The 229,844-nt window shown below is 70.0% G+C and carries 201 protein-coding genes, 2 tRNA genes and 3 pseudogenes; 105 read left to right on the top strand and 101 right to left on the bottom strand.

Features of this window, described 5'->3' with window-relative positions; genetic code table 11:
- Positions 1–392: 392 nt before the first annotated feature.
- From FGD71_RS17575 to cseC, 5 genes are all read left to right on the top strand, one after another.
- Positions 393–1,304: an HhH-GPD family protein gene (locus tag FGD71_RS17575; protein ID WP_119101394.1), complete on the top strand. Its 912-nt coding sequence runs from the start codon at positions 393–395 to the stop codon at positions 1,302–1,304.
- A gap of 280 nt (positions 1,305–1,584) precedes the next feature.
- A complete protein-coding gene (locus FGD71_RS17580) occupies positions 1,585–2,136 on the top strand; it encodes a SigE family RNA polymerase sigma factor (RefSeq protein WP_119101395.1) in 552 nt (183 codons plus the stop codon).
- Between the two features lie 29 nt (positions 2,137–2,165).
- Positions 2,166–2,780 carry a hypothetical protein gene (locus FGD71_RS17585; protein WP_119101396.1) on the top strand — a complete coding sequence of 205 codons (615 nt, stop codon included), beginning with the start codon at positions 2,166–2,168 and terminating at the stop codon, positions 2,778–2,780.
- A 75-nt stretch (positions 2,781–2,855) separates the two neighbouring features.
- The gene (gene cseB, locus FGD71_RS17590) at positions 2,856–3,575 is read left to right on the top strand and encodes a two-component system response regulator CseB (protein ID WP_119101397.1); all 720 of its coding nucleotides are present in this window, start codon (positions 2,856–2,858) and stop codon (positions 3,573–3,575) included.
- A gap of 5 nt (positions 3,576–3,580) precedes the next feature.
- A complete protein-coding gene (cseC, locus tag FGD71_RS17595) occupies positions 3,581–5,002 on the top strand; it encodes a two-component system sensor histidine kinase CseC (protein WP_119101398.1) in 1,422 nt (473 codons plus the stop codon).
- A gap of 52 nt (positions 5,003–5,054) precedes the next feature.
- On the opposite strand, the gene FGD71_RS17600 is transcribed toward cseC, so the two are convergent.
- The 3 genes from FGD71_RS17600 to FGD71_RS17610 all read right to left on the bottom strand — a co-directional run bounded on the left by FGD71_RS17600 (position 5,055) and on the right by FGD71_RS17610 (position 7,800).
- Complete coding sequence (locus FGD71_RS17600) at positions 5,055–5,501, bottom strand: VOC family protein (protein WP_119101577.1); 447 nt, start codon at positions 5,499–5,501, stop codon at positions 5,055–5,057.
- A gap of 92 nt (positions 5,502–5,593) precedes the next feature.
- Positions 5,594–6,016: a helix-turn-helix transcriptional regulator gene (locus tag FGD71_RS17605; RefSeq protein WP_119101399.1), complete on the bottom strand. Its 423-nt coding sequence runs from the start codon at positions 6,014–6,016 to the stop codon at positions 5,594–5,596.
- Positions 6,017–6,189: 173 nt separating this feature from the next.
- Positions 6,190–7,800: an MDR family MFS transporter gene (locus tag FGD71_RS17610; RefSeq protein ID WP_420878315.1), complete on the bottom strand. Its 1,611-nt coding sequence runs from the start codon at positions 7,798–7,800 to the stop codon at positions 6,190–6,192.
- A gap of 163 nt (positions 7,801–7,963) precedes the next feature.
- Between FGD71_RS17610 and FGD71_RS17615 the strand changes: the two genes are divergently transcribed.
- Positions 7,964–8,542, top strand: coding sequence for a TetR/AcrR family transcriptional regulator (locus tag FGD71_RS17615; RefSeq protein WP_119101400.1), 579 nt, complete (start codon positions 7,964–7,966; stop codon positions 8,540–8,542).
- Positions 8,543–8,579: 37 nt separating this feature from the next.
- On the opposite strand, the gene FGD71_RS17620 is transcribed toward FGD71_RS17615, so the two are convergent.
- Positions 8,580–9,287 (bottom strand): M23 family metallopeptidase, encoded by a 708-nt coding sequence (locus tag FGD71_RS17620; RefSeq protein WP_119101401.1) that lies wholly within the window; start codon positions 9,285–9,287, stop codon positions 8,580–8,582.
- Positions 9,288–9,748: 461 nt separating this feature from the next.
- On the opposite strand from FGD71_RS17620, the gene FGD71_RS17625 reads away from it, so the two are divergent.
- A complete protein-coding gene (locus FGD71_RS17625) occupies positions 9,749–12,304 on the top strand; it encodes an NACHT domain-containing protein (RefSeq protein ID WP_119101402.1) in 2,556 nt (851 codons plus the stop codon).
- 50 nt (positions 12,305–12,354) lie between these two features.
- Positions 12,355–14,919, top strand: coding sequence for an NACHT domain-containing protein (locus tag FGD71_RS17630; RefSeq protein WP_119101403.1), 2,565 nt, complete (start codon positions 12,355–12,357; stop codon positions 14,917–14,919).
- A gap of 20 nt (positions 14,920–14,939) precedes the next feature.
- On the opposite strand, the gene FGD71_RS17635 is transcribed toward FGD71_RS17630, so the two are convergent.
- On the bottom strand, positions 14,940–15,497 hold the full coding sequence (locus FGD71_RS17635) for a maleylpyruvate isomerase N-terminal domain-containing protein (RefSeq protein ID WP_240436640.1): 558 nt from the start codon (positions 15,495–15,497) through the stop codon (positions 14,940–14,942).
- A 233-nt stretch (positions 15,498–15,730) separates the two neighbouring features.
- Between FGD71_RS17635 and FGD71_RS17640 the strand changes: the two genes are divergently transcribed.
- Positions 15,731–18,769 carry an NACHT domain-containing protein gene (locus tag FGD71_RS17640; RefSeq protein WP_119101404.1) on the top strand — a complete coding sequence of 1,013 codons (3,039 nt, stop codon included), beginning with the start codon at positions 15,731–15,733 and terminating at the stop codon, positions 18,767–18,769.
- A 333-nt stretch (positions 18,770–19,102) separates the two neighbouring features.
- Entirely contained in the window at positions 19,103–19,750 is a 648-nt protein-coding gene (locus FGD71_RS17645) for an HAD family acid phosphatase (RefSeq protein ID WP_162931159.1), read from the top strand.
- A 111-nt stretch (positions 19,751–19,861) separates the two neighbouring features.
- Here the strand turns inward: FGD71_RS17645 and FGD71_RS17650 are convergent, their stop codons facing one another.
- On the bottom strand, positions 19,862–22,387 hold the full coding sequence (locus FGD71_RS17650) for an ATP-dependent Clp protease ATP-binding subunit (RefSeq protein WP_119101406.1): 2,526 nt from the start codon (positions 22,385–22,387) through the stop codon (positions 19,862–19,864).
- A 496-nt stretch (positions 22,388–22,883) separates the two neighbouring features.
- Between FGD71_RS17650 and FGD71_RS17660 the strand changes: the two genes are divergently transcribed.
- Positions 22,884–23,468, top strand: a complete 585-nt coding sequence (locus FGD71_RS17660; RefSeq protein ID WP_119101408.1) for an SCO3374 family protein — start codon at positions 22,884–22,886, stop codon at positions 23,466–23,468.
- On the opposite strand, the gene FGD71_RS17665 is transcribed toward FGD71_RS17660, so the two are convergent.
- The 10 genes from FGD71_RS17665 to FGD71_RS17710 form a co-directional block, all read right to left on the bottom strand.
- Positions 23,447–23,782, bottom strand: coding sequence for a histone-like nucleoid-structuring protein Lsr2 (locus FGD71_RS17665; RefSeq protein WP_119101409.1), 336 nt, complete (start codon positions 23,780–23,782; stop codon positions 23,447–23,449). The genes FGD71_RS17660 and FGD71_RS17665 overlap by 22 nt on opposite strands.
- 237 nt (positions 23,783–24,019) lie before the next feature.
- Complete coding sequence (locus FGD71_RS17670) at positions 24,020–24,559, bottom strand: amino-acid N-acetyltransferase (RefSeq protein WP_119101410.1); 540 nt, start codon at positions 24,557–24,559, stop codon at positions 24,020–24,022.
- A 9-nt stretch (positions 24,560–24,568) separates the two neighbouring features.
- Entirely contained in the window at positions 24,569–25,027 is a 459-nt protein-coding gene (locus FGD71_RS17675) for a BlaI/MecI/CopY family transcriptional regulator (protein WP_420878319.1), read from the bottom strand.
- A 133-nt stretch (positions 25,028–25,160) separates the two neighbouring features.
- The gene (locus tag FGD71_RS17680; protein WP_119101412.1) at positions 25,161–25,346 is read right to left on the bottom strand and encodes a hypothetical protein; all 186 of its coding nucleotides are present in this window, start codon (positions 25,344–25,346) and stop codon (positions 25,161–25,163) included.
- Positions 25,347–25,398: 52 nt separating this feature from the next.
- Positions 25,399–26,016: a hypothetical protein gene (locus tag FGD71_RS17685; RefSeq protein WP_119101413.1), complete on the bottom strand. Its 618-nt coding sequence runs from the start codon at positions 26,014–26,016 to the stop codon at positions 25,399–25,401.
- A 245-nt stretch (positions 26,017–26,261) separates the two neighbouring features.
- Entirely contained in the window at positions 26,262–27,059 is a 798-nt protein-coding gene (locus FGD71_RS17690) for a type III pantothenate kinase (RefSeq protein WP_119101414.1), read from the bottom strand.
- A gap of 9 nt (positions 27,060–27,068) precedes the next feature.
- Positions 27,069–28,052 carry a carboxylating nicotinate-nucleotide diphosphorylase gene (nadC, locus tag FGD71_RS17695; protein WP_119101415.1) on the bottom strand — a complete coding sequence of 328 codons (984 nt, stop codon included), beginning with the start codon at positions 28,050–28,052 and terminating at the stop codon, positions 27,069–27,071.
- 5 nt (positions 28,053–28,057) lie between these two features.
- Positions 28,058–29,827: an L-aspartate oxidase gene (locus FGD71_RS17700; protein WP_119101416.1), complete on the bottom strand. Its 1,770-nt coding sequence runs from the start codon at positions 29,825–29,827 to the stop codon at positions 28,058–28,060.
- The gene (gene panC, locus FGD71_RS17705; RefSeq protein ID WP_119101417.1) at positions 29,824–30,816 is read right to left on the bottom strand and encodes a pantoate--beta-alanine ligase; all 993 of its coding nucleotides are present in this window, start codon (positions 30,814–30,816) and stop codon (positions 29,824–29,826) included. The genes FGD71_RS17700 and panC overlap by 4 nt, the downstream gene beginning before the upstream one ends.
- Positions 30,813–31,751 carry a Rossmann-like and DUF2520 domain-containing protein gene (locus tag FGD71_RS17710; RefSeq protein ID WP_119101418.1) on the bottom strand — a complete coding sequence of 313 codons (939 nt, stop codon included), beginning with the start codon at positions 31,749–31,751 and terminating at the stop codon, positions 30,813–30,815. The genes panC and FGD71_RS17710 overlap by 4 nt, the downstream gene beginning before the upstream one ends.
- Before the next feature lie 146 nt (positions 31,752–31,897).
- On the opposite strand from FGD71_RS17710, the gene FGD71_RS17715 reads away from it, so the two are divergent.
- Both FGD71_RS17715 and FGD71_RS17720 read left to right on the top strand, forming a co-directional pair.
- Positions 31,898–33,115: a threonine aldolase family protein gene (locus tag FGD71_RS17715; protein WP_119101419.1), complete on the top strand. Its 1,218-nt coding sequence runs from the start codon at positions 31,898–31,900 to the stop codon at positions 33,113–33,115.
- Between the two features lie 156 nt (positions 33,116–33,271).
- Positions 33,272–34,510 (top strand): RNA-guided endonuclease InsQ/TnpB family protein, encoded by a 1,239-nt coding sequence (locus FGD71_RS17720; RefSeq protein ID WP_119101420.1) that lies wholly within the window; start codon positions 33,272–33,274, stop codon positions 34,508–34,510.
- Here FGD71_RS17720 and FGD71_RS17725 read toward each other — a convergent pair.
- From FGD71_RS17725 to FGD71_RS17735, 3 genes are read right to left on the bottom strand one after another with little or no spacing between them, the layout of a single operon-like run.
- Entirely contained in the window at positions 34,507–35,154 is a 648-nt protein-coding gene (locus FGD71_RS17725; protein WP_119101421.1) for an AAA family ATPase, read from the bottom strand. The two genes, FGD71_RS17720 and FGD71_RS17725, sit on opposite strands and share 4 nt — an antisense overlap.
- A gap of 11 nt (positions 35,155–35,165) precedes the next feature.
- Positions 35,166–35,837 carry a response regulator transcription factor gene (locus FGD71_RS17730; protein ID WP_119101422.1) on the bottom strand — a complete coding sequence of 224 codons (672 nt, stop codon included), beginning with the start codon at positions 35,835–35,837 and terminating at the stop codon, positions 35,166–35,168.
- Between the two features lie 38 nt (positions 35,838–35,875).
- Entirely contained in the window at positions 35,876–37,078 is a 1,203-nt protein-coding gene (locus FGD71_RS17735) for a sensor histidine kinase (protein ID WP_119101579.1), read from the bottom strand.
- Positions 37,079–37,217: 139 nt separating this feature from the next.
- On the opposite strand from FGD71_RS17735, the gene FGD71_RS17740 reads away from it, so the two are divergent.
- A complete protein-coding gene (locus FGD71_RS17740; RefSeq protein WP_119101423.1) occupies positions 37,218–38,387 on the top strand; it encodes an SAM-dependent methyltransferase in 1,170 nt (389 codons plus the stop codon).
- Here FGD71_RS17740 and FGD71_RS17745 read toward each other — a convergent pair.
- Positions 38,352–39,503 (bottom strand): NADH-quinone oxidoreductase subunit D, encoded by a 1,152-nt coding sequence (locus FGD71_RS17745; RefSeq protein ID WP_119101424.1) that lies wholly within the window; start codon positions 39,501–39,503, stop codon positions 38,352–38,354. The genes FGD71_RS17740 and FGD71_RS17745 overlap by 36 nt on opposite strands.
- A 31-nt stretch (positions 39,504–39,534) precedes the next feature.
- Here FGD71_RS17745 and FGD71_RS17750 point away from each other — a divergent pair, with 31 nt between their 5' ends.
- Together FGD71_RS17750 and FGD71_RS17755 are read left to right on the top strand one after the other, a co-directional pair.
- Complete coding sequence (locus tag FGD71_RS17750; protein ID WP_119101425.1) at positions 39,535–40,038, top strand: PH domain-containing protein; 504 nt, start codon at positions 39,535–39,537, stop codon at positions 40,036–40,038.
- Positions 40,035–41,363, top strand: a complete 1,329-nt coding sequence (locus FGD71_RS17755; RefSeq protein WP_119101426.1) for a PH domain-containing protein — start codon at positions 40,035–40,037, stop codon at positions 41,361–41,363. Before FGD71_RS17750 ends, FGD71_RS17755 begins: the two co-directional genes overlap by 4 nt.
- Positions 41,364–41,368: 5 nt before the next feature.
- Here the strand turns inward: FGD71_RS17755 and FGD71_RS17760 are convergent, their stop codons facing one another.
- Complete coding sequence (locus FGD71_RS17760) at positions 41,369–43,024, bottom strand: hypothetical protein (protein ID WP_119101427.1); 1,656 nt, start codon at positions 43,022–43,024, stop codon at positions 41,369–41,371.
- Between the two features lie 92 nt (positions 43,025–43,116).
- Complete coding sequence (locus FGD71_RS17765) at positions 43,117–44,244, bottom strand: alpha/beta hydrolase (RefSeq protein WP_119101428.1); 1,128 nt, start codon at positions 44,242–44,244, stop codon at positions 43,117–43,119.
- Between the two features lie 241 nt (positions 44,245–44,485).
- Between FGD71_RS17765 and FGD71_RS17770 the strand changes: the two genes are divergently transcribed.
- The 6 genes from FGD71_RS17770 (at position 44,486) to FGD71_RS17795 (ending at position 49,694) form a co-directional block, all read left to right on the top strand.
- A complete protein-coding gene (locus tag FGD71_RS17770) occupies positions 44,486–46,309 on the top strand; it encodes a phosphatidylglycerol lysyltransferase domain-containing protein (protein ID WP_119101429.1) in 1,824 nt (607 codons plus the stop codon).
- A gap of 151 nt (positions 46,310–46,460) precedes the next feature.
- Positions 46,461–47,339, top strand: coding sequence for a dihydropteroate synthase (gene folP / locus FGD71_RS17775; RefSeq protein ID WP_119101430.1), 879 nt, complete (start codon positions 46,461–46,463; stop codon positions 47,337–47,339).
- Positions 47,336–47,905 carry a nuclear transport factor 2 family protein gene (locus FGD71_RS17780; protein WP_119101431.1) on the top strand — a complete coding sequence of 190 codons (570 nt, stop codon included), beginning with the start codon at positions 47,336–47,338 and terminating at the stop codon, positions 47,903–47,905. The genes folP and FGD71_RS17780 overlap by 4 nt, the downstream gene beginning before the upstream one ends.
- Positions 47,906–48,140: 235 nt before the next feature.
- Positions 48,141–48,500 carry a dihydroneopterin aldolase gene (folB, locus tag FGD71_RS17785; protein ID WP_119101432.1) on the top strand — a complete coding sequence of 120 codons (360 nt, stop codon included), beginning with the start codon at positions 48,141–48,143 and terminating at the stop codon, positions 48,498–48,500.
- The gene (gene folK / locus FGD71_RS17790) at positions 48,497–49,108 is read left to right on the top strand and encodes a 2-amino-4-hydroxy-6-hydroxymethyldihydropteridine diphosphokinase (protein WP_119101433.1); all 612 of its coding nucleotides are present in this window, start codon (positions 48,497–48,499) and stop codon (positions 49,106–49,108) included. The genes folB and folK overlap by 4 nt, the downstream gene beginning before the upstream one ends.
- A gap of 100 nt (positions 49,109–49,208) precedes the next feature.
- Entirely contained in the window at positions 49,209–49,694 is a 486-nt protein-coding gene (locus FGD71_RS17795) for a DUF3180 domain-containing protein (protein ID WP_119101434.1), read from the top strand.
- A 63-nt stretch (positions 49,695–49,757) separates the two neighbouring features.
- Here the strand turns inward: FGD71_RS17795 and folE are convergent, their stop codons facing one another.
- The 6 genes from folE to dacB all read right to left on the bottom strand — a co-directional run bounded on the left by folE (position 49,758) and on the right by dacB (position 57,400).
- Positions 49,758–50,363, bottom strand: a complete 606-nt coding sequence (folE, locus tag FGD71_RS17800) for a GTP cyclohydrolase I FolE (RefSeq protein ID WP_119101435.1) — start codon at positions 50,361–50,363, stop codon at positions 49,758–49,760.
- Positions 50,364–50,505: 142 nt separating this feature from the next.
- Positions 50,506–52,542, bottom strand: coding sequence for an ATP-dependent zinc metalloprotease FtsH (gene ftsH / locus FGD71_RS17805; protein ID WP_119101436.1), 2,037 nt, complete (start codon positions 52,540–52,542; stop codon positions 50,506–50,508).
- Positions 52,543–52,749: 207 nt separating this feature from the next.
- A complete protein-coding gene (gene hpt / locus FGD71_RS17810; RefSeq protein WP_119101437.1) occupies positions 52,750–53,310 on the bottom strand; it encodes a hypoxanthine phosphoribosyltransferase in 561 nt (186 codons plus the stop codon).
- A gap of 86 nt (positions 53,311–53,396) precedes the next feature.
- Positions 53,397–54,482: a tRNA lysidine(34) synthetase TilS gene (gene tilS / locus FGD71_RS17815; RefSeq protein ID WP_119101438.1), complete on the bottom strand. Its 1,086-nt coding sequence runs from the start codon at positions 54,480–54,482 to the stop codon at positions 53,397–53,399.
- A gap of 172 nt (positions 54,483–54,654) precedes the next feature.
- Positions 54,655–55,782 carry a zinc-dependent metalloprotease gene (locus tag FGD71_RS17820; RefSeq protein WP_119101439.1) on the bottom strand — a complete coding sequence of 376 codons (1,128 nt, stop codon included), beginning with the start codon at positions 55,780–55,782 and terminating at the stop codon, positions 54,655–54,657.
- Between the two features lie 64 nt (positions 55,783–55,846).
- Positions 55,847–57,400: a D-alanyl-D-alanine carboxypeptidase/D-alanyl-D-alanine endopeptidase gene (dacB, locus tag FGD71_RS17825; protein ID WP_119101440.1), complete on the bottom strand. Its 1,554-nt coding sequence runs from the start codon at positions 57,398–57,400 to the stop codon at positions 55,847–55,849.
- A 79-nt stretch (positions 57,401–57,479) separates the two neighbouring features.
- On the opposite strand from dacB, the gene FGD71_RS17830 reads away from it, so the two are divergent.
- Both FGD71_RS17830 and FGD71_RS17835 read left to right on the top strand, forming a co-directional pair.
- Complete coding sequence (locus tag FGD71_RS17830) at positions 57,480–57,974, top strand: inorganic diphosphatase (protein ID WP_119101441.1); 495 nt, start codon at positions 57,480–57,482, stop codon at positions 57,972–57,974.
- Positions 57,975–58,144: 170 nt separating this feature from the next.
- The gene (locus FGD71_RS17835; protein WP_119101442.1) at positions 58,145–59,782 is read left to right on the top strand and encodes a threonine/serine exporter family protein; all 1,638 of its coding nucleotides are present in this window, start codon (positions 58,145–58,147) and stop codon (positions 59,780–59,782) included.
- Positions 59,783–59,816: 34 nt separating this feature from the next.
- Here FGD71_RS17835 and FGD71_RS17840 read toward each other — a convergent pair whose 3' ends face one another.
- Positions 59,817–60,881, bottom strand: a complete 1,065-nt coding sequence (locus FGD71_RS17840) for a DedA family protein (RefSeq protein ID WP_119101443.1) — start codon at positions 60,879–60,881, stop codon at positions 59,817–59,819.
- Between the two features lie 188 nt (positions 60,882–61,069).
- Entirely contained in the window at positions 61,070–61,828 is a 759-nt protein-coding gene (locus FGD71_RS17845) for a MerR family transcriptional regulator (RefSeq protein WP_119101444.1), read from the bottom strand.
- Between the two features lie 156 nt (positions 61,829–61,984).
- Here FGD71_RS17845 and gad point away from each other — a divergent pair, with 156 nt between their 5' ends.
- Positions 61,985–63,391, top strand: coding sequence for a glutamate decarboxylase (gene gad, locus FGD71_RS17850; protein ID WP_119101445.1), 1,407 nt, complete (start codon positions 61,985–61,987; stop codon positions 63,389–63,391).
- 29 nt (positions 63,392–63,420) lie between these two features.
- Here gad and FGD71_RS17855 read toward each other — a convergent pair whose 3' ends face one another.
- The 6 genes from FGD71_RS17855 to FGD71_RS17880 form a co-directional block, all read right to left on the bottom strand.
- Positions 63,421–64,212, bottom strand: a complete 792-nt coding sequence (locus tag FGD71_RS17855) for an ABC transporter permease (protein WP_119101446.1) — start codon at positions 64,210–64,212, stop codon at positions 63,421–63,423.
- Positions 64,209–65,153, bottom strand: a complete 945-nt coding sequence (locus tag FGD71_RS17860) for an ATP-binding cassette domain-containing protein (protein WP_119101447.1) — start codon at positions 65,151–65,153, stop codon at positions 64,209–64,211. Before FGD71_RS17860 ends, FGD71_RS17855 begins: the two co-directional genes overlap by 4 nt.
- A gap of 187 nt (positions 65,154–65,340) precedes the next feature.
- Positions 65,341–65,982: a PadR family transcriptional regulator gene (locus FGD71_RS17865; protein WP_119101448.1), complete on the bottom strand. Its 642-nt coding sequence runs from the start codon at positions 65,980–65,982 to the stop codon at positions 65,341–65,343.
- Positions 65,983–66,061: 79 nt separating this feature from the next.
- Entirely contained in the window at positions 66,062–66,610 is a 549-nt protein-coding gene (locus FGD71_RS17870) for a DinB family protein (protein WP_119101449.1), read from the bottom strand.
- Between the two features lie 102 nt (positions 66,611–66,712).
- Positions 66,713–68,173: an aldehyde dehydrogenase family protein gene (locus FGD71_RS17875; protein ID WP_119101450.1), complete on the bottom strand. Its 1,461-nt coding sequence runs from the start codon at positions 68,171–68,173 to the stop codon at positions 66,713–66,715.
- Positions 68,174–68,309: 136 nt separating this feature from the next.
- Positions 68,310–69,146, bottom strand: a complete 837-nt coding sequence (locus tag FGD71_RS17880; protein WP_119101451.1) for a helix-turn-helix domain-containing protein — start codon at positions 69,144–69,146, stop codon at positions 68,310–68,312.
- 366 nt (positions 69,147–69,512) lie between these two features.
- Between FGD71_RS17880 and FGD71_RS17885 the strand changes: the two genes are divergently transcribed.
- Positions 69,513–69,989: an ATP-binding protein gene (locus FGD71_RS17885; protein WP_119101452.1), complete on the top strand. Its 477-nt coding sequence runs from the start codon at positions 69,513–69,515 to the stop codon at positions 69,987–69,989.
- 66 nt (positions 69,990–70,055) lie between these two features.
- On the opposite strand, the gene FGD71_RS17890 is transcribed toward FGD71_RS17885, so the two are convergent.
- From FGD71_RS17890 to rpmG, 8 genes are all read right to left on the bottom strand, one after another.
- Positions 70,056–70,277: a DUF397 domain-containing protein gene (locus FGD71_RS17890; protein WP_119101580.1), complete on the bottom strand. Its 222-nt coding sequence runs from the start codon at positions 70,275–70,277 to the stop codon at positions 70,056–70,058.
- A 180-nt stretch (positions 70,278–70,457) separates the two neighbouring features.
- The gene (locus FGD71_RS17900) at positions 70,458–70,916 is read right to left on the bottom strand and encodes an SRPBCC family protein (RefSeq protein ID WP_119101581.1); all 459 of its coding nucleotides are present in this window, start codon (positions 70,914–70,916) and stop codon (positions 70,458–70,460) included.
- A gap of 52 nt (positions 70,917–70,968) precedes the next feature.
- Positions 70,969–71,313, bottom strand: a complete 345-nt coding sequence (locus FGD71_RS17905; RefSeq protein WP_119101454.1) for an ArsR/SmtB family transcription factor — start codon at positions 71,311–71,313, stop codon at positions 70,969–70,971.
- Between the two features lie 7 nt (positions 71,314–71,320).
- Positions 71,321–71,695 (bottom strand): VOC family protein, encoded by a 375-nt coding sequence (locus tag FGD71_RS17910; protein WP_119101455.1) that lies wholly within the window; start codon positions 71,693–71,695, stop codon positions 71,321–71,323.
- Between the two features lie 79 nt (positions 71,696–71,774).
- On the bottom strand, positions 71,775–72,008 hold the full coding sequence (gene rpsR, locus FGD71_RS17915) for a 30S ribosomal protein S18 (protein WP_119101456.1): 234 nt from the start codon (positions 72,006–72,008) through the stop codon (positions 71,775–71,777).
- A gap of 6 nt (positions 72,009–72,014) precedes the next feature.
- Complete coding sequence (locus FGD71_RS17920; RefSeq protein WP_119101457.1) at positions 72,015–73,139, bottom strand: CobW family GTP-binding protein; 1,125 nt, start codon at positions 73,137–73,139, stop codon at positions 72,015–72,017.
- The gene (locus FGD71_RS17925; protein WP_119101458.1) at positions 73,139–73,393 is read right to left on the bottom strand and encodes a type B 50S ribosomal protein L31; all 255 of its coding nucleotides are present in this window, start codon (positions 73,391–73,393) and stop codon (positions 73,139–73,141) included. Before FGD71_RS17925 ends, FGD71_RS17920 begins: the two co-directional genes overlap by 1 nt.
- A gap of 5 nt (positions 73,394–73,398) precedes the next feature.
- Positions 73,399–73,563: a 50S ribosomal protein L33 gene (gene rpmG, locus FGD71_RS17930; protein ID WP_019753828.1), complete on the bottom strand. Its 165-nt coding sequence runs from the start codon at positions 73,561–73,563 to the stop codon at positions 73,399–73,401.
- Positions 73,564–73,624: 61 nt separating this feature from the next.
- On the opposite strand from rpmG, the gene rpmB reads away from it, so the two are divergent.
- The 3 genes from rpmB to FGD71_RS17945 all read left to right on the top strand — a co-directional run bounded on the left by rpmB (position 73,625) and on the right by FGD71_RS17945 (position 74,736).
- Positions 73,625–73,861 (top strand): 50S ribosomal protein L28, encoded by a 237-nt coding sequence (rpmB, locus tag FGD71_RS17935; RefSeq protein ID WP_119101459.1) that lies wholly within the window; start codon positions 73,625–73,627, stop codon positions 73,859–73,861.
- Positions 73,861–74,166: a 30S ribosomal protein S14 gene (gene rpsN / locus FGD71_RS17940; RefSeq protein ID WP_119101460.1), complete on the top strand. Its 306-nt coding sequence runs from the start codon at positions 73,861–73,863 to the stop codon at positions 74,164–74,166. The genes rpmB and rpsN overlap by 1 nt, the downstream gene beginning before the upstream one ends.
- A 63-nt stretch (positions 74,167–74,229) precedes the next feature.
- Positions 74,230–74,736 (top strand): hypothetical protein, encoded by a 507-nt coding sequence (locus FGD71_RS17945; protein ID WP_162931161.1) that lies wholly within the window; start codon positions 74,230–74,232, stop codon positions 74,734–74,736.
- 63 nt (positions 74,737–74,799) lie between these two features.
- Here FGD71_RS17945 and FGD71_RS17950 read toward each other — a convergent pair whose 3' ends face one another.
- Positions 74,800–75,936, bottom strand: coding sequence for a DUF2786 domain-containing protein (locus FGD71_RS17950; protein WP_119101462.1), 1,137 nt, complete (start codon positions 75,934–75,936; stop codon positions 74,800–74,802).
- Positions 75,937–76,173: 237 nt separating this feature from the next.
- Here FGD71_RS17950 and FGD71_RS17955 point away from each other — a divergent pair, with 237 nt between their 5' ends.
- The 3 genes from FGD71_RS17955 (at position 76,174) to FGD71_RS17965 (ending at position 79,377) form a co-directional block, all read left to right on the top strand.
- A complete protein-coding gene (locus FGD71_RS17955) occupies positions 76,174–76,803 on the top strand; it encodes a LysE family translocator (RefSeq protein ID WP_119101463.1) in 630 nt (209 codons plus the stop codon).
- A gap of 62 nt (positions 76,804–76,865) precedes the next feature.
- Entirely contained in the window at positions 76,866–77,591 is a 726-nt protein-coding gene (locus tag FGD71_RS17960; RefSeq protein WP_119101464.1) for a Clp protease N-terminal domain-containing protein, read from the top strand.
- A gap of 67 nt (positions 77,592–77,658) precedes the next feature.
- Complete coding sequence (locus tag FGD71_RS17965; protein ID WP_119101465.1) at positions 77,659–79,377, top strand: bifunctional 3'-5' exonuclease/DNA polymerase; 1,719 nt, start codon at positions 77,659–77,661, stop codon at positions 79,375–79,377.
- Positions 79,378–79,398: 21 nt separating this feature from the next.
- On the opposite strand, the gene FGD71_RS17970 is transcribed toward FGD71_RS17965, so the two are convergent.
- Positions 79,399–80,280 carry a glycosyltransferase family 2 protein gene (locus FGD71_RS17970; protein WP_119101582.1) on the bottom strand — a complete coding sequence of 294 codons (882 nt, stop codon included), beginning with the start codon at positions 80,278–80,280 and terminating at the stop codon, positions 79,399–79,401.
- Between the two features lie 90 nt (positions 80,281–80,370).
- Positions 80,371–80,919 (bottom strand): DUF6886 family protein, encoded by a 549-nt coding sequence (locus FGD71_RS17975; protein ID WP_119101466.1) that lies wholly within the window; start codon positions 80,917–80,919, stop codon positions 80,371–80,373.
- Between the two features lie 235 nt (positions 80,920–81,154).
- Here FGD71_RS17975 and FGD71_RS17980 point away from each other — a divergent pair, with 235 nt between their 5' ends.
- The 5 genes from FGD71_RS17980 (at position 81,155) to FGD71_RS18000 (ending at position 87,842) form a co-directional block, all read left to right on the top strand.
- Positions 81,155–83,638: an ATP-binding SpoIIE family protein phosphatase gene (locus tag FGD71_RS17980; protein WP_119101467.1), complete on the top strand. Its 2,484-nt coding sequence runs from the start codon at positions 81,155–81,157 to the stop codon at positions 83,636–83,638.
- A 26-nt stretch (positions 83,639–83,664) separates the two neighbouring features.
- Positions 83,665–84,621, top strand: coding sequence for a LacI family DNA-binding transcriptional regulator (locus FGD71_RS17985; RefSeq protein WP_420878316.1), 957 nt, complete (start codon positions 83,665–83,667; stop codon positions 84,619–84,621).
- 112 nt (positions 84,622–84,733) lie between these two features.
- A complete protein-coding gene (locus FGD71_RS17990) occupies positions 84,734–85,975 on the top strand; it encodes an ABC transporter substrate-binding protein (protein WP_119101469.1) in 1,242 nt (413 codons plus the stop codon).
- 77 nt (positions 85,976–86,052) lie between these two features.
- Entirely contained in the window at positions 86,053–87,018 is a 966-nt protein-coding gene (locus FGD71_RS17995; protein ID WP_240436641.1) for a carbohydrate ABC transporter permease, read from the top strand.
- On the top strand, positions 87,015–87,842 hold the full coding sequence (locus tag FGD71_RS18000) for a carbohydrate ABC transporter permease (RefSeq protein WP_119101470.1): 828 nt from the start codon (positions 87,015–87,017) through the stop codon (positions 87,840–87,842). The genes FGD71_RS17995 and FGD71_RS18000 overlap by 4 nt, the downstream gene beginning before the upstream one ends.
- Before the next feature lie 28 nt (positions 87,843–87,870).
- Here the strand turns inward: FGD71_RS18000 and FGD71_RS18005 are convergent, their stop codons facing one another.
- Together FGD71_RS18005 and FGD71_RS18010 are read right to left on the bottom strand one after the other, a co-directional pair.
- Complete coding sequence (locus tag FGD71_RS18005) at positions 87,871–89,316, bottom strand: Tat pathway signal sequence domain protein (RefSeq protein WP_119101471.1); 1,446 nt, start codon at positions 89,314–89,316, stop codon at positions 87,871–87,873.
- A gap of 169 nt (positions 89,317–89,485) precedes the next feature.
- Entirely contained in the window at positions 89,486–90,358 is an 873-nt protein-coding gene (locus FGD71_RS18010; RefSeq protein WP_119101472.1) for a carbonic anhydrase, read from the bottom strand.
- A 210-nt stretch (positions 90,359–90,568) separates the two neighbouring features.
- On the opposite strand from FGD71_RS18010, the gene FGD71_RS18015 reads away from it, so the two are divergent.
- Together FGD71_RS18015 and FGD71_RS18020 are read left to right on the top strand one after the other, a co-directional pair.
- Positions 90,569–92,143: a TIGR03086 family metal-binding protein gene (locus FGD71_RS18015; RefSeq protein WP_338120058.1), complete on the top strand. Its 1,575-nt coding sequence runs from the start codon at positions 90,569–90,571 to the stop codon at positions 92,141–92,143.
- Between the two features lie 113 nt (positions 92,144–92,256).
- Complete coding sequence (locus FGD71_RS18020) at positions 92,257–92,952, top strand: hypothetical protein (RefSeq protein ID WP_240436642.1); 696 nt, start codon at positions 92,257–92,259, stop codon at positions 92,950–92,952.
- A gap of 12 nt (positions 92,953–92,964) precedes the next feature.
- Here FGD71_RS18020 and FGD71_RS18025 read toward each other — a convergent pair whose 3' ends face one another.
- Complete coding sequence (locus FGD71_RS18025) at positions 92,965–93,720, bottom strand: TetR family transcriptional regulator (protein ID WP_119101474.1); 756 nt, start codon at positions 93,718–93,720, stop codon at positions 92,965–92,967.
- 145 nt (positions 93,721–93,865) lie between these two features.
- Between FGD71_RS18025 and FGD71_RS18030 the strand changes: the two genes are divergently transcribed.
- The gene (locus tag FGD71_RS18030; protein WP_119101475.1) at positions 93,866–94,699 is read left to right on the top strand and encodes an NAD(P)H-binding protein; all 834 of its coding nucleotides are present in this window, start codon (positions 93,866–93,868) and stop codon (positions 94,697–94,699) included.
- A 51-nt stretch (positions 94,700–94,750) separates the two neighbouring features.
- Here the strand turns inward: FGD71_RS18030 and FGD71_RS47430 are convergent, their stop codons facing one another.
- Both FGD71_RS47430 and FGD71_RS18035 read right to left on the bottom strand, forming a co-directional pair.
- On the bottom strand, positions 94,751–94,915 hold the full coding sequence (locus FGD71_RS47430) for a hypothetical protein (protein ID WP_162931162.1): 165 nt from the start codon (positions 94,913–94,915) through the stop codon (positions 94,751–94,753).
- Complete coding sequence (locus FGD71_RS18035; protein ID WP_119101476.1) at positions 94,903–95,475, bottom strand: TIGR03086 family metal-binding protein; 573 nt, start codon at positions 95,473–95,475, stop codon at positions 94,903–94,905. Before FGD71_RS18035 ends, FGD71_RS47430 begins: the two co-directional genes overlap by 13 nt.
- A gap of 191 nt (positions 95,476–95,666) precedes the next feature.
- Between FGD71_RS18035 and FGD71_RS18040 the strand changes: the two genes are divergently transcribed.
- The 3 genes from FGD71_RS18040 (at position 95,667) to FGD71_RS18050 (ending at position 97,411) form a co-directional block, all read left to right on the top strand.
- Positions 95,667–95,999, top strand: a complete 333-nt coding sequence (locus tag FGD71_RS18040; RefSeq protein WP_119101585.1) for an ArsR/SmtB family transcription factor — start codon at positions 95,667–95,669, stop codon at positions 95,997–95,999.
- Positions 95,996–96,436 carry an SRPBCC family protein gene (locus FGD71_RS18045; RefSeq protein ID WP_119101477.1) on the top strand — a complete coding sequence of 147 codons (441 nt, stop codon included), beginning with the start codon at positions 95,996–95,998 and terminating at the stop codon, positions 96,434–96,436. The genes FGD71_RS18040 and FGD71_RS18045 overlap by 4 nt, the downstream gene beginning before the upstream one ends.
- A gap of 405 nt (positions 96,437–96,841) precedes the next feature.
- Positions 96,842–97,411, top strand: coding sequence for a hypothetical protein (locus FGD71_RS18050; RefSeq protein WP_119101478.1), 570 nt, complete (start codon positions 96,842–96,844; stop codon positions 97,409–97,411).
- Positions 97,412–97,882: 471 nt separating this feature from the next.
- On the opposite strand, the gene FGD71_RS18055 is transcribed toward FGD71_RS18050, so the two are convergent.
- Together FGD71_RS18055 and FGD71_RS18060 are read right to left on the bottom strand one after the other, a co-directional pair.
- On the bottom strand, positions 97,883–98,404 hold the full coding sequence (locus tag FGD71_RS18055) for an NUDIX domain-containing protein (protein ID WP_119101479.1): 522 nt from the start codon (positions 98,402–98,404) through the stop codon (positions 97,883–97,885).
- A gap of 35 nt (positions 98,405–98,439) precedes the next feature.
- Positions 98,440–99,486, bottom strand: a pseudogene (locus FGD71_RS18060) (NsdA family TPR-like regulatory protein); the annotation flags it as partial.
- A 1,237-nt stretch (positions 99,487–100,723) separates the two neighbouring features.
- On the opposite strand from FGD71_RS18060, the gene FGD71_RS18065 reads away from it, so the two are divergent.
- The 21 genes from FGD71_RS18065 (at position 100,724) to FGD71_RS18170 (ending at position 130,531) form a co-directional block, all read left to right on the top strand.
- Positions 100,724–102,064, top strand: a complete 1,341-nt coding sequence (locus FGD71_RS18065; RefSeq protein ID WP_119101480.1) for a lysine N(6)-hydroxylase/L-ornithine N(5)-oxygenase family protein — start codon at positions 100,724–100,726, stop codon at positions 102,062–102,064.
- On the top strand, positions 102,064–103,188 hold the full coding sequence (locus tag FGD71_RS18070; RefSeq protein WP_119101481.1) for an NAD(P)/FAD-dependent oxidoreductase: 1,125 nt from the start codon (positions 102,064–102,066) through the stop codon (positions 103,186–103,188). The genes FGD71_RS18065 and FGD71_RS18070 overlap by 1 nt, the downstream gene beginning before the upstream one ends.
- Positions 103,185–105,527, top strand: a complete 2,343-nt coding sequence (locus FGD71_RS18075; protein WP_119101482.1) for a class I tRNA ligase family protein — start codon at positions 103,185–103,187, stop codon at positions 105,525–105,527. Before FGD71_RS18070 ends, FGD71_RS18075 begins: the two co-directional genes overlap by 4 nt.
- The gene (locus FGD71_RS18080; RefSeq protein WP_119101483.1) at positions 105,524–108,889 is read left to right on the top strand and encodes a non-ribosomal peptide synthetase; all 3,366 of its coding nucleotides are present in this window, start codon (positions 105,524–105,526) and stop codon (positions 108,887–108,889) included. Before FGD71_RS18075 ends, FGD71_RS18080 begins: the two co-directional genes overlap by 4 nt.
- Positions 108,886–110,442 (top strand): AMP-binding protein, encoded by a 1,557-nt coding sequence (locus FGD71_RS18085; RefSeq protein WP_119101484.1) that lies wholly within the window; start codon positions 108,886–108,888, stop codon positions 110,440–110,442. Before FGD71_RS18080 ends, FGD71_RS18085 begins: the two co-directional genes overlap by 4 nt.
- Positions 110,432–110,707, top strand: a complete 276-nt coding sequence (locus FGD71_RS18090) for an acyl carrier protein (protein WP_119101485.1) — start codon at positions 110,432–110,434, stop codon at positions 110,705–110,707. Before FGD71_RS18085 ends, FGD71_RS18090 begins: the two co-directional genes overlap by 11 nt.
- 1 nt (position 110,708) lies before the next feature.
- Positions 110,709–111,323 carry a GNAT family N-acetyltransferase gene (locus FGD71_RS18095; RefSeq protein WP_119101586.1) on the top strand — a complete coding sequence of 205 codons (615 nt, stop codon included), beginning with the start codon at positions 110,709–110,711 and terminating at the stop codon, positions 111,321–111,323.
- Positions 111,320–112,444 (top strand): C45 family autoproteolytic acyltransferase/hydrolase, encoded by a 1,125-nt coding sequence (locus FGD71_RS18100; protein ID WP_205571133.1) that lies wholly within the window; start codon positions 111,320–111,322, stop codon positions 112,442–112,444. The genes FGD71_RS18095 and FGD71_RS18100 overlap by 4 nt, the downstream gene beginning before the upstream one ends.
- Positions 112,441–113,241, top strand: a complete 801-nt coding sequence (locus FGD71_RS18105; protein ID WP_119101487.1) for a thioesterase II family protein — start codon at positions 112,441–112,443, stop codon at positions 113,239–113,241. Before FGD71_RS18100 ends, FGD71_RS18105 begins: the two co-directional genes overlap by 4 nt.
- A gap of 4 nt (positions 113,242–113,245) precedes the next feature.
- The gene (locus FGD71_RS48915) at positions 113,246–113,500 is read left to right on the top strand and encodes an isocitrate lyase/phosphoenolpyruvate mutase family protein (RefSeq protein WP_240436643.1); all 255 of its coding nucleotides are present in this window, start codon (positions 113,246–113,248) and stop codon (positions 113,498–113,500) included.
- A gap of 28 nt (positions 113,501–113,528) precedes the next feature.
- On the top strand, positions 113,529–114,470 hold the full coding sequence (locus FGD71_RS18115; RefSeq protein WP_119101488.1) for a beta-ketoacyl-[acyl-carrier-protein] synthase family protein: 942 nt from the start codon (positions 113,529–113,531) through the stop codon (positions 114,468–114,470).
- A gap of 44 nt (positions 114,471–114,514) precedes the next feature.
- The gene (locus FGD71_RS18120; protein WP_119101489.1) at positions 114,515–116,839 is read left to right on the top strand and encodes an iron-containing redox enzyme family protein; all 2,325 of its coding nucleotides are present in this window, start codon (positions 114,515–114,517) and stop codon (positions 116,837–116,839) included.
- A gap of 52 nt (positions 116,840–116,891) precedes the next feature.
- On the top strand, positions 116,892–117,959 hold the full coding sequence (locus tag FGD71_RS18125) for a saccharopine dehydrogenase (RefSeq protein ID WP_181359225.1): 1,068 nt from the start codon (positions 116,892–116,894) through the stop codon (positions 117,957–117,959).
- Complete coding sequence (locus FGD71_RS18130; protein WP_119101490.1) at positions 117,952–119,136, top strand: saccharopine dehydrogenase C-terminal domain-containing protein; 1,185 nt, start codon at positions 117,952–117,954, stop codon at positions 119,134–119,136. Before FGD71_RS18125 ends, FGD71_RS18130 begins: the two co-directional genes overlap by 8 nt.
- 81 nt (positions 119,137–119,217) lie before the next feature.
- Entirely contained in the window at positions 119,218–120,561 is a 1,344-nt protein-coding gene (locus FGD71_RS18135; protein ID WP_119101491.1) for an ATP-grasp domain-containing protein, read from the top strand.
- Positions 120,558–120,761, top strand: coding sequence for a hypothetical protein (locus tag FGD71_RS18140; protein ID WP_119101492.1), 204 nt, complete (start codon positions 120,558–120,560; stop codon positions 120,759–120,761). Before FGD71_RS18135 ends, FGD71_RS18140 begins: the two co-directional genes overlap by 4 nt.
- A gap of 49 nt (positions 120,762–120,810) precedes the next feature.
- Complete coding sequence (locus tag FGD71_RS18145; protein WP_119101493.1) at positions 120,811–121,851, top strand: DMT family transporter; 1,041 nt, start codon at positions 120,811–120,813, stop codon at positions 121,849–121,851.
- Positions 121,835–124,405 carry an ATP-binding protein gene (locus FGD71_RS18150; protein ID WP_119101494.1) on the top strand — a complete coding sequence of 857 codons (2,571 nt, stop codon included), beginning with the start codon at positions 121,835–121,837 and terminating at the stop codon, positions 124,403–124,405. The genes FGD71_RS18145 and FGD71_RS18150 overlap by 17 nt, the downstream gene beginning before the upstream one ends.
- Positions 124,402–125,472, top strand: a complete 1,071-nt coding sequence (locus FGD71_RS18155; protein WP_119101495.1) for a Leu/Phe/Val dehydrogenase — start codon at positions 124,402–124,404, stop codon at positions 125,470–125,472. Before FGD71_RS18150 ends, FGD71_RS18155 begins: the two co-directional genes overlap by 4 nt.
- 774 nt (positions 125,473–126,246) lie before the next feature.
- Positions 126,247–127,803 (top strand): sigma-70 family RNA polymerase sigma factor, encoded by a 1,557-nt coding sequence (locus tag FGD71_RS18165; protein ID WP_119101496.1) that lies wholly within the window; start codon positions 126,247–126,249, stop codon positions 127,801–127,803.
- Positions 127,804–128,410: 607 nt separating this feature from the next.
- On the top strand, positions 128,411–130,531 hold the full coding sequence (locus FGD71_RS18170; RefSeq protein ID WP_119101497.1) for a glycoside hydrolase: 2,121 nt from the start codon (positions 128,411–128,413) through the stop codon (positions 130,529–130,531).
- A gap of 256 nt (positions 130,532–130,787) precedes the next feature.
- Here the strand turns inward: FGD71_RS18170 and FGD71_RS18175 are convergent, their stop codons facing one another.
- The 12 genes from FGD71_RS18175 to bldG all read right to left on the bottom strand — a co-directional run bounded on the left by FGD71_RS18175 (position 130,788) and on the right by bldG (position 149,138).
- Entirely contained in the window at positions 130,788–131,606 is an 819-nt protein-coding gene (locus FGD71_RS18175; RefSeq protein ID WP_119101498.1) for an SDR family NAD(P)-dependent oxidoreductase, read from the bottom strand.
- A 397-nt stretch (positions 131,607–132,003) separates the two neighbouring features.
- A tRNA-Thr gene (locus tag FGD71_RS18180) sits at positions 132,004–132,077 on the bottom strand.
- 102 nt (positions 132,078–132,179) lie between these two features.
- A complete protein-coding gene (locus tag FGD71_RS18185) occupies positions 132,180–133,814 on the bottom strand; it encodes an alpha/beta hydrolase (RefSeq protein WP_119101499.1) in 1,635 nt (544 codons plus the stop codon).
- Between the two features lie 175 nt (positions 133,815–133,989).
- Complete coding sequence (locus FGD71_RS18190) at positions 133,990–135,195, bottom strand: DNA polymerase III subunit delta' (protein WP_119101500.1); 1,206 nt, start codon at positions 135,193–135,195, stop codon at positions 133,990–133,992.
- Between the two features lie 162 nt (positions 135,196–135,357).
- Complete coding sequence (tmk, locus tag FGD71_RS18195) at positions 135,358–138,534, bottom strand: dTMP kinase (protein ID WP_119101501.1); 3,177 nt, start codon at positions 138,532–138,534, stop codon at positions 135,358–135,360.
- Between the two features lie 260 nt (positions 138,535–138,794).
- On the bottom strand, positions 138,795–141,638 hold the full coding sequence (topA, locus tag FGD71_RS18200; protein WP_119101502.1) for a type I DNA topoisomerase: 2,844 nt from the start codon (positions 141,636–141,638) through the stop codon (positions 138,795–138,797).
- 453 nt (positions 141,639–142,091) lie between these two features.
- Entirely contained in the window at positions 142,092–142,289 is a 198-nt protein-coding gene (locus tag FGD71_RS18210; RefSeq protein WP_119101503.1) for a hypothetical protein, read from the bottom strand.
- Between the two features lie 750 nt (positions 142,290–143,039).
- A complete protein-coding gene (locus tag FGD71_RS18215) occupies positions 143,040–144,557 on the bottom strand; it encodes a DUF7059 domain-containing protein (protein WP_119101504.1) in 1,518 nt (505 codons plus the stop codon).
- A gap of 123 nt (positions 144,558–144,680) precedes the next feature.
- Positions 144,681–145,271, bottom strand: a complete 591-nt coding sequence (locus FGD71_RS18220) for a small secreted protein (RefSeq protein ID WP_119101505.1) — start codon at positions 145,269–145,271, stop codon at positions 144,681–144,683.
- 217 nt (positions 145,272–145,488) lie between these two features.
- Positions 145,489–147,894 (bottom strand): sodium-translocating pyrophosphatase, encoded by a 2,406-nt coding sequence (locus FGD71_RS18225; RefSeq protein ID WP_119101506.1) that lies wholly within the window; start codon positions 147,892–147,894, stop codon positions 145,489–145,491.
- A gap of 312 nt (positions 147,895–148,206) precedes the next feature.
- Positions 148,207–148,647 carry an ATP-binding protein gene (locus tag FGD71_RS18230; protein ID WP_119101507.1) on the bottom strand — a complete coding sequence of 147 codons (441 nt, stop codon included), beginning with the start codon at positions 148,645–148,647 and terminating at the stop codon, positions 148,207–148,209.
- Between the two features lie 149 nt (positions 148,648–148,796).
- The gene (gene bldG, locus FGD71_RS18235; RefSeq protein WP_003975386.1) at positions 148,797–149,138 is read right to left on the bottom strand and encodes an anti-sigma factor antagonist BldG; all 342 of its coding nucleotides are present in this window, start codon (positions 149,136–149,138) and stop codon (positions 148,797–148,799) included.
- Positions 149,139–149,219: 81 nt separating this feature from the next.
- On the opposite strand from bldG, the gene FGD71_RS18240 reads away from it, so the two are divergent.
- Entirely contained in the window at positions 149,220–151,730 is a 2,511-nt protein-coding gene (locus FGD71_RS18240; protein WP_162931163.1) for a DEAD/DEAH box helicase, read from the top strand.
- A gap of 156 nt (positions 151,731–151,886) precedes the next feature.
- On the opposite strand, the gene FGD71_RS18245 is transcribed toward FGD71_RS18240, so the two are convergent.
- From FGD71_RS18245 to ssd, 7 genes are all read right to left on the bottom strand, one after another.
- Complete coding sequence (locus FGD71_RS18245) at positions 151,887–152,282, bottom strand: Rv3654c family TadE-like protein (RefSeq protein WP_119101508.1); 396 nt, start codon at positions 152,280–152,282, stop codon at positions 151,887–151,889.
- Positions 152,279–152,632 (bottom strand): TadE family type IV pilus minor pilin, encoded by a 354-nt coding sequence (locus tag FGD71_RS18250; protein WP_240436657.1) that lies wholly within the window; start codon positions 152,630–152,632, stop codon positions 152,279–152,281. The genes FGD71_RS18245 and FGD71_RS18250 overlap by 4 nt, the downstream gene beginning before the upstream one ends.
- A 43-nt stretch (positions 152,633–152,675) precedes the next feature.
- A complete protein-coding gene (locus FGD71_RS50210) occupies positions 152,676–152,813 on the bottom strand; it encodes a DUF4244 domain-containing protein (RefSeq protein WP_420878318.1) in 138 nt (45 codons plus the stop codon).
- A 182-nt stretch (positions 152,814–152,995) separates the two neighbouring features.
- Positions 152,996–153,775 (bottom strand): type II secretion system F family protein, encoded by a 780-nt coding sequence (locus FGD71_RS18260; RefSeq protein WP_119101511.1) that lies wholly within the window; start codon positions 153,773–153,775, stop codon positions 152,996–152,998.
- On the bottom strand, positions 153,772–154,644 hold the full coding sequence (locus FGD71_RS18265; RefSeq protein ID WP_119101589.1) for a type II secretion system F family protein: 873 nt from the start codon (positions 154,642–154,644) through the stop codon (positions 153,772–153,774). The genes FGD71_RS18260 and FGD71_RS18265 overlap by 4 nt, the downstream gene beginning before the upstream one ends.
- Before the next feature lie 14 nt (positions 154,645–154,658).
- A complete protein-coding gene (locus FGD71_RS18270; protein WP_240436658.1) occupies positions 154,659–155,804 on the bottom strand; it encodes a TadA family conjugal transfer-associated ATPase in 1,146 nt (381 codons plus the stop codon).
- A 206-nt stretch (positions 155,805–156,010) separates the two neighbouring features.
- Complete coding sequence (gene ssd / locus FGD71_RS18275; protein ID WP_119101590.1) at positions 156,011–157,114, bottom strand: septum site-determining protein Ssd; 1,104 nt, start codon at positions 157,112–157,114, stop codon at positions 156,011–156,013.
- A 574-nt stretch (positions 157,115–157,688) separates the two neighbouring features.
- Between ssd and FGD71_RS18280 the strand changes: the two genes are divergently transcribed.
- Positions 157,689–158,513 (top strand): HAD family hydrolase, encoded by an 825-nt coding sequence (locus tag FGD71_RS18280; protein WP_119101513.1) that lies wholly within the window; start codon positions 157,689–157,691, stop codon positions 158,511–158,513.
- Between the two features lie 430 nt (positions 158,514–158,943).
- On the opposite strand, the gene FGD71_RS18285 is transcribed toward FGD71_RS18280, so the two are convergent.
- Positions 158,944–159,768, bottom strand: coding sequence for a Fic family protein (locus tag FGD71_RS18285; RefSeq protein ID WP_119101514.1), 825 nt, complete (start codon positions 159,766–159,768; stop codon positions 158,944–158,946).
- Between the two features lie 147 nt (positions 159,769–159,915).
- On the opposite strand from FGD71_RS18285, the gene FGD71_RS18290 reads away from it, so the two are divergent.
- Positions 159,916–160,896 carry an ATP-binding protein gene (locus FGD71_RS18290; protein ID WP_119101515.1) on the top strand — a complete coding sequence of 327 codons (981 nt, stop codon included), beginning with the start codon at positions 159,916–159,918 and terminating at the stop codon, positions 160,894–160,896.
- A 9-nt stretch (positions 160,897–160,905) separates the two neighbouring features.
- Here FGD71_RS18290 and FGD71_RS18295 read toward each other — a convergent pair whose 3' ends face one another.
- Positions 160,906–162,186 (bottom strand): polysaccharide deacetylase family protein, encoded by a 1,281-nt coding sequence (locus FGD71_RS18295; RefSeq protein WP_119101516.1) that lies wholly within the window; start codon positions 162,184–162,186, stop codon positions 160,906–160,908.
- A 357-nt stretch (positions 162,187–162,543) separates the two neighbouring features.
- Here FGD71_RS18295 and FGD71_RS18300 point away from each other — a divergent pair, with 357 nt between their 5' ends.
- The 6 genes from FGD71_RS18300 (at position 162,544) to FGD71_RS48925 (ending at position 170,778) form a co-directional block, all read left to right on the top strand.
- Positions 162,544–165,006 carry a bifunctional SulP family inorganic anion transporter/carbonic anhydrase gene (locus FGD71_RS18300; RefSeq protein WP_119101517.1) on the top strand — a complete coding sequence of 821 codons (2,463 nt, stop codon included), beginning with the start codon at positions 162,544–162,546 and terminating at the stop codon, positions 165,004–165,006.
- A gap of 232 nt (positions 165,007–165,238) precedes the next feature.
- Positions 165,239–167,239: an acetate--CoA ligase gene (gene acs, locus FGD71_RS18305; RefSeq protein WP_119101591.1), complete on the top strand. Its 2,001-nt coding sequence runs from the start codon at positions 165,239–165,241 to the stop codon at positions 167,237–167,239.
- Between the two features lie 216 nt (positions 167,240–167,455).
- The gene (nhaA, locus tag FGD71_RS18310) at positions 167,456–168,853 is read left to right on the top strand and encodes a Na+/H+ antiporter NhaA (protein WP_119101518.1); all 1,398 of its coding nucleotides are present in this window, start codon (positions 167,456–167,458) and stop codon (positions 168,851–168,853) included.
- A 144-nt stretch (positions 168,854–168,997) separates the two neighbouring features.
- Positions 168,998–169,486 (top strand): phage holin family protein, encoded by a 489-nt coding sequence (locus tag FGD71_RS18315; protein ID WP_119101519.1) that lies wholly within the window; start codon positions 168,998–169,000, stop codon positions 169,484–169,486.
- Positions 169,483–170,433, top strand: coding sequence for an alpha/beta fold hydrolase (locus FGD71_RS18320; protein WP_119101520.1), 951 nt, complete (start codon positions 169,483–169,485; stop codon positions 170,431–170,433). Before FGD71_RS18315 ends, FGD71_RS18320 begins: the two co-directional genes overlap by 4 nt.
- Before the next feature lie 165 nt (positions 170,434–170,598).
- Positions 170,599–170,778 carry a hypothetical protein gene (locus tag FGD71_RS48925; RefSeq protein ID WP_119101521.1) on the top strand — a complete coding sequence of 60 codons (180 nt, stop codon included), beginning with the start codon at positions 170,599–170,601 and terminating at the stop codon, positions 170,776–170,778.
- Between the two features lie 90 nt (positions 170,779–170,868).
- Here FGD71_RS48925 and FGD71_RS18330 read toward each other — a convergent pair whose 3' ends face one another.
- The 4 genes and pseudogenes from FGD71_RS18330 to FGD71_RS48935 all read right to left on the bottom strand — a co-directional run.
- Positions 170,869–172,068 (bottom strand): MarP family serine protease, encoded by a 1,200-nt coding sequence (locus FGD71_RS18330; RefSeq protein ID WP_119101522.1) that lies wholly within the window; start codon positions 172,066–172,068, stop codon positions 170,869–170,871.
- A gap of 59 nt (positions 172,069–172,127) precedes the next feature.
- Positions 172,128–172,823 (bottom strand): NUDIX hydrolase, encoded by a 696-nt coding sequence (locus FGD71_RS18335; protein WP_119101523.1) that lies wholly within the window; start codon positions 172,821–172,823, stop codon positions 172,128–172,130.
- A gap of 130 nt (positions 172,824–172,953) precedes the next feature.
- Positions 172,954–173,369, bottom strand: a 416-nt coding sequence (locus tag FGD71_RS48930; RefSeq protein WP_425329666.1) for an endonuclease III domain-containing protein, incomplete at its 5' end; no start/stop codon positions are given.
- A 1-nt stretch (position 173,370) separates the two neighbouring features.
- A pseudogene (locus tag FGD71_RS48935) lies at positions 173,371–174,005 on the bottom strand (endonuclease III domain-containing protein); the annotation flags it as partial.
- A gap of 351 nt (positions 174,006–174,356) precedes the next feature.
- On the opposite strand from FGD71_RS48935, the gene FGD71_RS18350 reads away from it, so the two are divergent.
- Complete coding sequence (locus FGD71_RS18350; RefSeq protein ID WP_006382668.1) at positions 174,357–175,031, top strand: Crp/Fnr family transcriptional regulator; 675 nt, start codon at positions 174,357–174,359, stop codon at positions 175,029–175,031.
- Between the two features lie 250 nt (positions 175,032–175,281).
- Positions 175,282–176,106, top strand: a complete 825-nt coding sequence (locus FGD71_RS18355; RefSeq protein ID WP_119101592.1) for a nucleotidyltransferase domain-containing protein — start codon at positions 175,282–175,284, stop codon at positions 176,104–176,106.
- Between the two features lie 69 nt (positions 176,107–176,175).
- Here FGD71_RS18355 and FGD71_RS18360 read toward each other — a convergent pair whose 3' ends face one another.
- The 4 genes from FGD71_RS18360 to sp36 form a co-directional block, all read right to left on the bottom strand.
- Positions 176,176–177,015 carry an MBL fold metallo-hydrolase gene (locus tag FGD71_RS18360; protein WP_119101524.1) on the bottom strand — a complete coding sequence of 280 codons (840 nt, stop codon included), beginning with the start codon at positions 177,013–177,015 and terminating at the stop codon, positions 176,176–176,178.
- On the bottom strand, positions 177,012–177,881 hold the full coding sequence (locus tag FGD71_RS18365) for an NUDIX hydrolase (RefSeq protein ID WP_119101525.1): 870 nt from the start codon (positions 177,879–177,881) through the stop codon (positions 177,012–177,014). Before FGD71_RS18365 ends, FGD71_RS18360 begins: the two co-directional genes overlap by 4 nt.
- A 213-nt stretch (positions 177,882–178,094) precedes the next feature.
- The gene (locus FGD71_RS18370) at positions 178,095–178,562 is read right to left on the bottom strand and encodes a RidA family protein (protein WP_119101526.1); all 468 of its coding nucleotides are present in this window, start codon (positions 178,560–178,562) and stop codon (positions 178,095–178,097) included.
- On the bottom strand, positions 178,559–178,720 hold the full coding sequence (gene sp36, locus FGD71_RS18375) for a Sp36 family protein (RefSeq protein WP_003975360.1): 162 nt from the start codon (positions 178,718–178,720) through the stop codon (positions 178,559–178,561). The genes FGD71_RS18370 and sp36 overlap by 4 nt, the downstream gene beginning before the upstream one ends.
- Positions 178,721–178,792: 72 nt before the next feature.
- On the opposite strand from sp36, the gene bagA reads away from it, so the two are divergent.
- Together bagA and bagB are read left to right on the top strand one after the other, a co-directional pair.
- Entirely contained in the window at positions 178,793–179,770 is a 978-nt protein-coding gene (bagA, locus tag FGD71_RS18380; RefSeq protein ID WP_119101527.1) for an ATPase BagA, read from the top strand.
- Positions 179,767–181,131: an ATPase BagB gene (bagB, locus tag FGD71_RS18385; RefSeq protein ID WP_119101528.1), complete on the top strand. Its 1,365-nt coding sequence runs from the start codon at positions 179,767–179,769 to the stop codon at positions 181,129–181,131. The genes bagA and bagB overlap by 4 nt, the downstream gene beginning before the upstream one ends.
- A gap of 274 nt (positions 181,132–181,405) precedes the next feature.
- Here bagB and wblA read toward each other — a convergent pair whose 3' ends face one another.
- Complete coding sequence (gene wblA / locus FGD71_RS18390; protein WP_059133594.1) at positions 181,406–181,744, bottom strand: transcriptional regulator WblA; 339 nt, start codon at positions 181,742–181,744, stop codon at positions 181,406–181,408.
- 408 nt (positions 181,745–182,152) lie between these two features.
- On the opposite strand from wblA, the gene FGD71_RS18400 reads away from it, so the two are divergent.
- Positions 182,153–184,408, top strand: a complete 2,256-nt coding sequence (locus FGD71_RS18400; RefSeq protein WP_119101529.1) for a transglycosylase domain-containing protein — start codon at positions 182,153–182,155, stop codon at positions 184,406–184,408.
- Positions 184,409–184,547: 139 nt separating this feature from the next.
- On the opposite strand, the gene FGD71_RS18405 is transcribed toward FGD71_RS18400, so the two are convergent.
- Entirely contained in the window at positions 184,548–185,015 is a 468-nt protein-coding gene (locus FGD71_RS18405) for a GatB/YqeY domain-containing protein (RefSeq protein ID WP_119101530.1), read from the bottom strand.
- Between the two features lie 119 nt (positions 185,016–185,134).
- Here FGD71_RS18405 and FGD71_RS18410 point away from each other — a divergent pair, with 119 nt between their 5' ends.
- The 5 genes from FGD71_RS18410 (at position 185,135) to FGD71_RS18430 (ending at position 187,949) form a co-directional block, all read left to right on the top strand.
- On the top strand, positions 185,135–186,061 hold the full coding sequence (locus tag FGD71_RS18410; protein ID WP_119101531.1) for a metallophosphoesterase: 927 nt from the start codon (positions 185,135–185,137) through the stop codon (positions 186,059–186,061).
- A 125-nt stretch (positions 186,062–186,186) separates the two neighbouring features.
- Positions 186,187–186,260: transfer RNA gene (locus FGD71_RS18415), tRNA-Pro, on the top strand.
- Positions 186,261–186,312: 52 nt separating this feature from the next.
- Positions 186,313–186,549 (top strand): NucA/NucB deoxyribonuclease domain-containing protein, encoded by a 237-nt coding sequence (locus tag FGD71_RS18420; protein WP_119101532.1) that lies wholly within the window; start codon positions 186,313–186,315, stop codon positions 186,547–186,549.
- An 18-nt stretch (positions 186,550–186,567) separates the two neighbouring features.
- Positions 186,568–187,095 carry a hypothetical protein gene (locus tag FGD71_RS18425; RefSeq protein WP_119101533.1) on the top strand — a complete coding sequence of 176 codons (528 nt, stop codon included), beginning with the start codon at positions 186,568–186,570 and terminating at the stop codon, positions 187,093–187,095.
- A gap of 77 nt (positions 187,096–187,172) precedes the next feature.
- Positions 187,173–187,949, top strand: a complete 777-nt coding sequence (locus FGD71_RS18430; protein ID WP_119101534.1) for a hypothetical protein — start codon at positions 187,173–187,175, stop codon at positions 187,947–187,949.
- A 105-nt stretch (positions 187,950–188,054) separates the two neighbouring features.
- Here FGD71_RS18430 and FGD71_RS18435 read toward each other — a convergent pair whose 3' ends face one another.
- Positions 188,055–188,309: a hypothetical protein gene (locus FGD71_RS18435; protein WP_240436645.1), complete on the bottom strand. Its 255-nt coding sequence runs from the start codon at positions 188,307–188,309 to the stop codon at positions 188,055–188,057.
- Between the two features lie 8 nt (positions 188,310–188,317).
- On the bottom strand, positions 188,318–188,494 hold the full coding sequence (locus FGD71_RS48945; protein ID WP_240436646.1) for a hypothetical protein: 177 nt from the start codon (positions 188,492–188,494) through the stop codon (positions 188,318–188,320).
- Between the two features lie 719 nt (positions 188,495–189,213).
- Here FGD71_RS48945 and FGD71_RS18445 point away from each other — a divergent pair.
- The 3 genes from FGD71_RS18445 to FGD71_RS48950 all read left to right on the top strand — a co-directional run bounded on the left by FGD71_RS18445 (position 189,214) and on the right by FGD71_RS48950 (position 192,492).
- Positions 189,214–190,047 (top strand): PIG-L family deacetylase, encoded by an 834-nt coding sequence (locus FGD71_RS18445; RefSeq protein ID WP_119101535.1) that lies wholly within the window; start codon positions 189,214–189,216, stop codon positions 190,045–190,047.
- A 184-nt stretch (positions 190,048–190,231) separates the two neighbouring features.
- The gene (locus FGD71_RS18450) at positions 190,232–191,980 is read left to right on the top strand and encodes a hypothetical protein (protein ID WP_240436647.1); all 1,749 of its coding nucleotides are present in this window, start codon (positions 190,232–190,234) and stop codon (positions 191,978–191,980) included.
- A gap of 221 nt (positions 191,981–192,201) precedes the next feature.
- Positions 192,202–192,492, top strand: a complete 291-nt coding sequence (locus tag FGD71_RS48950; protein ID WP_240436648.1) for a hypothetical protein — start codon at positions 192,202–192,204, stop codon at positions 192,490–192,492.
- Positions 192,493–192,521: 29 nt separating this feature from the next.
- On the opposite strand, the gene FGD71_RS18460 is transcribed toward FGD71_RS48950, so the two are convergent.
- Together FGD71_RS18460 and FGD71_RS18465 are read right to left on the bottom strand one after the other, a co-directional pair.
- Complete coding sequence (locus FGD71_RS18460; protein WP_119101537.1) at positions 192,522–193,067, bottom strand: GNAT family N-acetyltransferase; 546 nt, start codon at positions 193,065–193,067, stop codon at positions 192,522–192,524.
- Between the two features lie 134 nt (positions 193,068–193,201).
- Complete coding sequence (locus tag FGD71_RS18465; RefSeq protein ID WP_119101538.1) at positions 193,202–194,686, bottom strand: alpha/beta fold hydrolase; 1,485 nt, start codon at positions 194,684–194,686, stop codon at positions 193,202–193,204.
- Positions 194,687–194,843: 157 nt separating this feature from the next.
- Between FGD71_RS18465 and FGD71_RS18470 the strand changes: the two genes are divergently transcribed.
- From FGD71_RS18470 to FGD71_RS18515, 10 genes are read left to right on the top strand one after another with little or no spacing between them, the layout of a single operon-like run.
- Positions 194,844–196,100 carry an ATP-grasp domain-containing protein gene (locus FGD71_RS18470; RefSeq protein ID WP_181359226.1) on the top strand — a complete coding sequence of 419 codons (1,257 nt, stop codon included), beginning with the start codon at positions 194,844–194,846 and terminating at the stop codon, positions 196,098–196,100.
- Positions 196,097–196,972 (top strand): Rossmann-like domain-containing protein, encoded by an 876-nt coding sequence (locus tag FGD71_RS18475; RefSeq protein ID WP_119101539.1) that lies wholly within the window; start codon positions 196,097–196,099, stop codon positions 196,970–196,972. Before FGD71_RS18470 ends, FGD71_RS18475 begins: the two co-directional genes overlap by 4 nt.
- Entirely contained in the window at positions 196,969–198,057 is a 1,089-nt protein-coding gene (locus tag FGD71_RS18480; protein ID WP_119101540.1) for a PLP-dependent cysteine synthase family protein, read from the top strand. Before FGD71_RS18475 ends, FGD71_RS18480 begins: the two co-directional genes overlap by 4 nt.
- Entirely contained in the window at positions 198,054–199,115 is a 1,062-nt protein-coding gene (locus tag FGD71_RS18485; RefSeq protein WP_119101541.1) for an enolase C-terminal domain-like protein, read from the top strand. The genes FGD71_RS18480 and FGD71_RS18485 overlap by 4 nt, the downstream gene beginning before the upstream one ends.
- Positions 199,099–200,361 carry an MFS transporter gene (locus tag FGD71_RS18490; RefSeq protein WP_119101542.1) on the top strand — a complete coding sequence of 421 codons (1,263 nt, stop codon included), beginning with the start codon at positions 199,099–199,101 and terminating at the stop codon, positions 200,359–200,361. The genes FGD71_RS18485 and FGD71_RS18490 overlap by 17 nt, the downstream gene beginning before the upstream one ends.
- Before the next feature lie 11 nt (positions 200,362–200,372).
- Entirely contained in the window at positions 200,373–201,176 is an 804-nt protein-coding gene (locus FGD71_RS18495) for a class I SAM-dependent DNA methyltransferase (protein WP_119101543.1), read from the top strand.
- A gap of 23 nt (positions 201,177–201,199) precedes the next feature.
- Positions 201,200–202,774, top strand: a complete 1,575-nt coding sequence (locus FGD71_RS18500; RefSeq protein ID WP_119101544.1) for an ABC transporter substrate-binding protein — start codon at positions 201,200–201,202, stop codon at positions 202,772–202,774.
- Positions 202,771–203,724, top strand: a complete 954-nt coding sequence (locus tag FGD71_RS18505; protein ID WP_119101545.1) for an ABC transporter permease — start codon at positions 202,771–202,773, stop codon at positions 203,722–203,724. The genes FGD71_RS18500 and FGD71_RS18505 overlap by 4 nt, the downstream gene beginning before the upstream one ends.
- Before the next feature lie 14 nt (positions 203,725–203,738).
- Entirely contained in the window at positions 203,739–204,611 is an 873-nt protein-coding gene (locus FGD71_RS18510) for an ABC transporter permease (RefSeq protein WP_119101546.1), read from the top strand.
- The gene (locus FGD71_RS18515) at positions 204,608–206,218 is read left to right on the top strand and encodes an ABC transporter ATP-binding protein (protein WP_119101547.1); all 1,611 of its coding nucleotides are present in this window, start codon (positions 204,608–204,610) and stop codon (positions 206,216–206,218) included. The genes FGD71_RS18510 and FGD71_RS18515 overlap by 4 nt, the downstream gene beginning before the upstream one ends.
- 270 nt (positions 206,219–206,488) lie before the next feature.
- On the opposite strand, the gene FGD71_RS18520 is transcribed toward FGD71_RS18515, so the two are convergent.
- From FGD71_RS18520 to FGD71_RS18540, 5 genes are all read right to left on the bottom strand, one after another.
- Positions 206,489–207,667 (bottom strand): cytochrome P450 family protein, encoded by a 1,179-nt coding sequence (locus tag FGD71_RS18520; RefSeq protein ID WP_119101548.1) that lies wholly within the window; start codon positions 207,665–207,667, stop codon positions 206,489–206,491.
- Entirely contained in the window at positions 207,664–208,887 is a 1,224-nt protein-coding gene (locus FGD71_RS18525; protein ID WP_181359227.1) for an MAB_1171c family putative transporter, read from the bottom strand. Before FGD71_RS18525 ends, FGD71_RS18520 begins: the two co-directional genes overlap by 4 nt.
- On the bottom strand, positions 208,884–209,372 hold the full coding sequence (locus tag FGD71_RS18530) for a regulator component (RefSeq protein WP_240436649.1): 489 nt from the start codon (positions 209,370–209,372) through the stop codon (positions 208,884–208,886). Before FGD71_RS18530 ends, FGD71_RS18525 begins: the two co-directional genes overlap by 4 nt.
- Positions 209,373–209,579: 207 nt before the next feature.
- Positions 209,580–210,035, bottom strand: coding sequence for a helix-turn-helix domain-containing protein (locus FGD71_RS18535; RefSeq protein WP_119101550.1), 456 nt, complete (start codon positions 210,033–210,035; stop codon positions 209,580–209,582).
- 402 nt (positions 210,036–210,437) lie between these two features.
- On the bottom strand, positions 210,438–210,893 hold the full coding sequence (locus FGD71_RS18540; RefSeq protein WP_240436650.1) for an ATP-binding protein: 456 nt from the start codon (positions 210,891–210,893) through the stop codon (positions 210,438–210,440).
- Positions 210,894–211,143: 250 nt separating this feature from the next.
- On the opposite strand from FGD71_RS18540, the pseudogene FGD71_RS18545 reads away from it, so the two are divergent.
- Positions 211,144–211,738 (top strand): annotated as a pseudogene (locus tag FGD71_RS18545) (helix-turn-helix domain-containing protein); the annotation flags it as partial.
- Between the two features lie 82 nt (positions 211,739–211,820).
- Complete coding sequence (locus FGD71_RS48955) at positions 211,821–212,039, top strand: DUF397 domain-containing protein (RefSeq protein WP_240436651.1); 219 nt, start codon at positions 211,821–211,823, stop codon at positions 212,037–212,039.
- 113 nt (positions 212,040–212,152) lie between these two features.
- Here the strand turns inward: FGD71_RS48955 and FGD71_RS18555 are convergent, their stop codons facing one another.
- Both FGD71_RS18555 and FGD71_RS18560 read right to left on the bottom strand, forming a co-directional pair.
- Positions 212,153–213,379 (bottom strand): M20 family metallopeptidase, encoded by a 1,227-nt coding sequence (locus FGD71_RS18555; RefSeq protein WP_119101553.1) that lies wholly within the window; start codon positions 213,377–213,379, stop codon positions 212,153–212,155.
- A gap of 46 nt (positions 213,380–213,425) precedes the next feature.
- Positions 213,426–214,979, bottom strand: coding sequence for an AbgT family transporter (locus FGD71_RS18560; protein ID WP_119101594.1), 1,554 nt, complete (start codon positions 214,977–214,979; stop codon positions 213,426–213,428).
- Between the two features lie 115 nt (positions 214,980–215,094).
- Between FGD71_RS18560 and FGD71_RS18565 the strand changes: the two genes are divergently transcribed.
- The 4 genes from FGD71_RS18565 to FGD71_RS18575 all read left to right on the top strand — a co-directional run bounded on the left by FGD71_RS18565 (position 215,095) and on the right by FGD71_RS18575 (position 218,843).
- On the top strand, positions 215,095–216,120 hold the full coding sequence (locus FGD71_RS18565) for an Lrp/AsnC family transcriptional regulator (RefSeq protein ID WP_119101554.1): 1,026 nt from the start codon (positions 215,095–215,097) through the stop codon (positions 216,118–216,120).
- Positions 216,121–216,296: 176 nt separating this feature from the next.
- A complete protein-coding gene (locus FGD71_RS18570; RefSeq protein ID WP_119101555.1) occupies positions 216,297–217,415 on the top strand; it encodes a sugar ABC transporter substrate-binding protein in 1,119 nt (372 codons plus the stop codon).
- Between the two features lie 31 nt (positions 217,416–217,446).
- Positions 217,447–217,581 carry a hypothetical protein gene (locus tag FGD71_RS49690; protein WP_276147146.1) on the top strand — a complete coding sequence of 45 codons (135 nt, stop codon included), beginning with the start codon at positions 217,447–217,449 and terminating at the stop codon, positions 217,579–217,581.
- Complete coding sequence (locus tag FGD71_RS18575) at positions 217,572–218,843, top strand: sugar ABC transporter permease (RefSeq protein ID WP_119101556.1); 1,272 nt, start codon at positions 217,572–217,574, stop codon at positions 218,841–218,843. Before FGD71_RS49690 ends, FGD71_RS18575 begins: the two co-directional genes overlap by 10 nt.
- Before the next feature lie 612 nt (positions 218,844–219,455).
- Here FGD71_RS18575 and FGD71_RS18580 read toward each other — a convergent pair.
- From FGD71_RS18580 to FGD71_RS18590, 3 genes are all read right to left on the bottom strand, one after another.
- A complete protein-coding gene (locus FGD71_RS18580) occupies positions 219,456–219,962 on the bottom strand; it encodes a S1 RNA-binding domain-containing protein (RefSeq protein WP_119101595.1) in 507 nt (168 codons plus the stop codon).
- 72 nt (positions 219,963–220,034) lie between these two features.
- The gene (locus tag FGD71_RS18585; protein WP_119101557.1) at positions 220,035–220,961 is read right to left on the bottom strand and encodes a UTP--glucose-1-phosphate uridylyltransferase; all 927 of its coding nucleotides are present in this window, start codon (positions 220,959–220,961) and stop codon (positions 220,035–220,037) included.
- 167 nt (positions 220,962–221,128) lie between these two features.
- Positions 221,129–221,578, bottom strand: a complete 450-nt coding sequence (locus FGD71_RS18590) for a DoxX family membrane protein (RefSeq protein WP_119101558.1) — start codon at positions 221,576–221,578, stop codon at positions 221,129–221,131.
- A 173-nt stretch (positions 221,579–221,751) separates the two neighbouring features.
- Here FGD71_RS18590 and FGD71_RS18595 point away from each other — a divergent pair, with 173 nt between their 5' ends.
- Positions 221,752–222,972: an amidohydrolase family protein gene (locus FGD71_RS18595; RefSeq protein ID WP_119101559.1), complete on the top strand. Its 1,221-nt coding sequence runs from the start codon at positions 221,752–221,754 to the stop codon at positions 222,970–222,972.
- A gap of 161 nt (positions 222,973–223,133) precedes the next feature.
- Here the strand turns inward: FGD71_RS18595 and putP are convergent, their stop codons facing one another.
- On the bottom strand, positions 223,134–224,873 hold the full coding sequence (gene putP, locus FGD71_RS18600; RefSeq protein ID WP_240436652.1) for a sodium/proline symporter PutP: 1,740 nt from the start codon (positions 224,871–224,873) through the stop codon (positions 223,134–223,136).
- 388 nt (positions 224,874–225,261) lie between these two features.
- Between putP and FGD71_RS18605 the strand changes: the two genes are divergently transcribed.
- Positions 225,262–227,274, top strand: coding sequence for an NAD-binding protein (locus FGD71_RS18605; RefSeq protein ID WP_119101560.1), 2,013 nt, complete (start codon positions 225,262–225,264; stop codon positions 227,272–227,274).
- A 33-nt stretch (positions 227,275–227,307) separates the two neighbouring features.
- Here FGD71_RS18605 and FGD71_RS18610 read toward each other — a convergent pair whose 3' ends face one another.
- Complete coding sequence (locus tag FGD71_RS18610; protein WP_240436653.1) at positions 227,308–227,679, bottom strand: nuclear transport factor 2 family protein; 372 nt, start codon at positions 227,677–227,679, stop codon at positions 227,308–227,310.
- Positions 227,680–227,921: 242 nt separating this feature from the next.
- Here FGD71_RS18610 and FGD71_RS18615 point away from each other — a divergent pair, with 242 nt between their 5' ends.
- Complete coding sequence (locus FGD71_RS18615) at positions 227,922–229,793, top strand: S9 family peptidase (RefSeq protein WP_181359228.1); 1,872 nt, start codon at positions 227,922–227,924, stop codon at positions 229,791–229,793.
- Positions 229,794–229,844 lie beyond the last annotated feature (51 nt).

Consider the following 229,844-nt stretch of genomic DNA (forward strand, 5'->3'; position numbering starts at 1 on the left):
CGGGGTCGTGTGCCGGTGCGTCCGCCCGTCGCCGCGGGGGCGTACGGCCCTGTGTTGGTAAGTACGTGCGGGTTTCCTGAGACAAGCCCTACGCGACGGGTGATGACGCACCGGCACACGACCCCTCCCGCCGGTGACCAACTGCGGGAGAGTGGGGGTGCGCCTTTTCAGGGGGCGCTGGGGAAACGAGGGTGAGTGGGTCGCGCCCCTCAGGGGCGCGGGGAACTGCGCGACCAGCCACAACCCACCCGCAGCCGAAAGACGAACCCCGGGGGCCTGGGGGCGCAGCCCCCAGTTTCGGGAAAGGGTGGGGTTGGGGAAAGAAAACCCGCCCCCACACGCGCACCGCTAAACGCGCCCCGCGCCCCCCGCATGGCAGGATCGGAACCGCCATGACTGCGCCCACGAAGCCGAACCCCAGCAGCCCCTCAGCCGACGCCCTGCACGGCCCCGTAATCGACTGGTTCGAGGAGAACGCGCGCGACCTGCCATGGCGGCGGGCCGCAGCCGGGCCGTGGGGGGTGATGGTCAGTGAGTTCATGCTGCAGCAGACACCGGTGAGCCGCGTACTGCCGGTGTACGAGCAGTGGCTCGCCCGCTGGCCCCGCCCCGCGGACCTCGCCAAGGAATCCCCCGGCGAAGCCGTCCGCGCCTGGGGCCGCCTCGGCTACCCGAGGCGCGCGCTGCGCCTGCACGGCGCAGCGGTCGCCATAGCGGAGCGCCACGGCGGCGACGTACCCACGGAACACGCCCAGTTGCTCGCGCTGCCCGGCATCGGCGAGTACACCGCGGCGGCCGTGGCGTCCTTCGCGTACGGGCAGCGCCACGCCGTCCTCGACACGAACGTGCGCCGCGTGTTCGCGCGAGCGGTCACCGGCGTGCAGTACCCCCCGAACGCCACCACCGCCGCCGAACGCAAGCTCGCCCGCGCCCTGCTGCCGGAGGACGAGCACACGGCCTCGCGCTGGGCCGCCGCGTCCATGGAACTCGGCGCGCTGATCTGCACGGCGAAGAACGAGAGCTGCGTACGGTGCCCGATCGCGGCCCAGTGCGCCTGGCGCCTCGCCGGCAAACCCGAGCACGAGGGCCCGCCGCGCCGCGGCCAGACGTACGCCGGCACGGACCGCCAGGTGCGCGGACGGCTGCTCGCCGTCCTGCGCGACGCGGTCGGTCCCGTTCCGCAGGCGGCGCTCGACCGCGTCTGGAACGAGCCGGTCCAGCGCGCCCGCGCCCTGGACGGCCTGGTCGCGGACGGTCTGGTCGAACCCCTCCCGGGCCGTCTGTACCGGCTTCCGCTCAGCTGACGCACAGATTCGCGCGGCGACCCACAGGTCCCCCTCAGCCCACTGATACGTAGCCCGGCAAGCAAATCCCCCCATTCCCACCCGATCCCCCACGCCCCTTTAACCCCGCCCTACTTCCGTTACACAACCGACGGACAGCCGAGCGTTCACCGCAGGCTCGCTCGGACAGCCCCGTGACAACGCCTCCGTAACTTCATTGCCGTACCGCCGAAGTGCGGCACGGCAAGCGAAGAAGAGCCGACATCAATGAGTCGGGAACGGGGAACGGAGGCGGTTGGACATGGCGCACGGCGAGGTGCTCGAGTTCGAAGAGTATGTACGCACACGGCAGGACGCGCTGCTGCGCAGTGCCCGCCGTCTGGTCCCGGACCCGGTCGACGCGCAGGACCTGCTGCAGACCGCTCTGGTACGGACGTACGGCCGCTGGGACGGCATAGCCGACAAGCGTCTCGCCGACGCCTATCTGCGCCGCGTCATGATCAACACGCGTACGGAGTGGTGGCGGGCCCGCAAGCTGGAGGAGGTCCCCACCGAGCAGCTGCCGGAGGCGAGCGTTGACGACTCCACCGAACAGCACGCCGATCGCGCACTGTTGATGGACATCCTTAAGGTTCTGGCTCCGAAGCAGCGCAGCGTCGTGGTGCTGCGACACTGGGAGCAGATGTCCACGGAAGAGACGGCCGCCGCCCTCGGCATGTCGGCCGGTACGGTCAAGAGCACGCTGCACCGGGCGCTGGCCCGGCTCCGCGAGGAGCTGGAAAGCCGGGACTACGAAGAGCGCGGCGCTCGCGCGCTCGAACCGACAAAGGAGCGGGAGCGTTGCGCGGCCTAGGCACAAGGGCCCCACAGGGCCGTGGGGCCATGAAGGCGGTGATCACGGCGGTGGCCGTGCTCGCCGCCCTCGGCCTTTTGGTCTCCGCCTGCGGCACGGGCGGCACCGGCGCCCGCGACGAGGGCCCGGCCCACTCCGACTCGGTGGCGGTGGACGCCGCCACCCCCTCCCCCTCGGCCTCGGCCTCCAAGGCCGCGCCCCGCGTGAACGCGGTCCGCCTCGTCAAGGACGACCCGAAGGTCAGCGCGGCGGTCAAACGCGGCCTGAAGCCGTGCGTCGGCGACGAGTACCCGGTCGACGTGTCGTACGGCAACCTCACCCAGGGCTCCGCGAGCGACATCGTCATCAACGTACTGACCTGCGGTGACGCGGTCGGTGTCGGCTCGTACGTGTATCGCGAGGAAGGCGACGCGTACCGGAACGTCTTCAAGGCCGAGGAGCCTCCTGTGTACGCGGAGATCGACCGGGGCGATCTGGTGATCACGCAGCAGGTGTACGAGAACGGCGACTCCCTGGAGTATCCGTCCGGCGAGGAAGTGATCACGTACCACTGGGCCGCGAACCGCTTCACGGAGCAGGCCCGCACGCGCAACGACTACAGCAAGGTGGTCGGCGGCGAGACGCCGACCCCGGCCGAGAACTGACCTACTGACCACCCCTGGCCACCCCTGACCGGCCCTGGCGGCCCTGGCGAGAACACCTAGGACTGAGAGCACCGGATGGCAGAGCAGACCCATGTCCTGTTCGTCGAGGACGACGACGTCATCCGCGAGGCCACCCAGCTCGCGCTGGAGCGTGACGGCTTCGTGGTCACCGCCATGCCCGACGGCCTCGCGGGCCTCGAGGCGTTCCGGGCGAAGCGGCCCGACATCGCCCTGCTGGACGTGATGGTGCCGGGCCTGGACGGTGTCTCTCTGTGCCGCCGCATCCGTGACGAGTCCACGGTCCCCGTGATCATGCTGTCGGCCCGCGCCGACTCGATCGACGTCGTCCTGGGCCTGGAAGCGGGCGCCGACGACTATGTGACAAAGCCCTTCGACGGGGCTGTCCTGGTCGCCCGGATCCGCGCGGTGCTGCGACGCTTCGGGCACGCGGGCCGCCCGCTTTCCGCGGCCGAGGCGGAGAGCTCGTCAACTGTCGGGAGCGGAGGTGTGCTGTCGTTCGGCGACGGTGACCTGGAGATCGACACCGAGGGCATGGAGGTCCGCAGGGGCGGTGCGCCGGTGGCGCTGACGCCCACCGAGATGCGGCTGCTCCTGGAGTTCTCCTCCGCGCCCGGTACGGTCCTGTCGCGCGACAAGCTCCTGGAACGGGTGTGGGACTACGGCTGGGGCGGTGACACCCGGGTCGTCGATGTCCATGTGCAGCGGTTGCGTACGAAGATCGGCCAGGACCGGATCGAGACGGTCCGCGGTTTCGGCTACAAGTTGAAGGCCTGACGGACATGCGGGGGACCCCTACGAACCAGGACCGGCGCCACAGATCCGGGCGCCCGGGCCGGCGCGCCGAGCAGGCGGGGCTGCGTACCGAAGAGCCGGACGGCACGAGAAAGCTCCGTACCGGAAAGCTGCGTACGGGCATCAGGTGGAAGCTGACCGCCGCGATCGCGGCGGTCAGCGCCCTGGTGGCCGTCGCGCTGAGCCTGGTCGTCCACAACGCCGCCCGGGTCTCGATGCTCGACAACGCGCGCGACCTGGCGGACGAGCGCGCCCAGATCGCGCAGCGGAACTACGAGATCTCCGGACGCACCACCTTCCCCGGCATCAAGATCGACGACCCCGGCGCGCCGAAGGACCTTCTGGCGAAGGCCAGGGCCGGCCGACGGGCCACGTATGTGTCGGAGCGTTCAGACGGCGTGCCGGACATCTGGGCGGCCGTGCCCCTCAAGGACGGCCGGGTCCTGTCGCTGCACACACGGTTCACCGACCGCAGCGCCACCGTGATGAAGGATCTCGACCAGGCGCTGCTCATAGGCTCGATCGCGGTCGTCTTCGGCGGCTGCGCGCTCGGCGTCCTCGTCGGCGGCCAGCTCTCGCGGCGGCTGCGCAAGGCGGCCACGGCGGCCCAGCAGGTCGCCGAGGGCGAGACACATGTACGGGTGCGGGACGCCATCGGCGGTGTCGTACGCGACGAGACGGACGACCTCGCGCGGGCCGTGGACGCGATGGCGGAGGCGCTGAGCCAGCGGCTCGAGGCGGAGCGGCGGGTGACCGCCGACATCGCGCACGAGCTGCGCACCCCGGTGACCGGGCTGCTCACGGCGGCCGAGCTGCTGCCGCCGGGCCGGCCGTCGGAGCTCGTACGGGACCGGGCGCAGGCGATGCGCACGCTCGTCGAGGACGTCCTGGAGGTGGCGCGGCTGGACAGCGCGTCCGAGCGGGCCGAATTGCAGGACATCATGCTGGGCGAGTTCGTGACCCGGCGGGTGGCGGCGAAGGACGCGGGCATCCAGGTGCGGGTGGTGCACGAGTCGGAGGTCACCACCGACCCTCGCCGCCTGGAGCGGGTTCTCATCAACCTGCTGGTCAACGCCGCCAAGCATGCGAGGCCACCCATCGAGGTCACGGTGGAGGGCCGGGTCATCCGCGTGCGCGACCACGGGCCCGGCTTCCCGGAGGAACTCCTCGCCGACGGCCCGAGCCGCTTCCGCACGGGCAGCAAGGACCGCGCGGGCCACGGCCACGGCCTGGGCCTGACCATCGCTGCGGGCCAGGCCCGGGTGCTGGGCGCCCGGCTCACCTTCCGCAACGTACGCCCCGCCGGCGCGCCGGAGGGCGTGCCCGCCGAGGGCGCGGTGGCGGTGCTGTGGCTGCCGGAGCACGCACCGACGCGCTCGGGGAGCTATCCGATGCTGCCGGACGACTGACGTCTTCCCGGTCACCGGGAAGTGCGTCGCGGCCAGGATTCAGGGCACCGGCTCAGCACGCCCAGTCCTTGTCCGTGTCGAGGCCGCCCTCGCGTCGCTGGGTGAACGAGAACCAGTTTCCGGAGTCGTCGCGGAACAGCGCTTCCGTGCCGTAAGGACGCTCCTGCGGCTCCTGCAGGAACTCCACGCCGCGGTCCTTGAGCTTCTTGTAGTCGCCGTGGATGTCGTCGGTGATCAGCACGCCCGCTCCGAGCGCCCCCTTGGCCACCAGCTTCTTGATCATCTCGGTGGACTCCGGGTCCATCACGGGCCCGCCCGGGACCATCAGCGTGAGCTCGACGTCGGGCTGGTTCGGGGAGCCGACGGTGAGCCAGCGCATGCCGCCCTCGCCCATCGTCATGTCCGTACGCACCTCCAGGCCCAGCTTCTGGGTGTAGAACTCCTTGGCCCGGTCCTGGTCGAGGACCCAGACGGTCGAGATGGCGAGACCCTTGATCATGGCGTACCCCTGCTGCAGATCGGCGGCCGGTCGTGTGATGCCCTGTCGTGTGATGCCTTGCTGTTGCCGTGCCACCCTAGGCAGCGCCGCCATCAGTCCGCTTCTTCAGAATTGCGCTGTCCCTTGCCGGGTCCTGACCGGAAGCCCCCGGCCCACAGCATCGCGTAGCACCCCGGTATGAGCGCGGCCCCGCGTCCCACGTTCTTCGCCCGGTACTCGCTCGGCGTCAGCCCCGTCCACGCCTTGAATCGGGCCGAGAACGTGCCGAGGCTGCTGAAGCCGACCAGGTGGCAGATCTCCGTCACCGACAGGTTCGCGGTGCGCAGCAGGTCTTCGGCCCGCTCGATCCGCCGGTGCGTCAGATACAGGCCGGGCGTCTCGCCGTACGCCTCCTTGAAGGCGCGTATGAAGTGATAGCGCGAGTACCCGGCATGCCCGGCCACCGCGTCCAGGTCGAGCTCCGGGTCGGCCCAGCCCCGGTCCATCGCGTCCTTGGCAAGCCGCAGCTGCCGCATCCTGTCCACACAACGATGCTGGCACGCCCCACTGACAACGCCCCCACACCGGGGCCGTCCAATCCGATGCACCCCCACCCACCCGCACGAACCCAGCCCGCCACGGAGAAGACCCCCCGGCGGCGGACACCGCCTGGAGGGCCCTCCAGGTCAAGGCAGCGGACGCGTACCTCTCAGACGGCCTCAGCGACCGTCGGCTTCGCGTCCACGGGGCCACCGGCGTCCTCGGCCGACTTCGGCCCCGCCCCCCGCAGCGGCACCTCCTTCACGAACACGGCGGCGGCCAGAGCGACCACGGCCACGACCGAGCCGAGCAGGAACGCGGAATGCGTACCGGCGGAGACGGCATGCTGATAGGCCTCGCGGGCCGCGTCCGGCAGCTTGGCCAGACTCGCCGCATCCAGCTGCGCGGACTTCTCGGTGACCTTGGAGCCGAGCGCACCGGCACGCTCGGTCATCACGTCCTGCACGCGGTTGTTGAACAGGGCGCCCATGATCGCGACGCCGAAGGACGAGCCGAGCGTACGGAACAGGGTGGTGGACGAGGACGCGACGCCCATGTCCTTCATCTCGACGCTGTTCTGGGCCACCAGCATGGTGATCTGCATCAGGCAGCCCATGCCCGCGCCGACAACGGCCATGTACAGGCCCGAGGTCAGCCGAGTGGTCTCGGTGTCCATCTGCGCGAGCAGGAACAGACCGACGGTCATCAAGGCGCTGCCCACGATCGGGAAGACCTTGTACCTGCCCGACGCGGTGGTGACCCGCCCGGCGACCATCGAGGTGGCCAGCATCGCACCGAGCATCGGCAGGAGCAGCAGCCCGGAGTTGGTCGCGGACGCGCCCTGCACCGACTGCTGGTAGAGCGGTAGGAAGAGCACGGCGCCGAACATCACGAAGCCGGTGATGAAGCCGATGATCGACATCAGGCTGAAGTTGCGGCTGCGGAAGATGTGCAGCGGCATGACCGGCTCAGCGGCCCTGGTCTGCACGAAGAGGAAGCCGACGAGCGCGGCGACGCCGATCCCGATGAGCTCCATGATCATGGCCGAGCCCCAGGCGTACTCGGTGCCACCCCAGGTGGTGACGAGCACGATCGAGGTGATGCCGACCGTCAGCAGTGCGGCGCCCAGGTAGTCGATCCGCCCCCGCGACCGCTTCTTGGGCAGATGCAGTACGGCGCTGACGGCGATCAGGGCGATCACACCGAGCGGCAGGTTGATGTAGAAGGACCAGCGCCAGCCCCAGTGGTCGGTGATGGAGCCGCCGACCAGCGGTCCGGCGATCATGGCGAGCGCCATCACCCCGGCCATCATGCCCTGGTACTTGCCGCGCTCCCGCGGCGGAATCAGATCACCGATGATCGCCATGACGCCGACCATCAGACCGCCGGCGCCGAGCCCCTGAATGGCACGGAAGCCGATCAGCTGCCCCATGTCCTGGGCCATGCCGCTGAGCGCGGAGCCGATCAGGAAGATCACGATCGAGGTCATGAAGGCGCCCTTGCGCCCGTACATGTCGCCGAGCTTGCCCCAGATCGGGGTCGACGCGGCGGTCGCGAGCGTGTACGCGGTGACGACCCACGCCAGGTGCTCCAGTCCGCCCAGCTCACCCACGATCGTCGGCATGGCCGTACCGATGATCATGTTGTCGAGCATCGCGAGCAGCATCGCGATCATCAGCGCGAGCAGAACGACGCGCACGCTCCTGGGTTGCTTGGCCCCGCCGCTGTCGCTGTCCCCGCCGCCTCTGTTGTCCGCCTCGGCTGTCTCGGTGCCCGCCACTGTCCCCACTCCCCCCGGTACCGGCTACTGGGTACCGGCTCATACTTACTTGCCGCCCGGCAAGCTAGCTACACTGGGAAGGTAGACCTGCAACTAGCCGGTCGTCAAGTAAGTTTTTCCTTACCCGAGTATGGGACCGACACGAGCCCGAGGAGCAGCCACGATGGGCGGCAGCAGGCAGCAGCGCCGCGGGGACACCCGTCAGCGCATCCAGGACGTGGCCCTCGAACTCTTCGCCGAGCAGGGATACGAGAAGACGTCGCTGCGCGAGATCGCCGAGCGGCTGGAGGTCACGAAGGCGGCGCTCTACTACCACTTCAAGACCAAGGAAGAGATCCTCGCCAGCCTGCAAGAGGACCTCAGCAGGCCCATGGACGAGTTGATCGAGTGGGGCAAAGGGCAGCCGCGCACGCTGGAGACGAAGCAGGAGATCCTGAACCGCTACAGCGAGGCACTGATCGGCGCGACCCCCTTTTTCCGCTTCATGCACGAGAACCAGGCCACCGTGCGCGAGCTGCGCACCGGCGAGGACTTCAAGGACCGCATGATCCGCATGCTGGACCTGCTCAGGGAGCCGGAGGCCACGATGACCGATCAGGTCCGCTGCGTGAGCGCCCTGTTCTCGATGCACGCGGGGATGCTGGCCCTCAAGGACATCGAGGGCGACCCCGAGGACAAGCGCAAGGCCATCCTCGAAGTCGCCACCGAGCTGATCACCCAGGCCAACACACCCAAGCCGTGACCCCCGCGCACTGCCGGGGGTCGGGGTCAAGACCCCGTCAGACCGTGACGCCCTTGGAGCGCAGGAACTTGACCGGGTCGACCGCGGAGCCGTAGTTGGGCGTCGTACGGATCTCGAAGTGCAGGTGGGGACCGCTGGAGTTGCCGGTGTTGCCGGAGAGCGCGATGGTCTGACCGGTGGCGACGACCTGCCCGACGTTCACGTTGATCCGCGAGAGGTGGGCGTACTGCGAGTACGTGCCGTTGCCGTGCTTGATGACGACGGCGTTGCCGTACGCGGGCCCGTCGCCGGCGCCGTTGCCGCCCGCCTTCACGACGGTGCCGCCGTGCGTGGCGACGACCTTGGTACCGGAGGCGACGGCGAAGTCCTGGCCGGAGTGGTTGTGCGACCACATGTTGCCGGCCTGGGCGAAGCTCGCGGAGAGCTTGTACTTCGCGACCGGGTCGACCCAGGACGGCTTCACGGCCTTCTTGGCGGCCGCCTTCTTGGCCGCGGCCTGCTTCGCCGCGGCCTGCTTGGCGGCGGCCTGCTTGGCGCTCGCGGCGGCCTTCGCCTGGGCGTCGGCCTGGGCCTTCACGGAGGTGGCGGTGGTATCCGGCAGCGCGACGCTCGCCTGGCTGTCGGCGGCGGCCGCGACCCCGGCACCCATCAGGGTCGATATCCCCAGACCGGCGGCCAGAACGGCCGCCCGGGCACGGAGCGGGGACGTACCGAGGTGGCGGGACTTGGTGGTGCGCTGCGACATAGGGATACCTCCGGGGGACGGGGATGACGGGCATGAACACACCCGGCGCGCTGTCCATGCGCCGGGCGAGGCATCCCTTGGTAACCCGCGCTGCCCCAGTCGCACAAAAGGCCCATCTACGACTCAAAGTCGTACTTGACTCCAAAACTTCCAGGTTCTTGACAAGAGAGACATTCAGTACTGGATCATCCGTTTTTAGAACCTAAAGTCTGGTTTAACCCCACTTCACAGCCGTCCGCTTGCCCGTCGGCTCGACCACCTCGAAGGCGGAGCGTCCGACGCTCGCACCACACCGACCCCTCAGACCAAATAGTCCGATTTGGGCAAGTTAATACGCCCACTACTCGCCCTAGTACCGGACAAATCGCCTGTGCGTCATGTCACCGGGAGGCAAGATCCAGAGCCCTGGGAATGTGACGGGGCCCGCACAAAGGTGCTGGTGGTTCGCCTACGCTCGGCACATGGTCGACGCCGGAGTGCTAGGGGCCCGTATCGCTTCCAGTGCGGTCACGCCACTGGTGAAGAAGCTCTTCGTGAAGGATCAGCCGGGGGCCGGGCTGGTGAGCAGGCCGGTGCGGATCTCGGCGCTGGTGTCGTTCGGGCGGGAGAAGCGGAACGTCACGCCGAAGGACGTCGGGAAGGTCGCTGACGAGCTGGTCCGCAGGGCGCTGAAGGCCGCAGGCCCGGGGGAACAGCCGGTGAGGGCCGAGGAGGCGGCGGCCGTCAGGCACGCCCTCGCGCATTCGCTCGCGGCGCTCGGGACGATCACCATCGACGACTACGAGGCCGTGGCCCTCGGACCCGAGGAGTTCGCGCGCCGTCTCCGTTCCCACGCGGCCGTCGTCTCCCTCGGCCTCAGCGGCGACGGCGAACTCTTCTACGAACAGCTGCTGCGCACCGCCTCGTTGCACATCCTGAACTTCTTCACGCAGCGCTCCACGTACATCGCCCGGCAGCAGACCGCGCAGAGCCGGCAGCTGGCGCGGTTGGTGCAGGCCGTGGACGTACTGCTGGAACGCCTGCCGTCCCAGACGGCCGAGGACACGGGGTTCGAGGCACGGTACGCGGACCACATCGCCGGGCGGTACGGAACGCTGACCATCTACGGGCTGGACGCCGGGACGAGCGAGTGGTCGCTCGACACGGCGTACCTCAGCCTGGAGGCGACCCGCGAGCGCGACGGGCGGAGCGGCGGGCTCCAGGTGCCCGCCGAGCAGGTGCTGGCGCAGCACGACCAGGTACTGCTGCGCGGCGTCGCGGGATCCGGGAAGACGACGCTGGTCCAGTGGCTCGCGGTGACGGCGGCGAGTCGTGCGTACGACCATGGGCTGACGCAGCTGATCGGGCGGGTGCCGTTCGTGCTGCCGATGCGCAGGATCGTGCGCCCGGGGACGGAGTTCCCCATTCCGGGGGACTTCCTGAAAGCCGCGGGCAGCCCCGTCGCCGGGGAGCAGCCGGCCGGCTGGGTGGAGCGTGTGCTCCGGGCCCAGCGGGGTGTGCTGCTGGTCGACGGGATCGACGAGATCGCGGGCGACCGCCGGGAAGCGGCCCGGCGCTGGCTGCGGGAGCTGACCCGGACCTTCCCGGGAAACCTGTGGCTCGTCACCTCGCGTCCCTCGGCCGTTCCGGAGCGGTGGCTGGACTCGGCGGGCTTCCACGAGCTCACGCTCTCCCCGATGGCACGCGACGACGTCGCCACCTTCGTACGGCGCTGGCACCGCGCCGCCGGAGCGGACGAGGCCGAAGGGACATCCCTGCTGCAGGCCGTACGGACCACGTCCGAGCTGAACCGGCTGGCCACCAACCCCCTGATGTGCGGCATGCTCTGCGCCCTCCACCGCGACCGGCGCGGGTTCCTGCCCCAGGACAGGAAGTCCCTCTACGAGGCCGCCCTCACCATGCTCCTCGAACGGCGGGACCGCGAGCGGGAGTTGGATCATCCCGACGGGGTGCGCATCCCGTACGCGACCCAGGTGCAGCTGCTGCAGAAGCTCGCCTGGTGGCTGATCCGCAACGGCCGCTCGGAGATGGACCGTTCGGACGCGCTGCACATCATCGGGCAGGCCGTACCCGCGGTGAACCTGGACGGCACCGCCGAGGACGTCTATGCGTCGCTGCTGTTGCGGTCCGGGCTGCTGCGTGAACCGGCCGACGGGCGGGTGGACTTCCTCCACCGGACGTTCCAGGACTATCTCGGGGCACGGCTGGCCGTACAGGAGCTGGACTTCGACCTGCTGGTGAACCACTCGGAGCGTGACGAGTGGGAGGACGTCATCCTGCTGGCCATCGCGCACGCGCGGCCGAAGGAGGCGGAGCAGATGCTGCGGCGGCTGGTGGGGCAGGGCACGTCGCGCGGCAAGTTGTTGGCCGCGGCGGGGCTGCGGTACGCGGCGGAGGTGGAGCCTTCGGTGCGGGCGCAGGTGGAGGAGGGGGTGGGGTCGCTCGTTCCGCCGCAGTCGCTCGCGGAGGCCGACAGGTTGGCACTGGCCGGGGGCGATCTGTTGCTCGCGCTCCTGCCGGGCCCGGAGGACATCAACAGCAAGACGACGGCGTACCGGGTGGTCGAGGCGGCGGCCCGCCTGGGCAGCGAGAGCGCACTGCACTTCCTGACCCGCTTCCGGGACCATCCGGCCGAGGCGGTCCAGAAGACCCTGGCCGCGGCCTGGCAGCGCTTCGACCGCGAGCTCTACGCGCGCGACATCCTCGCGCACCTCACCCAGCAACATCAGGTCTTCGTACGGGACGCCGAGGACCTCCGCACGCTCCGTTCCATCGGCGGCTGGGAGGACATACGGGTCCGGGGCACCTACCGGGTCGAGGACCTCACCGAACTCATCGTGCCCGAGCGACTCGCCCATCTCTCCCTGCAAGCACCCCATCCGGTGGAAGGGCTCGCCTGGCTCGCCGCCTTCCCGAGCCTCGTGGACGTCTATGTGGAAACCGAGGTGAGCACGACCGTGGAACAGCAGATCCCGGCCTGGATCACACTCATCACCCCTCAGTCCAGGCCGAGTTGACCTACCCTTGACTCTCCACAACAGCCCCACCACCAGGGACGCAGATGCCCATGGAGCCCGTTGTCCGCATTCCCTCCCCCCTCGCCGCACCCCTCGTACAACGGCTCTTCCGCACCACGCCAAGGCAACTCCCGGCCGTCCCCGAGCTGATCGCCGCCTTCACCACCTGGCGCGGCCCCGAGGCCCCCGCCCACCCGGACGAAGTCCACCGCACAGCCGCCGAGTTCATCCAGCTCGCCGCCGAGACGCACACCACCCCCACGGCCGAACTGCCCGCCGTGGTCGACGTACTGGCCTGCACCCTCCTCGCCATCGGCGAACTCGACCTCACCGACGTGGAGGCCGTACGCCTCGGTCCGCAGGACTACGCGCGCCGCCTGCGCGGAGCCGTCCAGGGCGCGGACCGGGACCTGTCCCCCGACGCCGCCTGGTTCCACGACGCGCTGCTCGTGAACATATGCCTGCACGTCCTGCACCACTTCATCCGGCGATCCCCGCACATCCAGCGCCACCTGCCGGAGCGCTCCAGCCGCATCCGCCAGCTCGTCGACCTCAACGACACCGAGGCGGCGGCACTCCAGCCCGAACGCTCCCAGCAGGACGCGGACTTCGAGGCCGCCTACGTCGAGGAAATCGTGCGTCAGCACGGCTGGCTGACCATCGTCGGCGTCGACTTCCCGAACGCGCCGGACCGCTGGCTCCTGGAGGACACCTATCTCAGCCTGGAGGCCGAGGAGAGCAGCGGCCGCGGGGACACGGCAGAGCAGCGGACCGTGCTGCTCGCGGACCGGGCACTGGAGGGGCACGAGCGGGTCCTGCTGCGCGGCGTCGCGGGCTCCGGGAAGACCACCCTGGTCCAGTGGCTCGCCGTGGCCGCCGCCCGCGAGGGGGCGCGGGTGCCCTTCGTCCTGCCCGTACGACGTTTCGCCCGCGAGGGTTTCCCCGCGCCCGACGACTTCCTGCACGCCATCCGTCACCCGCTCGCCGACCGGGCACCGGAGGGGTGGGTCGTACGGACGCTGCTCGCGGGCCGTGCCCTGCTTCTCGTCGACGGGATCGACGAGGCCCCGGAGGAGACGCGCGGCAAACTGCGCGACCAGCTCCGCCGCCTGCTGCGCATATTCTCCGGGAACGGCTGCCTGGTCACCTCCCGCCCCTCCGCGGTGGCGGACGGCTGGCTCACGGACGAGCGTCTCTCGGACGAGGGGTTCGTGGAACTGTCGCTCGCGCCGATGTCCCGGGACCAGGTGACCCGGTTCATCCGGGACTGGCATTCGGCGGCGATGAGCGACGAGCACTGCCGGGAGCAGCGGGACCGGGACGAGCTGAAGGAGTACGAACAGCGGCTGCTGCACTCCGTACGGATCTCCCGCGAGCTGCGCCAGCTCGCCACCAACCCCCTGATGTGCGGCCTGATCTGCGCACTCAACAGGGACCGCTCCGGCTCCCTCCCTCAAGGCCGCAAGGAGCTGTACGAGGCGGCCCTGGAGATGCTGCTGCAACGCCGCGACCCCGAGCGGGACGTTCTGTACGCGGACGACGTGCGCCTGCAGCAGGAACCGCGGGAGCGGCTGCTGCAGAAGCTCGCGCACGCCATGGTGGAGGACGGCGTCTCGGAACTGCCGTGCCGCAGGGCGGTCGCCATACTGGACGGCGCTCTGCCCGCCATCCCCGCCGCGCGCGCGGCGGGCGACGGCGAGAAGATCTTCCGCCATCTGCTGCACCGCACCGGGCTGCTGCGTGAACAGGCGGGCCTTTCGGTGGACTTCATCCACCGCACGTTCCAGGACTATCTCGCCGCCAAGGAGATCGTGGCCCGGGGCCGCCTGCGCACCCTCGTCGACCACGCCCACCAGCCCGAGTGGGAGGAGGTCATCCGCATGGCCGCAGCCCAGGCCCGCCCCGACGAGTGCGGCGACTTCCTGGAACTGCTGCTGTCCGCCGCGCCCAGGCTGCGCAGGCCCCAGGTGAACCACCGGCGGCTGATGGCCGCGGCCTGCCTGGACCATGTCACCGAGCTCGACCCGTCGGTCCAGCGGCTCGTCCACGACCGTACGAAGAACCTCGTACGCCCCACGACCGAGCTCGCCGCCCGCGGCCTGGGCTGGGTGGGGCCCATCGTCCTGGAGCTCCTCCCCGACCCCGAACAGGTGCCGGACGACCAGCAGGCCCTGCTCCTCGCCATCACGGCCACCCGCGTCCAGGACGACGCCGCCATCGACTACCTGTCCCGCCTGCGCCGGCGCTCCTCCCTCGCGATACGGACGGAACTCGCCCGGCCCTGGCGGCACTTCGACACGGAGCGGTACGCGCGGGAGATCATCGCCCATCTGGATCCGGACGGCCTGTACTTCCCCGTCTCCGACACCGCCGAACTCGCGGCCCTGCGCGACCTCGGCGGCCGCCCCCGCGTCCAGCTGGCCGGCATCATGCCCAACGCCGAACTCATGGACGGCCTGGACCACACCCAGCTCACCCATCTCTGGCTCAACGCCGAACCGACGGACCCGGACATGTCGTGGCTGTCCCGCTTCCCCCACCTACGGGTGCTCCGCGTCAACCCCCGCCTGCCCCGGGTACGGAACGTGCCGGAGGGGGTGAGGATCACGGCGTAGGCCCCAGCACGGAGCGTGGATCAGAGGGCGTTGATCGCCGAAGGTGCTCGCTCCGTCCGGGCCAGGGCTCGCAGCAACGCTGCCTGACCATGCCGACGGGTGGCGAGTCGGGCCAGCAGCGTGAGCACGGGATCGAACGCGGCGGCAGGGAGTTCCGGCGCGGCGATTCCCACACTGACGGCCAGGTCGTCCATGTGAACGGCCAGCTCCATCATCCGCGTCACAAGGAAATCGTCGAGGCTCAGCGCCCAGCCTGTCTGGGGCATGAACACGACCCAGTCATCCCGAAACGCGGGGAGGGCGGCCTGCTGCTCGGCGAGCGTCGCGCGGGCCCGCGCACACAAGGCCTCGGCACCTTCGGAGGCGATCCCCTCACCCTTCGCCCGAATCCCGGCGTTGACCTCCCCGTCGAGCGGCGCATCGATCCACGCGGCACGCGCGTAGTGCTCAACAAGCGGGATCGGCGCCGCGTCCGATGCGGCTCCTGCAGAGCGGGGCTCACACTGAAGATCTGGTACGCGAGGTGACCAGCCAAACCGCCGACGGTCATCTCCGCCAACGCGCTGGACCTCTCCCACGAGGCACCGACGTCCGGCGCGCCCAGCAAGGTGACCGCCTGATCCGCAACGTCCAGATACGCGCCTTTGAGACTCATCAACCCCCCATGATCGGCCGTCCCAATTATGCGGCCCGGTAAGCGGGCGATACAGCCCCACGGCTGGAGTCACCCAGCGTCGGTCGCCAGGAGCAGGCTTCAGCCCCCGACGGGCTACGCTGACAAGCGTCCGCGCGACGACGGGGGTGGGCGAGGTTGGACCCGGCAGTACTCGGCACAAGGCTCGCTTCGAGCCTTGTCGGCCCGCTGGTGAAGAAGCTCTTCGTACAGGAAGGCGCGGGCGCGGGGCTGATCGACAAGCCCGTACGGCTGTCCGCTCTGGTGTCCTTCCGTGGCGAGAAGCGGACGCTGACGGAGAAGGACGTGGGCAAGCTCGCCGCCCGCCTCGTCCGGGAGGCCGTGGACTCACCGCGCGAGCGCCCGTTCCCGGCGGACGAGGAAACCGCGGTCACGGAGGCCCTCACGGGCAAGCTGCTCGCGGTGGGCGAGCTGCGCATGGACGACGTACAGGCGGTGCGGCTCGGCCATCAGGAGCTGGCCCGCACTCTGCACGCACACTCCCCCACGGCTGCGCACCTGTCCACGGACGCCTCGTACTTCCTCGACGCCGTCACCGAGTGGGCCTGCCTCCACATCATCAACTTCTTCACCCAGCGCTCGACCTTTGTGGCCCGCACGCTGCTGGAGCAGAGCCGCGAACAGGGCGAACTCATCGCCAGGGTCGACGAGTTGATCGCCAGGACGCCCTCGCCCAGCCGTACCGACACCACCTTCGAGCAGAGCTACCTCTCATACGTCGCCACGAAGCACAGCCGCATCACCATCTACGGCATCGACCTGCGCGACTCACCCGACCGCTGGCCACTCGAAGTCGCGTACCTCAGCCTGGAGGCGACCTCGACCGAGCCGCGTCCGGGCACCTTCGACGAGGGCCCTGAGACCACCACGGTGCAGTTACCGGCCGAGCACGCGCTCCGCGGCCACGACCGGCTCCTGCTGCGCGGTGACGCGGGCTCGGGCAAGACCACCCTGATCCAGTGGCTCGCGATCACCGCCGCTCGCAACGGCGACCGCATCCCGTTCGTCCTGCCCCTGCGCACCCTCGTGCGTGCCGCTGCCCTGCCGACGCCGGAACAATTCCTGCCCGCCGTCGGCTGCCCGCTCGATGCGCCCAAGGGATGGGCGAGTCGCGTGCTGTCGGCCAACCGGGGCCTGGTCCTGATCGACGGTCTGGACGAGATCCCCACCGCCGACCGCCACCGCACCCGCGACTGGCTCACCGATCTCATCCACGCATACCGGGGCAACCACTGGCTGCTGACCACGCGCCCCACCGCCGTACAACCCGACTGGCTGGCTGACGCGAAGTTCCACGAACTGCTGCTCACCCCGATGAGCCGCGCCGACGTCGCCACGTTCGTCCGCCGGTGGCACACAGCGGCCGAGGCTCCCCGCTTCGAGACGCCCCTTCTGGACGCCCTGCGCACCAAACCCGATCTGGCCCGCCTCGCGACCAACCCGCTGATGTGCGGGCTGATCTGCGCACTCCATCGCGAGCGCCGCGGCTTCCTGCCCTCTGGCCGGAAGGAGTTGTACGACGCCGCGCTGTCCATGCTGTTGGCGCGGCGTGATCTCGAGCGCGGCATGGGCTCCCTCAACGGGATGGAACTGGGTGAGGAGGCCCAGCTGGAGCTGCTCCAGCGCCTCGCCTACACGCTGACCCTCAGCAACCGTACGGAGATGGAGCAGACTGCCGCCGAAGGGTTGCTGGAGCGCCGGCTGCCTGTGGTGGCGGCCGCGGCGGACCAGGGTGACGCAGCAACCGTCTTCCGTCATCTGCTTCTGCGCAGTGGGCTGCTCCGCCAGCCCGCCGAGGGCGTGGTCGACTTCGTTCACCGCACCTTCCAGGACTACCTGAGCGCGCGGTACGCCGTCGAGGAAGGCCATATCGACGTCCTGGCCAGCCGCGCCGACGATCCCCAGTGGGAGGACGTCATCCGCATGGCCGTCGCGCACGCCCGGCCGCAGGAACGCGCCCACCTGCTGCGTGAGCTGCTGTCCCACGGCAGCGCACGCCTGACGCTGCTCGCCCTCGCCTGTCTGGAACACGCGACGGCACTCGACCCGACGGTCCGGGAGGAGGTCGAGGCCCGAGCGTCGGCGCTGATCCCGCCGCGCACCAAGGAGGCCGCCCAGGAGCTTGCCGAGGCGGGCCCCTTGGTCCTGGAACTGCTGCCGGGGCCGGCGGACCTGACCGACGAGGAAGCCCTCGGTGTCGCGATCACCGCCTCCGCACTCGGCACGGACAGCGCCCTTGCGGTCCTCAAGCGGCTGTGCGGCCACCCCAGCCAGGACGTCCGGCGCCAACTGGTCGCCGCCTGGGGCCGGTTCGACCCGGAGGAGTACGCGAGCGAGGTTCTGGAACACCTCGATCCGCAGGGCATTACCCTGCGGATCACCGGCCAGGCCAGTCTCCAGGCACTGGGCCGACTCACCACTCCATGGCCCGACCTGCTGCTCCGCGGCCCCTACGATGCCGAGCGGATCCTGGGAGTCACAGGCCCGGACACCACGACGCGGCTAGCCCTCCAGCGCAACCCCGCGCTGTCGGACCTGCGCCCTTTGCTGGCTCTGGAGTCACTGAGCCACCTCGCCCTCGACGACTGCCCGGGCATCTCAAGTCTCGCCCCGCTGGCCGGCTCACGCCTCGCAGAGCTGCATCTGCACCAGCTGTTCCGAGCCCCCGGACTGCCCGGCCTGAACACCTTGCACAGCCTGCGCGCGCTGGGTGTCAGCCAGCCGCTGCACAGTGAGACGCTCACCGACGCCCTGCCCGTCGACGCCCCACTGGACTGGCTGTTCCTGTCGCTGGGAGCCACCAGGACCACAGGGCTGAGGGGCCTGGCCCACTGGGGTTCGCTGCGCACGCTCGCCCTTGGCAGCGGTCTCCCTGTGCCGACCGCCGAGGACTGGGCAGAGGTCTCCGCGCTGCCCGCCCTGAATCAGCTCGTCCTGCACCGGACGCTGCTCCAGCACGCCGATTCCATGCCGGAACTCCCCGAGGTCAAGACGCTGCGCCTGACCTCCCTGTACGGCACGGAGAACCTGTCCGCCCTCGCTCGTCTCCTCCCGGGGGTCGTCTCAGTGACGCTCCAGGTCGGCGCGGACTTCCCGGCGGCCCGGCTCGCCCACTGGTTCCCCGACGCGGAGGTCACCATCGAATCAGTGCGGTAGACGGCGGGCGGGTCCACCCCCGCCCGTGCCTCCGACGCAACCCAGCCCCACGGCATACGTCCGAAGCGGAGGCACAGGGCCGTCGTCCTCACCGCGCCCCGTGGGCGATCCGGGGCGTGCGGTCTCACAGAGTGTGACTCTGCCGGACATCAACCACCCTGAAGGCTCCCGGAGTGTGGTAGCCCGGCCCTGGGACGACCTCTAGCCCAACCCCACTTGGGCGCCTTACAGTTACCCCTCGGTAACGTCCCCGCTCCCCTGTGGCCTCACAGGCCCAAGACGATGCAGCGCGACCCCATGTCCCTCAGTGTTCCGACGCGAGAGGAACCCCCCATGACAGGAAGCAGCTGGCAGCGCTTCGTCGGTGTGACGGCCGCTGCCACGGCCGTCACCGCGGCGCTGATGAGTCCTGCCGTAGCCGCGGCACCGGACGCCACTCCGGCCGTGGCCACGGCCTCCACCACAACCACCAACGCCACGGCGGCGGACGTCGACTACGACACCTGGCAGAAGGACTGCCAGGCGGTCATGGACCAAGCGTTCCCGTATCTCAAGCAGCGCATCGCCGGCGCCGGCGCGGGCGAGAAGCAGGCGATCGTCTTCGACATCGACAACACCACGCTGGAGACCGACTTCGGCTTCAGCTACCCGTCACCGGCCAACGCGCCCGTCCTCGAAGTGGCCAAGTACGCCCAGGAGCACGGCGTCGCGCTCTTCTTCGTGACCGCGCGCCCGGGCATCATCTACTCGGCGACCGACTACAACCTCAAGCACGTCGGCTACAAGGTGTCCGGGCTCTACGTCCGCAGCCTGGGCGACCTCTTCAGGGACGTCGCCGAGTACAAGACCGCCAAGCGCGCCGAAATCGAGGCCAAGGGCTACACGATCATCGCGAACATCGGCAACAGCGCCACCGACCTCTCGGGCGGGCACGCCGAGAAGACATACAAGCTGCCGGACTACGACGGCCAGCTGTCCTGATGCGGTGACGCACTGATGCGGTGACGCACTGACGCACTGACTTGCCCAAAAAACGCCGGCGGGGCCGGCGCCCTAAGGCACCGGCCCCGCCGTCACAGCGTGGCCCGGAGGCTACGCCTCCTTGCTCAGGTTGGGCCCGGCCCCGCCTGCGGCCTGCTCGATCGGCGGGACGTCCGGCAGCGCCGACTTCTCCTCGCCCCGGAAGGTGAAGACCTTGGCCTCGCCCTCGCCCTCCGTGTCGACGACCACGATGTGGCCGGGACGCAGCTCGCCGAAGAGGATCTTCTCCGACAGTGAGTCCTCGACCTCGCGCTGGATCGTGCGACGCAGCGGACGCGCGCCGAGCACGGGGTCGTAACCCTTCTTGGCCAGCAGCTCCTTCGCGGACTGGGAGAGCTCGATGCCCATGTCCCGGTCCTTGAGGCGCTCGTCGACCTTGCCGATCATCAGGTCGACGATCGCGAGGATGTCGGCCTGGGTCAGCTGCGGGAAGACGACGACGTCGTCGACGCGGTTGAGGAACTCGGGACGGAAGTGCTGCTTCAGCTCGTCCGAGACCTTGTTCTTCATCCGCTCGTAGTTGGACTTCGTGTCACCCGCGGCGGCGAAGCCGAGGTTGAAGCCCTTGGAGATGTCACGCGTGCCGAGGTTGGTCGTCATGATGATGACCGTGTTCTTGAAGTCCACGACCCGGCCCTGGGAGTCGGTCAGGCGACCGTCCTCCAGGATCTGCAGCAGCGAGTTGAAGATGTCCGGGTGAGCCTTCTCGACCTCGTCGAACAGGACGACGGAGAACGGCTTGCGGCGGACCTTCTCGGTCAGCTGACCGCCCTCTTCGTAGCCCACGTATCCGGGAGGCGAACCGAAGAGACGCGAGACCGTGTGCTTCTCGCTGAACTCCGACATGTCGAGGGAGATCAGCGCGTCCTCGTCGCCGAAGAGGAACTCGGCGAGCGCCTTGGACAGCTCGGTCTTACCGACACCGGACGGGCCGGCGAAGATGAACGAACCACCCGGCCGCTTCGGGTCCTTGAGGCCCGCACGCGTACGACGGATCGCCTTCGAGAGCGCCTTGACGGCGTCCTTCTGGCCGATGACCCGCTTGTGGAGCTCGTCCTCCATGCGCAGCAGACGCGAGGACTCCTCCTCCGTCAGCTTGAAGACCGGGATGCCGGTGGCGGTCGCGAGGACCTCGGCGATCAGCTCGCCGTCGACCTCGGCGACGACGTCCATGTCGCCGGCCTTCCACTCCTTCTCCCGCTTGGCCTTGGCGGCCAGGAGCTGCTTCTCCTTGTCGCGCAGGGACGCGGCCTTCTCGAAGTCCTGCGAGTCGATCGCGGACTCCTTGTCGCGGCGCACGCCCGCGATCTTCTCGTCGAACTCGCGGAGGTCCGGCGGCGCGGTCATCCGGCGGATGCGCATCCGGGAGCCGGCCTCGTCGATCAGGTCGATCGCCTTGTCCGGCAGGAAGCGGTCCGAGATGTACCGGTCGGCCAGCGTCGCGGCCTGGACGAGGGCCTCGTCCGTGATGGAGACGCGGTGGTGCGCCTCGTACCGGTCACGCAGACCCTTGAGGATCTCGATGGTGTGCGGCAGCGACGGCTCCGCGACCTGGATGGGCTGGAAGCGGCGCTCCAGGGCCGCGTCCTTCTCCAGGTGCTTGCGGTACTCGTCGAGCGTGGTGGCGCCGATGGTCTGCAGCTCACCGCGCGCCAGCATCGGCTTCAGGATGGAAGCCGCGTCGATGGCGCCCTCGGCGGCACCCGCACCGACCAGCGTGTGCAGCTCGTCGATGAACAGGATGATGTCGCCGCGGGTGCGGATCTCCTTGAGCACCTTCTTCAGGCGCTCCTCGAAGTCACCGCGGTAGCGGGAGCCGGCGACCAGTGCGCCCAGGTCCAGGGTGTAGAGGTGCTTGTCCTTGAGGGTCTCGGGCACCTCGCCCTTGACGATGGCCTGCGCCAGGCCCTCGACGACGGCGGTCTTGCCGACGCCGGGCTCGCCGATGAGCACGGGGTTGTTCTTCGTACGGCGGGACAGCACCTGCATGACCCGCTCGATCTCCTTCTCGCGCCCGATGACCGGGTCGAGCTTGGACTCACGAGCGGCCTGCGTGAGGTTCCGGCCGAACTGGTCCAGGACCAGGGACGTCGAGGGAGTCCCCTCGGCAGGACCACCGGCGGCGGCGGTCTCCTTGCCCTGGTAACCGGAGAGCAGCTGGATGACCTGCTGCCGCACCCGGTTGAGGTCTGCGCCCAGCTTGACCAGGACCTGGGCGGCGACGCCCTCGCCCTCCCGGATCAGGCCGAGCAGGATGTGTTCCGTGCCGATGTAGTTGTGGCCCAGCTGAAGGGCCTCGCGGAGCGACAGCTCCAGGACCTTCTTGGCACGGGGGGTGAAGGGGATGTGCCCGGACGGGGCCTGCTGCCCCTGCCCGATGATCTCCTCCACCTGCTGGCGGACCGCCTCGAGCGAAATCCCGAGGCTCTCCAGGGCCTTAGCGGCGACACCCTCACCCTCGTGGATCAGGCCCAGGAGGATGTGCTCGGTGCCGATGTAGTTGTGGTTGAGCATCCGGGCTTCTTCCTGAGCCAGGACGACAACCCGCCGCGCGCGGTCGGTGAACCTCTCGAACATCGTTAATCGCTCCTCAGAGCGGTCAGGCAGTAAGGGGACGCTCCCCTCCCTGTCCTTCCGCAGCTTAGTCCCGCAAGCGGGGACCGCTCATTCCAACTGCCGACACCGTCCATGGCCTCCTGACCGCGAACGCCGACATCTGCTCCAACCCGATGGTGGGAGACGATGTTCCCGCAGGCCAGGCAGATACCCTCACCATCTGTACGCCGATGGCGAACGTGAGATGCCCAGACGTCGCGTGTCGCCCCTCCCACTAGGGATGTCTTACCCGTACGCACTGACACTCCATGCCGCGTGCACCGGTTCCCTCCGCTATGGGCGAACATCCTTGCGCCGCCGAACGCCTCTGAGCGCCCCCATTTCCGGCACTCTGTGCGTACGAAATGGCACCCAGCGTAACTCGAACGCTCCACGGGCAGTTGCTCCTGGCATGTCCCACCCGTCTGTCGGCCACTGCCCCTCATCGGGGCGCCGCGCGCCACACTCATCTGTCGTCGTGCCCCTTCCTCTCCCTCGCCGACCACTCGACGCCGGTGCCCCGGGACAGCAGTCGCCGGTGCGGCAGTGGTACGAGAACGAACTGGGCTGGTCGACAGTGCCCGGACCACCGGTCGAGCTGCTGACGGGGCTGCGCTTCGACGTCCTGGACGTGCCCGCGGAGGCGGGTTACGCGGCGCTGCGGCATCTGGGGCCGGGCTCTCCGGTGGCCGTACGGGCGGACCGGATGCGGCTGCTGGTGGCCGCCGGAAGCGCGGACGAGCTGCCGGGGCTGCTCGACTGGCTGGAGTGGGGGTGCCTCTCGCTGGACCTCCGGGCGATCGGCGCGGGCGGGCGCATCGAGGCGCCGCTGCCTCCGCGTGGTGCCCGGAACCCCGCGGTGGACAGCTCGCAGGGGGCCGCCGTCTGGCTGCGACCCCCCGGGACCGACTGCGAGGTGGAGCCTGCGTTGCCGACCCTGTCGGCGCTCGGCGGGGGCGGTGGGGGCGCCCCCGATCTCGTACGACTCGTGAACACGATGGCAACGCAGTGCCATCGCATCCGCCTGCGGCAGGCGGCCGCTCAGGCGTTGGCCTTCTCGTAGGCCTCACGAATGGACGCCGGAACACGGCCGCGGTCATTGACCTCGTAACCGTTCTCCTTCGCCCAGGCACGGATCTGCGCGGTGTCCTGGCTGCCACCGGAAGCGGCGCGCGCCTTTCCACGACCACCCGAAGCACGGCCTCCGGTTCGACGACCGCCCTTCAGGTACGGCTCGAGAAGACCACGGAGCTTGTCCGCATTAGCGGTCGTGAGATCGATCTCGTACGTCTTGCCGTCCAACGCGAACGTCACGGTCTCGTCCGCCTCGCCGCCGTCGAGGTCGTCGACAAGAAGGACCTGAACCTTCTGTGCCACCGGATTTCCTTTCATCGATATCTTCAGGGCCGAGGGTCCGCGGCAGGTGCCGCTGTTTCACGTCCCCTGTTATATGCAGTACTGCAGTACGTCGGAAAGCAAACCGCTTTTGCTGGAAAAACACAAACCCCTGACAGAGACCGGGAGAGACCGAGGGGAGCCGGGAAGACCGGAAACGTGCGCGTTTCGGACATAGGCCCCCTGGGCAAGGGTGTCCGCCGTATTACCCGTCGGCGATCACAGATGCAGAAGCATCCGGCTGTTGCCCAAGGTGTTCGGTTTCACTCGTTCGAGACCGAGGAACTCCGCCACGCCCTCGTCATAGGAACGGAGCAGCTCCGCGTAGACATCCCTGTCAACGGGTGTCTCACCGATCTCGACGAAGCCGTGCTTCGCGAAGAAGTCGACTTCGAAGGTCAGGCAGAATACCCGGCGAACGCCGAGCCAGCGGGCAGTCTCCAGCAACTTCTCCAGCAAGTGATGGCCGACGCCCGCGCCCTTGAGCGTGGGGTTCACCGCGAGAGTGCGGACTTCCGCGAGGTCTTCCCACATCACATGGAGTGCGCCGCAGCCGACGACCTCAGCACTTGAGCCGGCATCACGTTCCGCGACCCAGAACTCCTGGATGTCCTCGTAAAGCGTCACCGTCGCTTTGTCGAGCAGGATGCCGCCGCGGACGTACGCGTCAAGGAGGCCGCGTACCGCCGGGACATCACTGGTCCTGGCCCGGCGGACGGTGAGGGCTTTAGTGGTGACTTCGGGCTGCTCTGCTGGCATGACCGGACGCTATCGCCCGGTGCGGCCCTTGGCGGCGGCGGGGTTCTCGTGGACCGCGTTCTCGCCGGCGGATTCGCCGACGGCGGTTTCGGCCGGGGCGTTCTCGCTGGTCGAGGTTTCGGGGCCTTGCACCATGCGAACGGCATCGCGCAGCGCTTCGCGCTGTTCCGGGGACATCATGCCGAAGAAGGCGACGAGAGCGGCAGCCTGGTTGTCGCTCTGCGACCAAGCCTCGTTCATGAGTGCGGCCGCGTAGGCGGCACGGGTGGAGACCGCCTCATATCGATAGGCCCGGCCTTCCGCCTCGCGGCGTACCCAGCCCTTCTGATGGAGATTGTCCAAAACGGTCATCACCGTGGTGTACGCGATGGACCGTTCCTGCTGAAGATCTTCCAGGACTTCTCGAACGGTCACCGGGCGGTTCCACTTCCACACCCGCGTCATGACCGCGTCTTCGAGTTCTCCCAATGGCCGAGGCACAACTCAAACCATAGTGGTAGCTGCCACTAATTACGTGATGAACGTGGCTTTCGTGACGGATGACAACAAAAAGGGCGCACGACTCGGAACGCGGATGAGTCGTACGCCATGGCGCGGGGTTTCAGGCGTCGCGGTCGTGCTCGCCGGAAGCCGGGCGGGCCTGCTCGGCGCGGGCGAGGGCGGCGTCGACGACCGCGTCTTCCTTGGCCTTGTTGGCGCCGCCCTGGCTCTTCACGATCGTCACGATCAGACCGATGAAGAACACAGCCATCACGACGGGGGGTACGAGCGCGGAGACGTAGTCCATGCGCTCCAGAGTAGCCAGGCGCGGCGCGGCGGGCGGATCGGGGGCGGGTGGCCTAGCCGGCCACGAGCTGCTCCGGGGGTTTGGCCGGCGGGGCGGGGGGCTTCCGCTTGGGCGGGAAGACCTCGCCCGGGGTGGGGATGGGACGGTGCGGCTGCGACGGCTTGTGCTCGGGTTGCGGCTTGGGTTTCGGCTGGGGCCGCGGGGCGGGCTTCTTCGCCGGCTTCTCCTCCGGCTCCTCGGCCGTGGCGCACGCACCTTGGGGGCCGAGGCCGCCGGGCAGCGCGGTCAGGTGGGGGCGTTCCGCGGGGGCGCGGCAACGGTTGAGGAGGGTGGCGGCCGTGGGGTTGCCGCGCAGGGCGCCCAGCGCGGCGAGGTCGTCGTGGGTGGGGCGGTACCCGGCGCTGAGTGCCTCCTCCAGAAGCGTCAGATACCCCGTGGCGGCGCCGGGCAGTGCGGCCCGGTAGCGGGCGAGGTCGGCCAGCAGGAAGGCGCGCAGCCGGGCGCCCTCGCGGGCCGCCTCGTCGACGGACTCGGCCAGGCGGAGGCAGTCCTGGACGTCCTCGGCCGAAGCGGGGCTGGGGTGGAGGGCGAGAGCGAGCGCACGGCGGAGCACACGCAGCTCCTCCGCACCGAACGCCATGGCGCCGCGAGATCCGTAAGGCGTGGGCATGGGGCGACGATACGCGCTAATCAGACAAAATCCGCAGAACGGACGCGTGTCGGCTCCGCCGGGGCGCGGGTGGGCGGGCCGGGGGCTGCGCCCCCAAGCCCCCGATCGCGGTGGTATTTCGGGTGCGGGTCAGTCTTGGCTGGGCGCGCAGTTCCCCGCGCCCCTGAAGGGGCACGCCCCACTCGCCCTCAGGCACCCAGCGCACCCTGAAGGGGCGCACCCCCCACTCACAGCACGCGCAACCGTCAGGTTCGGGAGACGTTGCGTTCGTAGACCAGGCGGAGGCCGATCAGCGTGAGCCAGGGCTCGTGTTCGTCGATGACCGAGGATTCGCCCAGCACCATCGGCGCGAGTCCGCCCGTCGCGATGACCGTGACGTCGTCGGGGTCGTCGGCGAGTTCGCGGGCCACGCGGTTCACGATGCCGTCGACCTGGCCGGCGAAACCGTAGATGATGCCCGACTGCATGGCCTCGACGGTGTTCTTGCCGATCACACTGCGCGGCCGGGCCACCTCGATCTTGCGGAGCTGAGCGCCCCTGACGCCGAGTGCCTCCACCGAGATCTCGATGCCCGGCGCGATGACACCGCCCACGTACTCGCCCCGCGCGCTGACCGCGTCGAAGGTCGTCGCCGTGCCGAAGTCGACCACGATCGCCGGACCGCCGTAGAGCTCGACGGCGGCGACCGCGTTGATGATGCGGTCCGCGCCGACCTCCTTGGGGTTGTCCATCAGGATCGGCACGCCCGTCTTGACGCCGGGCTCGACGAGGATGGCGGGAACGTCGCCGTAGTACCGGCGGGTGACCTCGCGGAGCTCGTGCAGGACGGAGGGGACCGTGGCGCAGATCGCGATGCCGTCGATGCCGTCGCCCAGCTCCTCGCCGAGCAGCGGATGCATGCCCATCAGGCCCTGGAGGAGTACGGCGAGCTCGTCGGCCGTGCGGCGCGCGTCCGTCGAGATGCGCCAGTGCTCGACGATGTCCTCGCCGTCGAAGAGGCCGAGGACGGTGTGGGTGTTGCCTACGTCGATGGTCAGCAGCATGGCTCGTACCTACTCCGCCGCTCGCAGGTCGAGGCCGATGTCCAGGATCGGCGAGGAGTGGGTGAGCGCGCCCACCGCGAGGTAGTCGACGCCGGTCTTGGCGTACGCCGTCGCGTTCTCCAGGGTGAGGCGGCCCGAGGCCTCCAGGAGCGCACGGCCGTGGACGAGGGCCACGGCCTCCTCGCACTCGCCGGGCGTGAAGTTGTCCAGCAGGATCAGGTCGGCGCCCGCGTCCACGACCTCGCGCAGCTGGTGCAGGGTGTCGACCTCGACCTCGATAGGTACGTCCGGGAACGTCTCGCGTACGGCCCGGAAGGCCTGGGCGACGCCGCCCGCGGCGACCACGTGGTTGTCCTTGACCAGGGCCGCGTCCGAGAGGGACATGCGGTGGTTGACGCCACCGCCGCAGCGCACCGCGAACTTCTCCAGGGAGCGCAGTCCGGGCGTCGTCTTGCGGGTGTCGCGCACGCGCGCCTGCGTGCCCTCCAGAGCGTCCGCCCACGCGCGTGTGGCGGTCGCGATGCCGGAGAGGCGGCACAGGAGGTTCAGGGCGCTGCGTTCGGCCGTCAGGAGGTCACGGGTGCGGCTCGTGACGCTCAGGAGCTTCTGGCCGGCTTCCACCCGGTCGCCGTCGTCGACGTGGCGCTCGACCTCGAACTCGTCCGTGCAGACGACCGAGACGACCGCTTCGGCGATCCTCAGGCCCGCCACGACGCCCGCCTCGCGGGCGGTGAAGTCGGCGGTGGCCACAGCCTCCTCGGGAATGGTCGCGACCGTCGTCACGTCCACGCCGTGGTCGAGGTCCTCCTCGATGGCCAGATGCGCGATGTCCTCGACCTCGACGGGGTCGAGCCCGGCGTCGGCGAGGAGCTGGGTGAGGGCGGGGTCGAGTCCGCACTCCAGGGCGTCGGTGTCGTACTCCCCTTCGGCACCGCAGCCGCAGCCGTCGCCGCAGCCACCGCCGTTCAGGAGGGGAAGATCGGGGTTGCTCACTACTGTCACTGCTCCTGGGTACGGGGCGCCTGCTGGTGCATGGGGGTCCCCCCGGTTCGAGCGAAGTCGAGGGCCTGGGGGTGGGTCGGGGGGAAGTCTGCTGTGTCGGTGGTGCGGAGCGCGAGGGTGCGATCGGGATTCAGCCGTACGACGATGTGGCGGGACCAGTCCGTGTCGTCGCGGTCGGCGTGGTCCTCGCGCCAGTGGCAGCCGCGGGTCTCCTCGCGCAGGCGGGCGGCGGCGACCAGCACGCGGGCCACGCACAGCAGGTTGGTGGCCTCCCAGGTGTCGACGCCCGGCTCGGCCGTCTTGCCGTGCTCGGCGAGTGTGTCGCGAGCGTCGGAGTGCAGCCGCTCGAGGCGGTCGGCCGCGGTCTCCAGGGACGCGGCGGACCGCAGGACGCCGGCGCCGTCGCTCATGACCCGCTGGATCGCGAACCGGGCCTCGGCGGGCAGCAGCGGGTGGACGGGCTGCTCCGGGTAGGCGACCGGGGAGGGCACGCGCGCGTGGAGGCTCTTCTCCTCGTGCCGGCCCGCGATGTCGGCGGCGATGCGCTCGGCATAGACCAGGCCCTCCAGGAGGGAGTTGGAGGCGAGCCGGTTGGCGCCGTGCACGCCGGTGCAGGCGACCTCGCCGCACGCGTACAGGCCGGGGACGGTCGTACGGCCGTGGGAGTCCGTGCGCACGCCTCCGGAGGCGTAGTGGGCCGCCGGGGATACCGGGACGGGCTCGGTGACCGGGTCGATGCCGTGGGAGCGGCAGGCGGCCAGGATCGTGGGGAAGCGGTGCTCCCACATGTCGGCGCCGAAGCGGCGGGCGTCCAGGTACATGTGCTCGGCGCCCTGCTCCTGCATGCGGCGCATGATGCCCTTGGCGACGATGTCGCGGGGCGCGAGCTCGGCCAGTTCGTGCTGCCCGACCATGAAGCGCACACCGTCCGCGTCGACGAGGTGGGCGCCCTCGCCGCGTACCGCCTCGGAGACCAGCGGCTGCTGGCCCTCGGCGTCCGGGCCCAGGAAGAGCACGGTCGGGTGGAACTGGACGAACTCGAGGTCGCTGACCTCCGCTCCGGCGCGAAGTGCCAGTGCCACGCCGTCGCCGGTGGACACGGACGGGTTGGTGGTCGCCGAGTAGACCTGGCCCATACCGCCGGTCGCGAGGACCACGGCGGGCGCGTGGACGGCTCCCACGCCGTCGTGCTGGCCCTCTCCCATGACATGGAGGTTGACGCCCGCGGTGCGGCCGTCGGCGTCCGTCAGCAGGTCCAGGACCAGGGCGTTCTCGACCGTGCGCAGGCCACGCGCGCGTACCGCCTCGACGAGCGCCCGGGAGATCTCGGCACCGGTCGCGTCGCCGCCCGCGTGCGCGATGCGGCGGCGGTGGTGGCCGCCTTCTCGGGTGAGTTCCAGGTCGCCCGCTTCGGACTCGTCGAAGTGGGCGCCGGTCGCGATCAGACGGCGTACGGCGTCGGGGCCCTCGGTGACGAGGATGCGTACGGCCTCCTCGTCGCACAGGCCCGCGCCCGCCACGAGCGTGTCGTCGAGGTGCTGCTCGGGGGTGTCGCCCTCGCCCAGAGCCGCCGCGATGCCGCCCTGGGCCCAGCGCGTGGAGCCGTCGTCGAGGCGGGCCTTGGTGACCACGACGGTCCGCAGGCCCGCGGCGTCGCAGCGCAGGGCCGCGGTGAGTCCGGCGACTCCGGAGCCGACGACCACCACGTCGGCGGCGATGAACCAGCCGGGGGCGGGCGCGTGCAGACGTATGCCTGTGCTGGTCACGAGGCGGCTCCGAAGGTCAGGGGAATGTTGTCGATCAGCCGGGTCGTCCCGACCCGGGCGGCGACGGCGAGGACCGCCTCGCCGGTGTAGTCGTCCGGGATCTCGGTGAAGTCGGACGGATCGACCAGCGCCAAGTAGTCCAGGGCGAGCGGGGGTTTGAGGCGGGCCGCGTCGTCGAGGACGAGCCGTGCGGCGGCGCGGACCGCGGCGGGGCCGCCCGGGGCCGCCTTGGAGACGGCATGCGCGTCGGCCGCGGCGCGGGACTCGCCGAGCGCGCTGAGCGCCTCGGCACGCGCGCGCGTGGTGCGCACTTCGCGGGCCCGCGCGCGCAGGGCCTCCTGCGCTGCGTGCCGGTCGCTGCCCGCGAACAGGGCCTGGGAGAGGGCGAGCGCGGTGTGCCGCTCGGCGGCCGACAGGTAGCGGTTCCGGCTGGACAGGGCCAGGCCGTCCTCCTCGCGCACGGTCGGTACGCCGACGATCTCGACCCCGAAGTTCAGGTCGCGCGTCATGCGCCGGATCAGGGCGAGCTGCTGGGCGTCCTTCTGGCCGTACAGCGCCACGTCGGGCCGGGTGAGGTGCAGCAGCTTGGCGACGACGGTGAGCATGCCGTCGAAGTGCCCGGGCCGAGAGGCACCCTCCAGCCGCTCCCCCATCGGGCCCGCGCTGATGCGCACCTGGGGTTGGCCGCCCGGGTAGACCTCGTCCACGGAGGGGGCGAACACGGCGTCCGCGCCCGACTGTTCGGCGATCTTGACGTCGGCGTCCAGCGTGCGCGGGTAGCGGTCGAGGTCCTCGCCCGCACCGAACTGGAGGGGGTTCACAAAGACCGTGACGACGACCTCGCCGCCGCCGCCCGCGATCCCGCGGGCGGTGCGGATCAGTGTCGCGTGGCCCTCGTGCAGGGCGCCCATGGTCATCACGACGGCACGGTGTCCGGTGCGCACGCGCGCGTGGAGCTCGTCGGCGGTGCTCAGCAGGGCGGTGGTCATCGGGCCTCTCCCTCGGTCCCGTCGGTCCCCTCGGTCCCGTCGGCGAGTACCCCCAGAAGGTCCTCGGCGAGCTCCGGCTTGAGCATTCCGTGGGCGAGCGCCCGGTCGGCGGTCGCGCGGGCCATCGCCAGATAGCCGGCGACGGCCTGCGGGGCGTGCTTGCGCAGCTCCGTGACGTGGGCGGCGACCGTGCCCGCGTCGCCGCGCGCGACGGGACCGGTGAGGGCCGCGTCGCCCGACCTGAGGGCGTTGTCCAGGGCGGCGCCCAGCAGGGGGCCCAGCATCCGGTCGGGGGCCTCCACGCCCGCCGCACGCAGCAGCTCCATCGACTGGGCGACCAGCGTCACCAGGTGGTTGGCGCCGAGGGCGAGGGCCGCGTGGTACAGCGGCCGGTTCTCCTCGGCGATCCACTCCGGCTCCCCGCCCATCTCGATGACCAGCGCCTCGGCGGCCAGCCGCAGTTCCTCGGGCGCGGTGACCCCGAACGAGCACCCGGCCAGGCGCTGTACGTCCACAGGGGTGCCGGTGAAGGTCATCGCGGGGTGCAGCGCCAGCGGCAGCGCGCCGGCCCGCAGCGCGGGATCCAGCACCCGCGCCCCGTACCGCCCGGAGGTGTGCACGAGCAGCTGCCCGGCCCGCACGGCCCCGGTCTCGGCGAGCCCCTCCACCAGCCCCGGCAGGGCGTCGTCAGGGACCGTCAGGAGTACCAGGTCGGCCCGCTCCATTACGTCCGCGGGCGTCACCAGCGGCACGTCGGGCAGCAGCTCCGCCGCCCGACGTACGGAGGCGTCGGAGACTCCGGAGACGGCCACCGGCCGGTGCCCGGCGAGTTGGAGGGACGCGGCCAGCACGGGGCCCACGCGGCCGGCACCGACGACGCCGACGGTGAGCCGCGCTGGGCGGTCCTTGGGGTCTGGTTGTGGGACTGTACTCACTCGACGGCGGCCTTCCGTTCCAGTCCGCTCGGGGTACCGGACGATTTCTCGTCATGTTAACGCGATCGGTTCCGGGGCCGTTTCGTTGTCCACAGGCTGTGGGAAATCACATGCCCGGCCGGTGCCGCGCCCGGCATGATCCCGGAATGAGCGATACGGCGGAGCAGAGTGGGGAACGGTCGGCCTCGCAGGGCGAGGAGTTGCCGGCCGAGCAGGACCGAGACCTGTCGGCGGAGCAGTTGGCCGAGCGGCGGTGGGCCGCCCGGCGAGGGGCGGAGCGAGCTCTGTGGCGGCCCTGTTTCGACTCCACCGTCGGCGAGCGGCTGGCGCTGCTGGCGGACGCGGCACCTCAGGTGTACGACCTGGACCAGCGGGTGGACATGTACGGCGACCGGATCGTCGAGACCGTGGAGGAGCGGGTCGCGGCCCTGCTCGGCAAGGAGGCCGCCGCCTTCTTCCCCTCGGGCACCATGGCCCAGCAGGTCGCCCTGCGCTGCTGGGCGGGGCGCACGGGCAACGCGACGGTGGCGATGCATCCGCTCTCTCACCCGGAGGTGCACGAGCGGCATGCGTTCAGCACGGTCAGCGGACTGCGGATCGTCCATCCGACGCGCGAGCCACGGCTGCCGTCCGCTGACGAAATACGCGACCTGGAGGAGCCCTTCGGGGCGCTGCTGATCGAACTGCCCCTCCGGGACGCCGGTTTCGTCCTGCCTTCCTGGGAGGAACTGGTCGCGGTGACGGACGCCGCGCGCGAACGCGACGCGGTGGTGCACATCGACGGTGCCCGACTGTGGGAATGCGCCACCCACTTCGGCCGCCCCCTGGACGAGATGACGGACCTCGCGGACAGCGTCTATGTGTCGTTCTACAAATCACTCGCCGGACTCGGCGGCGCCGCCCTCGCGGGGCCGAAGACGCTCGTCGACGAGGCGAAGGCCTGGCGCCACCGGTACGGCGGACAGGTCCTCCAGCAGTTCCCGACGGCCCTGTCCGCGCTGATCGGCCTGGAGAAGGAGCTGCCACGGCTGCCCGAGTACGTGGCTCACGCGCGCGTGGTCGCCGCGGCGCTGCGCGAGGGCTTCGCCGGGTCCGGGGTCCCCTGGGTGCGCGTCCATCCGGAGGAGCCGCACACGCACCAGTTCCAGGTCTGGCTGCCGTACGAGGCCGATGCCCTGACCGACGCGGGGACGCGCCAGGCCGAGGACACGAAGACCTCGCTGTTTCCGCAGGTTTGGAGCCGGGGTGGCCCCGGACTGGCGTTCACCGAGGTCACGGTGGCCGCGCCGGGGCTGGAGTGGACCGCGGAGGAGCTAAAGGCGGCGGTCGCGGACTTCGTCCACCGCCTTTCGACAAATGCGTAGCGGCGGCCACCCGGGCACTAGAGCCGCCCACTCGGAACACTGCACTGGTGAACGACGGAGCGCAGAATACGAACATACATGCCCTAGGTCATCCAATATGACTCACACGAACGGAACCGAACCGTGTGTGCGATCGAACGCCTACCGTGATCGTTTATGAAGCTGGTGGTTCAGGTGAAGCTGCTGCCGACGCCCATACAGGGAGCAGCACTAGAGGCGACCCTGCTCGCCTGCAACGAGGCAGCGACCTGGGCCAGCCAGATCGCGTTCGAGAAGGGCGTGAAGCAGAACTTCGCCCTGCGCAAGCTCACCTATCACCAAGCAAAGGCACGGTGGGGTCTGGGCGCGCAGGCAGCCCAGCACGCGATCAAGAAGACCTGTGACGCGTACGCCACACTGAGGGCGAACCTCAAGGCCGGAAACCTCGGCAGCCCTGCCTCACGCCGCTACCGCACGGCAGCCGGCAAGCCGGTCGCCTTTCGCCACGACAGCGCCCAGCCCTTCGACGACCGGATGCTCTCGTGGCAGATCACCGAGCAGACGGTGTCGATCTGGACCACCGGAGGGCGGATGAAACACCTGGCGTTCACCGCCTCGCCCGAGCACCTCGCCACGCTCGCCCTGTACCGCAAGGGCGAATCCGATCTCCTCTGCCGGGACGGCATGTGGTTCCTGAACGCCACCTGTGAGGTCCCCGAAGCCGAGCTGAACACTGATCCGGTGGACTTCCTCGGAATCGACCTGGGCATCGTCAACATCGCCACCACCAGCGACGGCGAGATCATGGCTGGGCGCGAGCTCAACCGGATCCGCGTCCGCGAGCGCGGCCTGCGGACCAAACTGCAGAAGAAGAACACCCCGTCCGCCAGGCGCCGGGCTAGGAAACGGCGACGCAAGGAGGCGCGGCGGGCGAAGGACATCAACCACAAGATCGCGAAGCATGTGGTGGCCGAGGCTGAACGCACCGGTCGCGGAATCGCCCTGGAGGATTTGACGGGCATCCGTGAGCGGGTACGGCTGAGGAAGCCCCAACGGGCCACCCACTCGAGTTGGTCGTTCGCCCAACTGGGGCAGTTCATCGCGTACAAGGCTCGCCGGGCGGGGGTGCCGGTGGTGTACGTCGATCCGGCGAACACCTCCCGTACCTGCTCCGAGTGCGGGCACATCGACAAGGCGAACCGGGTCTCACAGGCCTTTTTCGCGTGCCGGTTCTGCGGATTCGTTGATCAGGCAGACCGGAACGGCTCCCGCAACATCCGCGCCCGTGCGTGGCAGTTGTGGCGACGCGGGGTCGAGTCAACGGCCCCTGCCCTACCACCGCGCCAGCGGGGTGGGGCTGGACGCAAACGCAGCATCACCGCCAGTGATGCCCGTTGTGCAAGTCCGGCGCTTTAGCGACGGGCAGTTGACTCGAAGCGGATGTGCTTCACCCCGACCCGTATCTGTCGCAGCCGCGTCCGCAGTGCGCCTTCCCTGTTCGGCCTGAGCGTCAGCCCGGACAGCACGGCGATCCGGTCGGCGGTCTTGGGGACGGTCGTGTGGTCCGTCCACAGATGCTCGGCGAACTCGGGCTCGCGCAGCCGCTCGAGGCAGTGGTCGAGTTGTCGCACGGCCCAACTCTCCCTGCGCAACGGGGCGTCCTTGCCGGCGACGTACTTGAGGAGGTGTCCGAAGCCGCGCTCGCGCAGCCGTTCCAGTACGGTCTCGCGCTCGGCGAGGAGCGCGAAGTGGCGTACGTCGTGGCCCTTTTCGCGCAGCCGACCGACGGTCTCGTCGAAGTAGCCGAAGTCCGTGATCGTCATGGGCACGATCACCGCGCCGTCGTGCTTGGTGAGGGCGAGGTCGAGCACCTCGACGACACCCTGCCGCCAGGACGTGAGGTCCTGGAAGTCCCCGCGCAGGTCGGGCGGCATCATGCGGCGCAGTCCGAAGCCGGCGTGTTCCGGGTCGCAGATGACGCTGCCCGGCAGCCGCCGCTGGATCTCGTGTGCGGTCTGTGTCTTGCCGCCCCCGAAGGGGCCGTTGATCCACAGGAGCATGCGCCCAGACCTTAGCCCTGTCCGCCCGCCCGGACGAGCCCGGTCTCGTACGCGAGCACGACGACCTGTACCCGGTCACGCAGGCCCAGCTTGGTGAGGATGCGGCCCACGTGCGTCTTGACCGTCGCCTCCGAGAGGACGAGGCGGGCCGCGATCTCGCCGTTCGACAGGCCCTGCGCGACCAGGATCATCACCTCGCGCTCACGGTCGGTGAGTCGCTCCAGCTCCTTGTTCCGGGGCTGGTTTCCGCCGCCCGGCAGCATCGGCGCGAACCGGTCGAGGAGGCGGCGGGTCGTGGAGGGGGCGACCACCGCATCGCCGCTGTGCACGGCGCGGATGGCGGTGAGCAGCTCGCCGGGCGGCACGTCCTTGAGCATGAAGCCGGAGGCGCCCGCCTTCAGGCCGGAGAAGGCGTACTCGTCGAGGTCGAAGGTCGTCAGGATCAGCACCTTCGGGGGGTCGGGCTCCGAGCAGATGCGGCGGGTCGTCTCGACTCCGTCCAGCTTCGGCATGCGTACGTCCATGAGGACCACGTCGACCTCGGTCGAGCGCAGCTCCTGGAGGGCCTCGACGCCGTCGCCCGCCTCGGCCACGACCTCCATGTCCGGCTGGGCGGCGAGCACCATCCGGAACCCGGTGCGCAGCAGCACCTGGTCGTCGACGAGCATCACACGGATCGGCATGCGAGGGTCCTCCGGTCGGTTCGTGGAGCGTGCACGTGTCAGTGGGCGGGCTTGAGCGGGAGCAGGGCGCTGATCCGGAAGCCGCCGCCCGGGCGCGGCCCCGCGTCCAGGGTGCCGCCGACCATGCCGACGCGCTCACGCATGCCGATCAGACCGTGTCCCCGGCCGTCGGCGCCACCCTCCTCGTACAACTCGTGCGGGGCGCCCTTGCCGTCGTCCTCGACGAGCAGCCCGAGGCCGTCGTCGAAGTACACCAGGCGCACGCTCGCGCCCGCGTTCGGCCCCCCGTGCTTGCGTGTGTTGGTGAGCGCTTCCTGCACGATGCGGTAGGCGGTGAGCTCGACGCCGCTCGGCAGGGGGCGCGGAGTGCCCTCGACCTTGAAGTCGACGGGAAGCCCCGAGCTGCGGCACTGCTCGATGAGATCGTCGAGCTGGTCGACGTCGGGCTGCGGCACGTACTCGCCGCTCTCCTGGTGCTCGCCGGTGCGCAGCACACCGAGCAGGCGGCGCATCTCGGCGAGGGCCTGACGGCCCGTTCCGGAGATCGTCTCCAGGGCCTTCTTGGCCTGGTCGGGGGCGGCGTCCAGGACGTACGCGGCGCCGTCGGCCTGCACCACCATCACCGAGACGTTGTGCGCGACCACGTCGTGCAGCTCGCGGGCGATCCGGGCCCGCTCGGCGGCCACCGCGACCTTGGACTGGGCCTCGCGCTCCTTCTCCAGGCGAGCGGCGCGCTCCTCGAGCTGGGCGAAATAGGCCCGCCGGGTGCGGAGGGAGTCACCGAGGACCCAGGCGAGCACGAAGGGGACGGTCTGGAAGACCGCTATCAGGACATTGCCCAAGGGGCCGGCGGCGCTCTCCGGCCACCGCAGCTGCGAGAGTGTCCCCGCGCACAGGCCCACGATCAGTGCGAGCCGCGACGCCCAGCGGGCGCCGTCCGCGGCCACGGTGTAGATGATCACCAGCATCGCGAAGTTCGCCGGTGTCTCCGACCTGTCGAAGGCAAGCTGCACCAGGCCGACCGCGATGGTCACCAGCAGCATCGTCTCGGGCATGCGGCGGCGCAGCGCGACCACGAGGCACAGCAGCAGCGTGACCGGGATCGTGACGACCGGGAGGTCGGCGGCCCGCGCCTCCTGAGCGACGGTTCCGAACACGGCAGAAATTCCGAGCAGGACGACGGCCCAGAAGCTGTCGACCCACGTCGGGTGCCTGCGGAGAAAGTCATAGAGGCGTTGCACGTAACCCAGCGTAGGGAAGCGCATTGTGTGCAGGGGTCAACCGGAGGGCCGATCCGTGACGACCGCACGTACTCCCCAAGGTGGAGAAACGCTGAGACTCGGCGCTTAGCCTGGCGGCGTGAGACCAGAGTCGGCGGGCATGGGGCAAGGATCGGCGGGCGTGGGACAAGGGCCTGCCGGCGAGTGGCGCGGGTGGCGGCAGGCGGCCGAGGAGGCGCTGTACGGGCCTTTCGGGTTCTATCGCCGGCCCGAGGGGCCCGCCGGTCATTTCCGCACCTCAGTGCACGCGTCGTCGCTGTTCGCGGAGGCCGTGGCCCGGCTGCTGTGCCGGGTCGACCAGGCGCTCGGCCGCCCCGCCGAACTCGCCTTCGTCGACATGGGCGCGGGCCACGGTGAGCTGGTGTCCGGCGTCCTGAAGGCACTGCCCGCGGAAGTGGCCTCCCGCGCGCGCGGGTATGCCGTCGAACACGCCGGCCGGCCCGCCGCCCTCGAAGACCGGGATGACGGGGATGACCGGATCGAGTGGTGCGCGGAGCCTCCGGCGGGGGTCCGCGGAGTGCTGTTCGCCAACGAGTGGCTGGACAACGTGCCGCTGGACGTGGCCGAGACGGACGCGGACGGGGTGCCGCGGCTGGTTCTCGTACGGGAGGACGGCACCGAATCCCTCGGGGGGCCGGTCGCGGGGGCGGACGCTGAGTGGCTGGCGCGGTGGTGGCCGCTGGGGTCGGTGCGGTGCGAGGACGACGTACCTGGCGTGCCGTACGAGGACGACGTACGTCCCCATGGGCTGCGTGCCGAGATCGGTCACCCCAGGGATGCCGCCTGGGCCCGCGCCGTGGCCACCCTCGACCGGGGTCTGGCCGTCGCCGTCGACTACGCCCACCTCGCGGACGCGCGACCGCCCTTCGGGACGCTCACCGGCTTCCGCGAGGGCAGGGAGACGGCGCCCGTGCCGGACGGGTCCTGCGACCTCACCGCTCATGTGGCGCTGGACGCGTGCGCGCTGCCCGGAGCGGGGCTGCTGACGCAGCGGGAAGCCCTGCGCGCGCTCGGCGTGAGCGGCGGACGGCCACCGCTGGCCCTGGCCTCCACGGACCCGGCTGCGTACGTACGGGCCCTCGCGGGCGCGGGAGAGGCCGCCGAGCTCACCGCCGCGGGCGGGCTGGGCGACTTCGGCTGGCTCGTGCAGCCAGTTGGAATTCCGAACCCACTGCCGAGCCCGCCGCCCGGGAAAACCGGAGAAAACGGCCCTCTACGGAGAGCACGGGGAGCGCTACTTGTCGATGTCCCCGACCACGAAGAACAGTGACCCCAAAATCGCCACCATGTCCGCGACCAGCGTGCCCGGCAGCAGTTCGGTGAGCGCCTGGATGTTGTTGTACGAGGCCGAGCGCAGTTTCAGCCGGTACGGGGTCTTCTCGCCCTTGCTGACGAGGTAGTAGCCGTTGATACCGAGCGGGTTCTCGGTCCAGGCGTATGTGTGGCCCTCGGGGGCCTTCAGAACCTTGGGCAGTCGCTGGTTGACCGGCCCGGGCGGCAGCTCGGCGAGTCGGTCCAGGCAGGCGTCGGCGAGGTCCAGGGAGTTGTGCGTCTGATCCAGGAGGCACTCGAAGCGGGCCAGACAGTCGCCCTCCTGCCGCGTGACGACCTTCAGGACGTCACCCAGCTCCCCGTACGCCAGATACGGCTCGTCGCGGCGCAGATCGAAGTCCACTCCGCTGGCGCGGGCGATGGGACCGCTCACTCCGTAGGCGTGCACCGTCTCCGGAGACATCCGGCCCACGTCCCGGGTGCGCCCGCGGAAGATCTCGTTGCCGAGGACCAGGTTGTCGTACACGTCCATGCGCGAGCGGACGTCCGCGACGGCCGCACGCGCGCGCGTGGCCCATCCGGCGGGGAGGTCCTCCTTGAGACCGCCGACCCGGTTGAACATGTAGTGCATGCGCCCGCCGGAGATCTCCTCCATGACGCCCTGGAGCTCCTCGCGCTCCCGGAAGGCGTAGAAGACGGGCGTGATACCGCCCAGCTCCAGGGGGTACGACCCCAGGAACATCAGATGGTTCAGGACGCGGTTCAGCTCCGCGAGGAGTGTGCGCATCCACACCGCGCGGGAGGGGACCTCCATGCCGAGCATGCGCTCCACGGCGAGAACGACACCCAGTTCGTTCGAGAAGGCGGAGAGCCAGTCGTGGCGGTTGGCGAGCATGATGATCTGGCGGTAGTCGCGCGCCTCGAAGAGCTTCTCCGCGCCGCGGTGCATATAGCCGATGACCGGCTCCGCATGCTGGATCCGCTCGCCGTCCAGCACGAGCCGCAGCCGCAGCACGCCATGCGTGGAGGGGTGCTGGGGCCCGATGTTGAGCACCATGTCGGTGCTCTCCGCGCCGCCGCCGATTCCGACCATGGTCTCCGTCGTAGGAGTCATGGGAACAGTGTCTCGTACGTACGCTTGCGGCATGGAGACGGGGACCATGGGGACCACCGGGAACACGGAGTCCGAGCCGGCGTGGACCGGCCTGCCGCGAGGCCTGCTGCGGATGCGCCGGCTGCTGCTCGTCGTCTGGCTGGTGCCGCTGACGCTCGCTACCGGGCTGCCGCTCGGTCTGCTCGTCGGGCCCGGCTGGGCGGCCTTCGCGTTGCTGCCGCTGGCGCTGCTGCTGTGGGGCTGGCCGATGCTGGGGCGCAACTGGCGGTCCTGGCGGTACGCCGAGCGCGCGGACGACCTGCTGATCAGCCGGGGTGTGCTGTGGCGTGAGGAGACGATCGTGCCGTACGGGCGCATGCAGCTGGTCGAGGTGACCTCCGGCCCTGTCGAGCGCCACTTCGGGCTGGCGAGCGTGCAGCTGCACACGGCCGCCGCGGCGACGGACGCGCGCATCCCGGGTCTCGTCCCGGCGGAGGCGGAGCGGCTGCGGGACCGGCTCACGGAGCTGGGCGAGGCCCGATCGGCCGGGCTGTGACGACGCCCGACGTCGACGACGACGTACAAGGGGAAAAACCCGTGGCCGACCGGCGGCTGCACCCCGTGACGCCGTTGCGTCGCGCGTGGGCGCCGGTCGCCGTGATAGCCGGATGGGCGGTGCACGACCCCGATCAGACACAGCGGCAGCTGACCCGGCTGACGATGACCACGCTGCTGATCGCGGTCGCCGTGTTCATTCCGGCCGCGGCCCTGTACGGCTTTCTGACCTGGTGGTTCACCCACTTCGCGGTGACCGACACCGAACTGCGCATCCGTACCGGCCTGTTGTTCCGGCGCACCGCGCACATCCGCCTCGACCGGATACAGGCCGTCGATGTGACCCAGCCGCTGCTGGCCCGCGTCGCGGGAGTCTCCAAACTCAAACTCGACGTCATCGGGGCGGACAAGAAGGATGAACTGGCCTATCTGGGTCAGGAAGAGGCCCGTGTGCTACGGGCCGAACTGCTCGCCCGCGCCGCCGGTTTCGCACCCGAGACGGCGCACGAGGTGGGCGAGGCGCCGGTCCGGCAGCTGCTGCACGTACCGGCGCGCGTCCTCGCCGTGTCCCTGGTGCTGACAGGCGCCACGTGGGGGTCGCTGGCCGCCACGCTCGTCGTGCCGCCGCTGCTGTGGCTGGCCACACACAGCGTGTGGACCGTCCTCGCGACCGGGCTGCCGCTGCTCGGCGCGGCGGGCGCGAGCAGTGTGGGGCGGTTCGTCGGCGAGTACGACTGGACCGTCGGCGAATCCCCGGACGGGTTCCGTATCGACCACGGTTTGCTCGACCGTACGCACGAGACGGTGCCGCCCGGGCGGGTGCAGACCGTACGCATCGTCCAGCCACTGCTGTGGCGGCGGCGCGGGTGGGTCCGGGTCGAGCTGGACGTGGCGGGGTCGTCCAACTCCGTGCTCGTACCGGTCGCTCCGCGCGAAGTCGCCGAGTCCGTGATCGCGCGGGTGCTGCCCGGTGTGACAGTGCCGGCAACGCTGTCGCGGCCGCCGCGCCGGGCCGGCTGGTGCGTGCCGTTCTGGTGGCGGGGCTACGGTCTCGCCGTCACCGACACCGTCTTCGTGTCCCGCCACGGCCTGCTGCGCCGCAGCCTCTCGCTGGTCCCCCACGCCAAGGTGCAGAGCGTGCGCATGGAGCAGGGGCCGTGGGCCCGCTTCAAACGGGTCGCCGATGTGCACGTCGACACCGGCGCCAACAAGACGGTGACCGCCCGGCTGCGGGACGCCTCGGAGGCGGTGGACCTGTTGCACGGGCAGGCGGACCGGTCACGGACGGGGCGGCGGGAGGCTCTGCCGGACCGGTGGATGGCCTGAGGAGTTCAGGAAACCGCGCCCCGCAGTTCGGCCACGTCGATCTGTTCCGTCTCGTCGTGCGCCGTCAGGTCGATGACCTGGCCGACCCCGCGTGAATCCTCGTCCGCGGGCTTGAACTGGGCCTCCGACTCGGCCTTGTGGAGGGCGAGCGCCTCCTGGCCCACCACGTCGGCGAGGTCCTCGTTCTGTACGGCCTCCAGCGCGTCCGCCTGCGTCTGCGTACCGAAGAAGTCGAACCCGCCCTCCACGGAGGGCCGCCGCACGGGCGGCGAGGCCGGTGCGACCGCCACGGCCGTAGGCACCGCGAAGTGCCCGGAGGGGGGCATGGGCTTGGGGGCGGGCTTCAGCTCGGCCGCGGCGGCCGATGCGGCAGCGGTGGACGACACGGGCGCCGTTTCGGGCGCGGTGCTCAGCGCGGACGGCCGCGCGGTCTCGGCGGCATGCGTGGGGGTGGGGGTGGGTGCGTTCGTGGCGGCCGCGCGCTCATGCCCGCCGACCGCCTCGGGCTTCCCCCGAGCCTCACCTTCCTGCCCGGCCTCGCCCGTCGCGGGGGCGCTCTTACGAGAGCCGCCCTTCGGGGAACCGCCTCCTGTGGGCGCGCCCTTGCCGGCACCGTCCTTCACAGGGGCACCCTTGGGACGACCGCCCTTCGAGGGGCCGCCGTTCGGGAAATCGCCGTTGGTGGGGTTGCTCCGCACGGCTGCGTCAGCGTCCGCCGCCGAGCCGCTGTGCACGGGGCCCTCCGCCGCGGCGTCCTCCGCCACGGACGAGTCATCCGCCTTCTCGGAAGCGTTGCTCTCCGAAGCGTCGCTGCCGGGCCGGTCGCCTTCTGATCCAGAAGCGTCGCCCTCAGAGCCGTCGCTCTCAGCGCCGTCGCTCACAAGGCCGTCGCCTTCGAAAGCGTCGCTCTCAAGGCCGTCGCCCTCGGAAGCCTCGTCCTCCGAAGCGCCCTTCGCCGAAGCGTCCGACCAAGGCGCACCCTGCGCCAGGCGAGCGTCGCCCGCCTGGGCGAGCCGCTCCAGCGCCGCGTTGGCCTTCGCGTAGAGAACCGAAGCCGCGGCACGGGCGGTCGGAACCGTCGCCTCGGGCGCGGACGGGTCCGCCGCCTCCGCCGCGACATGACGAAGACCCGGCTCCGTCCCGCCGGACTGCGCGGGCACCAGATCCCCTGAAGTCCCCGCGGGCAGCGCCGCGCGAGCCGGAGCCGACGTCTCTATGGCCAGCAGCCGGCGGCCCTCCAGCGCGCTGGCCCGCTCCGTCTCCGCCGTGGCGTACCGCCGCAGCAGCGCCGCGTGTTCGTTGCGCAGGCCCTGCAGCTCCGCCCGCTTCGCGCGCAGCTTGTGTTCCAGCTTGGTGCGCAGCTCGCGCGACTCGTCGAGGTCGGTCTCGAGCTCGGCGACCCGCTCCTCGTGGCGCCACTCGTCACTCGCGCGCGCACGCGTGAGGTCCGCGACGCGCTTGCCCGCCGCCGTGTCCCAGCGACGCATGACGACCGCGCCCACGACGGCCGTGGCCGCGGCGCCCGCGGCCAGCCCTCGGAGCACCATCGGTTCCGAGAACAGCCAGGGCCCGACGGCACAGATCAAGGAGACGCCTGCGATCGCCGAGGGAGGCAGCAGCCGGTGCAGAGGTGGGGAATGGCGGTGACGTCCACGTGGCATGGCCAGAAACTTACCGCGCGTAGGCGAATCTTGGCGCCCCGCACGGTAAAAACACAGCCACCTCGGAGGCTTCACCCCGTCTCACGCCGTCGTCACCGGTCGCTGAGCCGCCCGCTCATCCACTGAAGCGTGGCCGGGATCTCGCGCCGCCAGGTGTTGAAGTTGTGGCCGCCGCTGTCGAGGATGATCGACGAGATCCGCGTCGGCTTCTTCTCCTTCACCAGGTCGATGAACCGCAGCGTCTCCTTGTAGTTGCTCTCCCCTTGCCTGCTGGTGCTGACCAGCAGCGACGTGTCCGGCGCGGGCCTGTGCTTCAAGTACCACATCAGGTCGGCGCTGTTCTGCAGCTCCTTGTCCCCCTGGAAGAGATCGCCCGTCGTGGGGTCGATCGGCGCCCTGTAGTACGGCGAGAGGCCGGCCCCGGCGGCGTACGTCTCCGGGTGGTGGATCGCGAGCTTGAGCGCGCAGTAACCCCCCGTGGAGTCGCCGACGATGCCCCAGCTCCCCGGCTTCTTGCCGACCCGGTAGTGGGCCGATACGGCGTCGGGCAGGTCCTCGGCGAAGAACGTCTCGGTCTGCGGACCACGCGGGACGTCCACGCACTCGGTGTCGCGCGGCGGCGCCACCGTCGGCCGCATCATGACCAGGATCATCGGCTGGGCCGCGGCGTTCTTGGCCAGCCGGTGGGCGGTCTGTGGATAGTGCAGGCCCTTGATGAGCGCCTCGGCCGTGCCCGGATAGCCGGTCAGCACGGTGACGGCCGGGAAGGTGCGGGTGCGGTACCGCGGCTGGAAGTACTCGGGCGGCAGGTAGACGAGCGCCGGAGTCGCGATGCGCGTCCGCCGGCCCACGATGTCGACCTTCTGGATCTGGCCGCCGACTCGCGGCCGCGCACCGCCCGTCACGTTCACCTGCTGCGTGTCGACGACCTGGAGCGGGCCGCCCGAGCCGCCGCCCGCGTCGTGGTCGACCACCACGCCCTGGCCCGACTCCTGGCCGAAGAGGTCGGCCCAGCTGGCGTAGAACCCGAAGGCCTGGTTGGCGCCGAGGCCGACCGACGCGAAGATCAGGACCTGGGTGGCCAGCAGCAGGCCGATCCGCCCTGACACGGCACGCCAGTTGCGGTGGGCGAGCCGCGGCCAGAACCACACCGTGCCGACGAACAGCAGCACCGCGCAGAGGAGTGCGAGTGCCAACACCTTGTCGCTCGTGAGACCCATGGACTGTTTCTGCCTGCGCTTTCCGTCCGAGGGCCGGGCCGCCGCCGTTCCCGTCACCTGCGTCACGGCTCTTGCCCAGCACTTTCCCTGCTCTTTGAAACGGCTTTCCGGGGGCGGAGTGAACCGGGCCCCTCAAGACACCGTCCTAGAGGGCGCAATGTCGCCGGATGCCGGAAAGGCACCGGATTCAAGGTCTCTCGCAGAACCACGGGATGCGATGTCTGTCAGGATAGATGGCGAAATGTCGACTGAGGTTCCGGAACGGACAACGGGCCGACAGACAACTGGCCGACCGCGGCGCCTACTTCGCGGCCCACGCCCCGAGGCCGTTCCCGCCCTGGTCGCCAGAGCCTGCACTCTGGTGGGGCTCCTGGACGTCGCCGCGGGCGTCTTCCCGCGCTTCCGGCACAGCCGGATGCACACGCTCGCCGAGGTACTGCCCGGCGCGCTGGGCCCGTTCGCCGCCGCCCTGTCGCTCAGCGCGGGCGTCCTGCTGCTGCTCCTGGCCCACGGGCTGCGCCGGCACAAGCGGCGGGCGTGGCGGGCGGCCGTGATCCTGCTCCCGGCCGGGGCCGTCGCGCAGTTCACCTACCGGCACTCGCTCGTCGGCGTCCTCATCTCGCTGGCGCTCCTCGCGCTGCTGCTGCGTCACCGGAGCGAGTTCGCGGCGCTGCCGGATCCGCGCAGCCGCTGGCGCGCGCTCAGCAACTTCGTCCTCATGGGGGCCGGTTCCCTCCTCCTCGGGCTGGTCATCGTCAGCGTCCACCCGCAGCGGCTGGTGGGCGACCCGAGCCTCGCGGACCGCATCACCCATGTCGTGTACGGCCTGTTCGGCTTCGAGGGCCCCGTCGACTACCAGGGCAACACGTCCTGGACGGTGGCCTTCTCGCTCGGCGCGCTGGGCCTGCTGACCGCCGTCACCACGATCTACCTGGCCTTCCGCCCGGAACACCCGGCCGCGCGCCTCACCGAGGACGACGAGCTGCGGCTGCGGGCGCTGCTGGAGAAGCACGGCGGCCGCGACTCACTCGGCCACTTCGCGCTGCGCCGCGACAAGGCGGTGGTCTTCTCGCCCAGCGGCAAGGCGGCGGTGACGTACCGCGTCGTGTCCGGGGTGATGCTCGCCAGCGGCGACCCGATCGGCGACGTCGAGGCCTGGCCCGGCGCGATCGAACGCTTCATGGACGAGGCGAAGGCCCACTCCTGGACGCCCGCCGTCATGGGCTGCTCCGAGACGGGCGGCGAGGTCTGGACGCGGGAAACCGGCCTCGGCGCCCTCGAACTGGGCGACGAGGCGGTGGTGGACGTCGCGGATTTCTCCCTGTCCGGGCGCGCGATGCGCAACGTGCGCCAGATGGTGAAGCGCATCGAGCGGGCCGGCTACGAAACCCGGGTACGGCGCGTTCGTGACCTCGGCGACGCCGAGCTGGACCGGATACGGCGCGCCACGGAGGCCTGGCGCGGCACGGACAACGAGCGCGGCTTCTCCATGGCGCTCGGCCGTGTCGGCGACCCGGCCGACGGGGACTGCCTGATCGCCACGGCCCACAAGTCCGACGCCGAACCGGGCCCGTACGGCGACTTGAAGGCCGTACTCCACTTCGTCCCGTGGGGCTCGGACGGCGCCTCCCTGGATCTGATGCGCCGCGACCGCGCGGCCGACCCGGGCATGAACGAGCTGCTGATCGTGGCAGCGCTCCAGGCGGCGCCGCGTCTGGGGGTGCGGCGGATCTCGCTCAACTTCGCGATGTTCCGCTCGGCCCTGGCGCGCTGCGAGAAGATCGGCGCCGGCCCGGTGCTGCGCGCCTGGCGCGGCCTTCTGGTCTTCCTCTCCCGCTGGTTCCAGATCGAGTCGCTCTACAAGTTCAACGCGAAGTTCCGCCCCCGCTGGGAGCCCCGCTTCGTCGTATACCGCTCCTCCCGTGACCTGCCACGCATCGGCCTGGCGGCCATGCAGGCGGAGGGCTTCGTGAACCTCGCCATGCCGCGCCTCCTGCGCCACAGGACGGCACCACCGGCACCGTGCGCACACCGGGTGACGGAAACCGGCGTACGGGCGGCATAGACCGGCCTGAGCGAGGGCCGCCCACCCCCCGGGCCCTCGCTCAGGCCACGCAGGCTGCCCCGCCGAAGGCAACCCGCACCCGCTGCACAACCGGAACGCACCCCTCGCACAGGCGCAACCCACCCCGCCGTTGGAGGCCTAGGCTGGACGCATGAGCAAGAAGAGCGGGCGAGGCCAGGTGGCAGGTCTTCCGGTGTGGGATCGGTGCGCGGTCATGGGGGTGGTGAACGTGACTCCCGACTCCTTCTCGGACGGCGGCCGCTGGTTCGACACGACGGCCGCCGTCAAGCACGGCCTCGACCTGGTCGCGGAAGGCGCGGACCTGGTCGACGTCGGCGGCGAGTCGACCCGCCCCGGCGCCACCCGTGTCGACGAGGCCGAGGAACTCAGGCGCGTCATCCCGGTCGTCCGCGGCCTCGCCTCCGAGGGCGTGGCCATCTCCGTCGACACGATGCGCGCGTCCGTGGCCGAACGGTCCCTCGCCGCGGGCGCCCTCCTCGTCAACGACGTCAGCGGCGGCCTGGCCGACCCCGAGATGATCCCCGTCGTCGCCTCCGCCGGCGCCCCCTTCGTGGTCATGCACTGGCGCGGCTTCCTGGAGGGGGGAAACATCCAGGGGGCGTACGAGGACATCGTCTCCGAAGTCGTCGACGAACTGCACGCGCGCGTGGAGGCCGTTCTGGCGGGTGGCATCGCCGCGGACCGCATCGTCGTCGACCCGGGCCTCGGCTTCTCCAAGCAGGCCGAGCACGACCTGACCCTCCTCGCTCACCTCGACCGCCTCCGGGACCTCGGCCACCCCGTGCTCGTCGCCGCGTCCCGCAAGCGGTTCCTCGGCCGCGTACTGGCGGGCCCCGAGGGCTCTCCGCCGCCCGCCCGGGAACGTGACGCCGCCACCGCCGCCGTCTCCGCACTCGCCGCCCACCAGGGCGCTTGGGCCGTCCGCGTACACGAGGTGCGCGCCACCGCCGACGCGGTCAGGGTCGCCCGGGCCGTGGAGGGCGCGCGGGCCGCAGAGGGAGCCAAGTGAGCACACCCCGCACCGACGTGGAAGAGGTCGTCCGGGCCAACACCGCCTTCTACGAGGCGATGGAACGCGGCGACTTCGAGGAGCTGTCGTCGCTGTGGCTGGCCCCCATGGACGTCGAGGGAGCCGAGCACACCGCGGACCCCGCGGATCCCGCGGATCCCGCGGACACAGCGGTCCCTTCGGACACCACGGACCTCGAGAAAGAAACCGACAAGGGCGCCGAGGTCTCCTGCGTGCACCCCGGCTGGCCCGTCCTCACCGGCCGCGGCGAGGTCCTCCGCTCGTACGCGCTGATCATGGCGAACACCGAGTACATCCAGTTCTTCCTGACCGACGTCCATGTGTCCGTCATCTCCGACACCGCCCTGGTGACCTGTACCGAGAACATCCTCAGCGGGGGCCCCGCACCGGAGGACAGCGACGAACTCGGGCCGCTCGTGGGCCAGCTCGTCGTCGCCACGAATGTGTTCCGCCGTACCTCCGACGGCTGGAAACTGTGGTCGCACCACGCCTCCCCCGTGCTGGCCGAATCCGGCGAGGAAGAGTCTGACGAGACACCCTCCTGAGTGGGTAGGGGCCACGTAGTGGTTGGGATCACGGGCCCCTGGGTAGGGGCGGCTACCAGCCCGTGTGCTGCCGTGTTCCCCCAGGAAAACACTGGATGAAGCTTCCTGGCCCCGCTTGGGCCGGGCACCCGAGGGCGAGCATTGTCAGTGTCCGCAGGTAGATTCGAGTGAGGCTGGTGTGCCGATCACACGTGGCAGTGACCCCCCGTTACCGACGATTGCAGGAGTGATTCGCGTGGATCGTGTCGCGCTGCGCGGCCTCAAGGCCCGCGGGCACCACGGTGTCTTCCCCAGGGAACGCGAAGAGGGACAGACCTTCATCGTGGATCTCACCCTGGGCCTGGACACCCGGCCGGCCGCGGCCGACGACGACCTGGCGAAGACCGTGCACTATGGCATCGTGGCGGAGGAGGTCGTGGCCGTCGTCGAGGGCGAACCCGTCGATCTCATCGAGACACTCGCCGAGCGCATCGCCCGGGCGTGTCTGAAGCACGACGGGGTCCAGCAGGTCGAGGTGTGCGTCCACAAGCCCGACGCGCCGATCAGCGTCCCCTTCGACGACGTGACCGTCACCATCACCCGGAGCCGAGTATGACTGCCTCGTTCACCGAGGGTCAGAGCGACCCGACCGTACAGCCGGTGCCCGCCTCCGTCGTGGAGCGAGTGGACGCCGCCGACACGACGCTGCACAACCCGAAGCGGGCCGTGCTCTCCCTCGGCTCGAACCTCGGCAACCGGCTGGAGACCCTCCAGGGCGCCATCGACGCCCTGGAGGACACCCCCGGCGTACGGATCAAGGGCGTCTCTCCGGTGTACGAGACAGAGCCCTGGGGCGTGGAGCCGGACAGCCAGCCGACGTACTTCAACGCGGTCGTCGTCCTGAAGACCACCCTCCCCCCGTCCTCCCTCCTGGAGCGGGCGCACGCGGTCGAGGAGGCATTCCACCGCGTACGGAGCGAGCGCTGGGCCCCCCGCACGATCGACGTGGACATCGTGGCGTACGCCGACGTGGTCTCCGACGACCCCGAACTGACGCTCCCTCACCCCCACGCCCATGAGCGGGCCTTCGTTCTCGCCCCCTGGCACGACGTGGAGCCGGACGCCCAGCTCCCGGGCCTTGGCCCCGTGGCCCAACTCCTGGCCGCCGTCCCCGGAGAAGGTGTCGCGCCCCGCGCCGACCTGGAACTGCGGCTGCCCGAGTAGTCGTTAAGGTCTACCGGACCATGATTTCGGACGGACCGGAGAAGCCGGCGATCTCCTCAGTGATCCACCCGGTGATCTCCGGCCGCGACGAAGGGGCATCGTGAAACAGCTGCGCATCAGGACGCTCGCCGGCGTCTTCGTCATCGCGGGCGTGCTGTCCTGGGCGGGCGCCCGTTTGTGGAACGCGGTGGGCACCCTGCCCCGGGTCCCCCTCGCCGCCCCCATCGTCCTGGCCCTGATCGCCGTCGTCCTCATGGCCACGGCGCTCTCCCTGCGCGCCCGCCTCAAGGCCCAGCGCGAGCGTCACCCCGGCGCCAGCGGCGTCGACCCCCTGGTCGCGGCCCGGGCATTGGTCTTCGGTCAGGCCAGCGCCCTGGTCGCCGCCCTCGTCACCGGCATGTACGGCGGCACGGGCGTCTTCCTGCTGGAGTCCTTGGACGTGCCCCCTCGCCGCGATCAGGCCATCTACGCCGGTTTCTCGGTCCTGGCCGGCATCGCCGTCATAGCGGCGGCCTTCTTCCTGGAGCGCGTCTGCAAACTCCCGGAGGACGACGACCACAACGGCGGCACAGCACCCGTGTCGTGACGACCACCGTTCCGCGGCGGCGTTCCTCGCGTTCTCCGTGCCCCTCGCGCCCCTCGCGCCGGGTCAGCGTGCCAGTATCAGGCTCATCGCCTCGGCACGGGTCGTGGAGTCCCGAAGCTGCCCGCGCACGGCCGAGGTCGTGGTCTTGGCGCCCGGCTTGCGGATGCCTCGCACGGACATGCACATGTGCTCGGCCTCGATGACAACGATCGCGCCACGCGCCTCCAGGATCCGCATCAAGGAGTCGGCGATCTGCGTGGTGAGTCGTTCCTGCACCTGCGGCCGGCGGGCGAACACCTCGACAAGCCGGGCCAGCTTGGACAGGCCGGTGATCTTTCCCGTATCCGCCGGGATGTAGCCGACATGCGCCACACCGTGGAACGGCAGCAGGTGATGCTCACACAGGGACACGATCTCAATGTCCTTGACCAGGACCATCTCATCGTGTCCCAGGTCGAACGTCGTCGTCAGAACGTCCTCGGGCTCCTGCCTCATCCCGGCCAGAAGCTCCCGGTACGCCCGCGCCACCCGACCCGGCGTTTCGCGTAGCCCCTCCCGGTCCGGGTCCTCGCCGACCGCGATCAACAGCTCTCGAACAGCGTTCTCGGCACGCTTCTCATCGAACTCACCGATCGTGCCCTCGCCGGCCAGCGTCACGGGGTCGGTCATCTGGTGCCTCGTTCCTGTGCTTTTCACGCGTACGCACCGCGCGTCTCACGTCCGGGCAATACAATGCCGCGCCCCCCAGGCTAGAACCTGGGGGGCGCGGCATTCATTCCGGGCCAGGTGAGGCGCCGAGAGGCCGACAGAGTCAGCTCTCGGGACGCTCCTCCGGAGCCTTCTCGGTCACCGGGACGGCTTCAGCGGCGGCGTTTTTCGCGGTGATCGCCGGCGTGGCACCGTTGGCCCCGTTCGTCAGCGACAGCTCCTTGGGGGAGAGCACCGGCGGGCGGGTGGACGGCGTGCGCCTGGAGGAGCCGGTCCACGCGGGGCGGGCCGGGCGCTTGACGATGGGAGCGAAGATCTCGGCGATCTGCTCCTTGCTCAGCGTCTCCTTCTCCAGCAGCTGGAGCACCAGCTGGTCGAGGACGTCGCGGTTCTCGACCAGGATCTCCCAGGCCTCGTTGTGCGCGTTCTCGATGAGCTTCTTGACCTCTTCGTCGACGAGCGCGGCGACCTCTTCCGAGTAGTCGCGCGGGTGCGACATCTCCCGGCCCAGGAAGGGCTCGGTGTTGTCGCCGCCGAACTTGATCGCGCCGAGACGCTCGGTCATGCCGTACTGCGTGACCATCGCGCGTGCGGTGGCCGTGGCCTTCTCGATGTCGTTCGCCGCGCCCGTGGTCGGGTCGTGGAAGACGAGTTCCTCGGCCGCGCGTCCGCCCAGCATGTACGCGAGCTGGTCGAGCATCTCGTTGCGCGTGGTCGAGTACTTGTCCTCGTCCGGGAGCACCATCGTGTAGCCGAGAGCACGGCCTCTGGAGAGGATCGTGATCTTGTGGACCGGATCGGAGTTCGGGGAAGCCGCCGCGACCAGGGCGTGACCGCCCTCGTGGTACGCGGTGATCTTCTTCTCCTTGTCCGACATGATCCGGGTCCGCTTCTGCGGGCCCGCGACCACACGGTCGATCGCCTCGTCCAGCATGTGGTTGTCGATCAGCTTCTTGTCGCTGCGGGCGGTCAGCAGCGCCGCCTCGTTCAGGACGTTGGAGAGATCGGCACCCGTGAAGCCCGGCGTACGCCGCGCGACAGCCGACAGGTCGACGTCCGGAGCGACCGGCTTGCCCTTCTGGTGGACCTTGAGGATCTCCAGACGGCCCTGCATGTCCGGGCGGTCGACCGCGATCTGGCGGTCGAAGCGGCCGGGGCGCAGGAGAGCCGGGTCGAGGATGTCGGGCCGGTTGGTGGCGGCGATGAGGATCACACCGCCCTTCACGTCGAAGCCGTCCATCTCGACGAGCAGCTGGTTCAGCGTCTGCTCGCGCTCGTCGTGACCGCCGCCGAGACCGGCACCGCGGTGACGGCCCACCGCGTCGATCTCGTCGACGAAGACGATCGCCGGAGCGTTCGCCTTGGCCTGCTCGAACAGGTCACGGACCCGGGAGGCACCGACGCCGACGAACATCTCGACGAAGTCGGAACCGGAGATCGAGTAGAAGGGGACGCCGGCCTCGCCCGCGACAGCACGCGCGAGCAGCGTCTTACCCGTACCGGGCGGGCCGTACAGCAGTACGCCCTTGGGGATCTTCGCCCCGACAGCCTGGAACTTCGCCGGCTCCTGGAGGAACTCCTTGATCTCGTGGAGCTCCTCTACGGCCTCGTCCGAGCCCGCGACGTCAGAGAACGTCGTCTTCGGGGTGTCCTTGGTGATGAGCTTCGCCTTGGACTTCCCGAAGTTCATGACCCGGGAGCCGCCGCCCTGCATCTGGTTCATCAGGAACAGGAAGACGACAACGATCAGGACGAAGGGAAGCAGGGAGAGCAGGATGCCGACGAACGGGTTCTGCTTGGACGGCGAGACCGTGTAGCCGTCCGGGATCTGCTTGTCCTGGTACTTGTTCTGGAGAGTCTCGGCCAGGGCCACGCCCTGGTTGTCGATGTAGCTCGCCTGGATCTTCGAGCTGCCTTCGACTTTCTCGCCGTCCTTGAGCTCGACCTTGATGATCCGCTCGTCGTCGGTGGTCAGCTTGGCCGACTCGACCTTGTTGTCATTGATCGCCTGGACGACCTGGCCGGTGTCCACCGTCTTGTAGCCACCGGACGAGCCGACGACCTGCATCAACACGACCACGGCAAGGACGGCCAGCACGATCCACATGACCGGCCCACGGAAGTATCGCTTCACGTCCATCCATACGGAGCGGTGCCGCCCCGTCCCTCCTGCCATAGTGAGTTTGATAAGACTGTTCTTTGGACGGTACCCCAGCATTGCCACCCGAAGCCGCACGGCCCGGCTGACAATCCCGTCTACGCATGCTCCAACGGCGTGGAACCCGCAAGGGTTCCCGGACCGTCCTCATGGGGTTGAGTGGGGTTCGCCACTGCCTACGAGAGTGCCTCAGCCACCGTAGACGTGAGGCGCGAGCGTACCGACGAACGGCAGATTCCGGTACTTCTCGGCGTAATCGAGACCGTAACCGACGACGAACTCGTTGGGGATGTCGAAGCCGACCCACTCCACGTCGATCGCGACCTTGGCGGCCTCCGGCTTGCGCAGCAGCGTGCACACCTTGAGGGACGCGGGCTCGCGGGAGCCGAGGTTGGAGATCAGCCAGGACAGCGTCAGACCGGAGTCGATGATGTCCTCGACGATCAGGACGTGCTTGCCCTTGATGTCGGTGTCGAGGTCCTTGAGGATCCGCACCACACCGGAGGACTGTGTGCCCGCGCCGTACGAGGACACGGCCATCCAGTCCATGGTGACGGGGGTGGCGAGCGCACGCGCGAGGTCCGCCATGACCATCACGGCGCCCTTGAGCACGCCGACGATCAACAGGTCCTTGCCCGCGTACTCCGCGTCGATCTTCGCGGCCAGCTCGGCCAGCTTCGCGTCGATCTCTTCCTTGGTGATGAGCACCGACTTGAGGTCGGTGCCCATGTCTTTCGCGTCCACCCGCATCACTTTCGGTCGTCCCGCTTCGATGACGGCCGCTCAGGCCCGCCCACGCCCCTCGTTCAGAGGGCCGTCGACTCCAGTGCCCGGATTCAGCCTTGCCGAATCACCAGTCTGCCACCCTGCCGCTGGGCGACGACTTTGCCCGGGAGGTTGATGGCTCCCTGCCCTCGCCAGCCGGTGATCAGCCGGTCGACCTCTTCGATGTGCCGGGCGAACAGCGAACCGGCGGGGGCCCCGGCCTCGATGGCGGCTCGGCGCAGAATGCGGCGGCGCACAGCGGGCGGCAGGACGTACAGCTTGGCGCACTCCAGAAGGCCGGCGGCGTCGCGCACGGAGGCCTCGACCTGTCCGGCCCACGTGTCGAGGGCGTCGGCGTCGTCGCGGGACAACTGCGCCGTACGGGCGAGGGCTTCGACCACGCCCTTGCCGAGGGCCTTCTCCAGGGCGGGCAGGCCCTCGTGGCGCAGGCGCGACCTCGTATAGGCGGGGTCGGCGTTGTGCGGGTCGTCCCAGACGGGGAGCGACTGGACCATGCAGGCCTTGCGGGCGGTCTGGCGGTCGATGTGCAGGAAGGGGCGGCGGTAACGGCCGCCGGTCCCTGAGACCGCGGCCATTCCGGACAGGGAGCGGATGCCCGATCCGCGGGCGAGGCCCAGCAGGACGGTTTCGGCTTGGTCGTCGCGGGTGTGGCCGAGGAGGATCGCGGCGGCATCGTGGCGCTCGGCGGCGGAGTCGAGGGCGGCGTACCGCGCGTCGCGGGCGGCGGCCTCGGGTCCGCCTTCGCGGCCTACGGACACGGCGATGGACTCGACCGGTGCCAGGCCGAGTTCGGTGAGGCGTCCGACGACCTCTTCGGCGCGCAGGTCGGAGCCGGGCTGCAGACCGTGGTCCACGGTGATGCCACCGGCGCGGAGGCCGAGTTTGGGGGCTTCGAAGGCGAGGGCGGAGGCGAGCGCCATGGAGTCGGCGCCGCCGGAGCACGCCACGAGCACGAGCGGCGGGGGTGGGGGCACCTGCCCGCTCGAGCGCGGTCGAGAGCTGGGGGGAAGCTTGTGCGGCGCGTCGACAGCGGCGGCTGCGCCGACTGCGGCGGGCGTCGTGTGGTCGCTGAGGATGTCGTGGAGGACGCGGCGCACCGCCAGGCGTATCGCCGCGACCGCAGGATGGGGACCCATGTCCGGTTCCCTTCATGAAGTTGTCGGGGGGTGAGCCCGAGATCGGTCACTCAGAGTGTGTAGATGGTGACAGAACCGGGCCGTTCCCCGAGCATTGCACGCCTACCCATCGCTCACGGTCCCTCGGACGGGTGATAGCGGGGGCGTGCACCTGCCGTCGGCGGGATTCATTTCACGACTCTGCCTTACGGTGCACCCGCGCGACCCAGTCCGCCGGTTTGGCGATCTCCGCCTTGGTCGGGAGCGTGTTCGGCGAGGTCCACACGCGGTTGAACCCGTCCATGCCCACCTGATCCACCACCGCCCGTACGAAACGCTCCCCGTCCCGGTACTGGCGCAGCTTCGCGTCCAGGCCGAGCAGCTTGCGCAGTGCCAGGTCCAGACGGGAGGCCCCGCGCGCACGGCGTTGCTGGAACTTCTCCCGGATCTCGGCGACGGACGGGACCACCGCCGGGCCCACGCCGTCCATCACGAAGTCCGCGTGACCCTCCAGGAGGGACATCACGGCGGTCAGCCGGCCGAGGATCTCACGCTGGGCGGGCGTCTGGACGATCTCGACGATGGACCGACCGCCGTCCTCCCCCTCCTCGCCCTCGGGGCGTCCGCCGGCGAGCGTCTGGGCGGCCTCCCGGATGCGCTCCAGGACCGTCATGGGGTCGACCTCGGTCTCCTCCAGGAAGGACTGGATTTCGCCCTCGAGGTGGTCGCGCAGCCAGGGCACCGCCGTGAACTGCGTCCGGTGCGTCTCCTCGTGCAGGCAGACCCAGAGCCTGAAGTCGTGGGGCTCGACGTCGAGTTCCCGCTCGACGTGCACGATGTTCGGGGCGACCAGGAGCAGCCGGCCGCCGCCGTTCTCGCCCGCCGGGAGCTCACGGGTCGCCGGGGCGAAGGTCTCGTACTGCCCGAGGACCCGGGAGGCCAGGAACGACAGGAGCATGCCCAGCTCGACGCCGGTGACCTTGCCGCCGACGGCACCGAGGACGGCTCCGCCGGGGGTGTTGCCGCGCCGCTCCTGCATCTTGTCCAGCAGCGGCTTGAGGATTTCCCGGAACCCGGCGACGTTCGCCCGGACCCAGCCGGGCCGGTCGACGACGAGTACGGGGGTGTCGTGGAGGTCCTCACCGCCCATCCGCGTGAAGCCGCGGACGTGCCCCTCCGATGCCTTGGCGTGCCGGCGCAGCTCCGCGACGACGGCCCGGGCATCGTCCCGGCTCACATCTGGACCGGGCCGCACGAGCCGGGTCGCGGTCGCCACCGCGAGATTCCAGTCGACCATCTCCGCACCACCGATGCTCGTCATAGGTCAACCGTACGTGAGCGCCGCCGCTGGGGGCAGGGAGTGAGCTCCCCGGGGAGGGCGCCCCTCAAGCGGCGCAGCCGCACCTCGCCAAGGCCGAAGCCGCGTTGTCCAGGGCCTTCTGGACGGCCGTCGGGTCCGTGGGCTGGTCGGACGACGTCAGGAAGGCGAAGGCCAGCAGGCGGCCGTCGCTGTCGACCACCGTGCCCGCCAGGGTGTGTACGCCCGTCAGGGTGCCGGTCTTGGCGCGTACGAGGCCGGTGCCGGGCTGGTCGGCGTAGCGGTTGCGCAGGGTGCCGGTGAAGCCCGCCACCGGAAGGCCGGTGAGGGCCGGGCGGAGTTCGGGGTGGCGGGGGTCGCCCGCCTTGGCCAGCAGGGCGGTGAGCAGGTCGGCGCTGAGCTTGTCGGCGCGGTCCAGGCCGCTGCCGTCCGCGAACTTCACGCCCTGCAGGGGCAGGTCGAGCTTCTTCAGCTGCGTACCGATCGCGGTGGCGCCGCCTTCGAAGCTCGCCTTTTCACCGGTGGCGAGCGCGGTCTGGCGGGCCAGGGCCTCGGCGATGTCGTTGTCGCTGTTGGTGAGCATCCGCTCGACCAAGCCGGCCACGGGCGGGGACTCGACGGTCGCGAGGGACTTGGCGCGTCCGGTCGCCTTGGAAGGGCCGGGTGCCCCGGTCTTGATGCCGCGGTCGTGGAGGAGGTCCGCGAACGCGCGGGCCGCGTCGGCCGACGGGTCCTGGCTGCGCTCCGCGGGCCCGCTGGAGGAGTCGTCGAGACGCCCCTCGTCGACCATCAGGGCGCTGACCTGCGCGAGGTTGGAGTTGGGGCCGATGGGGTGCGTCGTGGGACCCGCGTACAGCGTGGTGTCGTACGAGAGCGTCACCTCGTCCAGCTTGCGGTCCTTCAGCGCGCGGGCGGTGTCGTCGGCGAGCGTGCGCAGGCTCGCGTTGCCGTGCGCGTCCTCGCGGGCGGTCAGCGTGGGGTCGCCGCCGCCGACGAGGACGACCTCCTTGGTGTCGGGTTCGAGGACCGCGCGAGTGGAGATGCGGTGGTCGGGGCCCGCGGCGTCGAGCACCGCGACGGCGGTGGCGATCTTCGTGGTGGAGGCCGGCGTCAGCGCCTGGTCCGCGCCCCTGCCGTACAGCCGCTTGCCGGTGGCCACGTCGACGACCGCGGCCGTACGCGCGGAGCCCAGCGAAGCGTCGTCGAGCAGCGGGTCCAGGACGTCGGAGAGGGCCTTCCCGGTGGGCGAGGGCGCGGAGCCGGCCCGGCCGCCGAGGTTCGCGAGCACCGCCGCGGCGCTGGGCGCGGGACGGGGCGCCTTCGGGAGCGCACCGGGCGCGTTGCCGTGATCTGCGCCACCCGCGCGCTCGCGCGAGGCCGCCCAGTCGCGCTCCGCCGTACGCTGACCGGTGGAGTCCCAGGGGCCGGCCGCGGTCGCCACGGTGGCCGCCAAGGCGAGCCCGACGGCGGCGGCACCCGTCGTGAACTGCACGGTTGTCGGCCGTGCGATCCACGGCTTCACGGTTTCCACGGCCCGCACCAGCCCTGGCCGCACGGCACGCGTGACCCGCACCACATGCGGTCTCACGGTCCGCCAAGCCTTCAGCTCTGGCACGGCCATCAGCCCCTTTCGCGATCACACACCTGCGTGAGGGACACTTAACCACCAGACCTATGTGTTGATCATGGAGGAGCCACCGGTGGAGTTCGACGTCACGATCGAGATTCCGAAGGGTTCGCGCAACAAGTACGAGGTGGACCACGAGACCGGTCGGATCCGCCTGGACCGTCGACTCTTCACCTCGACCAGCTACCCGGCCGACTACGGCTTCGTCGAGAACACGCTCGGCGAGGACGGCGACCCGCTGGACGCCCTGGTCATCCTGGACGAGCCGACCTTCCCCGGCTGCCTCATCCAGTGCCGCGCGATCGGCATGTTCCGCATGACCGACGAGGCCGGCGGCGACGACAAGCTGCTGTGCGTCCCGGCGCACGACCCGCGCGTGGAGCACCTGCGGGACATCCACCACGTGTCGGAGTTCGACCGCCTGGAGATCCAGCACTTCTTCGAGGTCTACAAGGACCTCGAGCCGGGCAAGTCCGTCGAGGGCGCCAACTGGGTGGGCCGCACGGACGCCGAGGCCGAGATCGAGCGTTCCTACAAGCGCTTCAAGGAGCAGGGCGGTCACCACTGACAGCCGGTTCCCGAACGGGCTGCACGACCCCGACGGGGGGCGGGCAGCCCGTTCGTATGTCAGTGCGCATACTGAGAAGCCGATGGACACGGCAACCATCAGTTGAGCAACGAGGACGGTGAGCAACCAGGTCCGCGAGAGCGGCACCGGTTTGGGTGCAGAGGGGTGCAGTGACGGAGCCGGAGGCGGAAGACCGCAAGCCGCAGTCCGACGAGGCGAGGAGTGCTTTCGCACCACCCGCCGGCGTGGCCTCGGCGTTGGAGGACGAGTCGCAGACGACGTCGGAGTTCGCCATCCCGCAGGGGCTGGCGCCGCCCGAGCCGCCGTCCGCGGAGCAGGAGGGGTCGGCGTTCAGCACTCCCCGGACGTACCGGGGGGCTCCAGCCTTCACCCCGCCGACCGGCATCCCCGTGGTCAGGCTGACCAAGGAGGTGCCCTGGCAGGACCGGATGCGCACGATGCTGCGCATGCCCGTGGCCGAACGGCCCGTGGCCGAGCCCATCCAGCGGACCGAGGAGGACGGCGGGCCGGCCGTCCCGCGCGTGCTCGACCTGACGCTGCGTATCGGCGAGCTGCTGCTCGCGGGCGGCGAGGGCGCCGAGGACGTGGAGGCGGCGATGTTCGCCGTCTGCCGTGCGTACGGCCTCGACCGCTGCGAGCCGAACGTCACCTTCACGCTGCTGGCCATCTCGTACCAGCCGTCCCTGGTGGACGATCCGGTCACGGCGTCGCGGACGGTACGCCGCCGGGGCACCGACTACACGCGGCTCGCGGCCGTGTTCCAGCTCGTCGACGACATCAGTGACGACGAGACCGAGGTGTCCCTGGAGGAGGCCTACCGGCGGCTCGCGGAGATACGCCGCAACCGGCATCCGTATCCCGGCTGGGTGCTGACCGGCGCCGCGGGGCTGCTCGCGGGCGCGGCCTCGGTTCTCGTCGGCGGTGACGCCATCGTTTTCGTGGCCGCCGCGCTCGGTGCGATGCTCGGCGACCGGCTCGCGTGGCTGTTCGCCGGGCGCGGGCTGCCCGAGTTCTACCAGTTCACGGTGGCCGCGATGCCTCCGGCCGCGATCGGCATCACGCTCACGCTGGCCCATGTCGACGTGAACTCGTCCGCGGTGATCACCGGTGGGCTCTTCGCGCTGCTGCCGGGGCGGGCACTGGTCGCGAGCGTCCAGGACGGCCTGACCGGCTTCTACATCACCGCGGCGGCGCGCCTGCTGGAGGTCATGTACTTCTACGTGGGCATCGTCACCGGGGTTCTGCTGGCCCTGTACTTCGGCGTGAAGCTGGGCGCGGAGCTCACCCCGGACGCCGCGTTGAGCAGCTCCGAGCCCGTGTGGGGGATCGTCGCGTCGATGCTGCTGTCACTGGCCTTCGCGGTGTTGCTCCAGCAAGAACGTTCCACCGTGCTGCTGGTGACCCTCAACGGCGGCGTGGCCTGGTCGGTGTTCGGCGCCATGCACTACGCGGGCGAGCTCTCGCCGGTCGCCTCCACGGCCGTCGCGGCGGGCGTGGTGGGCCTGTTCGGCCAGCTCCTGTCCCGTTACCGGTTCGCGTCCGCCCTGCCGTACACGACGGCCGCGATCGGGCCGCTGCTGCCCGGTTCGGCGACGTACTTCGGGCTGCTGTCCATCGCAGAGAGCGACGTCAACGCCGGTCTGGTCTCCCTGTCCAAGGCCGCCGCCCTCGCGATGGCCATCGCCATCGGCGTGAACCTCGGCTCGGAGATCTCCCGCTTGTTCCTGCGGGTGCCGGGCGCCAGTACGGCGGGCCGCCGCGCGGCCAAGCGGACGCGCGGCTTCTGAGGGAGCGAAGGGGCGAGCGGGCGCTCAGCCGCGCTCAGCCCTGCGGGTAGTCCTGGCCGTAGGGATAGCCCTGACCCTGCGGGTGCTGCTGCGGCTGCCGCTGCCCCTGGGGGTACTGCCCGTCCTGGGGGTACTGCCCGTCCTGGGGGTACTGCTGACCCTGGGGGTATTGCTGACCCTGGTGGTACTGCCCGTCCTGCGGGTACTGCTGGCCCTGCGGGTACTGCTGACCCTCGGGGTACTGGGCGCCGTAGGACTGGCCCTGCTGGTGGCCATGGTTCTGATCCGAGCCGTAAGGCTGCTGCCGCGGCTGTTGCTGCTGCTGGGGGCGGGCCTGACCCTGATGGCCGTACGCCTGGTCCTGACCCTGATGGCCGTACCCATGGTCCTGGCCGCCCTGCTGCATCGGCGGTACACGTCGCAGCTGGGTCGTCGCGTCGTCCATGGCCGGCGCCGCGGGGGCCTCCGGCGGGTCCGCCTTCGAGCTGCCGCGTGCCCGCAGGAACTCGATGACGATCGGCAGGACGGACAGGAGGACGATCAGGATGAGGATCGCCTCGATGTTCTTCTTCACGAAGTCGATCTGACCCAGCCAGGAACCGAGCAGGGTGACGCCCGCGCCCCAGAGGATGCCGCCGATGATGTTGAACGTGAGGAACGAGCGGTATCGCATGCCGCTGACGCCGGCGATGATCGGCGTGAACGTCCGCACGATGGGCACGAAGCGGGCCAGGACGAGGGACTTGGGCCCGTACTTCTCGAAGAACTCGTGCGCCTTGACCACGTTCTCCTGTTTGAACAGGCGGGAGTCCGGGCGTTTGAAGAGTGCCGGCCCGACCTTCTTGCCGAACATGTAGCCCGCCTGGTCGCCGAGGATCGCGGCGATGCAGATCAGGACGATGGCCGCCCAGAGTGGGAAGTTGAGCTGGTCCGACGTGATCAGCAGGCCCGCCGTGAACAGCAGCGAGTCACCGGGCAGGAAGAAGCCGATGAGCAGGCCCGACTCGGCGAAGACGATGAGGAGCAGTCCCCAGACGCCGAACGTGTCGAGCAGGTAGTTCGGATCCAACCAGCTTGGTCCGAGGGCAAGCGTCGTCACGGTTCCGGGCTCCTGAGGGGGGATGGAAGAGCAGGCAGTTCTGCTTCGGGCGACCAAAGCTATCAACGCGGGGCGCCTTCGCCAGGTTCCGCCGATCCTTCCAAGCCCCCCTGTGCGCCGACTGCGACCAACCTGTGAGGTCCCGGCGAGGCGCCGGCCGGCCCGGGAGTGCCCCGGGCCGGCCGCCGCTACGCGTGCCGCGCGGCGTTCGCCTGGATCGCGTCCCTGAGGTGTTCGGCGAGCCCCGGCCGCGTCGAGTCGTAGAACGCCTTGAAGCGCTCGTCGGACACGTACATCTCGGCAAGGCCCTGGTGGATCTCGTACGAGCACTCGTAGAACCAGGTGCAGATGTGCTGCCGGTGCTCCTCGGCCATGTCCATCGCCTGCTCGCCCGTCGGCGGCTCGCCGGCGGCCATCAGCGCGTCGTAGCGCTCGCCCCAGGACGCCACCTCGGCCTGCATGCGCTTCCAGTCGTCCTTGGTGTAGCGGGCGGTGCGGCTCTGTGACTCGGCGTACGCCTCCGTGCCACCCCAGCGCTGCTCCGCCTCCTCGGCGTACTGCTCCGGATCCTTGTCCCCGAAGACCTCGAACTTCTCCTCGGGTGTGAGGTTGATGCCCATCTTGCGTGCCTCCATGGCGTGCTCCACGGCCTCCGCCATCTTCTGCAGCTTCTCGATCCGGGCGGTCAGCAGCTCGTGCTGGCGGCGCAGGTGCGCGCGCGGGTCCGCGTCCGGGTCGTCGAGCAGGGCGGCGACCTCGTCGAGCGGGAAGCCGAGCTCTCGGTAGAACAGGATCTGCTGCAGCCGGTCGAGGTCGGCGTCGCTGTAACGCCGGTGGCCCGCGTAGCTGCGCTCGCTGGGCACGAGCAGCCCGATCTCGTCGTAGTGGTGCAGGGTGCGCACCGTGATCCCGGCGAAACCGGCGGTCTGTCCCACGGAGTAGCTCATCGCCTCCGCTCCCTCCTTTTCGGTACGCGTCCCAGGCTGAGCCCTCACGTCACGTGAGGTGCAAGCCCGAATCCACCAGGCGCTATGCCGCTTTTACCCGGCTTTGAGGAGTTCGTGGCCCACCATGAAGGTCCGACCCGACCGACCGGAGGCACCATGCCGCTCCACACCGGCCCCGCCAAGCCCGCCGAGCGTCCCTCGACCGTCAACCCCTTCTACGGGGAGGCCGATCCGGTCAGCGGAATGACCGAGGCACCGCCTCAGCATCGGCTGCCAGAGGCACCGCTGCCGCCGGCCACGGCGTACCAACTCGTCCATGACGAGCTGATGCTGGACGGGAACTCCCGTCTCAACCTCGCCACCTTCGTCACCACCTGGATGGAACCGCAGGCCGGCGTGCTGATGGCGGAGTGCCGGGACAAGAACATGATCGACAAGGACGAGTATCCGCGGACGGCCGAGCTGGAGCGGCGCTGCGTGGCGATGCTCGCCGACCTGTGGAACGCGCCGGATCCGGCCGCCGCCGTGGGCTGTTCGACGACGGGTTCGAGCGAGGCGTGCATGCTCGCGGGCATGGCGCTCAAGCGCCGCTGGGCCCAGCGGAACGCCGACCGGTATCCCGGGGCCCGTCCGAACCTCGTCATGGGCGTCAACGTCCAGGTCTGCTGGGAGAAGTTCTGCTCCTTCTGGGAGGTCGAGATGCGCCAAGTGCCCATGGAGGGCGACCGGTTCCACCTCGACCCGCAGGCCGCCGCCGAGCTGTGCGACGAGAACACCATCGGGGTCGTCGGCATCCTGGGGTCCACCTTCGACGGGTCGTACGAGCCGATCGACGAACTGTGCGCGGCCCTGGACGAGTTGCAGGAGCGAACCGGACTTGACATCCCCGTCCACGTCGACGGCGCGTCCGGCGCGATGGTCGCGCCCTTCCTCGACGAGCACCTGCGATGGGACTTCCGGCTGCCGCGCGTGGCCTCCATCAACACCTCGGGGCACAAGTACGGGCTCGTGTACCCGGGTGTCGGGTGGGCGCTGTGGCGGTCGGCCGCCGAGCTGCCCGAGGAACTGGTCTTCCGGGTGAACTACCTGGGCGGCGACATGCCCACGTTCGCGCTCAACTTCTCGCGGCCGGGCGCCCAGGTCGTCGCGCAGTACTACACCTTCCTCCGGCTGGGCCGTGCGGGCTTCAAGGCGGTCCAGCGGACGACACGGGCCGTGGCCATGCAGCTCGCCGAGCGCGTGGCGGCGCTCGGGGACTTCCAGCTCCTCACGCGGGGCGACGAGCTGCCGGTCTTCGCGTTCACGACGGCAACCGATGTGACCGCGTACGACGTCTTCGACGTGTCCCGGAGGATGCGCGAGAACGGCTGGCTCGTGCCGGCCTACACCTTCCCGCCGCACCGCGAGGACCTCTCCGTGCTGCGCGTGGTGTGCCGCAACGGCTTCTCGTCGGACCTCGCCGAGCTGTTCGTCGAGGACCTGGAGCGGCTGCTGCCAGAACTGCGCCGCCAGTCGGGGCCATCGACGCACGACAAGGGGGCGGCGACCTGCTTCCATCACTGAGCCGGCCGCGCCCCACTTGCCCCTCGCGGCTACTTGCTCAGCGCCGCGAACCTCCGTACCGCCAGCGGGAAGAACACCCCGACCAGGGCGAGCGGCCACGCCACCGCCAGCAGCTCGGCGTGCTCGGCCGCCCAGGACGTGCTCGCCGCGCCACCCTTGTTGCCGAACAGCTCACGTATCGCGGTGGCCGTCGCCGACATGGGGTTCCACTCGACGGTCGCCCCCAGCCAGCCCGGCATGGACTCGGGTACGGCGAAGGCGTTGGACAGGAAGCTCACCGGCCAGACCAGGATCTGCACGATGGCCACCAGCTCCGGCCTGCCCGCGACCATGGCGAGGTGGATGCCCATCCACAGCATGGCGAACCGCAGCAGGAGCAGCAGGCCGAGCGCGCCCAGGAAGGCGGCGAACGAACCGTGCCAGGTCCAGCCGACCGCGAGCCCGACGCCGACCAGCACGACCAGGGAGATGGCTGACTGCAGCATGTCCGCGGCCGCACGGCCCACGAGTACGGCGCCGCTTGCCATCGGCATCGACCGGAACCGGTCGATCACTCCCTTGTTCAGGTCCTGGGTGACCGCCACCATGGTGGCGTCCAGGCCGAAGGCCATGGTCAGCGCGAACATGCCGGGTACCAGGTACTCGCGGTAGTCACCCTCGATGCCGCTGCCGCCGCCTATCAGATAGCCGAACATCAGCAGCATCATCACGGGGAACACCAGCCCCACGACAACCTGCACGGGTTGCCGTACCCAGTGGGCCAGTTCACGCCGGGTCAAGGTCCAGGAATCGGCGACGGCCCAGCTGAGCGACGTACTCACGCGGCCTCCTCGGGCTTGCCGGTCAGATGCAGGAAGACCTCGTCCAGCGTCGGCCGCCGCAGCGCGATGTCCTCCGCCTCGATGCCGGCCTCCTCCAGGGCGCGCACGGCGTCGGCGAGCGCCGCCATGCGGTCCGTGACCGGCGCGCTGAGGAGTCGGCGGTCGGCGTCCACGGAGATGTCGGCCTTCTCGAGGGGCAACAGGGCGACGGCCGCACCGAGTTGACCTCCGTCCCGCAGCACCACGTCGATCCGGTCGCCGCCCGTCTTCGCCTTGAGCTCGTCCGCCGTACCGTCCGCGATCACCTGGCCCCGGTCGACGACCGAGATGCGGTCGGCGAGCTGGTCGGCCTCCTCCAGGTACTGCGTGGTGAGCAGGACGGTCGTGCCACCGCCGACCAGCGAGCGCACCGCGCCCCACACCTCGGTACGGCCGCGCGGGTCGAGCCCGGTCGTCGGCTCGTCCAGGAAGAGCACCTCCGGGTCGGTGATGAGGGAGGCGGCGAGGTCCAGCCGGCGCCGCATGCCGCCGCTGTACTGCTTCACCGCCTTGCGGCCCGTGTCCGCGAGACCGAAGCGCTCCAGGAGCTCGTCGGCCCGCACGCGCGCGTGCCGGGTGCCCAGGTGGTAGAGCCGCCCGAACATCTCCAGGTTCTGCCGTCCACCGAGTTCCTCGTCGAGCGCGGCGTGCTGGCCGAGCAGGCCGATGCGCCGCCGCACCCGGCCCGCCTCACGCGCCACGTCGTGCCCGGCGACTTCCGCGCGCCCCTCGTCCGGCCGCAGCAGCGTGGTCAGCACGCGCACCGCGGTGGTCTTACCCGCTCCGTTCGGGCCGAGCAGACCGTGGACGGTGCCGCCCCGCACCGCCAGCTCCAGCCCGTCCAGGGCCGCCTTGTCCCCGTACCGCTTCCGTACGCCCTCGACGACGATCGCGTCGGTCATCCGACTCCTCTCCATCCAGCTCACTCCAGATCAGCTCGCTTAGTCAAACTTGACTACCGAGATGCGGTGGAGCGTATGCCCGTCGAGGGGATTAGTCAAACTTGATTAACGAGGGATCCGGTCGCACCGCTCATCGATACAGCCCAACCGACACAGCCCAACCGACGCCGCCCGTCCGGCTCCGCCTTCAGCGCGCGTCTCCCGGGTGCGGCTCCCTCGTCGCGTACGGGTTCTCCTCGTCCTCCCTGAGCACACCCACGAACGGCTCTCCCTCGCCCGCGAACGTGTACGCCCCGCCCCTGATCCGCTCGATCAGACCGCGGGTCCACTCGGCGCCGGTGTCGGCCGAGTGGACCCAGTAGTTCATGATCTCGCCGATGTGGCCGAGCTGCCCGGGGCCGTCCTCGGGCGTGTAGTACTCGGTGACGGACTTGCGCCACTGCTCGATGGTGCGCACCCGCTCCTCGAGAAGTCCGAGGACGTCCTCGCGAGGCAGGTCGACCATGAAGCCGAGCGAGGCCGTGAGCATGTCCGGCCGCTGGTCGTACGAGGCCAGCGACCCCCGCAGGAGTGCGAGGAACTCCTCGGTGCCCTTCTCCGTGACCTCGTACTCGGTGCGCGGTGGCCCACCGGCCGTGGAGGGCGCGATCTCGTGCGCGTGCAGCAGGCCCTGCTTGGCCATCTGCTTGAGTGCGTGGTAGATCGAGCCAGGCTTGGCGTTGGACCACTCGTGCGCGCCCCAGTACTCCAGGTCGTTGCGCACCTGATAACCGTGGGCCCGGCCGTGCTGGCGGACGGCACCCAGGACGAGGAGGCGGATCGCTGACATGCGCTCAGCGTAGAACTCGCCGCCCGGGAACCGGGCGCCACCTCGGCTTCGAGCGCCACCTCGGGCCCGGGGCGTCGGCTCAGCCCCAGGCGCTGCCCTGCTCCTGTGCGATCAGTTCGAAGGCCGTCTTCTTGTCCAGCGACTCCCGGATGATGTCGGCGTGGCCGGCGTGCCGGGCCATCTCGGCGATCAGGCGGAGCATCAGCCAGCGCATCGACACCGCCTCGTCGTCGGGGAACCACGGCTGGTCGGGCAGCGGGAAGGTGTCGTTCATGCTGGGCACGGCCCGGATGAAGTCCTCGGTCCGCCGGGCGACCTTGTCCCAGTAGGCGAGCATCGACTCGACGGTTTCGTCGCCGACCAGTTCGAAGCTCTCCCCCCAGTTCTCCTCGGAGCGCTGCACGTCGGGCGCCACCTGCTGAGCCCGTGACAGCCAGCCCTGCTCGGTCTCCGCGACATGCTTGAGGAGCCCGGAGAGCGAGAGTTCGCTGGCGCTCGGCCTGGTCGCGGCCTGCTCATCGGTCAGACCGAGCAGCGTCCGCCGGATGCCGCCGCGCTGCTCGTCCAGAAAGGCGAGCAGCGCCCCGCGCTCGTCGCCGTGAGCCTCCGCGTGTACGTGCATGACCATGGGGTGCCGCCTCTCATCGGGTCCTTCTGCCTGACACCGATGACGCTACGGACCCTTGCGGTCAGCTTCTGTCCGCAAGGGTCCGTCGGGCGTAGACAAAACTCAGAACGGGAAGAAGCTCCGCTCGTGCTGCACCGAGATCCACTTCTGCGTGGTGAACGCCTCGACCGTCGCCTCGCCGTTCAGGCGGCCGATGCCCGAGGCCTTCTCGCCGCCGAAGGCGACCAGCGGCTCGTCGTGCACGGTGCCGTCGTTCACGTGGAACATGCCCGAGTCGATCTGCTTCGCGAAGGAGACACCGCGCTCGACGTCACCGGTGTGCACGGCGCCGCTCAGCCCGTACGGGGTGTCGTTGACGAGGCGTACGGCCTCCTCCTCGCCGTCGAACGGGATGAGGAGCGCGACCGGGCCGAAGATCTCCTGCCGGAGGATCGACGCGTCGGCGGGCAGACTCGTCAGAACGGTCGGCTCGACGAGGTTGTCGGAGGTGGAGCCGTGCACCAGCGCGGTGGCGCCCTCGGCGATCGCCTGGTCCACAGCGCCCGTAAGGGCGTCCGCCTGCGAGGAGTTGATGACCGGGCCGATGACCGTCTGCGGGTCGCGCGGGTCGCCCACCTTCAGGGTCTTCACCTTGGCGACGAACTTCTCGGTGAACTCCGCCTCGATCGAGGCGTCCACCAGCACACGGTTGGCGGCCATGCAGACCTGGCCCTGGTGCACGAACCGGCTGAAGACGGCGGCGTCCACGGCGTAGTCGATGTCCGCGTCGTCGAGGACCACCAGGGCGCTGTTGCCGCCGAGTTCGAGGATGGCGCGCTTGAACTGCGAGGCGCAGACCGTGGCGACGTGGCGGCCCACCTGGTCCGAACCGGTGAAGGAGATGACCTTGGGGACGGGGTGCTCGATGAAGGCGTCGCCGATCTCCGCGATGTCGGTGATCACGACGTTCAGCAGGCCGCCCGGCAGCCCCGCGTCCTCAAGGATCTTGGCGACCAGCGTGCCGCCGCAGATCGGGGTGTTCTGGTGCGGCTTGAGGACCACGGCGTTGCCCAGCGCCAGGGCCGGCGCGACGGACTTCAGCGACAGCAGGAAGGGGAAGTTGAAGGGGCTGATCACGCCGACGACACCGACGGGGACGCGGTAGAGGCGGTTCTCCTTGCCGTCGACCGGCGAGGGGATGATCCGGCCCTCGGGACGCAGCGCCACATGGATCGCCTCGCGCAGGAACTCCTTGGCGAGGTGGAGTTCGAAGCCCGCCTTCAGATGCGTGCCGCCGAGTTCGGCGATGATGACCTCGGCGATCTCCTGCTCGCGGTCCTCGATGATCCTCAGGGCCTTCTCGAACACCGCGCGGCGTGCGTAGGCGTTGGTCGCGGCCCACTCCTTCTGGGCACGGGCAGCGCTCCGGTAGGCCTGATCCACCTCATCGACCGTGGCTATGGTGATCGACGCCAGCTTCTCGCCGTCGTACGGGTTGAAGTCGATGATGTCCCAGGAGCCGGTCCCCGGACGCCACTCTCCGTCGATGTACTGCTGAGCCAGGTCCGTGAAGTAGGACGACATGTGACCCTCAATCCCTTACTGCCGGGGCAGATCCTGCCAAGGGCAGCCACCCGATCCGTGTCAAGGCTGATCAGGCGTCATCGTACTTCTGTTCAAAGGGAGTTGAAGAACAACCTGGGAGACTCCGTGAAGACTTTCAGGAGAGCTGGAGCAGCCCCCGCAGCAGATCCCGGCTCTCGTCCGGCCCCGGGCTGTCGCCCTGGAGCTGCTTCATCGCCTTCTCGTACTGGGTGACGTCCTCGCGCTTGTCCAGATAGAGCGCACTGGTGAGCTGCTCCAGGTAGACCACGTCGGACAGATCCGACTCGGGGAAGCTGAGCACCGTGAAGGCACCGCTCTCGCCGGAGTGCCCGCCGAAGCTGAACGGCATGATCTGGAGTCGCACGTTCGGCCGCTCGGACACCTCGATCAGATGCTGGAGCTGTCCCCGCATCACTTCCCGGTCACCGTAGGGCCGGCGGAGCGCCGCCTCGTCGAGTACGCAATGGAAGTTGGGCGCGTTCTCGGAAACCAGGTACTTCTGGCGCTCCAGGCGCAGTGCCACGCGCCGATCGATGTCGGCCGCGCTCACACTCTTGCCCGCGCCCTTCATGCCGCGCTCGACCACCGCGTGGGCGTACGCCTCCGTCTGCAACAGGCCGTGCACGAACTGCACTTCGTACGACCGGATCACGGACGCGGCGCCCTCCAGGCCGACATAGGTGGGGAACCAGCTGGGCAGGACGTCCGAGTAACTGTGCCACCAGCCGGCGACGTTGGCCTCCCTGGCGAGGGAGAGGAGCGAGTTGCGCTCCGCCTCGTCGGTGATGCCGTAAAGCGTCAACAGATCCTCGACGTCCCGCGTTTTGAAGCTCACCCTCCCCAACTCCATACGGCTGATCTTGGATTCGGAGGCGCGGATCGAGTACCCGGCCGCTTCCCGGGTGATCCCGCGTGATTCACGCAGTCTCCTGAGTTGCGAGCCGAGCAGCATGCGTCGAACCACCGATCCCGACTCTTGCGCGCTCACGTTCGTCCGCCTCCCCAACGGTCTTCAGGGGCCGCAGTCTGCCACTAAAACACTCCAAGCTGTACTCGTTCGGTTACGGAAACGGCAAGACCGCAAAGTGACGGCATCCAAAGAGGCAAGGAGAAGACCAGCCAGAGGCAGGAAAACAGCAAGAAGGCGACGGAAAATATGAGCAAGAAGCGGTACGGGAAGGTCCAATTAGGGCACCTGCACGTGCATCTGCCCTTGCATCTGCTCTGCGCATTCGGAACCATGGTCCCCGCGCCACCGCTGCATCGCAACGACCGCGAATTCCCGGGAGTGCCTCGCATGGGGACGAATGGATCGACCATGCTCGAGCCGTTAAGGCAGGGCCTTCCGCCGCTGGACCCCTCGGCCGTGTCCAGCGCCGCGTCGTGCGCCCTGGCCGCCCGCTACGAAGCGGTGCGCGAAGCACGGCACTTCACACGCGGAACACTGGACCAGTGGGACCTCGACGACCGCTTCGACGATGTCTGCCTGGTCGTCTCCGAACTCGTCACCAACGCGCTGCGCCATGCGCTGCCCTCGGACACCCCGCGCGGCCCCGAGCAGGAACCGCCCGTGCGGCTGCACCTGATGCACTGGACCGAGAGACTCGTGTGCGCCGTGCGCGACCCGAGCCACGACAGTCCGGTCGCACGCGAATCGGACGACTTCTCGGCGGAGTCGGGGCGCGGCCTGTTCCTGGTCGACTCCTTCGCCGACAGCTGGGGGTGGCACCCGCTGGTGGGCACGCTCAGCGGCAAGGTCGTATGGGCCCTGTTCCGGCTCCCACCGGTCGGCTGACGAACCGCGGCGTTTCTTCACGCCGCGGTTCTACGCGCGTTACGGCGCGCGAGGGACCGATCGCCCTCAGTTGCCCCCCACCAGATGGTCGAACTCGCCGTCCTTGATACCCAGAAGCATGGCTTCGATCTCGGCGCGCGTGTAGACGAGCGCCGGCCCGTCGGGGAAGCGCGAGTTGCGCACCGCCACCTCACCTCCGGGCAGCCTGGCGAACTCCACGCAGGAGCCCTGCGAGTTGCTGTGCCTGCTCTTCTGCCAGGCCACCCCGAAGAGCTCCGTGGCAGCCATGCCGTTGTACACGTCGTGGTCCACAGGTCGCTCCCTGGTGGCGCAGTGGCGTTTCTGGTGCCAGTGATGCAGCGGTCAACTGACCCGGATCATAGCCCTCTTCACCTGCAGATGCATGAGCAGATGCACGTGCACGCGGGGTGGTTCTGCGGTTACAGCTTTCACGCCTGTCTCACGCGTCTACAGCTGCCCCAGCGCATGCCCCAGAGATCGCATCGCATGCGACCTCCAGCCCCCGTCCATGATCTGACGCGCCATCATCTGCGCAGGGTCGTCCGGATCGAATCCCTCGTGCTTTAGGAAGAGACGTGTTCCGCGGCCTTCGTGTTCCATCGTCCAGGTGATGGTCCAGTCCGCGCAGTTCGCGGGATCGGGGTCGGTCCAGCGGAGGCTGAGCATCCGCCCCGTCTCGTACGCGAGCACCTCGACATCGACGGTGCCGGAGAAGTTTGAGTTGGGTCGCGGCACCGAGGTCATCGTGTACCGGTGCCCCACCTCGAGCCGGAAGCCGTCCGCACCCGGCATCAGCCACTGCACCAGCAGTTCTGGTTCGGTCAGCGCACGCCAGACCTTGGCCGGCGGATGCGGCAGGAACTGATCTACGCGGATGGTGGTGAGGTCATCTGGTGCAGGACTCATGTCGCCGGCCATCCGGTGGGGGGCTCAGGTCAGTTGGCCACCTGCGCGTGGCTCATGTCACTTCATCGTCGGGCATCCGGTCCAGCAGGTCGCCGAGCCCCTTGAGACGCCGGCGCCAGAACCTCTCGTACGGATGGAGCCAGTCCTGCACCTCGGCGAGGGGCTCCGCCTCCAGCCGATAGATGCGCTGCCGTCCGGCACGCTGCTCAGAGACGAGTCCGGCCTCCCGGAGCACCTTCAGGTGTTCCGAGAGGCTCGGCCGGCGCATGTCGAAGTGTTCGGCCAACGCCTGCACGGCCTGCGGGCCCTCGTCCCGCAGCAGCCGCAGCACTTCGCGCCGGGTGGCATTGGCGAGCGCGGCGAAGACGCGGTCTTCGCGCGCACCGGTGGTCGTCATGGTCCGGTCAGAAGCCTTCCTTCTCCGTGAGCAGCATCAGACCGTTGCCGTCCGGGTCCCGGAACGCGGCCATACGTCCCCAGGGGAGGTCGTCCGGGCCCTCCACGCCGACCCCCGCGGCCGCGAGCCGCGAACAGTCGGCGTCGACATCGGTCGTGACCAACATGATCCCCCGGGTCTCCCCCGGCGTGAAACCGCCCATCCCGGCCCCGGACAACGTGAACACGGTCTGCGCGCCCTCGGGCGCCACTTGCAGCCACCGACCCTGCGGCGTGTCCAGGTCCGCGGTGACCTCGAAGCCGAGCACGTCCGTATAGAAGCGCAGGGCCCGGTCCTGGTCGGCGACGGGAACGGTGACGAAAGAGGCATGCGTGATGGTCATGCCGCTCACGATAGGTAGGCAATTCCCTACACGTCAAGCGTAGGAGTTTCCCTACGCATAGCGATGGGGCGAACCCGCGCTACCGGGCCGAGTACGGCAGCAGGGCCATCTCCCGTGCGTTCTTGATCGCACGAGCCAGTTGGCGCTGCTGCTGGGCGGACACCCGCGTCACCCGGCGGCTGCGGATCTTGCCCCGGTCCGAGATGAACTTCCTCAGCAGGTCGGTGTCCTTGTAGTCGATGTAGGTGATGCCGGCGGCGTCCAGAGGATTGGGTCGGGACTTCTGAGGCTTGCGGTCGGGCTTGCGGGGCATTGGTGGTCAGACCTCCAGGAGCGTGTCGAAGGCGGGCGGGAGCTGTTTCCAGGCGGTGCGGCCGGCGGTGTACTCGGCGTCGGTCAAGAGGCAGGACTCCAGGAGGAGTTCGAGTCCGTCCCGGTCCAGCGCCGGGGACGTGAAGACCAGGTGCTGACAGCAGTCGCCGTGCTCCGGGTGCCAGTCGAGTGCCGCCGCGGCGCGTCGTACCGGCGGCACCATCTCCCAGGCGGCGTCCGGCAACGAGGCCAGCCAGGGCCCCGCGTTCTCGACGCACAGCGCGCCCCCGGCCGCGTCCCAGTGCAGCAGCGTGTCGGGCCGGTCGGCGAGCCAGAAGCGGCCCCGGCTGCGGGCCGCGGCACAGGTCAGATCCTCCAGGGCCGCGTACAGCCGCTCCGGATGGAAGGGGCGGCGGCGATGCCATACGAGGGTGGAGACGCCGCACTCGTCGGCCTCGGCCGGCAGCAGCGCACAGGCCGGGTGCTGGGCCGCGGCCGCCGCCTCCACGTCGAATCCGCCGAGCGCGGCACCCGCCAAGTCACCGTGGCCGAGCTGAACTTGGCGGGCGGTCGGATGCAGCTGGGCCAGCAGCGCCCGGTCCTCGTCGTCGGTCGCCTCGGACTCGGCGACGGCGAGCACGGGCGCGTACTCCAGCTGACGCGCGAACGTGTCGGCGATCGTGCGCTGATCGGTGGCGGCCGCGGCCAGTCCCGCCTCCGCGAGATCGTCACCGTTGCCGAGATACGGCAGCACCAGCGCGGGATCGACCGCGGTGATCACCCCGGTGAGCCGCAGCCCGCTGCTCGCGACCACCTCGGCCATCGCCTTGGGCTCGACCGAGTCCCACAGCTCGACGACCGCGAGACGAGTGGCCCCGTCCTCCTCCAGCCGCTCCAGCTCCGGCACCAGGTCCTCGCGCAGGGCGCAGCACGCGCAGTCGTTGACGAGCGGTGCCTCCCCGGCGGAGAGGACGCCGCCACTGTCGCGGATCGTGCGGGCGACCGTGCCCCGCACGGCCGTCGCGAGGTCGTGGTGCAGCGCGACGGCCCCCGGAACGTCGGCGAGCAGCCGGTCGACGGCCGCCTTGCGGGCGTCGGAGTGCAGCCCGCCGACGATGGCGACGGACAGCATCAGCCGGCCTCCCGCTTGCCGTACCGCTGCTCGAAGCGCTCGACACGGCCCGCCGTGTCGAGCACTCGGGCCGTCCCGGTGTAGAAGGGGTGGCTGACGTTCGAGATCTCGACGTCGACGACCGGATAGGTGTTGCCGTCCTCCCATTCGACCGTCTTCTCGCTCGTCAGGGTCGAGCGGGTCAGGAAGGCGTGGTTCGCGGCCCGGTCCCGGAAGACGACGGGCCCGTACGCCGGGTGAATCCCCTCACGCATCGCGATCAGCGCTCCTCTCGGAAGTCGACGTGACGGCCCACGACCGGGTCGTACTTGCGCAGGGTCATCCGGTCGGGGTCGTTACGGCGGTTCTTGCGGGTGACGTATGTGAAGCCGGTCCCGGCCGTGGACCGGAGCTTGATGACCGGACGGAGTTCGTTGCGTGCCATGGGGCTAGTATATGAAAACGGATCCCATTTCCAATAAGAAGGAACAGAGAGGTTCGTCACCATGTCCGCGCACTGCATGCTGACCGGAGCCCAGCCCGGCTTCGGCAACACCATCTCCCACTCCCACCGGCGCTCGTCCCGGCGCTTCGACCCCAACATCCAGAGCAAGCGCTACTGGCTGCCGAGCGAGGGCAGGCACGTACGGCTGAAGCTCAGCGCCAGGGGGATCAAGACGGTCGACACGATCGGCGTCGAGGCGGCCGTGGCCCGGATTCGTGCCCGTGGGGTGAAGGTCTGATGGCGAAGAAGAGCAAGATCGCGAAGAACGAGAAGCGCCAGGAGATCGTCGCGCGGTACGCCGCCCGCCGGGCCGAGCTGAAGGAGATCATCCGCAGGCCCTCCTCCTCGGAGGCCGAAAGGCTCGCTGCCCAGCGGGAATTGCGCAGGCAGCCGCGCGACGCCAGTGCCACCCGCGTACGCAACCGGGACAGCGTGGACGGCCGTCCGCGCGGGTACCTGCGGACGTTCGGGCTCTCGCGTGTGAATCTGCGCAAGCAGGCGCACGCGGGCTTCCTTCCCGGGGTGCGCAAGTCGTCCTGGTAGCTTGCTGCGGTCGTTCCGGCGACCCGGGCGACGACTTTCGTCCACACCCTTGGGGGACTTTCAGTGACTTCGGCGACTTTCGCGCGCAGGCAGGTGCGGATCGCGGCCGCGGCAGCGGGACTGGCGGCCACGCTCGTCCTGGCGGGCTGCAGCAGCGACGACGGAGACGGTGACAACGCCTCGTCCCCTGAGACGAGCGCGGCACCGACCGAGTCGGCGGACACCGGCGGCGGCTCCGGCGGGAGCACGTCCAAGGGCGGTGGTCTGCAGGGAAGCTGGCTCACCACCAAGGGCGGCAAGGCCGTGGCGCTCGTGATCACCGGTAAGGAAGCCGGCCTGTTCTCGACGGGCGGGTCCGTGTGCAGCGGAACCGCCGGGGAGACGTCGGGCATGCAGATGATCGCGCTGAAGTGCACCGACGGAAACAAGGACCGGACCGAGGGCATGGTCAAGTCCGTCAACGCCACGACCATGAAGGTCGACTGGGAGGGCTTCGGCGAGGAGACCTACACGAAGTCGGAGGGCGGGAAGCTGCCGACGGGTCTGCCCACCGCCGAGCTGGGCACCTGAGTCCGACACCGGGTACGACACCGGATACGTCTCGGGAGCCGACGGAGCGGCTTGCCGGGAACCTCAGGGGAGCCGCTGACGCGGTTCCACCTGAGCCCGGTCCGCCGCTTCGGCGCCCTGGTTCCAGCCCGCCGCGTCGTTGACCCCACGCAGGCGGGTCGTGGTCGTCTCCGGGAACATGCGGTCCGTGCGGGCGGTGACCGCGACCTCGCGGGTGGCGAGGACCGGAAGAAGGTCGTCGGTCACCTGGGTCTCGGTGGCGGAGGCCAGACGCGTACCGATGCGCTGGGCGTACGCCGCCAGGAACGACTGACGGAAGGTCTTCGTACGGCGGCGGCCCGCGGCGCGGGCGGCCGCCTCCGCCTTCGTCATCGCGGCGGTGGCCTGCACGAGCAGTGAGGTGTGGAGGAGTTCGACCGCCTCCAGATCGGGTTCGAAACCGACGACGGTGGAGAAACCGAGGGGTTCGTTCCACACGGCCCGGCATCGGTTCGCGGTGGCGACCGCGTCGAGGAGCGTGGCCTTGGCCGCCTCGTACGGCGGGTCGACGCCGATCCGGCACGCACCGGGCGCGTCACCCGCGGACGCCCGCGCCGCGAGCAGTGCCTCGTCGATGCTGTGGCGCGCCATCAGCTCCTGCGCCTTGCCGGTGAGCGCCTCCGCCTCCTCCGGGAAGCCGGTCGCCTCCGCCTTGGCGAGCAGTGCGCGTATACGGGTCAGCATGCGGGACTCGGGCCGGCGATCCTCCGCTGTCCCGTGGAGCCGATGGTGGTGCGGATGGTCGAGTGGTTCGTCGAGCGGTTCGAGGGGCGGTAGGCGGAGCAGCAGGCGGTACAGCTCCAGCACGGCTGTCGCATGCGAGAAGCGGTCGGTGCGCACGGGGGCGGGGTCCAGCTCGTCGAGCTGCGCAGCCCAGCGGCGGCCGCGCGTCTGCTTCCGCCGGGCCTCGCCGCCGAGGATCAGGCCCGAGACCAGCCGCACGTGCGTCTCGTCCAGCTCGCGCCGCACGATCCGTACGACATCGGCGGGCTGCCAGCCACGCCGCCAGGCCGCCGCGATGAAGTCCTCACCGCGCAGGATGAGTTCGGCGTCCGCCGAGGGGTCGGCCGCGAGGAGTGAGGCGCCCGTGTCCAGGGTCGCGTCGGTGTCGGCGTAGAGGGCGGTCTCGAAGGCGCGGTCCACGCTACTGGGCGTACTCACGCGTCGATCGTGCCACGGAGCGGGGGCGGTGGTTTTCCTTCCGCAGCCCCGCCCCTTCCCGAAACTGGGGGCTGCGCCCCCAGGCCCCCAGGCCCCCGGTTCGTGGTTCGGTGCGGGTCCGTCATGGCTGGTCGTGCAGTTCCCCGCGCCCCTGAAGGGCGCCAGCAGCCGCCCGCCGCCGTCTCAGCGCGTGAAATTGGGTCGCCCCGCCGTACGCGCGCCGCAAAGCATGGCCCCATGGTCGACACCTCCCTCTACGCAGCGTTTCTGGTCGCCGCCCTCGCGCTGGTCGTGAGCCCCGGCCCCGACATGATGTTCATCGTGGCGATGGGCGGCCGCGGGGGCCCTGTCGCGGGCGTGATGGCCGCCGCCGGCGTGGCCTTCGCGATGCTGGTCCACGCCGTCGCCGCGATGCTGGGCCTCTCGGCCCTGTTCACCGCCCTGCCGACCCTGTACCACGTACTGCGCTGGGTGGGCGCGGCCTACCTCCTCTACCTCGCGGTCAAGGCGTTCCGTGACCGCTCGGCACCGGTCGAGGAAGGCGGCACCCTCGGCCCGGGGCGGCGGCGCGCCTTCTGGCAGGGCGCGGTCACCAACCTTCTCAATCCCAAGGTGATCCTCTTCAACGTCGCGTTCCTGCCGCAGTTCGTGAACCCCGGACTCGGCCACGTCATGACCCAGTTCCTGATCCTCGGCGTCACCCTGGTGGCCATGGGCTTCGCCTTCGACGCCTCGGTGGGCCTGCTCTCCGGCCGCCTCTCCGATGTGCTGCGCCGCAGCCGCCGGGTCGCCCGGGGCCTGAACATCTTCAGCGGGACGGTCTTCACCGGGCTCGCGGTGCGACTGCTCGTGGCGTCCCCCAAGTAGGGCCTCCACAGCACCGTCAACCCAGGGTTGACACCCCTCGGGTGTCAACCTACGGTTGACGCATGACTACGAACCCACGCGCCACCACCTCCATACGGCTCGACGACCTCATCGAGGCCATCAAGCAGGCCCACACCGACGCGCTGGACCAACTCCAGGACGCGGTGATCGCCGCGGATCACCTGGGCGACGTGGCCGACCACCTGATCGGCCACTTCGTGGACCAGGCCCGGCGTTCGGGCGCGTCCTGGACGGACATCGGCAAGAGCATGGGGGTCACCCGCCAGGCCGCCCAGAAACGGTTCGTGCCGAAGGCCGAATCGGACCTCGACCCGAGCCAGGGCTTCGGCCGCTACACCCCGCGGGCCAGGAACGTGGTGATGGCCGCCCACAGCGCGGCCAAGGCCGCCGGCAACGACCTGACCCACCCCGAACACCTGGTCCTCGGCCTCATCACCGAGCCCGAGGGAATCGGCGCGGCGATGATCACCGCGCAGGGCGTCTCCCTCGACGCGGTACGTGAGGCCGCGACCGCCGCGCTTCCGCCGAGGGCCGAGAGCGTTCCCGAGCTCATCCCCTACGGCGCGGGCGCCAAGAAGGTCCTGGAACTCACCTTCCGCGAGGCCCTCCGCCTCGGCCACAACTACATCGGCACGGAACACATCCTGCTCGCGCTGCTGGAGCACGAGGGCGGTACGGGCGTACTCAGCGGGCTGGGCGTGGACAAGACGGCCACGGAGGCCGGCGTCGAGCAGGCGCTCATGGCACTGAAGACCAGCCAGGAGTGATCAGCGGGGGCAGACTCCGTGGCCTGGTCCGGTCCCGTTGTCAGACCTCCCTGCCACACTCGCCACCATGACCGACCGGTGGGCTCTCGCACCGGCCGAGGACGGTGGCGCCGAGGTCGCCCGCCTCGGCGCCGACGGGCTGCCCGCGGGGCCGGTGGCGCGGGAGCCGGACCTCGCCGAGTCCGTACGCTCCCGGCCGGACGTCACCCGTTGGGTGTGGCGGGCGACGGACGAGGTCTATCCCCGCCTGCTCGCCGCGGGCGTCCGCGTGGAGCGGTGCTACGACATCGAGGTCGCCGAGACCCTCCTCCTCGGCCACGAGGGACGGCTCGGCGAGCCCCGGTCGGCGGCCGCAGCGCTGGCGAGGCTGCGCGGCGGCCCCGTCCCGCCGGACCCCCCGCAGCGCTCGGCCGAACCCGGCTCGCAGTCCTCCCTCTTCGAGCCGCGCCCCGTGCACGTACCGCTGGAACAGCTCATCGACGTGTACGCGCACCAGCTGCGAAGACACGAGGCGACAGCTCACCCCGAGCGGATGCGCCTGCTCACCGCCGCCGAGTCGGCGGGCACGCTGGTGGCCGGCGAGATGAACGCGTCCGGGCTGCCGTGGAGCGCGGCGGTGCACCGCGAAGTGCTGCACGAGCTGCTCGGTGAGCGGTACGCGGGCGGGGGCGAGCCCCGGCGGCTGGCCGAGCTGACGGACGAGGTGTCGGCCGCGTTCGGACGCCGAGTGCGGCCCGATCTGCCCGCGGACGTCGTCAAGGCCTTCGCACAGGCCGGGATCAGGATCCGCTCCACGCGCCGCTGGGAGATCGAGTCCGTCGACCACCCGGCGGTGAAGCCGCTGCTCGAGTACAAGACGCTGTACCGGATCTGGGTCGCCCACGGCTGGTCGTGGCTGCAGGACTGGGTGCGGGACGGGCGGTTCCGGCCCGAGTACGTGCCGGGCGGGACGGTCACCGGACGCTGGGTGACCAATGGCGGCGGTGCGCTGCAGATCCCCAAGGTGATCCGCCGCGCGGTGATCGCCGACCCGGGCTGGCGGCTCGTCGTGGCGGACGCCGACCAGATGGAGCCCCGCGTACTGGCCGCGATCTCACGCGACCCGGGCCTGATGGAGGTCGCCGGCCGAGAGACCGACCTCTACCAGTCCGTCTCCGACCGCGCCTTCGCCGGCAACCGCGACCAGGCGAAACTCGCAGTCCTCGGCGCGGTGTACGGGCAGACCTCCGGGGACGGTCTCAAGAACCTCGCCGCGCTGCGCCGCCGCTTCCCCAAGGCGGTCGCCTACGTCGACGACGCGGCGCGGGCGGGCGAGGAGGGACGGCTCGTGCGTACGTGGCTGGGGCGGACGTGTCCTCCGGCCGCGGGTGCCGACGACTCGTCCTCGGAGGAGGCGGGGATCCCGCAGGACGAGCCCGGTGAGGCCGACCGGACCGCCGAGGTCGTCCAGGCTGCCGACGGCCAGGAATGGGCCCCTGGGTACGCCTCCACCAACTCCCGGGCCCGTGGCCGCTTCGCCCGCAACTTCGTCGTCCAGGGCAGCGCGGCCGACTGGGCCTTGCTGCTGCTCGCCGCACTCCGGCGCACCTGTGCGGGGATGGCCGCCGAACTGGTCTTCTTCCAGCACGACGAGGTGATGGTGCACTGTCCGGCCGAGGAGGCGGACGCGGTCGTGGCGGCGATCCGGGAAGCGGCGGATCTGGCGGGGCGGCTGACGTTCGGTCAGACGCCGGTGCGGTTTCCGTTCACGACGGCCGTGGTGAAGTGTTACGCGGACGCCAAGTGAACGACCCTGCCACCCGGGCCCTCAGATGACCGGCGGCCGCCCCAGCCGCGCCAGCCGCCATACGGTCCGCCATCGCATCGGCCGCCGCTCCCCGCCCGACTCCCTGAGCCCCTCCACGAACCCGCCGAACCAGGCACGCAACCCGCCGACCGACCGCGTACGCAGAAGCGTCAGCGCGATCCAGACGCCCAGGTGGACGGGGACGAGCGGAAGGGGCAGCCGACGCCGGGTCAGCCAGACGCGGTTGCGGGCGGTGACGCGGTAGTAGATGGCGTGCCGGGCGGGCGAGGTCTTGGGGTGCTGGAGCAGCAGCTCCGGTTCGTACCGGATGGTCCAGCCGGCATCGGCGGCCCGCCAGGCCAGATCGGTCTCCTCGTGCGCGAAGAAGAACTCGGCGGGCCAGTCGCCGATCTCCGCGAGCATCTTCATGGAGAGAGCGTGCGCTCCGCCGAGGAAGCCGGTCACCGGCCCGCCGCGCATCGGGTCCTTGGCGCCGAGCCGGGGCACATGGCGCCGCTGGGTCTCGCCGTTCTCGTCGGCGATCCGGAACCCGACGATGCCGAGGCGCGGATCGGCGGCGTACAAGTCCCGTACCTTCCGCAGGACATCGGAGTCGACGAGCAACCCGTCGTCGTCGAGCTCCACGACGACATCCACGTCCCCGAACTCCCTGAGCCGCCGCAGCGCCACGTTCCGCCCGCCCGGGCATCCGAGGTTCTCGTCGACCTCGATGGTGGTGACCTCGCCGGGCAGTCCGGTGAACTCGGGCAGGGGGCATCCGTTCCCCACGATCACGATCCGCTCGGGCGCGAGGTCCTGCTTGGCCACCGAGGCCAGCAGCGCGTCGACTTCAACGGGCCGATTCCCCATGGTCACCACGGCCACCGCGATCCGCGGGCCCATCGACACGATGCCCACCCCACCTAGTTCGACAACAGGGAGCGATGCTAGTCGTTCACGATAAGGACACGTTAAGTACGTCTTCTCCGCAGGTCACTGATGGGCCTGTGGCCTCGGCGTGGCGTTGCGCAGCCGGATACCACTGAACTGCAGCGTGCTGGTGACCACCGAGTCCCAGAACTCCCAGAGGCTGTCGAGCACACGGAGTTGGATCCCCGCGTCCCGGTGGAGCCGCAGGAGATCGCCGACGGGCTGCGCGGGGCCGAGCGGTTCGACGGGCACGGTCGTCACGAAGGCGTGCGGTACCGGCCCGCCGAAGGGCCGGAAGGCAGCGGCGGAGAACCGGTAGGCGAACAGCTCGACGCCCAGGAACCGCTCCACCCAGTCGTACTCGATCGCGTGAACTCGCTCACCACCGCCCGGACCGAGGACGCGTTCACGGTCGGACGCCGACGTTCCCGGCGTGGCCCAGGCCATGGCCCGCGGACACTGGCGGGGAAACCAGTAGGCCGGGGCCTGGACCTCGTCGACGGCCCAGACGTACGCCTCCGGCTGCTGCGCGGTGGCGGCGACGTGCGGATGGAACACCGTGATCGCGGGGTCTTCCGAGAAGTGCAGTACTTCGCCAGGCTGCGGGCGCATACGCCCGGTCTATCGCAGGGCCGCCACCCGGCGCCAACACCTTTTCGACGCCTCACGGTGTGTCCTTCGGCGATGGCCCGCGCGGTGACCAGCCGCCTTGCCCCAAGGCGGATGCCGACCGCCACAGATTCACCGGCACATCCACGCGAGTCCGACTTGTCCGTTTCCTGCTCAGCGCGCACGCTGAGGACTATCGAGGACTATCAGTGACGTGACTGGCGCGAATTGAGTAAAGATGACGAACAGAAGGGCCCTATCTGATCAACACCCGGATCGCTCCGCCCACTCACCCGAGCCCGCCACAGCCACCGTCAGCCCGGAGGGCGTCGTCACGGGCTGGAGTGAGGGGGCCCGGCGCCTGCTGGGCTACCACGCTTCGGATGTCGTGGGGCGCACCGCGGCCGACCTGCTCGCCACTGTGGAGCTCTCCGACGCCATCGGGTACACCCTGACCGGTTCGCGCGAGTGGAGCGGCACGGCCGCCCTCCGGCACCAGGACGGTCACCGCCTCGACCTCACGCTGCACTGCTACCCCTCGCTGGACCGGAACGACGCGGTCCAGGAGTTCCTCGTGACCGCCGCCATGGACGCGCCCGAGGCGGAGCACGATCAGAGGATGCTGGAGTGGGCGTTCACCCAGTCCTCGGTCGCCATGTCCACCTTCAGCAAGGGCTCACGGGGGTGGCGGCTGAACCCCATCGCGTCGGAGAAGGCGGCAACAGGCGAGCAGCGCGCCGACGAGGGGTTCCTGCGGCACATCGACAGGGTGGCGCAGCACGCCATGCCGCTGCGCTACGAGCGCCGCATCCCGGTGCCGTCGACCGGTCCGGGAACCGGCCCGGTGGCCAGTGCGGAGAGCGGCCCGGGAACGGGCCCGCGGGAGGCCGGTTCTGAGGCCCGTCCAAGGGCCCGCTCCTCCCCGCAACGCGCCTGGATCACCGAGATGTGGCCGGTCCGGGACCCCGTCACCGGCGAGGTGCGCGGTGTCGCCACCGCGACGTTCGACAGCAGCGAGGAGCACTGGGCCCGGCAGCGGCTGGCCCTGCTGAACGAAGCGGGGGCCCGGATCGGCACCACCCTGAGTGTGACGCGCACCGCCCAGGAACTCGCCGATCTGGCCGTGCCCCGGCTCGCCGACTTCGTCAGCGTGGACCTGCTCGACTCCGTGCTCCGCGGTGAGGAGCCGGTTCCCGGGCCGGTCGACGCCGCCGTGGTGCTGCGGCGGGTCGCGCACCAGTCCGGCGCCGAAGGAGTGCCCGAGGCCTCCGTCGACCTCGGCGAGGCCGACACCTACCCCAGCTTCTCGCCTCCTGCCCGCTGCCTGGCCACCGGGCGACCGCTGCTCAGCGGGACGGACGATCCCGACTTCGTGCGGTGGATCGAGCAGGACGAGGCCAGGAGCGCGAGCGTACGCGGGTACGGATTTCACTCGATCATGGCGGTTCCCCTGCGGGCCCGCGGGATCACCCTCGGGGTGGCGGTCTTCGTGCGGAACCGGTCCTCGGCGCCCTTCGAGCGGGACGACCTGATCCTCGCCGAGGAACTGGCCGGCCGGGCGGCCGTCGGCGTCGACAACGCGCGCCGCTACACCCTCGAGCGCGGCAACGCGCTCACCCTCCAGCGCAGTCTGCTGCCCCGCGAACTGCCCAAGCAGGCGGCCGTAGAAGTCGCGTACCGCTATCTGCCGGCCGGCTCGAGCGCCGGTGTGGGCGGCGACTGGTTCGACGTCGTTCCGCTGTCCGGCACCCGGGTCGCCCTGGTCGTCGGAGACGTGGTCGGTCACGGCATCCATGCCTCGGCCACCATGGGACGGCTCCGCACGGCCGTACGGACGCTCGCCGACGTCGACCTGCCCCCGGACGAGCTCCTCACCCACCTCGACGACCTGGTCACCCACCTCACCTCCGACGACAACAGCCAGGCCCAGGAGGAGCTGTACACCGGTGAGGTCGGCGCCACCTGTCTGTACGCCGTCTACGACCCGGTCTCCCGCATGTGCACGCTGGCCAGCGCCGGCCACCCCCCGCCGGCCGTCCTTCTCCCCGACGGCAGGGTCACCGTGATCGGCCTCTCCCCCGGGCCCTTGCTGGGCGTCGGCGGGCTGCCCTTCGAGGCCACCGAGATCGAACTGCCCGAGGGCAGTCTGCTCGCCTTCTACACCGACGGACTGCTCGAAGCCCGCGACCATGACCTGGGGGTCGGCCTCGACCGGCTGTGCGAAGCGCTGGCCTCCCCCGTCCCCTCGCTCGACGTCACCTGCGACGCCATGCTCAAGGCGCTGCTCCCCGAAACCCCCGACGACGACGTGGCCCTCCTTCTCGCCCGCACCCGCGCCCTGCATGCCGACCAGGTCGCCGCGTGGGCCCTGCCGGCCGACCCGGCGATCGTCGCCGACGCCCGGGCCCAGGCCTCCCGCCAGCTGACGGCCTGGGGCCTGGAAGAGATCGCGTTCGTCACCGAGCTGGTGGTGAGCGAGCTGGTCACCAACGCCATCCGGTACGGGGATGTCCCGATCGGACTCCGGCTGATCCGCGACCGGTCCCTGATCTGCGAGGTCTCCGACGCCAGCAACACGGCTCCCCATCTGCGCCGCGCGCGGACGTACGACGAGGGCGGCCGCGGACTGCACATGGTCGCGCAGCTCACTCAGGGCTGGGGCACCCGCCAGACGTCCAGAGGCAAGACCATCTGGGCCGAACAGCCTCTTCCGGGCAACTGAGGATGGGCAGTGAGAGGGGCGAGCCGGTGGCAGGAGTCGACGCCCCGGTCTCCGGGGGTGGCGGGGCCCGCATGCTCGGGCTGCTCTATCCGCCGGCCGGCCGAGGCCGCCTCTACACCGAGATGCAGCTCGCCTTCATCGGCGGGGTGGCCGAGGCCGCCACGATCCACGGCTACGATCTGCTGCTCTCCCCCAGCGACACGGAGAGCGATCCCTCGTTCCGGCGGATCCTCGCCGAGCGGCTGGTGGACGGCCTGATCGTCATGGAGATCCGGCGGGACGACGACCGGGTCGACCATCTCGCCAAAGCGGGCTTTCCCTTCGTCACGATCGGCAGGAACCGCAGGGCGGACGAGACCAGTTGGGTCGATCTGGACTTCGCCGGTCTGGCGGCCGGCTGTGTGCGTCACCTCGCCGACCTGGGCCACCGCCGGATCGCCTTCGTCAACCGGTCGGAACAGCTCTTCCACAGCGGGTACGGGTTCGCGCACCTCGGGCTCGAGGGCTACACCGAGGCCATGGCGGAGCTGGGCCTCACCACCCACGCGTATCTCTGCGACGACGCCGTCGTCGCGGGTGAGAAGGTGCTGGAGCGGATCCTGCGGGACGACCCGGCGACCACCTCGTTGGTCACCATGAACGAGGCGGCGTTGGAGGGCCTGTACCGCGGGCTGACGCGGCACGGCCGTGCCGTGCCGCGTGATTTCTCGATCGTCGGCGTGGCGGCCGGGCACTGGGCGGAGCAGGTGACGCCGCAGCTCACCGCGGCCGAGATCCCGGCCAAGGAGATGAGCCGGATCGGGGTCGAGCTGATCGTGGAGCGTCTCACCGCGCCCGCCTCACCTCCCCGGCACGTCCTGCTGAAACCCCTGATCTCCCTGCGCGCCAGCACCGGTCCGTGCCGGCCGGTGCCCGGCTCGGAACCGGAACCGGAAGTCTCTGAATTCCCGGACATACCGGACTTCCCGGGTTCCGATTTCTGACCCGAGTGCTCGACCGATCCGGGCCTCCTTCGCCACCCCGGCCCTGATCCCCCCGGCCCTGATCCCCCACCTCTCAGCCCTGACCCCCTGATCACAGACTTGGGAGCGGAGTATGCCGTCCACCGTCGACCGTCGTGGCTTCTTGCGTGCCGCGGCCACAGGAACCGCCGCCCTCGGCCTGAGCGGATCCCTGGCCTCCTGCGGCTCCGACCAGGAGAGCGCCACGGTCACTCTCACTTGGTGGGACTACTTCACCTTGGAGAACTTCCAGGAAGGCATGACAGCCCTCATCCAGGACATCGAGGAAAACGTTCCCGGTGTGAAGATCAGTCGGCGGACCTTCCCCTTCGCGGACCTCGACCGGCAGATCACCCTGGGCGCGGTCTCCGGCGACCTGCCGGACATCGCCATCGTCGACAACGTGGCGATGAACACCCTGGGCGGCAGCGACCTGCTGGCCGACCTCACCGACAAGGTCGAGGAGTGGGGCCAGGCCGACCAGTACTACAAAGGCCCCTGGGACGGCTGCCAGGTGGAAGGCAAGACGCTGGGGATTCCCAACAACGCCAACTGCCTCGCCCTCTACTACAACACCGACATGCTCCGGTCCGCCGGAGTGGAGCCGCCCACCACATGGGACGAGCTGGCCGACGCGGCACAGCGGCTGACCAGTGGGAACCGGTTCGGGCTGGCCATGAGCGCGATCAAGACCGAGGAGGGCGTCTTCCAGTTCCTGCCGTTCCTGTGGCAGGCCGGCGGTGACCTGGACACCTTCGCCACCCACGGTGCGACCGCTCTGTCCTTCCTCGACGACCTGGTCGCCAAGGGCTCGCTGTCCGAACAGTGCGTCGGCTGGAACCAGCAGGACGCCAACGCCCGGTTCCTCAACCAGCGGGCCGCGATGCAGATCAACGGACCGTGGCAGATCCCCACCCTCAAGCAGGCGAACCTGGAGTGGGAGGTGGTCGCCCTCCCCCGCGACAAGACGGCCGCCACCTGCCTGGGCGGCGAGAACTGGGTCGTGATGGCGAGCAGCGATCACCAGGACAAGGCGTGGGAGGTGCTGCGGTACACCCAGCGTCCGTCGGTTCTGCTGCCGTATCTGGTGGCGTTCGGCAACCTCCCCGCCCGCAAGGATCTGGCCGACCAGGGCCCCTGGGCGTCCGACCCGGCCCTGCGGCTGTTCCTCAGCCAGCTGCCGATCGCCCGTCCACGCCAGTACGGGCCGGGCTACGCCGACGCCTCACAGGCGATCGCCGAGGCCGAACAGGCCGTACTCACCGACTCCGCCACCCCCGGGGCCGCGGCGAGGACCGCCGCGGCCGAGATCGACAAAGCGCTGGAGCGGCGGTGAGGCCACGCCGCCCGGCTCCACGCTCGTCCCGCTCACCCGCTTCCCACCCGCCTGCTTCCCGCTCGTTCTCTCCCCGCGTGCTCTCTCCCCGCCGTCTCGTTCCCCGCCGTCTCGCTCCCCGGCTGCTCGCCTCCCGCCCGCCGACGCCCCGGCCGCCCTCTGCCCGCCTGCGGCGGGCCGGGTACCTGTTCTCCCTGCCGAGCCTGGCCTTCCTCGCCCTCTTCCTGGTGTACCCGCTGCTCTACAACGTGTGGATGTCCGTGCACGACGTGGCCCTGAGAGGTCTGCTCGGCGAGGCGACGCGGTTCAACGGTCTCGCCAACTACCGTGCCATCGTGTCCGACCCGGACTTCTGGCATTCGGCCCGGCTGTCGGTGGTCTTCACGCTGGGATCACTGCTGTTCCAGTTCACCATCGGCTTCGCCCTGGCCCTGCTCTTCGCCCGGCCCTTCCCGCTGAACGGCCTGCTCCGGTCGCTGCTGCTGGTGGCCTGGCTGCTGCCGCCGATCGTCAGCGGCACCCTCTTCCGCTGGATGCTCGACGGCGAATCCGGCGCGTACAACGCCCTGCTCCGGGCGGCGGGCCTGGGCTCCCTGTCCCACGACTGGCTCATCGAGCCGGGCACGTCCCTCGCCGGAGTCGTCTTCGCCAATGTGTGGATCGGCGTGCCCTTCAACATGCTGCTGATCCTGGTGGGACTGCACACCATCGACCCGGAACTCCACGAAGCCGCCGCCATCGACGGCGCGGGCGCCTGGAAGCGCTTCCGCTGGATCACCCTGCCGCTGATGCTGCCCGTCTCGGTGATGGTGCTGCTGCTCGGCCTCGTCTACACCTTCAAGGTCTTCGACGTCATCTTCGTCATGACGGGCGGCGGTCCGGTCGACGCCACCACCGTCCTGTCCCTCTACGTCTACGAGGTCTTCTTCAGGTTCTTCCGGTTCGGCGAGGGAGCCGCCGCCGGACTGCTGCTGCTCATCGTGCCGCTGGTCGCGGGCTCCATCTACGTACTGCGGTTGCGCGGGGAGGGAGAAGCCGCATGAAACCGGCGCGCCACCCCTGGCTCCTCACCGCGATCGCCGTACTGATCACCGTCGCCTTTCTGCTGCCGATCTACTGGATGGTCAAGACCAGCCTCACCGAGCCGGACCGGATCCTGGCCGGGTCCCCGCGCTGGATCCCCGCACCGCTCACCACCGAGAACTACTCGGCGGCGTTGGAGGACGACGCACTCCTCCAGGCCCTGCGCAACAGCCTGGTGATCTCCTGCGGAGTGGTCGCCATCACCCTGCTGCTGGGCGTCCCGATCAGCTACGCGCTCGCCCGCGTCCGTATGCGCGGCTCCGGTGCCATGGTGCTCGCCCTGCTCGTCGCCCAGCTTCCGCCCAGCATCGTGCTGGCGGCCCCGCTGTTCATCCTCGAACGCCGGGCCGGTATCGACGACACGTACATCGGCCTGATCGCCGCCGACACGACCCTCACCCTGCCCTTCGCGGTGATCGTGCTGCGCCCTGTCCTGCGAGGTGTGCCGAGGGAACTGGAGGAGGCCGCCCTGGTCGACGGCTGCGGGCTGACGGGCGTACTGCTGCGCATCGTTCTGCCCCTCATGGTGCCCGGACTCGTCGCGGTGGCCGGCCTCTCCTTCCTGATCGGCTGGGGCGAGTTCGTCTTCGGACTCACCCTCGCCCAGGACCCCGACGTACAACCGGTCACCGTCCTCCTCAACGCCTTCGTCGGCCAGCACGGAACGTCCTGGGGGAGGTTGATGGCCACCGCCACACTCATCAGCATCCCGGTGGTCTGCATCTTCGCGATCTTCCAACGCTTCATCGTCGGCGGGCTCACCGCCGGAAGCATCAGAGGCTGAGGGACCGCGGGCGTTCACGCTGCCCTGTTCAGGCCCGCAACGGGTTGGCGCGCGCCGCCGCCAGCAGGTACCAGGCGGTCGCGCCCGTGTGCCGGTACGGGTAGTAGCCGAAGCCGAAACCGGTGTCGAGGGGGCTGCTCGCCGAGACGACTCCGGAACGCTCGGGGAGCGCCTTGCCGCCGACGCTCTGGCCGCCGCCGAGCAGGTCCTGGGCCCGCTCGATGGAGGCGATCAGCCGGCGGGCGCGCGCCTGGTCGCCGCGTCCGTCGCGGTCCCGCAGGGCGAGCGCGAGGTGGGCCGTTCCCTCGAACCACACGCCGTTCCGGTCGGGCTTGGGCTGGAACTCGGCGATCGGGGCGTCCTCGTTCGCCACGAGACTGGCGGAGCTGAAGGTGACCCCCTCGTACGACTGGCCCGCGGGCACCGTGCTGTTCCGCCGGCCGGCGTGGTCCAGGACGGCCAGCTCGGCCGCGGCCCAGTCCAGCGACCGGGAGTAGGAACTGGGGCGGGACGAGGACGAAGAGGGAGACGAGGAGGCCAGGGCGAGATGGGTCCAGGTCTGGGTGTCTTCCGGGATCGGCGACTTGTTGACCGTCACACCGTCGTTGGTACCGGTGTAGAAGAAGCCGCCGGACGGCTCCCACATCTTCTTGACGAAGGCCTCGGCACGCGCGCGCCGCTCCCGCCACACCCGGTCCCCGGTGAGCCGGGCGAGCCGTCCGAAGAGGCAGATCAGGTCCGTGTTGTGCTCGGTCGAGGTGAAGGGCAGTTTCTCGTTGGCTCCGTTGACGCCGAACTTGTAGCCGCCGAGGGGTTCGTCGGTGCGGCCGGTCCGCTCGATCCACGTACCGATCCGCACGGCACCGTCGAGGAAGCGTCGGGCCCCGGTCCGTCGGGCGAGCGCGCTGAGCGCGATGCCCGCCCAGGCCATGTCGCCCACGGCCGTTCCGGTGAAGCCGAACTGCGTGCCGACGTTGGCGGTGCCGTCCGCCCGCACGAAGCCGTCCGGCTGCCGTGAACCGTCGAAGAAGGTGTACGGCCCGACGTTGTACGCCTGGCGGAGCCTGCCGTCGTCGTACGCCGGGTCGTGGGCCTGGGCGTACAGCAGCGCGTCGCCGAGGGCCGCGGCTCTGGCCCGGCCGTCCGCGGTACGAGCCGCGAGGTGGGCCAGGATCGCGAGGGCGTTGTCATAGGTGAACGCGGTGCTGAACAGACCCGCCTGGTCGGTGTAGCTCTGGGTCAGGCGGATGCTGCCGTGGTCCGGATAGGCGTCCATGGCGGCGGCGAGAAAGGCGTGCCCACGACGCCGGGCTCGACGGCCGGCGGAAGTCCCGGTGGCATCCGGGGCCCCGGCCGCGTGGGCCGCCCCGGAGCCGGCCGCGGTGAGCGCCGCGGCACCGATGCCGAGGCCGGTCCCGATGAGCGTACGGCGGCTGAACGCGGGGCCTGGGCCGTGGCCTTGGCTGCCGGTCATGGGTCTCCCCTATGTTTGAGAGCGCTCTCAGCGATGCGCGCTCATTGTGCTGGCGCATGTGGGGCGGGTCAACGCCTGTGACAGCCAAATCAGTTGGGGAGAAGGAAACGAGGGGCCCCGCAACACCGGCGGTGTTGCGGGGCCGAGGAAACGCGGAGGTGGCCGTCGGTCACTCGTCCACGACGGTGAGCTCGCGATCGTTCAGCGGCTGGGTCGGCCGATCGGCCTTCGGGAACAGCTCCTTGTACGCGGCCACCTCGTCCGGGGCGACCTGCACCGGTTCCTTGAGAACGGTCCACTTGACGCCCTCGGTGCAGGGCGGGGTCGTCAGTGAGCCCTCGTACTGGTACTGGTCACGGTCACCGGGCAGGAACGCGGTGAGATCGAAGGTCTTGGTGATCTTCTCCGTGGCGCCTTCCTCGGACGGCAGCTTCTCGAAGAGATCCGCGAAGGCGGACGTACCGGCCTTCTCCTTCATCAGTACGCCCACGACTGCGAGCTTGCCGTTCTTGTCCGCGTGCACGAAGTGCATCTCCATCGCGGTGTGCTCACCCTCCTCCGTGTGCTCGCTCGGGAGGTGGAAGTGGAACTGCTTGAGGTCGTAGGAGGTGCCGTCGATGACGATCTTGCTGCCCGCGGAGACATCGGCCTGGACGGTGTGACCGTTGTTCACCAGCTCGGCGGTGACGGGTCTGTAGTCGATGGTGACGGCCTTGTCGACCGGGGCCTCGGCCGCCTTGTCGTCATCCAGATCGATCGGGGACTGTTCGCGCCCGGCCTCACAGGCCTCGAAGTCCTCGGCGAGGGTCGCCCAGTTCGCCGGACCGTCAGCCCCCTCGTAACTCCAGTGGGCACCCTCCTGCTTCTTCTCGTTCTTCTCACCCTTGGCGTCGGAGTTGCCGTCGGAGTTGGGCGAGACGGCCGCGGCCGGCGTGCTCTTCGCATCCGCGCCGCCGTCTTCGTCGGCGCAGGACGTGGCCGTGAAGACCGTCAGGGCGGTGACTCCGGCTATCGCGGCCATGCGTATGACACGGGAAGACATGCTTGTTTCCACCTCATGGAGGTCGGCTGATCGGGATTTCGGCCACCGTTTGGGTGCCGATCTCCACTGTTCGGTCCGGCCGACCAGCGCAGAGACGAGCGACGAACAAGGAAGGACCAATCGAGTTAAGGGCTCGTACAAAAAACGATCTGCGTTTCTTACCCTGCGGAAGTTGACTCTCCTACCGTGGGAGACCCGATGGTGAGTCGCGTGCGTATCGAGGACACGGCCTTGTTGAGCATCGGCGAGGCGGCGGAACGTACCGGATTGTCGGTGAAGTTGATCCGGCACTGGTCCGACGTCGGAGTGGCGCCGCCGACGCGCCGTACGTCGGCCGGCTACCGGTTGTACGACGCCCAGGCAGTGGCTCGGCTGGAGTTGGCGCGGACGTTGCGTGATCTCGGACTGGGCCTGGATGCCATTCGCGGCGTTGTCGACCGCACGCGTGGCCTGGCCGAGGCGGCAGCGGTCCACGCAGACGCGCTGGAAGCGCAGATCCGCACGCTTCGACTACAGCAGGCGGTTCTGCGGTCGGTCGTCAACCGCAGCACCACGACTGAGGAGTTCACCATCATGACCAAGGTGGCGCGGCTGTCCGCGGCCGAGCGCACGGCGATCATCCACGAGTTCGTGTTGAGCACGATCGAGGACCTGGACGTACCGACCTACCGGCAGGGACTGCTCGCCGCTACCCCGAACCTGCCCGTGGAGCCCACCGCCGAGCAGGTCGACGCCTGGATCGAGCTGGCGGAACTCGTCCGCGACCCCGCGTTGCGCACGGCGATGCGCCGCATGGCCGAGTACTCGGCCGAGCACGCACCGGGTGAGCACGACGAGCAGACTCTCCGAGCGGTGCAGGACCTCACCGACATGTGGGTGCGGCGGGTCACCGCGGCAATCGAGGACGGGATCGCCGCGGACTCACCGACCTCCGAGCCGATCGTGGCCGACATCGTCCAGGCATGGATCCCCACCCAGTCCCAAACTCGCCGCCCCTCGGACGGCGACGGCGCCGACGCCCGGCGTCGACTGCTGGAACAACTCGAAGTCGCCGCCGACACCCGAACCGAACGCTACGGGCAGCTGCTGTGCATCATCAACGGCCGGCCACCAAGGCCGAGCATGGCCGTGCCGGGCCAGTGGCTCATGACCGCGCTGCGAACCCACTCCGAGCCGGGCGCGCGGGCCGCGGGCATCGCGGCGATGGTCGACGATCAGGGGAATACGACCGATCCGGCGGGCCTGTTGAACGCCTGCACCCGGGTTCTGGCCGAGGTGGAGAAGATGGTGGCCGCCGTGAAACCGGAGCAGCTGGGCGATCCCACACCGTGCGCCAACTGGGACGTACGCACCCTGCTCAACCACCTGGTCTGGGAGAACCTGTTGTGGACGAGCCTGGCCGACGGCACCCCCCGTTCCGACTTCACCGCCGACCACCTCGGCGGCGACCCGGCAGCCGCGTTCCGCTCCGCGGCGCGGACGACACTCACGGCGTTTCGCCGACCGGGCATGACCGAGCAGCACTACGGCCCGGCCCCTGGCTGGCGGCTGGTCGAGCAGGTCATCATCGAAATGCTGGTCCACGGCTGGGACCTGGCCAAGGCGACCGGCCGGCCGACCGACTTCCTCCCGGACATCGCCGAGACCACCCTGCCCGCGGCCCAGGCGATCTACGGTGCCCTGCCCAGAACTCCCGGCGGTTCCTTCGCCCCGCCACAGCCGACACCCGCCGGTGCGAGCGCCACCGACCGCCTTGCCGCGTACCTGGGCCGCACGATCGGCTGAGCGGGGCGGTTTTCCGCGAGGGGTCGCCGTCGCCTGGCAACATCTGACCGGCGGCTACTGGGCGACCTGCACCGTCGAAGTCAGCCGTGCACCTCAACTCAGGAGGACGCCAGGTGACCGGTCAGAACTCCCTTGCGGACAGCGAAGTCTGGGATCCCTTCGGCACATTGCACCGCGCGCTGTGGATGGGCGGCGGCCAATGGGCCGGTAAGTCGACCGTGGCCCGGCTCCTTGCCGTCCAGTACGGCATTACCGTCTATCACTACGACTACCAGGACGCCCGCGGTCACAACGATCGCCGGATCGCCCGTCGCGTCGGCCTCGGCGAGCCCGCCACCGAACCCCACCCGGACAAGGTGTGGGTCCACCCGACCCCGGAAGAGATGGCCACCGAGACCCTGGCGGGCTTCCCGGTCCGGTTCGAATGGGCCCTGGACGACCTGCGCTCGCTCGTCTCGGGCCACCCGATCATCGCCGAAGGCTGGGGACTCCGCCCCGAGCTCGTCGCACGCATCATCGACTCACCGCGCCGGATGGTCGTCATGGTGCCCACACCGGAGTTCCGCCAACGTCAGGTCCGCGAGCTGCCCCGAGCCGCCTCGCTCGGCCACCGCGTCAGCGACCCGGCCCGAGCACAGGCCAACCGCCTCACCCGCGACCGCCTCGTCGCCGAGGACGCCGTCCGCACCGCCCACCGACTCGGCATCCGCGTGATCGAAGTCGACGGCTCCCGCGATGCCACGGCGATCGCAGAACTCGTCGCCGACCACTTCAGCCCGTACCTCCCGCGACTGCACGGCGAGGCTTGATCACCACAGCGTTCAGACAGTCCCAGAGGGCGGGAGTGGTGCCTCCGGTTCCGCGCTCCCCGAACCAGCCCGTTCCGCGCTCTCCGAGCCCCCCGCGCCGGCCCGTTCCCCGCTCTCCGAACCGGACGGCGCCTCGGCGCCCTGCGTCGTGTCCGCGAGGCGGCGGACGAGACGGCGCAGCTGCTCGGTGTAGCGCTCGCGGAACTCGGGCGAGTCAGGTTCAAGGCCGAAGAGCTCGCGGGCGGTCTGCGGGAGGGCCAGCGGGGCCACGACGACGGCGTACAGCATGAGCATCACCGCGGCCGGGTCGAGCTCCGGCGCCAACTCACCCTCTCTCTGGCGCCGTTGAAGGTCGGAAAGATCCTCGGGGTGCTTGCCCGCGGCGCCGCCGGTGAGGCTCTGCCAGAGGGTGAGCCGCGCGAAACGGGGGTCGTCCAAGGCCATGTGGAGATAGCGGGCGACGAGATCGTCGAGCGGAACGTCCGGCGTGGCGAACGTCGCCTCGCGGACCAGCCATTGGCGCTCCAGCTCCTGGTAGAGGCCCTCCTTGCCGCCGAAGTGGTAGGCGATGAGCTGCTTGTTGACCCCGGCGCGGTCAGCGATGTCCTGCACCCGCGCGCCCGCGTACCCCTTGGCGGCGAACTCGTCGATGGCGGCCTCGACCAGCAGCCGCCGGGTGCGCTCGGGGTCCAGGCGGCGCTCATCGGGGGCGGGGGCGCGCCGCGGGGTCCTCTTCGGGGCCTTTTCGGGGGGCTGCTGGTCGGTCACCGAAGCAGGTTACCGGGGAGCGGGGACAGACTGAAGAGGTGTCCATCTATTTGGTTGACAAGTTCATCCGTACGGTTGAAGTATGGGCCACCGAAGCCGGGCGACCCGTCAAGTCGCCCTCCGCACCGCATAGTTGGAGCCCCAGATGATCCTGGTCACCGGAGCCACTGGAAACGTCGGCCGCCCCCTGGTCGACGCCCTGCTCGCCGCGGGCGCCCCGGTCCGCGCCCTCACCCGCGACCCGGCGAGGGCCGACCTGCCCGACGGGGTGGAGACGGCCCGCACCGACGAACTGCCGCTGGACGGCGTGGACGCCGTCTTCCTCAACCCCGCCGTCTTCTGGAACGGCGTCGGCGAACTCCTCGACCGCGCGGCCAAGGAGGGGGTACGCCGCATCGTCACCCTCTCCTCCGCGTCCGCCCTCACCGACGACCCGGAGAACTTCATCGCCGCCCACCATCGCGACATGGAAGCCCAAGTGACGGGCGCCGGTGTGGAGTTCACCCACCTGCGGCCCGAGGCCTTCGCCGCCAACTGCCTTCAGTGGGCCGAGGGCATCCGCCGCCACGGCACCGTCTTACTCCCGTACCCGCAGGCGCGGACCACGCCCATCCACGAGGCGGACATCGCCGCCGTCGCCGCCCAGGCACTGCTGACCGACGAGCTCCTCGGCGCCTTCCCGTTGCTGACCGGCCCCCGGGCGCTGAGTTTCGCCGAGCAGGTACGTCTCCTCAGCGAGGCCCTGGGACGCGAGCCGGGCAGCGAACTCCGTGTGGAGCGGATCAGCCACGACAGCGCGCTGGAGGGAATGATCGCGGGCGGCGTACCGCACGCCGCGGCGGACACCCTGCTGAAGATGTTCCGCGAGGCGACGGACGGCGCGGCCACACCCGTCTCCCCCGAGGTGGAGCGCATCACGGGACGCCCGGCACGGGATTTCGCCGAGTGGGCCGAGGAGCACGTCACCGCGTTCCGCTGAGCCGGAGGCGGAGGCAGCCCGGACTCGGAGCCCCCCCCGCGTCGCTCCCGCCTACCACCCGGCGGCCGTATGCCGACACATGCCGAGGTGCAGCACGGCAGAGCCCGCCCCCTTGTCGACGAGGAAGGGGACCAGGCGCTCCGCCGCCTCGTCGATCATCACGTCGGTACCGCGCTTTCCGCGGGACGCCCTCGGCCTGGAGGTCAGGCGTCCCATGCAGGGTTCCTCCCGCTGACACCGAGCGCACGGTGGAAGACGGGCGCGTCGGCGGAGACGGGCATGGGCGGGCCGTAGCCCCCGGTGGCCCGGGCCTGCTCGGCGATCTGCTCGACCGCGCCGAGCACGACCTGCGCGGCTTCCTCGCTGAGGCCGAACGGCCGACCGGTGGCGCGGGCCAGGTCCCAGCCGTGCAGGGCGAGTTCCTCCAGGGTGATGGTGGCCGCCAAGGCCGCCGGCATCTCTCCCGGGCCGAACTCGGTGGTGCCCTCGTAGGCCGCGGGGTCGCCCCAGGCCGCCGCGGCCCGCTCGGCGGACTCGGCGACGACCGCCGACGACATGGCCGGGGCATCGCCCTCGCCGAGCTGCGGCTCCTTCCGGGCGGCCCGTGCGGACGAGGACAGGGTTCCGCCCAGGTGGTCCAGGAGTTCGGCGACGGTGAACTTCTCGCACGGGGTGCGGTCGCCGAGCTGTTCGGTGCGGATGCCGGACACCGTCGCCGCGACCGCGTCGGCGCACTCCCGGATGGCCGGGTGCAGCGTGCTGTGCTGGGTGTTCATGTTCTCTCCCTCGGATGCGCCGGCCCTCGTAGGTCTGCAGGGTGCCGGTCCAGGGGCCGTTCTCGCCCGCCAGGACGAGGCGCTTGCCCAGCTCCGCCTCGTTACCCGCAGCCGCCACGACCTCTCAATTTAGTTAAGACTAAAATGACACAGCGCGATGGCAAATTCAAGTGACGGCTAAAATGTTCTTCATGGATGCGGTACGAGCGGTCGCCGAGCCCCGACGGCGCGAGATCCTGCGTCTGGTCTGGGACGCGGAGCTGTCCGCGGGCGAGATCGCCGAGCGGTTCGACGTCACCTTCGGCGCGGTCTCCCAGCACCTCAAGGTGCTCAGGGACTCCGGCCTGGTTACGCTGCGCCAGGACGGCAAGAAACGCTTCTACCGGGCCGACCGCGAAGGCATGGGGCCGCTGGCCGACTACCTGCAGTCGATGTGGGCCGCGAAGCTCGACACACTTGCCGAGCTGGCGGAAGCGGCCGAACAAGCCGAGCGGCCCGGGAACTCCGAAGGGGCGAGCCCTTGAACGCAACAGGCACGGTCACCGTGGAACGGCGCATCGCCGCCCGGCCCGAGACGGTGTTCTCCTTCTTCACCGACCGGGACAAGTGGCTGTCCTGGATGGGCAAGGACGGCGAGTTCGGCTTCGAGCCCGGCGGCACCTACCGGACGAACGTCAACGGTGATCACGTCGCGGAGGGCCGCTTCGTCGAGATCGACCCACCCAAACGGATCGTCTTCACCTGGGGCTGGGCCGAGGACAGCATGCCCGTGCCGCCCGGCTCGACAACCGTCGAGATCACCCTCGAACCGGTCGCCGACGGCACGCTGCTGCGCCTGGTCCACAGAGGCCTACCCTCCCCGGAGGCGTGCGCGGCGCACGAGGAGGGCTGGGCACACTACGTGGACCGGCTCGCGACCGTGGCGGCGGGCGGCGACCCGGGTCCTGACAGCTGGATGTGACCTGTGCGGCCATCGAGTCACCGACTCCTGTGAGTGCCGGGCGATCAATTCGCCGGGAAGGCTGGTGCGGCGAGACCTGCACCGAAATCCTGCGCGGGTACGCGGACCGGGGCCTGCCGCGACTGGCCCGTGGCCGGACAGCAGGATGTTCGTGACGGTCACACTCGGCCGCCTCCCTTGTACGGGGAGCCATATCCGGTCTTGCTTGTGTCGGGCGCCACACCCGGTGCCGTGGCGCTCCGTTGTGCCGGCGCCCACAGGGGCGGTCACCAGGTTCTTCCCGGGACGGCCGGCTCTCCGGTTCCCGCGCGATGTTATGCGCCGCCGACGCACTGGCGGTCCAAGTCCGTTAGTAATCAGGCAAGTTCAGCCATTGACGGGTGTGGCAGCGGCATTATGTGCGGCATGGACCAAGCCGACGCGGTCATCTGGGCGACCGCCCTGGGTATCGGAGGGACCTTGGCCGCCGGGCTGACCGGACCGGTTCTCCAGGCCAGGGCGTCACGTCGGCAGGCCCGGGACCAAGAGGCCTTCCAGGTCCGGCACCGCCTGCGCGACGAGCGACGCGCAGCCTTCGCGACCGTGCTCGACCAGTGTGAGGCGTTCCGGCGGAGCATCAACGCCGTCATCGAGGCCCACCTGGATGTCGAATGGCGCAGCGAGGACGCCTACTGGGAACTGTGGCAGTCGACCGACGCCGCGCTGGACGCGCTGCGCCGAGCGGCGACGAACGTCGCCATCACCGGCCCCGCTCCCATGGGCGAACTGACCGACGCCGTCCATGCGGCGGCCGCCCGGCAGGCGGGCGTCTGGCGCATGCGGCTGGATCTGGACGACCGCCTCGTGCGGAACGCCCAGGCGGACAGTGCCTTTGCCGATGCGCGCAGACAATTCATCGCCGCGGCGGAAAAGATCCTGGTCCCGCCCACCAACCAGGGATCCCGGCACCGGGGCCTGCTGCGGCGTTCGCGGTGAGGCGGGACTGACGAGGGATTCCCTTCGCATCGGCGAGGGGTCTGAGACGCTCTGGCAAGTGTCTTTCAGGAGCAGGTCAGGCCTCGCCACGCTCTCACCGAACGTGCCTGCCGGAAGCCGGTGTTGACCGCCGCGAGGCCGCCGTCGAGATCGAACCCGAGACCTACGCATCACGAGGGCCTGCAAGATCGTGACGATTGATGCTGGGTGATGCCACCAAATCTCGTTTCCGCTGATCAGAGGCTTGCAGCCTTGATCACCACGACGCCTGGTCCACTCAAGTACTATCCCGTCCGCTCACGCGTCGCTCACGCATTCGGCGCGTCTGGCAGGAGCTCCGGAGGCCACCCCTTATCCGTCGACGCACTCGCCATAGGCGGCTGAAGGCGGTTCTTCTTCCTGCATTCGCCGTACGATGGCGCCCCTCACACGTAAATCAAGGGCTCTGAAGCACCCGCAGGTGCTGACAGCTCAGGAGCAACGCAGACTCTGTTTCCAGCCGTCAAGGGAGACTTGCGGCCCGCTGGCTGCGAGACAGCGGTGCAGGGCGCTGGCGGTGGTGTCCACGAACTCTTCCGGGATGCTGTCGGTGTCGACCCAGCGGACCTGGGCGTGCTTGCGCGGCTCACGGTTTTCGGGTTCGCCGTTCCATTCGTGGGCGACGAAGACAACCGTGAGGAAGCCGTTGGGGGCTTCGACGCCCCAGGCGCCGTGGATGATGTGGGCGACCTTCAGGGACTCCGGCTTCACGGTCAGGCCGGTCTCCTCATACAGCTCACGTACCGCAGTTTCGGTGATGGGTTCGCCAGGCTCGCTCTTGCCGACAGGGAGGTCCCACATGCCCTGGGCGAACTTGGCGTTCTGGCTTCGCTGGAGGAGGACGACGCGGTTGGTGGCCTTGTCGTGGACGATGACGGCGGCGACCAGCAGGGTCATGGATTCGAGGGCAGGCTTGAGGGCTTTGGGCTGGTCGCCGGTTGTCGGCTGAGCCACGGTTGCGTCCCTTCGTCGGCCGGTTGGTGGGCAGCTTAGGCCAGTGCTTCGCGTGCGCGGCGGGCGAGTTCGGCGGCTCCAGGCACTTTGCGGCGCTGGTAGATGGAGAGGGTGGAGCGGAGCGACGTGATCGCTTTGCGGGTGCGGTCGGAGGTCATGCCCTCCATGAGCGTCAGGGCCTGGGACCAGGCGGCGACCGCCTCGTCTGCGCGAGCCTGGGCAGCGAGGCTGTCGCCGAGATCGGCATAAGTGAGGGCGTGGACGCGCTTGTACTTCTCGGGGTCCCAGCGGATCAGGGCGTCGCGATGCTGCTGTTCGGTGCCGACGTGATCGGCGAGGTCGGTGAGCGTGCGGGCGGTGTGGCTGGCCACGGTGCCAGCCGCCGGGCCGCTCACGCGGGAGTAGCTGGGCTGGGGACCACCGTCGCGCAGCAGGGCGTCTTCGGCGGCGAGCAGGGCTCTGGCCGCTGCGGGCCTCTCCCCTGTCGCTGCGTAGGCACGAGCATGGGTGATGTGGAGCAGAGCTTCGGTCTGGCCGTCGACGTGGCTGAGGCCCCGCCGTAGGGCGCCTTCGACCAGGTCGACGCAGTGGTGGGGTTGCTTGAGACTGAGGGCCTGGTGGGCGAGAGCGCGCATCATCCAGGCGGCGTAACCGTGCGGGTCAGCTTCGCAGGCGAGCTGGTAGCCGACCTGGTAGTAGCGCTGTGCTGCGCCTTCCTGGCCGAGGTCGTGGTGCTTCCAGCCCGCCAGGTAGGCGAGTTCGGCCACCGCGCCGAAGGCTGCCCGGCGTAAGGCTTCGCTCGGGAAGCGGCCCCGGAGTTTCGGGGCGGCGGTGTCGGCGAGGTAAGCGGTGACCGTGGTCAGGCCGTGGCCGCCGCCGAGGCGTTCGTCCGCCGCACTGAAGGCTGAGGTGATCTGGCGTACGACGTCCACGTCGTCTGCTCCGACCACGGACGTCCCGGTGCGGGCGCGGAGCATGCGGGCGGTGGCCTCGTGGTCGTGTGCGAGCGGCATGGCGACACCGGCCGTGGTGAAGGCGGCGACAGCCAGGAAGCGCTGATGCCCCAGCGCGCGAGCGGCGAGCGGCAAACCGAATAACCACATGGGACCGTCTTCATGCCCCAGGCTGAGGCCCGCGTCTGAGACCACAGACAGCCGCGCGGCCCGCGCCCGCCAACGCCTCCGCTGAACGAAAAAGCCCAGTTCAGACACGGTCTGGGATGGGCTTGAAGAGAGCCGCCTTCGGGATTCGAACCCGCGACCCACACATTACGAGGCCGATGGAGGTCTTGCCGACCTGTGCCACATGGTCGCATCAGATCCTGCCTCCGCAGATCAGAGCACTGATCGCAGTCCCGCTGCTCGCATGTCGTGCTGCACCGTCCACACGCGTCCGCGATCGGGGGCGGTTCCCGGCTCCTGCTGCTAGGCGTCACCGACGACAAGAGCATCGCGGAGGCCGCCGCCCAAGGCGAGGCCCTGGACGTCCCGGTCAACAACTCGGGCATCACGGGCGGCGACAGCGCGGCTCCCGAGGCCGGGTGCCGCCTACCGGTCGCCGGAGACGGCCCTCAACGTGCTCACCGTGTCCTGCGCCCACACGCTCGCCGGGAAGGGCTCCGCGTCAACACCCCTACGCCGGAACCGACTTCGCATACCCATGCATCACGCGCCGGCCTGCGGCGTATCCATTGCTAGGAGCCTGCTGTGCCGGAGTAAAGGCCCCAAGGGGCGATGGTGGCTGAAAGAGACATGCCGGCAGGCCCTTGCCGGACGGGGAAAACGATCTTTTGGTCGCCGCCGTTTGCCTTGCAATCAAAGGCCCGGAGGCCCGCAGGACTGTTCTCCCGGCATCGTAGCCAGCGGGTCGACGCCGTCCCCGGAAAGTTGTCCAAAAACAACTTTCACATGCCAACCAGTCGGACGGGACTGTTGGCACTCGATAGATCCCGTGTTAGCTTCAGTTTGCGTTTGAGGTAAATGGGGATCATAGATATCGACGCGGGGGCAGCCTCAGGGTGGCGTATTCAATCTCTCCAGATCTGCGAACGCAGGGCAAACGAACGGTGAACGCGAACGGGAGCTCGTGAACATGAGTCGACTATCTGCATGTCCGGAATTCGCCGCATGCCGACCATCCGGATTTCGCCATGTCACACGGGCCGCTCACTGAAAAGCATCTGTCGATAAGCTCTCATTGTGACGATCTTCAAGATCTCGCTGGAGCTGTTCTGTAGCGCCGTCTTGCGACGACTCTCCGCGCGAATGCAGAATTCCGTCAGATGGTCAGTAACGTCAGTGCTGGGAGTGTGTTAGCTCTGTGGGAAAATCTGCCGCAAAAAGCAGTACACGCACCGAAGCAAGTAAATCGACGTACTACCGTTGCCTCGGCATCGGGGTCGGCCCGGCCAATCTGAGCCTGGCGTCGCTGTTACATGGTCGATCGGAGGTCCCGAACCTCTTCCTCGATGAGAAGGACCAGTTCGACTGGCACGACGGCCAGCAGATGCCCGGCGCATCGCTGCAGGTCTCGCTGCTGAAGGACCTCGTCATGCTGTCCGACCCGACCAACGGGTTCTCCTTCCTGTCGTATCTGCACGAGCAGGGGAAGATCTACCACTTCATCAACGCGCAGTACGACGCGGTACCGCGCATGGAGTTCCGGAACTACCTGGAGTGGGCCAGCCGCCGCAACAAGAACGTTGTTTTCGGCGAGAAGGTGCTCGCCGTCGAGTTCGACGGGTCTTTCGTTGTGCACACCAGCCGACGGACCCTGCAAGCGGAGAATATCGTCGTCGGTGTCGGCACCCGTCCATGGGTTCCAGAGTCGTCCCAGGGCAAGCTCGGCGAGACCCAGCTCCACGTCGCCGACTTCACCGTCGAGACGCAGAATCTGGCCGGAAAGCGAGTCGCCGTGGTCGGTGGCGGTCAGTCCGGCGCCGAGGCGTTCCTGGACCTGATCGCGCGCCCGCCCAAAGAGTTACCCAGGCGCGTGACGTGGATATCGCGCCGGGAAAACTACCTTCCCATCGACGACTCCCCGTTCACGAACGAGTACTACGTTCCGAGTTACTCGGACTACTTCTTCGGGCTGGACCGGGTGACCAGGAAATCGCTCATCGAGAAGAACGTACTGACCAGCGACGGAATTTCCGAATCGACGCTGCGGGAGATTTACCAGCGCTGTTACGAGCACCGCTTCATCCGCGGCGCCGAGGACCTCGTGACCCTTCTGCCGAACCGGGGCGTCACCGATGTAACCGGGGACGAATCGGGCGGATGGACCATCAAGATGGCCCACAACGACAAGCCTGACGCCGTCGAGTACGCCGACGTGGACGTCATCGTGTGGGCCACCGGCTTCCGCCCCGCCCCGACGGATTTCCTCGAGCCCATCGCCGACCGTTTGCAGCGCGAGGGCGACGAGTACCGTATCGACCAGGACTTTGCCGTCCACTGGGACGGCCCTCGCGATCGCATGATCTTCATGCAGAACGCTGCCCGTGGGCAGCGCGGCCTGGCGGATCCCAACTTGAGCCTCACTGCCTGGCGCAGCCGGCGTATCTTCGACCGGATCGTCGGCATGGGCTCCGACGAACAGCTGCCATCCTTCGTGGAATGGTCGGCCAAACCCCGGGTTGACGAGCTGGGCGGGTCCTGATGCCGCGCAGGGCCCACGTCGCCGATGTCGCCGTCGTCGGCGGCGGAATCGTCGGCTGCCTGATCGCCCGGCAGATCACCGCCCGCGCGCCCGGAACGTCCGTCGTGATCCTCGAACGCGAGACCGTCGGAGGCGGCGCGAGCCGTCGCTCGGCCGGACTGCACTGCCCGCGCGGGGCTACGGAGCGCGTACGGAGCATGGCCCAGTACAGCCAGGACTACTACAACAAGCTCAAGGACCTGGATCCGGCGCTGTCGATCCACCGGATCGCCCTGTCGGTCGTCGCCTCGGCGGCAAGTGAACCCCGGCTCCGTGAGATCTACCTCGACAGCGCCCGACTGACCCGGACCGACGGCCCCACCGGCGGCTCACTCGGCATCCACCACCCGGAGAAGTCCCAGGTCTGGAACTGCGAGGGCGCCCAGTACGCCGACGTGTACACCCTGGTCCAGGCCTTGACACGCGATCTGCGCCACCTGGTGAGCTTCCGCGAAGGCGTGGGGGTTGAGGCGGTCGAACCCAACGCCGATGACCGGGCCCGTAACGGCGGAGGCGTCGCGCTGCGGCTCAGCACCGGCGAGACACTGATGGCACATCAGGTCGTCCTCGCCCCCGGGCCCTGGCTTGCCGCACTCCCCTGGCGGGACCTCGTCGCCCCGCTCGGAGCCCGCGTCAAGAAGATCATCGCCCTCCACATCGACCGGCTGCCGGCCGCCGGTGACCGCGCCGTCGTCTTTCAGGACGAGGACGCCTTCCTGCTGCCTCTGAAGGACCGGGGGCACTGGTTGTTCAGCTACACCTGCCAGGAATGGGACGTCGATCCCGGAGCGACAGCGAATGGGCTGTCCCTCGACAACGTTGGCGAAGCAAGGGAGAGCCTGCGCCGGTATGTTCCGGAACTCGCCGAACGGGCCCTGTCGGGCCGGGTGTTCTGCGACGCCTACAGCAGCACCGGCGAACCGGAAGTACGGGCCCTTGACGCCGACGGGCGGGTCGTCTTCGCGGGCGCGGCGAGCGGATCAGGCTACCGCCTCGCCCCGGCGATCGCGTCGGACGCCGTCGACCTGCTGAGTCTGCCGGCGCCTCGGTCCCGTCCGGCACAGAACCAAAGGAGCCAGTCGTGAAGATCAGCAACTACAGCGCCGCCGAGTTACAGACGTCCTACGGAATCGACGTCACTTCCCTCGACACCGGTGCCGCGGCGCGCCTGGGCGTCGCCGCCGCCTGGGTGAGCGTCGAACCCGGCGCGCGATCGGACGCGCACCAGCATGACGAGACCGAGACCTGGGTGATCGTCTCGGGAAGCGGCGATCTGACCGTCGACGCCGAACGCCACCCGGTGCACGCCTCCACCGTTGTCCAGTTCGAGCCCTTCGAGACGCACTCCGTCGAGAACACCGGTGACACCGATCTGCTGCTGCTCAGCCTCTACTGGCGCGATGCCGAGAGGGCCGTGCGCGCCGCTCGCGACACCGGTCACCGCCGCTTCGGCTCACGTCCGCTGTTCGTGTTCTCCTCCGCACCGACCCCCAACGGAGACCTCCATCTGGGTCACCTGTCCGGCCCGTTCTTCGGCGCCGACGTCTTCGTCCGATACCAGCGCATGAATGGCGCAGACGCCTGGCACATCACCGGCAGCGACGACTACCAGAACTACGTCGTGGCCGCGGCCGGCCGGGAGGGACGCGAACCGGCGGAGACCGCCGCCCACTACAGCGCCGAGATCCTCGCCACCCTCCGGCTGATGGACATCGATGTCCACCAGTACACCGCGACCAGCCAGGACGACGCCTATCCCGACGCCCTCCGGGCGTTCTTCTCCCGTCTCACGGCCTCCGGTGCCGTGGCCCCCCGCGCGGGCGCGGCCCTCTTTGACGCCGTGAGCGGCGAGTACCTGTACGAGTCCGGGGTCACCGGCCGCTGCCCCACCTGCGGCGAAGACTGCGGCGGGAACGTCTGCGAGGTCTGCCTGGAGCCCAATGTCTGCACCGATCTGATCGATCCGCGTTCCACCGCGTCCGACGCTCCGCCCCGCGAGGGAACCGCCACCCGCTACACCTTGCCGCTGCACCGGCTGGCGAAGGACATTACCGCCCACCAGCGTCTCGGCCGCGTCCCCGCCCCGGTGAAGGAGCTGGCCGAACGGCTCTCCCGTCGTGAGCACCTCGACATCCCTGTCACCCACTCCGCCACCTGGGGTGTCCAGCCCGCCGAGACGGCCGTGGAGGGCCAGGTCATCTGGTCGTGGCTGGACTACGCCTTCAGCATCCTCTACGGCATCGAGGCGGTCGGCCGCGACCTCGGTCGGTCCTGGAAGGCGAACGAGCCCGAGCAGGACTGGAAGATCGTCCACTTCCTGGGCTCGGACGGCAGCTTCTTCCACCCGATGTTCGTCCCGGCGCTCTACCGGCTCGCTCACCCGGACTGGACCCCGGACATCGACTACAACATCAACGAGTTCTATCTGCTCGACGACAGCAAGTTCTCCACCAGCCGCCGCCACGTCATCTGGGGCAAGGACATCCTCAGCCCTCGTACGGTCGACGCCATACGCTTCTACCTCGCACTGACCCGTCCCGAAGGCCGCCGCACCAACTTCGAACGCGGCGCGTACGAGACGTACATACGGCAGACCCTCATCGGCACCTGGCAGGGCTGGCTGAACGGACTCGGCGACCGCATCGAGAAGCGGTACGGCAGCACCGCCCCGGACGCCGGCACCTGGACGCCCGAGCACGCGGCCTTCGTGGCCCGCCTGGAGACCCGGCTGTCAGCCGTGACGGGCAGTCTCGGGCAGGACGGATTCTCCCTCAACCATGCGGCCGAGGCCCTGAACGGCATTGTCGAGGATGTCACAGCCTTCGCCCGGCTCCAGGCCCCTGCGGCGGACGTCGAGAGCTGCAAGGACGAGGCCCGCACCGCCATCGCCCTCGAACTCGCCGCCGCACGCCTGCTCGCGACCTGTGCCGCCCCCGTCATGCCAAGGTTCGCGGCCCGTCTGGCCGCCGCCCTCGGCGGACCCCCGCCGGCCGAATGGCCCAGCACGGTCAACCTGGTGCCCGCCGGGACCGCGGTCGACCTCGCCCGGCAGGAGTTCTTCGCCGACCCGGGGGACCAGGCCCCGGATCCGGACTCCGCACCTCGACCCGGACTCGAACGCGCCGCACCCGAGGCCGCGGCGTCCAAGGGCGAGGCTTCGCCGTTGCTCCCCTGGCTGAGCAACCTGGTTCGCCAGGCCCTGCGACTGCCCGCCGACGAGCCCGTACGGGACACCTCGCCCGTCCAGCTGGGCATGGAATCGCTGCAAGCCATCGCCCTGCAGTACCAGATCACCGAGCACGTCGGCGCCGATGTGCCGATCGAGGACCTGCTGGGTGCCAAGACCGTCGCCGACCTGGCTGCCCTCATCGCGGACGGCGTGGACCCCGACGTCGTCGCGGCACACCAGGAGGTGACGGCATGAGCCACGAACAGGTGCTCCGCGAGATCGAGGCGCGCGGTCTCGCCCTCACCTCCACCGGCGCCGATCTCAAGCTCCAGGGGCCGCGCGACCGCATGGACGCCGAACTCCTCGGCCTCATCAGGGCACACAAGGCCGAACTGATCGCCCACCTCGACGTGACCGAGGGCTTCCCGCTGACCGGCCTTCAACAGAGCTATCTCGTCGGCCGCGGGGAGCACGTCGAGATCGGCAACGTGGCCAGCCACGTCTACCACGAGTTCGAGGGCGTTTGGGACCTCGACCGGCTGGAGACCGCACTGCGCACGGTCGTTGCCCGCCACGGAGCCCTCCGCACCCGCTTCACCCCCGACGGCAGGCAGGTGCAGGAGGACGCCGTCGACGTGGCGATCGGGCGCATCGACCTGCGCGGCGAACGCGAGGACGTACAGCGGGACCGCAGGCTCGCCCTGCGCGAGCAGCGGTCGCACCGCATCCTCCCCGCCGACGGAGCGCCGCTGCTGGCGGCGGACGTCACGATCCTGGCCGACGACCGCATGGTCCTGCACGTCGACCACGACGGACTGATCATGGACGCCACCAGCATGTTCCTGTTCTTCCGGGATTGGTGGTCCGCCTACGGCGGCGCCGACGCCGCGGCCGCCGCCCAGGAGCCTCGCGACACCGAAGAAGCCTCGTTCGAGGCGTACATCGCGGCATTGGAGGCCGCCCGCACTCGCGCCCCGGCCCGGCGCGCCCGCGCCCACTGGCTGGAGCGGCTGGACGACCTCGCCCCCTGCCCCGATCTGCCGTTGCGGACCAGCCCGTCGTCGATCAGCGAACCCCGGTTCACGGCGCGCTTCGCACGCATGGCCGAGCCGGCGTGGATCGCCCTCAAGTCCCGCGCCGCCGACGCCGGACTGACTCCCTCCGCGCTGCTGTTCGCGGTCTATGCCGACACGCTCGCCGCCTGGGGTGCCGGATCGCGCTTCACGATCAACACCACGGTGGCCAACCGTCCGCCGATCCACCCGCGCATCCTCGACGCCGTCGGGAACTTCTGCGAGACCATGCTCGTCGAGGTCAGCGTCGACCGCAGCACCGGTTTCGCCGACCGGGCCCGCGCGCTTCAGGCACGGCTCCGCCAGGAACTGGACAACCGGCACTTCTCCGGTATCGAGGTGATGCGCGAGCTGGCCAGGCGCGGAGGCGGCGCCGCCCAGAGCCAGATGCCGTACACGTTCAACAGCGCCCTCGGATATGTGCACGCCGACATCGACGGCTCGACGCTGGAGCTGTTCGGCCCGGAGGTGTACACCTCCAGCCAGACGCCTCAAGTCTGGCTCGACGTCTCCGCGTTCGAACAGCACGGCGGTGTGGCCGTCCAGTTCGACAGCGTCGACGAACTGTTCCCCGACGGAATGGTCGAGGACATGGTCGCCGGCTACCAGCGGCTCCTCGAAGCCCTGCTGACGGACGAGGCGTGGCAGGCGACCACGTTCGACCTGCTCCCCGATGACCAGCGCCGCCGCCGCCAGGCCGCCAATGACACGGCGACACCGCCGCCCGCGCCCGGCATGCTGACCGACGCCTTCCTCGCCCACGTCGAACGCGCCCCCGACGCGCCGGCCGTCATGACCAGCACGGGAACCCTGAGCTACGCGGAACTGTATGGGCACGCCGCGCACGCCGCCGCCTGGCTGCGCGAGCGGAACGCGGGCCCCGACGAACTGGTCGGCCTCGTCCTGAACCGGGGACCCGAGCAGCTGATCGGCATCCTCGCCACCCTCCTCGCCGGCGCCGCCTACCTGCCGATCGACGCCGCGCTGCCGACGGCGCGGCGCGACTACATGCTGGCTGACGGCCGGGTACGCCACGTCCTGACCAACACCGACGGCCAACTCGACCACCACGGCCCGCACGACGGCTACGACGTCCTCACCCTCGACGCGACGAGGCCCCTGCCGCCCGGTACGCCGCCCGATCCGCGCGTGCTCCCCGGGGCGGACGACGACCATCTTGCGTACGTCCTCTACACCTCGGGCACGACGGGCGAGCCCAAGGGCGTCATGGTCAGCCGCGCGAGCGTCGCCAACGTCGTCGCCGACTGCACCGCCCGCTTCCACGTCGGACCCACGGACCGGCTCTTCGGCATCAGCGCCTTCAACTTCGACCTGTCCGTCTACGACGTCTTCGGCGCCCTCTGCACAGGAGCCGCCGTCGTCCTGCCGGACGCGGACAAGGCGGCCGACCCGGAGCACTGGCTGCGGCGGTGCGGGGACACCGGCGTGACCGTCTGGAACTCCGTACCCGCCATCGTCTCGCTCCTCCATGACCAGGCCGTGGCAGAGGGCTCCGACGGACCCGAGGCCCTGGCCGCGCTGCGGCTGGTGATGATGAGCGGTGACCGCATCCCCCCGACGCTGCCCGCCGCCCTGCGCGGGCTCAAGCCCGACCTGGAGATCGTCTCGCTGGGCGGACCGACGGAGACCACGGTCTGGAACGTTCTGCACCAGATCCGCAAGGATGAGGACGGCTCGCGCAGCATCCCGTACGGCAGGCCCAACGCGAACAACCGGGCCTACGTCCTGGACGAGCACCGCTGTGACGTGCCCGACTGGGTGACCGGCGAGATCTGGGCCGCCGGCACCGGCCTCGCCCGGGGCTACTGGGGCGACGAGGCTCGCACGACGGAACGATTCGTCCACGACGCCGTACGGGGCGAACGGCTCTACCGGACCGGCGACCTGGGGCGCTATCTGCCCGACGGCGAGATCGACATCCTCGGCCGCAGCGACTTCCAGATCAAGGTGAACGGCTACCGCATCGAGGCCGGAGAAGTGGAGACCCGGCTGGCGGCACTGGACGGCGTGGCACGAGCCGTAGTCGCCCGGCAGGACGGGGAACACGGCAGCCGACTAGTCGCCCACCTGGTAGCGACCGGAGAGGAACGCCCGCGGACCGAGTCGATCCGCGAGGCACTGCGAGGGTTCTTGCCGTACTACATGATTCCCGCCGCCGTCTTCTGGTACGACAGCCTTCCGCTGACCAGGAACGGCAAGGTCGACCGGGCACGGCTGGCGGCCTCCGGCGACACCGCCGAGCCCTCTGCCGCCGACGTCGCCGCGCCCGACACGGAGCTGGAACGCCAGGTCGCCGGGGTGTGGGCGAAGGTGCTGAAGATCGCGGACGTGGACCTGGACGTCACCCGCGCTCTTTACGACCTCGGCGGCGACTCCCTGGCGGCCGCGCGCATTCTCACCGGTGTCCGCAAGCGGTTCGGCCGCACCATCACGCTGGACCGGCTGCCCGAGGTCGACACCGTACGGACCATGGCGAACTGGATCGGCGCGTCCCTCACAGAGGGGGAGGGGAACGCGACATGACCGAACCATCGGTGATCAACCACATCGTCGCCGGGCCCCCCGCGGCCGGACACCGGATCTCCTTCTTCCGGCTTGGCGGCATCGAGACCCTGGAACTGACCGAACTGTATGAACGCGCCGGACGGCTCGCGCTGTCCCTGCGCGAACTCGGCATCGCCCGAGGGGAACGGATCGGCATCCTCGCCGCGAACTGCCTGGAATGGATGCTGCTCGACCTCGCCGCCCTGCGGCTCGGCGCGGTGACCGTCGGATTCGACCCGGCGAAGTTCGCCACGGCCGATCCCGCCCTCCTCGACCGCTACCGGCTACAGCTGCTGTTCACCGACCGCCCGGACGACGCCAGGCCGGACAGCCCCCGCGTCAGGGCCCTCGGCGACGTCGTGCGCATGGCTGCCGAACAGGCCTCCGGACGGGTACCGCCGCCGGTCGTCTACACGCCCGATGACGTGACGTCGCTCAAGCTCACCTCCGGCAGTACGGGCGAGCCCAAGACGCTCACGGCCGGCGTCGGAAGCATCGACAGCGACCTGCTGGCCGTCCAGGAGATGTTCGCGCACGGGCCGGACGACAACCTCTTCGTCTTCCTCCCGCTGTCGGTGCTTCAACAGAGGTACTGGATGTACTCCGCCCTCCGGTTCGGCCATGACGTCACCATCAGCACCTATGAGGCCGCCTTCCCCGCGCTCCGGCAGATCCGGCCGACGGTGGTGATGGGCGTACCGGGCTTCTTCGAGACGGCCAAGAAACACATCGAGGCACAGGCGGGCGGCCCGGCGTCCGGGAGCGACGACGAGGCGCGGGCCGCCGCCCGGCGGCTGTTCGGGGACCGCATCCGCTACCTGTGGACCGGCTCGGCCCCGGCGAGCGCCGGGACGCTGAAATTCTTCGACAGCGTCGGGCTGCCGATTTTCGAGGGCTACGGGCTCAACGAGACGTGCATCGTTGCCAAGAATCACCCGGGCGCCCACCGCGTGGGCAGTGTCGGACGCGTGCTCCCGGGCAAGCAGGTCCTGCTGGACGCCGAGGGCGTGATCCACGTACGTAGTGACCACCCTGTGTGCCGGGGCTACGAGCAGGCGCCGCCGGGCGTGTCGGGATACGTCTTCGGCGCGGACGGGATCGTGCGGACCAACGACATCGGCCACTTCGACGAGGACGGCTTCCTCTACATCCGTGGCCGCGCCGACGACGTCATCGTGCAGGACAACGGCCGGAAGATCGTCGTACGGCCGATCGAGGAGCACATGAGGACAAGCCCGGCCATCGAGGAGTGCGTGGTGTTCTGCCTCAAACAGACGCACCTCGTCGCCGTGGTCTCACCGGCCGGCGACACGGTCGGACCGGAGGAGGAGAAGGCCATCACCGAGCAACTCGCCCGTACCAACGCGGCATTCGGCGCGGAGGAGCAGATCCGCGAGGTCGTGGTGGCGCGTGGCCGGTTCACCGTCGAGAACGGGTTGCTGACCTCCCAGCTCAAGCCCAGGCGCGGACGGATCCTCGACACCTACCGCTCAGCGGTCAACGACACCCAGGGAAGCGTCCATGCAGCCTGATACCGACTCCAAGATAGAGACCGTGGCCAGGAAGAACCTCGCCCGGGTGCTGGAATCCGACATCGCAGCGGACGACCTCGACCTCGACGTGGACATGGTCGGCGTCTACGGGCTGACCTCGCTCAACAAGGTCCTGTTCCTCATGTCGGCCTGCGACGACGCCGGGGTGAGCCTGGCAAGTTTCACCGAACCCGACGTCGCCGAGATGACCACACTGCGCGATGTGACCAAGGCGCTGACGCGCCACGCTGGAGAGGTGGCCTGACATGACCTGGGCACAGATCGCCAGGACGACCCTGGAGAACGACCACGTCCTGCTCCGCCCGATCGTCCCCGAGGACCGCGAAGCGCTGCGCGAGCCGGCCATGAGCCCGGAGATCTGGCGCTACTTCGTCATGCTGATCGAGACCGACGCCGAATTCGACGCCTTCTTCGACGCGGCACTCGCCGACCAGGACGCCGGTCGGCGCGTCGTCTACCACATCATCGACAAGCCGACCGGCCGTACGGCGGGCAGCATGAGCTTCTGCAACATCGCCGAGGCGGACGGCCGGCTCGAGATCGGCTGGTCCTGGCTCGGCACGAAGTTCCAGGGGCAGGGCATCAACCGCTGGGCGAAGTTCCTCATGCTGGAGCAGGCCTTTACGAAACTCGGCGCCGAGCGTGTCGAGTTCAAGACCGACGTACTCAACCTCCAAGCACGCCAGGGCCTGCGCAACATCGGCGCCACCGAGGAGGGAACGCTGCGCAGCTTCAACCCGATGCCCGGCGGCCGGCGTCGTGACGCTGTCTACTACAGCGTGCTGCGGGGCGAATGGGCAGAGGTGCGGAAACAGCTGCTCACCCGGCCCAAGGTGACCCGCCGGCCGGAGTCGGCATGACCCGGACAGGGACCGGGGCCGGCGCGGGGACCGAGTCGGATCTGCAGGTTCCGTTCGTCCGGGCCTACGGCGACCCCTACGAGTGCGGCCGCCGCCATGGCACGGAGCGAGGCGCGAGCTTACGCGGGTTCGTCGGCGACGGCCTGGCCCGGCTCGCCCGGATCATGCCGGATCCGGTCTCTATGGAGTCGCTGCGGCCGGTGCTCGCCGCCCACCGCGCCGAGATCGAGGCCCAGACGCCACGGCTGATGGAGGAGATACGCGGCCTGGCGGCGGGGGCCGGACTGAGCGAGGACGAGGCCATGCTGCTTCAACTGCGCCGCGAGATCATGGGCTACCAGCGGATACCGACGGCGGGCGACTGCACGACCTACGCCCGGACCGGCGGCGGCGCCCCGCCCGTGCTGGCGCAGACCGTCGACCTCAACGGCGATCTCGACGACCAGATCAGCGTGGTGCGCGTCGCCCCTGCCGGCTCGCCCCGGCAGTCCCTCGTCCTCAGCTTCGGCGGTCTGCTCGGCTACCTCGGCGTCAACAGCGACGGACTCGCGGTGGGGCTGAACCTCGTGCTCGGCGGCGCATGGCGCCCCGGCCTGCCGCCGTACCTCGCCATCCGCCACCTGCTGGACACCACCTCTTGCGTTGACGAGGCGGTGGACAGCCTGCGCGGCCTGAAGCTGACCAGCTCCCGCACCCTCGTCCTCTGTGACAGGGAGAAGACGGCGTGGGTGGAGTTCCTCGGAGACGACTTCCGGATCGCCGAAGCCGACATCACGACGCACACGAATCACTTCTTGCACCCCGACTTCGTCCCGCACGACGAACTCAACGTCTTCGCGCGGAACTTCTCCCAGCTGCGGCTGAACACCTGCCGCGGGGAACTGGCCGCACTGCCGCCCGACGCGGGCGTCGAGGACCACTTCGCCGTGCTGTCGAGGGCGCCCATCCGGGTCGAGGGCAACGGCGACATCCGGCGGGAGCGGACGGTCGCGGCGGTCGTGCTGCGGCCGGACCTCGGCGAACTGCACGTACGGCCGGGCGATCCCGCACATTCCCGTACCCGCTCTTTCCAGCTACGCGGGCCCGACCCGCACCACCCGACGACGGAGGTGACAGCATGACCGCTCCCGCACGCCCTTCCGGCTGGTTCGTGACCGGCGGCCCCGGTGCACGGGATGTGCCCCGCGTCTACTTCTTCGCCCACGCCGGCGGAGATCCCCGCTCGTTCCTCGCCTGGCAGTCCGAGCTGGGCGACGAGGCACAGCTCGCCGCCGTGTGCCCGCCCGGACGAGGCCACCGGGCGGCCGAACCGCGCCCCACGCTGGAAGAGTTCGCCGATGGTGCCGCGGCGGCGATCCGCGCCGAGGAGCGGGACGCCGGGGGCGCCGTCCAAGGCGACCGTCCGGTCTATCTGTTCGGACACAGCCTCGGCGGCCTGGTCGCCTTCGAGACCGCCCGCAGGCTCCGTGACCTGCCGACCCTGCGTCACCTGTTCGTGTCCGGGATCTCCGCTCCCGTACTCGCGCCCTCGCAGCGGGTGCGGGATCTCGCTGCCCTGGAGGGCAAGGAATTCGCCGAGCAGCTGGGGTTCTTCGAGGGACTCCCCCCTGAGGTCATGGCTCATGAGGAACTCCTGGACCTGCTGCTCCCCGGAGTGATCGCGGACTTCCGCATGGCTGCCGGATACCGCTACCGCTCGGCCGCTCCGCTGGAGGTGGAGGTCTCCCTCATCGCAGGCCGGGACGACGCCTACCTGCACCCCGACAAGATGCGGGGGTGGAACGACGAGTGCCGTACCCCGCCCGCCCTCCACTGGGTCGACGGCGGCCACTTCTACTTCCGCGACAAGAGCCCCAAGGCTGTCACCGACCTGCTGCTCGACGCCGTACGGGCCGACCGGCACATCGAAGTGATCTAGAGAAATGATCCGGAGGGAAAACGCGGTGCAGGCGAACGCCTGGGACGCCGGAAGCACCCGGATGTTGTGGCAGCTCGGGTTCCCGGCGCCCGCGACGACCAGCGCCGGCCTGGCCTTCGCCTCGCGGGCGTGGGCCCCGCTCTCGGTGGACGCGCTGTCCGCCCGCGGCACCGCCCGGATCAGCGTCGGCTCGGCCTTCGCGCGGGCCCTTGCCTACGGCGAGGCCAACGATCGGATGTCGGCCCGACCGTCGACCTGATCCCGGACAAGGCAGTGGAGGAATGGTCATGAGCACAACGAAAGCCTGGCTGTACGGACCTCAGTACGAACTGGGCGAGACCGAGGTGCACCATACCGAGATCACCAACCTGCTCACCCGGGCGGCGGAGTTCCGCATGCCGCCGGCACCCGAGCTGTGGGGATGGGGGAATGTACGCCGCGCCGAGCGGAGCCTGGAGGTCATGGCGGCCGACAGCGCTGCGACCACACTGCGCGCGGCGGGCGCCGACCCGTCCTCGGTCGACGCGGTCGTCCTGTGCTCCACCCGGATACCGGGACCGTCGGAGGCCCACGGCCGGTTCATGGAGACCTTCCTCGCCGAGGCCGGCCTCGGCGACATCCCGTTCTACGGCCAGAACCTGAACCGCTGCGTCAACCTTCTCGCAGCGATCGACACGGCCACCGCCTTCGTCGCCGCAGGGCGCCACCGCAGGGTCCTGGTCGTCACCACCGACAGCGCGGCGGACGAGGCGGATCGCATGGTCAGCTACGCCCTGTTCAGTGACGGAGCGGCCAGTTGCCTGATCGCGGCCGCCGACGAGATCGACGCCTTGACCGACGGCGGGTACGAGATCCTCGGCTGCGCGACCGCGCAGGACAGGCAGACACTCGACCACTCACATGAGATCAGCGCCGACCTCGCCCGTACGGTGAACGACCGCCTCCTGACGCCTCTGGGCATGAAACTCGACGACGTCGCCGGCCTGATGCACGCCAACATCTTCAAACCCGTCGTCGTGATGAAGGAACGCCAGGCGGGGTTCACACCGGAGCAGCTCCACACCGACAACATCACCCGCGTGGGGCACTGCTTCGCCGCCGACCCGCTGATCAACCTCGTCGACCGGGCCGCCCTGGGCGAGATCGAACCCGGTCGCCACTACATGCTCGCCGCCGGCGTCCCCGGGCAGCGCATCGGCGTACTGATCCGGAAGGCCCACCACGGATGACCACGCAAGCGGGCCGAGAGTCCCGAGAGGAAGGGAGCCTGGGAATGACCGTCGCACAGAACGCGAACGCATGGCGCCGCGACCGGGCCTTCGTGCCCTTTGTCCTGCCCGACACCATCGCCTCCCTGCCGCGCCGGCCGTTCGAGTTCAGCCGCGCGGGCCGGGACGAAGCGGCGGCAGCGTCCCTGGAGCCCGGCGCGCTGTTCCGGCGGCTGCTGCGTGACCAGGAGTCCGAGGCGTCCTTACTCGTCGCCCGGCGGGTCCTGGATGCTTTTCTGCCGACCGACGGGCACCACGAGGACGGTCCGTACGAAGAACACGAGGACGGTCCGTACGAAGAAACCGAAGCCGGAACCATCGCCACCCACGTTGCCGAAGTGCGCGCGGAACTGGCCGGGATGACCGGCTCGCTCAGCGGTCTCGAACCCGAGTTGCGTCAGGCCGTCGTCCGGCAGCGCGCCCCCCTGGCGCTGCTGGGAGGCTGCTGGCTGGACAACGTCTCCCAGCCCGCCACCCAGCCCTCCGTCATCGTCAACCGGCTCTTCGCCCACCACCTGACGCTGCGCGGAGACGGCAACACCGAGCGCGGCCTGGCCCACCTGCGCCGACGGGCGCTGGAGAACGAAGGCGTCTACCTGCCCTCGATCGCCGCCGTCGACTTCCTCGACAAGGCGCAGGCGCGTCCGCTCACCGCACTGCACGGCTGCTTCTATCTCGCCCTCTCCCGACTGCCCGCCAACTTCCTGCCCGAAGTCGTCGGCGTGCACTACGTTTTCCACGCACTCGGCACCGACGACCTGCTGACCGGCACCCCGTCACTGCTGTCCGCGGCGGAACTGCGGGAGACACTCGCCGCGTACCTGGCCCTCGCTGGCCCGGACGAACGGCGGCGGCTGCACACCGCCGTACGGCTGACGCTGGACCTGGAACGGGAGCACGTCACGATGCTCGCCGAGCTCGCCTCCTGGCGCGCCGGTCTCACCCTGGAGTCGAAGGTCGCCGAGATCATCTCCCGGCATGCTCCGCTGGCCGGAACCCAGCACGGCGGCGTACGCGTCGGCGACAGCCTGCTGTCGGACATCTTCCGCGTCCCTGGTCACTCCCAGGGCGAAACAGCGGCCCTCGACCTCGCCGCCTTCCTCGCCGACTTGCGCGACTCCCGGTATCTGAGGCCCTCCGGCTCCGCCGACGGCGGCTGCCGGCTGACCGACGCCATGAAGTTCGGCGGACCGATGTTCGGGATCTTCGACGAGCGGGAGGCGGCGACCTTCCGGGCCTGGGCGGCGAGTGTCCAGTCCGGCGAACGTCCCAGGATCGAGATCTCGCCCGACACCGTCGGGGAGGAGCAAGCCGAGCGGTGGAGCGCCGCCATCGCACGCAGCGCCCCGGCCGATGTCGTCGTGGCCGAAGCCGAACCCCGCGACCACCGTGAGCTGTTCCACAGGCTGGTCAACATCGAGAACTTCCCCAACAGCCTCCCGCTCGCCGCCGAACGGGCCGAGAGGTGCTTCAAGGACGCGGAGATCCTGTTCGTCCACGGAGGCGGGGGCAGGTACACCGACGCCACCTGGTTCGACTACAGCCCTCAGGCGTTGTACGAGCGGGCCGAGCGGATCTACTGGGAGAAGCTCGTCGAGCCCTACCAGCCGCTCCAGGAGATACCCGACCGCGACGAGGTGCTCTTCCGGCAGACCACGTACTACCTCACCTACCTCATCGACGGCGCCTGGCTGCACCGGCTCGCCCACCTCGGCCACGACGAACGCGAGAGCGACGGCATGCTCTTCTCGATCTACGCGGACGAGATGGGTAACGGGGACCTGCGCAAGAACCACATCACCCTGACCCACCGGGTACTGGCCAGCGCCGGGATCGAGCTGCCGCACATCCGTGACGAGGCGTTCATGGAGCAGGACGAACTCCCCGACGACCTCTACGGGTTCGCGATCCAGCAGCTGTGCATGTGCCTGTTCCCCGACCGTTTCTACAACGAGATCCTTGGTTACAACCTCGCCATCGAGATGTTCGGTTCCGGCGAGATGCGGCTCCACGAGATCCAGAAGCTGCGTCACCACGGCATCGACACCTGTTACGAACAGGCCCATCTGACGATCGACAACTTCTCCGCCGGGCACGCCAAGCAGGCCGCCGACATCATCGTCTCCCACCTCGACGCCGTCCGGCGCACGCTCGGCGACGCGGCCGTGGCGGCGGAGTGGCGCCGGGTCTGGCGCGGCTACGCGTCCTTCGCGTACTTCCTCGAACAGCCGCTGCTGGAGAAGATTGCCGTCGGCGCCGAACCGGGCGCCAAGTCCCCGTCCCCACCTGCGGATTCGACGAACGACGCGGTCGCCGAACTGGTCATCTGATCCTGACCAGGAAGCCCCTGGCCGCTCCCCAGCACCTGGAAGGCAGCACCACATGACCGGCATCAGGATCACCATGCGACACGAGGTCCGCGAGACCGAGCGGCGCGCACCGATCGTCCCCGCCGACGCCGCGCGGCTCGTCCGGCAGGGCGTCGCGCTCACCGTCGAGCGTTCACCGCAGCGCGCGTTTCCGCTCGCCCAGTACGTCGACGCCGGCTGCGCCGTGGCCGCGCCGGGCAGCTGGACCGAAGCACCCGAGGGGGAGTTCGTCGTCGGACTGAAAGAACTGCCCGACGAGCCCGCCGTACTGACTCACCGTCATATCTACTTCGGCCACGCCTACAAGGGACAGCGGGGAGCCACGGCGCTGCTGCGCCGGTTCACCGAGGGCGGCGGCTCGCTGTACGACCTGGAGTACCTGGCCGACGCCGCCGGCCGTCGGCTCGCCGCCTTCGGCTACTGGGCCGGCTACACCGGCGCGGCACTCGCGGTGCTCCACCACCGAGGCACCCTCACCGCACCGCTGCGGCCGCTGTCCAAGGAGACCCTCGACGAGGCGCTGGGCGCATGGGCCGGCACCTCGCTGCCCAAGGCGCTGGTCATCGGTGCCCTCGGGCGCTGCGGGCGAGGCGCCTGCGAGGCGCTGAAGGCGGCCGGCGTCGAGCCGACCCGCTGGGACGTCGCCGAGACCCTCTCGCTCGACAGGCCCGCGCTGCTCGACCACGACATCCTCGTCAACACGGTCCTCGTCAATGGGCCGACGCCGCCCTTCCTGACCACGGAGCTGCTGCGCTCGGCGCCCCGGCGGTTGTCGGTCGTCGCGGACGTCACCTGCGACGTGACCTCCGAACACAACGTCCTGCCCATCTACGACACCACCACCAGTTGGCAGGAACCGGCCCGACGGGTGGACGACACCGGCCCGGTCCCCGTGGACCTCATCGCCATCGACAACCTGCCCGCGCTGCTGCCCAGAGAGGCGAGCACGGCATTCTCCGCCGAGCTGACACCCCATCTGCTGACACTGGGGGAGCCCGGCGAGCCCTGGCTGCGTGCCCTGCGGGCGTTCCACTCGGCATGTGCGGCGAACGGACTGGGATCGGAGCGAATCCATGGCTGAACCGATCACCAAGGCCGGCGGAACCGTCCACTGGGTGGGCACCGGCCTGTCCACGGGCAGCGGCCTGCGGGTGCTGGCCGACACGGCTCACACGGTCGTGGTCTGGGGCCGTACGCAGGAGAGGGCCCAGAGCTGCCTCTCCCGGCTCGGCATGACCGGCCGGGCCGCCGTCCGGGGTTACGATCCGGCGCGGCTCGCCGGGGAACTCCGCGCCGGCGACGTCGTCGTGTCGATGCTCCCCGCCACCGAGCACCCCGTGCTGCTGCGGCTGTGCATCGAGCGGAACGCTCACTTCGCGTGCAGCAGTTATGCGTCCGAAGCCCTCCTCGCCGAGGCGCCGGCCGCCGAGAAGGCGGGCCTGGCGGTGCTCGCCGAGGCCGGCCTCGACCCGGGCATCGACCACCTCTTCGCGGACCTGCTGGTCGCCAGGGGACGTGAGGTGGTCGGCGATGGGCCGGCCACAGCGGAGTTCACCTCCTACTGCGGCGGAATCCCCGCTGTCCCCAACGAGTTCCGCTACCGCTTCAGCTGGGCGCCACGCGGGGTGCTGGGTGCGCTGCGCGCCCCCGCGCGCTACATCGAGGACGGGACGGAGAAGACCGTCGACCTGCCCTGGACCGTCACCCGCCCGCACGTATTGGACGGCGAGGGATTCGAGGTCTACCCGAACCGGGACAGCCTCCCCTATCTCTCCCAGTACGCCTTCCCGGCCGCCTGGCGGCCGCGCACGTTCGTCCGGGGCACCCTGCGCCTGGCCGGATGGCTGGATGCGTGGGCCGACGTCTTCGCCACCGTGCGGACCGGCGACGGCGACCGGATCGCCGCCCTCGCAGACGACCTCGCCGTCCGCCACCCGACCACCGACGCCGACCGGGACCGGGTGGTCCTCGCGGTGAGCCTCGACCTCCGGGGCGCAGACGGCACCGAATGGCGCGGTGCGTACCTGCTCGACGCCGTCGGCGACGCCGACGAGAGCGCCATGGCGCGGTGCGTGTCGCTGCCACTGGCCCACGGGGTCGCACGGATCCTCGACGGCGACGCACCCGCCGGCCTGCGTCTGGCCGCCCAGGGCGGCCAGGACGCCCGGCGGTGGCTGGACTTCCTCGGCACGCACGGCATCCGCTGGCGGTACGACGAGAGCCCCGCGACGGCTCAGGCACCGAACCGGGGCGCCTGAGCAGGCAGCGAGCCCGAACGCGCCCGAGTAGGCACCCAACCAGGCACCCGACCAGGCACTGACCCAGGAGATCACGCAGACATGACCGAAGCCGCACCCGCGTCCGGCCGTCCTGACGACAAGGCCAGGGCGTTCATCCTGACCGGCTCCTTCCCGGTGATCCGCCGCAACCCGCTGTACTTGACCGAACTCTCCCGGCGCGGCCTGAAGATCCTCGTCATCACCGCCGACTCCTACCGGGAACAGGCCGCCGAGGCGATGGCCGACACATCCAACCCCGCCTCGCAGATCACCGACATCGCCTACGTCACCGGGGACTTCACCGTCCAGGGCGCCTTCGTCGCCGGCGCCGTCGCCCGCACCACCGCCTGGCGCGACACATACACGATCGTCGGCGCGTACGCCGTCGGCGACTACCTCGCCGAGCCGACCGGTCTGCTCGCCGACGGCCTCGGGGTGCGCTCACCCGGCCTGCGGGCCAGTCGCGCCAGTCGCGCCAAGTTCCTGCAGCGGTGGTACCTCCCCGAACTCAGCCCCGCCTCACTCACCATCCCGGCCGGGGAACGCGACACCGCCGACCTGGACGCGGTGGCCTTCCCTGCTGTGGTCAAACCTGCCTCGCGGGCCTCCAGTTCCGGCGTCGGGACCGTCACCGACCTGACAGCACTGCGCCGGCAGCTCGCCACGTACCCGGACCACGAGGTCGTGCTCGTCGAACAGAAGGTCATCGGCCCGGAGTTCTCCGTCGAGAGCCTCGTCCAGGACGGCCGGGTGATCTTCGCGTCGGTGACCGGCAAGGACACCACGGACAGCCATACAGGTACCTTCGTCGAACTCGCCCACAGCGTCCCCAGCGCACGCGACGACCTGGGCGACACCCTGCTGGACGCCAACCGGCGGCTGCTGGACGGGCTGGCGTTCCAGGACGGGATCACCCACTCGGAGTGGCGGGTCGGTGAGGACGGACGCCCCTTCCTGATGGAAGTGGCGGCCCGTACTCCGGGCGACGGACTGCTGGTGCTCTACCAGCTCGCCACCGGCCGCCCCCTCGAACCGGAGATTCTCCGCATCGCGCTCGGCGAATCCGCCACCTACCCAATACCCCGCCGCTGGACGCGACAGGTCTACCTGGAGCACGATCCCGGGACGCTGGAGGACGTCATCGTCGACTGGCCGGGAGTACGACCCGAGTGGATCGGCGACAGCGGCGTTTGGCCGGAGATCAAGCCCGGTGCCGTGGACGACCCGCCGACCCTGCGTGCCGTACTGGTCCTCAAGAAACGCGGCAGCCTGCTGGAACCGCTGTCCAGCTCGGACGACCGGTCCGTCACCTTCTTCATCGACGCGCCCACACCCGACGCACTCGACGCCTTCGAACAGCGCGTCCGCGCCTGTGTCCGCATCATCACCGGCGGACGCACGTGAGCGGCGTCACTCAGGAGGTGGCGCCCGGGGCCGAGAAGGTGACCGTTGGAGCCACCTTCCAGCGGGCCTCACTCGCGGCGAAGACCTTCCTCGTCTCCGAAGGACATCTGGTCTGGCCGGTTTTCGCCGCTGGTTCCGTGGCCGCGACCATCCTGATCCTCGCCGCGGTGCCGGGCAGGACAGCGCCCGCCACGGAGTGAATCGCACGGCCCGAGAACAGAGAACAGCGGTACGAGGGAGCGGTGGTCCATGACGGTCCGGACGGCGGCGGTACGGCGAGGCGACGAATGGCGGGCGCTGCTCGCGGCCGGGATCACGGTGCTGTTGTGGGCCTCGGCGTTCGTCGTCATCCGCGACGCGGCGCCGCACTTCTCCCCGGGCGCGCTCGCCCTCGGCAGGCTACTGGTCGGCTCGGCGGTGCTGGGCGCCTTCCTGGCCGTACGCGGCGAGGGGCTTCCGCCGCGCGCCGCGTGGCCGGGCATCCTCGGCTCCGGAGTGCTGTGGTTCGGGGTGTACTTCGTCGCCCTGAACTGGGGCGAGCAGTGGGTCGACGCGGGTACCGCGTCCCTCGTGGTGAACATCGGCCCGATCCTGATCGCGCTGCTCAGCGGCTGGCTGCTGGGCGAGGGATTCCCGGCGCGGCTGATGACCGGCGTGGCACTGGCCTTCGCGGGCGCCGGCGTGGTCGGCCTCGCCGGCTCGGACGCGGGTCGGGCGCCGTTGCTCGGTGTACTGCTCTGCCTGCTCGCCGCCGTCGGCTGCGCCACCGGGGTCCTGGCCCAGAAGCCCGCTCTCGGCCACGCCTCCGCGCTTCAGGTCACCACCTTCGGCTGCGCCGTCGGCGCGGCGGCGTGCATGCCGTTCGCCGGTGTACTGGTCCACGACCTGGCGGCGGCGCCGACGCGCGCCGCGCTCGGCATGGTCTACCTGGGGGTGTTCCCGACGGCGTTGGCCTTCTACACCTGGGCCTACGCGCTGGCGCGCACGACCGCTGGAAAGATGGCCGCCACGACGTACATGGTGCCGGCCGTCGTCGTGTTGATGTCGTGGCTGTTGCTCGGCGAGGTGCCCACCCTGCCGGCCCTGGCGGGCGGAGCGCTGTGTCTGGCGGGCGTCGCGATCTCGCGCCGTACTGCGCGCACGGAGCGTACGTCCCCGCAGAAGGACGCTTCCCCGGCGAACTCGGACCTTGCCGCCGAAACCCCTGGCCCGCCCGCGGCGAACCCGCCGCGGCGCCCGCAGCAGGGCGAATTTCACGAGGAGGAGAACCCCGATGGACTCCGCCGTTGAGGCGCCAGAAGCTCTGCCAGGTCTGCCGGAGTGGGAGACGGGCTTCGTCGGGCGGGCGGCCGAACGCGCCGCCGTCCGCGCGGCGCTGGGCCCGGAGCGGCTGGTGTCCCTCACCGGCCCCGCCGGTGTGGGCAAGACCCGGCTCGCCGCCGCCGTTGCCTCCGAGGCGGTGAAGGAGTTCCCCGCAGGCCAAGGCTTCGCCGAACTCGTCCCCGTACGGCCGGACTTCCTCGCCCAGGCTGTGGCGGCCGCGCTGGGGGTGACCGAGCGGCCGGGGCAACCCCTGGAACAGGCGCTGCAGGAGCGGCTCGGCCAGGGCCGCTGCCTGCTCGTCGTCGACGGCTGCGAGCACTTCCCCGACGCGGTCGCGGGCCTGATCGGCCGGCTTCTTGACGGGTGCCCCGGGCTCGTCGTCCTGACCACCGGCCGCGAACCCCTTGGGCTCGCCGGAGAACACGTACTGAAGGTGGAGCCGCTGCCCATGGCCGAGGAGCCGGCGACCGGGGCAGTAGCGCTCTTCCTGGACCGCGCCCGGGAATCCGGGTGCGACCGGCGGCTCGCTGAGCAGGTGTGCTCCCAGTGGGGCGGCGTACCGCTGGCCATCGAACTGGCCGCCGCCCGCGCCCGGTCGCTCGGAACGGCGCTCGACGACCGCCACGCGCCCGGCGAGGCGACGGAGCGGGCCATCGAGTGGAGCTACAGCTTGCTCGACGCCGACGAGCGCCGACTGCTCCGGCGGCTCGGCGTGTTCCTGCGCGGATTCGACGCCGCGTCGGCCCACGCCGTCGGCGACGGCCTCGACACCGCCGGCACCGTGTCGCTCCTCGACCGGCTCGCCGCCCGCGCCTTGCTCGTACGCGGCCGTGGCACGAGCACCGGTCTTTGGCGGATGCCGGGCGCCGTACGGGCCGTGGCGCTGGAACGGCTCAGCGCCGAGGGCGAAGCGGCGGAATGCCGTGCCCGCCACCTGGCATGGGCGACCGCTACCGCCCAACGGCTGGAGCGGGCCGCAGCCGGAGCAGACCGGTCCGACCGGCCGGGCCAGTTCTGGCAGGCCCGGTTCGACCAGCTTGCCGACGACCTGCGCGCGGCACTGGACGGCGCCGGCGCGCACCCCGCGCCCGAGCCGCACCGACTGGCCCGAGCTCTGGCCCGCCTCTGCTACGCCCGGCAGTTCCTCGTGGAGGCCCGGGCGCACTTTGAGACGGCCGGTGCCCTTGCGCCCGGACCCTCCGAGGCGGCGGCCGACCTGCGGGCGGCGGCCGACGTGGCCATGGCCGAGCACCGCGGCGACCTGGCCTACCCGTTGCTGCGCGCATCGGCCGAGTACGCCGCCACCGCCGACGACGCGGCCGCGCAGGCCGTCGCGCTCTCCTTCGCCGCCTGCATCGGAAGCCGTTTTCCCGCCACATTCACCGACCTGCTGCCGTACGAGGAGCTGCGCCCGCTGCTGGAGGAGGCCAAACGCCTCGCGCCGCCGGAGGACCGGCTCGTCGCCGCGTACGTGGCGGCAGCCGAGGCCTGGAACGCCACCGGCCAGAAGACCGCCCCGGCCGCCGAACTGGCCCAGGCGGCGCTGGACTCCGCGCGGGCCGCCGCCGACCCGGTACTGATCGCCGGGGCCATCGACGCGGTGTGCAGCGGCTATGGCGTCACCGGCCGGTTCCGCGAAGCCCACAGCCTGAGCGACGAACGGCTGCGGCTCTTCGACCGGCTGCCCCGCCACGATCCCCGCATCGGCCTTGAGATCATCGACACCCTGCACGTGGTGCCGCTCGTCGCCGTGGCCGCCGGCGACCTGCCCCGCGCCGTGACGGCGGCCCGTCGGGCCTGGGACGATCCGCTCAGCGGCCTCTACATGAGGGCCAGCAAGAGCGTGGCACCGCTGGCGCTGTCGGGCAGGTTCGACGAGGCGCTGGACTACGCGGCCCTCATGTGGGAGGGCTGGGAGCGGGCCGGACGGCCCACCGCCCGCTGGATGGCTCCGGCCGTGCACGCCGCCGCTCTGGTCCAGGGCCTGCGCGGCAGTGGCGAGGACGACCGGCTGCACCAGGAATGGCGTGACCGTGCCCGCGGTATGGCCGCGCCCTGGGATCCGCACGGTATCGCGGCGAGTTTCGCCGCCTTCGCCGATGTTCGGGTCGCCCTGCACACAGGGGCGGTCGGCGACGCTCTTGCCGCCGCTGTGGACCTCGCGGCGACGCCGCCGTGGCCGCAGGCGCCCCATCAGTTCTACGACGCCTACTCCTGGGCCATCGCCGCCGAGACCGCCGTGGTCGCCGGACTCCCGGACGCCCGCGAACACCTCGCCGCCGCGGCGGCCGCCGGCGCCGAGAACGCCTGGGCCGCCGCCTGCCTTGCCCGCGCGGCCGGCCGGCTCCACGGCGACCAGGACGCCCTGCGGGAATCGCTCGCAGGATGGGAGAGTATTGACGCCGCCTTCGAACGCGCCTGCACCCTCGTGCTGTTGCCCGACCGGGCCGCCGAAGGCCTCGCCCAACTGGCCTCCCTGGGCTGCCGGCCCCCGTCCGAGTTTGGGAGTGTCGTTCGATGACGGCCTCAGGACCCGACGCGACTGTCTTCGGACGGCTCAGTGCCGGCGGCTTCGAGCAGGTGCTGTTCAGCCACGACGCGCGAACCGGTTTGCGGTCCGTCATCGTCGTGCACGACACGACGCTCGGGCCGGCGCTGGGTGGCGTTCGGATGCACCCTTATCGGGACGAGGACGCGGCGCTGGATGACGCGTTGCGGCTGGCGCGGGCCATGACTCTGAAGGCGTCGGCTGCCGGACTGGATCTCGGCGGTGGCTGGAGCGTCGTCATCGGGGACCCGGTCCGTGACAAGACGGAGGAACTGCTGCGAGCCCATGGCCGGTTCATTGCCACACTCGGCGGCCGTTTCATTCCGGTCAACGACGTGGGCACGACCCAGGCCGACCTCAGGGTGATCGGACGCGAGGCGTCACCGGTGTGCGACAGCGGGGACCCGTCGCCCATGACGGCGCTCGGCGTGCTCGAGGGCATCCGCGCCTGTCTGCGCGCCGACGGCTCGGACGGCAGTCTGGCCGGGGTGCGGGTGTGCGTACAGGGCGTCGGCAACGTGGGCTCCGCACTCGTCGGCCTGCTCGCCGCCGAGTCCGCCGAACTGGTGGTTGCTGATATCGATCCCGCACGGGCCGCCTGTGTCGCGGAACGCTTCGGGGCGCGCGTCGTCGACCCCTCGACCATTGCGGGCACCACATGCGATGTCCTCGCGCCCTGCGCCATGGGCGCGGTGGTGAACGACGCCACGCTGCCCGGGCTGCGCTGCCGCATCATTGCCGGCGGTGCCAACAACGTGCTCGCCGCGCCCGAACATGCCGCCGCGCTGACGGCGCGCGGAATCCTGTACGCACCCGACTTCTGCGTGAACGCCGGTGGGCTGGTCTTCCTCGAAGAACAGATCCTGGGCCACGACTACACGCAGGCCGAACAACGGGTCCAGCAGGTCGGCGCACGGGTGGCCGAAGTGATCGCCCAGGCCCGCCGAACGGGCATCACGACCACCGACGCCGCCGTGGAACTAGCTCAGGCGCGCCTGCGGACGGCTGCCGAGCGGAAAGGAGCGAGTCCGGTCCGCTGAACCCGGATCCACCGGCATGACGGACAGTTGCCCGATTTGCTGAGATCCCAAGGTCACCCGAAAAAAGAAACCCCAGGTCAGAGGCCTGACCTGGGGTTCACCATGGAGCCGCCTTCGGGATTCGAACCCGAGACCTACGCATTACGAGGGCTCGCGGGGTTGTGACGGCTGGTGCCGGGCGATGCCTCCGGATCCTGTTTCTCCTGGTCAGTGACGTGGGGCCTGTGCATCGCATGCCGCCTGGTCCGGCTTGGGCCGCTCCGTCCGCTCACGCAGCGCTCACGCGTGACGGCGACGCGCGCCGATGCCGTGAGCTGCGCGTGGAACTGTCTCTCCAGATGGTGTCACCAGGCAGCCGGTGGTGGAACTCGGTACACAACGCCCGTCCGTGACGCGGTAGGTGGGGGAGGGAAGGCGTGGCCCCGCAGCAGCACGAGGGCCAGTTCCTCCCGCCCATGAGCGAGTCAGGGCTCCCCCGTCCGACCTCGCCGGGCCAGGCCCTCGCTTCACAGCGCAGAGTCACCGACGAGGCCGCAGCACTGCTGCGCGGCCACCGCCTCAGAGGTCACAAGTACGCCATGGACGCCGTCCTGGCAGTCATCGCGCGCTCCGCGCAAGGACCAGTCACCATCGTCACCTCTGACCCCGGCACGGCAATCGGTCAACGGAATACAGGCCGGTCCAGTGACCGAACGCCGGCTCTGGCTCAAATTCGTTTTCCGACGCTAAGGTTTGGCGCCATACCCGGCGGATCGCTCCCCTGATGGGGTGGGAATGAGGCTCACGGACGCGGACCACGCGGAGCTGGTTGTCGCGGCGCAGGCCGGTGACGATCGGGCGCGCGAGGAGCTGATCGCCGCGTACCTGCCGTTGCTCTACAACATCGTCGGGCGAGCGCTGAGCGGACATGCCGACGTCGACGACGTCGTCCAGGAAACCCTGCTGCGCGTGGTGCGCGACCTGCCTGCCCTGCGCGCCCCGGAGAGCTTCCGGTCCTGGCTGGTGTCGATCACGCTCCGCCAGATCAGTACCCACTGGCGCCGACATCGCGCCTTCGCCGACCGGACCACGGTCATCGACGACGCACGCCAGATACCGGACGCCGACGCCGTACCTGAGGACATGACGATCCTGCGTCTGCATGTGTCGGACGAGCGACGTCAGGTTGTCGAAGCCGGCCGGTGGCTCGACCCGGACCATCGGGTGCTGCTGTCGCTGTGGTGGCAGGAATGCGCCGGCTCGCTGAGCCGTGACGACATCGCCGCCGCGACGGGGCTCACGGCCGCCCACGTCGGAGTGCGCCTGCAGCGCATGCGCGAGCAGCTGGAACTGAGCCGGACGATCGTCGCCGCGCTGGAGGCCGACCCGCGCTGTCCGCAGTTGGACGAGACCGTCGTCGGCTGGGACGGTCTGCGTACATCGGTGTGGCGCAAGCGGATCGCGCGGCACACCCGCGGATGCCCGGTCTGCATGGCGACGAGGACAGAACGGGTTCCGGCCGAACTACTGCTCCTCAGCCTCGCGCCGCTGGCCGTCCCGGCCGGGCTCCTCGCCGCGCTGGCCGCCAAGGGCCTGCTGTCGGGTACGGCCGCGAGTGCCGCCGGGCTGGCCACGGCACACGTCGCCGTCGGCACGGCGGCGGCGTCGGGGGGAGGCGGTCTGCACAGCTCGCTGATCGGCAAACTCTACGCGGTGACCGCTCATCCGCTGGTGGGCCTAACCACCGGAGCGGTGCTCATCGCCGGGACCGCCACCTACACGACCTGGCCCGAACCGGCGCATCGGGCGCCCGGCGTCACCGCCGCTCCCACGGCCGGCCATCCCACGCCGACCCCGTCGCGCACCGCCACGTCGGCCGGACCGTCCCCGGTGAGTCCGTCCACCGCCGCGGTCACTGTTCCGCTGGGCGTACAGTCGCTCGAGTCTGTGGACGAGCCAGGCCTGTACCTCACCTATGCCGGCGACTTCGCGACGCTCCGCCGGGTCTCCGCGTCCAGCAGCGCGCAGACACGGCGGCAAGTCACCTTCATGGTCATCCGGGGGCTGGCCGACACACGGTGCGTCACCTTCCGCGCCGCCGACGGCCGCTATCTGCGCCACAGCTACCTGCGGCTACGGCTGAGCACCAACGACGGCAGCGAACTGTTCCGTGAAGACGCCACCTTCTGCCCGCGCCCCGGGGCGGTCGCCGGGTCGGTGACCCTGCACGCGCACAACTATCCGGGATCGGTCATCCGCCACCGCGACGGTGGCATCTGGCTGGATGGCTCCGACGGCACGAGGGCCTTCGCCGGCCAGGCTTCCTTCATCACACGCAGGGCCTGGACCTGAGAACTGCCCCCTTGAGCATGTTGTACCGAGTCGCGCAGTGACAGCCGGCGACCCTGCACCACGCCGTTCCCAACCCGGCAGCGAGCCGAGTGCTGCGCCGAAGCCGGCTTCGATCCGCATGCATCGACGGCTGCCTCGCCGAGACCGGCCTGAAGGCTGATCACCGCGACCGCCGCCGATATCACTCCTCAAAACCCTCACCGACGAGCAGGGCGGCGTGCCCTTCCCTCGTGGACGACCAGCCTGCGGGGCTAGGCATAACGCTTTTTGCCGGCGAGATACATCACTGCGCAATCGTCCGGACAGCGCGACTTTTCTGTTACGAGAATGCGAGTCCGGAGGCCTCCACTTCGTGGGGCGCCCTTCCCGCCGCTCACCATGGCGTGCCGGCGTGGCAGGTTCCCCGACTTCCCCCGTTGACGTATCCCCTGAAGAAAGCCGCTCCAATGACGCGACACACCCACGAACCCCGGGCGACCGGTACGCAGGAACGGCCCCACGTCCTGCACCGCAGCCACCGCACCCAATCCGCGACGGATCAGGCCGTCCCGTCCGATGGGCGCACGATCACGGCACCCAGGGTGACCTTCGACCCCAGAAGAGAATCATGAAGGGCCTGCACCGGCTCGGCCGGCGTCGCCGAGCAGTGGGGATAGGGCTGTCGGCCGCGGCGCTGGTGGCCGGTGTCGTGACGCTCCTCCCCAGCTCCGCCGGAGCCGCCACCCTGGGTACGCAGGCGGCCCCCTCGGGCAGGTACTTCGGCACCGCTGTGGCCGCCGGAAGGCTCGGTGACTCGACGTACTCCACGATCTTGGACCGGGAATTCAACATGATCACCCCGGAGAACGAGATGAAGTGGGACGCCACGGAACCCTCCCGGGGATCGTTCAACTTCGGTCCGGCCGACCAGATCGTCAGCCACGCGACCTCCCACGGGCAGCAGCTGCGCGGGCACACTCTGGTGTGGCACTCCCAGTTGCCCACCTGGGTCAGCGGCATCACCGACGCTGCCACGCTGCGCAGCGTGATGAACAACCACATCACCACCGAGATGACCCATTTCAAGGGCAAGATCCACTCCTGGGACGTGGTCAACGAGGCGTTCGCCGACGGATCCACCCAGCTCCGCAGCTCGGTGTTCCAGAAGGTGCTGGGCGACGGGTTCATCGAGGAAGCGTTCCGCACCGCCCGGGCGGCCGACCCTGCGGCCAAGCTGTGCTACAACGACTACAACATCGAGAACTGGACCGACGCCAAGACTCAGGGCGTGTACGCGATGGTGCGCGACTTCAAGTCCCGTGGCGTACCCATCGACTGCGTCGGGCTCCAGAGCCACTTCGGCTCCGGCGGGCCGCCGGCCAACTTCGGCACCACGCTGTCGAACTTCGCGGCGCTGGGCGTGGACGTGCAGATCACCGAGCTGGACATCGCCACCGCCCCGCCGACCGCGTACGCCAACACCGTCAAGGCGTGCCTGAACGTGTCGCGGTGCACCGGCATCACCGTGTGGGGCATCCGCGACAGCGACTCGTGGCGGAGCGCGGACACCCCGCTGCTGTTCGACAGCGGCGGCAACCCGAAGCCGGCGTACGACGCCGTGATCAGCACCCTGGGCGCCGGCACCAGCTCGTCCGCCGGCCCGTCCACCAGCCCATCCGCCAGCCCGTCCACCAGCCCGTCGTCGACTGATCAACCGCGCACAAAGCCCCGACGAGTCCGCCCCACGGCCAGCGGGACCACCACGTCCCCCTCACCGTCCGCCACCGGCTCCCTGCCGTCGACGTTCCAATGGAGTTCCAGCGGGGCGTTGATCGCGCCGAAGTCGGATGCGAGCCACAACATCGCCGGGATCAAGGACCCGTCGGTGGTGCACTACAACGGCAAGTACCACGTGTTCGCCAGCGTGGCCGACTCGTCCGGGTACAGCATGGTGTACCTGAGCTTCACCGACTGGTCGCAGGCGGGTTCAGCCACCCACCACTACCTGGACCAATCGCCGATCGGCAAGGGGTATCGGGCCGCGCCGCAGGTGTTCTACTTCGCACCGCAGAACCTGTGGTATCTGGTGTACCAGACCGGCGATAACGCGTCGTACTCGACCAATGCGGATATCAGCAACCCGAACGGGTGGAGCGCCCCGAAGGGCTTCTACTCCTCAATGCCGACGATCATTTCGCAGAACATCGGCAATGGGTACTGGGTGGACATGTGGGTGATCTGCGATTCGGCGAACTGCTACCTGTTCTCCTCCGACGACAACGGACAGCTGTACCGGTCGCAGACCACGCTGTCGCAGTTCCCCAACGGAATGACCAACACCGTCATCGCCGCGCAGGACGCCAACCGCAACAACCTCTTCGAGGCCAGCAACGTCTACAAGGTCCAGGGCAAGAACCAGTACCTGCTGACCGTGGAGGCGATCGGGTCGGACGGCCGGCGCTACTTCCGGTCCTGGACGTCGGGCAGCATCGACGGCTCGTGGACCGCGCTGGCGGCCAGTGAGAGCAACCCGTTCGCAGGGGCCGGCAACGTCACCTTCCCCGCGGGCGCCTGGACCAAGGACATCAGCCACGGGGAGATGATCCGGGCCGGGTACGACCAGACCCTGACCATCAGCCCCTGCAAGATGCAGTACCTGTACCAAGGCAGAGACCCCAACTCCAGCGCCGACTACAACAGCCTGCCCTGGCGACTCGGGCTATTGACTCAATCCAACTCCACCTGCTGATACTCCGGTCCGACTTCGCGGTCTCGCGTCGGCCCGTGCAGGAACGGAACGGCCACCGCGTGATCGACGGGGGTTGTGTGGACTCCCGAAGATCGCGTGGTGGCCGCGGGCCGTAGCAAGGACCCTGCCTCGTCGGCGGTCGCGGTCACGCAGGGCTGCTGATCCGCGCTGCGGCGGCGACGGGCTGACGGATGACGGTCTGCCTCATGGACAGCGCCGGCCCGGCACGAGACCGACCCGCGATCCAGCGAAAGGATCAACCCTCGTTGTCGCGCGGGGTGATGCGGAAATCAAATGGAACATGGCCGGGATCCAGCGCAGTCACGCCCCCGTCCACGGTCAGTACAGCGCCGTTGACGAAGGACGCAGCCGGCGACAGCAGCCAGGCGATGGCCTCGGCCACCTCACGAGGCTCCCCGGGGCGGCGTGCCGGCAGCAGCCGGGTGGCCTCCTCATAGGCTCCGTCGACCCCGGCGGAGGCCAGTCCAGCGTCCTCGGCGAACCGGGCCATGCGGCGGTCGGCCATCTCCGTGCGCACCCAACTGGGGCAGACGGTGTTGGCCCGCAAGCCCTGAGGCCCGTAGTCCACAGACAGCGACCGGCACAACTGCAGCAATGCCGCCTTGGAGGTGGCGTAGGCGGCATTGCCCACCCCGTTGCGCAGGGCGGCGACCGAAGCGACCGCGACGACAGATCCCCGGGCCCGGAGCAAGTGCGGCAATGCCGCCCGCATCAGAAGGAAGGGGCCGGTGAGATTGGTACGAAGCACCGCGCCCCAGTCCTCATCGGACAGTTCCCCGACACTCCCGCTGCGTCCCACTCCCGCATTGACGACCAACCCATCGAGTCGACCGAATCGCGCGACCGCAGTTTCGACGAGGTGAAGAACAGCGTCCGGGTCGCCGCTATCAGCCGGGCAGGCCAAGGCTCCGGTCTCCTCAGCGACGCGGTGCAACGGCTCCGGTCGCCGCCCGGAGACGACAACGTCATGCCCGGCCGCCCGAAGCAGCCGCGCGGTTGCCGCACCGATCCCCGTTCCTCCCCCGGTCACGACCACCACACGCTGATCCGGCATGGACGTTCGGCCTCCTGTCACGATCGGATCGGGCGACGTGATCTTACGTGGCTGCGGACCGGCGACCAGTGTCAGCGTGGCCAACGCGACTACATCAAGCCGAAGTCGAACCCTGCACCCACGGCCCGGCCAAAGGCGCCGGCGAAATGTGCGAGGCCCTGCGCGGTGCGGCTGCGAGACCGGTGAGACAGCCCCGGCCTGGAGTTCAGCTCACGCCCCGAATCCGGTGCGCGACTGTCCGTTCGCCTCGTGTTGGCCACAAAGCCCAGCTACTCACACGCCGACTTCCACATGACCGGAGCAGTGGACTCACGGCGACCGCCCCGCAATCTGGCCAACCATCAGGAGTTCAACTCAAAAGACCAGGTCAGAGTGCATCTGACCTGGTCCCAAGCGGAGCCGCCTTCGGGATTCGAACCCGAGACCTACGCATTACGAGTGCGTTGCTCTGGCCATCTGAGCTAAGGCGGCGTGCTGTCCGCACTATGGTGCGATCGGCAACGCCGGTAAGTCTACACAGTTTCCGGGGGTGCTCCGTACGTGCCCTGGGGGCACCCCCGGACCTCCTCGTGATCAAGCTGCTGAGCAGCGTTTTCCCTTGACCGGCGGGGTGCCCTGCAGGAGGTAGCGGTTGATCGTGGAGTCGATGCAGGTGCTGCCGCGGCCGTAGGCGGTGTGGCCGTCGCCGTTGTAGGTGAGGAGGGTGGCGGAGGAGAGCTGGGCCGCGAGCGACCGGGCCCAGGGGTAGGGGGTGGCGGGGTCGCGAGTGGTGCCGACCACGACGATGGGGGCGGCGCCCTTCGCCTCGATGCGGTGGGGTTCACCGGCCGGCATCACGGGCCAGTACGCGCAGTTCAGGGAAACCCAGGCGAGGCCCTTGCCGAAGACCGGGGAGGCCTTCTCGAAGGACGGGAGGGCTTCCTCGACGGCCTCGGGAGAGGCAAAGGCCGCCGGCAGGTCCAGGCAGTTCACCGCCGCGTTCGCGAACATCAGGTTCGCGTACTGTCCGTCGGCGCCGCGCTCGTAGTAGCTGTCCGAGAGAACGAGCAGGCCCGCCCCGTCCTCGTACTTCATGGCCATGGTGAGGGCCTCGCGCAGCTGCGGCCAGGCCTCCTCGTCGTACATCGCGGCGATGACGCCGGTCGTCGCCAGTGCCTCCCCGAGCTCGCGGCCGTCGGCGTCGCCCGCGTCGATGGGCGAGGCGTCGAGCCGCCGGAAGAAGGCCTTCAGGTTCTTGCCGACCCGCTTCGGAGTCGTCCCCGGGCCGCCCAGCGGGCAGTCGGACTGGCGTACGCAGTCCCTGGCGAAAGCCTGGAAGGCTGTCTCGAATCCGGCCGTCTGGTCCTCGTTCGTCCTGCGGGCGGTCAGCGACGGGTCCATCGCACCGTCCAGGACCAGGCGCCCCACCCGGTCCGGGAACAGCCCTGCGTACGTGGCGCCCAGGAACGTGCCGTACGAGGCGCCGACGTACGTCAGCTTCTTGTCCCCCAGCACGGCCCGCAGGACGTCCATGTCGCGGGCCGCCTCGACCGTGGACACATGGCGCAGCAGCTTGGCCGAGCGCTGCCCGCAGCCCTCCGCGAACTCCTTGTAGGCGTCGACCAGTGCGCCCTTCTCCCGCGCGTTGTCGGGAGTGATGTCGGTCTGCGTATACGTGTCCATCTCGCGACCGGTGAGGCATTCGACCGGCTCGCTGCCGGCGACGCCGCGCGGGTCGAGGGCGACCATGTCGTAGCGGGCGCGGACTTCCGCCGGGTAGCCGATGGCCGCGTGCGCCTGGAGGTAGCCGACGGCCGAACCGCCCGGGCCGCCCGGGTTGACCAGCAGCGAACCGAGCCTCTTGCCCGGGCCCGTCGCCTTCTTTCGGGCGACGGCCAGACTGATGTCGCCGGAGGCAGGCTTGGCGTAGTCGAGCGGCGCCTTCAGCGTGGCGCACTGGAAGCCGGGGACGCCGCAGCCGCGCCAGTTCAGCTTCTGCCCGTAGTACGAAGCGAGTGCCGACGGGGTGGCCTTGGGCAGCGCGGCAAGTGCCGGGGCTCCTGCCGGGCCGGCGGAGCTCGCCCAACCCCCCGCGGAGCAGGCTGACATGAGCAGTCCGGCGGTCGCGAGCAGAGCGCCGCACGCGCGAAGGGAGGACCGGTGGGAACGGATGGACCGGGCCCGGATTGACCGGCCCGGAGTTGGCCTGAGCTGGCGCCTGGTGTGCATCCTGCGAGAGTAACTGTGAGCGATCGAGATATCACTGAGAGTTGCTGTCGCGACTCATATGAGTGACCTCGTCAAATCTCCTGGACGGGGCCTGCCGCACGGCAGCCTGGCACGCAGGGACCCGCCCCACCCCCACAGCAACCTGCCGCACGGCGGGCTGCCAGTACCGCCCCGTTCACCCCGCCCGCAATGCCATCGTCATCGCCTCCACCGCCAGCAGCGGCGCCACATTGCGGTCGAGGGCCTCGCGGCAGGCGGCGATCGCGTCTATGCGGCGCAGCGTGGCTTCGGGGGACGTCCCTCGCGCGAGGCGCTCCAGCGTGTCCTGCATCTCCGTGTTGGCGAGGGCGACGCTGGTGCCGAGCTGGAGGGCCAGGACATCGCGGTAGAAAGCGGTGAGGTCGATCAGGGCGAGGTCCAGGGTGTCGCGCTGCGTACGCGTTCTGCGGCGCTTCTGCTTGTCCTCCAGCTCCTTCACCACACCCGCGGTGCCGCGCGGCATGCGGCCGCCCTGGGCCGCGCCGAGCGCCGCTTTCAGCTCCTCGGTCTCCTTGGCGTCGATCTCCTCGGCCATCTGCTTGGCGTCCTCGGCGGCCGCGTCGATCAGCTCCTGGGCCGCCTTGAGGCAGCCGCCGACGTCGTCGATGCGGAGCGGGAGCCTGAGGACGGCCGCGCGGCGCTCGCGGGCGCGCGCGTCCGTGGCCAGGCGGCGAGCACGGCCGATGTGGCCCTGGGTGGCGCGGGCGGCGATGGCCGCCACGTCCGGCTCGATGCCGTCGCGGCGTACGAGGACGTCGGCGACCGCGGCCACGGGAGGCGTCCGGAGCGTGAGGAGGCGGCAGCGGGAGCGGATGGTGGGCAGTACGTCCTCGATGGAGGGCGCGCACAGGAGCCAGACCGTGCGGGGGGCGGGCTCCTCGACGGCCTTCAGCAGTACGTTGCCCGCGCCCTCCGTGAGGCGGTCGGCGTCCTCCAAGACGATGACCTGCCAGCGGCCGCCGGCCGGGGACATCTGGGCGCGGCGGACCAGGTCGCGGGTCTCCTTGACGCCGATGGAGAGCAGATCCGTGCGGACGATCTCCACGTCGGCGTGGGTGCCGATCAGACTCGTGTGGCAGCCGTCGCAGAACCCGCAGCCGGGGACTCCGCCGAGGGCGCGGTCGGGGCTGAGGCAGTGGAGGGCCGCCGCGAAGGCCCTTGCCGCGGTGGAGCGGCCCGAGCCCGGCGGGCCCGTGAACAGCCAGGCGTGCGTCATCTTCGACGCCTCGGGGAGCGGGGTGCCGGCGGCCACCGCCGTGACCAGGGTGTCGGCGTCCCGGGCGGCGGCTTCGAGCTGCGCGCTCACCTTCTCCTGCCCCACCAGGTCGTCCCATACGGGCATCCGGTTGCCGCCTTCCGTCGCGCACGTGCCCTGCCGCGTCCCATTGTGCGGGAGGGGACTGACAACGCAGGCACGGCAGCCGGCGCCGTGGATGCGGCGGCCCCGGCCAGATCGATCAGATCCCGGCAGCGTGCACGCCGCCGCCGACGCCGACGCCGTACGTCAGCGGCCCCGGCGGCGCCCCCGCCCCTCGTCCCAGCCCTCGTCCTCGCGCGGGCCCAGCAGCTCGTCCGCCAGCGACGGAAGATCGTCGAGCGGGGTCTCCTCCGCCCAGTCCGAGCGTGAACGTCGATGGGAGCCGTCCTCGGCGTCGAACTGGGGCAGCTCGCGTGTGCGGGCGTCGGAGCCGTCGGGCCTCGGCGACTCGTCCCGGAAGTACCCCGGCGGCACCCGGTCGTCCGTCGAGTCGCTCGTCCGCCCGCCCCCGCGGTCATCCCGCGCGGCACGGTCCTCTCGTACGGGAGGAAGGACGGCCGTCTCATCGGCGGCCCCCTGCGGCTCCGGAGGCTGCGGCAGCACGGCCGTTTCCTCGGCGTCCGGGCCGGTGCCCTGGGGCGCCACGGGAGGCAGCACGGTGGTCTCGTCGTTCGGTCCCGCGGGCGAGTTCGCCGGCGTGTTCTTCGGCGCGTTCGTCGGCGCGTTCGTCGGGGTCACGATGGGCGTCGGCACCGTGGTCTCGTTGTCACTCGCGGTCCCCGACGATCCGGAATCCTCCGTACCGGCAGAGGGAGAACCCGCGGCCGCCGCCGTCGCAGCCGCCGAAGCCGCTGCCGCCGCCCTCCGGGCCTCCTCGGCCCGGACCAGCGCCTCCTCGGCCTTCCGCTGCTTCTCCAGGCGCCGCTCCTCCGCCTCCGCGCGGAGCCGCGCCTCCTCGGCGGCCTGCTTGCGCAGACGCTCCTGCTCGGCCGCGCGCGCCTGCTCCTCGGCGAGCCGCCGCGCCCGCTCCTCCTCGGCGCGCCGCCGTGCCTCTTCGGCCCGCTGCCGGGCCTCCTCGGCCTGCCGCTCGGCCTCGCGCCGCTGCGCCTCCTCCAGCTCGCGCTTCTTGCGCTCCTCTTCCTCCGCGCGCAGCCGGGCGAGCTGCTCCTGGCGCTCGCGCTCCAGGCGCTCCTCCTCGGCCTTGCGGGCGGCCTCTTCCTCGGCGCGCCGCCGCGCCTCCTCCTCGGCCGCCTTACGGGCCTCCTCCTGGGCCTTCACCTCGGCCTCGGAGAGCGGCAGCAGCATGTCGAGCCGATGCCGGATGACGGTGGTGACCGACTCGGGCTCCTGCCCGGCGTCGACCACCAGGTAGCGCGTGGGGTCGGCGGCCGCGAGCGTCAGAAAACCGGACCGCACGCGCGCGTGGAACTCGGCGGGCTCCGACTCCAGCCGGTCCGGCGCCTCCGTGAACCGCTCGCGGGCGGCTTCCGGCGACACGTCGAGCAGCACCGTCAGATGCGGTACGAGCCCGTTCGTCGCCCAGCGGTTGATACGGGCGATCTCGGTCGGGGAGAGGTCACGCCCCGCTCCCTGGTACGCCACAGAGGAGTCGATGTACCGGTCCGAGATCACGACCGCGCCCCGCTCCAGCGCGGGCCGCACCACGGTGTCCACGTGCTCGGCGCGGTCCGCGGCGTACAGCAGCGCCTCGGCCCGGTGCGACAGCCCGGCCGAGGACACGTCCAGCAGGATCGACCGCAGCCGCTTCCCGACGGGGGTGGCGCCCGGCTCGCGCGTCAGCACGACCTCGTGCCCCTTGGCCCGGATCCACTCCGCGAGTGTCTCGGCCTGCGTCGACTTCCCGGCCCCGTCGCCACCCTCCAGAGCGATGAAGAAGCCGGCGGTGGCTTGCGCCTGCACGGGGTCGTCCCCGCCGCGCAGCGCGTCCCTCAGGTCGTGGCGCAGCGGCACCCCGGAACGGTCGTCGATCTTGGCCAGCACCAGTGCGGCGACCGGCAGCAGCAGCGCGCCGACGAGCATCAGGGTGAAGGCGGCGCCGCCGTGCGCGAACACGAACTTGCCGCTCTCCAGCCGGTGCCGCCCGATGGCCGACGCCACCACGGGGCCCATCACGGCGCCCAGGGCGACGTAGACCCGTACGACCGCGTGCAGGTGCTCCGTCGTCCGCGCCCGCCGGTCGTCCTCGGTCTCCTGGTCGAGCAGCGTGTGCCCGGTGTTCGCGGCGACGCCCGCGCCGACGCCGGCGAGCGCCACGATCAGGATCACCGTGGCGACGTCCGGGACGAGCCCGGCTGCGAGCAGCGCGACCCCCGTGAAGGCGATCGCCAGGGCGAGCAGCCGGCGCCGCGAGAGGGACGGCAGCAGGGAAGGTGCCGTACGGATCCCGGCGACCGTGCCACCGGTCAGCGCGAGCACGAGCAGCCCGTACGTCACCGGTCCGCCGCCCAGGTCCTTGGCGTGCAGCACGGCGACGGCCACGGCGGCAGCGACCGCCCCGCCGACGGCCGCGCAGGCGAAGACCAGCAGCGGAATCGCGCCGGTGCGCCCCTTGTCGACGCCGGTGCCGGTCTTGGGGCGGCGCAGGCCCTCGAGCGGCGACCGCGCGCGCGGGGTGCGCGCGTCGGGCAGTTCGAGGAACGTGAGTACCGACAGGGACGCGGCGAACAGGCCCGCGCAGACGTACGACGCGAGCGCCGCCTGGTGCTGGTCGAACCAGGCCAGTCCGGCACCGAGCAGGTTGTTGACGAGCCCGGCCAGGACGAGGGCGGCAGCCGCGAGAGGCACCGCCACGAATCCCGTACGCAGCGACAGGCGACGCAGTGCGTCCATGTGGTCCGGCAGCGGGCGGACCGAAGCGCCCTCCGGGGGCGGCGGGGGCAGCAGCGCGGGCGCCGCACTCTCGCGGCACACCGTCCAGAAGCGCTCGGCGACCCCCGTCACGAACGCGGTCACCAGGATCACGGCGAGCGCGTCCTCGGGCGTCCAGTCGATCCACAGGGGCGCGATGATCAGCAGCGCGACCCGCAGGCCGTCCGCGACGACCATGGTCCAGCGGCGGTCGAGCGGCCCGTCCGGCGAGGTGAGAGAGGTGAGCGGTCCGAGGAGCACGGCCCCGAAGAGCAGTGTCGCCAGAACGCGCGTCCCGAAGACCGCTGCGACGGCGAGCGCCACTCCTCGGTAGCCGCCGCCGAAGGAGGCTTCGGCGATCGCGGCCTGGAAGGCCAGGACGACCAGGACGAGCAACGCGAGGGCGTCGCCGACATCGCCCACCAACTGGGCGCTCCACAACCGCTTCAGCTGCGGCCGACGCAGCAGGGCGCGGACAGCGCGCTCCCGGGAGTCTGCGACCAGGGCTTCGTCGGGGGCCGCTGTCTGGGCCGTAGGCTGCTCGGCTCGCGTCATGCATTCAGCCTATCGGCAGGCGCTGACGCCCCGAAAAGGAGCCCGACACATGCGGACGCAAGGCCTCCGAGGGGCGCCGCACATACGGACGCGAGGCCTCCGGAGGGGCCGCCGCGCTCCGTTCGGCCCTCGCCGGACGACTTTCCTCCGGGGCGAACGCACGAACGCCGCGGCGATCGATGCACGATCGCTGCGGCGTCGATGCGCGAAGGAGCGACCACCGCGGGCGCGAAGGCCCGCCGCGGCCCGAAGGCGCGAGCTCAGCCCTCGGAAGCCGCCGACTTCTTGGCGGCTGCCTTCTTGGCGGGGGCCTTCTTCGCGGCCGTCTTCGAAGCCGCCGTCTTCTTGGCGGCCGTCTTCTTGGCAGGGGCCTTCTTGGTGGCCGTCTTCTTGGCCGCGGCCTTCTTCGTCGTCTTCTTGGCGGGCCCCTTCGCCCGCTTCTCCGCGAGCAGCTCGAAACCGCGCTCCGGAGTGATCGTCTCGACGCTGTCGCCGGACCGGAGGGTCGCGTTGGTCTCGCCGTCGGTGACGTACGGCCCGAAGCGCCCGTCCTTGACGACGACCGGCTTCCCGCTGACCGGGTCCTCGCCGAGCTCCTTCAGCGGCGGCTTTGCGGCGGCGCGGCCACGCTGCTTGGGCTGGGAGTAGATCTCCAGCGCCTCTTCCAGCGTGATCGTGAAGAGCTGCTCCTCGGACTGGAGCGAGCGCGAGTCGGTGCCCTTCTTCAGGTACGGCCCGTAGCGCCCGTTCTGCGCGGTGATCTCCACGCCCTCGGCGTCCTTGCCGACGACGCGCGGCAGCGACATCAGCTTGAGCGCGTCCTCCAGGGTCACCGTGTCCAGGGACATCGACTTGAAGAGCGACGCCGTACGCGGCTTGACGGCGTTCTTGCCGGTCTTCGGAGTGCCCTCGGGGAGCACCTCGGTGACGTACGGCCCGTAGCGCCCGTCCTTGGCGACGATCTGGTGGCCGGTGACCGGGTCGGCGCCCAGCTCGAAGTCACCGCTCGGCTTGGCGAGCAGCTCCTCCGCGTACTCCACCGACAGCTCGTCCGGAGCCAGATCGTCCGGGACGTCCGCGCGCTGGTGGATCTCGGAGTCCTTCTCACCGCGCTCGACGTAGGGGCCGTAGCGCCCGACGCGCAGCACGATGCCGTCGCCCACGGGGAACGACGACACCTCGCGTGCGTCGATCGCGCCCAGGTCGGTGACGAGCTCCTTGAGGCCGCCGAGGTGGTCCCCGTCGCCGTTGCCCGCCTCGGCCGCGGTGCCGACGCCGTTCGCCGTGGCGGAGCCGCTGTCGGGGGCGGTGTCGCCGAAGTAGAACCGCTTCAGCCACGGCACGGACTGCGCCTCGCCCCGCGCGATGCGGTCGAGGTCGTCCTCCATCTTGGCGGTGAAGCCGTAGTCGACGAGCCGACCGAAGTGCTTCTCCAGAAGGTTGACCACGGCGAAGGACAGGAAGGACGGCACCAGGGCCGTGCCCTTCTTGAACACGTAACCGCGGTCGAGGATGGTCCCGATGATCGACGCGTACGTCGACGGGCGGCCGATCTCGCGCTCTTCGAGCTCCTTGACCAGGCTGGCCTCGGTGTAGCGGGCCGGGGGCTTGGTGGCGTGGCCGTCGACCGAGATCTCGTCGGCGGACAGCGGGTCGCCCTGGCTGACCTGCGGCAGCCGGCGCTCACGGTCGTCGAGTTCGGCGTTCGGGTCGTCCGCGCCCTCGACGTACGCCTTCAGGAAGCCGTGGAAGGTGATGGTCTTGCCGGACGCGCTGAACTCGGCGTCGCGGCCGTCGGAGGCCGTGCCACCGATCTTCACCGTGACGGAGTTCCCGGTCGCGTCCTTCATCTGAGAGGCGACGGTCCGCTTCCAGATCAGCTCGTAGAGCTTGAACTGGTCGCCGGTCAGTCCGGTCTCGGCGGGCGTGCGGAAGCGGTCGCCGGAGGGGCGGATCGCCTCGTGCGCCTCCTGCGCGTTCTTGACCTTCCCGGCGTACGTCCGCGGCCGGTCCGGCAGGTAGTCGGCGCCGTACAGCTGGGTGACCTGCGCGCGGGCGGCGGCGACCGCCGTGTCCGAGAGGGTCGTGGAGTCCGTACGCATGTAGGTGATGAAGCCGTTCTCGTACAGCTTCTGCGCCACCTGCATCGTGGCCTTCGCACCGAAGCCGAGCTTGCGCGAGGCCTCCTGCTGCATCGTCGTCGTGCGGAACGGCGCGTACGGCGAGCGGCGGTACGGCTTCGACTCGACGGACCGTACGGAGAAGTTTGTGTGTTCCAGGGCGGCGGCGAGCGCCCGGGCGTTCGCCTCGTCCAGGTGCAGGGTGTTCGCGCTCTTCAGCTGCCCGAGCGAGTCGAAGTCACGCCCCTGGGCGACGCGCCTGCCGTCGACCGTCGTCAGGCGAGCGACCAGGGAGGACGGGTCGCTCCGGTCGCCTGCGCGGCCCGTACCGAAGGTGCCCGTCAGGTCCCAGTACTCGGCCGAGCGGAAGGCGATGCGCTCGCGCTCACGCTCGACGACCAGCCGGGTCGCCACGGACTGGACACGGCCCGCCGACAGACGCGGCATGACCTTCTTCCACAGGACCGGCGACACCTCGTAGCCGTAGAGGCGGTCGAGGATACGGCGCGTCTCCTGGGCGTCGACGAGCTTCTGGTTGAGCTCGCGCGGGTTGGCGACGGCGGCCTGGATCGCGGCCTTGGTGATCTCGTGGAAGACCATCCGCTTGACCGGGACCTTGGGCTTGAGCACCTCCTGGAGGTGCCACGCGATGGCCTCGCCCTCGCGGTCCTCATCGGTGGCGAGGAAGAGCTCGTCTGAGTCGCGCAGGAGGTCCTTGAGCTTCTTGACCTGCGCTCGCTTGTCGGCGTTGACGACATAGATGGGCTGGAAGTCGTGCTCGACGTCCACGCCGAGGCGTCGGACCTCGCCCGTGTACTTCTCGGGGACTTCCGCGGCGCCGTTCGGGAGGTCGCGGATGTGCCCGACGCTCGCTTCGACGACGTAGCCGGGGCCCAGGTAGCCCTTGATCGTCTTCGCCTTGGCAGGCGACTCGACGATGACGAGTCGGCGGCCGCCGTGTGCGGTCTCGCTGGTCGGGGACAACTTCGCTCTTCTCTCCGGTCGACGCGGGGGGTCTCGCCCCGGGCTTTGTTCCCGAGGGTCGGTCATGCTGACGCTGCGGAGTGTGACGGTACATCCCGCCCCCGTGTCAAACGGGAAAAGCTCGCAACGGCCACTCGAACGGTAACCCGACTCCCGCCATTCCTGCCGCCCGGAGTGTGGACCAGCCACTTCGACCCTATCCGGAGGGTTACCTATCAATTACCGAACGGCAAGATGGCGACGGCGGGTGATCCGGCCGGCCGACCTTCCCGAGACGACAACTCCCGCCTGCCGGAAGCCGACACTCCGGATCGGTGGAGTCGGGCACTTCGGAGACCGGAGGCGTGCGCTCCAGTGACCGGAGGCCGATCCTCCGGAGACTGGAGTCACACCGGGATCCGGTCTTCGGTCACACCGGAACCAGGTCTTCGGTCACGCCGGAGCCCGGTCTTCTCAGACGTGGGTGAAGCACCACACCGCGAGGAGGAGAGCGCAGGCCCCGGCAAAGCTCGCGACCATCGCCGAGGCGACCGGACTCACCCCGTCGGCAACGGGTCCGCCGTGCCTCAGCCGGGCCGCGGTCCACACCAGCAGTCCGGCTCCGAACAGGGCGAACACCGCTCCCGTAAAGATCGCCGGTCCGCTCTCCATGGTTCGTTCCCTCCGCTTTGGGGTGCCCAAGGACGGGAGGCTGACACCTCCAGGAGGCCGGAACGCGAACCCACGGTGAATTCGGGGCGTATCCGCCCCGCGGGGGACCCAAGGGGCCGGGTCTCCAGGTCCCCTGGGCCCCGGAGACCCCAGCGACCCCAGCGACCCAATCGATCCCAGTGACCCCATTGATCCCAGGGGCCCGGAAAGTGCCCCCAAGGCCCCGAGCCCCAGGACCTCAGCGGCTGGCCGCAGTGTCCACACCAGCAGCCACAGCCGATCACACCGTTGGCGCAGTCGGTCGCCGTGTCGACTGCCACGACATGGCCGTCCGGCCAGTCCTCCTTCGCCTTTTCGTCGTCGTCACCGCCGAGCCCGACGACCGCCCAGGCGGGGAACTTACGGCGCCGCCCGCCCTGAGGACCTCGGAACCGGACTGCCCCGGCGGTCCACCCGCATAAGACGCGGCGAAACCAGCGCCCGCGTAGGGCGGGGCGGATCGCTCGCGTACGGATTCCCTGACTCGTACGGGCTCCGGGAGCCGGAGCCCTGCCAGGAGTCCGCCCCCGACGGTGCCGCCCGGAGTGTGCGGCGTCTGCGCGGTGTGGGGTCTGGGGAGTGTGCGGCGCCGGTGCTGCGGTCGTGGGCGTGTACGAAGCCTGCTGCGGTAGTGAACCGCCCAACGCGAGGGCGCCGCCCTGCCCCGCTCCGGCGAGCGCCCCGGGCGTCGCGGGTCCCGCCCCTCTCGCGTCACCCCGCCGGTTCGAGAAACCCCTGCTCAATCAGCAGGCGAATCTGCGCGGGCGTCCGGTCCCGCAGCAACACAGGGTCCTCGCCGACCAGTTGCGCGATGGCATCCAGAATCCGCCCGGCGCTCAGTGTGCCGTCGCACACGCCCGCGAAGCCCGCCCCCACCGTGTCCACCTGTGTGGCCCTCCGCATCCCGCGGTGCTGGCGCAGCACGACATGCTCCGGATCCTCGGCGCCCGGCAGCCCGACCTGCTCCTGCACGATCTCGCCCGCGAGTTTGAACTGCCCGGCGAGCAGGGCCGCGTCGTCGTGGGCGCGGAGATAGTCGACGCGGTCGAAGTGCGCGCGCACGGTCTCGCCGAGCGGCTGTTCGACGGGATGCGGCCACTCCTCCGCGACGATCGACGGCTGCGCCGCCCCCGACTTGCGCAGGGTGATCCACCCGAAGCCGACGGACCTGACCTTCCGCGCCTCGAACTCGTCGAGCCACGCGTCGTACCGCGCCCGGTACTCCACCGGATCCGAGCGGTGGTCGCCCGCGTCCCGCAGCCACAACTCGGCATACTGCGTGATGTCCTGCACCTCACGCTGCACGATCCAGGCATCGCACCCACGCGGCACCCACGACCGGAGCCGGTCCTGCCAGTCCTCCCCTTCCACGTGCTGCCAGTTGGCGAGAAACTGCGCGTACCCGCCGTCGTTGAGCCGCTCTCCCGCCTGCTGGACGAGCGTGCGGCACAGATCGTCCCCGCCCATCCCGCCGTCGCGATAGGTGAGCCGGGCGCCGGGAGAGATGACGAAGGGCGGGTTCGAGACGATCAGGTCGTACGTCTCCTCGGCCACCGGCTCGAAGAGCGGGCCCTCGCGCAGATCGGCCGCCGGCGCGCCGGACAGCGCGAGCGTGAGGGCGGTGATGTGCAGTGCGCGCGGGTTGAGGTCGGTGGCGGTGACCCGCGTGGCGTGCTGTGCGGCGTGCAGCGCCTGGATCCCGGAGCCGGCGCCGATGTCGAGCGCGGACGCGACGGACGTCCGTACCGTGATGCCGGCCAGGGTGGTGGAAGCGCCGCCCACGCCGAGTACGACCCGCTCGTCCCGGCTGCCGATGCCGCCGGCTCCGCCGACCGCGCAGCCCAGGTCCGAGACGATGAACCAGTCCTCGCCGCCGGGCCCTCCGTACGGCCGGACGTCGACCGTGGCCGCGACCTCGTCCCCGCCGGTCCGGGTCAGCCATCCGCTCTCCAGGCACCCCTCCACCGGCAGTACGTCCGCCAGGCGCGCGTGCGGCACCGGCTGCTGCAGCAGGAAGAGCCGTACGAGCGTCTCCAGTGGCGTGTCCCCCCGGGTCGCCCGTAGAGCGGGGACGGTCTCGCTCCGCGCCAGCGCCGCGTACGCGGGGGCGCCCAGCAGATCGAGCAGGCCGTCGGCACTGAAGGAGGCGCTCAGGAGGGCGTCCCGCAGCCGCGCGGTGACGTCGGGACGGTCGGACGAGGGCAGCGGTGCCAGGCTGGGGTTACTCACGCCTCCATTGTGTCCGTTCCCGCCCACGGCGGAGCGTGCGCCTGTGGACACCCGTGCCGAGGGGCCCGGCACGCGCGCGTACCGGGCCCTCCTTCGGTTGACGAACGATCGGTCTCCCTGGGGTCAGCCGTTGGTGACCGACGGAGCCGGGGAGGCGGACTTGCAGCTCTCCTGCTTGGCCATCGCCTTGCGGACCTCGCCCTCCTCCAGCTTGCTGAGAGCGTCGTTGCCGCTCTGGCTCAGCTTGTCCAGCTCGGTGGCGATGTCCTTGAGCCCGTCGGCGAACTTCCCCTGGTCCTTCGTGTCGAGACCGTCGATCTGCTTCTTGAGGTCGGCATACGACGAGGAGATGGAGCTGAGTTCCGTGACGGCGTCCGTCTGCTTCTTCTCGCCGCCCTCGACGTCCGGAGCCCCTGCCGTTTTCACGGCGGAACCCATCGCCTTGTAGGCGTCGGACATGTCCTGGAAAGCCTGGGAGTCCGTCTTCTGGACGTCCTCCGGCGTGCTGTTGTCCGAGGTCTGCTTCTGGATGGAAGCGTTGGCGGCCTCGATCTTCTTCGCCTGGGGCTGCACCGCGTCACAGACCTGCTTCGCCCAGGAGTTCAGCTTGTCGCTGCTGTCGTCGCCGCCGCATCCTGACAGCGCCAGTACCAGTACCGCACCGCCGGACAGTGCGGCCGCGAGCTTCTTGTTCACCGGATTGGTCCCTTCCATGGCTCTCGGCCCCGGAACATACACGCCAAGTCGACGACATCCACACGGCGAGCATCCAATCTGTCCCTTATTGTAGCCATTTGCACCAAGCGAGATAAGGCTCACGAACACGGCGTGAACACAGACGGGCGGGCGGACGGCACGCCAACACGCGCCGCCCGCCCGCCCGTTGAGGCGGAACCTGACCAGCCCTAAGGGCGGGCCTCGGAAGAACCGCTCACGAAACCACCGCCGCGTCCGGAGACTTGGCGGCCCGCTCGGAGTTGCCTTCGTCACTCACGGCGATCCCGCGCCGCTTGGACACGTACACCGCGCCCACGATCACGGCGAGCGAGAGCACCGCGATGAGTACGCGCATGCCCACGCTCTTGTCCTCCCCGAACGAGAACTTGACGACCGCCGGCGCGATGAGCAGCGCCACCAGGTTCATCACCTTCAGGAGAGGGTTGATTGCGGGACCCGCGGTGTCCTTGAAGGGGTCGCCGACCGTGTCACCGATCACCGTCGCGGCATGGGCCTCGCTGCCCTTGCCGCCGTGGTGACCGTCCTCGACGAGCTTCTTCGCGTTGTCCCACGCGCCGCCGGAGTTGGCGAGGAAGACCGCCATCAGCGTCCCGGTGCCGATCGCGCCCGCGAGGAACGCGCCGAGCGCGCCGACCCCGAGCGTGAAGCCGATCGCGATCGGCGTCAGTACGGCGAGCAGGCCGGGCGTGGCCAGTTCGCGCAGCGCGTCCTTGGTGCAGATGTCGACGACGCGCCCGTACTCGGGCTTCTCGGTGTAGTCCATGATCCCGGGATGCTCGCGGAACTGCCGCCGCACCTCGTAGACCACGGCCCCGGCGGACCGCGACACCGCGTTGATCGCCAGCCCCGAGAAGAGGAAGACGACCGCGGCACCCGCGATGAGCCCGACCAGGTTGTTGGGCTGCGAGATGTCCATCATCAGGTTCATCGGCGCGCCCTCGCCGGAGACCTTCTCGCCCACTTCGTTCGCGGCCGTGAGGATCGCGTCACGGTACGAGCCGAAGAGCGCCGAGGCCGCGAGGACCGCCGTGGCGATGGCGATGCCCTTGGTGATGGCCTTCGTCGTGTTGCCCACGGCGTCGAGGTCGGTGAGCACCTGCGCGCCCGCGCCCTCGACGTCACCGGACATCTCGGCGATGCCCTGCGCGTTGTCGGAGACCGGACCGAAGGTGTCCATGGCGACGATGACGCCGACCGTGGTGAGCAGACCGGTACCGGCCAGCGCCACCGCGAAGAGCGCCAGCATGATCGACGTACCGCCGAGCAGGAAGGCCCCGTACACGCCGAGGCCGATCAGCAGGGCGGTGTAGACGGCCGACTCGAGGCCGACGGAGATACCGGCGAGCACGACGGTGGCCGGGCCCGTGAGCGAGGTCTTGCCGATGTCCCGTACAGGCCGGCGGGTGGTCTCGGTGAAGTAGCCGGTCAGCTGCTGGATCAGCGCGGCCAGCACGATGCCTACGGCGACCGCGACGAGCGCGAGGATCCGCGGGTCGCCGCCATGGCCGATGATCTCCTCGTCCGTGACCCCGTCCAGTCCCGCGTACGAGGACGGGAGATAGACGAAGGCCGCGATCGCGACCAGCGCGAGCGAGATCACCGCGGAGATGAAGAACCCGCGGTTGATGGCGCTCATGCCACTGCGGTCGGTTCGGCGCGGGGCCACCGCGAAGATGCCGATCATCGCCGTGATCACACCGATCGCGGGAACGATCAGCGGGAAGGCGAGCCCGAAATCGCCGAACGCCGCCTTGCCGAGGATCAGCGCGGCGACGAGCGTGACGGCGTACGACTCGAAGAGGTCTGCGGCCATGCCGGCGCAGTCGCCGACGTTGTCGCCCACGTTGTCGGCGATGGTCGCGGCATTGCGCGGATCGTCCTCCGGAATGCCCTGCTCGACCTTGCCGACCAGGTCGGCGCCGACGTCGGCGGCCTTGGTGAAGATGCCGCCGCCGACACGCATGAACATCGCGATCAGTGCGGCGCCGAGACCGAAGCCCTCCAGGACTTTCGGCGCGTCGGCCGCGTACACCAGCACCACACAGGAGGCGCCCAGCAGACCGAGCCCCACCGTGAACATGCCGACGACACCGCCCGTACGGAAAGCGATCTTCATGGCTTTGTGCGAGACCTCGGTGAGATCCTTTTCCGGCTCACCTTCCGCCGGACTCGCTTCCCGTGCCGCGGCGGCCACGCGAACGTTGCTGCGCACGGCGAGCCACATGCCGATATAACCGGTGGTCGCCGAGAATGCCGCGCCGATCAAGAAGAAGACCGATCGTCCGGCGCGCTGATTCCAGTCGTCCGCGGGCAGCAGCATGAGCAGGAAGAACACCACGACGGCGAATACCGCGAGCGTGCGCATCTGCCGCCCCAGGTAGGCATTCGCGCCCTCCTGGATCGCCACCGCGATCTTCTTCATGCTGTCGGTGCCCTCGCCGGCCGCGAGTACCTGGCGCACCAGGGTCCCGGCGACCACAAGGGCCGCAAGGGCGACGACCGCGATGAAGATCACGATCAGCCGGTTGTCGTCGGTCAGAACCGCAGCTGCGAGGGTTGTGGGTTGGTCAAACTGATGAGGGGTAGAAAGCCCCGCCATTCGTCCTCCTTGACGCTTGGGCTGAGCTCAAGATGTGGACGGATTGTAGGGATCAGGACCTGATCAAAACAGTGTGCGGTAAGCGGAATTCGCCTTCACATGCCCTTCAGCAAATGATCCACGCGTCACCAGGCAACCCGAAAGTGGTAATGCCCCAAAGGCATTGACTGCAGATCCATTATCGTGCGATTGATCGTGAATCAATTCACGAAAGGCTGCGCAAGACCACTATACGAGCGGGTACGACCTGCGGACATGCCAGAGGGCCCTACTCGGTAGGGCCCTCTGGCAAGAGATGATGTGACGTCGAGATCAGGGGACGAGCGCGGCAGGCGGCGTGTTCGGCCAGCTCATCCTGATCAGTCCGCCGTGCTCTCCGGCGGTGACCTCCACATCGTCGACGAGGCCGCTGATGACCGCGAGGCCCATCTCGTCCTCCTCGCTCTCCGCGTCCGGATCATCGGCTCCGTAGGCACCCGGCACCTTCTCTCCGGGAGCCGTGCGCGGCGCCTCGTCGCCGACCTCGATGGAGAACTGTTTCTCCTCCTCGATCAGCAGCACCCGCACCGGCGCCGAGATGCCGCTGCTCTGGTGCAGGCCGACGGCCCGTGTACAGGCCTCGCCGACGGCGAGCCTGACCTCGTCGAGGACGGCCTCGTCCACTCCGGACCTGCGCGCTACCGCTGCCGCCACCAGTCGGGCGGTCCTGACGTGCTCGGGCAGCGCGCTGAATCGGAGTTCAACGGTGGCCATGCATCCCCCTCGGGACTACGGGCGTGCTGTCAGGGGTCCGGACCCCGGGCCCGGACCCCCCTCGTTGACTTCTTCCGTCCCGGACACATCGCCCGGGATCGGCCTCCGGCCAAGGGCCGCTCGGTCGCCGGATCGCGACCGAGGACCACTCAGTCGGTGGCCGCTACCGCTTCCTCGACCGAGGTGTGGATCGGGAACACCTTGGTGAGGCCGGTGATGCGGAAGATCTTCAGAATGCGCTCCTGGTTGCAGACCAGTCGCAGCGAGCCCTCATGGGCCCGGACCCGCTTCAGGCCGCCCACCAGTACGCCGAGACCGGTGGAGTCGAGGAAGTCCACGCCCTCCATGTCGACGACAAGGTGAAAACTGCCGTCGTTCACCAGCTCGACCAGCTGCTCGCGCAGCTTGGGCGCGGTATATACATCGATTTCGCCACCGACCTCGACGACCGTACGATCGCCGACGGTACGGGTCGACAGGGACAGGTCCACGGATCCTCCAGCACCTTGCATTCGAGCGGTCGCCCCTCGGGACACCTCGGCTTCAGCCCCCGGGACGGTTCGCCAGCCGCGATGGCATTCAATCACTTACCGGCAGGCGTGCACGACGCCTTGGCCCCATTGTCCGTCACGCCAGTGACACACTCGATGCCGATGGCCAAGAATCACCGATCCGATCGACCCTCGACGGACACCGCTTCTCGCCCCTCTCCGAGCACGGTCCTGGACCTGCTCGCCTCGGGGCCGAGCCGGGCTTCGCGCATCACTCATACGGAGCACTTGCCCCCACGCGAGGGGCGTCATGCCGTCTGGCCTGACCGGATCCGCTCGGAGGTCATCGCCGCGGTGCAGGCGGCGGGCATCGAGCACCCTTGGGCCCACCAGGCACGGGCCGCCGAGCACGCGCTGGACGGCGATTCGGTCGTCGTCGCCACGGGAACGGCCTCCGGCAAGTCGCTCGCCTATCTCGTACCGGTCCTGTCCGCGCTTCTCGACGGCTCCGAGGCGCCCAACGGACGTGGCACCACCGCCCTCTACCTGGCACCGACCAAGGCCCTCGCCGCGGACCAGTGCCGAGCCGTGAAGGAACTTTCACATCCTCTGGGCAACGCGGCGCGTCCCGCGGTCTACGACGGCGACACACCGGTCGAGGAGCGCGAGTGGGTGCGCCAGTACGCCAACTACGTGCTGACCAACCCCGACATGCTGCACCTCGGGATACTGCCCTCGCACCCCCGCTGGTCCTCCTTCCTGCGCGCTCTGCGCTACGTCGTCATCGACGAGTGCCACACCTATCGCGGCGTCTTCGGGTCGCACGTGGCCCAGGTGCTGCGCCGGCTGCGCCGCCTGTGCGCGCGGTACGGCGCGTCGCCGGTCTTCCTGCTGGCCTCCGCGACCGCCGCCGAGCCGTCGGTGGCCGCTCGCCGTCTGACCGGCCTCCCGGTCGTCGAGGTCGCGGACGACGCCTCACCGCGCGGAGAACTGGTGTTCGCCCTCTGGGAGCCGCCGCTCACCGAGCTCCAGGGTGAGAAGGGCGCCCCCGTCCGCCGGACGGCAACCGCCGAGACCGCCGATCTGCTGACCGACCTGGTCCTGCAGGACGTGCGCACCGTCGCCTTCGTACGCTCCCGCCGGGGCGCCGAGCTGATCTCGGTGATCGCCCAGGAACGGCTCGCGACGGTGGCATCGGCGGCTGACGCCGAGGGCGCGCCCTCCCTGGCCCGGCGCGTGGCCGCGTACCGGGGCGGCTATCTCCCCGAGGAACGCCGCGCCCTCGAACAAGCCCTCCACTCCGGCGAACTCCTCGGCCTGGCCGCCACCACCGCCCTCGAACTCGGCATCGACGTCTCCGGACTGGACGCCGTCGTCATCGCGGGCTATCCGGGCACGAGGGCCTCGCTGTGGCAGCAGGCGGGCCGCGCGGGACGCTCCGGGCAGGGCGCGCTGGCGGTCCTGGTGGCCCGCGACGACCCACTGGACACGTTCCTCGTGCACCACCCGGAGGCCTTGTTCGACCAGCCGGTGGAGTCCACCGTCCTCGATCCCGACAACCCGTACGTCCTCGCGCCGCACCTGTGCGCCGCGGCCGCCGAGCTCCCCCTGACCGACGAGGACCTCCCGCTCTTCGGCCCGGCGTCCCCCGGTCTGCTGCCGCAGTTGGAGGCCGCGAAGCTGCTGCGCCGCCGTACGAAGGCTTGGCACTGGACGCGCCGGGAGCGGGCCGCCGATCTGGCCGACATCCGCGGGCAGGGCGGCAACCCGGTCCAGGTCGTCGAGGCCGCGACGGGACGACTTCTGGGCACGGTCGACGCCTCGGCCGCGCACACCACCGTCCACGAGGGGGCGGTCCACCTCCACCAGGGCCGTACGTACCTGGTGAAGGAGCTGGACCTCGAGGACTCGGTCGCCCTGGTCGAGGAGGCCGATCCGTCGTATTCGACGGTCGCCCGCGACACCACGGCCATCTCCGTCCTGGAAACGGACGTCGAAGTCCCTTGGGGCGAGGGCCGGTTGTGCTACGGCTCTGTCGAGGTCACCAATCAAGTCGTCTCCTTCCTGCGTCGTCGGGTCATCACCGGTGAAGTACTGGGCGAGACGAAACTCGACCTCCCTCCTCGTACGCTCCGCACGCGTGCCGTGTGGTGGATGGTCACCGAGGACCAGCTCGACGCCGCCCGTGTGAACCCCGAGATCCTCGGCGGCGCCCTGCACGCCGCCGAGCACGCCTCGATCGGCATGCTGCCGCTCTTCGCCACCTGCGACCGCTGGGACATCGGCGGCGTGTCCGTCCCGCTGCACCCGGACACCCTCCTTCCCACGGTCTTCGTGTACGACGGCCACCCGGGCGGCGCGGGCTTCGCGGAACGCGCCTTCCACACGGCCCGCGAGTGGCTCACGGCCACCCGCCAGGCCATCGCCTCCTGCGAGTGCGAGGCCGGCTGCCCGTCCTGCATCCAGTCCCCCAAGTGCGGCAACGGCAACGACCCGCTGCACAAACGGGGAGCGGTGCGGTTGCTGACGGTTCTGCTGCGGGGAGCGCCGGAGGGGCAGGAGAGCGCTGTCGGGGAGGGAGCTGAGGGCTAGGGCACCCGGCGCTGCGTCGCCCTCCCTACGCCCCGCTCCCGGCGCCCCGATCCCGGCCGGCGACTCCCGGCTGACGACTCCCGGCAGGCGACTCCCGGCAGGCGGCGGGTGCCCGGCGGCGCGCACCGGCCTCGCTGGGCGACCGCGGCTGCGGCGTCACCTCCCCGGCGGTGCCGCCGGCCCCGCAGGCCCCGCTCTCGATCTGACCTCGGCCGTGAAGGGCCCTCGCCCCGCCGAGACCCTGACGTCCGAGATCTCGCCGTAGACGGCGCACCGCACGATCCTGGTGCCCTGAGCCCGGGCCACCCGGTCCGCCTGGGCACATGCCGCCGTACCCCCCTCCATCCAGTGGTCCGCCGCCGCGAGCGCCGCCAGGTCGGCCGCCCCGCCGGCACGGTGACGGGTCACCACCGCTTGGCCCATCGCGAGGACGACGCCGAATGCGACGCACAGCAGCGCGATGGCGCCCACGGTCCAGACGGTCGCCGACCCTCGGTCCGAGGAGGCGGCTCTCCTGCGCGACGGACGCACCCCGTCGCCTTCGCTCGTCATCCGCCCGCCCCCACCGTCTCCTCGGCCAGCGCCACGGCCTCGTGCTCCAAGTCCAGAGCAAGAGCGTCCGGGCCCGGCGGCTCCGCCTCGACCCGTACGCGCACCAGGTCGCCCGCGCGCCGAACCGTGACCCGGGCCCCACTCGGCGCCGCCTTCCGGGCCACCGCCGTCACCGTGCCCGGGGGGTCCTGGCGGGCCGCCGCACGTGCTCCCGCCCGGGCCGCGTCCACGCATTGGATCTGCGCGCACGCGGCCATCACGGCCCAGACCAGCGCCATCGTGAACGCGACCAGCACAGGCAGCACCACGGCGGCCTCCGCCGTCACGAACCCCCGGTCCCGGGCCACCATCAGGTTCGGCCCCCGGCCCCGCAGTGGGCCGGCCGCTGCCGACTCAGAACTGCCCATGGAGCGCCTTTTCGACGATGTCCTGCAGAGCTGCCTTGACCTGTGAGCTGGTCAGCACCTGGTAGAGGAGCGCGGCGAACCCCACGGCCGCGATCAGCCCCATCGCGTACTCGGAAGTGACCATCCCGGCATCCCTCCGCACGGTCCGAGCCCTCGGCACCGCCCACGTCCTGACTGCCAGGGCCCACACCCGTACGCGCACCCGCACCCGCATTGCCTTGCTCATCCGAACCCCCGTGTAGATCCGTTCATCCGTTCCATCGACCGTTGATCGTTCATCGCTCGCCCTTCACCGCATTCCGCCCGTCATCCACCACCTCCTCCTCCCAGCACCCCACTCGCCAGCCCGATCACCACGGGCAGCACCCCGATCGCAATGAACGCGGGCAGGAAGCACAGCCCCACCGGCGCGGTGACCATGACGCCCGCCCGTCGCGCACGCGCGGTGGCGGTCCGTCCCCACTCCGCGCGGGCTTCGGCGGCAAGGCGTGCGACGGGACCCGCCGCCGGTACGCCCGACTCGCCCGCCCGCTCCAGCAGCCGGGCCAGTGCCCGGGCCCCCGGCAAGGCGGCCAGACCTCGCCACGCCTCGGCCGGTTCACCCCCGAGCCGCACCTCGGCAGCGCCTCGCGCGAGCCGCTCGCCGACGGGCCCTTCGAGTGCCTCGCCCACGGCCTGAGCCGCCGTCACGGGACTGGCACCCGCCGCGATGCAGGCCGCCAGCAGATCGGCTGCGAGCGGAAGTTGCCGTGCGGCCACGCCCGACTGGGGCTCCTCGGGGGGCGCGGGCCTGCGCTGCCATCGCCACACCCCGAACCCAGCCGCGATCCCCGCCACGATCCCGGGAACACCGCCGACGAACACCCAGCAGGCGCTCACCGCGCCCACCGCCGGCAGCCACCTCGTCATCCCTGATCGGATCTCGAAGCGCCGACGGACGGGCGCCGGCTTGACCAGCAGCACCACTCCCAGCCGCCGACGCGCCCTGCGCTCCCGCCGCGCCGCCCATAGCGCCCAAGCCATCGACCAGAGTCCGGCCGACACGCACAGAGCCACCCCCTGCCTGTGGACAACCTCCGCGCTCATACGGCCTCCGCCCTCCGTACGATCCGCAGCGCCCACCACAGCCCGGCGCCCTCCAGGACACCGCCGACCAAAAGGCAGCCGATGCCCGCGCCGGTGTGCAGGACGACATGCAGCGGATCGGCGCCCAGCGCGGTCCCGAGGAGCAGCCCCAGCAGCGGCAATCCCGCGAGCAGCACCGCCGTCGACCGAGCCCCCGTCAACTGGGCGCGCAGGTCGGCCCGTTGATCCCGCTCCGCACGCAATGCCCCCTCCAGCCGGTCGAGTCCGGCGGCGAGTCCGGCACCCCGGTCTACCGCGACCCGCCAGCACGCGGCGAGGCCCAGCAGTCCATCGGCCCCAGGCCGCCGGGCCGCATCGGTCAGCGCGCCGGGCACATCCCCGCCGAACCGTGCCGCCGCCAGCACCACCGCCTGTGCGTCACCGAGTCCGCCCGAGTCACGGGCGGCGCGGAGGAGCGCCTCGCCCGGCTGCCGGCCGGCGCGCACCTCCCCCGCGAGCGCCCCGCACAGCGCGATCACCGCATCGGCCCGCCGCTCCCGCTCCCGCCTTGCCCGAGCGGCCAGCCGAGCCCGCCGCGCCAACGGAACCCCGAGCGCCCCCACGACGAGCGGCACCACGGACGCCCCCAGCAAGGCGACCATCAACCCGGCGACCAGCGACCACCATTCGCCCCTGAGCCGATGCAACAGCCGCAGTCGCCGCACGGCCCTCGCCGCCCGGTCCCGCGCCCTGTGCCCCCACGTCGGCGGTCCCACCCCCGGCATCCCATCACCGGCACACAGCAACTGAGCCCGCCGAGCCCTCGGCCCCTGTTCGCCCATCAGCCAGGCCGCCGCCCCGGCACACACCATCGCCGCACCGACCGTCATCTCGCCGACCCCCGTCACAGCCCCTCACACCTCTCACCGAGCAGCTCCCGCAGCCGCTGCCACCCCCGCTCGTACGTGAAGGCCTCCACGCCCCACCGCAGCGCCGGCACCGTCACCACAAGCCCCGCCGCATCCCGCTCCAGCACATGCACCTCGGCGATCCTCCGCCGCCCCGCCCGGTCGCGTACGAGATGGAGCACCACCGACAGCGCGGCCGCCACCTGGCTGTGCAGGGCGGCCCGGTCGAGCCCCGCCGCTGTGCCCAGCGCCTCCAAGCGGGCAGGTACCCCCGCCGCCGCGTTCGCGTGGACGGTGCCGCAACCGCCTTCGTGGCCGGTGTTCAACGCGGCCAGCAGATGGACGACTTCGGGCCCGCGCACCTCGCCGACGACCAGCCGGTCCGGCCGCATCCGCAGGGCCTGGCGCACCAGGTCCTGGAGCGTGACGAGACCGGCGCCCTCCTGGTTGGCCGGTCTGGATTCCAGGCGTACGACATGAGGGTGGTCGGGGCGCAGCTCCGCCGAGTCCTCCGCGAGCACGATCCGCTCGCCCGGTCCGACCAGACCCAGCAAGGCGCTCAGGAGCGTCGTCTTGCCGCTTCCGGTGCCTCCGCTGATCAGGAACGACAACCGGGCATCCAGCAGAGCCCGCAGCACCCGGTCGCCGCCCGGCGGCACCGTCCGGGCCGCCACCAGCTCGTCGAGCGTGAACGCCCGCGGCCGTACGACCCGTAGCGACAGGCACGTCGAACCGACCGCCACCGGCGGCAGCACCGCGTGCAGACGCGTGCCGTCCGGAAGCCGCGCGTCCACCCAGGGGTGCGCGTCGTCGAGCCGTCGCCCGGCCACGGCCGCGAGGCGCTGCGCCAGACGTCGTACGGCCGCCGGGTCCGGGAAGGCGACGGCCGTCAGCTCCAGTCCGCCGCCCCGGTCCACCCATACCCGGTCGGGCGCCGAGACCAGCACGTCGGTCACCGAAGGGTCGGCGAGCAGCGGCTCCAGGGGACCGCTCCCGACCAGCTCGGAGCGCAACCGCTCGGCCGCGCCGAGCACTTCGGTGTCCCCCAGCACCCGCCCCTGGTCCCGCAACGCCTGCGCCACCCGCGCCGGAGTCGGCTCGGCCCCGCTCTCGGCGAGCCACTGCCGCACTCCGTCCAACAGCTCAGCATCCGCAGCCCGGCCCACCCATGAACTTCCGTCCGACAGCCCGGCCCACGCAGGCAAACCCACGCCCACCTGCCGGCCCGACGGCCTCGCGGCCTCAGGCAAACCCACGCCCGCCCGCCGACCCGTCAACACGACGTCCGCAGATGAACCCGCCTCCGCACGTCCGCCCGACACTCCGGCACGCACGCGTGTGCCCTCGCTCATACGCCCCCTCCCGCAACCGCGGCCCGCTCCCAGAAGGCCGAGCAGAAGCGCGCAAGCGGGCCCCGGATGTCGCCCCCGGGTGGGGCGCCGCGCTCGTTCGCGGCCAACAACCCCGTCTCCACGGGCACTTCGCCCGCCAGCGGCAGCCCGAGCAGACGGGACACCTCCTTGTCGTCCAGGCCGGGCGCATACGGCCCGCGCACCGCGATCCGCAGATCGCGCAGGACCATTCCGACCGCGGAGGCGACCCGCCCGGCGGCCGCGACCGCGCGCAGCTCGGCGGGGACCACGAGCAGCCCCATGTCCACTTGGGCGAGTGCCTCCGCGACGCCTTCATCGACGCGGCGCGGCAGGTCCACGACCACCGTGCCGCCCCGCCGTCGGGCCGCGGCCAGCACCGCCCGTACGGCCTCGGGTGCGATGGCCACGCAGTCGCCGCGGTCCCAGCTGAGGACCCTGAGCGCGTGCAGCTCGGGCAGCGACTCCTCCAGGGCGCCACCGCCGACCCGCCCGCGCGAGGCGGCGAACGCCGGCCACCGCAGACCCTCGGCCGTCTCACCGCCGAGGAGTACGTCGAGTCCGCCGCCCAGCGGATCCGCGTCCACGAGCAGCGTGCGCCGCCCCTCGCGCGCCGAGGTGACCGCGAGCGCGCAGGCCAGCGTGGACGAACCGGCCCCGCCGCGACCGCCGATCACGCCGACGGTGAGCGCGGGCGGCCCGACACCTTCGGCCACGTCGGCGATGCGGTCGACCAGCCACTGCTCGCCGTCGGGCAGCAGCAGGACATGGTCGGCGCCGATCTCCACGGCCCGCCGCCACACCCCGGAATCGTCCTGATCCCGCCCCACGAGCACCACTCCGCGCCTGCGCGCGGCCCCGCGCACGCGCCGCGCGGCGTCGTCGCCGACCAGGACCAGAGGCGCCGCCTCCCAGCCGCCTCCGCGCTCGGGCACGCCATGGTGGACCTCGGGCCGGGCGCCCGCCGCGGCGCACAGCCGCAGCAGGTCGTCCAGCAGATCCGCGTCCTCGGTGACGATCAACGGTCCGCCCTGCCGCCCCTCGGCGGCCGCCGGCCGGTCGTGCGTGATGGTTCCCGCCACGATCTCCATCCCCCTTCGCTGCTTCTTCCACAGAGCCTCTGCGGCCCCGCGAATCCCGCCCCGCGTGAAGAACCGGCAACCGGTCCTCCATATGAACCGCCGATACGAACCGGCCATAGGTGCCGGACATACCGAACCGGCCATGAACTTCCGCCCGGCGGGACGCGTTGGAATCACGGTGCAGCGATCCCGGAAATCGTGTGGATCTTGCTCGATAACTGTGGACAACTCGGCGGATGTGAATATCGCCTTCACCCAAACCGGTGACCCGTGTACGACTTCCTTAGAGCAGTCTGACGGCTACAGACAGTGACGGATCATGGGTACACGGAGAGAGGCGCCGAAGCCCGCACAGCGCGGCACGTGGTCAGCGAACAAGGGGGAGAAAACCCACCCGGACATGCGACGACCCCCGCCGGGGGGGAGAGCGGGGGTCGTCCCCACGGCCGACTCGGGGGGGGAGGAGCCGGACCGGGTTAGCACGGTCGCGAACGATCCGTGACTTCCATGGTGTACCCGAGAGCCCTCTCAGGCAAACCCACGCGCCCCACCTTACGCCGAATGGTGGGCGCCTATGCTCAGGCTCGTGGAAAACCACTCCTTGCCCCGCACAGCGGCCTTCTTTGATCTGGACAAGACGGTCATTGCGAAGTCGAGCACGCTCACGTTCAGCAAGTCGTTCTACCAAGGCGGTCTGATCAACCGCCGGGCCGTGTTGCGTACCGCATATGCCCAGTTCGTCTTCCTCGCCGGAGGCGCCGACCACGACCAGATGGAGCGGATGCGCGAGTACCTCTCCACGCTGTGCCGCGGCTGGAACGTCCAGCAGGTCAAGGAGATCGTCGCCGAGACCCTGCACGACCTGATCGACCCGATCATCTACGACGAGGCGGCGTCCCTCATCGAGGAGCATCACATCGCCGGGCGCGACGTCGTGATCGTCTCGACGTCCGGCGCGGAGGTCGTCGAGCCGATCGGTGAACTCCTGGGCGCGGACCGTGTCGTGGCGACCCGCATGGTCGTCGGCGACGACGGCTGCTTCACGGGCGAGGTGGAGTACTACGCGTACGGGCCGACGAAGGCCGAGGCGATCAAGGAGCTGGCCGCGTCCGAGGGGTACGACCTCTCCCGCTGCTACGCCTACAGCGACTCGGCGACCGACCTCCCGATGCTCGAAGCCGTCGGCCACCCCCATGCGGTCAATCCGGACCGAGCGCTGCGCCGCGAGGCCACCACGCGCGCGTGGCCGATCCTCGACTTCCACCACCCGGTGCGGCTCAAGCAGCGGCTGTCCGTGCCTCCCCGGCCTGCCCTGGTCGCGGCCGCGGCGATAGGGGCGGCCGCGGCCACCGCGGGGCTGGTCTGGTACACGAGCCGACGCCGTTCGGCAGTGAGCTGAGCTGCCTCATCCTCCGCGGCAAGACGCGCGCTGCGAGCGACAACAGCGATAAGCGCGACCGATTCAACCTCTTTGAACCTAAAAGTAAAGAAGTACAGGGAGGGCTTCCGCTTGCTCCGGTCCTGGAGTACAAAGAAGTTAACGGCCCGCGAGACCAAGGACATCCGAGAAAAAGGATCACCTTAATAACGCAACCGAGGCCCCACGGACCGAGCATGGACACTGGGCACCCACGCGACGTCGACCCGTCGATTACGGGCCAGCCGCACCAGGCGACGGGCAACAGTTCCCGACCTGATGGGCAATATATCGAGGACGCATGGTAACCGGGTGAACATGCCAGCGGCGGTACGAATCCTCGTACCGCCGCAACCCTGTTCAAGGCCCCTTAAGGGGCCTTTTTCCATTTTCGGACAGGCCGCTTCGGGGCCTATGCCGCCCCTCGCTGAAGCGCCTCGCAGACGGCCGTCGACTCCCGTACGCCCAACTCGACCGCTCTGCCGCAGTGAGCGACCCAGGTCGCCATGCCCTCCGGCGTTCCGGAAAGGTAGCCGTCGAAGGCCGCCAGGTAAGTCGCGCGGCCCTGTTCCGCGTGGCCGACCTCGGCGGGGCAGACGGACTTCGGGTCGAGGCCGCTGCCGACCAGGACGATGCGCTCGGCCGCGCGCGCCACCAGGCCGTTGTGTGAGCCGAAGGGGCGCAGGGCGAGGAGCTCGCCGTGGACCACGGCGGCAGTCACCAGGGCGGGGGCGGAGGTGCCCGCGATGATCAGCTGCGAGAGGCCGTCGAGGCGGCCCGCGACCTCGCTTGCGTCCGGCAGCGGCAGCTCGATCAGCGGTTCGTCGACCGGTTCGCCGTCCTGTCGCGGCCGCCCGACCTCGTCACCCTTGTCCGCGGCCGCCACCAGGTGCAGGCGTGCCAGCACCCGAAGGGGCGACTGCCGCCAGATCGAGAGGAGCTGACCCGCCTCGGCGGTCAGCCGGAGGGCGGCGCCCACCACCCGGGCCTCGCCGTCGCCGCTGAAGTCGGTACGGCGGCGCACCTCTTCCAGGGCCCAGTCCGCTCCGGCCAGTGCCGCGGAGCCGCGCGCGCCGCGCAGTGCGGCCTCCGAGGTGATCTCGTTGCTACGGCGGCGCATGATGCGGTGCCCGTAGACCCGGTCCACTGCCTTGCGCACGGACTCCACGGATTCGACGACGCCGGGCAGCGAGCCCAGGGTCGCGAGCGGGTCGGCGTTCGCACCTGTCGTACTCATGAGTACGACCCTACGCGCGCCCGGCCCCCGGCTCGCCACCCCTCCTTGAACGAAGCACCTCTTGTGGGTGGACCCTCGCCACGAAGGGGTGGTCTTCTTCACGTTTAGCCGCCCGTCGGCGGGGCTCGGCCACTACTGTTACTGAACATGAAAATTGCTTTCGTTGGGAAGGGCGGCAGCGGCAAGACCACCCTGTCCTCGCTCTTCATCCGGCACCTCGCGACCACCGGTGCCCCGGTCGTCGCGGTGGACGCCGACATCAACCAGCACCTCGGGCCCGCGCTCGGACTGGACGAGGCGGACGCCGCGGGACTGCCGGCGATGGGTGAGCGACTCCCGCTGATCAAGGACTACCTGCGCGGCTCCAACCCGCGGATCGCCTCCGCCGAGACGATGATCAAGACGACTCCGCCCGGCGAGGGTTCCCGGCTGCTGCGGGTGCGCGAGGACAACCCGGTGTACGAGGCCTGCGCGCGAGCCGTGGAACTCGACGGCGGTGCTGTCCGTTTGATGGTCACCGGCCCGTTCACCGAGGCCGATTTGGGAGTGGCCTGCTACCACTCCAAGACCGGTGCGGTGGAGCTCTGCCTGAACCATCTCGTCGACGGCCAGAGCGAGTACGTCGTCGTCGACATGACGGCGGGCTCGGACTCCTTCGCGTCCGGCATGTTCACGCGCTTCGACATCACCTTCCTCGTCGCCGAGCCGACGCGGAAGGGGGTCTCCGTCTACCGCCAGTACAAGGAGTACGCGCGCGACTTCGGCGTCACCTTGAAGGTCGTCGGCAACAAGGTGCAGGGCCAGGACGACATCGACTTCCTCCGCGCCGAAGTCGGTGACGACCTCCTGGTGACGGTCGGGCACTCGGACTGGGTGCGCGCCATGGAGAAGGGGCGCCCACCCCTGTTCGAGCGCCTGGAGGACACCAACCGCCAAGCCCTGCGGGCCCTTCAGACCGCCGCCGACGCCACGTACGAGCTTCGGGACTGGGAGCGCTACATGCGCCAGATGGTGCACTTCCACCTGAAGAACGCGCGGTCCTGGGGCAACGAGAGGACGGGCGCCGATCTGGCCTCCCAGGTCGACCCCTCCTTCGTACTGCGTGAGGCGGAGCCCGTCACGGCGTGAGCGCTTCCGCTACGGCTGGACCGCGGGTGCGCCCGGGACACCCTTCGGAGCCGGGGCGGGCTGGGCGGCGAGGAACGACGCCCAGCCCTGCTTCGGGGCCTCGCCGACCTGAAGCGTGGTGAGCTTGTCCAGGGTCTGCGGATCCTGGGCGTCGAGCCAGTCGGCGAGCTGCCGGAAGGAAACGCAGCGCACCTCGCTCTGCGTACAGACCCGCTCGATGGTCTCCTCGATGGCCCGCATATAGGTGCCGCCGTTCCAGGACTCGAAGTGGTTGCCGATGATCAGGGGCGCACGATTGCCGTTGTAGGCACGGTCGAAGCCCTTGAGCAGGCCGTCACGCATCTGGTCGCCCCAGAACTTCTGCTGGTAGGCGCCGGCGTTCTGGGACGTGGTGCCGGACTGATTGACCATGAAGTTGTAGTCCATGGCGAGCGTCTCGAAGCTGCGGCCCGGGACCGGGACGAGCTGCATGGACAGGTCCCACAGGCCGTCCTTCTTCTTGGGCCAGATCTGGTTGTTGACGCCACTTGTGTCGTAGCGGAATCCCAGCTGACGGGCGGCCTGCATGAAGTTCTGCTGCCCCTCCAGGCAGGGAGTGCGGGCGCCGACCAACTCCTTGTCGTAGTCGAAGGGCAGCGCGGCGGCCTTCGCCGTGCCCGTGTTGGTCTTCCAGGACTTCACGAACGACTTGGCCTGGGCGATCTCGCTCTTCCAGTCCTCGACGGACCAGTCGCCGACGCCGCCGCTGCCGCAGAAGTGACCGTTGAAGTGCGTGCCGATCTCGTTGCCCTCGAGCCACGCGCCGCGCAACTGCTGCACGGTGTCCTTGACTCCCTGCTCGTCATTGAAGCCGATGTCGGAGCGGCCCGGTGAGTGCATCGGTGGCCGGTAGAGAGCGCGCTTTTCCTCCGGGAGCATGTACACGCCGCTCAGGAAGTACGTCATCGTCGCCTTGTTGGCCCTGGCCACCTTGCGGAAGTGGGAGAACAGCTTCTGACTGTCCTCGCCCGCGCCGTCCCACGAGAAGACCACGAACTGCGGCGGCTTCTGGCCGGGTCTGAGCCGCTCGGGGCGGGGCAGATGCGGCTGCGCCCCGGTGAAGGCGGTGGAGCCGTCCCCGATCGGGCGGAACACCTTCTTGGGGGCCGGGGCGCCCGCCGCCTTCTTCGCGCCGTGCGCGCCTTTCTTCGCTCCGGTTTCGGGGGTTTCGCCGAACGCGCAACCGGCGAGGGCCGCGGCGCAGACCGCTGTGACCGTGACTCCCGCGGCGATCCTCTGGGTGGCGGCCATCTTCCGCCCACCTTCTTCCTTCAGTCAGGCCAACGCCGATAAGGGGGGTGCCGAAATAGGGGAATCCCGGACAGACCGCAGGGAGAATTCCGGACAGACCGCAAGGGAAATCCCGAACGAACACCGACAGCGCCGCCAAGGTCGCACGGGACCCTGAAGGAATTAATGCGACAAGCCGATCATTGCAATCATTCACTCGACAGAGTGGTTCATTAGCCTATTTGCGCTACTTTTTCGCACACGGGCTTTACTCTCCATTACGATTCATTTGCCGAGCTTTGATAAATCCCGCCGCTGTACGCCGTGACCCACGGCCGCACCCCAAGCGACCGCGCAGCCCCGGAGGAGACGGGAACTATGTCCACCTGCGTCCCCACCCGAACCGACGACTCTTCGCACACGCCGGACGAGGGGCGGCCGCACAGCCCGCCCCGGCCCCGCCGCCGTGGTCCCCGGATCACGGCCGCCGATTTCTCCGCCTCGATCGCCGTCTTCCTGATCGCGTTGCCGCTGTCCCTGGGCATCGCGCTGGCGACCGGGGCGCCCTTGCAGGCGGGGCTAGTCGCCGCCGCCGCGGGCGGGCTGCTGGTCGGCCGGCTCGGCGGCGCGCCGCTCCAGGTGAGCGGCCCCGCCGCCGGGCTCACCGTGGTCACGGCCGACCTCATCCAGACGTACGGCTGGCGTACGACGTGTGCCATCACCGTTCTCGCCGGACTGGTCCAAGTCGGCCTGGGCTTTCTGCGGGTGGCCCGTTCCGCGCTCGCCGTCAGTCCCGCGATCGTCCACGGCATGCTGGCCGGCATCGGCATCACCATCGCCGTCGCCCAGCTGCACATCGTGCTGGGCGGCTCTCCGCACAGCTCCGTCATCGACAACGTCCGCCAGCTACCCGCCCAGTTGGCCGCCCCGCACCTGTCGGCGCTGTCGATGAGCGCCCTGACCCTGGCCGTGCTGCTGCTGTGGCCGCGTATCCCCGGGCGTGCGGGTCAGGTCGCCCGTGCCGTTCCGGCGGCGCTCGCCGCGGTCGCGTCGGCCACGGCGGTGGCGACGCTCGCCGGGCTGCGGCTGCCCCGGGTCGATCTGCCCTCCTGGAGCAGCCACACCCTCACCGGGCTACCGGAAGGCCCCGTACTCGGCATCGTCGCCGCCGTCCTGACCATCGCGCTGGTCGGCAGCGTCGAGTCGCTGCTCTCCGCGGTGGCCGTGGACAAGCTGGCCGCCGCCCGCAGGCACGGGCCGCGCATCCCACGCGCCGACCTCGACCGTGAGCTGCGCGGCCAGGGCGCGGCGAACATCGTCTCCGGCTCGCTGGGCGGGCTGCCCGTCACGGGCGTCGCGGTGCGCAGCGCGGCCAACGTCCAGGCGGGCGCCGTGAGCCGCAACTCCACGATGTTGCACGGTCTGTGGATCGTGGTCGCCGCCCTGCTGCTGGTGCCGGTGCTCGATCTGATCCCGCTCGCCACGCTCGCCGCGCTGGTGATGGCCGTCGGCGTGCAGATGGTGTCGATCAACCACATCCGCAGCATCACCCGCCACCGCGAGATTCCGGTGTACGCGTTCACGACGGCGGGCGTGGTGTTCTTCGGCGTCCTCGAGGGCGTGGCGGTCGGCGTGGCCGTCGCCGTGACCATCGCGCTCCACCGGCTCACCCGTACGCGGATCACGCACGAGGAGGACGCGGAGGGCGTGCACCATGTGCGGGTCCGCGGACAGTTGACGTTCCTCGCCGTGCCGCGGCTCAGCCGGGCACTGCACCTGGTGCCCCAGGGAGCCGAGGTCGTCGTGGAGCTGGACGGTTCGTTCATGGACCACGCGGCGTACGAGTCGCTGCACGACTGGCAGAGCGCGCACGCCGCACACGGCGGGTCGGTGGAGCTGACCGGGCGGGGAGGCACGCGGATCACCGAGCCGGCGGGCACCGCGCAGTGCCACTGCCGGCCCTGGACGCCCTGGCGCAACCACCACTGCGAGCAGCCACCGCGGACGGCGTCCTCGGACAGGCACCCCAGTGGGCATGAACTGGCCAGCGGCATCAGCGCGTTCCAGCGCAACACCGCCCCCCTGGTGCGCAGCGAGCTGGCGCGGCTCGCGAGGGAGGGGCAGCGGCCCTCGCAGCTCTTCCTGACCTGCGCCGACTCCCGGCTGGTCACATCGATGATCACATCCAGCGGCCCCGGCGATCTCTTCGTCGTACGCAACGTGGGCAATCTCGTGCCACCGCCCGGCGAGGAAAGCGGTGACGACTCGGTGGCAGCCGCCATCGAGTACGCGGTGGAGGTGCTGGAGGTGAGATCCATCACGGTGTGCGGGCACTCCGGATGCGGGGCGATGCAGGCGCTGCTGAACTCCGACCCGAACGGGGCGCGAACACCGTTGAAACGATGGCTGCGGCACGGACTGCCGAGTCTGGAGCGGATGGCCGCGAAGGACCGGCCGTGGACGCGGATCGCCGACCGGGCGCCCGCGAACGCCGTCGAACAGCTCTGCCTCACCAATGTGGTGCAGCAGTTGGAGCATCTGCGGGCGCACGAGTGTGTGGCGCGGGCTCTGCGGGAGGGCCGACTCGAACTGCACGGGATGTACTTCCACGTGGGCGAGGCTCAGGGGTATCTGCTCACGGACGCGGTGGCCGACGACCGGGCGAAGGCCGGGGCGGGAGCGGGGGCGGCGGCGGGGACCGAGGCTGGTACCGACGCCGGGACCGGGGCCGACGGCGAAGCCGGGCTCGACAGTGGTGCCGGGGCCGACGGCGAAGCCGTGCCGGGCGGTGAGGTGTTCGACCGGGTCACGGCACGCGCACTGCACGACACCCGCACCTGACTCCGCGCGCACCGCGCCACCCCCGCAAGCACTCCACAAAACACCCCATAACCCTCACGACGAACACGCGTTCACCCTCACGCCCCATCCAGGCCCTCTCCCTCGCGGACCTGAACCGCCCGCCGCTCCGGTCCGTGACAACGTGTGGCCCCCCGTACGCGGGGGCCACACGCACAAAGGTCTAAACCAATTCTCGGACGGCCCTTGTCACCAGGGGTCCTCGTCTGATGAGCTGTGGCCCGGGGACACAACGGACACCCTGGGAAAGGGAGATGTCGTGAGCAACGAAAGCCTGGCCAACCTGCTTCGTGAGGAGCGCAGGTTCGCGCCGCCCGCCGACCTGGCCGCGAACGCCAACGTCACAGCGGAGGCGTATGAACAGGCCAAGGCTGACCGGCTCGGTTTCTGGGCCGAGCAGGCGCGCCGGCTGACCTGGGCCACCGAGCCGACCGAGACGCTGGACTGGTCGAACCCGCCCTTCGCCAAATGGTTCGCGGACGGGAAGCTGAACGTCGCGTACAACTGCGTCGATCGCCACGTGGAGGCCGGTCACGGCGACCGTGTCGCGATCCACTTCGAGGGCGAGCCCGGCGACGGCCGGGCCATCACCTACGCGGAGCTGAAGGACGAGGTCTCCCAGGCCGCCAACGCCCTGACCGAGCTGGGGGTTGAGAAGGGCGACCGGGTCGCCATCTATCTGCCGATGATTCCCGAGGCCGTCGTCTCGATGCTGGCCTGCGCCCGCATCGGCGCCGCGCACTCGGTCGTCTTCGGCGGCTTCTCGGCCGACGCCATCGCCACCCGCATCCAGGACGCCGACGCCAAGCTGGTCATCACCTCGGACGGCGGCTACCGCCGCGGCAAGCCCGCCGCGCTCAAGCCCGCCGTGGACGAGGCGGTCGGCCGGGTCGACGGGGTCGGCAAGGTGCTCGTCGTGCGCCGTACCGGCCAGGAGGTCGCCTGGACCGAGGGCCGCGACGTCTGGTGGCACGAGATCACCCAGAAGCAGTCCACCGAGCACACTCCCGAGGCCTTCGACGCCGAGCAGCCGCTGTTCATCCTCTACACCTCGGGGACGACGGGTAAGCCGAAGGGCATCCTGCACACCTCCGGCGGCTACCTCACCCAGGCCGCGTACACGCACCACGCCGTCTTCGACCTCAAGCCGGAGACCGACGTCTACTGGTGCACGGCCGACATCGGCTGGGTCACCGGCCACTCGTACATCACGTACGGGCCGCTCGCGAACGGCGCGACGCAGGTGATGTACGAGGGCACGCCGGACACCCCGCACCAGGGCCGCTTCTGGGAGATCGTGCAGAAGTACGGCGTGACCATCCTCTACACGGCGCCCACCGCCATTCGTACGTTCATGAAGTGGGGCGACGACATCCCCGCGAAGTTCGACCTGTCCAGCCTGCGTGTGCTCGGGTCCGTCGGTGAGCCGATCAACCCCGAGGCATGGATCTGGTACCGCAAGCACATCGGCGCCGACCACACTCCGATCGTGGACACGTGGTGGCAGACCGAGACCGGCTCGATGATGATCACGCCGCTGCCCGGTGTGACGGAGACCAAGCCGGGCTCCGCGCAGCGCCCGCTGCCCGGCATCTCCGCGACGGTCGTCGACGACGAGGCCCAGGAGGTGCCCAACGGAGGCGGCGGGTACCTCGTCCTCACCGAGCCGTGGCCGTCGATGCTGCGCACCATCTGGGGCGACGACCAGCGGTTCATCGACACGTACTGGTCGCGCTTCCAGGGCAAGTACTTCGCCGGCGACGGCGCCAAGAAGGACGAGGACGGCGACATCTGGCTGCTCGGCCGGGTCGACGACGTGATGCTCGTGTCCGGGCACAACATCTCCACCACCGAGGTCGAATCGGCGCTCGTCTCGCACCCGTCCGTCGCCGAGGCGGCGGTCGTGGGCGCGGCCGACGAGACGACCGGCCAGGCGATCGTGGCCTTCGTGATCCTGCGCGGTACGGCCTCGGAGACCGCGGACCTCGTGGCCGAGCTGCGGGGACACGTCGGCACCACCCTCGGCCCGATCGCCAAGCCCAAGCGGATCCTGCCGGTGGCCGAGCTGCCCAAGACCCGCTCCGGCAAGATCATGCGCCGTCTGCTGCGTGACGTCGCCGAGAACCGCGAGCTCGGTGACGTGACCACGCTGACCGACTCCACGGTGATGGACCTGATCCAGGCGAAGCTCCCCACGTCGTCCAGCGAGGACTGAGTACGTCTCTGAATGCGTCCGTCACGGGGCGCCCGGCCACGCGCCGGGTGCCCCGTGCGGCCTTCCGCGGCCTTTACCGTGAGGCTCACCGGAGAGGTCAGAGCACATCATGGGTACGCTGGGGGAAGTTCCACAGCGTGACGAGAAGCCCCAAGGTGCGCCGGGAAGTCTGGTCGGCATGTGTTCTGCCCTGCCCACCGACCGGAGGTCCTCCCCGTGGCCGCGCCCAGCCCCACCACCCGTAAGTTCCTCGGGCGTCTCTCGCTGCCCGAGCGGAACTTCGTCGCGGACGCGCTCCGTACCGAGACCGTCGGTGGCATCCTGCTCCTCGTCGCCGCCATCGCCGCACTCGTCTGGGCCAACACACCGGTGCGCGACAGCTACGCGAGCGTCCGTGACTTCCACCTGGGGCCCGCCGCGCTCGGCCTGGACCTCTCCGTCCAGCACTGGGCCGCCGACGGACTGCTGGCGGTCTTCTTCTTCGTGGCCGGCATCGAGCTCAAGCGCGAGTTGGTCGCCGGTGATCTCAAGGACCCGAAGGCCGCCGCGCTCCCGGTCGTGGCCGCCCTGTGCGGCATGGCCGTGCCCGCGTTGGTCTACACGCTGGTCAGCACCATCGGAGGCGGCTCGCTCGCCGGCTGGGCGGTGCCGACCGCGACCGACATCGCCTTCGCGCTCGCCGTCCTCGCCGTCATCGGTACGTCCCTGCCGAACGCCCTGCGTGCCTTCCTGCTCACCCTCGCGGTCGTCGACGACCTCTTCGCGATTCTGATCATCGCGGTGTTCTTCACCGCCGACCTGAACTTCGCGGCCCTCGGCGGCGCCGCGGCCGGCCTCGTCCTGTTCTGGCTGATGCTGAGGAAGGGCGTGCGCGGCTGGTATCTGTACGTCCCGCTCGCCTTCGTCATCTGGGGGCTGATGTACAACAGCGGCGTCCACGCCACCATCGCCGGTGTCGCGATGGGCCTGATGCTGCGCTGCACCACCCGTGAGGACGAGGCGCACTCCCTGGGCCAGCGGATCGAACATCTCGTCCGCCCTCTGTCGGCCGGTGTCGCCGTACCGCTGTTCGCGCTGTTCAGCGCCGGTGTCGCGGTCTCGGGGGACGCACTCGGCGGGGTGTTCACGCGGCCCGAAACCCTGGGCGTCGTCCTCGGACTGGTCGTCGGCAAGGCGATCGGCATCTTCGGCGGCACATGGCTGACGGCCCGCTTCACCAGAGCGGAGCTCTCCGACGACCTGGCCTGGCCGGATCTCTTCGCCGTTGCCTCCCTCGCGGGCATCGGCTTCACCGTGTCGCTGCTCATCGGCGAGCTGGCCTTCGAGGGCGACGGCGTACTCACCGACGAGGTCAAGGCCGCCGTCCTGTCCGGCTCCCTGATCGCGGCCATCCTGTCGACGGTGCTGCTGAAGCTGCGCAACGCCAAGTACCGCAAGCTGTACGAGGCCGAGGAGTTGGACGAGGACCTCGACGGGATCCCCGACATCTACGAGCAGGACAGTCCCGCGTACCACCTGCGGATGGCGGACATCTACGAGCGGAAGGCCGCCGAACACCGCAGGCTTGCACAAGTGATGGCCGGGGCAAGCGAGGAGAACGACCGTCCGGCATGATCGGACACGCACGCAAAACGTCCCAGGACAGCAACCGTCCCGAAGACAGCAACGTCCCAACGCGGCAACCGTCTCCAGGACAGCAACGTCCCCATGACCACAACGCCCCCGGACTACAACGTCCCAAGACAAAGGGAGACCGCGATGAGCGCACCCGATGGCAACCCGGTCGGCGCCGAACGCAGCATCGGCCAGTTGTTCGCCTCGGCGACGACCGAGATGTCAGCGCTGGTGCACGACGAGATCGCGCTGGCGAAGGCCCAGCTCAAGCAGGACGTCAAGCGCGGTGCGGTCGGCGGCGGCGCGTTCGCGGCGGCCGGGGCGGTGCTCATCTTCTCCCTGCCGATGCTGAGCTTCGCGCTGGCGTACGGCATCCGGACCTGGAGCGACTGGAACCTCGCGGTCTGCTTCCTGCTGTCCTTCGCCGCGAACGTGCTGGTCGCCGGGTTGCTCGCGCTGATCGGCGTCGTCTTCGCGAAGAAGGCCAAGAAGGGCAAGGGTCCGCAGAAGACGGCGGCGTCGGTCAAGGAGACGGCGGCCGTACTGCAGAACGTGAAGCCGCACCCTCGTCAGTTGAACGGGGCCGACCGAGTCGGTGAGAGCGTCGAGGCTGTGGCACGCTCATCCTCATGACGGACCCCGCCACACCTTCGGAGCAGCCCACCTCGTTCGCACGGCTCGACGTCCCCGGCGGGAAAGAGGTGACCCACCGGGACGTCGCCGCCAACGGCGCGCGTTTCCACATCGCCGAAATGGGCGACGGGCCACTGGTTCTGATGCTGCACGGGTTCCCGCAGTTCTGGTGGGCCTGGCGGCATCAGCTGGTGGCACTCGCCGACGCCGGTTTCCGCGCCGTGGCGATGGATCTGCGGGGAGTCGGCGGCAGCGACCGTACGCCCCGCGGTTACGACCCCGCGAACCTCGCGCTCGACATCACCGGCGTCGTACGGTCCCTCGGCGAGCCCGACGCGGCCCTGGTCGGCCATGACCTCGGCGGCTATCTGGCGTGGACGGCGGCCGTGATGCGCCCCAAGCTCGTACGCCGGCTCGCGGTCTCCTCGATGCCGCATCCCCGGCGCTGGCGCTCGGCGATGCTCTCGGACATGAAGCAGACCGCGGCGGGCTCGTACGTATGGGGCTTTCAGCGGCCGTGGATCCCGGAGCGTCAGCTCGTCGCCGACGAGGGTGCCCTGGTCGGCCGTCTCGTACGGGACTGGTCCGGGCCGCGGCAGCCGGACGACGAGGCCGTGGAGACGTATCAGCGCGCCATGCGCATCCCCTCGACGGCGCACTGCGCGATCGAGCCGTACCGGTGGATGGTGCGCTCGCTGGTCCGGCCCGACGGCATCCAGTTCAACCGGCGCATGAAGCGCCCGGTGCGGGTGCCGACCCTGCATCTGCACGGCTCGCTCGACCCGGTGATGCGGACCCGCAGTGCGGCGGGTTCCGGGGAGTACGTCGAAGCGCCCTACCGCTGGCGACTGTTCGACGGACTCGGCCACTTCCCCCATGAAGAGGACCCGGTGGCGTTTTCCACCGAATTGGTGAACTGGCTGAAGGACCCGGAACCGGACCGCTGACGCCCCTTCGAGCCGGGTTCGTCCAAAGCGTCCGGGCGGGCCCGTCAGGCGCTCGGCCTCGGGATAGGAACGCTTGTCCTACGAACGGCCAAATGCCTGGCGCATAGGCCAATTGGGGGCCCTGGGAGCGGTTATCGACCTTGGGGCAGGGGCAGACGTCGGGGTATGGGCTGGACGCACGACTACAGTGACGCAGCACGCAACCGCCGCTCGGCCAGTGGCCTGAGCTCCCACCAGAGGGGCGCCCCGCAGATACAGGGCACGGACCCCCGACTGGGAATCCCCCATATTCTGAGGCGCCGGGCCCGCTGGGTCTCGGCGCGCCTGCGCCACCCGCGCGGCTGAGCGTTCAAGCCCCGTCAGACCTCGGGCCACGGCCTCAGCAGGTCCGGCCGGCTCGGCGTCGAACCAGCAGGGCCCGGCGTCGACCCGGCGCTACAGCGCGCAACTGTCGCTGTCCACCTGCTGGTTGGCGGTGCGGCCCCTGGCGATGTCCTCCCGGACCTCGTCCGCGGTGAGCGCGTACCCCGTGTCGGGGTCGTCGAGGGACTTCGCGAAGACCACGCCGTACACCTTGCCGTCCGGGGTGAGCAGCGGGCCTCCGGAGTTGCCCTGGCGCACGGTCGCGTAGAGCGAGTAGACGTCGCGGCGCACCGTGCCCCGGTGGTAGATGTCCGCGCCGTCGGCCGTGATCCGTCCGCGCACGCGCGCGCCGCCGACGGTGTACGACCCGTTCTCCGGGAAGCCCGCCACGATCGCGCCGTCGCCGCTCGTGGCGTCCTTGGACGTGAACTGCAGGGCGGGCGCGCGCAGATCGGGCACGTCGAGTACGGCGATGTCGCGCTCCCAGTCGTAGAGCACGACCTTCGCGGCGTACCGCTTGCCCAAGCCGCCGATCTGGACGTACGGCTCGTCGACGCCGCCCACCACGTGCGCGTTCGTCATCACGCGGCGCTCGCCGAACACGAAGCCGGTGCCTTCGATGACCTTGCCGCAACTCTGGGCGGTGCCGGTGACCTTGACGATGGAGCGCTGGGCGCGGGTCGCGACCGGGCTCTTGGCGAGAGCGGGGTCGGGGGCCTTCACGTCGTTGATGGGTTCGTTCCTGAACGGGCTGAAGACCTGCGGGAAACCGTTCTGCGCGAGGACCGAGGAGAAGTCGGCGAACCACGTGTTGGCCTGGTCGGGCAGCGCCCTGGACACCCCTTGCAGCACCTTGGAGCCCCGGACCTCCTTGCCGAGCGTCGGCAGCGTCGTACCCGCGAGGGCCGAGCCGATCAGCCAGGCGACCAGCAGCATCGCCACGACGTTGACGAGCACGCCGCCCGTTGCGTCCAGGGCGCGGGCCGGGGACCAGGTGATGTACCGGCGCAGCTTGTTGCCGAGGTGGGTGGTGAACGCCTGGCCGACGGAGGCGCAGACGATCACGACGACCACCGCCACGACGGCGGCGGTCGTGCCGACCTCGGCGTCCTCGGTCAGGGCGTCCCAGATGACCGGGAGGAGGTAGACCGCGACGAGGCCGCCGCCCAGGAAGCCGATCACCGAGAGGATGCCGACGACGAACCCCTGGCGATAGCCCACGATCGCGAACCACACGGCGGCGACCAGCAACAGGATGTCCAGCACGTTCACTGATTCAAGCCTCGCCTCGTCACCTGGCGGTCACCGGAAAAAACATGAGAGCCACCCTGTCATGTGTGCCAGTCGAGCGGGACCCGCTTCTCGCGGTCCCACGGCTGCTCCCAGCCCGCGAAGTGCAGCAGGCGGTCGATGACTCCGGCCGTGAAGCCCCAGACCAGGGCGGATTCGACCAGGAATGCCGGACCTGTGTGGCCTCTGGGGTGCACGGTCGTGGCCCTGTTCGCCGGATTCGTGAGATCCGCCACGGGGACCGTGAAGACGCGCGCCGTCTCGTTCGGGTCGACGACTCCCACCGGGCTCGGCTCGCGCCACCAGCCCAGCACGGGGGTGACCACGAAGCCGCTCACCGGGATGTAGAGCGCGGGCAGTACGCCGAAGAGCTGGACGCCACGCGGGTCGAGCCCGGTCTCCTCCTCGGCCTCGCGGAGAGCGGCCCGCAACGGCCCGTCGGCCTTCGGGTCGCCGTCCTCGGGGTCGAGGGCGCCACCGGGGAACGACGGCTGCCCGGCGTGCGATCTGAGCGAGCTGGCCCGCTCCATGAGCAGCAACTCGGGACCGCGCTCGCCCTCGCCGAACAGGATCAGTACGGCGGACTGGCGCCCCGCACCGTTCGCCGGCGGCAGGAAGCGGCTCAGCTGGAGCGGCTCGACCGTCTCGACCGCGTGCACGACCGGGTCCAGCCAGTCGGGCAGGCCGTCCTTGCACACCGCCAGCCGGCCGCCCCGCATGTCGCTCGCGCGTGTCATCGCCACCCCCGTTCTGCTGCTCTCAACGCCTGCGCCCTCGCAGATCGTTCCGTCATCGGGCCCCGGAACCGGCCCCGGACTCGGACTCGGCCCTGGAACCGGCCCCGGGCCCGGGCCTCGGCGGAGGCGCTCATGGCGAGGGCGCTCTCAGCGGGGGTGCCGGGATGCCGCCTGCGTCCAAGTACGCCTGCGGGGGCTTGAGCCGCTGGCCCGGGAAGCCGCCCTTCTCGTACTTCAGGAGCTTCCTGGCCTTCTCCGGGTCCGTCTCGCCCTCCCCGTACGCCGGGCAGAGCGGCGCGATGGGGCAGGCGCCGCAGGCGGGCTTGCGGGCGTGGCATATGCGCCGTCCATGGAAGATCACGTGGTGCGAGAGCATCGTCCACTCGCTCTTCGGGAAGAGCGCGCCGACGGCGGCCTCGATCTTGTCCGGATCCTTCTCGTCGGTCCACTGCCAGCGGCGGACGAGCCGCTGAAAGTGGGTGTCCACGGTGATTCCGGGCCGCCCGAAGGCGTTGCCGAGGACCACGAAGGCCGTCTTGCGCCCTANGTGATTCCGGGCCGCCCGAAGGCGTTGCCGAGGACCACGAAGGCCGTCTTGCGCCCTACTCCGGGGAGCTTGACGAGGTCCTCCAGGCGCCCGGGGACCTCGCCGCCGAAGTCGTCCCGCAGGGCCCGGGAGAGACCTATCACCGACTTCGTCTTGGCGCGGAAGAACCCGCACGGCCGCAGGATCTCCTCGACCTCCTCGGGGTTCGCCGCGGCCAGGTCCTCGGGGGTGGGGTACTCGGCGAAGAGCGCCGGAGTCGTCTGGTTCACCCGCAGGTCGGTGGTCTGGGCCGAGAGGACGGTGGCGATCAGGAGCTGGAACGGGTTCTCGAAGTCCAGCTCCGGATGGGCGTACGAGTAGACCTCGGCGAGCTCGCGGTTGATGCGGCGGGCGCGGCGGACCAAGGCGGTGCGGGACTCGCTCCGGGGAGGCTTGGCGGGGGCGACTGCGACGGAGGCCTCTTTGGCCTCTTTGGCGGGGCCGGCTTTCTTCGCAACGGCCTTCTTCGCCGTGGCTTTCTTCGCGGTGGCCTTCTTCGCGACGGCTTTCTTCGCCACGCTCTTGGCCGGGCCCTTCGCCGCGCTCTCGGTGGGCACGGCCTTCTTCGAGGCTGTCGCCGCCTTCTTGGCGGACATCGTCACCTTCTTCGCCGGCGATGAATTTGCCGCTTTTGTCGTTTTCTCTGATCCGTCGGGACTTTGTTCGCCCACAGCGGAATCGCGACGTACAACCACCCGCCCAGCCCCCTTGGCCTGTGCTCTCACCGGCGATTTGGACACCCGGCCAGCCTAAAGCCCGCCACCGACATCCGGCTCGGCCCTCGGAGATCAGCCCCCAATTGGCCCCCTGCCTCACTGCTCGGCCCGCCGGTGCGGCAGACTTGTGACTGATCACACTGTTTGGACCGTCCGGCAAGATGGGAAGCACGGTCCCCTGGTACCACGGGGGAGCCACATCCCCTGAGCAGGTCGACAAGGAGAGAACTCGTGGACGACGTTCTGCGGCGCGCCCCGCTCTTCGCGGCGCTCGATGACGAGCAGGCCGCGGAGCTCCGCGCCTCCATGAGTGAGGTGACCCTCGCACGCGGCGACGCGCTTTTCCACGAGGGTGACCCGGGTGACCGCCTGTACGTGGTCACCGAAGGAAAGGTCAAGCTTCACCGCACATCCCCCGACGGCCGCGAGAACATGCTGGCCGTCCTCGGCCCCGGCGAGCTCATCGGCGAGCTGTCGCTGTTCGACCCCGGCCCGCGCACGGCGACCGCCACCGCGCTGACCGAGGTCAAGCTGCTGGGCCTGGGCCACGGCGACCTCCAGCCGTGGCTGAACGCGCGCCCCGAGGTGGCTGCAGCCCTGCTGCGCGCCGTCGCCCGGCGCCTGCGCAAGACCAACGACCAGATGTCCGACCTGGTCTTCTCCGACGTTCCGGGCCGCGTGGCCCGCGCGCTCCTGGACCTCTCGCGCCGCTTCGGCGTGCAGTCCGAGGAGGGCATCCACGTCGTGCACGACCTCACGCAGGAAGAGCTGGCCCAGCTGGTCGGCGCCTCCCGCGAGACGGTCAACAAGGCACTCGCCGACTTCGCGGGCCGCGGCTGGCTCCGTTTGGAGGCCCGCGCGGTGATCCTGCTGGACGTGGAGCGGCTCGCGAAGCGCTCGCGCTAGCCACTGCGTCTCCTACGCGTCTGAAGGGCCCTGCCGCACGGCGGGGCCCTTCTCGCATCGCCTGGGCGGGATGGCAAGGGGCGGGGAGGTGCGAGGCGCCTGTCTGACGGACGAGAGCGCCGCCCTGGTGCGCTTCGACCGCCTGGCGCTCGGAAATGACCCGGCGGTGGCGCTCACCGGCCCGCCGGAAAAATGACCTGACGCCGGGAAAAGACCTGACGCCGTTGCGCCGCCGATGCACAGTGGTCCCATGCAGAGCATGGGCCTGGACAGCCAGGGCTACATCGAGCGCGAGGGTTCCCTCGGCCGGATACCGCGGGCGTTCCGGCCGGTCGTGGCGACGGCCCGCGACCGAGTGCTGGACGTGTTCGGGGCGCGGCTGCACAGCGCGTACCTCTACGGTTCGATCCCGCGCGGCACGGCGCGCGTGGGACGCAGTGACCTCGATCTGCTGCTCGCGCTGCGCGAGGAGCCCACGAATGCGGACCGGGCGGACGCGCGCACGATCGAGGAGGCGCTCGACAAGGAGTTCCAGCAGATCGACGGGGCCGGAGTGCTGCTGGTCAGCAGGGCAGGCGCGCTGAGCGAGCTGGAGAGGTACGACCTCGGGTGGTTCGTCGCCTGCCTGTGTACGCCGCTGGCGGGCGAGGATCTCGCCGAGTACCTGCCGCGCTACCGGCCCGACTCGCTCCTCGCCCGCGAGACGAACGGCGATCTCGCCCTCTTCCTGTCCCGCTGGCGCGAGCGCATCGCCGAGGCCACGGCCGAGGTCGGGGCGGGCGACTCGGACGAGGCCGCACGGCCGCTGGTGCGCTCCATCTCCCGTCACCTCGTCCGCACCGGCTTCACACTCGTCATGCCCCGCTGGAACGGCTGGACCAGCGATCTCCACGAGATGGCCGAGGTGTTCGGGCGGTACTACCCGGAGCGGGCGGCCGAGTTGCGGGCGGCGGCGGTCGCGGCGTACGAGCCCACGGGTGGTCTCGCCGTCCTGCGGTCGTACGTGGACGACCTCGGCCCATGGCTTGCCGAGGAGTACGCGCGCGTGCACGGCATCAAGGAACCACGCCCCTAGAAGACCTCGGGCGGTCCTCAGACGGCCCTCGGACGGCCCTCGGACGGTTCTCAGGCGGTCCTCGGACGGTCAGGCGTCCTCGATGAGCCCGTGCTCCCGCAGATAGTCCAGCTGCGCCCGCACCGACAGCTCGGCCGCCGGCCACAGGGAGCGGTCGACGTCGGCGTACACGTGCGCCACGACCTCGCCAGGAGACCGGTGGCCTTCCTCGACCGCCGTCTCGACCTGGGCGAGGCGGTGGGCGCGGTGGGCGAGATAGAACTCGACGGCACCCTGGGCGTCCTCCAGGACGGGCCCGTGGCCCGGCAGCACCGTGTGCACCCCGTCGTCGACCGTCAGGGACCTGAGCCGCCGCAGGGAGTCCAGATAGTCACCGAGGCGACCGTCGGGGTGCGCGACGACCGTGGTGCCCCGGCCCAGGATCGTGTCGCCGGTCAGGACGGCCCGGTCGGCGGGCAGATGGAAGCAGAGCGAGTCGGCGGTGTGGCCGGGGGTCGGTACGACACGCAGTTCCAGGCCGCCCGTGCTGATCACGTCGCCGGCCGCCAGGCCCTCGTCGCCGAGCCGCAGCGCCGGGTCGAGCGCCCGCACCTTCGTCCCCGTCAGTTCCGCGAACCGTGCCGCGCCCTCGGCATGGTCGGGGTGCCCGTGCGTCAGCAGGGTCAGCGCGACCCGCTTGCCCGCCTTCTCGGCGGCGTCGACGACACGGCTCAGGTGTACGTCGTCCAGGGGCCCCGGGTCGATCACCACCGCCAGCCCGGAGTCCGGCTCGGCCACGATCCAGGTGTTCGTGCCGTCCAGGGTCATCGCGGACGCGTTGGGCGCGAGGACGTTCACGGCCCGTTCGGTCGCGGGGCCGGAGAGGACTGCGCCTCGCGGCTGGCCGGGAAGGGCTGTCGCGTCCGTCATGCGGGGGCTCCACCGTTGGGGATGTGCTTGGTGAACTCGTCGTGTCCGGGCCAGGTGAGCACCAGCTCGCCGTCTTCCAGGCGGGCCTGGGCCAGAACGGGGGTCAGGTCACGGCCGGGCGCGGCGGCGAGGGTTTCGGCGGCGGTGGCGTACGAGCGGAGTTGGCGCAGGGTCGCGATGGTGGGCGGCATCATCAGCAGGTCGCCCTTGTCGTACGCGTCCGCCGCGTCCCCGGGGGAGATCCAGACCGTACGGTCGGCCTCCGTGGAGGCGTTGCGGGTGCGCTGGCCCTCGGGGAGGGCGGCCACGAAGAACCACGTGTCGTAGCGGCGCGGCTCGAACTCCGGGGTGATCCAGCGGGTCCAGGCCCCCAGGAGGTCGGATCGCAGCACGAGCCCCCGGCGGCCCAGGAACTCGGCGAAGGAGACGTCCCGGGAGACCAGTGCCGCGCGGTCCGCTTCCCAGTCGTCGCCCGTGGTGTCGCCGACCACGGTGTCCGGGGTGGCACCGGCGAGCAGCACGCCCGCCTCCTCGTACGTCTCGCGCACCGCCGCGCAGACGATCGCCTGGGCGGAGGTTTCGTCGACGCCGAGCCGGGACGCCCACCACGCGCGCGTGGGGCCGGTCCAGCGGATCTGCCGCTCGTCGTCCCGGGGGTCGACGCCGCCCCCGGGATACGCGTACGCGCCTCCGGCGAAGGCCATGGAGGCGCGTCTGCGCAGCATGTGGACGGCGGTGGCGCCGTCGGTGTCCTTGAGCAGCATGACGGTGGCCGCCCGCTTGGGGGTGACCGGTGTGAGCCTGCCCTCGGCGAGCGCACGGATCCGCTCGGGCCACTCCGGTGGGTACCACTGCCCATTCGCCATGGGCGGAGGCTATCCCGTAGGGGGCTGATGTTCGAGAGGCAACAATCGGCTGCTCCAGGGGCGGCGCCCGGACGAACCAGTGCTTCCTGGTGAGCCTGATCCACGGCCGATCGGCGCCCCCGCGGGGTTCCGGTCAGCCGACCTGTCAGTGCCCCCTGAGGAACGCCCCGCGCCCCCGGAGGAACGCTCCGCGCCCCCGGAGGAACGCGCGGCCTACGCCTCCGTCAGCTCCACCTGGATCTCGACCTCGACGGGTGCGTCCAGCGGAAGCACGGCCACGCCGACCGCGCTGCGCGCGTGGACACCCTTGTCGCCCAGGGCCGCGCCCAGCAGCTCGCTCGCGCCGTTCACCACGGCGGGCTGGCCCGTGAAGTCGGTGGCCGAGGCCACGAAGCCGACGACCTTCACCACGCGCGCGATGCGGTCGAGGTCGCCCGCGACCGACTTGACCGCGGCCAGGGCGTTCAGAGCGCACGTCGCCGCCAGCTCCTTGGCCTGCTCCGGCGCGACCTCCGCACCCACCTTGCCGGTGACCGGCAGCTTGCCGTCCACCATGGGGAGCTGGCCGGAGGTGTAGACGTACACCCCGGACTGCACGGCGGGTTGATACGCGGCCAGCGGCGGCACGACCTCGGGCAGCGTCAGTCCGAGCTCGGCCAGCTTGGCTTCGACCGCGCTCACGCCTGCTTCTCGCGCTTCAGATAGGCCACCAGCTGCTCGGGGTTGTTCGGCCCGGGCACGACCTGGACGAGCTCCCAGCCGTCCTCGCCCCAGGTGTCCAGAATCTGCTTCGTGGCATGGACGAGCAGCGGCACGGTTGCGTATTCCCACTTGGTCATACGGCCGACTGTAGCCGCTGTTATCCACAGCCTCCCGCGTAGCCCGGGCACAGACTGGTTAGGCTCGAAGATGTGAGCAGGCTCCAGGTCGTCAGCGGCAAGGGCGGTACCGGTAAGACGACGGTCGCCGCGGCCCTCGCGCTCGCCCTCGCGACTGAGGGGAAGCGCGCCCTCCTCGTCGAGGTCGAGGGCAGGCAAGGCATCGCGCAGCTCTTCGAGACAGAGGCGCTGCCCTATGAGGAGCGGAAGATCGCGGTCGCTCCCGGGGGCGGGGAGGTGTTCGCCCTCGCCATCGACCCCGAGTTGGCACTCCTCGACTACCTCCAGATGTTCTACAAACTGGGAGGTGCCGGACGTGCCTTGAAGAAGCTCGGCGCCATCGACTTCGCGACGACGATCGCGCCCGGCCTCAGGGACGTACTTCTGACGGGCAAGGCCTGCGAGGCGGTTCGCCGGAAGGACAAGCGCGGGCGGTTCGTATACGACTACGTCGTCATGGACGCCCCGCCGACCGGCCGCATCGCCCGCTTCCTGAATGTGAACGACGAAGTGGCCGGGCTCGCCAAGATCGGCCCGATACACAATCAGGCGCAGGCGGTCATGCGGGTCCTCAAGTCCGCGGAGACGGCCGTGCACTTGGTGACGCTCCTGGAGGAGATGCCCGTCCAGGAGACGGTGGACGGCATCGCCGAGCTGCGCACCGCGAAGCTGCCGGTGGGGCGGCTCATCGTGAACATGGTGCGGCCCGCGATCCTCGACGAGGCCGACCTGGACCTCACGCGTGACGCCTCGCGCGCGGCCATCGCCAAGTCGCTGTCCGCGGCCGGACTCGGCGGCGCACGCCGCGGCGGCGGCGCGGAGCGGCTGGTGGGGCCGCTGCTGACCCAGGCGGACGAATACGCCGAGCGGTACGCGTTGGAGCGCGAGCAGCGGGCCGAGCTCCAGGAGCTCGACCTCCCACTGCACGAACTCCCGCTCCTCGCCGAGGGAATGGACCTGGCAGGCCTGTACGAACTCGCCACGGAACTGCGTCAGCAAGGGATCTCATGAGCTTGGACCCGGCCCGCATCCTGGACATCGACCCGCTGCTCGACGACCCGAAGACCCGCATTGTGGTCTGCTGCGGCGCGGGCGGCGTCGGCAAGACCACCACAGCGGCGGCCCTCGGACTGCGCGCCGCCGAGCGCGGGCGCAAGGTGGTCGTCCTCACCATCGACCCGGCGCGCCGGCTCGCCCAGTCGATGGGCATCGACGCCCTCGACAACACCCCGCGCCGGGTGAAGGGCATCGACGACTCCGCGGGCGGCGAACTGCACGCGATGATGCTCGACATGAAGCGCACCTTCGACGAGATCGTCGAGGCGCACGCGGACCGCGAGCGCGCGGACGCGATCCTGGGGAACCCCTTCTACCAGTCGCTCTCGGCGGGCTTCGCGGGCACGCAGGAGTACATGGCGATGGAGAAGCTGGGCCAGCTGAGGGCGCGCGACGAATGGGATCTCATCGTCGTCGACACCCCGCCCTCGCGCTCGGCCCTCGACTTCCTGGACGCCCCCAAGCGGCTCGGGTCCTTCCTGGACGGCAGGCTGATCCGGCTGCTGACCGCGCCGGCGAAGCTGGGCGGCCGCGCCGGGATGAAGTTCCTGAACGTCGGGATGTCGATGATGACGGGCACCCTGGGGAAGCTGCTCGGCGGGCAACTGCTCAAGGACGTCCAGACGTTCGTGGCCGCGATGGACACCACGTTCGGCGGCTTCCGTACCCGCGCGGACGCCACGTACAAGCTCCTCCAGGCGCCCGGCACGGCGTTCCTGGTGGTGGCGGCCCCGGAGCGGGACGCGCTGCGCGAGGCCGCGTACTTCGTGGAGCGCCTGGCCGCCGAGGACATGCCGCTCGCGGGTCTGGTCCTGAACCGAGTCCACGGCAGCGGCGCCGCTCAGCTGTCCGCCGAGCGGGCGCTCGCCGCCGCGGAGAACCTCGCTCTCGCCGCGGCTCCGTCCGCCGCGGAAAATCTTGCGGAAGCCCGCATTGTGGATCAGGAGGACGGGAAAGCTGGACTTCGTAACTCTCCCGACACGTATGGCAGTTCAGAATCTCCCGCTTCCCAGCCCGCAGTTCCCGAGGCTCTCGCACCCGACGCAGGCTCCCCCGCCGCGGACCGGATCAACGCCGAAGGGGCCGGGACGGCCCGAACCATCGACCAACTCACCGCAGACCTGCTGAGGCTGCACGCCGAGCGCATGCAGCTGCTCTCCCGCGAGCAGCGCACGCGTGATCGCTTCGCCGCGCTCCACCCCGAGGTGGCTGTGACCGAAGTGGCCGCGCTGCCCGGAGATGTGCATGACCTCGTGGGACTGCGGGACATCGGTGACCGGCTCGCGGACGGCGCGTCGCCGACCCGAGCTGAGTGAGCCTCCTGGGGCCGCGATGGGCCCCCGCTGCGTGTGCTGCGTGCCGCGTACGGTCGTGTGATGCCGCATAGCCGTGTGATGCCGCATACGGGCCGCGAAGGCCTGGTCACAGACGACCTGCACGGTGAGTGCAGCTCGCGTCGCATACGCCCTGTACTACGACTGACCTGTACGGCTGTACGGCAGATACGGCTGTACGACCTGTAGCGCTTGTGCGGCCTGTACCGCTTGTGCGGCTTTACACGGCTTTGTGCGGCGTGACCGCGGCGGGCGGTCAGCCCACCGCCGCGTAGTTCTCGTACACCTCTTCCTCGTCGAGGGGCAGCAGTCCCGCCCCCCGCTCGTACTCAGTACGCGCGGTTTCGAGCAGCCTGCGCCAAGAGGTGACGGTGGGTCGCCTGCGCAGCAGTGCGCGGCGCTCCCGCTCGGTCATCCCTCCCCACACGCCGAACTCGACGCGATTGTCGAGCGCGTCGGCCAGGCACTCCGTGCGTACCGGACATCCGGTGCACACCGCCTTGGCCCTGTTCTGCGCTGCTCCTTGAACGAACAGTTCATCCGGATCGGTAGTGCGACAGGCCGCCTGCGCACTCCAGTCGGTTACCCAGCCCATACCGGCGCCGTCCTCTCCCGAATCGAGGCTCCCCCACGGCGGCAGCGGCATATTCACCGCCGCCAGTTGAGGACGTTACGGAAGGTGGGCACAGTCAACCAGCCCCTTCGGGCCCAATCTTGAATGGCCCGAATGGACTATGGGTACGCGGCAGATCACCCAACGGAGTGACCTGAGGACATACGTAACCTTCCTGGCGAACCAGGACAGTTGAGCCGCGTCACAACGGACGCCAGATGACACATAAGGCGGATTCGGACACGCGGCCGAGAAAAAAGTTTCGGCACGACCGAAACGATTCGGGGTCGCCGGACGTATTGATACGTGGTCCTACTGCTGTGACAGTTGAGAGCAGCTTAGGCCAAGGCCTATACGCGTGTCCGGAGAATGAGAACGTAGGCTGCCCTCATGGCAAACAAGCGCTCGGGTGGGGGTCTGTCGCCGACTCAGCAGGCCGCCAAGTTCCTAGGTGTCAGCGTGCTCGCAGGAGCCGTCATGGCAGGTATCGCCCTGCCCGCGGCCGGCGTGCTCGGCCTGGCGGCCAAGGGTTCGGTCGAGGGGTTCGACGAGATCCCGGCCAATCTCAAGCGGCCGCCGCTCAGCCAGCGCACCACGATCCTGGACAACCAGGGCGGCCAGATCGCCACGGTCTACTCACGCGACCGCACGGTGGTCGACCTCAAGGACATCTCGCCGTACATGCAGAAGGCGATCGTCGCGATCGAGGACGCCCGGTTCTACGAGCACGGCGCGGTGGACCTCAAGGGCATCCTGCGCGCCCTCAACAAGAACGCGCAGAGCGGCGGAGTGACCCAGGGCGCGTCCACGCTGACGCAGCAGCTGGTGAAGAACGTCGCAGTGGAGGAAGCCGGTGACGACCCGACGAAGGTCGCCCAGGCCACGCAGCAGACCATCGGCCGCAAGATCCGCGAGCTGAAGTACGCCATTCAGCTCGAGGAGGAGTTCGGCAAGAAGCAGATCCTCGAGAACTACCTGAACATCACGTTCTTCGGGCAGCAGGCCTACGGCGTCGAAGCCGCGTCCCAGCGCTACTTCTCCAAGTCCGCCAAGGATCTGAAGCTGGAGGAGGCCGCGCTGCTCGCGGGCGTCGTCCAGTCACCGACCCGCTACGACCCGATCAACGACGAGACGGAAGCCACCAAACGGCGCAACATCGTGCTGCAGCGCATGGCCGACGTCCACGACATCTCCCAGGCGGAGGCCGACAAGGCCAAGGAGCAACCGCTCGGCCTGAAGGTGAGCAAGCCCAAGAACGGCTGCATCACCGCGGTCAAGGGCTCCGCGTTCTTCTGTGACTACGTGCGCGAAGTGGTGCTCACCGACCCGGTCTTCGGCAAGACCAAGGCGGCCCGGGCCAAGGTCTGGAACCAGGGCGGTCTCACGATCCGTACGACACTCGACCCGCAGTCGCAGAAGTCGATACAGGATTCGATCAAGACGCACGTCAGGAAGTCGGACAAGGTCGCCACGGCCGCGACGCTGGTCGAGCCGGGCACCGGCAAGATCCTCGGGATGGGCCAGTCGAAGCCGTACGGCTACGGCAAGAACCAGACCGAGTACAACTACTCCGTCGACGCGTCCATGGGCGGCTCGAACTTCGGCTTCCCGACCGGTTCGACCTTCAAGCCCTTCCTGGCCTCGGCCGCCCTCGAGGAGGGCAGGCCGGCGACCCAGTCGTATCCGGCGCCGTTCGAGATGCCGTATCCCGACTCGGTGCAGACCTGCAACGGGAAGGCGTGGCGGAACTCGGCCAACGCCACGGTCGAGAACGAGGACGAGTCGGAGGTCGGCCCGTACCGGCTGAAGCAGGCCATGGAGAAGTCGGTCAACACCTACTTCGTGGAGATGCTCGAGGACATCGGCATGTGCCCGGTGTCCAAGATCCTCGACAAGCTCGGCGTGGTGCAGGGCAACGGCACCAAGCTGCCCATCGTCCCGTCCTCCCTCACTCTGGGCTCCACCGGCATCTCGCCGCTGACGATGGCGAACGCGTACGCGACCTTCGCCAACCGCGGCAAGTACTGCACGCCGGTCGCCATCGAGTCGATCAAGCAGCGGGTCGGCGGCGAGACGAAGTCGCTGAGGGTGCCGAAGTCGACCTGCAGGCGAGCGATGTCCGAGACGACGGCCGACACCATAAACACACTGTTGAGCGGTGTGGTCGACTCCGGTACGGGTCAGCAGGCCGGCCTCACGGACCGCGCCAACGCGGGTAAGACGGGTACGACCGACGAGCGCAAGAACGCCTGGTTCGTCGGCTACACGCCGAACCTGTCCGGCGCCGTCTGGGTCGGCAGCGCCACCCAGAGCGTCAAGATGACCAACATCACGATCGGCGGCGTCTGGCACGAGAAGGTCTACGGCGGCCAGGTGCCCGGCCCGATCTGGAAGGACGCCATGACCGGCGCCCTCGCGGGCAAGCCGTCCCCGGGCTTCAACCTCGTCAACATCCCCGACCCCGACAAGGACAAGGACAAGGGCAGGGGCGAGGACGACGAGGACAATAACGGCAACGCCGGCAACGGGAACGGCGGCGACAACGGCGACTTCCCGTTCCCCGACCCCACCTTCACGATCCCGGACGACTGGACGATCGGCGGAAACGGCAACGGGGGGAACGGGAACGGCGGGCGGTTTCCGTAATCCCTGAGCGGTACGCAAGTGGGGCGCCCCTTGATGCGAGGGGCGCCCCACTTGCGTATGGAGGTATGGCTGCGTGGAGCGGGCCGACGGGCCTCAGCCTCAGCCTCAGCCTCAGCCCGGAGTGCTCCCCGTTCGGGCGTCAGCCGCCGGCAAGCAGCTTCTTGACCGCGGCGGCGACGCGGCCGCCCTCGGCCTGGCCCGCCACCTTCGGGTTCACGATCTTCATGACCTGGCCCATGGCGCGCGGCCCCTCGGCGCCCGCCGCCTTGGCCTCCTCCACAGCCTGGGCGACGATCTGCTGGAGCTCGTCGTCGGACAGCTGCTTGGGCAGGTAGTCGGCGAGGACCTCGCCCTCCGCCTTCTCCCGCTCGGCCGACTCGGCACGACCGCCCTGCGCGAAGGCCTCGGCCGCCTCACGGCGCTTCTTCGCCTCCCTGGCGATCACCTTCTGTACCTCGTCGTCGGAGAGCTCGCGCTTCTCCTTGCCCGAGACCTCCTCCTTCGTGATCGCGGCGAGGGTCAGCCGGAGCGTCGAGGAGCGGAGCTCATCGCGCCCCTTGATCGCGGCGTTGAGGTCTTCCTGCAGCTTCGACTTGAGCGTGGTCATGGTGTTGATTGTCGCAGGTGTGGAGCGAGGGCCGCCCGTGGATTTCGGGCACCCCCTCCGATGACCTCCGGGCCCCTCCGGTGGCTTCAAGGGTGCGTGCGGTCTGACACGATGGTCGTATGCGCGCGCGATACGGAGTACCCCTGGGAATCACGGCGGTCGGTGCCGCCGGGCTGTTGTACGCGGCGGGCTTCGAGGCCCGCTCCTTCCGCCTCCGGCGGGTGACGGTCCCGGTGCTGCCGACGGGTATGCGCCCGCTCCGGGTCCTCCAGGTCTCCGACATCCACATGGTGAGCGGCCAGCGCAAGAAGCAACGCTGGCTGCGCTCACTGGCCGGGCTGCGCCCCGACTTCGTCATCAACACGGGCGACAACCTGTCCGACCCCGAGGGCGTGCCCGAGGTCCTGGACGCGCTCGGGCCCCTGATGGATTTCCCGGGCGCGTACGTCTTCGGCTCGAACGACTACTACGGGCCCAATTTCCGCAACCCCGTGCGGTACTTGTTCGAGAAGGCACAGGGACGACACGGGCTGAACGGAAACCCTCCCGTCGTCGGCGCGATCCACAATCCGTGGGAGGACCTGCGCGACGGGTTCGACTCGGCGGGGTGGCTGAACCTGACGAACGTACGCGGCGCCCTGAAGATCGAAGGCGTCGAGATCGAGCTGACCGGCATCGACGACCCGCACATCAAGCGGGACCGGTACGCGCAGGTGGCCGGCGGCCCCTCCGCCTCGGCCGATTTCTCCATGGGCCTCGTCCACGCCCCCTACCTGCGCTCGCTCGACGCCTTCACCGCGGACGGCTACCCCCTGATCCTGGCCGGCCACACCCACGGCGGCCAGGTCTGCCTCCCCTTCTACGGCGCCCTCGTCACCAACTGCGACCTGGACACGGACCGGGTGAAGGGCCTGTCCACGCACACGGCGTCCGGACGGACGGCATACATGCACGTATCGGCGGGCTGCGGCACGAACCGCTACACCCCGATGCGCTTCGCGTGCCCCCCGGAGGCGACACTGCTGACGCTGACGCCGCGGGAGTGACGGCGCGGGGGTCACACGTCGCCGCCGACCACCCGAAAACCGGATTTCGTCTCCGGCCACCGGTGGGCTAAAGTAAACGACGTCGCCAGGCACAGACCACTTCAGTGGCCTGCAGGCAGCGACATCGGGGTGTAGCGCAGCTTGGCAGCGCGCTTCGTTCGGGACGAAGAGGTCGTGGGTTCAAATCCCGCCACCCCGACAGTGAAACGCCAGGTCAGGGGCCTGATCCGCTCAGCGGGTCGGGCCCCTGAGTGGTTCCTGGAGATCGCTGCAAGAAGGTCTGGGGCGACTACACCGGCAGCGGCTTGGAGTGTGACGAGTACCCCTTCGCTTCCACGGAGGAAGGGTCCACCAAGGGCGACAAGCGCTTCTCTGTCCGGTTGATCACCGGCACGGACAACCGAAAAGGCGGAGCGCGCCTCAACGAGGTGTACACCCTCAACCGCGTGCTGAACGGCGATCCCTTCTACGTGAAGATCACCAACTAGCAGGAAGGCCCACTGAGCATGGCTCTTCTCGCCGAGCACAACATCACCGCCACCCCCGGCCGCCGTGTTCTGGAGGTCTATGACGATGACGCCTACCTCGGCGACGAAGCAGCCCTGGACGCTGCAGAGACACAGGTGGTGGCCGGCAACGGCTACCACGTGTACCTCCTGAGCCTGCAGCCGGACATGAAAGTCCAGATGACGATCCGCATCTGGGACACACCACCCGACCCGCCCGCCGACGCCGAAGGCCACACCGACGTCAGCCTCGAATCCGAAACAGGCATCCTGGTCATCGGGCAACTCGACCGCGGACCCGCCGACGAGATCACCCTGCCCCGCCCTGGCGTCTACGAGGGCCACGCCTGGTGGCAGGGCCGCCAGGCAGCAGCCGACTACTACGACACCACCCTCGACCAGCTCACCGACGGCTCCCCGGAAGACCAACTCACCGAAGCCTGGAACAACTGCCCCTTCACCGAACGCTACGTCCTCGACCTCGCCTACACCCGCGAACCCGAACCCGTCGATGAAGACGACCTCTGAAATCCGTACGGGCCGGTGTGACAGCCGCCTCGAAAGACCCGCCTTGATGACTGCGAACGCTGGCATGATGCGCGCTCATGAGAACGAGAGATGACAGTGACGAGGCGTACGTAGTCGGCTTGTGCAGCCAGGTGCTCGGCGACACCGCACTGACCCAGCACAAGTTCGACTGGCTGCAGGGCGACCCCGGGACGGGCGGCCGACGTGCCAAACTGCCGGTCGACGCCTACTGGCCCGGCCACCAACTCGTGGTCGAGTACCGGGAACTCCAGCACGACCAGCCCATGCCCCACTTCGACAAGCCCGACAGGCTCACTGTCAGCGGCGTCCACCGGGGCGAGCAGCGGGCGATGTACGACGCCCGGCGTGATACGGAGATTCCCGCGCACGGACTGCGGCTGATCGTGATCCGGCCGGCCGACCTCGATGCGGACGGTCGCGGACGACTGCGCCGTAACCGGGAGGCGGACCTGGCTGCGCTGAAGAGGATCCTTGCACGCCACAGCGACGAGGACAGGGTCACCGACGCCTTCCGTACGTGGCTTCTTGCCGAGGGCTGGACACCGGTTGATCCCACGGACCGTTGGACCGATCTCGAAGCCGTGCGCGGCGATGAGCGGCTGATCTGCGAAGCCAAGGGCCGCACCAGTGAGAAGGGAATCGACGCCGACATCGCCTACGGACAGTTGCTGCGGCGGATGACGAGCCAGGAACTCCACACGCGCTACGCGCTGGTGGTGCCGTCCTCGTCCGTGAAGGCCGTCGAGCGCGTTCCGGCGCATGTTCGCAAGCTGTTGCGCATCGACGTGTACGAGGTGACGGACGACGGCGTGGTACGCCGACCGTCGGCATAGAGGGGTCCCGTCCCAGACCGCTGCGCCCCATCGCAAGGCAGTCAGCCGCAGGACGGCCAGTTCGGTGGCGGATTCGCGGAGCTGGCGCCGTCGGGCGCCCCGGGCTCAGGATGTGGGCCAGTGCTTCGGCGGGGATGCCTTCGGGTCGGTGATCTGCAGACGGTTGTGGTGCGAGGGATCGACGGCCGTAAGGGAAACGAGCCGCTGCCCGTCTGCCTCCTCCAGCTCGGCCAGAGCGTGCGGAAGCGCCGCACACACAGTGGCTATAGCGGTGCCGAGGCCGACCAGGCCACCGTGCTTGTTGTTCTGGCGGTACTGGATGCGGTGGAGTCCCGATCGCGCGATCGCCTCGACCTCCATGGGCCAACTCAGCGATGAGCGGCGGCAGCATCTCCAGAGAGACGCGGGCACCTCAGCGCGTCGAGGACCGTCTCGGGCCCCTCGAAGCCGACGTCGGGTGCCTCACGGGCGTCGATCGCCACGAGGAGATCGGCAAGCGCCTCGTAGGAGACGCCCGTGGTGAAGTACGCGTTCCACTCCGGCATCGCGGAGGCGGCATGGCCGCGGGCGCTCCGCTGCAGGCAACGGGCAGACCGCCCAGCTCGAACGGATAGGCCGCGAGGATCCACTCGGCCCCACGCAGCCCATCCGGGCTTACGTAAAGAAGGGTGTGACGGGATGTGGGCCACATGCGCCAGCCGAGGTCGGACAGGGTGTCGCCGATCCGTTCGGCGAGCACAACGTCGTCACCGGCCAGATGACGCGGGGTGACCGAGTACTCCGGGTCCGGCAAGTCCGGTCGGGAGCGGTCGCTGAAGTGGTACGGGAGCAGGGGCGCCTCCATGGGCTCGTAGGGTGGAACATTGGCTCCAGGATCACTGGCATCACTTCGTTGACCAGGTCCTCCGGCAAGGTGTTGCAGGTTGACACAGCTGCGCAGCTGCTCACCAGTCGTTTCGGGATCTTTCCTGCCTGCCTGCGGCGAACTGGTGGATGGATGGACATGTAGGGTCTCAAGTTTCGCGTCGGAATCTCACGCCTGGTGCCGGATGGAAGTCAGATCCGACCTGACGCTGAGACGTGCAGCCGCGCCGGGAACAGCGGGTCCGGCCAGCACCGTTGCATCGACCGAGGGATCGGCGCTGCACGGGCGGGGAACTCGGAGACCACAAGGTCATCTGCCCCGACAGGATCCGGGCCCCGGGATCGCCGTACGCCCGCCGCACACTCGGACCAAGACGTATTTCTGCAGGAGGACTGCTTGATGACTGACCGGCCCTTGACGCTCATGGCGGTGCACGCCCACCCCGACGACGAGGCCACCGGAACCGGAGGGGTCCTCGCGCGGTACGCGGCGGAAGGCATCCGCACGGTTCTCGTGACGTGTACCGACGGCGGTTGCGGTGACGGGCCGGGGGGTGTCAAGCCGGGCGATCCCGGGCACGATCCGGCGGCCGTCGCATTGATGCGCCGTCAAGAACTCAAGGCGAGTTGTGACGTCCTGAAGGTCAGCGATCTGGAGATGCTCGATTATGCCGACTCCGGGATGATGGGCTGGCCGAGCAACGACGCCCCCGGATCGTTCTGGCAGACCCCCGTGGAGGAAGGCTCTGCCCGACTCGCGGAACTCATGCGGCACTACCGCCCTGATGTGGTCGTCACCTATGACGAGAACGGCTTCTACGGCCATCCCGACCACATCCAGGCCCACCGCATCACGATGGCGGCGCTGGAGATGACCGCGCTGACACCGAAGGTGTACTGGACCACGATGCCCCGCTCGGGGATGCGGCGGTTCGGGGAGATCATGCGCGAGTTTCATCCGGACATGCCGGAGCCGGATCCTGCGGAGGCCGCCGCGATGGCCGAGATCGGCCTCCCCGACGATGAGATCACCACGTGGGTGGACACCACCGCGTTCAGCGGCCAGAAGTTCGACGCGCTGGCCGCGCACGCCAGTCAGGGAGAGAACATCTTCTTCCTCAAGATGGGCAAGGAGAGGTTCGGCGAGTTGATGGGCATGGAGACCTTCGTACGTGTCCAGGACGCCACCGGCGCGGCCGTACCCGAGAACGATCTGTTCGCCGGACTGCGCTGATCCACTCATCCGGGGCGGAGCCCTGGAGAGCTCAGCTGGCACCAGCAAGTGCGGAATCAGCCCGTCGGATTCGGGCTGAACCGCAGGGCGTTGAGCCGTAGACTTCGGCAGTCAACGCCGACGAGGTCCGGCCATTGCGCGCGCCCACGGGGGAGGAGATCGCATGCAGGACCCTTCGGACTCGATGGGGATCGCCGAGCCTGAGGAGAACGGCCGGGGCAATACCGCCGACTCACCTGTTGTGGACGATCCGACGTCCAACTCGGACATCGACTCGACGGCGGCGTCGACGGTCCTGGTGGAGGTGCTCCCAGGGGTGGCTGTCGTCGCCGGTGAGGTCCCGCCGGAGCTGAAGCCTGATCTGATCGACTTTGGGATCGTGCCGGCTGCCGACCGCAAGCAGATCTCAGCGATCCTCGCCTCGATCGGGAACGCGGCAACCGTGGTCGGCAATCTCGGAAACGCGTTCGCCGGCGTGCAGGGGCTTTACAGGATCGGCGACACGGCACAGGCCCTGCTGAACAGCGGCGCGACGCTCGCCGTCAAGGACGGCGGGAACCTCGGAGCGGTGATGGTTCCTGGCCGCATCCTGCATCAGGCCCGCTTCTACCCGGTGAATGCGGTGAGCAAGGCGCAGACCGCGGCCTCGATCGGGCCGGCGCTGGCCATGGTCGGCCTTCAGATGATGCTGAGTGAGGTCTCGGGCCTCGTCAGGACCAACCTCGCGGTGACAAGTCAGGTCCTCGCCACCATCCGCAAGGATCAGTGGGCCGAACTGACGGGGCTCGTCGCCGCCATCGATCGCGCGGTCGACCAGGCGCGAGAGATCGAATCGGTCCCGACGTCCTTGTGGGAGGACGTCGCGGGCAGTGGAGCGCTGCTGCAGAAGCAGCTTGAGCTCTACCGAGGGAACGTCCGCGACCACGTCAGGCAGATCGGTCGGGCCGACGCACGCAGCCACCGTGAGTACCTGCAGACGAACGCCGAGGCGATCGCCTTCGATGCCTACGCCCTCCTGTCCTCCCTCAAGGCATGGACCGGGTATCACGCGCTCCGCGCCGCGAGGGCGAGAGCCGCTGGACGCGAAGACGCCGCCGAGGCGCAGTACGCCAAGGTCATCGCGCGCGACACCCGCGCGGAGTTCGACTCCGCTCTCGCCGAGACGACGAGCCTCGTCGACGCGCTGACGCGGGAGCTGCGGATCACCGCCGAACTCCCCGGACCCGACGCATGGCCGCTGCCGGGGAAGCGGAAGGACGTAAAGGCAGCCCGCGAAGTCTCCGCCCGGCTTCTGGAGGCGATCGAGCCTCTTGCCGATACTCTCCATCCGCCGGCCCCTCCGCTCGAGGCTCCGGGCGTCGTCTGCGCACCCGCATCGCTGGATTCAGAGCCGTACCTTCGCATCCTGCGATGGCTCCTCGAGGACGGTGAGGCCCTGCGTGTCCTCGGGTTCCCCGACCAGCTCGATGCCCTCGGTCCCATTTCCGCGATCGTCGGCGGAGCGAAGGAGAAGTTGGCGGCAGCGAGGGACAAGGCTGCGGCAAACACACTGGTCGCCGTCACGGATCGCCGCATCATCACGGCCAAGACGAACGCATTCCTTGAGCAAGCCGAGATCCGTCAGGACATCCCGATTGACCAAGTGCGATACGTCCGAGCAACGACCACACAGGACAGAAACGCGCGCTTGGCGATCGACCTCATCACGCGCGACGAGAACATCCGGTGGCTCTTCCACGCTGACATAGACAACACTCAAGTGGACGCGCTCGCCGCCGTGCTTGCCGAGTCGATGACGATCCCGGACTCTGAACGCGATGAGTTGCAACGGCGGCGCTACGCCCCCATCGAGGCGGGCGAGAAGAGCGAGAGTACTGGCCCGAGGTCTACCGAACCGACTGGATCCGAGGCCACGAGCTGCGATGCCGAGTAGGCCCCGAGCCGGCGCTTGACCAAGGTCTACGAGGATTGTTCCGTTAGGGAAGTTGGAGCGTTCTACTCGGGGGTTGCCTTCGTGACCAGGTCGGTTGGCAGTGCGTGGTGTCTCATCAGCGGCACCAGGGGGGAATCGGCCGCTCCCCTGGCTGCTGCTGGGGCCTCCGTATGAGACTCCGGCACGGGATCGCGATCGCCGTCGTCGCCGGAGGCGGCGCTGTGACCACCATGCTGGTCGGGCTCGTCACGAACGCCGTGTCCGATGAGTCGCGATGGCCGGGGTGGCTGGGGTGGTTACAGGAGCACGCCTGTTTCTCCTTCGTCGTGTTGGGCGTGACGATGGCGGGACTGACGGCCCTGCTCGCCGGACTGACACCGTGCCGGCCAACCCAACGGTCGTCGGGAACACGGCACATGGCAGGTCATCGCCCAGCGCCTCCCCACGACCACACCCGTGCGCTCGGGCAGCGGCAGGTCGTCGAGTACATCCAGGGCAGCCTGTTTCGGTGAATGAGGCGTTCAAGGCCGCTGGGCGCCGGTCACATGGGGATTTCGAAGTGCACCGTGGCGACGCCCGGTCCGTGTTCGCCGCTGGTACGAGCGTCGAACACCTCCTTGGCCAGGCTTCGCCAGAAGGGTTCCGCGCCGTCGACGTTGGCGTTGGTGTGGAGGTAGACGCGCTCGTAGCCGGGTGTGTCCGCGATGAAGTCGCAGGCCGTGTCGACGAGGAGGCGGGCGAGTCCTCGGCGTCGGTGTTCGGGGTGGACGTAGACGCGGACGAGTTGTGCGGTGGTTCCGTCCGGGTAGCGTTCGGCCAGCCAGCGGGGGTGCGGTGGATGGGCGGGGCCCTGCGACCGTACTCCCGTCGTGGCGACCACCTCGTCGTCGTGGACGGCCACGAGCAGCAGGTGCCGGGGGTCGTCGAGGTACGTGCGCTTGATGTCCACCACATCGCGGTGCCATGTGGGCACGTATCCGTATCCGAACCCCTTGTAGAAGGTGTCGAGCATGACGCGGCGTGCGCCGTCGACGTCGGCCGGTGTCGCGGGCCGCACGGTGTATTCGTGGGGTGCGGTCTGGGTCACTGAGGGATCCTCCCCGTAGGGCGTGCGCCGAGCGCGCGGCGGGACTCGGAGTCGGCATCCGGTCCGGGTCCCGCCATGCTAGCCAGATGAAAACGCTTTTCAAAAATGCTCGGAGGGGGTCAGGGCGCCAGGAGTCACCGCACCGCAGGCAGTCCGGGCCCCGTGCAGCGCACGTCCGCCGTCGGCACCGTCCCCTCGACGAGGTACGCGGCCGCCGTCTCGTCCACGCAGGCGTTGCCACGGCTGGCGAAGACCCCGTGGGAGTAGTCGTTGTCGAGCGTGACCATGCGGGAGCCGGGCAGGAGGTGACGCAACTGGTGGGCTCCCTCGATGGGGGTGACGGGGTCGTGGGCGGAGGCCACCAGCAGGAGCGGCGGGACGTCAGCGCCGCCGAGCGGGGTGCGGTGGGAGGGGCGGTGGTGCCAGTAGGCGCAGGTGGACGCCTCCATGCCGGTCAGGACGGGCTGGGGGTCGAGGTGCCGGGTGCGGCGAATGTCCGACAGGATCCGGTGAGGGGTGGGTGCGGGCGCGTCGGCGCATTTGACGATGCGGTTGGCGGCTTCGTAGTTGCGTGAGTCGGGGCTGTCAAAGGCGGTGGCGGGGCGGAGGGCGTCGGGGCTGCCGTCGCGCAGGTAGGTGCGCAGGCCGTCGGCGAGGCCTGCCCAGCGTTCGGTACGGCCGAGGGCACGGTAGACGGCGCGGTCGAACTCCGCCGGACCGAAGCCGGCGACCGGCCGGGCGGTGAGCCCTTCGCGGACGCGCAGGTAGACACGGCGCACTGCCTCCGCGCCGCCACCGAGGGCGAAGCGGTTCGGATGGGCGGCGGTCCAGGCGAAGAAGGTGTCGCGCTGGCGCAGCAGTGCCCGGCTCTGGATGACGTCGAAGTCGTACCAGTCCCACGGGCCGACGACGCTGTCGAGAACCATGCGGCCGGTGCGGTGCGGGAAGCGGGCCGCGTAGGCCGCGCCGAGGTAGGTGCCGTAGGAGACGCCGAGGAAGCTCGTCCTCGGTTCGCCGAGTGCGGCGCGTATCGCGTCCATGTCCCGGACGGTCCGCTCCGTCGAGAGGTACGGCAGCATGGCGCCGGCACCCGCCGCGCAGTCGTCGGCCGTGCGCCGCAGTGACGCCAGGTAGGCGCGTTCCGCCGCCGGTCCGACGGGGAGGGGGTCGGCGCCCGGGCTGCCGAAGAGACCGCCCATAGCGCCGCAGTCCGCCGGTGCGCTCAGGCCGACTCCACGCGGGTCGAATCCGATGACGTCGTACGAACGCCGCACGCTCTCGGGGAGTTTGGCGCGCTTGGTGACCGCGTAGGGCAGGCCGGAGCCGCCGGGGCCACCGGGGTTGACCAGCAGGATGCCGCGGCGTTCCGCGGGGGTGCCGGAAGCGGGTACACGCGAGACCGCCACTTCGATGCGCGGCCCCCGGGGGCGGTTCCAGTCGAGCGGGACGCTGATCCGCCCGCACTCGACGCGGTCCGGGGCCGCGGGCCTCGGCACGGAGTCGGGGCAGGCGTCGAAGCGGAGGGTCTGCGTTTCGGGGGCGGTGGCCTGCGCGGGGGTGGCGGGCAGGAGGGCCGCCGCGGCGGCGAGGGCGCACAGCAGGGGGCTGGGACGAGGCAAGGGTCTGTCTCCCGACGGCTTCGACAGGCTTCAACAAGGGGCTGGTAAATGAAAATGATTATCGATAGCGTGTGCGGTGCGCAAAGCCCGGCCCCTCCCACCCGAGGGTTCTCCGGGCTGCCCTGAAGTCTGAACCGCCGGCACGAAAAGGGGATTTGTGGCTCATCTGCTGATGGTCGAGAGCTGGGTCGGGTCGATGAGCAGACTGCTGCCCCGGGCGATCAGGGAGGGCGGGCACGAGTTCACGTTCCTCACCCGCGACCTGCACCACTACCTCCGCTCGGCGCCCGAGGGGGCGGCGCACCCGCTGCTCGGCGCCCGCAACGTGATCACCGCCGACACCAACGCCACCGACGCCCTGCTGCCGGAGATCGAGCGGCTGCACGAGGTGCTGCGCTTCGACGGCGTGATCACTTCCTGCGACTACTACCTGCCGACCGTGGCGCGGATCGCCGGGCACCTGGGTCTGCCGGGCTCGACCCCGCAGGCGGTGGAGGACGCTTGCCGCAAGGACGCCACCCGCCGTGTCCTCGCCGACGCGGGGGTTCCCGGGCCGCGCTTCGCCGTGCACGAGGAGTGGGCCGACATCGCCCGGGTGGCGCGGGAGATCGGCTACCCACTGGTCGTCAAGCCGGTCGACCTGTGCGCGGGCATGTACGTGCGGCGCGTGGACGACGAGGAGCAACTCGCCGCCGCCGTGCGGGCGCTGGCCGACCTCCCGGTCAACGCCCGCGGGCAGCGCCGCGAACCCGTCGTCCTGCTGGAGGAACTGCTGGACGGCCCCGAGGTGAGTGTCGAGACGGTGTCGCACGCGGGCGCGGTCCACGTGGTGGGCGTGACCGACAAGAGCATCGGCGGGGCGCCCGCGTTCATCGAGACCGGACACATGTTCCCGGCCGCCCTATCGGGCGCCGACGCCGAAGCCGCCGAGCAGACCGCCCTCGCCGCGCTCAAGGCCCTCGGCCTGACCGGCGGCGTGGTGGCGCACACCGAGATCAAGCTGACCTCCGCCGGTCCACGCGTGGTCGAGGTCAACCCGCGACCCGCCGGGAACCGCATCACCGAGCTCGTCCGCCACGTCACCGGCATCGACCTGGCCGCGGCCTTCGTGGAGGTGTCCCTCGGCCGCCGGCCCGACCTCCGGCGCAGCGACACAGGGCTGCGCAGCGCGGCCATCGGCTTCCTCGTGCCGGAGACCTCGGGCACGCTCGAGTCGCTGGACGGTGGCGAACTCCAGGACGCGCCGGGTGTGCTGGAGGTGCAGCTCGCCGCGCCCGGCAGGCAGGTGAAAGCGGCGGGCAGCAACAACGAGTACCTCGGGCACGTCATGGCGGGTGACGCCGAGAGCCTGGGCGCCCGCGACCACGTCGAGGTCCTGCTCGGTGAGCTGCGCTCCGGGCTGGTGCTCCGATGACCGCCGTCACCGGCATGGCCCGTACGACGACATTCGAGACGTACGCGTCGTACGACGAGCTCGTGGCGCGCGTCCGCGCCGGTGAGCTGGGTCCGGATCCGGCCACGCAGCGGATCGCCGTGGCCTTCACCACGCGGCAGGCGGTGCGGCACGACGGGCGCGGCACCGGCTACCGCAACGAGGTCCTCAGTCTGCGCCTCGCCGGAGCCGTCGGCTCGTGCGCGGTCGAGCCCGGGGCGCTGCCGGACCGTGCGGTCGAGGAGTGTGTGGGCGCGAACGTGGCCCACCTGCTGGAGCATCCGCTGCTGCCGGTGCGCGTGAGCGCGCTGGACGCCTATCTGATGCACGTCGCTCCGCACACTCCACGGAACGGGGCGCTGCCCGTCCCGCTGCCCGCCGGGACGTCGCTGGAGAAGTCCCGGGCCCGGGCGAAAGCCGTCGTCGCGCTGCTCGATCTGCCGACGGACGCGACCGTGCTGGTGGTGGGTGTCGTCAACTCCCTTCTGGAAGAGCTGCGTTCGCGGGGGCTGAGCTATGCGCCCTGTGACCTCAAGGGCGGGCTGACCGAGTGGGGCGAGGCGGTTGCCACCGACGCGCTTGCCGAGGCCGGGCGCTGCGACGCCCTGCTGGTGTCCGGGATGACGCTGGGCAACGGCAGTTTCGAGCCGCTGCGGCGGCACGCGCTGGCTCACGGAAAGCGGCTGGTGATGTTCGCCCAGACCGGCAGCGCCGTACTGCCCCGCTTTCTCGGTCACGGGGTGAGCGCGGTGTGCGCCGAGCCGTATCCCTTCTTCTGGCTCGACGGCGGTCCCGGCACCGTGCACCGCTACGGCGGCCCCTGGCCGGCGGCCTGTCCGGAGGGCGGACGATGACCACGACGGCCGTACGCCCCCTCGCCCGCCCGGAACTGCTCGCCCTGCTCGGCCACACGCCCCTGGTCCGCATCACGGCCGACCTGCCCGGCCCGCACCCCGGCTTCTGGGCCAAGCTCGAAGGACTCGCGGCGGGCGGCATGAAGGCGCGGGCCGCCGTGTCGATGCTGCTGGGCGCCCGTGAGCGCGGCGAACTGCGGCCCGGCGCACCGGTGGTGGAGTCCACCTCGGGCACGCTCGGCCTCGGGCTCGCCTTCGCGGGCCAGGCCCTCGGCCATCCCGTCGTGCTGGTCGGCGACAGTGAACTGGAGCCGACCATGCGGCAGTTGCTGCGCTCCCATGGTGTGCGGCTGGAGATCGTGGACCGCCCGGCGCCCCGGGGCGGCTGGCAGGCCGCCCGGCTGGGCCGGCTGCGGGAGCTGCTCGCCGTCCTGCCCGGCGCCTACTGGCCGGACCAGTACAACAACCCCGACAACAGCGCCGGTTACTCCTCCCTGGCGGCCGAACTCGTCGACCGGCTCGACCATCTGGACATCCTGGTGTGCAGCGTCGGCACCGGCGGCCACAGCGCGGGGATCATCGGCCCCCTGCGGCGTCGCTGGCCCGGGCTGCGGCTGATCGGCGTCGACTCGACCGGCTCCACCATCTTCGGCCAGCCCGCCCGGCCGAGGCTGATGCGAGGCCTGGGCAGCAGCATCCACCCGCGCAACGTCGTCTACGACGCCTTCGACGAGGTCCACTGGGTCGGCCCGGCCGAGGCCGTGGACGGCTGCCGCCGCCTGGCCCGCGGCAGCTTCGTCAGCGGTGGCTGGAGTACGGGCGCCGCCGCCCGCGTCGCCGCTTGGGCCGCCCGCGTCCACCCCGGCGCGGTCGTCGCCACCGTCTTCCCCGACGGCCCGCACCGCTACCTCGGCACCGTCTACGACGACGACTTCGCCACGGCCCACGGTCTCGACCCCGCCACGGCGGCCACCCGCCCGGTCCAGATCCCTCACCCCGGCGCGGCCGAGGCCACCGGCTGGGTGCGCTGCACCCGCGTCACCGACCCGCTGAAGGCCGTACCCCATCCGGAAAGGACCCCGTGAAGGCCAGCCTGCGCACCGTACGCCTCGATCTCACCGAGCCGCTGCGCATCTCCCGCTCCACCATGACCACCCGTGACGCCGTGTGGCTGACTGTCGAGCACGACGGCGTCACCGGCCATGGTGAGGCCGTCACCAGCATCTACTACGGGCTCGACGTCGAGACCCTTGAACGGCTCCTCGCCGCCGTCGGCGCGGAACTCGCCCGCTTCCCCGACCCCGAGAGCGCCCTGGAGGCCCTGCGGGTGGGCGAGCCGGCCGACACGTACACGACGCCCCCGTCCGTGACGGCCGCCGCCGAGGCCGCGCTGCTCGACCTCGTCGGCAAGCGCACGGGCAGCCCCGTCCACCGGCTGCTCGGTGCCGCCGCACCTCCGGTCGCGGCCACCGCCCGCACCATCGGCATCACCGCCCTGGCCCACGCGGCGGCACAGGCCCGCTGTCTCGCGGCGGATGGCTTCGAGATCATCAAGGTCAAGGCGGGAACCCCCGACCCGGAGGACGACGTGGAGCGCGTCCGCGTCATCCGCGACGCCGCGCCCCGGGCCCGGCTCCTGCTCGATCCCAACGGCGCCTGGACGGTGGCGCAGGCCGAAGCGCTGCTGCCCCGGTTCGCCGACCTCGGCGTGGAGGCCGTCGAGCAGCCCGTCGCGCCCGGCGACCCGGAAGCGCTGGGCACGCTGGCCGAACGCTCACCGCTGCCGGTCATCGCCGACGAGGACGCCGTGGATCTGGAGGACGTGCGCCGCCTGGCCGGCCGCGTCCAGGGCGTCAACGTCAAGCTCGCCAAGTGCGGCGGGGTGCACGCGGCCCTGCGCATCGCCGAGGCGATCGACGGCAGTGGCACGGAGCTGATGCTCGGCTGCCTGACCGCCAGCAGCCTGGGCCTCGCGCCCGCCGTCCACCTCGCCGACCGGGCCCGCTGGGCCGACCTCGACGGACACCTGCTGCTCGCCCACGACCCGTGGACCGGGATCGGCGGCGAGAACGGCGTCGTCCGCGCAAGTGACCGTCCCGGCCTGGGAGTTCAGGAGGTGGGGGCGCATGAGGACGTGGCGTGAGATGCGCCGTTTCCCGCTCGCGGTCCAGCTCCTGCTGGTCAACCAGCTCGGCGTCAACACAGGCTTCTACCTCCTCATCCCCTACCTCGCCACCCACCTCACCGACCACCTGGGCATGTCGGCGGCCGTCGTCGGCATCGTGCTCGGCGTGCGCAACCTCAGCCAGCAGGGGCTGTTCATCATCGGCGGCTCCGCCTCCGACCGGCTCGGCGCGCGCGGCGTCATCATCGCCGGCTGTGCCCTGCGCACTGTCGGGTTCGCCCTGTTCGCGCTCGGCGACAACCTGGCCGTACTGCTCGCCGCGTCCGTGCTCAGCGGGCTCGCCGGGGCACTGTTCAACCCCGCCGTGCGCACCTACATCGCGCAGGAGGCCGCGGAGCGCAGGGCCGAGGCGTTCGCCCTGTTCAACGTGTTCGCCACCACCGGCGCCCTGATCGGCCCGCTGCTGGGCAGCGCGCTGCTGCTCGTGGACTTCCGTACGTCCGCGCTCACCGCCGCCGGGATATTCGCCGCCCTCACCGTCGCGCAGGCCATGGTGCTGCCGGCCCGGGAAGTCGAGCCGGGCAAGGGCACGGTCCTCGCGGACTGGCGCGAGGTCCTGGGCAACAGGGCCTTCCTCGCCTTCGCGCTCGCCATGGTCGGCATGTTCACCCTGGAGAACCAGCTGTACCTGCTGCTGCCCGACGGAGCCCGGCAGGCCACCGGCTGGGACGGCGCCGCCGGACTCGTCTTCCTCGTGGGCACCCTCGCCAACCTGGCGCTGCAACTGCGCATCACCCGTGCCCTCAAGGAGCGGGGGGACCGGGCGCGCTGGATCGCGACGGGCCTGGGTCTCATGGCGCTGGCGTTCCTGCCGCCCGCCGTGGTGACGGTCGGCTCCGACGGTCCGGACGGCGCGGCCGACGCGGTGCTGCGCGCGCTGCCCGTCCTGGTCGGTGCCCTGCTGCTCTACCTCGGGGTGATGGTCGCCCAGCCGTTCGTGATGGAACTGATCCCCGGCTTCGGCCGGTCGGAGCTGACCGGCACCTACTTCGGCATCTTCTACGTGATCTCCGGCATCGCCGCCGCCGTCGGCAACACCCTCGTCGGCTGGGCCATGGACACCGGGGAGCGGGGTGACGCGGGCTGGCTGCCGTGGGCGTGCTGTGCCTTGTTCGGGCTCGCCTCCGCGCTGGGCGTGGCCTGGCTGCACCGGCTCGGGTCGCTGCCGGCGCCGTCGAAGCCCGCCGTACCCGCAACGGCCTGAGGAGGCACGGCATGACGTCCACGACCGTTCCGCACAACCTGCTCACCGACAACCCCGAGCTGTACGAGGCCCGCTTCCCCGACCCCGGCCGGCTGGCCGGGCGCTGGACGGAGGACCGCCTCCGGCGGCACGGGGCGGGGCCGCGCGTGCTCGACATGGGCTGCGGCACCGGACGCGACGCCGCCCACCTCCACGGCGCCGGCCGCACAGTGACCGGTGCCGACCTCTCCGAGGCGATGCTCGCCCACGCCCGCACCCACCATCCCGGACCCGAGTACGTCCGCGCCGACCTGCACGGCTTCGACCTGGGCCGGGGCGTGTTCGATGCCGTCGTGTGCCTGGACAGCACCCTGCTGTACTGCCACACCAACGACCAGCTCGACGCCTTCCTCTCCTCCTGCCGACGCGCCCTCACGCCCGACGGTCTCCTGGTGGCGGAGATGCGCAACGGCGCGTACTTCCTCGGCCGTACCGACCTGCTGGACACACCCACCGTCCATTCCTTCACCCGGCAGGGCACCGTCCACCGGTCCACCACCACGCTCACCGTGGACCGCACGGCCCAGCTCCTGCGCCGTACGCGCGTGTGGACCGCCGACGACGGGTCGGCGCCGGTCGAGCAGCGTTCCGCGTGGCGGCTGCTGTTCCCACAGGAGCTGCGTCACCTGCTGGCCGCACATGGCTTCGAGGTGCTCGAACTCCACGACGGGCCAGGCCCGCGCACCGAGCCGCCGTGGCAGGAAGGCCGACTGCCCGGCGCCACGACGGACGCGGACCGGCTGCACGTCGTCGCCCGCCTGAACTCCACCCACTGACACCCACACCCCAAGGAACGATCATGGACGACGAACGCTTCCCCGGGCTGCACCGCCGCGGCTTCCTCGCCGCCACGGGCGCCGCCTCACTCGGCGCGCTCGCTCTCGCAGGATGCGGCGGCTCCGGCAGCGAGGGCTCCGACGCCAAGGGCGACGGCACACCGAAGCGAGGCGGGCGACTGCGCGCCGCGTTCGCGGGCGGCGGCGCCGGCGAGACCCTCGATCCGCACCTGGCCAACCTCTTCGCCGACGCCGCCCGCGCCAAGGCGATGTACGACAAGCTCGCCGACTATGGCGCCGACCTCTCCGCCCAGCCCCGCCTCGCCGAGAAATGGGAGTCGAACAAGACCCTCGACCGCTGGCAGGTCACGCTGCGCAAGGCGACCTTCCACGACGGCAAGCCCGTCACCGCCGCCGACGTCCTCTACAGCTACCGGCGCATCGCCGACCCGAAGCAGGCGTTCCGCGCCAAAGCGTCCCTGGACCCCATCGACCTCGACGCCAGCCGCGCCACCGGCGAGCGGAGCATCGAGTTCGTCCTCAAACGGCCCACCGCCGAACTCCCCAACATCCTGGCCGCGTTCGGCGCCTACATCGTCCCAAAGGACGCCTCCGACTTCGACAAGAAGCCGATCGGCTCCGGCCCCTTCCGGTTCGTCTCCTTCACCCCCGGCCGCTCCGCCGTCTTCCGCCGCTACGACGACTACTGGGAGGGGGCCCCGCACCTCGACGAGCTCGAGTTCGTCGTCGCCAACGAGGAGTCCGCCCGCGTCAACGCACTCCTCGGCGGACAGGTCGAGTACGCCCACGAGCTCAACCCCACCACCGCCCGCGCCCACGAGGGCAAGGGACAGATCGAGATCGTGCGGCTCCGCAACAGCGCCATGCAGGGCTTCGCGATGAAGACCGACCGGGCCCCCTTCGACGACAAGCGCGTACGCGAGGCGTTCTTCCTCATCGCCGACCGCAAGGAACTCGTCGACGGCGCCCTGTCCGGCGCGGGTGTGATCGGCAACGACCTGTTCGGCAAGGGCTACGAGTACTACGCCGACGGCCTCCCCCAACGGGCACAGGACCTCGACAAGGCCCGCGCCCTGCTCAAGCAGGCCGGCGCCGAGGACCTGAAGGTCACCCTCGACACCTCGGCCGTCGCCGCCGGGTTCACCGAGTCCGCCGGCATCTTCCGCGACCAGGCGAAGAAGGCGGGCGTCACCGTCGACGTGAAGATGGGCAGCAAGGACTCCTACTGGGCCGACATCCTCGACAACGGCACCCTGTGCTGCTATCGCTCCGGCGCCCTGCCCATCGAGGCCCACATCTCCCAGCGACTGCTCACCGACTCCACCACCAACGCGACCAAGTGGAAGCACAAGGACTTCGACGCCCTGTACCAGCAGGCCCAGTCCACCCGCGGCAAGACCGAACGGGCGGCCGTCTACGAGCGGATGCAGCGCCGCCTGTACAGCGAGGGCGGCTTTCTCATCTGGGGGTTCGCCGACTGGATCCTCGGAACGGCCCGCAATGTGGGAGGAGTTTCGACCAAGGCCCCCGCCAACACGCTCGACTGGGCCCGCTTCGACAAGGTCTGGCTCGCGTGAGCGGACTGCGTTCCTTCGTCGCCCGGCGGCTGCTCCTCGGCGTCGCGCAGACCGTGGCCGTGGTGCTGCTGGTCTTCGCGCTCACCGAGGCGCTGCCGGGCGACGCCGCCGTCGCCCTGGCCGGCGACCAGCCCGACCCCGCCCGGATCGCCGCCATCCGCGAGGCCATGCACCTCGACAGGCCCGCCTACGAGCGGCTCGCCGACTGGGCGACGGGCCTGTTCCACGGCGACCTCGGCACCTCCCTGACCTCCGGCCGCCCGGTCGGCCAGTACATCGCCGACGGCTTCGGCCCGACCCTCCTGCTGGCCACGCTCACCGTGGCCCTGCTCGTCCCGATCGGCTTCGGCCTCGGCGTGCTCGCCGCCCGCCACGAAGGGCGCCTCGCCGACCGGCTGATCAGCTCGGTCACGCTCGCCGTGTACGCGGTGCCCGAGTTCGCCCTCGGAGTGCTGCTGGTGACCGTCCTCGCGCTCCGGCTGGGCTGGCTGCCGCCGACCGCCGTCGGTTACGGCACCGATCTGCTCGGTCACCCGGCCGCGCTCGTCCTGCCCGTGCTGGTCCTGCTGTCCCGCCCGGTCTGCTCCCTGTCCCGCCTGGTGCGGGCCGGCATGATCGACGCGCTCGCCTCCCCCTACGTGGCCCAGGCCCGCCGCTACGGCATCTCCGGCACCCGCATCCGCTACGCCCACGCCCTTCCGGGCGCCCTCGCCCCCGCCGTCCAGCAACTCGCCCGCACCGTCGACTGGTTGCTGAGCGGCGTCATCGTCGTGGAGGCGCTCTACGTGATCCCGGGACTCGGCACCGTCCTGCTCAACGCCGTCGCCGAACGTGACGTGCCGGTGGTCCAGGGGCTCGCCGTGGTGTTCGGCGTGCTGACCGTCGTCCTGAACCTGGGCGCGGATCTCGTCGCCCACCGTCTCGCGCCCCGGGCGGCGGTGGCCGCATGACGAAGCGTGGCCACATGACGAAGCTACGGACGGCCCGCTTCGCCCTCGGCGTGACGATCGTCATCGTGCCCCTCGTGCTCGCCCTGCTGGGCCCGCTGTTCGCCGGCGAACCGGGACCGCGGACGACGTCCTTCACTGTCGGCGACGGCCACTGGCTCGGCACCGACTTCGTGGGCCGGGACGTATGGCAGCAGGTGCTGCACGGCGGCCGGCCGGTCGTGCTGACCGCCCTCGCCGCCACCGCGCTGTCGTATCTCGTCGCGCTCCCCGTCGGCCTGGTCAGCGCGCTCACCCATCGCCGCTGGCTGGAGGAGCTGCTGATGCGTCCCCTGGACGTCCTGCTCGCCGTCCCTTCACTCCTGCTGATCCTGCTGGCCGCCACCGTGTTCTCCCCCGACCCCGTCGGTCTGGCCCTGCTGGTGGCACTGGTGAACGTGCCCGACGCGGCCCGGCTCGTACGCGCCGCCGCCACGGAGGCCGCCGCCCGCCCCGCCGTCGAGGCGCTGCGCATGCAGGGCGAGACCTGGTGGCGCATGGCCGTCGACTACGTCGGCCGTTCCATGCTGCGCACCCTGGTCGCCGACGCCGGCACCCGGCTGACCGGCGTGCTGTACCTGGTGGCCACGGCCGCGTTCCTCGGTGTCGGGGTCGCCCCGGACGCCGCGGACTGGGCGGTCATGGTCGACCGCAACCGCACCGGCCTGTTCGTCCAGCCGTGGGCCGTGGTCGCCCCCGCCCTGCTGATCGTCGCCCTGACGATGGGCACCAACCTCCTCTTCGACGCCGCGCTCTCGGACGACCGCCTGAGCGAGCGTGTCCGGGGCGAGAAGCTCCCGGACGCGACCAGGACCCTCCGCGACGGGGCAAGGAGTGAAGCACGCACGTGAACCACACAGACGACACGACGGGCGAGGCCCGTGACACCACCGTCGCGCCCGTGGCCGAGATCCGGAACCTGCGCGTCGAGGTCGGCGGCAGGGCGATCGTCGACGGAGTGAGCCTCAAAGCCCTCCCCGGCAAGGTCACCGCCCTGGTCGGCGCCTCGGGCAGTGGCAAGACCACGACCGGCCTCGCCCTGCTCGGCGAGTACCCGTCCGGCGCCCACGTGACCGGCGACGTACGCCTGGCGGCCGACGGCCTGGCCGGATACATCCCCCAGCACCCGGCCACCGCTCTCAATCCCGCGCGCCGCGTCTCCGCCCTCCTGACGGACATCGCCCGCGCCCAGGTACGCCACCTGCCCCGTGGCCGGCGCAGGACAGCGGCCCGCGAACGCGTCCTGCGCGCCCTCGCCGAGGCCCAGGTCCCGGACGCCGAGATCCTGTTGCGCCGCTACCCGCACCAGCTCTCCGGCGGCCAGCAGCAACGCGTCGTCCTCGCCCAGGCCCTGCTGCTCGGCGCCCGGGTCGTCGTCGCCGACGAGCCCACCACCGGTCAGGACGCACTGACCAAGAGCCGCGTCGTCGACCAGCTGGCGGCCGTCGCGGCACGTGGCATCGGCGTCGTCCTGCTCAGCCACGACCTGGACGTCGTACGGGTGCTCGCCGACGAGGTGATCGTCATGCGGGCGGGCCGGGTCGTGGAGTCGGGCCCGGCGCACCGCCTGTGGCTCGCGCCCCAGCACGAATGGACCCGCGAACTGCTCTCCGGGCAACCGGAGTTCACGGAACCGGAAACCGCCACCGGCTCCGGAACCGCCCCCGGCGCCGGTCGCCCCGCCCTGCGGATACGCGACCTGACCGCCCGCCACCGCAACAGCACACGCGGCACGACCGAGGTACTGCGCCTGACCGGACTCGACCTGCGCGCGGGCGAGAGTCTGGCCGTCGTCGGCCGCTCCGGAAGCGGCAAGACCACCCTCGCCCGCTGCCTGGCCGGACTCCACCGCGACCACGACGGAGAGATCCTCCTCGACGGCACACCGCTGCCGCGCAGCCTGCGCGACCGCGGCCGCGCACAGCTGGCGGCCGTGCAGTACGTCTTCCAGGACGCGCGCGCCTCCTTCGACGAACACCGTCCCGTCCTGCACCAGGTCGCCCGCACCGCGATACGGCTGCGCCGCACCGAGACTTCCGCCGCGACGCAGGAGGCCCTGGCCACTCTGACCGGCCTCGGCCTGCCCGAGGACCTGGTCCGCCGACGCCCCGGACAGCTCTCCGGCGGCGAACTCCAGCGCGCGGCCCTCGCCCGCGCCCTGCTCGCCCGGCCCCGCGTCCTCATCTGCGACGAGATCACCTCCGGCCTCGACTCGATCACCCGCCGGGGCATCCTCGGCATCCTCACCACCCTGCTCCACGACCGCGACGACCTGTCCCTCGTCCTGATCACCCACGACCTGGACACAGCCGCCCTGGCCCACCGCATCGCCGTCCTGGACGCCGGCGAACTCGTCGAACAGGGACCGGCCCGACGAGTCCTCAGCACACCGAGCCACCCGTTCACCGTGTCCCTCATGGAAACAACGACACGGCTGGGAGCGGGAACGGGCACCTGACCGTCAGGCGGAGGGGCCGCGGGCGGCGCTCCAAGCGCTTCCGGAACTCATCGCCAAGCACACGGCGGAAACTGGCAGCCGGCGCAGCAACGTCGAGCCCAGTCCGCTGCGCCCGGCTCTCACCAGCCTGGTTGGGGCCGAGTGCCTGGAGCGACGCGCGGCGTCTTCGACGGAGTACTGCGCATGCTCCGCCACCCAATCCCGGCACTCAGGCTCGAAGCGGTCTCGGATGCGTCCCGCGGGTCTGCCGGGCTTCCAGTGCCCCCGTCGTCACAGGATGAGCGGCAGGGATGTGAGGCCGCGCATCAACCGCGTGTGCCGCCAGTCCAGTTCCTCGACGGGGACTGCCAGTCGGACGTCGGGGAAGCGGGAGATGACCGCGCGGAGGGCGAGTTCGCCTTCGGCTCGTGCGAGGGGTGCTCCAAGGCATCGGTGGATGCCGTGGCCGAAGGCGAGGTGCCCGGTGGCACCCCGGTCGAGATCGAGCTGGTCCGGCCCGGGGAATCGGTCGGGGTCGCGGTTGGCGGCGCCGGGAGCGATGAGTACCGGTACGCCTTCGGGGATCACGGTCCCGCCGAGTGTGAGCTCTTGGGTGCTGTAGCGGAACGTGGCGATCCCGACGGGCGAGTCGAAGCGCAGCAACTCGTCCAGCGCGCTGCCGAGGCGCTGTGGTTCGGCCCTCAACCGCGCGAGTGACTCGGGGTGCTGCAGAAGAGCCAAGGCCGCGTTGCCGATGAAGTTGGTGGTGGTCTCATGGCCGGCCACGAGCAGGAGCACGGCGAGCGACACGAGTTCGTCCTCGGTCAGCTGGTCCTGGCCGTCGCGTACGGCGATGAGGTCGTCGAGCAGGCTCTCGCCGGGCGAGCTGCGCCTGGAGGCGACCAGGTCGGTCATGTAGCCGCCGACGGCATGTGAGGCGGCGTCGATCCGCCGGGGATCTCCGGCGGCGAACAGCTGGCTCGACCACGTGCGCACGAGCCGACGGTCGGATTCGGGTACCCCCAGCATCTCGCAGATGACGGTGACCGGCAGCGGTACCGCGAGGCTCGCGACGAGGTCCACTGGTCCGTGATCCGGCCAGGCGTCGAGCAACTCGTCGACCAGGCCGGCGATGTAGGGGCGTAACCGCGTGACGGCCCCGGTGGTGAACGCCTTCGTCACCAGCGCCCTCAGTCGTGCGTGCTGCGGGGGGTCGGTGGCGAGCATGTTCCGGGAAACGGCCGGATGGAGATCGCGCTGCGACGGCCGGCCTGCGAAGAACCGCATGGTGTCCTTCGAGAGCCGAGGATCGGTGAATGCCTCCCGGGCCTCCGCGTAGCCCGTGACCAGGTAGCTGTAGCGCCCTCCCGAACCGGTGGGCACCTTCCGCACCGGCGCCGTGTCTCGCAGCCGGCCGTAGGTCGGGTAGGGATCGGCGAAGAACCGCGGGTCCTGCAACGGGTCGGTCACGCTCGCGGGTCCGTTCCTGAGGGGGCCAGTTCGTCCGTGCCGGTATGTGCGATCTCACCCTGCGAGTAGGCGTGGGCGACGAGGAGCAGCCACTCGGTCTCGGCGCGGAGGTTGCCCGCCCGGGAGGCGGCCCTGGGGGCCGGTGGTGCGGCTTCTGTCTGCGGTTCGCTCCCGGTCCTCTTCGCCTGTACGGCGGCTCGCAGGATCGCGGCCTCCACGATCGCGTCTCCTTCCGGGGTGCCCGCCAGGCCGCGTGCGGCGGCGGCCCGCTCGGCGTTCTCCTGGACTCTCGGGGAACGGTGGGGGCGAAGGGCGAGCCCGCCGTCGTTGATCTCGATCACCCGACGGTGGAGGAAGAAGTCGGAGTCGTCCGCGTGCTCGTCCTCGTGGAACTCGGCCGAGGCCAGGACGACTTCGGGTGTCGCGTCGGCGATGTCCTGCCACAGAGGGGCGAGCGCGGCGAATGACCGCGACTCCCATCGACGGCGCAGGAACTGGCTGAACGGCCAGACGACCGCCGGGAGCGTGAGCCCCAGGGTGATGAGGAGTACGGCCAGGGCCGGCGCCGTCACGCTGAAGACGCAGCGGATGGGACTGACGGGCGTCGAGCAGCGGGTGCCGTGCGGGAGGAGGTTCAGTTCGAGCCCGATGGATACCAGGCCGAACACCTTGTACGCGGCATACAGCAGTGCGAAGACACAGCCGGCGGCAGTGATGCGCAGTCCGATGCGCTGGCTCTTCCGCCGTGAGTGGTTGGACTGTTTCCAGGTCTGCCTGCAGAAGTCCTTCGCGGTGACACCCAGATAGGTGATGTAGATCAGCACGTAGAGCGCGTGCAGTTGGGGGGACTGGTCGTTCATCTGCCCGGCGGCGAACAGTGCCGCCATGCCGACGACGGAGATCCCGAGGAAGAGCACGCGCAGACGGATCCTTCGTCTGGCCTCGTCGGGCTCCAGATTGAGCTGGAGCATGAACGCCAGGACGGAGGTCGCGGCGGCCAGGGTGAACGAGTTGCTGAAAAGGCGACCGACGTGGGGGACGACGCTTTCGACGGCGTTCTCCACGAACGACACGTATGAGGCGAAGGCGAGGGCGAAGGACACCAGCAGCGCGGCCATGGCCCACGTGCCGGTCGGTCTGTGGCCGCCCCGCCCGCGAACCCAGTAACCGGCGGCGAGGACAAGCACGATGGCCACGCCCGAGAACAAGAGGTCGATCACGAGTGCCGACGACCCTTCCTGGTCGGTTTGGCGAACAGGGCCTCCCAGCGCTCGGCGCCCTTCTCGGGTTCGCTGGGTGGTAGTTCACGTCCGCGGTAGATGTGCTGTCGGATGACGGTGGCCATCATCTCGGCCTCGCGCTCGTCATCCGTGGAGTAGCTCGTGCGTCCGTTCATACGCTGGACGAGAGTGGGGTTGAAGCCGATGGCACGGAAGGCGTCGGCGTCCAGCTCCAGACTGCCGGGGTGGTCGCAGATGATGTGGCTGACCTCGTGCGCGAGTATGTGGTTCTGGTGCAGAGCGGACGTTCCCTCCTCGTAGAAGAGGAGGTCGGCGTCGGGCGTCTCCAGGCGGATTCCGCACGGTGCGTCGATCGCGCCGAGCGTGTTCAGGGGCCTGAGGACGATCGGACGGCCGCGCTTGTTCGCCACGGCGTCACAGAGGTCCCGGGTGTTGAAGCGGTGGGGAAGTTGAAGCGCGTCCACACGCTTTTCGCACTCGCGGCGAAGCCGCCCAAGGTCCATGTCCGGTCCTGACGTTGCTCGGGTCTGGCCCTCTGAAGGTGTGACCCCGTACGGCCGGAGCGCGATCCGGAATCCCCGGCACCGAATCGCTCGAAAGCTTAGGCGAATGCACGGGCCGGTCCAAGAGGAACTCTGCCCTGTGGCCGAATGGCCGGATCCCGAGTGCCGCTAGTCGTCCAGGTTGAGCGTGTTCGAGGTCGTTTCACCCTGTAGGCCCTCCAGGATCCGGGCCTGCTCGATCACTGTCGTCACCATCTGAAGGGTCTCTGCGCTCAGGCCGTTGGCACGCAGGGCGACGGTGCGGACGTTCCGGTCCCGCATGGCGGCGAGGACGGCGATCTCCGCTCGGGTGCGATGTGCGGCCTCCTCGTCGACGAAGTAGCCGGCGGGTACACCGAAGAAGTCGGCGAGAGCCTTGATGGTGTGCATCGTTGGATTTTTCTTGGCACCGGTACGCAGTTGCTGGATCGCGCTCGCGGTGAGCCCTTTGCCCTGGCCTCCCGAAGCCTCCCGGATGCCCTCGGCGACCTCGGCGTACGTATAGGGTCCGCGACTTTCCGGGTGGACCTCTTGGAACAGGTAGTCCAACAACTGCGCGAAGGTGCGCGGCTCGTCGTCTGTCACGTCCGGTACGTCCTTGTCATGATCGTCGCCGCGTCCACTCTGGTGCGTGAGGAGCGCGGAGCGCGGTGGCTTCCGAACAACTCTAGTTGACGATTGCCCGCAACCAAGGTGTACGTTCTTGAGGGAGTTGCTCGCACCAGAGTGTTCCTCTGCTCTGATCAAGTGGCTCCGACTCCCTGGGGACATGACCGATCCCCCCAGGCAGGTGGCCGGGTTCCACGGGGGTGGGCCCGGCCGCCTCGAACTGGGCATCTGCACCGGAGAGTGTTCTGGCCGAGGAACAGACTGTTCTTCGTTGGCGGTCCGACCCGGCTGCGTCCGAGCCCGGTGTTACGGAACAGGCGGTGGGGAGAAAGTGGTTGTTCAAACCAAAATTTGGGCGATAACTCTGGTTATCGCAACTCACAGCTTATGCGGACCTGTTGACGCATCGATCGACACCTCCGCCCACACCGTCTTGCCCACGGGGTGACGAGGCGTCGAGCCCCAGCGCACGGCCAGGACATCCACCAGGAGCAGGCCGCGACCCGACTCGCCATCGGGATACGACGAGGGCGCGGCGGCTGGCGGCCGTTTCGCGGTGGCGGCGTCGACGACCTCGATCCGCACCAGACCCGCCACCTCGTCGAGGCCGAGCCCGAGACGGAAGTCGCGGCCCGGGACGCGGCCGTGCTGGACGGCGTTCGCGGCGAGTTCACCTACGACGAGGGCGACCGCGCACGACGCGTCCGACTCCGGCGGGTATCCCCACACCTCCATGCGCCGCACGGCGCGGCGTCGGGCGAGCCTCGAACCTCGGGGCGACAAGGCGAACTGCGCTGTGAGCGCCCGGCGTTCAGGCGCTTCGCCGTCGCGCACGACGGGTTCCACCACAGGGGCTTCGGTGCCCCTTCGAGGTTCTTCGCCCGCGGTGGTCGTTCCTGTCAGCACAGCGTGACCGTCCTTGTCTGTCGAGTTCCGGGACGTCCCGCGATGTACGCGCGCCGTCACGTTCCGTACTCAAGAGTCGCCGGGCGGCCCTACGCTCGGAAGGTGACACAGCCTTACTTTTCAGTCCGTAAGGAACGGAAGTGACGCCTTGGCCAACGGAATTGATCCCAGTACGTCGATGGCCGCGCTGTTCGGCTCACGGGTACGCAGACTCCGTACGGCGGCCGGTCTGACCCAGGCCGAACTCGGCGACAGGACACACGTGGTGAGCACCCGGATCACGCAGATCGAGCGGGCCTCCGGGGCGAAACCGACGCTGGCACTGGCGCGGGCGCTCGACGCCGCCCTGGAGGCGGACAACTTGTTGGTCGAGCTGTGGCCGTATGTGTATCGGGAGGCGTTTCCGGATTGGTCGCGGAAGTTCATGGCGTACTCGGAGCGGGCGGTGTCCATCCGGCAGTACGCGGCCCATGTGGTGCCCGGTCTGTTGCAGACGGAGGACTATGCGCGGGCGGTTCTCAGCCGAGGCGGTACTGAGACGTCCCGTCGGCGGCCGTGCTGTGATGCGGGAGCAGTTGGAGCGATTGCTCGATGCAGCGGCAGAAAGGCACATCACTGTGCAGGTGCTGCCGTTCGACCAGGGCGGGCATGAAGCGATGGGCGGATCGCTGACGATCCTGACCCTCCCGGACGGCTCGGAAGTGGCCTACACAGAAGGCGCGGACTACGGCCAACTCATCGAAGATCCGGCCAACGTCAGTCGCTACAAGGTGATTTACGATCGGCTACGGGCGGCAGCCCTGCCCCCGCTCATGTCACTCGACATGATCCGGTCCGTGATGGAGGGCAACTACCGTGGCACGAGTGTCCCGTCCCGATCTGAACGGCGCCGCTTGGCGCAAGAGCAGCTACAGCAATCAAGCGGGGGGCGACTGCGTCGAGGTGGCCGTCGGGTGCCAAGGAGTCGTCCCCATCCGTGACAGCAAGGCCCCGAACGGTCCCGCTCTGCACTTCGAGGCCAGCTCCTGGGCAGCGTTCATAGACGAGTTGAGGGCCGGTCAGCACCGCGTCTGAGCCGACCAGGTCCCGGTCACGGCCCACCTTCCGGGCCCGCCGGTTCCTCGCCCGCGAGGGTCCGGCGGGCCGCTGACCTCCCAAAGAACCGGGGGAAAGAACTACCCGGCTGCTCAGCCGCGCAGCGGTTGCGTCAGTCGTCGCAGCAGTCCCGCGACCAGTGCTGTCTGGGCGGGCACGGTGTCGGGGTAGATGAACTCGCCTTGGGCGTGGGCGCCGTCGCCGACCGCGCCCATGCCGCACAGCACCGGCAGGCCGAGGGCGGCGACGAAGTTGGCGTCGCTGGCGCCGCCGACGGCGGCGTCGGGCAGGTCGTCGCGGCCCTGTTCGCGGGCGACCTCGCGGGCGAGGTCGAGGAGGGGGGCGGAGGCGGTGTTGAGGGTCATCGGCGGCCGGTTCCAGGCGTGGTCGATGTCGATGCGGACGCGGGGGTCGCTGACCTCGATGGCGTCGAACTCGACGTCGACGCGGTCCTGTTCGGCCGCACTGCTGACCCGGATGTCGACGCTCGCGGTGGCCTGTCCGGCGACGACGTTGGTGGCGCTGCCGCCCTTGATGAGCCCGGTGTTGATCGTGGTGCCCTTGTCGGGGGCGGCGACGGTCGCGGCGGCGACCACGAACTCGGACAGCGCGGTGATCGCGCTCGCCCCGTCCTGGGGCGCGAGCCCGGCGTGCGCCTCGATGCCGGTGGCGGTGACCTGGAAGATCCCGGAGCCCTTGCGGGCGGTCTTGACCGCGCCGTGCGCGGTCGGCTCCAGCACCAGCGTCACGTCGACCTTCTGCGCGACCTCCTCGATCACCGGGCGCGAGGACAGGGAGCCGATCTCCTCGTCGCCGTTGAAGAGGAAGGTGACGGTGGGCACGGGTGCGCCGCTCTCCCGGGCCAGTTTCAGGGCCCAGATGCCTTGGGCCAGGCCGGTCTTCATGTCGAAGATGCCCGGTCCGCTGAGCTTCGCCCTGCCGTCCACCGGCTCGGGCCGCACCCATCCGGCCAGGGCGCCGGTCGGCCATACGGTGTCGTAGTGGCCGACGAGCGCGACGTGCCCGGTGCGGGTACGGGTACCGGTGCGGGTTCGGGTGCCGGTGCCGGCGCCGGTGCCGGTGCCGGTGTAGGTCAGGGTGAGGGTGTCTCCGCACTCGCCGCCCGGGTAGCGGTGTTCATGGTCGGGCTGTCCGAGCCGGTGGACGGCCAGCTCGCGCAGGAGGTCCAGGCCTGCCGCGAGTCCGGGCAGGTCGTAGCTGCTGGTCTCGTGGCGGACAAGCGTCAGGATGTCGGTGACGATCTCCGACGAGACCTCCTGGGCACGGGCGGTGAGAGCGACGGCAGGCGATGCGGTCATGATCTGCTTTCTCGTACGAAGGTGTGGGGGGTCTTTGCGGCGGGGGCTAGCTGACGCCGAACGGGATGCCCAGCAGGTACCAGGCCACGAAGAACGCGACCCAGACGACCCAGACGACGGCGGCGATCGGGATCGTGAAGGAGGCCAGGGTGCCGATGCCGGCGGACTTGCGGTACTGCTGGATGAAGCCCAGCGCCATCACGAAGTACGGGCTCATCGGGGTGACGCAGTTGGTGACCGAGTCGGCGACGCGGTAGACGGCCTGGGTGGTCTCGGGCTCTATGTCGATGAGCATCAGCATGGGCACGAGCACCGGCGCGGCCAGCGCCCACAGCGCGGAGCCGCTGGTGATGACGAGGTTCATGAACGTGATCAGCACGGCGATGCCGACCAGCACGGTCCAGCCGTTCATGTCCATGTCGCGCAGTGTCTCGGCGCCCTTGACGGCGAGGATGTTGCCGATGTTCGTCCACTTGAAGTAGGCGAGGAACTGGGAGATCGCGAAGAAGAGGACGAGGATCGGCGCCATCGAACGGGTGCCGTCGACCATCGCGGCGACGATGTCGCGGGCAGCGGAGAAGGTACCGGTCATCCGGCCGTAGACGGTGCCGAGCACGGCGAAGAACACGCCCAGGACGAGCGCCATCCCGCCGATCAGCGGGGAGTCGACGATGCCGCCGCCCTCGCCGCGCAGCGGTGAGGACGCGGGGATCATGGCCACGGCCAGGAACGCGATGAAGCCGAGGGCGACCAGCCCGGTCACACGCAGCGCGCGGCGCTGCTGCCCGGTGACCTCGATCGCCTCCCGCTCCGCGTCGTTCAGCTCGGCGACGGGCTCGTCGGGCTCCAGGTCCGAGCGGCGGGCGAGGACCTTGTCGACGACGAGCGTGATCACCAGGGCCACGAGGACCGACGAGCCCAGCCCGAAGAAGTAGTTCGCCACCGGGGTGACCACGTAGTCCGCGTCGATGGTGTGGGCGGCGGCGGTGGAGATCGACGACAGCAGGACGTCGGTCGTGGTGAGGGACGGCGAGGCGTCGTAGCCGGCGGAGATGGAGACGTAGGCGACGATGCAGCCGAGCACGGGACTGCGGCCCGCCGCGCGGAAGATGAGTGCGCCGAGCGGGATGAGGGTGACGTAGGCGGCGTCGCCGGCGACATGGCTGACCATGGCCGTCATCGACAGCGCGAAGGTCAGGTACTTGTCCGGCACGCGCGCGACCATGCGGCGCAGCAGCGCCGAGAACAGTCCGCTCCTCTCCGCGACGGCGATGCCGAACATCACGGTGAGGATGGTGGCCAGCGGCGGGAAGGCCGCGAAGTTTTCGACCGCCCCCTCGACGGCCATCGCGAGGCCGTCCTTGCTGAGCAGGTTCTGCACCTTGATGGTCTCGTGCGTGCCGGGGTGCGCGGCGCTGACGCCGACCGCCGCCAGCACGGCGCTGAGGACGGCGACGACCCCCGCGAGGATCCAGAACAGCCAGAACGGGTTGGGCAGTTTGTTACCGATCTTCTCGATCGCCGCGAAACTCCGGAACGCGGCACGCAGGACTCTCGACTGTGGCTCGGTCGGCTGTGGCTGGGCAGAGGTGGCACTCATCGGTACCTCTTCGCGCATTTGAGGGATGTTCCTGCGAACAATGGCACTCTGATGAGAGATTCTCTAGCCCTTGGATGTAACAGCGGGATTAACCGGCAGTCTAAGGTGGGGCACCATGACCCGCCCTCTCCTCGACGAGCTCGACCGGCGCCTCATCGGAGCGCTGCACCTGGCACCCCGCGCCACCTGGGACGACATCGGCGGGATCCTGTCCGCCGACGCCAGCACGCTCAAACGCCGTTACGACCGGCTGTACGAGGCCCGGATGGTCCGGGTGATCGGGCAGGCCGCCTGGGGAATGCACTCCACGGCCATGCCCGTCCACGTCTTCCTGGACATCACCGGCGAAACCCCGCTCGCCGTCCTGCGCCGGCTCCGCGACCTGCCCCACCTTCAGCTCCTGGCGCAGATCTCCGGCGACTACCCCCTCTACGCCGTCGTCCACGCCCCCTCCGAGGCGGCCACCAGCGAGGCGATCGACCGCATGTTCTCCGTCCCCGGCGTCCGCCGCGTCAACGCCCTGCCCGCCCTCAGCACCCATCGCCGGGGCCACACCTGGGACCCACAGTTCCTCACCGACACCGAACGCGCCGACCTGCTCGAACTCACCGGCGCCCGCCCCGAGGGCACCGCGACCGCGACGCCCCCCGCCAAGCCCCTGAGCGAGGCCGAACGCACCGTCGTCGCCCAGCTGATCCAGGACAGCCGGGCCTCCGCCGCGAGCATCGGCCGAGCCGCCGGCCTGGCCACCTCCACCGCGCACCGCGTCGTCCGCCGGGTCCTCGACGAGCGATGGGTCAAACCGCGCCTGGAGATCGTGTCGGAATGGCTCGGCTTCCAGACCCCCTTCATACTCCGCCTGCGGGTCACACCCGGCGAGACCCCCGACGTCATGCGCCGCATCGACCAGCTCCCCCAGACCCGGCTCGCCGCACACGTCGCCAGCGACATGTCCGTCCTCGCCACCGGCCTGGTCACCGATCGCTCCGCCCTGGCGCTCTTCATCGACAACGAACTCGCCGAGATCCCCGGCATCCGCACCGTCAGCGTCGACGTCATGCTCGCCGAACCGCGCCGCTACTGGCTGGACCGGGACCTGACCTCCGGCCTCGGGGAATTCCACGCACCGACGCTGCTGTGACCGCGCCTTCGGCGGAGCTCAGCGGCAATGGGCTGCGGCGAGCCGCCGGCGCTGCCAGGCGGCGGTCGGACGCGAACGGGACACCGACGGCTTGGCTACGCTTGGCACTGAGCGCCCATAACGGGCCACAAACGCCTATAACGGGGCTAAGTCGTGCAGACTCTAAGGAACCGAAGATGGGTCTCGGTGCCGGCCTTCCAGCCGTGAAGCGTAGGTCCCTCATCCGTACGACCGTGGCGATCGCGGTGGCCGCCGGTCTGACCCTGTCCGGGGCTTGCGGCGGGGACAGCGAGGGCGGGGGCGGCGACGACAGCCTCACCGTGGGCGTGCTGCTCCCGGGTGGCGGGGCCTCTCGCTTCGGGCAGTTCGACAGGCCCCTGATCGAGAAGAAGCTGAAGCAGCTGTGTCCGGACTGCCCGGCAGCGACCGTCGGTGCCACGGCTGAGTCGGCGATCCAGCGGCAGCAGCTCGAGGCCATGATCACCAGGGGAGTGGATGTCCTGATCCTCGCCGCCGTCGACCCCCAGAGGCTGCGCCCGTCGGTCGAGGCCGCGCACCAGGCCGGTATCCCGGTCGTCGCCTACGACCGGCTCGCGCAAGGCCCGATCTCCGGTTACGTCACCTTCGACGGTGCGGAGGTCGGCAGGCTTCAGGGCGAGGCACTCCTGAAGGCCATGGGCTCGAAGGCGCAGGGCGGCCAGATCGTCATGATGAACGGCGCCACGACCGATCCCAATGCCGACTGGTTCAAGCGGGGATCGCTCTCCGTCCTCGAGGGCAAGGTGAAGATCGGCAAGTCGTACGACACCGTCGGATGGCGACCGGAGAACGCCTTCGGCAACATGAACGGTGCCATCGCCGCCCTTGGCGCGAACAACATCGACGGCGTCCTGGCTGCCAATGACAGCCTCGCCGGCGCCGTGATCTCCGCCCTCAACGCCGCCGAGGTCAGGCCGCTGCCCCCGATCACCGGCCAGGACGCCGACCTCGCGGCCGTTCGCCGCATCGTCAGTGGCGACCAGTCCATGACCGTCTACAAGCCTTTCAAGCCCGCGGCCGACGCCGCCGTCGAGATGGCCGTGGCCCTGGGGCGTGGCGAGACGGTCGAGTCCATCGCCACCGGCACCGTCGACAACGCCACCACGAAGGACATCCCGGCGGTCCTGCTCCCGTCGGTCTCGGTGACCGTCGGCAACATCGAAGACACCCTGATAAAGGATGGTCTGTACACCGTCGACCAGATCTGCACTCCGAAGCTCCGATCCGCCTGCGACAAGGCCGGACTCACCCCTTGAGCTTTGCTCGAAGGCGGAAGGAGGTGGCCCCGTGCCGGTTCAGCCCCTGCCGGCGCTGTGCGGCGCGACCGTCCACCAGGACCTCGCGATGTGCGGCAACCTCACCGGCGCGGCGGACCATGCCGCCATCCCCCGCCCGACATGCCCGCAGGAGACATGGCCGTGAGGGGGAGGCGGACCCGGGCGCGTGCCGTCGATGCTGCGCCCGCCGACGGCCGGCGGCGCGACGGACGCCGGTGGTACTCCGGACGGCTCAGGGCGTACGTCGGCGCGGTGCGCCACAGACTGTACGAAGGTGAACTCGGCCCGGCCCCGGTCCTGCTCGCTCTCGCCGTGACCTGGATGGTCTTCCAGGGCCTCAACGACAGCTTCCTCTCGCCGCGCAACCTGTCCGTCCTGAGTGTGGACATCGTCGGGACCGGCATGGTCGCCGTCGGCATCGTCTTCGTGCTGCTGATCGGCGAGATCGACCTGTCGGTCGGCTCGCTCGCCGGCTTGGCGGGCGCCATGTTCGCCGCGCTGAACGTGAACCTTGGAATGCCGGAATGGCTCGCCGTGATCACCGCGGTGATCTGCGGTGCGGCCGCCGGGGTCGTCCACGGGTTCTTCTTCGCCAGGATCGGCGTACCCGCGTTCGTCGTCACCCTTGCCGGCCTGCTGGCCTGGAACGGCCTGACGCTCTACCTGCTGGGACCGGAGACCTCCATCAATTTCAGCGAGGAGGGACTGGTCGCCATGCTGACCAGTCGCTACTTCAGCACCACCGTCGCCTACGGCCTGGCGGCGCTCGGCACGGCCGCGTACCTCCTCGTCTCCTACCACGACCGCAGGCGCCGCAAGGCCGCCGGGATGCTGTTCCGGCCGGTGGGCGAGATCTGGGCGCGTACGGCCCTCCTCGGGGTGGTCGCGTTCGCCGCCGTCTACGTGCTGGGCCGGTTCGAAGGGCTGCCGCTGGCGCTCCTGATCTTCCTCGGAGTCATCGTCGCCTCGGACATCTTCCTGCGCCGTACGCCCTACGGCCGGCAGATCCTCGCACTGGGCGGCGATGTGGAGGCGGCCCGACGAGCCGGCGTCCGTGTGGCACGCGTGCGGATCTCGATGTTCATGGTGTCGGGGACCCTGGCCGCGGTCGGCGGTCTGTTCGTCGCGTCGCGTCTCACCTCGGCGAGCCAGGTGCCGGGCTCGGGCATGCTGCTGATCAGCGCCATCGCCGCTGCCGTCATCGGTGGCACCAGCGTGTTCGGCGGACGTGGCTCGACCTGGTCCGCCCTGCTGGGGGTGCTCATCATCCAGTCGATCGCCTCGGGCATGGCGCTGCTGAGAGTCGAGCCCTCGGTCCAGTTCATGATCACCGGTGGCGTGCTGCTCACCGCGGTGGCCTTCGACTCGTTGGCGCGGCGCGCCGCGAAGGCGCGCTGGCGGGCCTGAGGGATGCATGAGCTCGGTGGCGGGAGCCGGACAACACGCTCCGGCTCTGGGACGTCGCGAACCCGTCCGAGCCCGCTCCCATCGGTCAATCGATGAGTCCCAGCGCCAAGACGGGAAATTTCTGGCGTCAACCCCGGAGAAATGGCACGAGCATCTTCCTCGCCTTTCGTGCGGGCCTCCTTGCGGTCAGTAACGAAGCCCGGGCCTGGTTCTCCGAAGCCCAGGCCTGGTTCTCCCGTTTCCACTCTTGTGAACAGTGTTGCGTGATTCCGAACACAACTCCCGTCGCAACCGAGCAGTGGACTCCCGCCGCACGAGCAGCCTTGTTAGGCTCGGTGTCAGCCCGATCGCTGGTGCATCCCCCGTCGCCAGCGATCGGGCCCTTCCATGTCCTGCCAAGAACGCGGAAGCGCTCATTACACGCCGCGGCGCGGCCGGATTTCACCCTCCGATGGCTGCCGGAAAACATCCGCCATCAAGCATCCAATTGCGAAGGATTTTTCAAAAGGGCGGGTGCATGCGGCTCACATCAAGGAAATACACCTTTCAGGTACTGAGCCATTGATCCCTCCCGCACTCGTCAAGACCTCATGTGAGGGCCGTGCCCGGGAGTCACCGGAGGCCGGGTGAGGCCTGTCGCCGTGAGAGGGCCAGTCTGCGTCGCTCTCGGTCGATTTCGGTGACGACGACCGTGACCTCGTCGCCGACCTGGACGACGCCTTCTGGAGATTCCGAAGGCGTCCCTGTGAGCTCTCGAAGGTGGACCAGGCCCTCGACCCCGTCGGCGACCTGAACGAAGACGCCGAACGGGACGAGCTTGGTGACCTTGCCCCGCAGTGTCCGGCCCACCGCGATTCCGTCGACGAACGCCTGGAAAGGGTCCGGCTGCGATGCCCGCAGGGACAGTCTGGCCTCTCCGTTCCACGTGTCGAACTGGAGGAACTCGCAGGAAACGCGCTGTCCGACCTGAACCACGTCCGAGGCTGCTTCCAAGCGCCGCCAGGACAGTTCGGGGATCGTGATGAAGCCGACGCCGGGGAAGACCGGGTGCTCGGGGCCTTCGTCCAGGGCCACGAACACGCCGAACCGCTCGATCGCCGCGACCGTTCCGGAAAGCATCTCGCCCGGGCGAAGTGAGCTCAGGAACCTTCGCAGCTCCGCGGACTCCCAGAAAGCCTGACCGTCCGGCACTCAGGCCGTGCCGTCCGTAGCGGGGGCGTGGCGGTCGGGGGTGAGTTCGTTGACCAGGCCGCGCAGGAGGGGGCCGTACTCGGGGTGGGCGAGGGCGTGGGCCATCTGGGCCACGAGGTAGTCGGCCGGGTTGCCGGTGTCGTACCAGCGGCCCTGGATGACCTGCCCGTACACCGCCCGGTCGCGGGCGTAGGCGTTGATGGCGTCGGTCAGATAGATCTCGCCCTCGCGGTGCTCGTACCAGCGGCGGGTCTGCTCGCGCAGTTCGTCGATGATGCCGGGGGTGATGACGTAGCCGCCGATCGCCGCGTACGGGGACGGCGCGTCGGTCGGCTTCGGCTTTTCGACGAGGCCGGAGATGCGCAGCTGGCCGTCGCCGAGGTCTTCCTTGACGAGGGGCACGCCGTAGCGCTGGGAGTCGGTGGGGTCCATCGGCATCAGGGCCAGCACCGGGCAGCCGGTCTGCTCGTACGCGCGGATCAACTGCTGGGCGCGGGGGACCTCGGCCACGAACACGTCATCGGGCCACAGCACCAGCACGGGCTCGTCGCCGAAGGAGCGGGCGGCGTTCAGCACCGGCGTGCCGTTGCCGTACGGGCCGTGCTGGTCGAGGTAGGTGATGTGGCCCTTGCGGGCGAGCTCGGCCACCTCCTCCACCGCGTCCGCGTACGCCGTCTTGCCGTCTTCGCGCAGCTGGGCGACGAGGGCGGGGTTGGGGCGGAAGTGGTCCTGGATCAGGCTCTTGCCGCCGGAGACGACGATGGTGATGTCGGTGATGCCCGAGTCCACCAGCTCGCGCACGGTGTGCTCGATCACCGGCTTGTCGCCGACCGGGAGCATCTCCTTCGGGGCTGCCTTGGTCAGGGGCAGCAGACGGGAGCCCAGTCCGGCGGCGGGGATCACGGCCCTGCGGATCGTCGGGGACATGAGGTCTCTCTCGATCGAGCGGCACACCGCACCGGTCGGCACGGCACACGCCGACGCTACCAACGCACACCCTCGGCCTCGACCCCCTGCGACGCACGGATTCACCGAGACGCTCGTCTCACAGGACAAGGTGATCCAGGGACAGGGCGATCCAGGGACAGGGCGGTCTAGAGAAACAGACCGAGTGCGTCGTCCAGGGACCAGGCCTGCCAGCTCATGCCGAAGAACGCAACGGCCGAGATCAGAGCCATCATGAGGTTCTGCCCCTGCTCGGCCCAGTCGTGGATCATCAGCACGAGATAGATCAGGTTCAGTACGAGTCCGCCGGCGAGGGCGATCGGCGTGAGGAAACCGGCGATGAGACCGAGGCCGAGGGCCAGTTCCGCGTAGGCGACGACGTACGCCATCAGGCGAGGCCGCGGCCGGACCACGCGGTCGAAGCCGAGCCGCACGAAGGGCCATCGGTGCTTCTCCGCAATGCCTCCTGCCCAGGTGATGCCGCCTCCCGTGAACCATTGCTTCTTGTCCTTGTGGCGCCAGCTCTCCAGCCACCACAGGCCGAGGCCGATGCGCAGGACCGCGAACCACTCGGCACTGCTGAGCCAAACCGTCTGCATCCCTGTTCCCTCCCCGAGAATCTGATGGTTCGTCAGTTGAGCGGATGTCGTTCGAGAGCGCAAGAGGTGAAGGGGCCTCTCGCCCTTGCTGTCGAGGGAGGGGTCCCATAGCCTGAATCTGATGGACCGTCAGATGCGTGGTCAGTGAATCGGCAGGCAGCAGGGGGTAAGGCGTGGTCAGCATCGAGAGCGGCACCAAGGATCTGCCCAAGGTCATCAGCGTGGACGATCACGTGATCGAGCCCGCGCACCTCTTCGAGACGTGGCTTCCGGGCAAGTACCGCGACCAGGGGCCGAAGCCCTTCACCGCCGGTATCGGTGATCTTCAATACGTCGGAGGGAAGTACCGGTTCACCACGGACCCGAACGGCCAGATCACCGACTGGTGGAGGTACGAGGGCGAGATCTTCCCGTACAAGCGCATCATCGCGGCCGTCGGGTTCTCACGAGACGAGATGACCCTCGACGGCATTACGCGCGAGCAGATGCGGCGAGGCTGCTGGGACCCAAAGGCCCGCCTGGAGGACATGGACCTCAACCACGTCGAGGCCTCGCTCTGTTTCCCGACGTTCCCGCGGTTCTGTGGACAGACCTTCGCGGAGGCCAAGGACAAGGAGGTCGCGCTGGCGTGCGTCCGCGCCTACAACGACTGGATGGTCGAGGAGTGGTGCGGCGACAGCGAAGGGCGGCTCATCCCGCTGTGCCTGATCCCCCTGTGGGACGTTGAACTCGCGGTCGCGGAGATCAGGCGCAACGCGGCCCGGGGCGTGCGGGCGGTGACCTTCAGCGAGATTCCGACGTATCTGGGGCTCCCGTCGATCCACTCCGGCTACTGGGATCCGTTCTTCGCGGCGTGCCAGGAAACCGGGACCGTGGTCAACATGCACATCGGGTCGTCGTCGCAGATGCCCGCCGCGTCGCCGGACGCACCGCCGGCCGTCCAGGCGTCACTGAGCTTCAACAACGCCATGGCGTCGATGATGGACTTCCTCTTCTCCGGGGTGCTGGTGAAGTTCCCCCGCCTCAAACTGGCGTACAGCGAGGGGCAGATGGGCTGGATTCCGTACGCCCTGGAGCGCGCCGACGACGTGTGGGAGGAGCACCGGGCGTGGGGCGGGGTGAAGGATCTGATCCCCGAGCCGCCCTCGACGTACTACTACCGGCAGATCTTCTGCTGCTTCTTCCGCGACAAGCACGGCATCGAGGCGATCGAGACCGTGGGCGTGAACAACGCGACGTTCGAGACCGACTATCCGCACGTCGACTCGACGTGGCCGGAAACGAAGAAGGTGGCGGCGGAGCATGTGGCGGGCCTGTCCGACGACGTGACGTACAAGCTGCTGCGGGGCAATGCCATTCGGATGCTGGAACTGCCCTTTGACCAGGCGGAGTAGGCCCCGATCAGGCCGGTGCCCCGACCGGGAAGTGCCCACTCACGCCTGCGGGCGCTCGACCCAGGGGTGAGGTCTGTGGCCGTGCCCCGCCCGCCGTGCCGAGCGGGCGGAACAGGTCTGCGCCGTTGCGTCAGTCGTAGTCGTAGTCGTGGCCATGGCGGTTACGAGCGCCACCAGTTCTGCCCCTGCGGCGCTCCCTGGGAAGTGCCGTAGCCGGTTGTGCCGGGATCCGTTGTTCCGTAGCCCGTTGCGCCGGGATCCGTTGTTCCGTAACCCGGTGCGCCATAGCCCGGTGCTCCGTAGCTCGTTGCACCGTGCCCCGTTGTGCCGTACGCCGCCGTACCGTACGCCGACGCGCTCTGGTCTGTGGCGGCGTGCTCGTTCGTGCGGTGTGCCGCCATGGCGTGCTCCATGCTGCCGGACCAGGTGCGCGCCGGGGGACGTCCGACGTACTTGCCGAAGATCAGTGCCGCCGTGGTGGCGACGAGGACACCGGGCACCATCTCGTAGACGCCCGTCTCCAGCGGCCCGAGGAGCGGGTCGATGTCGTCCCACAGGAGCACGGTGAGCGCACCGGCCACCATGCCGGCCATCGCCCCGCTCGCCGTCATCCGCGGCCAGAACAGCGACAGGAGGATCACCGGGCCGAAGGCCGCGCCGAATCCCGCCCAGGCGTACGCGACGATGTCGAGCACGGCGCCGCCGCTCAGCGCGATCACATAGGCGACCAGGCCCACGGCCACCACGCTCAGACGTCCGACCAGCAGCAGCGATGTGTCGGAGGCCCGCCGGTTGAGGAACGCCCGGTAGAAGTCCTCGGCGAGGGACGTGGCCGTGACCAGCAGCTGGCTGTCCACCGTGGATTTGATCGCGGCCAGCACGGCCACCAGCAGGATTCCCGCGACCCAGGGATCGACCAGCTTTGTGGAGAGTTCGATGAACACCGTTTCCGGGTTCTCGAGCGGCTCGTCGAGCGCGGCGATCCCGGCGAGCCCGATGAGCGATGCACCCGACAGCACGACGATCACCCAGGCCACCCCCAGACGGCGGGCCCGCGGTATGTCCCGTGTGCTGCGGATACCCATGAAGCGGGTCAGGATGTGGGGCTGACCGAAGTAGCCGAGGCCCCAGGCCAAGAGCGAGATCATCGCGACGGCACCGAGCGGCTGGCCGGCCGTCCACGCGTTGTCGGCGAAGGACGCCTCGGTTCCGGGGTCGAGCAGTGCCGGAGTCTTGTCGGTGAGCCCGTCCTGCAGCGCGTCGAAGCCGCCGATGTGCCAGAGACCGATCGCGGGGAGGGCGACTGCCGCCAGGGCCATCAGCGTGCCCTGTATGGAGTGCGTGAGGCTCACGGCCCGGAAGCCGCCGAGGATGGTGTAGACGACGATCACTACGGCGAAAACGGTGAGTCCGGACTCGAAGTCGGCACCGAAGATCTCGTTGAAGAGGAGTCCCCCGGCGACCAGGCCGCTGGCCACGTACACGGTGAAGAACACGACCGTGACAAGAGCCGAGAGGATCCGGAGCACCCTGGTCCTGTCCTCGAAGCGTTCCTCGAAGTATGCCGACAGGGTCACGGCGTTACCGGCCAGCTCGGTGTACGTACGCAAGCGAGGTGCGACGAGGCGCCAGTTGAGATACGTGCCGATGATCAGGCCGACGGCGATCCAGGTGGCGCCGACGCCGGTCATGTACACGGCGCCGGGCAACCCCAGGAACAGCCAACCCGACATGTCGCTGGCTCCGGCGGACAGGGCGGCCACCGGGGCGGTGAGCCTGCGGCCGCCGACCGTGAAGTCCTCGAAAGTGGTCGTCTCCCCATGCGTCACGACCCCGATCATGACCATCGCGATCAGAAAGACCCCGAAGGTGATCATGACTGGGACGGTCAGGGTGATCATGCATTACTCCCCTGCGATGCGGCGACCAGGGGCATATGTCAAACACATACACAGGCCACCTTTCCGGACACGGAGAGGCGGAGTCTAGGGCTCCGCAGCCTACTTCGGCGAGGGCATGTCATGTCAGGGACCGTCATCGGTTCCGGATCGTGACACCTACGCGGATGCGAACGCGCGCACGACGCGCGGTGGGAAGCGGGCGGCCAGGGCCGGCGGGAGTGCCGCGGCGGGCCACAGGCCTGCCCGGCCCGGACGACGACCTCGCTTCTGTCGTCGTCCGACGGTGAACCGCAGCGGGCGCTTTGGAACCAGCCGTGCTGGTGAGGCAGTCTTTGCCGGTGTGGTGAGCCTTCCGTATCAGAGTGCGTCCAGTGACGGGGCCGCGCACATGGTGGTGTGCGGGGACGATGCCTTGGCACACCGGTTATCGGCCGAATTGCGTGGGGTGTACGGGGAGCAGGTGACGCTGGTCGTGCCGTCCGACGAGCGGACCGTGCGGCCGCCGGTCGTCGGCCGGGCCCGGGCGTCGGCGCTGCTCGACCGGGTGTCGGCGGCGGTGACCTGGGCGGCCGGCAGCAACAGCAACAGCGGGGGTGGCGAGGCCTCAGCGGGGCGGGCCGACGGTGAAGAACCCCGGCCCGAACGGGTGTTGGAGGCCGGCGAACTGACCGAGGCCGTGCTCGCCGAGGCGGATGTCGAGCGGGCGGCCGCGCTGGCACTCGTGTACGACGACGACGAGACCAACATCCGCGCCGCGCTGACCGCACGCCGTCTCAACCCCCGGCTGCGCCTGGTCATCCGGCTCTACAACCGCCGCCTGGGCCAGCACCTGGAGTCCCTCCTGGACCAGGCCTCGGCCCTCGCCATGGCCGGGACGGGAGCCGGGATCGGAGCGGGCGCAGGGTCCGGATCCGGGTCCGGGTCCGGCGACGCGTCCGACGAGTCCCGGTCGTCCGGTCTCTTCGACGCCTCCACCACTGTTCTCTCCGATGCCGACACCGCCGCGCCCGCACTGGCCGCGACCGCGGTGGCAGGGACCACCAAGGTCGTGCAGACGGAAGGGCTGATGCTGCGGGCCGCGGAACGGCCGCCCCAGAGCCCCGGACAGGCCGTCGACCCGGGCCTGTGCACCCTGGCCCTGCTCTCGGCGACGGCCAACGACCCGGCGGGCGCGGACGGTTCCGAGAGCAGCGGCGAGCACGGGCCCCAACTCCTGCCCGACGAACTCTCCGTGGCCGATGCGACCAGTCGCGGCAGCGTCGTCCTGGAAACGGTGTCGTATCCCGGTCCCACCCTCCCCACGGGCAGCGGCGTCCTGCCCACCGTGCCCTTCGGCACCCTGTTCTCCCGCCGCCTGCGCTGGTCGTTCGCCGGCCTGGTGGGCTGTGTGGTCGCGCTCGCGGTCGCCTCGATGATCACGACCGGCGACCATCCGCTGCACGCCACCTATCTGACCCTGCTCGATCTCTTCGCGATCAACGAGCCCGCGCTCGATGACCCGCTCGGCCGTCAGATTCTGCAACTCCTCTCCGGTCTCGTCGGGTTGCTGCTCCTGCCCGTGCTGCTCGCCGCCGTCCTCGAAGCCCTCGGCACCTTCCGCAACGGATCCGCGCTGCGCCGGCCGCCCCGCGGGCTCTCCGGCCACGTCGTCCTGCTCGGACTCGGCAAGATCGGTACGCGAGTCCTCACGCGCCTGCGCGAACTCGGTACCCCGGTCGTGTGCGTCGAGGCGGACCCCGAGGCACGCGGACTCGCGACCGCGCGGCGGCTGCGCGTGCCCGTCATCCTCGGCGACGTGACGCAGGAGGGCGTCCTGGAAGCCGCCAAGATCCACCGGGCGCACGCACTGCTCGCCCTGACCAGCGCGGACACCACCAACCTCGAAGCCTCGCTGTACGCCCGGACGGTGCGCCCCGATCTGCGCGTCGTCCTGCGGCTGTACGACGACGACTTCGCCACCGCCGTCTACCGCACCCTGCGCGCGGCCCACCCCTACGCGCTCACCCGCAGCCGCAGCGTCTCGCACCTGGCGGCGCCCGCCTTCGCCGGAGCGATGATGGGCCGGCAGATCCTGGGCGCGATACCCGTCGAGCGCCGCGTGCTGCTCTTCGCGGCTCTGGACGTCGCCGGGCACCCGCACCTGGACGGCCGTACGGTCGCCGAGGCGTTCCGCGCGGGTGCGTGGCGGGTCGTCGCGCTGGACACGACCGTCCCCGGTGAACGCCGGTCCGACCTCACCACCGAACCCGCGCCGGACACTCCCGAACGGCCACCTGGGCTGGTGTGGGACTTGCCTCCCAGCCGGGTACTGGGCCCCGGTGACCGGGTGGTCCTGGCCGCCACCCGCCGCGGCCTGGCGGAGCTGCTGGGGCGTCGGCGCCGGGAGCATACGGGCACGTAGAGAGGTCGGGGACGGGGGGCACTTGGTGGAGCGTCAGTAACGCTCCACCAAGTGCTCCCGCCCCGCCGGAGGTTCGTACGGCTCGGGCCAGAAGTCCGTGACCGACAGGATGCGGCCCTCACCGTCCTCCGTGAAGAACGAGATGCCGTACATCTCCTCCAGGCCCACCGTGAAGTGGACCCAGGTGACCACGTGCCCGGGCTCGGCGACTATGCGCTCGATCCGCAGGCGCCAGTCGCCGGGATACTCCCGGTTGAACTGGACGTACTTCTCCCGCCCGCGGATGCGCTCGCGCGTCTGGGACAGGGTGTAGACCACGTCCTCCGCGAGCGTGTCCGCGAAGGCCGCCCAGTCACGGGCCTCGGCCGCGGCCCAGTACCGCTCGACCGTCTTGCGCAGTTCCACTGATTGATGGGATTTGTCCGCTTCTGATGATCGCGAGTTGTCCGCTGCCGTCGGATCGGTCAGTGAAGTCATGCCGCGATGATGCCGTCCGCCACTGACAACCGGATCTGACCTGCGAAGACAGAAACCCGGTTGCCGACGGACGGCGGCGGACGGCTGCGCCCGGGAGTCGCGCGGAGAAGTTATCCACAGGCTGGGGACCTCGTCGGCACGTTGTCGTCCCGGGCGGGCAGTATGGGGCCATGACTGTGAGCAACGGGGCCATCCCGGACGACGTGACCACCCCACACGAGAGCACTCCCCCGCATCCGTACGACGAGACCATGCCGGACTGGGAGAAGCGCTTTCGGGCGCCGCGGGTGTCCCTGCCCGACTGGGCGGAGGACGCACCGCACCGCTCCCTCTTCGTGTCCAACGCGACGGGGACGTACGAGTTGTACGCGTGGGATCGCGCGACGGGCGCTCAGCGGCAGGTCACGGACCGGCCCAACGGCACGACGGACGGAGTGCTGTCTCCCGACGGCGAGTGGGTCTGGTGGTTCGACGACAAGGACGGCGACGAGTTCGGGATCTGGAGGCGCCAGCCCTTCGCGGGGGGCGACGCCTCGGCCGGCCCCGACGAGGCCGCGGCTCCCGGTCTCGCCCCGTCCTATCCCGCCGGGCTCGCGCTCGCCCGGGACGGGCGTACGGCGATCGTCGGACGGTCGACCGACGAGGACGGTACGACGCTCTTCGTCACCCGGACCGGTGAGGATCCCGTGGAGATCTACCGGCACCGGGAGTCGGCCGGCGTCGGCGATCTCTCGCACGACGGGTCGCTGATCGCGATCGAGCACACCGAGCACGGCGACGCGATGCATTCGGCGCTGCGAGTGCTGCGCATGGACGGTTCGACGGTCGCCGAGCTGGACGACACAAAGGGTGGCACGGTCGAACTGGGCCTGGAGGTGCTGGGCTTCGCTCCGGTCGACGGTGACACGCGCCTGCTCGTCGGGCACCAGCGGCGAGGGCGCTGGGAGCCGATGGTGTGGGACGTGGCGTCCGGCGAGGAGACGGACCTGGCGCTGACCGAGGAGCTGTCGGGCGACCTGAGCGCCGAGTGGTATCCGGACGGCTCCGCGCTGCTCGTCGCGCACAGCTACGAGGCGCGCAGCGAGCTGTGGCGGTACGACCTCACGTCCCGTCGGCTGGAGCGGATCCGCACGCCGAAGGGCACGGTGTCGGGGGCGACGGCCCGCCCGGACGGCACCGTGGAGTACCTGTGGTCGTCGGCGGCCGAGCCCTCGGTGATCCGCTCGACCTCGGGCCAGGTCGTCCTCGAGCCGCCCGGTATGAAGTCGCCCGGGTCGGTGCCGGTCGAGGACGTGTGGGTGACGGGTCCGGGTGGCTCCATCCACGCCCTCGTCCAGCGGCCGGAGGGAGAGGGTCCCTTCCCCACCGTCTTCGACATCCACGGCGGCCCGACCTGGCACGACAGCGACTCCTTCGCGGCGGGCCCGGCCGCGTGGGTGGACCACGGGTACATGGTGATCCGGATCAACTACCGCGGATCGACCGGATACGGGCGGGAGTGGACGGACGCGCTCAAGCACCGCGTCGGCCTGATCGAGCTGGAGGACATCGCGGCCGTCCGGGAGTGGGCGGTGACCTCCGGTGGCGCCGACCCCGACCGGCTGATCCTCACCGGCGGCTCCTGGGGCGGATATCTCACCCTCCTCGGCCTCGGCACACAGCCGGACCTGTGGTCCCTCGGCATCGCGGCGGTCCCGGTCGCGGACTACGTCACGGCGTACCACGACGAGATGGAGGCCCTGAAGGCGATGGACCGCACGCTCCTCGGCGGCACGCCGGAGGAGGTCCCGGAGCGCTTCGAGGCGTCGTCCCCGCTGACGTACGTCGACGCGGTCAAGGTCCCCGTCCACATCTCCGCCGGTGTCAACGACCCCCGCTGCCCCATCCGTCAGGTCGAGAACTACGTGACCCGGCTCGCCGCCCGCGGCGCGGTCCACGAGGTGTACCGCTATGACGCGGGGCACGGATCACTGGTCGTGGACGAGCGGATCAAGCAGGTACGGCTGGAGCTGGACTTCGCGGCCAGACACCTGGGGAAGTGACAGCGCCCAGGGCACCCCTCGGCCAAGCCCCCGGCAACGGCCCCGTACCGT

The organism is Streptomyces sporangiiformans (assembly GCF_005768555.2).
GTDB lineage: Bacteria > Actinomycetota > Actinomycetes > Streptomycetales > Streptomycetaceae > Streptomyces > Streptomyces sporangiiformans.

What these genes read in the sequence shown, in the direction of transcription:
- FGD71_RS17575 (WP_119101394.1), top strand. Translation starts at nt 393, where the DNA reads ATGACTGCGCCCACGAAGCCGAACCCCAGCAGCCCCTCAGCCGACGCC.
- FGD71_RS17580 (WP_119101395.1), top strand. Translation starts at nt 1,585, where the DNA reads ATGGCGCACGGCGAGGTGCTCGAGTTCGAAGAGTATGTACGCACACGG.
- FGD71_RS17585 (WP_119101396.1), top strand. Translation starts at nt 2,166, where the DNA reads ATGAAGGCGGTGATCACGGCGGTGGCCGTGCTCGCCGCCCTCGGCCTT.
- cseB (WP_119101397.1), top strand. Translation starts at nt 2,856, where the DNA reads ATGGCAGAGCAGACCCATGTCCTGTTCGTCGAGGACGACGACGTCATC.
- cseC (WP_119101398.1), top strand. Translation starts at nt 3,581, where the DNA reads ATGCGGGGGACCCCTACGAACCAGGACCGGCGCCACAGATCCGGGCGC.
- FGD71_RS17600 (WP_119101577.1), bottom strand. Translation starts at nt 5,501, where the DNA reads ATGATCAAGGGTCTCGCCATCTCGACCGTCTGGGTCCTCGACCAGGAC.
- FGD71_RS17605 (WP_119101399.1), bottom strand. Translation starts at nt 6,016, where the DNA reads ATGCGGCAGCTGCGGCTTGCCAAGGACGCGATGGACCGGGGCTGGGCC.
- FGD71_RS17615 (WP_119101400.1), top strand. Translation starts at nt 7,964, where the DNA reads ATGGGCGGCAGCAGGCAGCAGCGCCGCGGGGACACCCGTCAGCGCATC.
- FGD71_RS17620 (WP_119101401.1), bottom strand. Translation starts at nt 9,287, where the DNA reads ATGTCGCAGCGCACCACCAAGTCCCGCCACCTCGGTACGTCCCCGCTC.
- FGD71_RS17625 (WP_119101402.1), top strand. Translation starts at nt 9,749, where the DNA reads ATGGTCGACGCCGGAGTGCTAGGGGCCCGTATCGCTTCCAGTGCGGTC.
- FGD71_RS17630 (WP_119101403.1), top strand. Translation starts at nt 12,355, where the DNA reads ATGGAGCCCGTTGTCCGCATTCCCTCCCCCCTCGCCGCACCCCTCGTA.
- FGD71_RS17645 (WP_162931159.1), top strand. Translation starts at nt 19,103, where the DNA reads ATGACAGGAAGCAGCTGGCAGCGCTTCGTCGGTGTGACGGCCGCTGCC.
- FGD71_RS17650 (WP_119101406.1), bottom strand. Translation starts at nt 22,387, where the DNA reads ATGTTCGAGAGGTTCACCGACCGCGCGCGGCGGGTTGTCGTCCTGGCT.
- FGD71_RS17670 (WP_119101410.1), bottom strand. Translation starts at nt 24,559, where the DNA reads ATGCCAGCAGAGCAGCCCGAAGTCACCACTAAAGCCCTCACCGTCCGC.
- FGD71_RS17680 (WP_119101412.1), bottom strand. Translation starts at nt 25,346, where the DNA reads ATGGACTACGTCTCCGCGCTCGTACCCCCCGTCGTGATGGCTGTGTTC.
- FGD71_RS17685 (WP_119101413.1), bottom strand. Translation starts at nt 26,016, where the DNA reads ATGCCCACGCCTTACGGATCTCGCGGCGCCATGGCGTTCGGTGCGGAG.
- FGD71_RS17690 (WP_119101414.1), bottom strand. Translation starts at nt 27,059, where the DNA reads ATGCTGCTGACCATCGACGTAGGCAACACCCACACCGTCCTCGGCCTC.
- panC (WP_119101417.1), bottom strand. Translation starts at nt 30,816, where the DNA reads ATGACCACCGCCCTGCTGAGCACCGCCGACGAGCTCCACGCGCGCGTG.
- FGD71_RS17715 (WP_119101419.1), top strand. Translation starts at nt 31,898, where the DNA reads ATGAGCGATACGGCGGAGCAGAGTGGGGAACGGTCGGCCTCGCAGGGC.
- FGD71_RS17720 (WP_119101420.1), top strand. Translation starts at nt 33,272, where the DNA reads ATGAAGCTGGTGGTTCAGGTGAAGCTGCTGCCGACGCCCATACAGGGA.
- FGD71_RS17725 (WP_119101421.1), bottom strand. Translation starts at nt 35,154, where the DNA reads ATGCTCCTGTGGATCAACGGCCCCTTCGGGGGCGGCAAGACACAGACC.
- FGD71_RS17730 (WP_119101422.1), bottom strand. Translation starts at nt 35,837, where the DNA reads ATGCCGATCCGTGTGATGCTCGTCGACGACCAGGTGCTGCTGCGCACC.
- FGD71_RS17740 (WP_119101423.1), top strand. Translation starts at nt 37,218, where the DNA reads ATGGGGCAAGGATCGGCGGGCGTGGGACAAGGGCCTGCCGGCGAGTGG.
- FGD71_RS17745 (WP_119101424.1), bottom strand. Translation starts at nt 39,503, where the DNA reads ATGACTCCTACGACGGAGACCATGGTCGGAATCGGCGGCGGCGCGGAG.
- FGD71_RS17750 (WP_119101425.1), top strand. Translation starts at nt 39,535, where the DNA reads ATGGAGACGGGGACCATGGGGACCACCGGGAACACGGAGTCCGAGCCG.
- FGD71_RS17760 (WP_119101427.1), bottom strand. Translation starts at nt 43,024, where the DNA reads ATGCCACGTGGACGTCACCGCCATTCCCCACCTCTGCACCGGCTGCTG.
- FGD71_RS17765 (WP_119101428.1), bottom strand. Translation starts at nt 44,244, where the DNA reads ATGGGTCTCACGAGCGACAAGGTGTTGGCACTCGCACTCCTCTGCGCG.
- FGD71_RS17770 (WP_119101429.1), top strand. Translation starts at nt 44,486, where the DNA reads ATGTCGACTGAGGTTCCGGAACGGACAACGGGCCGACAGACAACTGGC.
- folP (WP_119101430.1), top strand. Translation starts at nt 46,461, where the DNA reads ATGAGCAAGAAGAGCGGGCGAGGCCAGGTGGCAGGTCTTCCGGTGTGG.
- folK (WP_119101433.1), top strand. Translation starts at nt 48,497, where the DNA reads ATGACTGCCTCGTTCACCGAGGGTCAGAGCGACCCGACCGTACAGCCG.
- folE (WP_119101435.1), bottom strand. Translation starts at nt 50,363, where the DNA reads ATGACCGACCCCGTGACGCTGGCCGGCGAGGGCACGATCGGTGAGTTC.
- ftsH (WP_119101436.1), bottom strand. Translation starts at nt 52,542, where the DNA reads ATGGACGTGAAGCGATACTTCCGTGGGCCGGTCATGTGGATCGTGCTG.
- hpt (WP_119101437.1), bottom strand. Translation starts at nt 53,310, where the DNA reads ATGCGGGTGGACGCGAAAGACATGGGCACCGACCTCAAGTCGGTGCTC.
- tilS (WP_119101438.1), bottom strand. Translation starts at nt 54,482, where the DNA reads ATGGGTCCCCATCCTGCGGTCGCGGCGATACGCCTGGCGGTGCGCCGC.
- FGD71_RS17820 (WP_119101439.1), bottom strand. Translation starts at nt 55,782, where the DNA reads ATGACGAGCATCGGTGGTGCGGAGATGGTCGACTGGAATCTCGCGGTG.
- dacB (WP_119101440.1), bottom strand. Translation starts at nt 57,400, where the DNA reads ATGGCCGTGCCAGAGCTGAAGGCTTGGCGGACCGTGAGACCGCATGTG.
- FGD71_RS17845 (WP_119101444.1), bottom strand. Translation starts at nt 61,828, where the DNA reads ATGAGCTACTCCGTGGGACAGACCGCCGGTTTCGCCGGGATCACGGTG.
- gad (WP_119101445.1), top strand. Translation starts at nt 61,985, where the DNA reads ATGCCGCTCCACACCGGCCCCGCCAAGCCCGCCGAGCGTCCCTCGACC.
- FGD71_RS17860 (WP_119101447.1), bottom strand. Translation starts at nt 65,153, where the DNA reads ATGACCGACGCGATCGTCGTCGAGGGCGTACGGAAGCGGTACGGGGAC.
- FGD71_RS17865 (WP_119101448.1), bottom strand. Translation starts at nt 65,982, where the DNA reads ATGTCAGCGATCCGCCTCCTCGTCCTGGGTGCCGTCCGCCAGCACGGC.
- FGD71_RS17870 (WP_119101449.1), bottom strand. Translation starts at nt 66,610, where the DNA reads ATGGTCATGCACGTACACGCGGAGGCTCACGGCGACGAGCGCGGGGCG.
- FGD71_RS17875 (WP_119101450.1), bottom strand. Translation starts at nt 68,173, where the DNA reads ATGTCGTCCTACTTCACGGACCTGGCTCAGCAGTACATCGACGGAGAG.
- FGD71_RS17880 (WP_119101451.1), bottom strand. Translation starts at nt 69,146, where the DNA reads ATGCTGCTCGGCTCGCAACTCAGGAGACTGCGTGAATCACGCGGGATC.
- FGD71_RS17885 (WP_119101452.1), top strand. Translation starts at nt 69,513, where the DNA reads ATGCTCGAGCCGTTAAGGCAGGGCCTTCCGCCGCTGGACCCCTCGGCC.
- FGD71_RS17890 (WP_119101580.1), bottom strand. Translation starts at nt 70,277, where the DNA reads ATGGCTGCCACGGAGCTCTTCGGGGTGGCCTGGCAGAAGAGCAGGCAC.
- FGD71_RS17900 (WP_119101581.1), bottom strand. Translation starts at nt 70,916, where the DNA reads ATGAGTCCTGCACCAGATGACCTCACCACCATCCGCGTAGATCAGTTC.
- FGD71_RS17905 (WP_119101454.1), bottom strand. Translation starts at nt 71,313, where the DNA reads ATGACGACCACCGGTGCGCGCGAAGACCGCGTCTTCGCCGCGCTCGCC.
- FGD71_RS17910 (WP_119101455.1), bottom strand. Translation starts at nt 71,695, where the DNA reads ATGACCATCACGCATGCCTCTTTCGTCACCGTTCCCGTCGCCGACCAG.
- rpsR (WP_119101456.1), bottom strand. Translation starts at nt 72,008, where the DNA reads ATGCCCCGCAAGCCCGACCGCAAGCCTCAGAAGTCCCGACCCAATCCT.
- FGD71_RS17920 (WP_119101457.1), bottom strand. Translation starts at nt 73,139, where the DNA reads ATGCTGTCCGTCGCCATCGTCGGCGGGCTGCACTCCGACGCCCGCAAG.
- FGD71_RS17925 (WP_119101458.1), bottom strand. Translation starts at nt 73,393, where the DNA reads ATGCGTGAGGGGATTCACCCGGCGTACGGGCCCGTCGTCTTCCGGGAC.
- rpmG (WP_019753828.1), bottom strand. Translation starts at nt 73,563, where the DNA reads ATGGCACGCAACGAACTCCGTCCGGTCATCAAGCTCCGGTCCACGGCC.
- rpmB (WP_119101459.1), top strand. Translation starts at nt 73,625, where the DNA reads ATGTCCGCGCACTGCATGCTGACCGGAGCCCAGCCCGGCTTCGGCAAC.
- rpsN (WP_119101460.1), top strand. Translation starts at nt 73,861, where the DNA reads ATGGCGAAGAAGAGCAAGATCGCGAAGAACGAGAAGCGCCAGGAGATC.
- FGD71_RS17955 (WP_119101463.1), top strand. Translation starts at nt 76,174, where the DNA reads ATGGTCGACACCTCCCTCTACGCAGCGTTTCTGGTCGCCGCCCTCGCG.
- FGD71_RS17960 (WP_119101464.1), top strand. Translation starts at nt 76,866, where the DNA reads ATGACTACGAACCCACGCGCCACCACCTCCATACGGCTCGACGACCTC.
- FGD71_RS17965 (WP_119101465.1), top strand. Translation starts at nt 77,659, where the DNA reads ATGACCGACCGGTGGGCTCTCGCACCGGCCGAGGACGGTGGCGCCGAG.
- FGD71_RS17970 (WP_119101582.1), bottom strand. Translation starts at nt 80,280, where the DNA reads ATGGGCCCGCGGATCGCGGTGGCCGTGGTGACCATGGGGAATCGGCCC.
- FGD71_RS17975 (WP_119101466.1), bottom strand. Translation starts at nt 80,919, where the DNA reads ATGCGCCCGCAGCCTGGCGAAGTACTGCACTTCTCGGAAGACCCCGCG.
- FGD71_RS17980 (WP_119101467.1), top strand. Translation starts at nt 81,155, where the DNA reads ATGACGAACAGAAGGGCCCTATCTGATCAACACCCGGATCGCTCCGCC.
- FGD71_RS17990 (WP_119101469.1), top strand. Translation starts at nt 84,734, where the DNA reads ATGCCGTCCACCGTCGACCGTCGTGGCTTCTTGCGTGCCGCGGCCACA.
- FGD71_RS18000 (WP_119101470.1), top strand. Translation starts at nt 87,015, where the DNA reads ATGAAACCGGCGCGCCACCCCTGGCTCCTCACCGCGATCGCCGTACTG.
- FGD71_RS18005 (WP_119101471.1), bottom strand. Translation starts at nt 89,316, where the DNA reads ATGACCGGCAGCCAAGGCCACGGCCCAGGCCCCGCGTTCAGCCGCCGT.
- FGD71_RS18010 (WP_119101472.1), bottom strand. Translation starts at nt 90,358, where the DNA reads ATGTCTTCCCGTGTCATACGCATGGCCGCGATAGCCGGAGTCACCGCC.
- FGD71_RS18030 (WP_119101475.1), top strand. Translation starts at nt 93,866, where the DNA reads ATGATCCTGGTCACCGGAGCCACTGGAAACGTCGGCCGCCCCCTGGTC.
- FGD71_RS47430 (WP_162931162.1), bottom strand. Translation starts at nt 94,915, where the DNA reads ATGGGACGCCTGACCTCCAGGCCGAGGGCGTCCCGCGGAAAGCGCGGT.
- FGD71_RS18035 (WP_119101476.1), bottom strand. Translation starts at nt 95,475, where the DNA reads ATGAACACCCAGCACAGCACGCTGCACCCGGCCATCCGGGAGTGCGCC.
- FGD71_RS18040 (WP_119101585.1), top strand. Translation starts at nt 95,667, where the DNA reads ATGGATGCGGTACGAGCGGTCGCCGAGCCCCGACGGCGCGAGATCCTG.
- FGD71_RS18050 (WP_119101478.1), top strand. Translation starts at nt 96,842, where the DNA reads ATGGACCAAGCCGACGCGGTCATCTGGGCGACCGCCCTGGGTATCGGA.
- FGD71_RS18070 (WP_119101481.1), top strand. Translation starts at nt 102,064, where the DNA reads ATGCCGCGCAGGGCCCACGTCGCCGATGTCGCCGTCGTCGGCGGCGGA.
- FGD71_RS18080 (WP_119101483.1), top strand. Translation starts at nt 105,524, where the DNA reads ATGAGCCACGAACAGGTGCTCCGCGAGATCGAGGCGCGCGGTCTCGCC.
- FGD71_RS18085 (WP_119101484.1), top strand. Translation starts at nt 108,886, where the DNA reads ATGACCGAACCATCGGTGATCAACCACATCGTCGCCGGGCCCCCCGCG.
- FGD71_RS18090 (WP_119101485.1), top strand. Translation starts at nt 110,432, where the DNA reads ATGCAGCCTGATACCGACTCCAAGATAGAGACCGTGGCCAGGAAGAAC.
- FGD71_RS18095 (WP_119101586.1), top strand. Translation starts at nt 110,709, where the DNA reads ATGACCTGGGCACAGATCGCCAGGACGACCCTGGAGAACGACCACGTC.
- FGD71_RS18100 (WP_205571133.1), top strand. Translation starts at nt 111,320, where the DNA reads ATGACCCGGACAGGGACCGGGGCCGGCGCGGGGACCGAGTCGGATCTG.
- FGD71_RS18105 (WP_119101487.1), top strand. Translation starts at nt 112,441, where the DNA reads ATGACCGCTCCCGCACGCCCTTCCGGCTGGTTCGTGACCGGCGGCCCC.
- FGD71_RS48915 (WP_240436643.1), top strand. Translation starts at nt 113,246, where the DNA reads ATGATCCGGAGGGAAAACGCGGTGCAGGCGAACGCCTGGGACGCCGGA.
- FGD71_RS18115 (WP_119101488.1), top strand. Translation starts at nt 113,529, where the DNA reads ATGAGCACAACGAAAGCCTGGCTGTACGGACCTCAGTACGAACTGGGC.
- FGD71_RS18120 (WP_119101489.1), top strand. Translation starts at nt 114,515, where the DNA reads ATGACCGTCGCACAGAACGCGAACGCATGGCGCCGCGACCGGGCCTTC.
- FGD71_RS18125 (WP_181359225.1), top strand. Translation starts at nt 116,892, where the DNA reads ATGACCGGCATCAGGATCACCATGCGACACGAGGTCCGCGAGACCGAG.
- FGD71_RS18130 (WP_119101490.1), top strand. Translation starts at nt 117,952, where the DNA reads ATGGCTGAACCGATCACCAAGGCCGGCGGAACCGTCCACTGGGTGGGC.
- FGD71_RS18135 (WP_119101491.1), top strand. Translation starts at nt 119,218, where the DNA reads ATGACCGAAGCCGCACCCGCGTCCGGCCGTCCTGACGACAAGGCCAGG.
- FGD71_RS18145 (WP_119101493.1), top strand. Translation starts at nt 120,811, where the DNA reads ATGACGGTCCGGACGGCGGCGGTACGGCGAGGCGACGAATGGCGGGCG.
- FGD71_RS18150 (WP_119101494.1), top strand. Translation starts at nt 121,835, where the DNA reads ATGGACTCCGCCGTTGAGGCGCCAGAAGCTCTGCCAGGTCTGCCGGAG.
- FGD71_RS18155 (WP_119101495.1), top strand. Translation starts at nt 124,402, where the DNA reads ATGACGGCCTCAGGACCCGACGCGACTGTCTTCGGACGGCTCAGTGCC.
- FGD71_RS18165 (WP_119101496.1), top strand. Translation starts at nt 126,247, where the DNA reads ATGAGGCTCACGGACGCGGACCACGCGGAGCTGGTTGTCGCGGCGCAG.
- FGD71_RS18170 (WP_119101497.1), top strand. Translation starts at nt 128,411, where the DNA reads ATGAAGGGCCTGCACCGGCTCGGCCGGCGTCGCCGAGCAGTGGGGATA.
- FGD71_RS18175 (WP_119101498.1), bottom strand. Translation starts at nt 131,606, where the DNA reads ATGCCGGATCAGCGTGTGGTGGTCGTGACCGGGGGAGGAACGGGGATC.
- FGD71_RS18185 (WP_119101499.1), bottom strand. Translation starts at nt 133,814, where the DNA reads ATGCACACCAGGCGCCAGCTCAGGCCAACTCCGGGCCGGTCAATCCGG.
- FGD71_RS18190 (WP_119101500.1), bottom strand. Translation starts at nt 135,195, where the DNA reads ATGCCCGTATGGGACGACCTGGTGGGGCAGGAGAAGGTGAGCGCGCAG.
- tmk (WP_119101501.1), bottom strand. Translation starts at nt 138,534, where the DNA reads ATGACGCGAGCCGAGCAGCCTACGGCCCAGACAGCGGCCCCCGACGAA.
- FGD71_RS18210 (WP_119101503.1), bottom strand. Translation starts at nt 142,289, where the DNA reads ATGGAGAGCGGACCGGCGATCTTTACGGGAGCGGTGTTCGCCCTGTTC.
- FGD71_RS18220 (WP_119101505.1), bottom strand. Translation starts at nt 145,271, where the DNA reads ATGGAAGGGACCAATCCGGTGAACAAGAAGCTCGCGGCCGCACTGTCC.
- FGD71_RS18225 (WP_119101506.1), bottom strand. Translation starts at nt 147,894, where the DNA reads ATGGCGGGGCTTTCTACCCCTCATCAGTTTGACCAACCCACAACCCTC.
- FGD71_RS18230 (WP_119101507.1), bottom strand. Translation starts at nt 148,647, where the DNA reads ATGGCCACCGTTGAACTCCGATTCAGCGCGCTGCCCGAGCACGTCAGG.
- FGD71_RS18240 (WP_162931163.1), top strand. Translation starts at nt 149,220, where the DNA reads ATGGCATTCAATCACTTACCGGCAGGCGTGCACGACGCCTTGGCCCCA.
- FGD71_RS18245 (WP_119101508.1), bottom strand. Translation starts at nt 152,282, where the DNA reads ATGACGAGCGAAGGCGACGGGGTGCGTCCGTCGCGCAGGAGAGCCGCC.
- FGD71_RS18250 (WP_240436657.1), bottom strand. Translation starts at nt 152,632, where the DNA reads ATGGTGGCCCGGGACCGGGGGTTCGTGACGGCGGAGGCCGCCGTGGTG.
- FGD71_RS50210 (WP_420878318.1), bottom strand. Translation starts at nt 152,813, where the DNA reads ATGGTCACTTCCGAGTACGCGATGGGGCTGATCGCGGCCGTGGGGTTC.
- FGD71_RS18260 (WP_119101511.1), bottom strand. Translation starts at nt 153,775, where the DNA reads ATGAGCGCGGAGGTTGTCCACAGGCAGGGGGTGGCTCTGTGCGTGTCG.
- FGD71_RS18265 (WP_119101589.1), bottom strand. Translation starts at nt 154,644, where the DNA reads ATGACGGTCGGTGCGGCGATGGTGTGTGCCGGGGCGGCGGCCTGGCTG.
- FGD71_RS18280 (WP_119101513.1), top strand. Translation starts at nt 157,689, where the DNA reads ATGCTCAGGCTCGTGGAAAACCACTCCTTGCCCCGCACAGCGGCCTTC.
- FGD71_RS18285 (WP_119101514.1), bottom strand. Translation starts at nt 159,768, where the DNA reads ATGAGTACGACAGGTGCGAACGCCGACCCGCTCGCGACCCTGGGCTCG.
- FGD71_RS18290 (WP_119101515.1), top strand. Translation starts at nt 159,916, where the DNA reads ATGAAAATTGCTTTCGTTGGGAAGGGCGGCAGCGGCAAGACCACCCTG.
- FGD71_RS18295 (WP_119101516.1), bottom strand. Translation starts at nt 162,186, where the DNA reads ATGGCCGCCACCCAGAGGATCGCCGCGGGAGTCACGGTCACAGCGGTC.
- FGD71_RS18300 (WP_119101517.1), top strand. Translation starts at nt 162,544, where the DNA reads ATGTCCACCTGCGTCCCCACCCGAACCGACGACTCTTCGCACACGCCG.
- FGD71_RS18315 (WP_119101519.1), top strand. Translation starts at nt 168,998, where the DNA reads ATGAGCGCACCCGATGGCAACCCGGTCGGCGCCGAACGCAGCATCGGC.
- FGD71_RS18320 (WP_119101520.1), top strand. Translation starts at nt 169,483, where the DNA reads ATGACGGACCCCGCCACACCTTCGGAGCAGCCCACCTCGTTCGCACGG.
- FGD71_RS48925 (WP_119101521.1), top strand. Translation starts at nt 170,599, where the DNA reads ATGGGCTGGACGCACGACTACAGTGACGCAGCACGCAACCGCCGCTCG.
- FGD71_RS18335 (WP_119101523.1), bottom strand. Translation starts at nt 172,823, where the DNA reads ATGACACGCGCGAGCGACATGCGGGGCGGCCGGCTGGCGGTGTGCAAG.
- FGD71_RS18355 (WP_119101592.1), top strand. Translation starts at nt 175,282, where the DNA reads ATGCAGAGCATGGGCCTGGACAGCCAGGGCTACATCGAGCGCGAGGGT.
- FGD71_RS18360 (WP_119101524.1), bottom strand. Translation starts at nt 177,015, where the DNA reads ATGACGGACGCGACAGCCCTTCCCGGCCAGCCGCGAGGCGCAGTCCTC.
- FGD71_RS18365 (WP_119101525.1), bottom strand. Translation starts at nt 177,881, where the DNA reads ATGGCGAATGGGCAGTGGTACCCACCGGAGTGGCCCGAGCGGATCCGT.
- sp36 (WP_003975360.1), bottom strand. Translation starts at nt 178,720, where the DNA reads ATGACCAAGTGGGAATACGCAACCGTGCCGCTGCTCGTCCATGCCACG.
- bagB (WP_119101528.1), top strand. Translation starts at nt 179,767, where the DNA reads ATGAGCTTGGACCCGGCCCGCATCCTGGACATCGACCCGCTGCTCGAC.
- wblA (WP_059133594.1), bottom strand. Translation starts at nt 181,744, where the DNA reads ATGGGCTGGGTAACCGACTGGAGTGCGCAGGCGGCCTGTCGCACTACC.
- FGD71_RS18400 (WP_119101529.1), top strand. Translation starts at nt 182,153, where the DNA reads ATGGCAAACAAGCGCTCGGGTGGGGGTCTGTCGCCGACTCAGCAGGCC.
- FGD71_RS18405 (WP_119101530.1), bottom strand. Translation starts at nt 185,015, where the DNA reads ATGACCACGCTCAAGTCGAAGCTGCAGGAAGACCTCAACGCCGCGATC.
- FGD71_RS18410 (WP_119101531.1), top strand. Translation starts at nt 185,135, where the DNA reads ATGCGCGCGCGATACGGAGTACCCCTGGGAATCACGGCGGTCGGTGCC.
- FGD71_RS18425 (WP_119101533.1), top strand. Translation starts at nt 186,568, where the DNA reads ATGGCTCTTCTCGCCGAGCACAACATCACCGCCACCCCCGGCCGCCGT.
- FGD71_RS18430 (WP_119101534.1), top strand. Translation starts at nt 187,173, where the DNA reads ATGAGAACGAGAGATGACAGTGACGAGGCGTACGTAGTCGGCTTGTGC.
- FGD71_RS18435 (WP_240436645.1), bottom strand. Translation starts at nt 188,309, where the DNA reads ATGGAGGTCGAGGCGATCGCGCGATCGGGACTCCACCGCATCCAGTAC.
- FGD71_RS48945 (WP_240436646.1), bottom strand. Translation starts at nt 188,494, where the DNA reads ATGCCGGAGTGGAACGCGTACTTCACCACGGGCGTCTCCTACGAGGCG.
- FGD71_RS18445 (WP_119101535.1), top strand. Translation starts at nt 189,214, where the DNA reads ATGACTGACCGGCCCTTGACGCTCATGGCGGTGCACGCCCACCCCGAC.
- FGD71_RS18450 (WP_240436647.1), top strand. Translation starts at nt 190,232, where the DNA reads ATGGGGATCGCCGAGCCTGAGGAGAACGGCCGGGGCAATACCGCCGAC.
- FGD71_RS18475 (WP_119101539.1), top strand. Translation starts at nt 196,097, where the DNA reads ATGACCGCCGTCACCGGCATGGCCCGTACGACGACATTCGAGACGTAC.
- FGD71_RS18480 (WP_119101540.1), top strand. Translation starts at nt 196,969, where the DNA reads ATGACCACGACGGCCGTACGCCCCCTCGCCCGCCCGGAACTGCTCGCC.
- FGD71_RS18490 (WP_119101542.1), top strand. Translation starts at nt 199,099, where the DNA reads ATGAGGACGTGGCGTGAGATGCGCCGTTTCCCGCTCGCGGTCCAGCTC.
- FGD71_RS18495 (WP_119101543.1), top strand. Translation starts at nt 200,373, where the DNA reads ATGACGTCCACGACCGTTCCGCACAACCTGCTCACCGACAACCCCGAG.
- FGD71_RS18500 (WP_119101544.1), top strand. Translation starts at nt 201,200, where the DNA reads ATGGACGACGAACGCTTCCCCGGGCTGCACCGCCGCGGCTTCCTCGCC.
- FGD71_RS18510 (WP_119101546.1), top strand. Translation starts at nt 203,739, where the DNA reads ATGACGAAGCTACGGACGGCCCGCTTCGCCCTCGGCGTGACGATCGTC.
- FGD71_RS18555 (WP_119101553.1), bottom strand. Translation starts at nt 213,379, where the DNA reads ATGACCGCATCGCCTGCCGTCGCTCTCACCGCCCGTGCCCAGGAGGTC.
- FGD71_RS18560 (WP_119101594.1), bottom strand. Translation starts at nt 214,979, where the DNA reads ATGAGTGCCACCTCTGCCCAGCCACAGCCGACCGAGCCACAGTCGAGA.
- FGD71_RS18565 (WP_119101554.1), top strand. Translation starts at nt 215,095, where the DNA reads ATGACCCGCCCTCTCCTCGACGAGCTCGACCGGCGCCTCATCGGAGCG.
- FGD71_RS18570 (WP_119101555.1), top strand. Translation starts at nt 216,297, where the DNA reads ATGGGTCTCGGTGCCGGCCTTCCAGCCGTGAAGCGTAGGTCCCTCATC.
- FGD71_RS18575 (WP_119101556.1), top strand. Translation starts at nt 217,572, where the DNA reads ATGGCCGTGAGGGGGAGGCGGACCCGGGCGCGTGCCGTCGATGCTGCG.
- FGD71_RS18580 (WP_119101595.1), bottom strand. Translation starts at nt 219,962, where the DNA reads ATGCTTTCCGGAACGGTCGCGGCGATCGAGCGGTTCGGCGTGTTCGTG.
- FGD71_RS18585 (WP_119101557.1), bottom strand. Translation starts at nt 220,961, where the DNA reads ATGTCCCCGACGATCCGCAGGGCCGTGATCCCCGCCGCCGGACTGGGC.
- FGD71_RS18590 (WP_119101558.1), bottom strand. Translation starts at nt 221,578, where the DNA reads ATGCAGACGGTTTGGCTCAGCAGTGCCGAGTGGTTCGCGGTCCTGCGC.
- putP (WP_240436652.1), bottom strand. Translation starts at nt 224,873, where the DNA reads ATGATCACCCTGACCGTCCCAGTCATGATCACCTTCGGGGTCTTTCTG.
- FGD71_RS18605 (WP_119101560.1), top strand. Translation starts at nt 225,262, where the DNA reads ATGGTGGTGTGCGGGGACGATGCCTTGGCACACCGGTTATCGGCCGAA.
- FGD71_RS18615 (WP_181359228.1), top strand. Translation starts at nt 227,922, where the DNA reads ATGACTGTGAGCAACGGGGCCATCCCGGACGACGTGACCACCCCACAC.